Source organism: Yoonia sp. TsM2_T14_4 (assembly GCF_049602355.1).
GTDB classification, from domain to species: domain Bacteria; phylum Pseudomonadota; class Alphaproteobacteria; order Rhodobacterales; family Rhodobacteraceae; genus Yoonia; species Yoonia vestfoldensis_A.
The window spans coordinates 50001-280686 of sequence record NZ_CP187137.1 but is presented as its reverse complement, the minus strand read 5'-3'; the positions used below and the strand labels follow the sequence as shown (position 1 = coordinate 280686).

211 protein-coding genes, 3 tRNA genes, 2 rRNA genes and 1 riboswitch (2 of these 217 only partly in view) are annotated in these 230686 nt (G+C 60.5%); of the genes, 97 read left to right on the top strand and 119 right to left on the bottom strand.

Annotated elements, in window-relative coordinates; all coding sequences use genetic code 11:
* From ACPF9B_RS01305 to ACPF9B_RS01295, 3 genes are all read right to left on the bottom strand, one after another.
* Positions 1-405 carry the 5' end (the start) of an ABC transporter transmembrane domain-containing protein gene (locus ACPF9B_RS01305; RefSeq protein ID WP_424178698.1) on the bottom strand. It extends 1386 nt beyond the left edge of the window, so 405 of the gene's 1791 nt are visible here — the first part of the coding sequence; it begins with the start codon at positions 403-405; the stop codon falls past the left edge of the window.
* Between the two features lie 91 nt (positions 406-496).
* Positions 497-570: transfer RNA gene (locus ACPF9B_RS01300), tRNA-Gly, on the bottom strand.
* Between the two features lie 136 nt (positions 571-706).
* On the bottom strand, positions 707-2269 hold the full coding sequence (locus tag ACPF9B_RS01295; RefSeq protein WP_424178696.1) for a bifunctional metallophosphatase/5'-nucleotidase: 1563 nt from the start codon (positions 2267-2269) through the stop codon (positions 707-709).
* Between the two features lie 151 nt (positions 2270-2420).
* On the opposite strand from ACPF9B_RS01295, the gene ACPF9B_RS01290 reads away from it, so the two are divergent.
* The gene (locus tag ACPF9B_RS01290; protein ID WP_007205808.1) at positions 2421-2753 is read left to right on the top strand and encodes a DUF952 domain-containing protein; all 333 of its coding nucleotides are present in this window, start codon (positions 2421-2423) and stop codon (positions 2751-2753) included.
* Positions 2750-3802 carry a quinone-dependent dihydroorotate dehydrogenase gene (locus tag ACPF9B_RS01285; RefSeq protein ID WP_424178693.1) on the top strand — a complete coding sequence of 351 codons (1053 nt, stop codon included), beginning with the start codon at positions 2750-2752 and terminating at the stop codon, positions 3800-3802. Before ACPF9B_RS01290 ends, ACPF9B_RS01285 begins: the two co-directional genes overlap by 4 nt.
* Here ACPF9B_RS01285 and ACPF9B_RS01280 read toward each other — a convergent pair.
* From ACPF9B_RS01280 to ACPF9B_RS01270, 3 genes are read right to left on the bottom strand one after another with little or no spacing between them, the layout of a single operon-like run.
* Positions 3779-5104 carry an MATE family efflux transporter gene (locus ACPF9B_RS01280; RefSeq protein ID WP_424178691.1) on the bottom strand — a complete coding sequence of 442 codons (1326 nt, stop codon included), beginning with the start codon at positions 5102-5104 and terminating at the stop codon, positions 3779-3781. The two genes, ACPF9B_RS01285 and ACPF9B_RS01280, sit on opposite strands and share 24 nt — an antisense overlap.
* The gene (locus tag ACPF9B_RS01275) at positions 5097-5591 is read right to left on the bottom strand and encodes a PaaI family thioesterase (protein ID WP_007205811.1); all 495 of its coding nucleotides are present in this window, start codon (positions 5589-5591) and stop codon (positions 5097-5099) included. The genes ACPF9B_RS01280 and ACPF9B_RS01275 overlap by 8 nt, the downstream gene beginning before the upstream one ends.
* Entirely contained in the window at positions 5588-6028 is a 441-nt protein-coding gene (locus tag ACPF9B_RS01270) for a PaaI family thioesterase (protein WP_007205812.1), read from the bottom strand. Before ACPF9B_RS01270 ends, ACPF9B_RS01275 begins: the two co-directional genes overlap by 4 nt.
* A 126-nt stretch (positions 6029-6154) precedes the next feature.
* Here ACPF9B_RS01270 and ACPF9B_RS01265 point away from each other — a divergent pair, with 126 nt between their 5' ends.
* From ACPF9B_RS01265 to ACPF9B_RS01240, 6 genes are all read left to right on the top strand, one after another.
* Positions 6155-6523, top strand: a complete 369-nt coding sequence (locus ACPF9B_RS01265; protein ID WP_007205813.1) for a MerR family transcriptional regulator — start codon at positions 6155-6157, stop codon at positions 6521-6523.
* 171 nt (positions 6524-6694) lie between these two features.
* Positions 6695-7096 carry a MerR family transcriptional regulator gene (locus ACPF9B_RS01260; RefSeq protein WP_424178688.1) on the top strand — a complete coding sequence of 134 codons (402 nt, stop codon included), beginning with the start codon at positions 6695-6697 and terminating at the stop codon, positions 7094-7096.
* A 43-nt stretch (positions 7097-7139) separates the two neighbouring features.
* Positions 7140-8918 (top strand): acyl-CoA dehydrogenase C-terminal domain-containing protein, encoded by a 1779-nt coding sequence (locus tag ACPF9B_RS01255; RefSeq protein ID WP_424178686.1) that lies wholly within the window; start codon positions 7140-7142, stop codon positions 8916-8918.
* A 343-nt stretch (positions 8919-9261) separates the two neighbouring features.
* Positions 9262-9891 carry a glutathione S-transferase family protein gene (locus ACPF9B_RS01250; RefSeq protein ID WP_424180314.1) on the top strand — a complete coding sequence of 210 codons (630 nt, stop codon included), beginning with the start codon at positions 9262-9264 and terminating at the stop codon, positions 9889-9891.
* A 12-nt stretch (positions 9892-9903) separates the two neighbouring features.
* Positions 9904-11115, top strand: coding sequence for an acetyl-CoA C-acetyltransferase (locus ACPF9B_RS01245; protein ID WP_424178684.1), 1212 nt, complete (start codon positions 9904-9906; stop codon positions 11113-11115).
* A 10-nt stretch (positions 11116-11125) separates the two neighbouring features.
* Positions 11126-13324, top strand: coding sequence for a 3-hydroxyacyl-CoA dehydrogenase NAD-binding domain-containing protein (locus ACPF9B_RS01240; RefSeq protein ID WP_424178682.1), 2199 nt, complete (start codon positions 11126-11128; stop codon positions 13322-13324).
* A gap of 39 nt (positions 13325-13363) precedes the next feature.
* Here ACPF9B_RS01240 and ACPF9B_RS01235 read toward each other — a convergent pair whose 3' ends face one another.
* Positions 13364-14275: a DMT family transporter gene (locus ACPF9B_RS01235; RefSeq protein ID WP_424178680.1), complete on the bottom strand. Its 912-nt coding sequence runs from the start codon at positions 14273-14275 to the stop codon at positions 13364-13366.
* A 92-nt stretch (positions 14276-14367) separates the two neighbouring features.
* Between ACPF9B_RS01235 and ACPF9B_RS01230 the strand changes: the two genes are divergently transcribed.
* Together ACPF9B_RS01230 and ACPF9B_RS01225 are read left to right on the top strand one after the other, a co-directional pair.
* Complete coding sequence (locus ACPF9B_RS01230) at positions 14368-15993, top strand: AMP-binding protein (protein ID WP_424178678.1); 1626 nt, start codon at positions 14368-14370, stop codon at positions 15991-15993.
* An 82-nt stretch (positions 15994-16075) separates the two neighbouring features.
* Entirely contained in the window at positions 16076-17092 is a 1017-nt protein-coding gene (locus ACPF9B_RS01225; protein ID WP_424178676.1) for a hypothetical protein, read from the top strand.
* A 3-nt stretch (positions 17093-17095) separates the two neighbouring features.
* Here the strand turns inward: ACPF9B_RS01225 and upp are convergent, their stop codons facing one another.
* The 6 genes from upp to ACPF9B_RS01195 form a co-directional block, all read right to left on the bottom strand.
* On the bottom strand, positions 17096-17728 hold the full coding sequence (gene upp / locus ACPF9B_RS01220; RefSeq protein WP_007205822.1) for a uracil phosphoribosyltransferase: 633 nt from the start codon (positions 17726-17728) through the stop codon (positions 17096-17098).
* A complete protein-coding gene (locus ACPF9B_RS01215; RefSeq protein ID WP_424178674.1) occupies positions 17725-18714 on the bottom strand; it encodes an adenosine deaminase in 990 nt (329 codons plus the stop codon). The genes upp and ACPF9B_RS01215 overlap by 4 nt, the downstream gene beginning before the upstream one ends.
* Positions 18711-19886: a phosphopentomutase gene (locus ACPF9B_RS01210; RefSeq protein WP_424178672.1), complete on the bottom strand. Its 1176-nt coding sequence runs from the start codon at positions 19884-19886 to the stop codon at positions 18711-18713. The genes ACPF9B_RS01215 and ACPF9B_RS01210 overlap by 4 nt, the downstream gene beginning before the upstream one ends.
* Complete coding sequence (locus ACPF9B_RS01205) at positions 19886-21187, bottom strand: thymidine phosphorylase (RefSeq protein ID WP_424178670.1); 1302 nt, start codon at positions 21185-21187, stop codon at positions 19886-19888. The genes ACPF9B_RS01210 and ACPF9B_RS01205 overlap by 1 nt, the downstream gene beginning before the upstream one ends.
* Before the next feature lie 3 nt (positions 21188-21190).
* On the bottom strand, positions 21191-21583 hold the full coding sequence (locus tag ACPF9B_RS01200) for a cytidine deaminase (protein WP_040482887.1): 393 nt from the start codon (positions 21581-21583) through the stop codon (positions 21191-21193).
* Between the two features lie 70 nt (positions 21584-21653).
* Positions 21654-22721, bottom strand: coding sequence for a cupin domain-containing protein (locus tag ACPF9B_RS01195; protein WP_424178668.1), 1068 nt, complete (start codon positions 22719-22721; stop codon positions 21654-21656).
* Between the two features lie 126 nt (positions 22722-22847).
* Between ACPF9B_RS01195 and ACPF9B_RS01190 the strand changes: the two genes are divergently transcribed.
* The 4 genes from ACPF9B_RS01190 to ACPF9B_RS01175 all read left to right on the top strand — a co-directional run bounded on the left by ACPF9B_RS01190 (position 22848) and on the right by ACPF9B_RS01175 (position 29400).
* Complete coding sequence (locus ACPF9B_RS01190; protein WP_040483238.1) at positions 22848-25127, top strand: NADP-dependent malic enzyme; 2280 nt, start codon at positions 22848-22850, stop codon at positions 25125-25127.
* The gene (locus ACPF9B_RS01185) at positions 25120-25917 is read left to right on the top strand and encodes a putative nucleotide-diphospho-sugar transferase (RefSeq protein ID WP_007205829.1); all 798 of its coding nucleotides are present in this window, start codon (positions 25120-25122) and stop codon (positions 25915-25917) included. The genes ACPF9B_RS01190 and ACPF9B_RS01185 overlap by 8 nt, the downstream gene beginning before the upstream one ends.
* A gap of 189 nt (positions 25918-26106) precedes the next feature.
* Complete coding sequence (locus ACPF9B_RS01180) at positions 26107-27999, top strand: propionyl-CoA synthetase (RefSeq protein WP_007205830.1); 1893 nt, start codon at positions 26107-26109, stop codon at positions 27997-27999.
* A gap of 93 nt (positions 28000-28092) precedes the next feature.
* Positions 28093-29400, top strand: coding sequence for an NAD(P)/FAD-dependent oxidoreductase (locus tag ACPF9B_RS01175; protein ID WP_424178665.1), 1308 nt, complete (start codon positions 28093-28095; stop codon positions 29398-29400).
* Positions 29401-29486: 86 nt separating this feature from the next.
* Here ACPF9B_RS01175 and ACPF9B_RS01170 read toward each other — a convergent pair whose 3' ends face one another.
* The gene (locus tag ACPF9B_RS01170) at positions 29487-30251 is read right to left on the bottom strand and encodes an NAD kinase (protein WP_007205832.1); all 765 of its coding nucleotides are present in this window, start codon (positions 30249-30251) and stop codon (positions 29487-29489) included.
* Between the two features lie 185 nt (positions 30252-30436).
* On the opposite strand from ACPF9B_RS01170, the gene glyA reads away from it, so the two are divergent.
* The gene (glyA, locus tag ACPF9B_RS01165; RefSeq protein WP_424178663.1) at positions 30437-31732 is read left to right on the top strand and encodes a serine hydroxymethyltransferase; all 1296 of its coding nucleotides are present in this window, start codon (positions 30437-30439) and stop codon (positions 31730-31732) included.
* Positions 31733-31771: 39 nt separating this feature from the next.
* On the opposite strand, the gene ACPF9B_RS01160 is transcribed toward glyA, so the two are convergent.
* The gene (locus ACPF9B_RS01160; RefSeq protein WP_424178661.1) at positions 31772-32140 is read right to left on the bottom strand and encodes a hypothetical protein; all 369 of its coding nucleotides are present in this window, start codon (positions 32138-32140) and stop codon (positions 31772-31774) included.
* Between the two features lie 78 nt (positions 32141-32218).
* Here ACPF9B_RS01160 and ACPF9B_RS01155 point away from each other — a divergent pair, with 78 nt between their 5' ends.
* Positions 32219-32956 carry an alpha/beta fold hydrolase gene (locus tag ACPF9B_RS01155; protein WP_424178659.1) on the top strand — a complete coding sequence of 246 codons (738 nt, stop codon included), beginning with the start codon at positions 32219-32221 and terminating at the stop codon, positions 32954-32956.
* Positions 32957-33021: 65 nt separating this feature from the next.
* The gene (locus ACPF9B_RS01150) at positions 33022-33135 is read left to right on the top strand and encodes an entericidin A/B family lipoprotein (protein WP_110549092.1); all 114 of its coding nucleotides are present in this window, start codon (positions 33022-33024) and stop codon (positions 33133-33135) included.
* Positions 33136-33281: 146 nt separating this feature from the next.
* Here the strand turns inward: ACPF9B_RS01150 and ACPF9B_RS01145 are convergent, their stop codons facing one another.
* Positions 33282-33470, bottom strand: coding sequence for a hypothetical protein (locus ACPF9B_RS01145; protein WP_040482889.1), 189 nt, complete (start codon positions 33468-33470; stop codon positions 33282-33284).
* A gap of 519 nt (positions 33471-33989) precedes the next feature.
* On the opposite strand from ACPF9B_RS01145, the gene ACPF9B_RS01140 reads away from it, so the two are divergent.
* Positions 33990-34514, top strand: a complete 525-nt coding sequence (locus ACPF9B_RS01140; protein ID WP_424178657.1) for a hypothetical protein — start codon at positions 33990-33992, stop codon at positions 34512-34514.
* A 45-nt stretch (positions 34515-34559) separates the two neighbouring features.
* Here the strand turns inward: ACPF9B_RS01140 and lepA are convergent, their stop codons facing one another.
* Positions 34560-36359 (bottom strand): translation elongation factor 4, encoded by a 1800-nt coding sequence (gene lepA / locus ACPF9B_RS01135; RefSeq protein ID WP_424178655.1) that lies wholly within the window; start codon positions 36357-36359, stop codon positions 34560-34562.
* A gap of 198 nt (positions 36360-36557) precedes the next feature.
* On the opposite strand from lepA, the gene ACPF9B_RS01130 reads away from it, so the two are divergent.
* The 5 genes from ACPF9B_RS01130 to hrpB all read left to right on the top strand — a co-directional run bounded on the left by ACPF9B_RS01130 (position 36558) and on the right by hrpB (position 41683).
* Positions 36558-36953: a hypothetical protein gene (locus ACPF9B_RS01130; RefSeq protein ID WP_007205841.1), complete on the top strand. Its 396-nt coding sequence runs from the start codon at positions 36558-36560 to the stop codon at positions 36951-36953.
* Positions 36954-36998: 45 nt separating this feature from the next.
* A complete protein-coding gene (gene meaB / locus ACPF9B_RS01125) occupies positions 36999-37994 on the top strand; it encodes a methylmalonyl Co-A mutase-associated GTPase MeaB (protein ID WP_424178652.1) in 996 nt (331 codons plus the stop codon).
* The gene (locus ACPF9B_RS01120) at positions 37991-38728 is read left to right on the top strand and encodes an alpha/beta hydrolase (RefSeq protein WP_424178650.1); all 738 of its coding nucleotides are present in this window, start codon (positions 37991-37993) and stop codon (positions 38726-38728) included. The genes meaB and ACPF9B_RS01120 overlap by 4 nt, the downstream gene beginning before the upstream one ends.
* 154 nt (positions 38729-38882) lie before the next feature.
* Positions 38883-39170, top strand: a complete 288-nt coding sequence (gene rpmB / locus ACPF9B_RS01115) for a 50S ribosomal protein L28 (protein ID WP_007205845.1) — start codon at positions 38883-38885, stop codon at positions 39168-39170.
* 107 nt (positions 39171-39277) lie between these two features.
* Complete coding sequence (gene hrpB, locus ACPF9B_RS01110; RefSeq protein ID WP_424178648.1) at positions 39278-41683, top strand: ATP-dependent helicase HrpB; 2406 nt, start codon at positions 39278-39280, stop codon at positions 41681-41683.
* Between the two features lie 92 nt (positions 41684-41775).
* Here the strand turns inward: hrpB and argF are convergent, their stop codons facing one another.
* Both argF and ACPF9B_RS01100 read right to left on the bottom strand, forming a co-directional pair.
* The gene (gene argF / locus ACPF9B_RS01105) at positions 41776-42681 is read right to left on the bottom strand and encodes an ornithine carbamoyltransferase (RefSeq protein ID WP_007205847.1); all 906 of its coding nucleotides are present in this window, start codon (positions 42679-42681) and stop codon (positions 41776-41778) included.
* Between the two features lie 223 nt (positions 42682-42904).
* Positions 42905-44089 carry an aspartate aminotransferase family protein gene (locus ACPF9B_RS01100; protein WP_424178646.1) on the bottom strand — a complete coding sequence of 395 codons (1185 nt, stop codon included), beginning with the start codon at positions 44087-44089 and terminating at the stop codon, positions 42905-42907.
* 313 nt (positions 44090-44402) lie between these two features.
* Here ACPF9B_RS01100 and ACPF9B_RS01095 point away from each other — a divergent pair, with 313 nt between their 5' ends.
* Both ACPF9B_RS01095 and ACPF9B_RS01090 read left to right on the top strand, forming a co-directional pair.
* A complete protein-coding gene (locus ACPF9B_RS01095) occupies positions 44403-45287 on the top strand; it encodes a DMT family transporter (protein WP_424180312.1) in 885 nt (294 codons plus the stop codon).
* Positions 45288-45340: 53 nt separating this feature from the next.
* Positions 45341-45754: a hypothetical protein gene (locus ACPF9B_RS01090; protein WP_007205851.1), complete on the top strand. Its 414-nt coding sequence runs from the start codon at positions 45341-45343 to the stop codon at positions 45752-45754.
* A gap of 4 nt (positions 45755-45758) precedes the next feature.
* Here ACPF9B_RS01090 and ACPF9B_RS01085 read toward each other — a convergent pair whose 3' ends face one another.
* Complete coding sequence (locus ACPF9B_RS01085; RefSeq protein WP_424178644.1) at positions 45759-46562, bottom strand: ABC transporter permease; 804 nt, start codon at positions 46560-46562, stop codon at positions 45759-45761.
* Positions 46563-46886: 324 nt separating this feature from the next.
* Between ACPF9B_RS01085 and ACPF9B_RS01080 the strand changes: the two genes are divergently transcribed.
* The 3 genes from ACPF9B_RS01080 (at position 46887) to ACPF9B_RS01070 (ending at position 50095) form a co-directional block, all read left to right on the top strand.
* Positions 46887-47495: a GcrA family cell cycle regulator gene (locus ACPF9B_RS01080; RefSeq protein ID WP_424178642.1), complete on the top strand. Its 609-nt coding sequence runs from the start codon at positions 46887-46889 to the stop codon at positions 47493-47495.
* Positions 47496-47558: 63 nt separating this feature from the next.
* Positions 47559-48947, top strand: a complete 1389-nt coding sequence (gene rimO / locus ACPF9B_RS01075; RefSeq protein ID WP_424178640.1) for a 30S ribosomal protein S12 methylthiotransferase RimO — start codon at positions 47559-47561, stop codon at positions 48945-48947.
* A gap of 83 nt (positions 48948-49030) precedes the next feature.
* Positions 49031-50095 carry a type I restriction enzyme HsdR N-terminal domain-containing protein gene (locus tag ACPF9B_RS01070; protein WP_424178638.1) on the top strand — a complete coding sequence of 355 codons (1065 nt, stop codon included), beginning with the start codon at positions 49031-49033 and terminating at the stop codon, positions 50093-50095.
* A gap of 53 nt (positions 50096-50148) precedes the next feature.
* Here the strand turns inward: ACPF9B_RS01070 and ACPF9B_RS01065 are convergent, their stop codons facing one another.
* From ACPF9B_RS01065 to ACPF9B_RS01055, 3 genes are all read right to left on the bottom strand, one after another.
* Complete coding sequence (locus ACPF9B_RS01065) at positions 50149-50373, bottom strand: hypothetical protein (protein WP_424178636.1); 225 nt, start codon at positions 50371-50373, stop codon at positions 50149-50151.
* Positions 50374-50462: 89 nt separating this feature from the next.
* Positions 50463-50729, bottom strand: coding sequence for a DUF6455 family protein (locus tag ACPF9B_RS01060; protein WP_424178634.1), 267 nt, complete (start codon positions 50727-50729; stop codon positions 50463-50465).
* 64 nt (positions 50730-50793) lie between these two features.
* Positions 50794-51330 carry a hypothetical protein gene (locus tag ACPF9B_RS01055; protein ID WP_424178632.1) on the bottom strand — a complete coding sequence of 179 codons (537 nt, stop codon included), beginning with the start codon at positions 51328-51330 and terminating at the stop codon, positions 50794-50796.
* Between the two features lie 235 nt (positions 51331-51565).
* On the opposite strand from ACPF9B_RS01055, the gene trhA reads away from it, so the two are divergent.
* Positions 51566-52132 (top strand): PAQR family membrane homeostasis protein TrhA, encoded by a 567-nt coding sequence (gene trhA, locus ACPF9B_RS01050; protein ID WP_424178630.1) that lies wholly within the window; start codon positions 51566-51568, stop codon positions 52130-52132.
* Here trhA and ACPF9B_RS01045 read toward each other — a convergent pair.
* Complete coding sequence (locus ACPF9B_RS01045) at positions 52129-52848, bottom strand: M48 family metalloprotease (RefSeq protein WP_424178628.1); 720 nt, start codon at positions 52846-52848, stop codon at positions 52129-52131. The two genes, trhA and ACPF9B_RS01045, sit on opposite strands and share 4 nt — an antisense overlap.
* Before the next feature lie 103 nt (positions 52849-52951).
* Here ACPF9B_RS01045 and ACPF9B_RS01040 point away from each other — a divergent pair, with 103 nt between their 5' ends.
* From ACPF9B_RS01040 to ACPF9B_RS01025, 4 genes are all read left to right on the top strand, one after another.
* Positions 52952-53185 (top strand): hypothetical protein, encoded by a 234-nt coding sequence (locus ACPF9B_RS01040; RefSeq protein WP_007205861.1) that lies wholly within the window; start codon positions 52952-52954, stop codon positions 53183-53185.
* The gene (locus ACPF9B_RS01035) at positions 53182-54285 is read left to right on the top strand and encodes a class II histone deacetylase (RefSeq protein ID WP_424178626.1); all 1104 of its coding nucleotides are present in this window, start codon (positions 53182-53184) and stop codon (positions 54283-54285) included. The genes ACPF9B_RS01040 and ACPF9B_RS01035 overlap by 4 nt, the downstream gene beginning before the upstream one ends.
* 177 nt (positions 54286-54462) lie before the next feature.
* A complete protein-coding gene (locus ACPF9B_RS01030; RefSeq protein WP_007205863.1) occupies positions 54463-55041 on the top strand; it encodes a nitroreductase family protein in 579 nt (192 codons plus the stop codon).
* Positions 55038-55724 (top strand): EI24 domain-containing protein, encoded by a 687-nt coding sequence (locus tag ACPF9B_RS01025; protein ID WP_007205864.1) that lies wholly within the window; start codon positions 55038-55040, stop codon positions 55722-55724. Before ACPF9B_RS01030 ends, ACPF9B_RS01025 begins: the two co-directional genes overlap by 4 nt.
* On the opposite strand, the gene ACPF9B_RS01020 is transcribed toward ACPF9B_RS01025, so the two are convergent.
* A complete protein-coding gene (locus ACPF9B_RS01020) occupies positions 55714-55968 on the bottom strand; it encodes a DUF1467 family protein (protein ID WP_424180310.1) in 255 nt (84 codons plus the stop codon). The two genes, ACPF9B_RS01025 and ACPF9B_RS01020, sit on opposite strands and share 11 nt — an antisense overlap.
* A gap of 69 nt (positions 55969-56037) precedes the next feature.
* The gene (mce, locus tag ACPF9B_RS01015) at positions 56038-56442 is read right to left on the bottom strand and encodes a methylmalonyl-CoA epimerase (RefSeq protein WP_007205866.1); all 405 of its coding nucleotides are present in this window, start codon (positions 56440-56442) and stop codon (positions 56038-56040) included.
* Positions 56443-56570: 128 nt separating this feature from the next.
* On the opposite strand from mce, the gene ACPF9B_RS01010 reads away from it, so the two are divergent.
* Entirely contained in the window at positions 56571-57287 is a 717-nt protein-coding gene (locus ACPF9B_RS01010) for a response regulator (RefSeq protein WP_424178623.1), read from the top strand.
* Here the strand turns inward: ACPF9B_RS01010 and aspS are convergent.
* A complete protein-coding gene (aspS, locus tag ACPF9B_RS01005) occupies positions 57284-59062 on the bottom strand; it encodes an aspartate--tRNA ligase (protein ID WP_007205868.1) in 1779 nt (592 codons plus the stop codon). The two genes, ACPF9B_RS01010 and aspS, sit on opposite strands and share 4 nt — an antisense overlap.
* A gap of 211 nt (positions 59063-59273) precedes the next feature.
* Between aspS and carB the strand changes: the two genes are divergently transcribed.
* Complete coding sequence (gene carB / locus ACPF9B_RS01000) at positions 59274-62606, top strand: carbamoyl-phosphate synthase large subunit (protein WP_424178620.1); 3333 nt, start codon at positions 59274-59276, stop codon at positions 62604-62606.
* A gap of 72 nt (positions 62607-62678) precedes the next feature.
* Entirely contained in the window at positions 62679-63797 is a 1119-nt protein-coding gene (locus tag ACPF9B_RS00995) for a beta-ketoacyl-ACP synthase III (protein ID WP_424178618.1), read from the top strand.
* On the opposite strand, the gene arsH is transcribed toward ACPF9B_RS00995, so the two are convergent.
* Positions 63794-64504, bottom strand: coding sequence for an arsenical resistance protein ArsH (gene arsH / locus ACPF9B_RS00990; RefSeq protein ID WP_424178616.1), 711 nt, complete (start codon positions 64502-64504; stop codon positions 63794-63796). The genes ACPF9B_RS00995 and arsH overlap by 4 nt on opposite strands.
* Positions 64505-64609: 105 nt before the next feature.
* Here arsH and ACPF9B_RS00985 point away from each other — a divergent pair, with 105 nt between their 5' ends.
* Positions 64610-65212 (top strand): thymidine kinase, encoded by a 603-nt coding sequence (locus ACPF9B_RS00985; RefSeq protein WP_040483246.1) that lies wholly within the window; start codon positions 64610-64612, stop codon positions 65210-65212.
* Between the two features lie 58 nt (positions 65213-65270).
* Here the strand turns inward: ACPF9B_RS00985 and ACPF9B_RS00980 are convergent, their stop codons facing one another.
* On the bottom strand, positions 65271-67463 hold the full coding sequence (locus tag ACPF9B_RS00980; protein ID WP_424178614.1) for a primosomal protein N': 2193 nt from the start codon (positions 67461-67463) through the stop codon (positions 65271-65273).
* A gap of 84 nt (positions 67464-67547) precedes the next feature.
* Here ACPF9B_RS00980 and fsa point away from each other — a divergent pair, with 84 nt between their 5' ends.
* The 4 genes from fsa to ACPF9B_RS00960 all read left to right on the top strand — a co-directional run bounded on the left by fsa (position 67548) and on the right by ACPF9B_RS00960 (position 70699).
* A complete protein-coding gene (gene fsa / locus ACPF9B_RS00975; RefSeq protein ID WP_007205874.1) occupies positions 67548-68201 on the top strand; it encodes a fructose-6-phosphate aldolase in 654 nt (217 codons plus the stop codon).
* 144 nt (positions 68202-68345) lie between these two features.
* Positions 68346-69041, top strand: a complete 696-nt coding sequence (locus ACPF9B_RS00970; RefSeq protein ID WP_007205875.1) for a DUF484 family protein — start codon at positions 68346-68348, stop codon at positions 69039-69041.
* The gene (locus ACPF9B_RS00965) at positions 69041-69961 is read left to right on the top strand and encodes a tyrosine recombinase XerC (protein WP_424178611.1); all 921 of its coding nucleotides are present in this window, start codon (positions 69041-69043) and stop codon (positions 69959-69961) included. Before ACPF9B_RS00970 ends, ACPF9B_RS00965 begins: the two co-directional genes overlap by 1 nt.
* A gap of 42 nt (positions 69962-70003) precedes the next feature.
* On the top strand, positions 70004-70699 hold the full coding sequence (locus ACPF9B_RS00960; RefSeq protein ID WP_040483247.1) for a CDP-alcohol phosphatidyltransferase family protein: 696 nt from the start codon (positions 70004-70006) through the stop codon (positions 70697-70699).
* A gap of 105 nt (positions 70700-70804) precedes the next feature.
* Here ACPF9B_RS00960 and ileS read toward each other — a convergent pair whose 3' ends face one another.
* From ileS to rpsD, 4 genes are all read right to left on the bottom strand, one after another.
* Positions 70805-73699 (bottom strand): isoleucine--tRNA ligase, encoded by a 2895-nt coding sequence (ileS, locus tag ACPF9B_RS00955; protein ID WP_424178609.1) that lies wholly within the window; start codon positions 73697-73699, stop codon positions 70805-70807.
* A 166-nt stretch (positions 73700-73865) separates the two neighbouring features.
* The gene (locus tag ACPF9B_RS00950) at positions 73866-74789 is read right to left on the bottom strand and encodes a prephenate/arogenate dehydrogenase family protein (protein ID WP_424178607.1); all 924 of its coding nucleotides are present in this window, start codon (positions 74787-74789) and stop codon (positions 73866-73868) included.
* A complete protein-coding gene (gene hisC / locus ACPF9B_RS00945; protein ID WP_424178605.1) occupies positions 74789-75874 on the bottom strand; it encodes a histidinol-phosphate transaminase in 1086 nt (361 codons plus the stop codon). The genes ACPF9B_RS00950 and hisC overlap by 1 nt, the downstream gene beginning before the upstream one ends.
* Before the next feature lie 178 nt (positions 75875-76052).
* Complete coding sequence (gene rpsD / locus ACPF9B_RS00940) at positions 76053-76673, bottom strand: 30S ribosomal protein S4 (RefSeq protein ID WP_007205881.1); 621 nt, start codon at positions 76671-76673, stop codon at positions 76053-76055.
* Between the two features lie 429 nt (positions 76674-77102).
* On the opposite strand from rpsD, the gene ACPF9B_RS00935 reads away from it, so the two are divergent.
* Both ACPF9B_RS00935 and ACPF9B_RS00930 read left to right on the top strand, forming a co-directional pair.
* Complete coding sequence (locus ACPF9B_RS00935; RefSeq protein WP_424178602.1) at positions 77103-77570, top strand: DMT family transporter; 468 nt, start codon at positions 77103-77105, stop codon at positions 77568-77570.
* Positions 77567-77992 (top strand): DMT family transporter, encoded by a 426-nt coding sequence (locus tag ACPF9B_RS00930; RefSeq protein WP_424178600.1) that lies wholly within the window; start codon positions 77567-77569, stop codon positions 77990-77992. The genes ACPF9B_RS00935 and ACPF9B_RS00930 overlap by 4 nt, the downstream gene beginning before the upstream one ends.
* 12 nt (positions 77993-78004) lie before the next feature.
* Here the strand turns inward: ACPF9B_RS00930 and ACPF9B_RS00925 are convergent, their stop codons facing one another.
* From ACPF9B_RS00925 to ACPF9B_RS00905, 5 genes are all read right to left on the bottom strand, one after another.
* Positions 78005-78841: an NAD-dependent epimerase/dehydratase family protein gene (locus ACPF9B_RS00925; RefSeq protein ID WP_424178598.1), complete on the bottom strand. Its 837-nt coding sequence runs from the start codon at positions 78839-78841 to the stop codon at positions 78005-78007.
* 21 nt (positions 78842-78862) lie between these two features.
* The gene (locus ACPF9B_RS00920; protein ID WP_424178596.1) at positions 78863-80065 is read right to left on the bottom strand and encodes an NAD(P)/FAD-dependent oxidoreductase; all 1203 of its coding nucleotides are present in this window, start codon (positions 80063-80065) and stop codon (positions 78863-78865) included.
* The gene (locus tag ACPF9B_RS00915; RefSeq protein ID WP_424178594.1) at positions 80065-81747 is read right to left on the bottom strand and encodes a hydantoinase B/oxoprolinase family protein; all 1683 of its coding nucleotides are present in this window, start codon (positions 81745-81747) and stop codon (positions 80065-80067) included. The genes ACPF9B_RS00920 and ACPF9B_RS00915 overlap by 1 nt, the downstream gene beginning before the upstream one ends.
* The gene (locus ACPF9B_RS00910; RefSeq protein ID WP_424178592.1) at positions 81744-83819 is read right to left on the bottom strand and encodes a hydantoinase/oxoprolinase family protein; all 2076 of its coding nucleotides are present in this window, start codon (positions 83817-83819) and stop codon (positions 81744-81746) included. Before ACPF9B_RS00910 ends, ACPF9B_RS00915 begins: the two co-directional genes overlap by 4 nt.
* A gap of 77 nt (positions 83820-83896) precedes the next feature.
* Positions 83897-84790, bottom strand: coding sequence for a LysR family transcriptional regulator (locus ACPF9B_RS00905; protein ID WP_424178590.1), 894 nt, complete (start codon positions 84788-84790; stop codon positions 83897-83899).
* 139 nt (positions 84791-84929) lie between these two features.
* Between ACPF9B_RS00905 and ACPF9B_RS00900 the strand changes: the two genes are divergently transcribed.
* Positions 84930-86066 (top strand): Acg family FMN-binding oxidoreductase, encoded by a 1137-nt coding sequence (locus ACPF9B_RS00900; protein ID WP_424178588.1) that lies wholly within the window; start codon positions 84930-84932, stop codon positions 86064-86066.
* Between the two features lie 7 nt (positions 86067-86073).
* Positions 86074-86520 (top strand): MarR family winged helix-turn-helix transcriptional regulator, encoded by a 447-nt coding sequence (locus tag ACPF9B_RS00895; RefSeq protein ID WP_007205890.1) that lies wholly within the window; start codon positions 86074-86076, stop codon positions 86518-86520.
* A 2-nt stretch (positions 86521-86522) separates the two neighbouring features.
* Here ACPF9B_RS00895 and ACPF9B_RS00890 read toward each other — a convergent pair whose 3' ends face one another.
* The 3 genes from ACPF9B_RS00890 to ACPF9B_RS00880 are packed head-to-tail and all read right to left on the bottom strand — an operon-like array spanning position 86523 to position 92001.
* Positions 86523-89828: an error-prone DNA polymerase gene (locus ACPF9B_RS00890; RefSeq protein ID WP_424178586.1), complete on the bottom strand. Its 3306-nt coding sequence runs from the start codon at positions 89826-89828 to the stop codon at positions 86523-86525.
* Positions 89829-89888: 60 nt separating this feature from the next.
* Positions 89889-91421, bottom strand: coding sequence for a Y-family DNA polymerase (locus ACPF9B_RS00885; RefSeq protein WP_424178584.1), 1533 nt, complete (start codon positions 91419-91421; stop codon positions 89889-89891).
* Positions 91324-92001 carry an ImuA family protein gene (locus ACPF9B_RS00880; protein WP_424178582.1) on the bottom strand — a complete coding sequence of 226 codons (678 nt, stop codon included), beginning with the start codon at positions 91999-92001 and terminating at the stop codon, positions 91324-91326. The genes ACPF9B_RS00885 and ACPF9B_RS00880 overlap by 98 nt, the downstream gene beginning before the upstream one ends.
* Before the next feature lie 193 nt (positions 92002-92194).
* On the opposite strand from ACPF9B_RS00880, the gene ACPF9B_RS00875 reads away from it, so the two are divergent.
* Positions 92195-92284, top strand: a tRNA-Ser gene (locus ACPF9B_RS00875).
* A 109-nt stretch (positions 92285-92393) separates the two neighbouring features.
* Here ACPF9B_RS00875 and phoB read toward each other — a convergent pair.
* The 16 genes from phoB to ACPF9B_RS00795 all read right to left on the bottom strand — a co-directional run bounded on the left by phoB (position 92394) and on the right by ACPF9B_RS00795 (position 109438).
* Entirely contained in the window at positions 92394-93083 is a 690-nt protein-coding gene (gene phoB / locus ACPF9B_RS00870; RefSeq protein ID WP_424178580.1) for a phosphate regulon transcriptional regulator PhoB, read from the bottom strand.
* A complete protein-coding gene (gene phoU / locus ACPF9B_RS00865) occupies positions 93083-93799 on the bottom strand; it encodes a phosphate signaling complex protein PhoU (protein WP_007205895.1) in 717 nt (238 codons plus the stop codon). The genes phoB and phoU overlap by 1 nt, the downstream gene beginning before the upstream one ends.
* Before the next feature lie 11 nt (positions 93800-93810).
* Positions 93811-94572 carry a phosphate ABC transporter ATP-binding protein PstB gene (gene pstB, locus ACPF9B_RS00860; protein ID WP_424180307.1) on the bottom strand — a complete coding sequence of 254 codons (762 nt, stop codon included), beginning with the start codon at positions 94570-94572 and terminating at the stop codon, positions 93811-93813.
* Positions 94573-94647: 75 nt separating this feature from the next.
* Positions 94648-96375 carry a phosphate ABC transporter permease PstA gene (gene pstA / locus ACPF9B_RS00855; protein WP_424178578.1) on the bottom strand — a complete coding sequence of 576 codons (1728 nt, stop codon included), beginning with the start codon at positions 96373-96375 and terminating at the stop codon, positions 94648-94650.
* A complete protein-coding gene (pstC, locus tag ACPF9B_RS00850; protein WP_424178576.1) occupies positions 96375-97934 on the bottom strand; it encodes a phosphate ABC transporter permease subunit PstC in 1560 nt (519 codons plus the stop codon). The genes pstA and pstC overlap by 1 nt, the downstream gene beginning before the upstream one ends.
* 99 nt (positions 97935-98033) lie before the next feature.
* Positions 98034-99083 carry a PstS family phosphate ABC transporter substrate-binding protein gene (locus tag ACPF9B_RS00845; protein ID WP_040482896.1) on the bottom strand — a complete coding sequence of 350 codons (1050 nt, stop codon included), beginning with the start codon at positions 99081-99083 and terminating at the stop codon, positions 98034-98036.
* Positions 99084-99514: 431 nt separating this feature from the next.
* Positions 99515-100495, bottom strand: coding sequence for a 2-dehydropantoate 2-reductase (locus ACPF9B_RS00840; RefSeq protein WP_424178574.1), 981 nt, complete (start codon positions 100493-100495; stop codon positions 99515-99517).
* Between the two features lie 4 nt (positions 100496-100499).
* Positions 100500-102011, bottom strand: a complete 1512-nt coding sequence (locus tag ACPF9B_RS00835) for an acyl--CoA ligase (RefSeq protein WP_424178572.1) — start codon at positions 102009-102011, stop codon at positions 100500-100502.
* Between the two features lie 63 nt (positions 102012-102074).
* The gene (locus tag ACPF9B_RS00830; protein WP_424178570.1) at positions 102075-103586 is read right to left on the bottom strand and encodes a tripartite tricarboxylate transporter permease; all 1512 of its coding nucleotides are present in this window, start codon (positions 103584-103586) and stop codon (positions 102075-102077) included.
* A gap of 24 nt (positions 103587-103610) precedes the next feature.
* The gene (locus ACPF9B_RS00825) at positions 103611-104114 is read right to left on the bottom strand and encodes a tripartite tricarboxylate transporter TctB family protein (RefSeq protein ID WP_040482898.1); all 504 of its coding nucleotides are present in this window, start codon (positions 104112-104114) and stop codon (positions 103611-103613) included.
* A 26-nt stretch (positions 104115-104140) separates the two neighbouring features.
* Positions 104141-105112 carry a Bug family tripartite tricarboxylate transporter substrate binding protein gene (locus ACPF9B_RS00820; protein WP_007205904.1) on the bottom strand — a complete coding sequence of 324 codons (972 nt, stop codon included), beginning with the start codon at positions 105110-105112 and terminating at the stop codon, positions 104141-104143.
* A gap of 119 nt (positions 105113-105231) precedes the next feature.
* On the bottom strand, positions 105232-106083 hold the full coding sequence (locus ACPF9B_RS00815; RefSeq protein WP_424178568.1) for a universal stress protein: 852 nt from the start codon (positions 106081-106083) through the stop codon (positions 105232-105234).
* A gap of 544 nt (positions 106084-106627) precedes the next feature.
* A complete protein-coding gene (locus ACPF9B_RS00810; protein WP_424178566.1) occupies positions 106628-108313 on the bottom strand; it encodes a hypothetical protein in 1686 nt (561 codons plus the stop codon).
* A gap of 190 nt (positions 108314-108503) precedes the next feature.
* The gene (locus tag ACPF9B_RS00805; RefSeq protein ID WP_424178564.1) at positions 108504-108998 is read right to left on the bottom strand and encodes a DUF305 domain-containing protein; all 495 of its coding nucleotides are present in this window, start codon (positions 108996-108998) and stop codon (positions 108504-108506) included.
* Between the two features lie 33 nt (positions 108999-109031).
* Positions 109032-109244: a hypothetical protein gene (locus ACPF9B_RS00800; protein ID WP_424178562.1), complete on the bottom strand. Its 213-nt coding sequence runs from the start codon at positions 109242-109244 to the stop codon at positions 109032-109034.
* Positions 109241-109438 (bottom strand): heavy-metal-associated domain-containing protein, encoded by a 198-nt coding sequence (locus ACPF9B_RS00795; RefSeq protein ID WP_007205909.1) that lies wholly within the window; start codon positions 109436-109438, stop codon positions 109241-109243. Before ACPF9B_RS00795 ends, ACPF9B_RS00800 begins: the two co-directional genes overlap by 4 nt.
* Positions 109439-109788: 350 nt before the next feature.
* Between ACPF9B_RS00795 and ACPF9B_RS00790 the strand changes: the two genes are divergently transcribed.
* Complete coding sequence (locus ACPF9B_RS00790; RefSeq protein ID WP_424178560.1) at positions 109789-110367, top strand: hypothetical protein; 579 nt, start codon at positions 109789-109791, stop codon at positions 110365-110367.
* A 65-nt stretch (positions 110368-110432) separates the two neighbouring features.
* On the opposite strand, the gene ACPF9B_RS00785 is transcribed toward ACPF9B_RS00790, so the two are convergent.
* Positions 110433-112874 (bottom strand): response regulator, encoded by a 2442-nt coding sequence (locus tag ACPF9B_RS00785; protein WP_424178558.1) that lies wholly within the window; start codon positions 112872-112874, stop codon positions 110433-110435.
* An 827-nt stretch (positions 112875-113701) separates the two neighbouring features.
* Between ACPF9B_RS00785 and ACPF9B_RS00780 the strand changes: the two genes are divergently transcribed.
* From ACPF9B_RS00780 to ACPF9B_RS00750, 7 genes are all read left to right on the top strand, one after another.
* Entirely contained in the window at positions 113702-114316 is a 615-nt protein-coding gene (locus tag ACPF9B_RS00780) for a response regulator (RefSeq protein ID WP_007205913.1), read from the top strand.
* A gap of 22 nt (positions 114317-114338) precedes the next feature.
* Positions 114339-114545, top strand: a complete 207-nt coding sequence (locus ACPF9B_RS00775; RefSeq protein WP_424178555.1) for a hypothetical protein — start codon at positions 114339-114341, stop codon at positions 114543-114545.
* A 595-nt stretch (positions 114546-115140) separates the two neighbouring features.
* Positions 115141-116772 carry a peptide ABC transporter substrate-binding protein gene (locus ACPF9B_RS00770; protein WP_424178553.1) on the top strand — a complete coding sequence of 544 codons (1632 nt, stop codon included), beginning with the start codon at positions 115141-115143 and terminating at the stop codon, positions 116770-116772.
* A gap of 74 nt (positions 116773-116846) precedes the next feature.
* Positions 116847-117770: an oligopeptide ABC transporter permease OppB gene (gene oppB, locus ACPF9B_RS00765; protein WP_424178551.1), complete on the top strand. Its 924-nt coding sequence runs from the start codon at positions 116847-116849 to the stop codon at positions 117768-117770.
* Between the two features lie 10 nt (positions 117771-117780).
* On the top strand, positions 117781-118707 hold the full coding sequence (locus ACPF9B_RS00760) for an ABC transporter permease subunit (RefSeq protein WP_424178549.1): 927 nt from the start codon (positions 117781-117783) through the stop codon (positions 118705-118707).
* 1 nt (position 118708) lies between these two features.
* Positions 118709-119677 (top strand): oligopeptide/dipeptide ABC transporter ATP-binding protein, encoded by a 969-nt coding sequence (locus tag ACPF9B_RS00755; protein WP_424178547.1) that lies wholly within the window; start codon positions 118709-118711, stop codon positions 119675-119677.
* Positions 119677-120684, top strand: coding sequence for an oligopeptide/dipeptide ABC transporter ATP-binding protein (locus ACPF9B_RS00750; RefSeq protein ID WP_424178545.1), 1008 nt, complete (start codon positions 119677-119679; stop codon positions 120682-120684). Before ACPF9B_RS00755 ends, ACPF9B_RS00750 begins: the two co-directional genes overlap by 1 nt.
* Before the next feature lie 6 nt (positions 120685-120690).
* Here the strand turns inward: ACPF9B_RS00750 and urtE are convergent, their stop codons facing one another.
* The 5 genes from urtE to urtA form a co-directional block, all read right to left on the bottom strand.
* Complete coding sequence (urtE, locus tag ACPF9B_RS00745) at positions 120691-121386, bottom strand: urea ABC transporter ATP-binding subunit UrtE (RefSeq protein ID WP_007205920.1); 696 nt, start codon at positions 121384-121386, stop codon at positions 120691-120693.
* Between the two features lie 3 nt (positions 121387-121389).
* A complete protein-coding gene (gene urtD, locus ACPF9B_RS00740; RefSeq protein WP_424178543.1) occupies positions 121390-122127 on the bottom strand; it encodes an urea ABC transporter ATP-binding protein UrtD in 738 nt (245 codons plus the stop codon).
* Positions 122124-123299, bottom strand: coding sequence for an urea ABC transporter permease subunit UrtC (gene urtC / locus ACPF9B_RS00735; protein WP_424178541.1), 1176 nt, complete (start codon positions 123297-123299; stop codon positions 122124-122126). Before urtC ends, urtD begins: the two co-directional genes overlap by 4 nt.
* A gap of 4 nt (positions 123300-123303) precedes the next feature.
* Positions 123304-125262, bottom strand: a complete 1959-nt coding sequence (gene urtB, locus ACPF9B_RS00730; protein WP_007205923.1) for an urea ABC transporter permease subunit UrtB — start codon at positions 125260-125262, stop codon at positions 123304-123306.
* Positions 125263-125328: 66 nt separating this feature from the next.
* Positions 125329-126609 (bottom strand): urea ABC transporter substrate-binding protein, encoded by a 1281-nt coding sequence (urtA, locus tag ACPF9B_RS00725; protein ID WP_424178538.1) that lies wholly within the window; start codon positions 126607-126609, stop codon positions 125329-125331.
* Positions 126610-127003: 394 nt separating this feature from the next.
* Here urtA and arsB point away from each other — a divergent pair, with 394 nt between their 5' ends.
* Positions 127004-128029 (top strand): ACR3 family arsenite efflux transporter, encoded by a 1026-nt coding sequence (gene arsB, locus ACPF9B_RS00720; RefSeq protein WP_424178536.1) that lies wholly within the window; start codon positions 127004-127006, stop codon positions 128027-128029.
* Here the strand turns inward: arsB and bhcR are convergent.
* The gene (bhcR, locus tag ACPF9B_RS00715; RefSeq protein WP_007205926.1) at positions 128026-128844 is read right to left on the bottom strand and encodes an HTH-type transcriptional regulator BhcR; all 819 of its coding nucleotides are present in this window, start codon (positions 128842-128844) and stop codon (positions 128026-128028) included. The two genes, arsB and bhcR, sit on opposite strands and share 4 nt — an antisense overlap.
* Positions 128845-129006: 162 nt before the next feature.
* Here bhcR and bhcA point away from each other — a divergent pair, with 162 nt between their 5' ends.
* The 4 genes from bhcA (at position 129007) to bhcD (ending at position 133387) form a co-directional block, all read left to right on the top strand.
* Positions 129007-130197, top strand: a complete 1191-nt coding sequence (bhcA, locus tag ACPF9B_RS00710) for an L-aspartate--glyoxylate aminotransferase BhcA (protein WP_007205927.1) — start codon at positions 129007-129009, stop codon at positions 130195-130197.
* Positions 130197-131180, top strand: coding sequence for a beta-hydroxyaspartate dehydratase BhcB (gene bhcB, locus ACPF9B_RS00705; RefSeq protein ID WP_424178533.1), 984 nt, complete (start codon positions 130197-130199; stop codon positions 131178-131180). Before bhcA ends, bhcB begins: the two co-directional genes overlap by 1 nt.
* Positions 131177-132340, top strand: a complete 1164-nt coding sequence (gene bhcC / locus ACPF9B_RS00700) for a 3-hydroxy-D-aspartate aldolase BhcC (protein WP_007205929.1) — start codon at positions 131177-131179, stop codon at positions 132338-132340. The genes bhcB and bhcC overlap by 4 nt, the downstream gene beginning before the upstream one ends.
* A gap of 81 nt (positions 132341-132421) precedes the next feature.
* Positions 132422-133387, top strand: coding sequence for an iminosuccinate reductase BhcD (gene bhcD / locus ACPF9B_RS00695; protein ID WP_007205930.1), 966 nt, complete (start codon positions 132422-132424; stop codon positions 133385-133387).
* Here bhcD and ACPF9B_RS00690 read toward each other — a convergent pair.
* Positions 133384-133854 (bottom strand): ureidoglycolate lyase, encoded by a 471-nt coding sequence (locus ACPF9B_RS00690; RefSeq protein ID WP_424178530.1) that lies wholly within the window; start codon positions 133852-133854, stop codon positions 133384-133386. The genes bhcD and ACPF9B_RS00690 overlap by 4 nt on opposite strands.
* The gene (gene puuE, locus ACPF9B_RS00685) at positions 133851-135251 is read right to left on the bottom strand and encodes an allantoinase PuuE (protein WP_424178528.1); all 1401 of its coding nucleotides are present in this window, start codon (positions 135249-135251) and stop codon (positions 133851-133853) included. The genes ACPF9B_RS00690 and puuE overlap by 4 nt, the downstream gene beginning before the upstream one ends.
* A 155-nt stretch (positions 135252-135406) precedes the next feature.
* Here puuE and ACPF9B_RS00680 point away from each other — a divergent pair, with 155 nt between their 5' ends.
* Entirely contained in the window at positions 135407-136630 is a 1224-nt protein-coding gene (locus ACPF9B_RS00680; protein WP_424178526.1) for a urate hydroxylase PuuD, read from the top strand.
* A gap of 84 nt (positions 136631-136714) precedes the next feature.
* Here the strand turns inward: ACPF9B_RS00680 and rpe are convergent, their stop codons facing one another.
* Positions 136715-137398, bottom strand: a complete 684-nt coding sequence (rpe, locus tag ACPF9B_RS00675) for a ribulose-phosphate 3-epimerase (protein ID WP_424178524.1) — start codon at positions 137396-137398, stop codon at positions 136715-136717.
* A gap of 118 nt (positions 137399-137516) precedes the next feature.
* Here rpe and ACPF9B_RS00670 point away from each other — a divergent pair, with 118 nt between their 5' ends.
* From ACPF9B_RS00670 to ACPF9B_RS00660, 3 genes are read left to right on the top strand one after another with little or no spacing between them, the layout of a single operon-like run.
* The gene (locus ACPF9B_RS00670) at positions 137517-138350 is read left to right on the top strand and encodes a helix-turn-helix transcriptional regulator (protein WP_007205935.1); all 834 of its coding nucleotides are present in this window, start codon (positions 137517-137519) and stop codon (positions 138348-138350) included.
* 60 nt (positions 138351-138410) lie between these two features.
* Positions 138411-139418, top strand: coding sequence for a deoxyribose-phosphate aldolase (gene deoC / locus ACPF9B_RS00665; protein ID WP_007205936.1), 1008 nt, complete (start codon positions 138411-138413; stop codon positions 139416-139418).
* 45 nt (positions 139419-139463) lie between these two features.
* A complete protein-coding gene (locus tag ACPF9B_RS00660) occupies positions 139464-141779 on the top strand; it encodes an aldehyde dehydrogenase family protein (RefSeq protein ID WP_424178521.1) in 2316 nt (771 codons plus the stop codon).
* On the opposite strand, the gene ACPF9B_RS00655 is transcribed toward ACPF9B_RS00660, so the two are convergent.
* From ACPF9B_RS00655 to ACPF9B_RS00645, 3 genes are all read right to left on the bottom strand, one after another.
* Positions 141780-142430, bottom strand: coding sequence for a DUF1523 family protein (locus ACPF9B_RS00655; RefSeq protein ID WP_007205938.1), 651 nt, complete (start codon positions 142428-142430; stop codon positions 141780-141782). It lies immediately after the preceding gene.
* An 8-nt stretch (positions 142431-142438) separates the two neighbouring features.
* Positions 142439-142714, bottom strand: a complete 276-nt coding sequence (locus ACPF9B_RS00650; RefSeq protein ID WP_007205939.1) for a hypothetical protein — start codon at positions 142712-142714, stop codon at positions 142439-142441.
* Between the two features lie 76 nt (positions 142715-142790).
* The gene (locus tag ACPF9B_RS00645) at positions 142791-143135 is read right to left on the bottom strand and encodes a hypothetical protein (protein WP_424178519.1); all 345 of its coding nucleotides are present in this window, start codon (positions 143133-143135) and stop codon (positions 142791-142793) included.
* A gap of 103 nt (positions 143136-143238) precedes the next feature.
* Between ACPF9B_RS00645 and ACPF9B_RS00640 the strand changes: the two genes are divergently transcribed.
* Positions 143239-143583 carry a cupin domain-containing protein gene (locus tag ACPF9B_RS00640; protein WP_424178517.1) on the top strand — a complete coding sequence of 115 codons (345 nt, stop codon included), beginning with the start codon at positions 143239-143241 and terminating at the stop codon, positions 143581-143583.
* A 4-nt stretch (positions 143584-143587) separates the two neighbouring features.
* Here ACPF9B_RS00640 and ACPF9B_RS00635 read toward each other — a convergent pair whose 3' ends face one another.
* The 6 genes from ACPF9B_RS00635 to def (ACPF9B_RS00610) form a co-directional block, all read right to left on the bottom strand.
* Positions 143588-144403 (bottom strand): L,D-transpeptidase, encoded by an 816-nt coding sequence (locus ACPF9B_RS00635; RefSeq protein ID WP_424178515.1) that lies wholly within the window; start codon positions 144401-144403, stop codon positions 143588-143590.
* A 153-nt stretch (positions 144404-144556) separates the two neighbouring features.
* Positions 144557-145762: an aminopeptidase P family protein gene (locus ACPF9B_RS00630; RefSeq protein WP_007205943.1), complete on the bottom strand. Its 1206-nt coding sequence runs from the start codon at positions 145760-145762 to the stop codon at positions 144557-144559.
* Positions 145763-145864: 102 nt separating this feature from the next.
* Complete coding sequence (gene fmt / locus ACPF9B_RS00625) at positions 145865-146764, bottom strand: methionyl-tRNA formyltransferase (RefSeq protein ID WP_424178513.1); 900 nt, start codon at positions 146762-146764, stop codon at positions 145865-145867.
* Between the two features lie 15 nt (positions 146765-146779).
* Complete coding sequence (gene def, locus ACPF9B_RS00620; protein ID WP_424178511.1) at positions 146780-147289, bottom strand: peptide deformylase; 510 nt, start codon at positions 147287-147289, stop codon at positions 146780-146782.
* Positions 147286-147744: a peptide deformylase gene (gene def / locus ACPF9B_RS00615; RefSeq protein WP_424178508.1), complete on the bottom strand. Its 459-nt coding sequence runs from the start codon at positions 147742-147744 to the stop codon at positions 147286-147288. Before def (ACPF9B_RS00615) ends, def (ACPF9B_RS00620) begins: the two co-directional genes overlap by 4 nt.
* Before the next feature lie 4 nt (positions 147745-147748).
* Positions 147749-148270, bottom strand: a complete 522-nt coding sequence (gene def, locus ACPF9B_RS00610; protein WP_424178506.1) for a peptide deformylase — start codon at positions 148268-148270, stop codon at positions 147749-147751.
* Between the two features lie 99 nt (positions 148271-148369).
* Here def (ACPF9B_RS00610) and ACPF9B_RS00605 point away from each other — a divergent pair, with 99 nt between their 5' ends.
* Positions 148370-149542: a MalY/PatB family protein gene (locus ACPF9B_RS00605; protein WP_007205948.1), complete on the top strand. Its 1173-nt coding sequence runs from the start codon at positions 148370-148372 to the stop codon at positions 149540-149542.
* A 7-nt stretch (positions 149543-149549) separates the two neighbouring features.
* On the opposite strand, the gene ACPF9B_RS00600 is transcribed toward ACPF9B_RS00605, so the two are convergent.
* The 7 genes from ACPF9B_RS00600 to ACPF9B_RS00570 all read right to left on the bottom strand — a co-directional run bounded on the left by ACPF9B_RS00600 (position 149550) and on the right by ACPF9B_RS00570 (position 156504).
* A complete protein-coding gene (locus ACPF9B_RS00600) occupies positions 149550-149903 on the bottom strand; it encodes a hypothetical protein (protein WP_007205949.1) in 354 nt (117 codons plus the stop codon).
* Between the two features lie 94 nt (positions 149904-149997).
* A complete protein-coding gene (gene cobM, locus ACPF9B_RS00595; RefSeq protein ID WP_007205950.1) occupies positions 149998-150768 on the bottom strand; it encodes a precorrin-4 C(11)-methyltransferase in 771 nt (256 codons plus the stop codon).
* A 41-nt stretch (positions 150769-150809) separates the two neighbouring features.
* Positions 150810-152621 (bottom strand): precorrin-3B C(17)-methyltransferase, encoded by a 1812-nt coding sequence (gene cobJ / locus ACPF9B_RS00590; RefSeq protein ID WP_007205951.1) that lies wholly within the window; start codon positions 152619-152621, stop codon positions 150810-150812.
* Complete coding sequence (gene cobI, locus ACPF9B_RS00585; protein WP_424180305.1) at positions 152612-153313, bottom strand: precorrin-2 C(20)-methyltransferase; 702 nt, start codon at positions 153311-153313, stop codon at positions 152612-152614. Before cobI ends, cobJ begins: the two co-directional genes overlap by 10 nt.
* Before the next feature lie 46 nt (positions 153314-153359).
* A complete protein-coding gene (gene cbiE / locus ACPF9B_RS00580) occupies positions 153360-154562 on the bottom strand; it encodes a precorrin-6y C5,15-methyltransferase (decarboxylating) subunit CbiE (RefSeq protein ID WP_424178502.1) in 1203 nt (400 codons plus the stop codon).
* Positions 154555-155205 carry a precorrin-8X methylmutase gene (locus ACPF9B_RS00575; protein ID WP_424178500.1) on the bottom strand — a complete coding sequence of 217 codons (651 nt, stop codon included), beginning with the start codon at positions 155203-155205 and terminating at the stop codon, positions 154555-154557. Before ACPF9B_RS00575 ends, cbiE begins: the two co-directional genes overlap by 8 nt.
* Before the next feature lie 51 nt (positions 155206-155256).
* The gene (locus ACPF9B_RS00570) at positions 155257-156504 is read right to left on the bottom strand and encodes a sirohydrochlorin chelatase (protein ID WP_424180303.1); all 1248 of its coding nucleotides are present in this window, start codon (positions 156502-156504) and stop codon (positions 155257-155259) included.
* A gap of 251 nt (positions 156505-156755) precedes the next feature.
* On the opposite strand from ACPF9B_RS00570, the gene ACPF9B_RS00565 reads away from it, so the two are divergent.
* Both ACPF9B_RS00565 and ACPF9B_RS00560 read left to right on the top strand, forming a co-directional pair.
* Entirely contained in the window at positions 156756-157604 is an 849-nt protein-coding gene (locus tag ACPF9B_RS00565) for a hypothetical protein (protein WP_424178498.1), read from the top strand.
* Positions 157605-157705: 101 nt separating this feature from the next.
* On the top strand, positions 157706-158680 hold the full coding sequence (locus ACPF9B_RS00560; RefSeq protein WP_424178496.1) for a glutathione S-transferase family protein: 975 nt from the start codon (positions 157706-157708) through the stop codon (positions 158678-158680).
* On the opposite strand, the gene ACPF9B_RS00555 is transcribed toward ACPF9B_RS00560, so the two are convergent.
* Positions 158646-159035 (bottom strand): hypothetical protein, encoded by a 390-nt coding sequence (locus ACPF9B_RS00555; RefSeq protein WP_424178494.1) that lies wholly within the window; start codon positions 159033-159035, stop codon positions 158646-158648. The genes ACPF9B_RS00560 and ACPF9B_RS00555 overlap by 35 nt on opposite strands.
* Positions 159036-159217: 182 nt before the next feature.
* Here ACPF9B_RS00555 and ACPF9B_RS00550 point away from each other — a divergent pair, with 182 nt between their 5' ends.
* From ACPF9B_RS00550 to ACPF9B_RS00535, 4 genes are all read left to right on the top strand, one after another.
* The gene (locus tag ACPF9B_RS00550; protein ID WP_424178492.1) at positions 159218-159592 is read left to right on the top strand and encodes a DUF1636 family protein; all 375 of its coding nucleotides are present in this window, start codon (positions 159218-159220) and stop codon (positions 159590-159592) included.
* On the top strand, positions 159589-160524 hold the full coding sequence (locus ACPF9B_RS00545; RefSeq protein ID WP_424178490.1) for a threonine-phosphate decarboxylase: 936 nt from the start codon (positions 159589-159591) through the stop codon (positions 160522-160524). The genes ACPF9B_RS00550 and ACPF9B_RS00545 overlap by 4 nt, the downstream gene beginning before the upstream one ends.
* The gene (cbiB, locus tag ACPF9B_RS00540; protein ID WP_424178488.1) at positions 160521-161414 is read left to right on the top strand and encodes an adenosylcobinamide-phosphate synthase CbiB; all 894 of its coding nucleotides are present in this window, start codon (positions 160521-160523) and stop codon (positions 161412-161414) included. The genes ACPF9B_RS00545 and cbiB overlap by 4 nt, the downstream gene beginning before the upstream one ends.
* A gap of 87 nt (positions 161415-161501) precedes the next feature.
* Entirely contained in the window at positions 161502-162671 is a 1170-nt protein-coding gene (locus ACPF9B_RS00535) for a lytic murein transglycosylase (protein ID WP_424178486.1), read from the top strand.
* A 44-nt stretch (positions 162672-162715) separates the two neighbouring features.
* Here ACPF9B_RS00535 and smc read toward each other — a convergent pair whose 3' ends face one another.
* The gene (gene smc, locus ACPF9B_RS00530; protein WP_424178484.1) at positions 162716-166171 is read right to left on the bottom strand and encodes a chromosome segregation protein SMC; all 3456 of its coding nucleotides are present in this window, start codon (positions 166169-166171) and stop codon (positions 162716-162718) included.
* Positions 166172-166392: 221 nt separating this feature from the next.
* Positions 166393-166611, top strand: a riboswitch (cobalamin riboswitch).
* Between the two features lie 105 nt (positions 166612-166716).
* Between smc and ACPF9B_RS00525 the strand changes: the two genes are divergently transcribed.
* The 3 genes from ACPF9B_RS00525 to ACPF9B_RS00515 all read left to right on the top strand — a co-directional run bounded on the left by ACPF9B_RS00525 (position 166717) and on the right by ACPF9B_RS00515 (position 168953).
* Positions 166717-167358 carry a HupE/UreJ family protein gene (locus ACPF9B_RS00525; RefSeq protein WP_007205964.1) on the top strand — a complete coding sequence of 214 codons (642 nt, stop codon included), beginning with the start codon at positions 166717-166719 and terminating at the stop codon, positions 167356-167358.
* A 75-nt stretch (positions 167359-167433) separates the two neighbouring features.
* Positions 167434-168507, top strand: coding sequence for a cobalamin biosynthesis protein CobW (cobW, locus tag ACPF9B_RS00520; RefSeq protein ID WP_424178481.1), 1074 nt, complete (start codon positions 167434-167436; stop codon positions 168505-168507).
* Complete coding sequence (locus ACPF9B_RS00515; RefSeq protein WP_424178479.1) at positions 168504-168953, top strand: GNAT family N-acetyltransferase; 450 nt, start codon at positions 168504-168506, stop codon at positions 168951-168953. The genes cobW and ACPF9B_RS00515 overlap by 4 nt, the downstream gene beginning before the upstream one ends.
* A 2-nt stretch (positions 168954-168955) precedes the next feature.
* Here ACPF9B_RS00515 and ACPF9B_RS00510 read toward each other — a convergent pair whose 3' ends face one another.
* Positions 168956-169087 (bottom strand): hypothetical protein, encoded by a 132-nt coding sequence (locus ACPF9B_RS00510; RefSeq protein WP_257790143.1) that lies wholly within the window; start codon positions 169085-169087, stop codon positions 168956-168958.
* 77 nt (positions 169088-169164) lie between these two features.
* On the opposite strand from ACPF9B_RS00510, the gene cobN reads away from it, so the two are divergent.
* The 9 genes from cobN (at position 169165) to mscL (ending at position 179104) form a co-directional block, all read left to right on the top strand.
* Positions 169165-172878 (top strand): cobaltochelatase subunit CobN, encoded by a 3714-nt coding sequence (cobN, locus tag ACPF9B_RS00505; RefSeq protein WP_424178476.1) that lies wholly within the window; start codon positions 169165-169167, stop codon positions 172876-172878.
* Between the two features lie 21 nt (positions 172879-172899).
* A complete protein-coding gene (gene cobO, locus ACPF9B_RS00500) occupies positions 172900-173508 on the top strand; it encodes a cob(I)yrinic acid a,c-diamide adenosyltransferase (protein WP_007205969.1) in 609 nt (202 codons plus the stop codon).
* Between the two features lie 70 nt (positions 173509-173578).
* Positions 173579-174250, top strand: a complete 672-nt coding sequence (locus ACPF9B_RS00495) for a YrbL family protein (protein WP_424178474.1) — start codon at positions 173579-173581, stop codon at positions 174248-174250.
* 65 nt (positions 174251-174315) lie between these two features.
* Complete coding sequence (locus ACPF9B_RS00490; RefSeq protein ID WP_040482905.1) at positions 174316-174744, top strand: ASCH domain-containing protein; 429 nt, start codon at positions 174316-174318, stop codon at positions 174742-174744.
* A gap of 1 nt (position 174745) precedes the next feature.
* Positions 174746-174928, top strand: a complete 183-nt coding sequence (locus ACPF9B_RS00485; RefSeq protein ID WP_424178472.1) for a phenylalanyl-tRNA synthetase subunit beta — start codon at positions 174746-174748, stop codon at positions 174926-174928.
* 86 nt (positions 174929-175014) lie between these two features.
* Complete coding sequence (gene pheT, locus ACPF9B_RS00480) at positions 175015-177411, top strand: phenylalanine--tRNA ligase subunit beta (protein WP_424178470.1); 2397 nt, start codon at positions 175015-175017, stop codon at positions 177409-177411.
* Positions 177412-177467: 56 nt separating this feature from the next.
* Positions 177468-178100, top strand: coding sequence for a class I SAM-dependent methyltransferase (locus ACPF9B_RS00475; RefSeq protein ID WP_424178468.1), 633 nt, complete (start codon positions 177468-177470; stop codon positions 178098-178100).
* A gap of 37 nt (positions 178101-178137) precedes the next feature.
* The gene (locus tag ACPF9B_RS00470) at positions 178138-178596 is read left to right on the top strand and encodes a YtoQ family protein (protein WP_007205975.1); all 459 of its coding nucleotides are present in this window, start codon (positions 178138-178140) and stop codon (positions 178594-178596) included.
* A gap of 121 nt (positions 178597-178717) precedes the next feature.
* A complete protein-coding gene (gene mscL, locus ACPF9B_RS00465) occupies positions 178718-179104 on the top strand; it encodes a large conductance mechanosensitive channel protein MscL (protein ID WP_040482906.1) in 387 nt (128 codons plus the stop codon).
* Between the two features lie 36 nt (positions 179105-179140).
* Here the strand turns inward: mscL and ald are convergent, their stop codons facing one another.
* Positions 179141-180259: an alanine dehydrogenase gene (gene ald / locus ACPF9B_RS00460; RefSeq protein WP_007205977.1), complete on the bottom strand. Its 1119-nt coding sequence runs from the start codon at positions 180257-180259 to the stop codon at positions 179141-179143.
* A gap of 134 nt (positions 180260-180393) precedes the next feature.
* Here ald and ACPF9B_RS00455 point away from each other — a divergent pair, with 134 nt between their 5' ends.
* Positions 180394-180852, top strand: coding sequence for an Lrp/AsnC family transcriptional regulator (locus tag ACPF9B_RS00455; RefSeq protein ID WP_007205978.1), 459 nt, complete (start codon positions 180394-180396; stop codon positions 180850-180852).
* Positions 180853-180954: 102 nt separating this feature from the next.
* On the opposite strand, the gene ACPF9B_RS00450 is transcribed toward ACPF9B_RS00455, so the two are convergent.
* Positions 180955-182187, bottom strand: a complete 1233-nt coding sequence (locus ACPF9B_RS00450; RefSeq protein ID WP_424178464.1) for a Coenzyme F420 hydrogenase/dehydrogenase, beta subunit C-terminal domain — start codon at positions 182185-182187, stop codon at positions 180955-180957.
* A 118-nt stretch (positions 182188-182305) separates the two neighbouring features.
* Here ACPF9B_RS00450 and ACPF9B_RS00445 point away from each other — a divergent pair, with 118 nt between their 5' ends.
* Together ACPF9B_RS00445 and ACPF9B_RS00440 are read left to right on the top strand one after the other, a co-directional pair.
* Complete coding sequence (locus ACPF9B_RS00445) at positions 182306-183328, top strand: aspartate-semialdehyde dehydrogenase (protein ID WP_007205980.1); 1023 nt, start codon at positions 182306-182308, stop codon at positions 183326-183328.
* Positions 183329-183466: 138 nt separating this feature from the next.
* A complete protein-coding gene (locus ACPF9B_RS00440) occupies positions 183467-185113 on the top strand; it encodes a DUF4139 domain-containing protein (RefSeq protein WP_424178462.1) in 1647 nt (548 codons plus the stop codon).
* A gap of 21 nt (positions 185114-185134) precedes the next feature.
* Here ACPF9B_RS00440 and ACPF9B_RS00435 read toward each other — a convergent pair whose 3' ends face one another.
* The 7 genes from ACPF9B_RS00435 to ACPF9B_RS00405 all read right to left on the bottom strand — a co-directional run bounded on the left by ACPF9B_RS00435 (position 185135) and on the right by ACPF9B_RS00405 (position 193706).
* Positions 185135-187573 (bottom strand): GcvT family protein, encoded by a 2439-nt coding sequence (locus ACPF9B_RS00435; RefSeq protein WP_424178460.1) that lies wholly within the window; start codon positions 187571-187573, stop codon positions 185135-185137.
* Complete coding sequence (locus ACPF9B_RS00430) at positions 187573-188445, bottom strand: homocysteine S-methyltransferase family protein (protein WP_424178458.1); 873 nt, start codon at positions 188443-188445, stop codon at positions 187573-187575. Before ACPF9B_RS00430 ends, ACPF9B_RS00435 begins: the two co-directional genes overlap by 1 nt.
* Before the next feature lie 28 nt (positions 188446-188473).
* Positions 188474-190918 carry a GcvT family protein gene (locus ACPF9B_RS00425; protein ID WP_424178456.1) on the bottom strand — a complete coding sequence of 815 codons (2445 nt, stop codon included), beginning with the start codon at positions 190916-190918 and terminating at the stop codon, positions 188474-188476.
* Complete coding sequence (locus ACPF9B_RS00420) at positions 190915-191295, bottom strand: GFA family protein (protein ID WP_424178454.1); 381 nt, start codon at positions 191293-191295, stop codon at positions 190915-190917. The genes ACPF9B_RS00425 and ACPF9B_RS00420 overlap by 4 nt, the downstream gene beginning before the upstream one ends.
* Before the next feature lie 8 nt (positions 191296-191303).
* Positions 191304-191873 (bottom strand): helix-turn-helix domain-containing protein, encoded by a 570-nt coding sequence (locus ACPF9B_RS00415; RefSeq protein ID WP_007205986.1) that lies wholly within the window; start codon positions 191871-191873, stop codon positions 191304-191306.
* Between the two features lie 132 nt (positions 191874-192005).
* Positions 192006-192458 carry a GAF domain-containing protein gene (locus tag ACPF9B_RS00410; protein WP_424178451.1) on the bottom strand — a complete coding sequence of 151 codons (453 nt, stop codon included), beginning with the start codon at positions 192456-192458 and terminating at the stop codon, positions 192006-192008.
* An 87-nt stretch (positions 192459-192545) separates the two neighbouring features.
* Complete coding sequence (locus ACPF9B_RS00405; RefSeq protein WP_424178449.1) at positions 192546-193706, bottom strand: thiolase family protein; 1161 nt, start codon at positions 193704-193706, stop codon at positions 192546-192548.
* A 124-nt stretch (positions 193707-193830) separates the two neighbouring features.
* Here ACPF9B_RS00405 and ACPF9B_RS00400 point away from each other — a divergent pair, with 124 nt between their 5' ends.
* The gene (locus ACPF9B_RS00400) at positions 193831-195405 is read left to right on the top strand and encodes a gamma-glutamyltransferase family protein (RefSeq protein ID WP_424178447.1); all 1575 of its coding nucleotides are present in this window, start codon (positions 193831-193833) and stop codon (positions 195403-195405) included.
* A 13-nt stretch (positions 195406-195418) separates the two neighbouring features.
* Here the strand turns inward: ACPF9B_RS00400 and ACPF9B_RS00395 are convergent, their stop codons facing one another.
* On the bottom strand, positions 195419-195802 hold the full coding sequence (locus ACPF9B_RS00395) for a hypothetical protein (protein ID WP_424178445.1): 384 nt from the start codon (positions 195800-195802) through the stop codon (positions 195419-195421).
* Positions 195803-195877: 75 nt separating this feature from the next.
* Complete coding sequence (locus tag ACPF9B_RS00390) at positions 195878-196408, bottom strand: NADPH-dependent FMN reductase (protein WP_007205991.1); 531 nt, start codon at positions 196406-196408, stop codon at positions 195878-195880.
* Positions 196409-196511: 103 nt separating this feature from the next.
* Here ACPF9B_RS00390 and ACPF9B_RS00385 point away from each other — a divergent pair, with 103 nt between their 5' ends.
* Positions 196512-198164 carry a thiamine pyrophosphate-binding protein gene (locus ACPF9B_RS00385; protein WP_424178443.1) on the top strand — a complete coding sequence of 551 codons (1653 nt, stop codon included), beginning with the start codon at positions 196512-196514 and terminating at the stop codon, positions 198162-198164.
* A gap of 69 nt (positions 198165-198233) precedes the next feature.
* Here the strand turns inward: ACPF9B_RS00385 and pheS are convergent, their stop codons facing one another.
* The 4 genes from pheS to pyk form a co-directional block, all read right to left on the bottom strand.
* Positions 198234-199307: a phenylalanine--tRNA ligase subunit alpha gene (gene pheS / locus ACPF9B_RS00380; protein WP_424178441.1), complete on the bottom strand. Its 1074-nt coding sequence runs from the start codon at positions 199305-199307 to the stop codon at positions 198234-198236.
* 126 nt (positions 199308-199433) lie between these two features.
* A complete protein-coding gene (gene rplT, locus ACPF9B_RS00375) occupies positions 199434-199793 on the bottom strand; it encodes a 50S ribosomal protein L20 (RefSeq protein ID WP_007205994.1) in 360 nt (119 codons plus the stop codon).
* Positions 199794-199810: 17 nt separating this feature from the next.
* Positions 199811-200011 carry a 50S ribosomal protein L35 gene (gene rpmI / locus ACPF9B_RS00370; protein ID WP_007205995.1) on the bottom strand — a complete coding sequence of 67 codons (201 nt, stop codon included), beginning with the start codon at positions 200009-200011 and terminating at the stop codon, positions 199811-199813.
* 158 nt (positions 200012-200169) lie between these two features.
* Positions 200170-201615, bottom strand: coding sequence for a pyruvate kinase (gene pyk / locus ACPF9B_RS00365; RefSeq protein ID WP_007205996.1), 1446 nt, complete (start codon positions 201613-201615; stop codon positions 200170-200172).
* Between the two features lie 104 nt (positions 201616-201719).
* On the opposite strand from pyk, the gene ACPF9B_RS00360 reads away from it, so the two are divergent.
* From ACPF9B_RS00360 to rnr, 4 genes are all read left to right on the top strand, one after another.
* On the top strand, positions 201720-202457 hold the full coding sequence (locus ACPF9B_RS00360) for an N-formylglutamate amidohydrolase (protein ID WP_424178438.1): 738 nt from the start codon (positions 201720-201722) through the stop codon (positions 202455-202457).
* A gap of 11 nt (positions 202458-202468) precedes the next feature.
* Complete coding sequence (locus tag ACPF9B_RS00355) at positions 202469-202762, top strand: DUF1244 domain-containing protein (protein WP_040483255.1); 294 nt, start codon at positions 202469-202471, stop codon at positions 202760-202762.
* On the top strand, positions 202755-203894 hold the full coding sequence (gene dapE / locus ACPF9B_RS00350; protein WP_424178435.1) for a succinyl-diaminopimelate desuccinylase: 1140 nt from the start codon (positions 202755-202757) through the stop codon (positions 203892-203894). The genes ACPF9B_RS00355 and dapE overlap by 8 nt, the downstream gene beginning before the upstream one ends.
* 68 nt (positions 203895-203962) lie before the next feature.
* Positions 203963-206218 (top strand): ribonuclease R, encoded by a 2256-nt coding sequence (rnr, locus tag ACPF9B_RS00345; protein WP_424178433.1) that lies wholly within the window; start codon positions 203963-203965, stop codon positions 206216-206218.
* Between the two features lie 81 nt (positions 206219-206299).
* On the opposite strand, the gene ACPF9B_RS00340 is transcribed toward rnr, so the two are convergent.
* The 3 genes from ACPF9B_RS00340 to ribA form a co-directional block, all read right to left on the bottom strand.
* Positions 206300-206803 (bottom strand): RNA pyrophosphohydrolase, encoded by a 504-nt coding sequence (locus tag ACPF9B_RS00340; protein WP_007206001.1) that lies wholly within the window; start codon positions 206801-206803, stop codon positions 206300-206302.
* 47 nt (positions 206804-206850) lie between these two features.
* Positions 206851-207345: a L,D-transpeptidase family protein gene (locus ACPF9B_RS00335; protein WP_007206002.1), complete on the bottom strand. Its 495-nt coding sequence runs from the start codon at positions 207343-207345 to the stop codon at positions 206851-206853.
* Between the two features lie 95 nt (positions 207346-207440).
* Positions 207441-208520, bottom strand: coding sequence for a GTP cyclohydrolase II (gene ribA / locus ACPF9B_RS00330; RefSeq protein WP_007206003.1), 1080 nt, complete (start codon positions 208518-208520; stop codon positions 207441-207443).
* 152 nt (positions 208521-208672) lie between these two features.
* Here ribA and ACPF9B_RS00325 point away from each other — a divergent pair, with 152 nt between their 5' ends.
* Positions 208673-209359: a response regulator transcription factor gene (locus ACPF9B_RS00325; RefSeq protein ID WP_213393883.1), complete on the top strand. Its 687-nt coding sequence runs from the start codon at positions 208673-208675 to the stop codon at positions 209357-209359.
* A gap of 104 nt (positions 209360-209463) precedes the next feature.
* The gene (locus tag ACPF9B_RS00320; protein ID WP_007206005.1) at positions 209464-209838 is read left to right on the top strand and encodes a rhodanese-like domain-containing protein; all 375 of its coding nucleotides are present in this window, start codon (positions 209464-209466) and stop codon (positions 209836-209838) included.
* Here the strand turns inward: ACPF9B_RS00320 and ACPF9B_RS00315 are convergent.
* Both ACPF9B_RS00315 and serB read right to left on the bottom strand, forming a co-directional pair.
* Positions 209835-210956: a trans-sulfuration enzyme family protein gene (locus ACPF9B_RS00315; RefSeq protein ID WP_424178429.1), complete on the bottom strand. Its 1122-nt coding sequence runs from the start codon at positions 210954-210956 to the stop codon at positions 209835-209837. The genes ACPF9B_RS00320 and ACPF9B_RS00315 overlap by 4 nt on opposite strands.
* A gap of 41 nt (positions 210957-210997) precedes the next feature.
* Positions 210998-211873: a phosphoserine phosphatase SerB gene (gene serB / locus ACPF9B_RS00310; RefSeq protein WP_040482908.1), complete on the bottom strand. Its 876-nt coding sequence runs from the start codon at positions 211871-211873 to the stop codon at positions 210998-211000.
* Between the two features lie 172 nt (positions 211874-212045).
* Here serB and ACPF9B_RS00305 point away from each other — a divergent pair, with 172 nt between their 5' ends.
* Complete coding sequence (locus tag ACPF9B_RS00305) at positions 212046-213188, top strand: phosphoserine transaminase (protein WP_424178427.1); 1143 nt, start codon at positions 212046-212048, stop codon at positions 213186-213188.
* Between the two features lie 88 nt (positions 213189-213276).
* Complete coding sequence (gene serA, locus ACPF9B_RS00300) at positions 213277-214869, top strand: phosphoglycerate dehydrogenase (protein ID WP_424178424.1); 1593 nt, start codon at positions 213277-213279, stop codon at positions 214867-214869.
* A gap of 81 nt (positions 214870-214950) precedes the next feature.
* Here the strand turns inward: serA and ACPF9B_RS00295 are convergent, their stop codons facing one another.
* The 7 genes from ACPF9B_RS00295 to ACPF9B_RS00265 all read right to left on the bottom strand — a co-directional run bounded on the left by ACPF9B_RS00295 (position 214951) and on the right by ACPF9B_RS00265 (position 222666).
* Positions 214951-216096: an iron-containing alcohol dehydrogenase gene (locus ACPF9B_RS00295; protein WP_424178422.1), complete on the bottom strand. Its 1146-nt coding sequence runs from the start codon at positions 216094-216096 to the stop codon at positions 214951-214953.
* A gap of 3 nt (positions 216097-216099) precedes the next feature.
* Positions 216100-217479 carry an aldehyde dehydrogenase family protein gene (locus ACPF9B_RS00290; RefSeq protein WP_424178420.1) on the bottom strand — a complete coding sequence of 460 codons (1380 nt, stop codon included), beginning with the start codon at positions 217477-217479 and terminating at the stop codon, positions 216100-216102.
* Positions 217480-217506: 27 nt separating this feature from the next.
* Positions 217507-218874 carry a glutamine synthetase family protein gene (locus ACPF9B_RS00285; protein WP_424178418.1) on the bottom strand — a complete coding sequence of 456 codons (1368 nt, stop codon included), beginning with the start codon at positions 218872-218874 and terminating at the stop codon, positions 217507-217509.
* Between the two features lie 62 nt (positions 218875-218936).
* The gene (locus ACPF9B_RS00280; RefSeq protein WP_007206013.1) at positions 218937-219974 is read right to left on the bottom strand and encodes a TRAP transporter substrate-binding protein; all 1038 of its coding nucleotides are present in this window, start codon (positions 219972-219974) and stop codon (positions 218937-218939) included.
* 58 nt (positions 219975-220032) lie between these two features.
* Positions 220033-221358 (bottom strand): TRAP transporter large permease, encoded by a 1326-nt coding sequence (locus ACPF9B_RS00275; protein WP_007206014.1) that lies wholly within the window; start codon positions 221356-221358, stop codon positions 220033-220035.
* Entirely contained in the window at positions 221348-221878 is a 531-nt protein-coding gene (locus tag ACPF9B_RS00270; protein ID WP_424178416.1) for a TRAP transporter small permease subunit, read from the bottom strand. The genes ACPF9B_RS00275 and ACPF9B_RS00270 overlap by 11 nt, the downstream gene beginning before the upstream one ends.
* A complete protein-coding gene (locus ACPF9B_RS00265) occupies positions 221863-222666 on the bottom strand; it encodes an N-formylglutamate amidohydrolase (protein WP_424178414.1) in 804 nt (267 codons plus the stop codon). Before ACPF9B_RS00265 ends, ACPF9B_RS00270 begins: the two co-directional genes overlap by 16 nt.
* A gap of 136 nt (positions 222667-222802) precedes the next feature.
* Between ACPF9B_RS00265 and ACPF9B_RS00260 the strand changes: the two genes are divergently transcribed.
* Positions 222803-223672 (top strand): MurR/RpiR family transcriptional regulator, encoded by an 870-nt coding sequence (locus ACPF9B_RS00260; protein ID WP_424178412.1) that lies wholly within the window; start codon positions 222803-222805, stop codon positions 223670-223672.
* Positions 223673-223841: 169 nt separating this feature from the next.
* On the opposite strand, the gene ACPF9B_RS00255 is transcribed toward ACPF9B_RS00260, so the two are convergent.
* The 6 genes from ACPF9B_RS00255 to ACPF9B_RS00230 form a co-directional block, all read right to left on the bottom strand.
* Complete coding sequence (locus tag ACPF9B_RS00255; protein ID WP_424178410.1) at positions 223842-225017, bottom strand: mandelate racemase/muconate lactonizing enzyme family protein; 1176 nt, start codon at positions 225015-225017, stop codon at positions 223842-223844.
* Positions 225014-226624, bottom strand: a complete 1611-nt coding sequence (locus tag ACPF9B_RS00250) for a GMC family oxidoreductase (RefSeq protein WP_424178408.1) — start codon at positions 226622-226624, stop codon at positions 225014-225016. Before ACPF9B_RS00250 ends, ACPF9B_RS00255 begins: the two co-directional genes overlap by 4 nt.
* A gap of 735 nt (positions 226625-227359) precedes the next feature.
* Positions 227360-227530 carry a hypothetical protein gene (locus ACPF9B_RS00245; protein WP_424178406.1) on the bottom strand — a complete coding sequence of 57 codons (171 nt, stop codon included), beginning with the start codon at positions 227528-227530 and terminating at the stop codon, positions 227360-227362.
* Positions 227531-227651: 121 nt separating this feature from the next.
* Positions 227652-227728: transfer RNA gene (locus ACPF9B_RS00240), tRNA-Met, on the bottom strand.
* Between the two features lie 82 nt (positions 227729-227810).
* Positions 227811-227925 (bottom strand): 5S ribosomal RNA (gene rrf, locus ACPF9B_RS00235).
* Between the two features lie 118 nt (positions 227926-228043).
* A 23S ribosomal RNA gene (locus ACPF9B_RS00230) occupies positions 228044-230686 on the bottom strand; it runs 191 nt beyond the window's last position.

Here is a 230686-nt window from a genome sequence, read left to right as displayed (position 1 = left end):
GGTGATGCGGCTCAGCACTTCGCCCGTCATGATGCGTTCGTAAAAGGCGGGGCTCATGCTGATCATTCGGTTGAAAACGGCCTTGCGGAGATCGGCCACAACACGTTCGCCCAGACGTGTCACAAGATAATATCGCAGCGCAGTCCCAAAGGCGAGAAGCACGGCAAAGGCCAACAGCGACATGAAATGGCGGCTGATTGCGACACTATCGAGCCCAAAATTATCAACCACCAGCCGCGCGATCAGCGGCAGGCTGAGCGCGACCATCGCGGTAAAGACAAGCGCAAATCCCGCCCCAGCCAAGTTCAATTTATAGGGTTTGATGAACGGCCAAAGGGCCTGAAGAGCGCCGATCTTTTTGCTTGATGGCCGGTCTTCTGCTTTGGTCTGCACAGTTTCGGCCATCGGGCATCCTTTGTCTATCAGGGCCTGATGTAAAGCTGAGCGGCCATTTGCACAAGTTTGGACCCACCTTGGTCCGCAATTGTCGCAGGATTGGAGCGGGCGGCGGGAATCGAACCCGCGTCTCTTGCTTGGAAGGCAAGGGTCTTACCATTACACAACGCCCGCGCAGTGCTTCGATTAAGTCAAGCAGCCCGCCCCGTCAAGGAACTGCCCGCATCTTCCGAGCATAAATATCCCTGCGCGGAGCGCATCTGACATCATGTTGCGCGCCGCCTGTTGCAGCGGCGCGCACCTGTCTGCGCTAGTTCACCGTGATCCGACCATCGGTGTAAGGCACGAAAGCGCCCTGCGCCGCCATATATTCGGCCAGCACATCCGCCAGATCGGGGCCGAAATCATAGGCATTGGCCGCATCCTCGAACATGGCATAGCCGTCACCGCCATTGCGGACATAATTGTTGGACACCACCGCATAGACCATTGCCGGATCAAGCGGAGCAGCGCCCACCATCACGTCAGACACCCGCTCGCCAGCAGGTGCCGCGCTATCGACGGTAAAGGTCATGCCCGCGACCTGCGGGAAACGACCGGCACCTTCCTCGATCTGGCTGACACCGTTTTCGAGTGCTTGCAGCAGGGTTTCACCCGTCACCTCGAAGGTGGACAGCGTGTTCTGGAACGGCAGCACGCCCAAAACTTCGCCCATCGTCACCTCGCCTTCATCAATCGAGGCGCGGATGCCGCCCCCATTCTGGATCGCGATCTGGACGCCCTGATCACGCACGCGGTCCAGCATCGCATCGGCGATCAGCGATCCCATCGGGCATTCCATCGCACGGCAGACAGTGCGGTCACCATCAATCGCCGCGGCAGTTTCAGCGACGATGCGCGTCTTCATCTCTTCGATCGGCCCGGCGAGTTCCGCGATCCGCGCGACGGCCGCTTCATCCTCGGCCACGCTGGCATCCAGCAGAATCGTATCGCCGGTGGCCGAAGTCACATTGCCCGCGTCATCAAAGACCAGCGTCAGATGGCCGACATATTTGGAATAGGCATAGGCCTGTACTACAGGCACAGCGCCAACCATCGTGGGATAGGCCAGCCCGCCGTCTTCGGTGTTTGACATCAGCGTATGCGAATGCCCGCCAACAATGGCGTCGATCCCGTCAACCGCGGCGGCGATTTCCATATCCTTGGACAGGCCGACATGGGTCAGCGCGATGATCTTGGTGACACCCTCGCCTTGCAGGGCCGCGACATCCGCGCTCAGGCTTGCAACTTCGGGGGTGAAGATAACAGCATCCGACGGGCTGGATGTTTCGACCGTATCACTGGCCAATGCCGAGATGATGCCGATCCGCTGCCCGCCAATCTCCAGCACAACGTGATTGTCGACCTGACCGGCCAAGATATTGGAACCGGCCACGTCGATATTGCCTGAAATCACCGGAAAAGACACCAGATCGGTCAGCTTGCGCAGTCCTGCGTCGCCATCGTCGAATTCATGGTTGCCCACGGCCATGACGTCATAGCCGATGACATTCATGAACTCGGCTTCGACCTCGCCCTTATAGGTCGTGTACATCAGGCTGCCCTGATATTGGTCGCCCGCATCGACAACGACGACATTCTGGCCCGCCAGTTCGTCGCGCAGGGCGTTGATCTGGGTGATGACCCGCGCCACGCCGCCAAAGCATTCACCGGCGGCATTCGCCTCGGCGTTGCAGGTGGAATCAAACGCGCTGATCGGCTCGATCCGGCTGTGGAGGTCATTGGTATGGATGATATGCAGCGTGTAATCGGCCGCAGCCGACCCCGCGATCAGCGCCAAAGCGCAGCTTGTGGTCATCAGTCGCAATGTCATGGCAGTCTCCCTTCAGGTTTCGCTCCGCAAGATTGGCCGCGCCATGTAACAGGAGTCAAACACAATGACCTGACATCAGCACCTTACCGCGTCCTCAACCGACATTGCCAAGACACTTGACCATTTTTTGCGCAGGCCCCATGACGCTGCCATGTTGATTTACAAGATTTTCCGCGCCGATGAATGGGCCGCCTTTGAACGCGATGGCGCAACATCGGGCGCGCCTGTCGATCTGGCCGATGGCTATATCCATTTTTCTACGGCCGCGACGGTAGCCGAGACATTGACCAAGTATTTCACCGGCGAAACCGGTCTGGTTCTACTGGCGGTCGCAGCAGAGGGTCTGGACCCGCTGAAATGGGAACCGGCGCGCGGCGGCGTGCTGTTTCCCCATCTTTACCGTGACCTGACACTGGCCGATGTGGTCTGGGTCCGCGACCTGCCGCTGTCGGATGGCGCGCATGTCCTGCCGGATCTTGCATGAAAGCGATTGAACAGATCGGCCTTTCGGCGCTGCGCCGGATTGATCCGGAAACGGCGCATGGTCTGGCGATCACGGCCTTGCGCGCAGGGCTTGGCCCGAAAATCGCGCCCTTCACATCGCCCCGTCTGCGCTGTGATGTGGCGGGGCTGGCGCTGCCCAACCCGATTGGTCTTGCCGCCGGTTTCGACAAGAACGCAACCGCCCTTGCGCCGCTGGCGCGCAGCGGTTTCGGCTTTGTCGAGGTCGGTGCCGCCACACCGCGCCCCCAGCCCGGCAACCCCAAGCCGCGCCTGTTCCGGCTGACCGCGGATCGCGCCGTGATCAACCGGTTCGGGTTCAACAACGACGGGATGCAGGTGATCGCAGACAGGTTGGCGCAGCGCCCTGCAGATGGCGTGATCGGCCTGAACCTTGGCGCGAACAAGGACAGTACCGACAAGGCCGCAGATTTTGCCACCGTGCTGGCCCATTGCGGCCCGCATGTGGATTTCGCGACGGTCAATGTGTCCTCGCCCAACACCGAAAAACTGCGCGACCTGCAAGGCAAGGCAGCGCTGGCGGCCTTGCTCGCCGGTGTGATGGAGACGCGGGCAGGCATGGCACGCGCGATCCCTGTCTTTCTCAAGATCGCGCCGGATTTGACCGGCGAGGAGATCGCCGAGATTGCCGAAGTTGCACAGGCGGCGGGTATCGCAGGCATCATCGCCACCAATACCACGCTGGACCGCACAGGGCTGAATGGCCCCCATACGCAGGAAAAAGGCGGGCTGTCCGGCCAGCCTTTGTTTGAAAAATCGACGCGCGTGCTGGCACAGCTGTCGGCCCTGACCGATCTGCCAATCATCGGGGTTGGTGGGGTCGCCACGGCGGACCAAGCCTATCAGAAAATCCGCGCCGGGGCCTGCGCCGTGCAGCTTTACACAGCGTTGGTCTATGGCGGTTTGTCTTTGGTCGATGATATCGCGCGCGGATTGGATGCGCTGTTGCTGCGCGACGGGTTTGCAAGTCTCGCCGATGCGGTCGGATCAGGCCGCGCGGACTGGACCTGAGGCAGCAGCCTCTAATGCGGGATATTTCAGCCCCAATGTCACCCCGCGTACCACAAAGCTGATCAGCATCCCGATCCACAGACCATGATTGCCAAACAGCGCCATCAAAGGAATGACGCTGACGAAATAGACAACCGCCGACACAATCATCATGTTACGCATATCCGTTGTCCGGGTCGCCCCGATGAAAATACCGTCCAGCATCCATGCGGCGACCCCTGCCAAGGGCGCTGCGACCATATAGGGCAGATAGGTGCGGGCGGCAGCGCGTACCTCGGGTGCGGTGGTCATGATGTCGATGGTGATGCCACCAAACAGCGCGAAACAGACCGCCATGATGGCACAGGCCCCCAGACCCCAAAGGCTGGTGATGATCGCCGCGCGGCGCAGCACGCCACGTGCCCGCGCGCCCGCAGCCTTGCCCACCAGCGCCTCGGCGGCAAAGGCGAAACCGTCCAGCGCATAGGCCGTAACGTACAAAAACTGGATCAGGATCTGGTTCGCGGCCAAAGGCACATCGCCAAAGCCCGCGCCATAGAACAGGAAACTGACAAAGATTGCCTGCACCAGCACCGACCGGATCATGATATCGCTGTTCACCACGGCCATGCGCCGCAGGCGGATCAAGTCAAACACCCGCGCCGCCGTCCGCCATGCGACCCCGGCAAAAGCATCGCGGCAATACCAAAGCCCCAGCGCCAGCCCGGCCCAGACGGCGATGAACGTAGCCCAGGCCACGCCCGCCACACCCCAGTCAAAACCCAGCACGAACACAAGGTCCAACCCGATGTTCAGCCCGTTCATCAATAGCTGGATCATCAGCACCCCGCCCGTGCGTTCTTGCGCAATCAGCCAGCCGGTGATCCCGTATAACGCGATGGTCGCGGGCGCAGACCAGATGCGGATCGCCATGTAATCGCGGGCCAGATCTTCGACCTCGGCGCTGGCGGGGGCAAGGTGGAAAGCACCGTCAAAGATCAGCCATTGCGCAGCGATCATCACCGCCCCCGCGCCAAAACCGATCAGCAGCGCGCGCGATAACAGGGCCGCAACCTCGTCCATGTCGCCGGCACCGCTGGCTTGGGCGGCAAGACCCGTGGTCCCCATCCGCAGAAAGCCGAAAACCCAGTAGACCGCAGTCAGGATCACGGCCCCAAGGCCCACAGCACCAATCGGTGCCGCCTCTCCCAATTGCCCCACGACGCCAGTATCGACCAAGCCCAGCAGCGGCACCGTTGCATTGGCCAGCACGATCGGCATCGCGATGCGCAGCACCCGTCGATGCGTCAGGATGTCAGCCATCCCGTGGGGGCATCAGGAAATGACCCGTCGCCTGTGCAAAAAGCCGTGCGCGGTTGTCCTGCCATGTTTCCACATGCACGGACGCATAACGGCGGCCAGACCGATTGACCCGCGCGCGCGCATAAGCATCGCGCGGTAACCCGCTGCGCAGGTAATCGACGGTAAAGTCGATGGTCTTGGGCAGGGTGATGGCGGGGGTGTCATCGGTGATGCGCCCTGCCTCCATGTCTTCCCAGATCATCGCCCAGGTCAGTTCCATGATCGCCGTCACCTCTAGAAACGCCGCCGTCGCGCCGCCATGCAGCGCGGGCAGCATCGGGTTGCCGATCAACCGGTCAGCATAGGGCAGGATCGCGGTCAATTCATCCCCGCGCCGGTCAATCTGGATACCCAAAAACTGCATATAGGGCACCCGCGCCACCAGTTTTTGCAACATCGCGTCGCGGCGTTGCTTGATCACTTGAACCGCTTCGGGGCGAGTATTCATGCTTTGCCCCTACTGATCGTAAAGGCCCCAGTCGCCGAGGCTACAGGCCGATCCGCGTCACTGTCCACTGCCGTCGCCCGCACAAAGGCGACCGACCGCGTGACGTGATAACATTCCGCAGTCGCCGTGATCCGGTCGCCGGGGGTAGCAGGGCGCATATAGTCGATCCGCAGATCAAGCGTCGCCGTGGCCAAGGCCGCCGCCGGATGCGCCATCACCGCGGCACCGGCGCAGGTGTCCATCAAGGCGGACACCGCACCACCATGGATGACGCCGGTATCGGGATCACCGATAAAGCGCTGATCGTAATCCATCGCAATGGTCGCCCGCCCGTCGCCCACCTCGGTCAGGGTCATGCCCAGCGCTTGCGCATGCGGGATGGATGCGATGAACTGCGCGGCGATCTTGTCGCGGCGGCTGGCCTGATCATCTGACATGGCTTCTCTTTCACAGTTGGGCCTTCCTAACCGGAGTAGCGTCACCCGGTTGTCATTGCAAACATGATTGATCCATCTGTTGCCCCGCCGCAGCGATGGCGATAGGTTGATGCCGAGGAGAAACCGATGACCGAAAAGCGCCTGTCGTTCAAAGAGATGTGTGCGAAATTCGACGTCACGCCTCGGACTTTGCGCTATTATGAGTATATCGAACTGCTGACCCCCGAAAAGGAAGGGCGGGCACGGTTCTATGGCCCGCGCGAGCTGGCACGGATGACGCTGATCCTGCGGGGCCGGCGGTTTGGCTTTGCGCTCGAAGACATCCGGCAATGGCTGCTGATCTACGAAAAAGAAGGCACCCATGCGCAGATGCGCGAATGGGTCGCGCTGGCCGACCGGCAGATGGAAGAATTACGCCAGCAACGCGCGCAGCTGGATGAAACGATGGCCGAACTGCAACAGCTGCGGGACCATACGGCGAAAACGCTGGCCTGAGCGCGGCCTGCACCGCGTCAGAAAATTCCACCAAATTCGCCAGATTTTTGCTGACCTTTCGTCACCCTTTTTGTGACGCCACGTTCCGTTTACGTAAACGTCACCTTTGCTTGTAAGACTGTCATGTGATCCGCAATTGCGTGGCAACAGCCATTCGCATGAGGAAAAGCCATGACGACAGATACAATGAACATCCGCGAGATGTGCGAGACCTTCGAAGTCACGCCCCGCACTTTGCGTTTCTATGAGGCCAAGGAACTGCTGTTCCCGATCCGCCACGGCCAAAAGCGCCTGTTCACCAAGCGCGACCGCGCCCGGCTCAAGCTGATCCTGCGTGGCAAGCGCTTTGGCTTCTCGCTCGAGGAAATCCGGCAGTTGCTGGACCTCTACCACATGGACGACGGGCAAGAGACCCAGCTGTCAAAGACCTATGAACTGGCCGAACGCCATCTGGCCGACATGCAAGCCCAGAAAGCAGAGCTTGATGAAGCGATTGGAGAATTGAAGGCCCAGATGGCCTGGGGTGCCGAAAAGCTGTCCAGCCTCGCCAAAAAGAAATCCGCTGCCGCTTGAGGCGGCGCACAATTCACGACACGACCCCAGGGAGAGAGACCAGATGCCCATCTACAATGCGCCCGTCAAAGACATCCAATTCGTGCTGCACGACCTGCTGAAAATCAGCGAACAGGATATTGCGGGGTTCGAAGACCTTGAGCGCGATTTCACCGGTGCCGTGGTCGAAGAGGCCGGCAAGGTCGCCACAGCCGTGCTGCACCCGCTGAACGCCGTGGGTGACCGTGAAGGCTGCGTGCTGGAAAACGGTGTCGTGCGCACGCCTGCGGGTTTCAAGGACGCGTTCGAACAGATGAAAAAAGGCGGTTGGACCGCGATGGATTGTGACCCCGCATACGGCGGGCAGGGCCTTCCGTACGTCATGCACACCGCGGCACAGGAACCGTTCGTGTCCGCAAATATGGCGTTCAACATGTATCAGGGCCTGACCCATGGTGCCTATTCGGCGATCTATGCGCATGGCTCGGACGAGCAGAAACAGACATACCTGCCAAAACTGACGACCTGCGAATGGACCGGCACGATGAACCTGACGGAACCGCATTGCGGCACCGATCTGGGCCTGATGCGCACCAAGGCGGTTCCGCAGGACGATGGCAGCTACAAGATCAGCGGCCAGAAGATTTTCATCTCGGCGGGCGATCACGATCTGGCGGAGAATATCATCCATCTGGTGCTGGCGAAAATTCAGGGCGGGCCTGACGGGATCAAGGGCGTGTCCTTGTTCATCGTGCCCAAGATCATGGTGAATGAAGACGGCAGCCTTGGCGCGCGCAATGGCGTCAGCGTCGGCAAGATCGAAGAGAAAATGGGCATCCACGGCAATGCGACCTGTGTGATGAATTATGATGACGCGACCGGTTTTCTTGTGGGCGAAGCCCATAAAGGCATGCGCGCCATGTTCACCATGATGAACGAGGCCCGTCTGGGTGTCGGCCTGCAAGGCTATGCCCAGGCCGAAAGCGCCTATCAGAACGCTGTCGCCTATGCCAACGACCGCCTGCAAGGACGCGCTGTCACCGGTGCGGAAAACCCCGACGGCCCCGCCGATCCGCTGATCGTGCATCCCGATATCCGCCGCAACCTGATGGACCAGAAATCTTTTGTCGAAGGGGCGCGCGCCTTTACCTATTGGGGCGCATATCTGATCGACCGCGCACATCGCAACAGCGACAAGGACGCCGATGGCCTGATCTCGCTGATGACGCCGGTCATCAAGGGGTTCTTGACCGACAAAGGCTTTGAATATGCCACAGCCGCGCAGCAGGTTTACGGCGGCCATGGCTATATCGAAGAATGGGGCATGTCCCAATATGCCCGCGACGCCCGCATCGCCATGATCTACGAAGGGGCCAACGGTATTCAGGCGCTGGACCTTGTGGGTCGCAAGCTCGCGCTGGATGGCGGCAAGCATGTCATGGCGTTTTTCGAGATGATCAAAACCTTCATCAAGGAAAACGAAGGGAACGAGGCGCTGAACAAGGATTTCCTTGTCCCGCTGAAAGCCGCCAGCAAGGACCTGCAAGCAGCGGGGATGTATTTCATGCAGAACGGCATGAAGAATCCAAATAACGCGCTGTCGGGGTCCTATGACTTCATGCACATGATGGGCCATGTCTGTCTGGGTCTGATGTGGGCGCGCATGGCGAAGGCCGCGATGGACGCTTTGGCCAGCGGTGCATCCGACACCGAATTCTATGAAACAAAAATCGCGACCGGGCGCTATTATATGGCACGTCAACTGCCCGCAACGGCCATGCATCTGGCACGCATCAACACAGGAGCGGATACGGTCATGGCGCTGCAGGCCGCACATTTCTGATAGGCTGCGTGGGTTAAAACCCACCTTGCCCTTCCACTGTCAGGTATCGCGGCAAGACCAGTGCCCGACGCCTGCGGCGGGCAAAGGGCCTCCGGCGGGAGTATTTGAAACAAAGCGAGACGAAAAGTCCCCCGAACCTGAGAGAGTTCCCCGCGTCCGGGGCGCAGCAACACAGGCCAGGGTCCTTTCGCTTTGTACGGTCATCGGCTCTCCAGCCTGTACCGTGCAGTATTCCTGCCAAAGATAGGTTAAGACGAGGTCAACGAAGCAAGCTTGCCCTCGCTTTGTTGTAAATACTCATCTGGCCCCGCAGGGCCAAAAGCAGAAAAGCGATCACATGCCCATGAAACTTCATTGCTTTGCCGAAAGCGGAAACGCCTACAAGGCGGCCCTCACTTTAACCCTGACCGATCAGGACTGGGAGCCGGTGTTTGTCGATTTCTTCAACGGCGCGACCCGCAGCCCCGAGTTTCGCGCATTGAATGTCATGGGCGAGGTGCCAGTGTTCGAGGATGGCGATCTGGTGCTGACCCAATCGGCGGTGATTCAGGACTACATTAGTTCGAAATCCGGCAAACTGGGGGGCCGGTCTGCTGCCGAGCGTCGTGACGTGCTGCGCTGGATGTTCTTTGACAACCACAAAGTCAGTGGTGTCGCAGGCCCTTTGCGATTCAACATGAACTTCCTGCCCGAAGCCAAGCGCAACGCCGATGTGAACGCCTTTCTGGCGATGCGGCTGGGCTCGGCGCTCAAGGTGATGGAAACCCATCTGACGGGGCGCAACTGGCTGGCGGGCGAGGATATGACCATCGCCGATATCGCCTGTGCCGGTTACCTGTTTTACGCCGAACCTTTTACCTTTGCGCGCACCGATTACCCGCAGATCGACCGCTGGCTGGACGCCATCGCCGCCCGCCCCGGTTGGAAACACCCCTATGACTTGATGCCGCGCGGCCTGACCGACGCGGCCTGAACGGAGGAAACGATGACACAAGCTTACATCTATGACGCGATCCGCACGCCGCGCGGCAAAGGCCGTGCCGATGGCAGCCTGCACGAGGTGACATCAGCCCGCCTGTCCGCCGGTGTGCTGAACGCGCTCAAAGAGCGCAACAACCTTGAAGGCCACGCGGTCGAGGATGTGATCTGGGGCAACGTCACCCAAGTCGGCGAACAAGGCGGGTGTCTGGCACGCACGGCGGTGCTGGCCTCTGATTTGGACCAATCCATTCCGGGCCTTGCCATCAACCGTTTCTGCGCATCAGGGATGGAGGCCGTGAACCTTGCCGCGAACCAAGTACGCGGCGGGGCGGGGCAGGCTTATATCGCGGGCGGTGTCGAGATGATGGGCCGTGTGCCGATGGGCAGCGACGGTGCGGCGATTGCCGTTGATCCGTCCATCGCGATGGACAGCTATTTCGTCCCACAGGGCATTTCCGCCGATATCATTGCGACCGAATACGGCTTTACCCGCGATGAGGCCGACCAACTGGCCGTGGCCAGCCAGCAACGCGCCAAGGCCGCTTGGGATGATGGCCGGTTCGCCAAATCCATCGTCACCGTGCGTGATATCAACGGCTTGGCCATTCTGGACCATGACGAATACATGCGGCCAGAGACGAATATGCAGACGCTGGGCGCGCTCAACCCCGCCTTTGCGGCCATGGGCGAAGTGATGCCTGGCTTCGACAAGATCGCCTTGATGAAATACCCCCATCTGGAACGGATCCACCACATCCACCATGCGGGCAATTCATCCGGTATCGTCGATGGTGCCGCTGGCGTGCTGGTCGCATCAAAAGAATGGGGCGAGGCCATGGGTCTGAAACCCCGCGCCGTGATCCGGGCCACCGCCAAGATCGGCACCGATCCGACCATCATGCTGACCGGCCCCGTGCCTGTCACCGAAAAGATCCTGCGCGATAGCGGTATGGCAATCAGCGACATCGACCTGTTCGAGGTCAACGAAGCTTTTGCATCCGTCGTGCTGCGGTTCATGCAGGCATTCAACGTTGACCACGACCGCGTCAACGTGAACGGCGGGTCGATCGCCATGGGTCACCCTTTGGGGGCCACGGGGGCCATCATCATCGGCACCTTGCTGGACGAGCTGGAACGCACCGGCAAATCCACCGGCCTTGCGACACTGTGCATCGCATCGGGCATGGGTGCAGCTACGATCATCGAACGCGTGTAAGGGGACCAACATGACTGATTTTACACTCAAAACCGATGCCGATGGCGTGGCCATCATCACATGGGACACAGTCGGCAAATCCATGAACGTGATGAACCAGCAAGGGTTCACCGATCTTGATATGCTGGTGGGCCAAGCCCTTGGCGATGATGCGGTGAAAGGCATCATCATTACCTCGGGCAAGCCTGATAGTTTCGCAGGCGGCATGGACCTGAACATCATCGCGCGGATGAAAGACAGCGCAGGCGACGATCCCGCACGCGGGTTGTTCGATGGTGTGATGGCGATGCATGGCGTGCTGCGCCGGATCGAACGCGCGGGCATGGACCCCAAGACCAACAAGGGCGGCAAGCCCATTGCGGCCGCCCTGCCCGGCACGGCGCTTGGCATCGGGCTAGAAATCCCGCTGGCCTGTCACCGCATCTTTGCCGCCGATAACCCCAAGGCGAAAATCGGCCTGCCCGAAATCATGGTCGGCATCTTTCCCGGTGCCGGTGGCACCACCCGCCTTGCCCGCAAGCTGGGTGCGATGGGCGCATCGCCCCTGCTGCTGGAAGGCAAGTTGAACGATCCCCAAGCCGCCAAGCGCGCAGGCGTGATTGACGAGGTAGTGCCCGCCGAAGACTTGATCTCGGCCGCCAAGGCGTGGGTGCTGTCGAACCCTGCAATCGTGAAACCGTGGGACGAGAAAGGCTATAAAATGCCCGGTGGCGCGCCCTATCACCCTGCCGGTTTCATGACCTTTGTTGGCGCATCCGCCATGGTCAACGGCAAGACGATGGGTGTCTATCCTGCCGCCAAGGCCCTGCTTAGCGCCGTTTACGAAGGCGCATTGGTCCCATTCGACACCGCGCTGAAGATCGAGGCACGCTGGTTCACCAATGTCTTGATGAACCCGTCATCCAGCGCGATGATCCGCAGCCTGTTCATCAACAAAGAAGCGCTCGAAAAAGGGGCCAACCGCCCACAAGCGCCCGATCAAAAGGTCAGACAGGTCGGCGTGATCGGCGCGGGCATGATGGGCGCGGGCATCGCGCTGGTGTCTGCGCTTGCCGGCATCAAGGTCGTGCTGATCGACGCCAAACAGGACGCCGCTGAGAAGGGCAAATCCTACACCGCCGCTTACATGGACAAAGGCATCGCCCGCAAAAAAGCGACCGAGGACAAGAAAGCCGCCGTGCTGGGGCTGATCCACGCCACGACCGATTATGCCGCGCTGAAAGACTGCGATCTGATCGTCGAAGCGGTGTTCGAGGATGTAGGCGTCAAGGCCGAGGTTACCAAAAAGGTGCAGGCCGTCACTGGCGCGGGTTGCATCTTTGCGACCAACACATCGACCCTGCCGATCACGGAGCTTGCCAAGGCCAGCAATGATCCGACCAATTTTATCGGCATCCACTTCTTTTCCCCCGTGGACAAGATGATGCTGGTTGAGATCATCAGGGGCGAAGCGACGGGCGATGTCGCTGTGGCCAAAGCACTCGATTTCGTGCGCCAGATCCGCAAGACGCCGATCGTGGTGAACGACGCGCGGTTCTTTTACGCTAACCGCTGCATCATTCCCTACATCAACGAAGGCATCCGCATGGTCCGCGAAGGGGTCGAACCCGCCCTGATCGAAAATGCTGCCAAACTGGTGGGTATGCCGCTGGGCCCGCTGCAACTGGTCGATGAAACCAGCATTGATCTGGGCGTGAAAATCGCCAAGGCCACCCGCACTGCGATGGGCGATGCCTATCCCGATGGCGTGGTGGACGAGGTGTTGTTCTGGATGGCCGACCAGACCCGTCTGGGGCGCAAATCCAATGCCGGCTTCTATGCCTACGACGACAAGGGCAAACGCACCGGCCTATGGGACGGTCTGGCCGTGCAATACCCTGTCGCGGATCAGCAACCCGACCTGGTGACCGTGCAGCACCGCCTGCTTTTCGCGCAAGTGCTGGAGGCCGTGCGCGCGCTGGAAGACGGCGTGCTGACCGACATCCGCGAAGGCGATGTGGGCGCGATCCTTGGCTGGGGCTTTGCGCCTTGGTCGGGCGGGCCGTTCAGCTGGCTGGACATCATCGGCGCACCTTATGCCGCTGAACGCTGTGACCAGTTGACCGCGCAGTTCGGGGATCGTTTTACGACGCCTGACCTTTTGCGCGACATGGCAGCCAAGGGCCACGAATTCTACAAACGCTTTGGCACAGGTGCAAAAGCCGCCTGATCAACGTGGCGCATCCCACTAATCGGGGTGCGCCACCCCTTACGTGCTGCGGCGCGACACGATGATGATACCGGCAAGTGCGATCAACGCCATACCTGCCATTGCGACCGGGCTGACAAGATCGCCCCACAGATACCACGCCCACCCGCTGGCGAAGATCAGCAGCGAATATTCATAGACGGCGACCTGACTGGCCTCGCCCAGTTGATAGCCGCGGAACAGACAGAAAATGCCGAACAGCGCCAAGGCGGCCTGAACTGCGATCCAGAACGCCAAATCGGCAGTCACGGGCATCCAGCCGCGCTGCGCGAAACCCTCGGCGCCGGTTCCGGTAGACGGCAGCAGCAGGCAGCCAAGGGCCCCAAAAACGGCCAGCATTGCAAAAAACCCGGCGCTGAGCGTCAGGGTGGTTTCGCCTTCGCACCATGCGCGGGTGGCGATGGCCCCGATGGCATACAATAGCCCCGCAAGGATCGGCAGGAATACGACCAAATCAAGTGCTGCCGGATCAGGCCGGATCACCAAAAGCGCGCCCGCAAACCCCGTGATAATCGCAAGGCTGCGGCCCCAGCCGACACGCTTGCCTTGAAAGATCACCGCGATCAGCAGCACAAAAATCGGGGATGTGAACAGACCAGCCACGACGATGCCGATAGGCAGAATGGCCAGACAGCCGAAATAGATCAGCATGGACCCCGCCTGAAACACGCTGCGCCCGAACACTGCCCAAGGCCGTTTTGGCCGCAAACTACCCCGGCCCAGCAGCGCAATCAGGCACAAAGCGCCAAGCGCCAGAGTGCCACGCAGCAGGTGGAACTGCCAAAGCGATCCATCCGCCGCGACATGGGGAACGAAATTGTCGCTCAGCCCCAAGGTTGCCATCCCCACGATGATATAAAGCGCTGCATGCGACGACACGATCTGGTCAGGCAAGGCGAGCTGGGGTGTCATCAGGCAGCTTTCTCAACAGGATTCCGCTTTCAAAGTCGCCGATGCACCGCAATACTCTGTCCAGATAGCGACCAAGATGGCGGGGGGGCGACATGGGCTGGATGCGCGATGAGACAGGGCTGGGCAAACGGGCGGCCAATCATGTGCCGCTGACGCCCTTATCGCACCTGCAACGCGCTGGCTTGGTCTTTGCCAACCGAGAGGCGCTCGTCTATGGCACGGCGCGGTTGACCTATGCGCAATATCATCGGCGCGTCACGCGGCTGGCTTCGGCGCTGGTCAAGGCGGGGGTGCAGCCGGGCGATGTGGTCGCCACGATCCTGCCCAACATCCCCGCCCAATCCGAGGCGGCATTCGGCGTCCCCGCCTGTGGCGCGGTGCTGAACACGATCAACATCCGGCTGGATGTCGATACCATCGCCTATATCCTTGATCATGGCGAGGCAAAGGTTGTGCTGGTGGACAGCCAGTTCCTGCCGCAGGCGATGGCGGCCATCGACCAGATGCAGGGGCCTGCGCCATTGGTAATTGAAGTGCCAGACGACCAGGCGGGTATCCATACCACCGGCACCCAGCAGAATTACGAGGATTTTCTAGCCACGGGCGACCCCGATTTCGCATGGATCCTGCCGCATGATGAATGGGAAAGCCTTGCGCTGAATTACACTTCTGGCACCACTGGCCGTCCCAAGGGCGTGGTCTATCACCATCGCGGCGCCTATCTGATGACGCTGGGCACAGCGATGTCGTGGGAAATGCCGACCTTTGTGCGCTATTTGCAGATCGTGCCGCTGTTTCATTGCAACGGCTGGAACCACACATGGATGCTGCCCGCGCTGGGTGGCACCGCGATCTGCTGCCGCGACATCACTGCATCGGCGATCTATGATGCCATCGCCGATCACGGGGCCACGCATTTCGGCGGCGCGCCGATCGTGCTGAACCTGCTGGTGAATGCAAAACCAGAGCATCGCCGCCAGTTTGACCACATGGTGCAGGTGTTCACCGCAGGCGCACCCCCTGCCCCCGCAACACTGGCCGCGATTGGCAAGCTGGGGTTTCACGTCAAACAGGTCTACGGGCTGACCGAAACCTTTGGCCATGTCACCGAATGTATCTGGGACCCCGCATGGGATACCCTGCCAGAGGCCGAACAGGCCGCAATCAAGGCGCGCCAAGGTGTCGGCTTTCCGATCATAGAAGACGTGACCGTCGTCAACGACCAGATGGAGCCCGTGCCGTGGGACGGCATCACGCAGGGCGAGATTGTCATGCGCGGCAATGCGGTGATGAAAGGCTACCTGAAAAACCCAGACGCCACCGAAAGGGCGTTTGCAGGCGGCTATTTCCACTCCGAGGATCTGGCGATCCAGCATCCGGATGGCATGATCCAGATATCCGACCGCGCCAAGGACATCATCATTTCAGGCGGCGAAAACATCAGCTCTGTCGAGGTAGAGGCCGCGCTGATGCACCATGCAGCCGTAAACCTGTGTGCTGTGGTGGCACAATCAGACGAAAAATGGGGTGAAATCCCCTGCGCCTTTGTTGAGCTGAAAGACGGGGCCACCGCGACCGAGGCCGAGATCATCGCCTTTGCGCGCGAACGGCTCGCAGGGTTCAAATGCCCCAAACGCGTAGTGTTTCAGGACCTGCCCAAGACATCAACCGGCAAGATCCAGAAATTCGAACTGCGCCTGATCGCCAAGGCGTTCTGATCACGGGGGCGCAGGGCCGTTTCGGGCATGACAACTTGGACCTGTGGGCGTAAGGTAACTGCAAAAAAGGCAGTATGGGCAGATGACAGCGCTCGATCGATATGTGCGTCTGGAAAGCGATGGGCTCTGGCGGCCTGCGCCTGACCAGCAGCGCCGGCAGGTCACAATCTCTTTTGGCGATGCGACGCTGGTCATTGCCGACGGCGCCGCGCGCCCGCTGGCGCATTGGTCGCTGCCCGCGGTGATCCGTCTGAACCCTGACGAGCGCCCCGCGATCTATGCCCCTGATCAAGAGGCAAGCGAGGCACTGGAGATCGCCGACGAGATCATGATCGACGCCATCGAAGAGGTCCGCAAATCGCTGGCCAAGTCACGTCCACAGCCCGGAAAACTGCGTCACTGGATCACGGCAGGGATCGTGGCCGCGACGCTGGCGCTGGCCGTGTTCTGGCTGCCCGGCGCGCTGATGCGACAGACACTGGCGGTGGTGCCAAACGCCAAACGGGTCGAGATCGGCGCAATCATCCTTGCCCATGTGCAGACCAAAACCGGCGCGGTCTGCCGCGATACGACCGCACAGGCAGCGGCAGGTACACTGGCGACACGGGTTTTCGGGGCGGGCACGCCGCTCAACATCGTTGTCGTGCCAAAGCTGGACCAAGGGGCGCTGGCGATGCCGGGCGGGCTGATCATTCTGGATGCGGGACTGTTGCAGGCGGCAGATGATCCGGTGGCCGTGGCGGGGTTCGTGTTGGCCAGCCATGTGGCGCTCGGCAACCACGACAGCCTTGAACCCGTGCTCCGGCAAGCAGGGCTGGCCACAACCTTTGGCTTGCTGACGACAGGTGATATTCCGCGCGACGTATTGCAGCGCCATACCGAAGCCGTTTTGGACCAGCCCGCACCGCAGGCCGATCCTGCCGATCTACGTCGCGCCTTCGCGGCGGCCAATCTGCCACAACGGCCCTATCAGGTGCTGGCGGATGCGCGCAGCGGCACGATGCCTGATCTGGGCCGTGATCAACTAGACGGCCAGCCATCGCCACCGGTGATGACCGACAGCGCGTGGATCAGTTTGCAGAACATCTGCAACCGCTGACGGCTATTTGGTGCCGAACATCCGGTCGCCTGCATCCCCCAGACCCGGCACGATATAGCCGCGATCATTCAGGTGGCTGTCAATGGCGGCGGTGACAATCGGCACATCGGGATGCGCCGCGCGCATCCGCGCGATACCTTCGGGGGCGGCCAGCAGGCACAGGAAACGGATATTCGTGGCCCCCGCCTGTTTCAACAGATCAATCGCCGCGACAGACGAATTACCGGTGGCCAGCATTGGATCAACGGCGATGACCAGCCGGTCCTCCAGCTCTGTGGGGACCTTGAAATAATATTGCACCGGCTGCAGGGTTTCTTCGTCGCGGTAAAGCCCCACGAACCCCACGCGCGCCGAGGGGATCAGTTCCAGCACGCCATCCAGCAACCCGTTGCCCGCGCGCAGGATCGACACCAGCGCCAGTTTCTTGCCGTCGATCACCGGCGCATCCATCGGTTCCAGCGGCGTGTCGATCCGGCGGGTCGTCATCGGCAGACCGCGCGTCACCTCATAGGCGAGCAACTGGCTGATCTCGCGCAGCAACTGGCGGAACAGCGCGGTGGAGGTTTCCCTTTGCCGCATCAACGTCAGCTTATGCTGCACCAGCGGATGGGTAACATGGGTGACATGGTCGTTCATTGGGCAGGCTCCAGTCGTTTGGCCACACGGGCACGGGTGGCGTCGTCGCAGAAAGCGGCGGTAAGGGCGGTTTGGTTCAACGCGGCAAAATCGGCCGCGTCCCAGCCGAATGTCCGGTGTAGCAGGTCACATTCGGCCGTCATCGTGGTATGAAAGAACGGCGGATCATCGGTCGAGACCGTGACCTTGACGCCCGCATCGCGCAGGCGGGCGATGGGGTGGCTGGCCCAGTCGGTGACTGCCTTGAGGACGACATTGGACCCGGGGCAGACCTCCAGCACGATATCCTTGTCCACGATCTCGCGCAGCAAGGCGGGATCGTCGATCGCCCCGATGCCGTGGCCGATACGGGCGACCTTCAGATCGCGGATGGTTTCGGCCACCATGGATGCACCGCCCCATTCGCCTGCATGACAGGTCAGGGGCAAGCCCGCTTCGCGCGCGATGTCGAAAGAATAGGCATAATCGGCAGGCCGCCCCGCCAATTCACCACCTGCCATGCCATACCCGACAACAAAGCCGCCAAAGGTTTCCGCCGCACAGCGCGCCGCAGGTTTGCAAGCATCGGGGCCGAAATGGCGGATGCCGGTCACGATCCCGCGCATCGTGATGCCGAAACGCGCCTCGCCTTCGGCCGCGGCGTCGGACATCGCGGCAAGGTAATCCTTCCATGCCACCAGATCACCACCGCCGCAGAAATCGGGAGAGACGAAAGTTTCCATGTAAACAACACCGTGTTGCGCGGTTTCTTCCAGCACGGCCAGCGTCAGGCGGCGGAAATCATCGGGCGTTTGCAGGGTGGTGCAGGCGGCCTCGTAAACCTTCAGGAAATGGTCGAAATCGCGGAAATCATAGCCGCCTGCGGGGGTGAAAATCCCGCTGATGTCGATCTTTTTCTCAGCCGCGAGCATGCGGATGAAATCGGGCGGCGCGCAGCCTTCCAGATGGGTGTGCAGTTCGATCTTGGGAAGCGTTTGAAAACTCATAAAAAACTCTTTCCTGCGCCGCGATAGGGCACTGACAAATGATCCGCGATGCTGGCCGCAACATCCGAAAAGGCCAGATGCCCCAAGGGTCCGTCCCCGATTCCATGCACCAGCACCGGCACCCGTTCGCGGGTATGGTCGGTGCCGGGCCATGTCGGGTCATTGCCATGGTCGGCGGTGACGATCAACAGATCATCCTTGGCCAGACGTGCCAAAAGCGCGCCCAGTGCCGCATCGAACCACGCCAGATGTACAGCATAGCCAGCCACATCGCGCCTGTGGCCATAGTCGCTGTCGAATTCGACAAGATTGGCAAAGATGAAATCGCCGTCATCGGCTGTGTCCAGCAGATCGCTGATGTAATCCATCAGCACGGCATCCTTGCCCTTGTACAAAGTATCGATACCCTGCATCGAAAAGATATCACCGATCTTGCCCACGGCATGTACCTTGCCGCCCGCCGCCTGCACATCGTCGCAGATCGACGGGCCGGGCAGCGGGATCGCGTAATCCTTGCGGTTGGCGGTGCGGGTAAAGGCACCGACCTCACCGATGAAAGGCCGTGCGATGACGCGACCGACCTTCATTGCATGCAGCGTGGGCGCAAGATCGGCGCAAAGCTGGTAAAGCCGGTCCAGCCCAAAATGATCCTCATGTGCCGCGATCTGCAAGACGCTATCGGCAGAGGTATAGCAGATGGGCCAGCCGTGGCGCAGATGTGCCGCGCCTTCACGGTCGATGATCGCAGTACCGGAGGCGTGGCAATTGCCCAAGATGCCGCCGGTCCCAGCCGCCTTGCAGATTTGCGCAGTCAGATCAGGCGGAAAGGCAGGCGTCGTGTCGGGGAAATGGTGCCAGTCCCAAGGCACCGGCACGCCCGCCAGTTCCCAATGACCCGACGGCGTGTCCTTGCCGCGCGACACTTCGGTTGCGGCCCCCCATGCGCCGGTCGGCACAGCACCAAGCCCCGGTACCTCTGACCCAGAGGCCAGTTGCACCGATGCCCCCAGCCCCAGTGCATCCAGATGCGGCAGGCGCAGCGGCACCGCCTTCGCGATATGGCCAAGGGTATTTGCGCCGGTATCGGGCAGGTCGCCGTTGAAATATTGCGCGGCATCGGGTGCCCCGCCAATGCCCACGCTGTCGATCACGATCAGGATTGCGCGCGCCATCAGCCGATCCTTTCCAGAACAAGAGCGCCGGGCACGGCTGCGGCGCCAATGGTGATCGCCGCCCGCACGGCGCGCGCGGCGTCTATCGCGGCTTCTTCGGTCGCGGCATGCAGCGTGCACAGCGGCTGGCCGCGCGTCACGGAGGCACCCAGCCCGATCATGTCAGTCAGCCCGACGGATGGGTTGATCCGGTCGGTTTCAATCCGCCGCCCGCCTCCCAAGCCCACAACGACCAGCCCCAGCGCCTCGCCGTCAATAGCGGTGATATGGCCGCTGTCCGGTGCCGTAACCTCGCCCATGATGGGGGCTGCGGGCAGATGGGTGCGCCAATCCTCGGCCATGTCGGGTGGACCGCCCATCGCGGCGATCATGCGGGCAAAGCGTTCCATCGCCTCGCCCGACGACAGCGCCAGCGCGACTTGCGCGCTGGCCTCGGGCGCGCTCCGGCCTTGCAAGGTCAGCAGATGCACGCAAAGCGCCTTGGTCAATTCCGTCAGGCGGGGGGCGGCGGCGCTGTTGCCTTCCAGCACTTCCATGCAGACCGCAACCTCGACCGCATTGCCCAGCGCGGGGGCAAGAGGCGCGTTCATGTCGGTGATCAGCGCTGCCGTTCGGCACCCTGCCCCATTGGCCGCGCTGACCAGCGCCTGCGCCAGCGCACGCGCGTCATCCGGCGTTTTCATGAAAGCGCCCGATCCGCATTTGACATCCAGTATCAGACCATCCAGCCCAGCCGCCAGTTTCTTGGACAGGATCGACGCCGTGATCAGGTCGATGGAGCCCACCGTCGCCGTCACATCGCGGATCGCGTATAGCCTGCGGTCGGCGGGCGCGATCTGGCCTGTCGCGCTCACGATGGCGCAGCCCACCTCGCGCGTTATCTGGCGCAGGTGCTGTTCCGTGACTTGAGTAGACAGGCCGGGAATTGCCTCCAGCTTATCGAGCGTGCCGCCGGTATGTCCCAAGCCGCGCCCCGAAATCATCGGCACATAGGCCCCGCAGGCCGCCAGCACAGGCGCTGCAATCAGCGACACGCAATCGCCCACGCCACCTGTGGAATGTTTATCCAGCACCGGCCCCGGCAGGTCCCATGACAGCACATCACCGCTGTCACGCATCGCGCGTGTCAACGCCACGCTTCCCTGATCGGACAGACCGTTCAAACAAACTGCCATCGCAAAGGCCCCTGCCTGCGCGTCGCTGACCGAACCATTTGCCAAACCTTGCGCGAACCACCCGAGTGCTTCTGCGTCAGGCGTCTGGCGGTTGCGGATCGCGGCTATGATCGCGCGGGCGTCCAAGGGTCAGACGCGGCTCATGTAATCGGCGTCGAAACTGCCTGGCAGCAGGTCAGCCACTGTCGTGCGTTGTACGATCCCGTCCATCGTAGCCAGCGTCACGGCAACATCGCCATGCGCAAATTCTGCGATCTTTTGCCGGCAGCCACCACAGGGGCTGACCGGCTTGGGGCTGTCGGCAATCACCGCGACTTCGGCGATGCGGGTGTCACCGCCCGCAATCATCGCAGCGATGGCCCCTGCCTCGGCGCAGGTACCTTCGGGATAGGCCACGTTTTCGACGTTGCAGCCGGTGTAAATGGTGCCGGATGCCGACCGGATCGCAGCACCCACCTTGAACTTGGAATAGGGGGCATAAGCATTTTCGCGCACGGCGCGGGCATTGTCGATCAGCGACATGAAAACCTCCGGTTGGGTCAGGTCAGATTGGTGCGGCCTGCGGCGCAATGCAAGACCCGTAGGCCGGGCTTCAGCCCGGCAACGTGACCTCGAGCAATTCCAGATCATCGCTTGGCTTTGCATAGCGCGTGCGCATGCCGGGCGGGATCACAAAGGCATCGCCTGCGGTCAGGACATAGGGGTCTTTGCCCTCCCCTTCGAGCAGCATCTCGCCGGCCATGACAAAGGTGAAATGGATATCCGCCTCATGCGCCGTCCATTCCGGATCACCCGTGCCGCGCCGGATCACCTGCACACCCGCGACGCCTTTGGTATTGGCGGCAATCGTGGTGTCGCGCGCGATATAGCCGGGCAGGTGCGCGGGCTGCCAATCGGCATCCGCCGCCTTGTTGTAGACGAACTTTTGCCCCTGCCATTCACGGTCAGGCCGCAGATGCGCTGTCGGCAGCGTCATGTCGTGGTCGATCTCGGTCACATGTTCGGCGGGCACGCCGATCTCGATCACCTCGATTCCGTCAGAGGCTTCCAACACACGGTGGCGGATTTCGGGCGGCTGGATGAAACAATCCCCCGCGGTCAGGCGGATCGGGCCGCCCTGATCCTCGTACACCACATCAACCCAGCCCTTGATGCAGAAAATCAGCTGAAACCCCACCTTGTGGAAATGCACCATATCGGGAACCGGCCCGCCATCGGGGATACGGATGTGGCTGGCGATGATCGACCCGCCCAGCCGTGTCGGGATCAGGTCACGGTACTGCATCCCCGCCCGCCCGATCACCCAAGGTGCCTGATCTGCCAGTCGGCGCACGACAAAAGCGTGATCCGTACGTGGCAGCACCAGCGGCGGGTTGAGCGGATGTACACTGACCGGCGTGCCACCGGGGGATGTCAGGTCGGTCTGCCCATGCGCAAACGCCGGATCATCGGTCAATATCCGTAGGCCGGGGTTCACCCCGGCACCCTGTTCCAACCGCACCCGCAAGCCGTGGCCGGAATAGACCGCAACACTGGGGTCATCCGCGGGATAGATCATATCCAGCCGCATCCCCAGCACCTTGCCAAAAAACGCCAGATCGGCGCGCAAGTCCGTTGTCGGCAGGCAAATTTCGGCGCGGATTTCATGCAAGTGTGTCATGCAGTTTACATTGTCCCGCGCGCGAAAGATTTGCAAGATTGCGCAAAGCGTGATTAACCGCGCGGCAGGCTTTCCCTTGCGGCAGCAAATTGGTTTAACGTTAAACCATATTGAATGGAGATGATGATGGTCGATGAAACAGCGAACAGCCAGCGACAGGCTGCCCTTGATTATCATAAGTATCCCAAGCCCGGAAAACTGGAAATCCGCGCCACCAAACCGCTGGCGAACGGCCGCGATCTGGCCCGCGCCTATTCGCCGGGCGTCGCCGAAGCCTGTCTTGAAATCAAGGCAGACCCCGACACCGCCCGCGATTACACCGCGCGCGGCAATCTGGTGGCCGTGGTCACCAACGGCACGGCAGTGCTGGGGCTGGGCAATATCGGCGCGCTCGCGTCCAAACCGGTGATGGAAGGCAAGGCCGTCCTGTTCAAGAAATTCGCCAATATCGACTGTTTCGACATCGAATTGAACGAATCCGATCCTTACAAGCTGGCCGATATCGTCTGCGCGCTGGAGCCGACCTTTGGTGCCATCAACCTCGAGGATATCAAGGCCCCCGATTGTTTCATCGTCGAAAAGCTGTGCCGCGAACGGATGAACATCCCCGTGTTTCACGACGACCAGCACGGCACAGCGATTGTCGTGGGCGCGGCGGCGGTGAACGCGTTGCATGTTGCGGGCAAAAAGTTCGAGGATATTAAAATCGTCAGCACCGGCGGCGGGGCGGCCGGGATCGCCTGTCTGAACATGTTGCTGAAACTGGGCGTGAAACGCGAAAATGTCTGGCTTTGTGATATCGAAGGGCTGGTCTATCACGGCCGCGAAAAGGACATGAGCCCGCAAAAAGCCGAATATGCCCAAGGCACCGTGCCTGCGACTTTGGCCGATGTGATCGGTGGCGCGGATCTGTTTCTGGGCCTGTCCGGCCCCGGCGTTCTGAAACCCGAAATGGTGGCCCGCATGGCCGCGCGCCCGATCATCTTTGCTTTGGCCAACCCCAACCCCGAAATCGACCCTGATGCCGCCCGTGCCGTGACGCCCGATGCGATCATCGCGACGGGGCGCAGCGATTACCCCAATCAGGTCAATAACGTGCTGTGCTTTCCTTTCATCTTTCGCGGTGCGCTCGATGCCGGCGCGACCGAGATCAACGACGAGATGAAGATCGCATGTATCGAAGGCATCGCCGCGCTTGCCCGCGCGACGACCAGCGCCGAAGCCGCCGCCGCCTATAGCGGCGAAAAACTGACTTTTGGCGCGGATTACCTGATCCCCAAACCGTTTGATCCGCGCCTCATGGGTGTTGTTGCCTGCGCCGTGGCAAAGGCCGCGATGGAAACAGGCGTCGCGCTGCGGCCAATTGCGGATCTGAAAGCCTACAAGGAAAAACTCGACGGGTCGGTGTTCAAATCCGCGATGATCATGCGCCCGGTATTCGAGGCCGCGCGCACCGCATCACGCCGCATCGTCTTTGCCGAGGGCGAGGATGAACGCGTTCTGCGCGCCGCACAGGCCGTAATGGAGGACACGACCGAAACCCCGATCCTGATCGGCCGTCCCGATGTGATCGAAAGCCGCTGTGAACGCGCAGGCCTGAAAATCCGCCCCGGTGTGGATTTCAACGTCGTGAACCCCGAAAATGACCCCCGCTATCGCGATTATTGGGAAACCTATCATGGCCTGATGGCCCGGCGCGGCGTGACACCCGACCTTGCCAAGGCGATCATGCGCACCAACACAACCGCCATCGGCGCGGTCATGGTCCAGCGCGGCGAGGCCGACAGCCTGATCTGCGGCACCTTTGGCCAATTCCTGTGGCATCTAAAATATATCACCGAGATCCTTGGCACGCCCGCGTTGCACCCCGTGGGGGCCTTGTCGCTGATGATCCTTGAAGACGGGCCTTTGTTCATCGCCGACACGCAGGTCCATCCTGAACCCACGCCCGCACAAATCGCGGAATCGGTGATCGGGGCGGCACGTCACGTGCGCCGCTTTGGGTTGGAACCCAAGATCGCGCTATGTTCGCACAGCCAGTTCGGCAATCTGGATTGTGACACGGGCCGCCGGATGCGCGCGGCCATGGCGATCCTTGATAGCGCGCCCCGCGATTTCGCCTATGAAGGCGAGATGCATATCGACAGCGCGCTCGACGTGGACCTGCGCAGCCGGATTTTCCCCGGCGCGCATCTGCCGGGTCCGGCCAATACGCTGATCTTTGCCAATACCGATGCCGCATCGGGCGTACGCAATATTCTGAAAATGAAAGGCGGCGGGCTCGAGGTTGGGCCGATCCTGATGGGCATGGGGAACCGCTGTCATATCGTCACGCCGTCGATCACCGCGCGCGGTCTGCTGAACATGTCCGCAATCGCAGGCACACCGGTGGCGCATTATGGCTGATATGACACCGGTTTTCCTGTGTTTCAAATGGGGCAAGGGATATCCGTGCCGCTATACCAATATCCTGTTCCGTGCGCTGTGCGATCAGATGCAGACACCGTTCCGCTTGGTCTGTTTGACGGATGATCCCGAAGGGTTGGCCGAGGGGATCGAGACGATGCCGCTGCCTGCCTTTGCAATGGATCGCAAAGATTGGCAAAATGGGATGTGGCCAAAGCTGTCCGCCTTTGCACCCGGCCTGCTTGCGCCCGGCACGCCCGTCATCATGATGGATGTGGATGTGGTCGTGCTGCGTGATCTGACGCCGCTGTTCGATCAGCTGCGTGCCAAGGGTGGCCTGCATATCATCCGCGAGATTCCCGACACTTTGCCGCGGTGGTTTCCATCGGTCTTTGGCAAACCGTTGCTGTCGAATTCTTCTGTTGTCGGCTTCATTGCGGGCACACAGGATCACCTGTTCGAAATGTTCCGTGACAAATCTTTTGCGCAGGTCCAGCATTTTCACAATGATCAGGATTTCATTCACCATCACGCCCACGACCGGCAGCATTGGCCAATTGGCTGGATGATCAGTTTCAAGAAAGATTGCGTCTTTCATTTTCCAGTCAATCTTGTCCGACCAATCCGGCGGCCCAATGCCTTTGTTGTCATCTTTCACGGCACCCCGAACCCAGAGGATATGGTTCAAGGCCCTTTCAAACGGTGGGGCTCGCCCGAGAAATTCGGATATTTCCCTGTCCGCTGGATCAAGGATTACTGGACCCGCTATTCCCGCCCGACGGATCGTTGATAATCTTTCGGTAAAAGCGATTCCGACCTCCAGCGGGGATCAACGTGAATTGCCACAGTCAACGCATGTAGCTTGGAAGGTCCAATGTAAATTCATTCACAACATGGCATCTGTGCTGCCCTGCCATGTTGCCTGACCGGCTTGCTGCGCGTAACAAGACCGCAACAGCGGTTTTGGGAGGAACGTGGGATGGGGTATGCAGAGGTTTACGCAGGCTGGCAAAAAGACCCCGAAGGGTTCTGGATGGAGCAGGCGAAAGCAATTGACTGGGTCACGCCGCCCAGCAAGGCGCTCAACGACAGCACAGCCCCGATCTATAGCTGGTTTGCAGATTCACAGGTAAACACCTGTTACAATGCGGTGGACCGTCATGTGGCCGCAGGCCGCGGCGATCAGGCGGCGATCATTTATGATAGCCCTGTCACCGACACCAAGCGCACCATCACCTATGCGCAGTTGCTGAACAACGTATCATCGCTGGCCGGGGCCTTGCGCGCCAAGGGTATCGCCAAGGGCGACCGCGTGCTCATCTACATGCCGATGGTGCCCGAAGCATTAGAGGCGATGCTGGCCTGCGCACGGCTGGGTGCGGTGCATTCTGTCGTCTTCGGCGGGTTTGCGGCGCATGAACTGGCAGTGCGGATCAATGACGCCACGCCTAAGGCGATTATTGCAGGGTCCTGCGGGATCGAACCGGGGCGGGTGGTGAAATACAAACCCCTGCTGGATGCCGCCATCGCAGAAGCCACCCACAAGCCCGATTTCTGCGTGATCCTGCAGCGTGAACAGGGACCCGCCGACCTGATCCCCGGCCGCGATCATGACTGGCACGAGGTCCAGCAAGGTGTGACCCCTACTGAATGTGTCCCCGTCGAGGGCGATCATCCCGCTTATATTCTTTACACGTCAGGCACCACCGGTGCGCCCAAGGGGGTCGTGCGCGCAACGGCAGGCCATCTGGTTGCGCTGAACTGGACGATGAAAGCGATCTATAACGTCGATCCGGGCGATGTATTCTGGGCGGCGTCCGATGTCGGCTGGGTCGTGGGCCATTCCTATATCTGCTATGCACCGCTGATCCATGGCAACACCACCGTCGTCTTTGAAGGCAAGCCCATCGGCACGCCTGATGCCGGCACCTTCTGGCGGGTCATCGAGGAACATAACGTCCGGTCATTCTTTACAGCGCCCACGGCGTTCCGTGCGATCAAGCGCGAAGACCCCAAGGGCGAGATGATCAAGAGCTACGATATTTCTTGTCTGCGCGCGCTGTATCTGGCCGGCGAACGCGCGGATCCCGATACCATCGTCTGGGCGCAGAATGTCATGAAGGTGCCAGTCTATGACCATTGGTGGCAGACTGAAACCGGCTGGACCATCGCGGGTAATCCTGTGGGGATCGAGGCTTTGCCGGTCAAGATCGGGTCGCCGACTGTGCCGATGCCCGGCTATGACGTGCGCATATTGGACGAGGCGGGCCATCCTGTCGCGCCCGGCACGCTGGGGGCCATCGCAATCAAACTGCCTTTGCCGCCCGGCACGCTGCCGACACTGTGGAATGCCGAGGACCGCTTTCTCAAATCTTATCTGACCACCTTTCCCGGCTATTATGAAACCGGCGATGCGGGGATGATTGACGCAGATGGTTATCTTTACATCATGGCGCGCACCGATGATGTGATCAACGTGGCAGGGCATCGGTTGTCCACCGGCGCGATGGAAGAAGTCCTCGCCAACCATCCCGATGTCGGTGAATGCGCGGTGATTGGTGTGGCGGACGAGTTGAAAGGGCAATTACCTTTGGGATTTGTCTGTCTGAACAAGGGCTGCAACAAGCCTCATGACGAGATCGTCAAAGAAGTGATCAGCGCCGTGCGCGACACGATCGGGCCTGTCGCCGCGTTCAAGCTGGTCGCCGTGGTGGACCGCCTGCCGAAAACGCGGTCGGGCAAGATATTGCGCGCCACGATGGTCAAGATCGCGGATGGGCAGGATTTCAAAATGCCCGCCACCATCGACGACCCCGCGATTCTGGACGAGATCCGCGCGGCGCTGCAACCCTTGGGCTACGCCAAGACCTGACGGGGCCGTGAAGGCGCGGCCTCTTGCCAATCCGGCGCAGCGCGGCCCATAACGGGCTGCGCTGTCCGTCATGGCGTGAAACCGGAGCATTTGATGCCTATCGAAACCTTCGCCCCTGCGGGTGAGACGAAACACACGACCAGCTATTACGCCGCCAGCGCCAATCCGTCACCGGAACGGCCAAAGCTGCAAGGCGACCAGCTGATTGACATCTGCGTGGTCGGTGCGGGCTATAGCGGGCTGTCGGCGGCGCTGCATCTGGCGGAAAAGGGCTTTAAGGTCGCGATCATCGAAGGCGCGCGGGTCGGTTGGGGTGCCTCGGGGCGCAACGGCGGGCAGATCGTGAACGGGCTGAACGCCAGCCTGCAGACGATCAAGCGCCGCTACGGGCAGGATACCGCGAATTTCGTGGCCGGTCTGGTGCAGGAAGGCGGCGAGATCATCCGCGAACGTGTCGCCACCTATGACATCCAATGCGATCTGAAACATGGCAATATCTTCACCGGCCTGACCGCCGCGCATATGCGCGAGCTGGACGAACGCCGCACCCTCTGGGCCAGTTACGGCCTGCACAATCAGGACATGCTGTCCAAATCCGAATTGCGCGACCATATCGGGTCGGATGTCTATGCAGGCGGCATGATCGACCACACCGGCGGGCATATGCACCCGCTGAACCTGTGTCTGGGCGAGGCTGCGGCGTTCGAAAAACTGGGCGGCGTGATCTATGAACAATCCCCCGTCATCAGCTGCGATACCGAGGCCGACAAACCTGTCTTGCGCACGCGTGAAGGCACCATGACCTGCAACACCATGCTGCTCTGCGGCAATGCCTATCTGGGCCATGTGGTCCCTGCCCTGACCGCGCGGGTGATGCCGGTATCGACGCAGATGATGGCGACCGTCCCCTTGGGCGACAAGGCGGATGAACTGCTGCCGACCGACAAATGTGTCGAGGATGTCCGCTATATCCTCGATTATTTCCGCCTGTCCGCCGACAAACGGCTGATCTTTGGCGGCGGCACCGTTTATGGCGGCACTGATCCGGCGGATGTGGTGGCCAAACTGCGCCCCGCAATGGAAAAGGTTTATCCGCAGCTCAAAGGCGTGAAGATCGACCACGCATGGAGCGGGAATTTCGCCCTGTCCTTCAGCCGCGTCCCGCAGATGGGCCGGCTGGGTAACAACACCTATTTCGCGCATGGCTATAGCGGGCATGGGGTGACGGGGTCGCACACTTTCGGGCGCATCCTGTCCGAAGCCGTCGCCGGCGACCGCGCCCGTTTCGACGTGTTCGCCAAAGTGCCGTGGTATCCGTTCCCCGGAGGCCGGATGTTCCGCGTGCCCTATTCGATGATGGGGTCGTGGTATTATGCGCTCAGGGATCGGTTGGGGGTTTAGGGGCCCATCGCCCGTGCGGAACCACGTCCGCAGGCCGCCGCACATCGCCGCACCGCGGCCCCGCGCTGCACCGGGTCAGCGGGGGTTCACGCAAACTGCTCCCTGATCAACCTCTCCTCCAACCCATGCCCCGGATCGAACAGGATCCTGTGCCTGATCCCCGGTTCCGACCGGATCTCCACGCTCACCACATCGCGCACGGACTTGCCGTCGGCATCCGCCATCACGGGCCGTTTCGCGGGGTCGATCACGTCGAACCGCACCACCGCCTTTTTCGGCAGCAGCGCCCCCCGCCAGCGGCGCGGGCGGAAGGCGGCCATCGCGGTCAGGGTCAGCACATCGGACCCGATGGGCAGGATCGGGCCATGGGCGGAATAATTATAGGCCGTGGACCCCGCCGGTGTTGCCAGCAGCGCGCCGTCGCACACGAGTTCGGGCATCCGCAGCTTGCCATCCACGGTGATGCGCAGCTTGGCGGCTTGCGGGCCTGCGCGCAGCAGGCTGACCTCGTTGATTGCCAAGGCCTCTTGCATGGCGCCATCGACGGTCAGGGCGGTCATATGCAGCGGGTTGATCACCTCTTCCTCGGCCACGGCAAGACGCGCCGGCAGGTCGGTGTCGTGATATTCGTTCATCAGAAAGCCGACCGTGCCACGGTTCATCCCGTAGACCGGCACGTCGAGACCTTGGGTCGCATGAAGCGTCTGCAACATGAACCCGTCACCGCCCAAAGCCACGATCACATCGGCCTTGGCCTGCGGCACATCGCCGTAAGCCTGCGCCAATGCGCGCAAGGCTGATTGCGCCGCGGGCATGGCACTGGCGACAAAGGCGATCTTGACGGGCGACATTGGCGTTTTCCCCTGCGTTTGCGTTAACTTGTGGGGCGATCACACCCGAAACGCAAGCCGCCGATACGAAACATGCATGACGCGCTCATAAAGATCATGGTCGTTTTGATGCTTCAGATGCTGGGGTTTCTGGGGTAAACGGGGCGCAATCACCCTGATCCGCGCCTGCAAAGAGGATGCACCCCATGAATATCACGATCCGCGACCAAGGCTTTTTCACCGAAACACTCGCCACGCGCGACCCTGTGCTGCATGCCGCGATGCAGGCCGAACTGAAACGCCAGCGCAAAGAGATCGAACTGATCGCGTCGGAAAACATCGTCTCTGCCGCAGTGATGGAAGCGCAAGGCGGCGTGATGACGAACAAATACGCCGAAGGCTATCCGGGCCGCCGCTATTATGGTGGCTGCGAACACGTGGACGTGGCCGAGAACCTGGCCATCGAACGCGCCTGCCAGCTGTTTGATTGCGCCTATGTCAACGTACAGCCCAATTCGGGATCACAGGCGAACCAGGGCGTGTTTCAGGCGCTGCTGCAGCCCGGCGATACGATCCTTGGCATGTCGCTGGATGCGGGCGGCCACCTGACCCACGGCGCCAAGCCCAACCAGTCCGGCAAATGGTTCAACGCCATCCAGTATGGCGTGCGCCGTCAAGACAACCTGCTGGATTATGACGAGGTCGCGCGCCTTGCTACCGAACACCAGCCCAAGATGATCATCGCCGGTGGCTCCGCCATCCCCCGCATCATCGATTTCGCCAAAATGCGCGAGATTGCCGACAGCGTGGGGGCCTATCTGCTGGTCGATATGGCGCATTTCGCGGGTCTGGTGGCGGCGGGCCTCTACCCCTCGCCCTTCCCGCATGCCCATGTCGCCACAACGACGACCCACAAAACACTGCGCGGCCCACGCGGTGGCATGATCCTGACCAATGACGAGGATCTGGCGAAGAAATTCAACTCGGCCATTTTCCCGGGCATTCAGGGTGGCCCGTTGATGCATGTGATCGCAGGCAAGGCCGTCGCATTTGGCGAAGCATTGCGGCCCGAGTTCAAGACCTATCAGGCACAGGTCATCAAGAACGCGCAGGCGCTGGCCGATCAGCTGATGAAAGGTGGTCTGGATATCGTCACCGGCGGCACCGATACGCATGTGATGCTGGTCGATCTGCGCCCCAAGGGTGTGAAGGGCAATGCCACCGAAAAGGCACTGGGCCGCGCGCATATCACCTGCAACAAGAACGGTATCCCGTTTGACCCCGAAAAACCGATGGTCACATCTGGCATCCGTCTTGGCACGCCCGCAGGCACGACGCGTGGTTTCGGCGAGGCCGAGTTCCGCCAGATCGGTGACTGGATCGTCGAAGTCACCGAAGGTCTGGCCGCCAATGGCGAGGATGGCAATGGTGACGTCGAGGCCAAAGTCCGCTCCGAAGTCGAAGCGCTGTGCGACCGGTTCCCGATCTACACCAACCTGTGACCTTGCAGGTAGGGTGGGCCAAGACCCACCTTACCGCGCTCAGACCAGCCCGCGCTGGACCAGCACGACGATCACCAGGATCGCCGTAAGCAGCAGCCCAAAGGCGATCGAGGCCGCGACGTTCAGCGCCGCGGTCCACCGTCGTTGCTTCATATCGATTTGGTCCAGATAGGCCAGCGCGTTGCGATGCGCGGCGTCTAGCCTGGGCATGTCGATCATCCGCTGCAGCTTGGGATTGTCGGCCAGCGATTCGGCCTGAGCCAGATAAATCAGATCGCGGCGCAGGGCGCGCGGCAGGAAACGGCGGGCCTTGTGGACCTGTGCTTGAAACGTACGGGCGCGCAGTCCGAGCTTTTGTGTCAAAAGCGCGCTGATCTCTGCTACCTGCTTGTGTATGTCGGGTGCCATGAACGCCGCGGTAAATCGTTCGCGTGGCAGCCTCAATCCCTCTGGCCAGCGCAGGTCAGGAAGGTTAGCAACAGATGCATGTTGAACACGGTCCTGCATGACGGCCCCGGTGCTGTCCCCCTTTTGATTGCCCACGGGCTGTTCGGGTCTGCCCGCAACTGGGGGGTCATCGCGAAAAAGCTGTCTGAAACGCGGCCTGTCATTACGGTCGACATGCGCAACCATGCGGACAGCCCATGGTTTGACAGCCATTCCTATCCAGACATGGCCGCAGATCTGGCGCAGGTGATGGACCGGCCCATGGATGTGTTGGGCCATTCGATGGGGGGCAAGGCCGCGATGGTGCTGGCGGTGCAGCGCCCCGATCTGGTGCGCAAGCTGATCGTCGGCGATATAGCACCCGTCGCCTATACCCACGACCAGCATGGGCCGATTGCCGCGATGCGACGCGTGCGACTGGACGCGGTGGCCAACAGGGGCGAGGCCAAGGCGCAGCTGGGCGATCTGGAGCCGGGGGTTGCGGATTTCCTGCTGCAAAGTCTTGATATGAAAAACAAATGCTGGCGGCTGAACCTTGATGTGCTCCAAGCCGAGATGGACAACATAATCGGCTTTCCACAGCTGGACGGACAGTTCACCGGGCCGACCCTGTTTTTGTCGGGGACCAAGTCCGATTACGTCACCGCCGCCCACCGCGCGCCGGTCAAAGCGCTGTTTCCCAATGCGCGTTTCGCCAAGATCCCTGATGCGGGGCACTGGCTGCATGCGGAACAACCGCGCGCCTTCATCGGGTCGGTCGCGGCGTTTCTGGGTTAGAGCAAATCTTGCGCCCTGCCGGCCGGTCTACTAGTATCGTGGTATCAACAACGAAAGTAATGCCGATGATCCGTCTGCTTGCCCTTGTCGCCATCCTTGGCCTGTCTGCCTGCAACACCGTGCAAGGCGTGGGGCGCGATATCACCAGCGCCGGACAAGCCGTCGAAAACGCGTTCTGATCTACCAGAGCTGGGCCGAGGTCCAGACCACGGCCAGACAGGCACCACCAAGAAACATCGCAAAGCCGTGGGGCAGATAATGCATCGTCGCCTCCATCAGGTTGATGCAGCCTTAACGTGCGAAGATGACATTTTGATCCCGACGCTCAGCGAATGTTTTGCGTGATTGCGCGGGCAACCGCCCAACTGGCGGGGATCCCCAGTATCGCCCCCGCCGCCGCCGCGATGATGATCGGCCCCCGCGTGTCATACCCGCTCGCCAGCGCCGCGATCACGAAACTGCCCGCAAAACTGGTCCCGATGATGCTGTAGAGCATGGCTGCAAGACGAAACATGGCTGACCCCTCTGGAATGCACTGTCGCGCAAGGCGTAGCGGAGGCGGCAGGGGTGTGCCTTGATGTGGGTCAAGTGGGGGGTGGGTGTGCCTTTGGCAGATCGAGGACGCAACGGCAGCGTGCGGTGCGCAGCAAGTGCGTATCCACTGACGACTCGGTCAAAACCCTCAATGAAGATTGCCTCGGAAATCAACCTAAGATTTATGTAGCGCGGGTAGTACAACCTGTGCTTAACTCATCCTTAATGGATTTTATGGTAGTAAGTTACAGTTGATGCCGTCATCAGAAATGATCGCCGAAGTTCGGCGGTTTCTCGCAGACTATGGAGTATCAAAGTGGGAACTTGTTGCTCTCTTAATACTTTTAGCCGTATTGTGGAGGCTTCCGACAATACTGACACATCGTCGTGAGATGGCCAAAATTAAGGCGGATTTTGCTGTTAAAAGCGCTAGCCTACAGGCGAAGATAGAAGATACGCGCACCAAACGTGCGTTGAAGGCTTCAAAAGGTAGGGCAAAATGATGTATGATGTGATGAGTTGGGCCGCTGCAATCGCGATAACTGCTACTGTAGTGGTCGCCTTGCTAGTGTATTTGAAGGCCAGAACACTATCAAACCAGATTATGGCTGTATCTTCGAAGCAATTTCATGATGCTGCTGCGAGTCTGCTACAAACTGCTGATGAGCTCCCAGATAGTGTGTTGGAGATCATCGCACAGATGGATCGTCTAGCAAAATCGAAGCACGTCAGCAGCGCCTTACTGGTAGCGCTCCGTGGTGATCAGCCCTTGAATGGGGCTTCGATCGATTCGGGTGTTGCTGATAAAGCGTCGGACATCGCGGCGATGCGGCAAGAACTTCAAGACCTTCTCTCGGCCGCAGTTACAGGCTGGCTGCAGTATATCTCTCATCAGAATGTAGTGATGAACGTTCGGATATCTTTTGCAGTCATGAGACTAAAGTCTGAGGGGATGAACTCAGCACGAGCTGAGCACACTGTTGGATTCAGTTTTCTCCAGAAAATGACGAGTAGTCCCTGCTAACTGGCTCGACCAGAAGATGGATGGTTTTGTCGCTCACCAGCCGACTCAACTATCCATCTTCAGCGCCGAAATAAACGCCTCCTGCGGGATGTCCACCTTCCCGAACTGCCGCATCTTCTTTTTGCCGGCCTTCTGCTTGTCCAGCAGCTTGCGCTTGCGCGTGGCGTCACCGCCATAGCATTTCGCGGTCACGTCCTTGCGCAGCGCCGACAGTGTTTCGCGGGCGATGACCTTGCCGCCGATGGCCGCCTGGATCGGGATTTTGAACATGTGGCGGGGGATCAGGTCTTTGAGCTTTTCCACCATCGCGCGGCCGCGCATCTCGGCCCGGTCGCGGTGCACCATCATCGACAGCGCATCGACGGGTTCGTCGTTGACCAGCACGGACATCTTGACCAGATAATCCTCTTGGTAGCCCGTCAGGACATAATCAAAAGACGCATAGCCCTTGGTCACGGATTTCAGGCGGTCGTAGAAGTCGAACACCACCTCGTTCAGCGGCAGATCGTACACCACCATCGCGCGGCTACCCGCATAGGTCAGGTCAAGCTGCACGCCGCGGCGGTCCTGACACAGTTTCAGCACGTCACCAAGGTAATCGTCCGGCACAAGGATCGTCGCCTTGATGCGCGGTTCTTCCAGATGGTCGATCAGCGTCAGGTCGGGCATGTCGGCGGGGTTGTGCAATTCGCGCATCTCGCCGTCGCGCATATGCAGGTGATAGACCACCGAAGGGGCGGTCGTGATCAGGTCGATGTCATATTCGCGTTCGATCCGGTCGCGGATCACCTCCAGATGCAGCAGGCCGAGGAACCCGCAGCGAAAGCCGAAGCCGAGCGCGGCGGATGTTTCCATCTCAAAGCTGAAGCTTGCATCATTCAGCGCCAGTTTCTCGATCGCGTCACGCAGGTCTTCGAATAGCGACGAATCAACGGGGAAAAGGCCGCAAAACACCACGGGTTGCGCGGGTTTAAAACCGGGCAGCGCCTGATCGGTACCCTTTTTCTCGGATGTGATCGTGTCGCCGACGCGGGTGTCGCGCACCTGTTTGATGGACGCCGTGATGAACCCGATTTCACCGGGGCCAAGGATTTCGACATCCTGCATCTTGGGCCGGAACACCCCGATCTTGTCGATCTGGTGAACGGTGCCGTTGGACATGAACCGCACACGGTCGTTTTTCTTCATCGTCCCGTCGATGATCCGCACCAGCACGATGACGCCAAGATAACTGTCGTACCAGCTGTCCACCAGCATCGCCTTTAATGGCGCGTCGCGATCGCCCTGCGGGGCGGGCAGCAGGTTGACGATGGCTTCAAGCGTTTCGTGAATGCCGATACCGGTTTTCGCCGACACGCGGATCGCACCGGATGCATCAAGCCCGATCACATCCTCGATCTGGGCTGCGACCTGATCGCATTCGGATGCCGGCAGGTCGATCTTGTTCAGCACTGGCACGATTTCATGGCCCGCATCGAGCGCGTGATAGACATTGGCCAGCGTCTGCGCCTCGACCCCTTGGGTGCTGTCCACGACCAGCAGTGACCCTTCGACGGCGCGCATCGACCGCGACACTTCATAGGCAAAATCGACGTGGCCGGGGGTGTCGATCAGGTTCAGAACATAGGCGCGGCCATTGTCGGCGGTGTAATCGATCCGCACCGTGTTGGCCTTGATCGTGATGCCGCGTTCGCGTTCGATATCCATGCTGTCAAGCATCTGTTCCTTCATATCGCGCGCGGCCACGGTATTGGTCGACTGGATCAACCGGTCGGCCAGAGTGGATTTACCGTGGTCGATATGCGCCACGATCGAGAAATTGCGGATATGCGAAAGGTCTGTCATGGCTGGGATATGATGCGGATTCCGGTTCCCGTCAATCTCGATGTTGCCGCCGTCCCGGACTTGCTCCGGGACCTCGCAAAATGATGGTAAGAGGTCCCGGAGCAAGTCCGGGACGGCGCTACGCCGGGAGGCCGCAATCGGTTTGTCCGCCGTCGTGCGCTCATTGCCTCAAAGACCACTTCGCCTTCGTGAATTGCATTGCCGCGCCTGACCCTGCATATTGCGCCCGAACACGGCAGGGCGATCCTGCAAGACGCCAAAAAGACAGAGGGCAGGATGCGGATTTTTCTGGTGATGGGTGCGGTTGCGACGCTGGCCGCTTGCGGCGGCGGGCGCGTGTCCGGCGATATCAGCGCCGCCTGTATGAACGCGGGCCGTGTCGCCGCATCGCCGCAGCTGTGTTCCTGTGTCCAGCAGGTCGCCAACCAGTCGCTGTCAGACCGCGATCAGGCGCGCGCGGCTGCGTTCTTTGCCGATCCGCAGCGCGCGCAGGACACTCGCCAGTCCGACAACCGTAGTGACGAAGCGTTCTGGCTGCGCTACCGCGCCTTTGCCGATCTTGCGACACAGGTCTGCCGTCCTGTTGCGGTCTAGCCCCTCCCCACTGGACAGCGTCGCCCTGCCCGATATGAAGGCAGCATGACCCGCAACCCTGCCCCCGGTGATCTGGCCCAGCGTATCCGTGCGGGCGACAGGCGCGCGCTGGCCAAGGGGATCACGCTGGTCGAAAGCGGGCGCGCCGATGACCGCGTTGCCGCCATAGCCTTGTTGACAGCCCTTGGCACCGACCGGCAGGCGCTGCGCATCGGGCTGTCCGGCACGCCGGGTGTCGGCAAATCGACCTTTATCGAAAGCTTTGGCCTGATGCTGACCGGGCAGGGCAAACGTGTCGCGGTGCTGGCGGTCGATCCTTCCTCGGCCCGGTCGGGCGGGTCGATACTGGGCGACAAGACGCGCATGGATTATCTGGCGCGCGACCCGCTGGCATTCATTCGCCCCTCCCCCAGCCAGACGCAGCTTGGCGGCGTCGCCCGCCGCACGCGCGAGGCTGTGGCTTTGTGCGAGGCAGCGGGGTTCGACATCGTGCTGATCGAAACCGTGGGGGTGGGCCAATCCGAAACCATGGTCGCGCAGATGGCCGATCTGTTCGTTCTGCTGCTCGCCCCTGCGGGGGGTGATGAATTGCAGGGCGTCAAGCGCGGCATCATGGAAATGGCCGATCTGATTCTGGTGAACAAGGCGGATGGCGATCTGAAAAGCCAGGCAATGCGCACCTGCGCCGATTATGCCGGTGCTTTGCGCCTGCTGCGCAAACGCCCGCAAGACCCCGAAGATTTCCCAAAGGCGATGACCGTCTCCGCGCTCGAACAGCACGGGCTGGCCGCCGCTTGGGACGACATGCAGCATCTGGCCAATTGGCGGCGTGATACGGGCATCTGGGACGAGGTCCGTCTTGCACAGGTCAGCTATTGGTTCACCGAGGATGTGCGCCAAGGTCTTGTCCAGTTGCTGGAATCTGATCCAGCCCTGCAAGACGCCATGACAACGGCGAAAGCCCAGGTTCTGTCCGGCAAGCTCGCCCCATCAGTCGCCGCCGCACAGGTGCTGGCGGCCTTGAAAGGCCTGGCGCCGTGAAACCGCTGTTCGATGGGGATCATCTGCGCGCGACCCTTTATGATCGCGGCCATGACAAGTTGATCATCACCTTCGATTTCCGCAGCCCGGGCAAACGCGACTTCGGCAAGGATCAGCCAAGTGCGGCCTTTGCACGCAAGGGCTTTGCGGTCCTGCGCGTCAAGACAAGGCGGAACGACTGGTTCATCAATTCCGAGACGGCCGCGCTCGAAGACAGCCTGCGCCGGATTGCCAACGACTATGACTGGATCAATCTTTTGGGGTATTCGATGGGGGGATATGCCGCTTTCCGGTTCGGGTCCTGTATCGCGGCAAATGCGATTGTCGCTGTCTCGCCCCAGTTTTCAATCACCCCCGACATCGCGCCTTTCGATCCACGATACTGGACCGACAGCACAGGTTTTGATTCGGTGATCGGCGATCTGGCCAGCAGATTGCGCCCGGATCAAAAGGGGCTCATCCTCGTCGATCCGTTCAGCAAACCCGACCTGATGCACGCACAGCTGATCACAGCTTATGCTCCCTGCGTAAGATTGGCCCGTTTGGCGGGTGGCGGACATCCGGCGACCAAGGTCCTGGCCGAGGCCGGTCAGGGGCAGATCATCCGGACCGTTGCGACAACATTTGCGCCCGATCCCAGACCGATCATCACCGCCCATCGCGCCGCGCGGGCGGGGTCGAGACAATACCTGAACCGACTGACCCGCGCCAGACGGCAGCGCGGGAGAGAATAACCAAGACGATCGACTGATCTGGGTTGACGACCGCGCGGAATCCTCCTAGTCACCGCCGATAATAATCTGCTCTGCTTGCGCGGGGCTTCTCACCCGTATGCAGGATGTCCCGCCAGTCTGGCCGGCGATATCCCTCAGAACAAGGAAAACGCCCATGTCGCGCCGTTGCGAATTGACTGGAAAAGGCCCGATGTCTGGCAACAACGTCAGCCACGCCAAGAACCACACCCGTCGCCGGTTCCTGCCGAACCTGCAGGACGTGACATTGCAGTCCGACGTTTTGGGTCGGTCGTTCAAGCTGAAAATCTCGAACGCAGCTCTGCGCACCGTCGATCACCGCGGTGGCCTGGATGCCTTCATGGCCAAAGCGAAAGAGGCAGAATTGTCGCCTGACGCGCTGAAGATCAAAAAAGAAATCGCCAAGGCGACTGCAGCGGCCTAAGCCAGCAGCCCAACGCGGATACTTTGAACGCGGTCGTGCAAACGGCCGCGTTTTTTTGTCGTGCAGCCGAGCTTGACCGCGCCTGTCCCCCGCGTCAGACCAGCACCATGACCGACCTGCCGATTGACATCATCCTGCCTGATCTGGTCGCAGCGCTTGGCCAGCATGGCCGCGCCGTTTTGCAGGCCCCACCCGGTGCCGGCAAGACGACCCGCGTGCCGCTGGCCATGCTGAAAGCCGGGCTGACCCGCGGCAAGATCATCATGCTCGAACCCCGTCGCCTTGCCGCGCGCGCCGCCGCCGAACGGCTGGCCGAAACATTGGGCGAGCAGCCCGGCCAGACGGTGGGCTATCGGATGCGCGGCGAAAGCCAGCCCGGCAGCCGTATCGAGGTGGTGACCGAAGGCATCCTGACCCGCATGATCCAGTCCGACCCGGCGCTGACCGACGTTGGCGCCGTGATCTTTGATGAATTCCACGAACGGTCGCTGAACGCCGATCTGGGGCTGGCACTGGCCTGGGAATCGCGCGCCGTACTGCGCCCCGATCTGATCCTGCTGGTGATGTCAGCCACATTGGATGCCGCCCCCGTCGCGGCCATGCTCGATGATGCGCCGGTCATCACCTCGCGCGGGCAATCCTATCCGGTGACCACGCATTTTCTGGATACGGCGTTGCCCAAAACCATCCGCCTGCCGCAAGCCACCGCCGATCTGGTGGTCCGCGCGGTGCAGGAAACCAAAGGCGGCGTGCTGGTCTTTTTGCCCGGCGAGGGCGAGATCAGGGCGACCATGGCCGCCCTTTCAGGCCGCCTGCCGGACGGTTGCGTGATCCGCCCGCTTTATGGCGCGCTGCCGTTCAAGGACCAGCGCGCAGCCCTTGCCCCTGTCACGACCGGGCGCAAAATCGTGCTGTCCACATCCATCGCCGAAACATCGCTGACGATCCCCGACATCCGCGTCGTTGTGGATGCAGGGCGCGCGCGGCGCGCGCGGTTCGACCCCGGCTCCGGCATGTCGCGGCTGGTCACCGAACGGGTCAGCCGCGCCGAGGCCACCCAACGTGCCGGTCGCGCCGGCCGTGTCGCCCCCGGTGACGCCTACAAGCTCTGGACCAAGGGCGAGGATGGCGCCCTGCCCGCCTTCGCCCCCGCGGAAATCGAGGCCGCCGATCTGGCAGGCCTTGCGCTGGAACTTGCCGTCTGGGGCAGCGATGACCTGGCCTTCCTGACCCCGCCCTCCCCCGCCGCCTTGGCCGAGGCGCGCGCGCTGCTGCAAAACCTTGGCGCGCTGGATGGCAATCTGCGGATCACGGCACATGGGCGCGCGCTGGCGGCGCTGCCGTTGCATCCACGGCTTGGGCATATGCTGCAGACGGCAGGCGCACAGGCCGCCCCCCTTGCCGCGCTGCTGGCCGCGCGCGATCCCCTGCGCGGTGCCCCGGTCGATCTAGCGCTGCGGATCCACGCGTTACAGGGGCGCTATGACGGACCCGGGCAGGTCAACCATGCAGCCCTCACCCAGATCAAACCCGAAATCGCACGCCTTGCCAGAGGCTTGCCCAAGACCGCCCCCATGACGCTGGCTGAACAAGCCGCCCTTGCCTATCCTGACCGGATCGGGCTTCGGCGCAAGGGCGACGCGCCGCGCTATCTTTTGTCGGGCGGCAAAGGCGCGATCATCGACAGCGCCGATCCGCTGGCAGGGCAACGGTTGATCGTGGCGACCGATCTGGACGGTGACAAACTCGAAGCGCGCGTCAGACAGGCAACAACCATCACCGAGGCGGAATTGCGCGGGCTCTTTGCCGACCGCATCGGATGGCACGACCTGTGCCAATGGTCACGGCGTGACGGCAAGGTGCTTTCGCGCAGACAGGAAATGTTCGGCGCGCTGGTGCTCGATGACCGCGTCTGGTCGGATGCGCCGGCCATCGCGGTGGCGCGCGCCATGCTGGACGGTGTGCGCCAGCTCGGGTTGCAATTCCCGGCTGCGGCAAAGCGGTTTCAGGCGCGGGTTGCCTTGGTCGATGGCCTGCCCGCCATGGATGATGCGACACTGCTGGCAACGCTCGAAGACTGGCTGCTGCCTGACCTCGCGGGCGTGCGCAGCGCAGAGGATTGGAAACGGTTCGACCCGCTGCCCGCGCTGCGCGCCATGCTGGACTGGGACCAGATGCAACGGCTCGATACCGCAGCCCCCGCCAGTTTCGAGACCCCCTTGGGGCGCAAGATCCCGATCGACTATGACGATGCAACGCCAGCGATCACGCTGCGCCTGCAGGAAATGTTCGGCACCACGCGCCACCCGATGGTGGGGCGCATACCGCTGCGGATCACGCTGCTGTCACCCGGACAGAAACCCGTGCAGGTCACGCAGGATATCGTGGGCTTTTGGGCAACATCATACGCAGATGTGCGGCGCGATATGCGCGGCCGCTACCCGCGCCACCCCTGGCCCGAAGACCCGACCGAGGCCGACCCGACCCTGCGCACGAAACAGCGCGGCACCTGACCGGCCAGGGTTGCGCGATACGCTGCACCGCCCTTGGCCTCGCTTTGTTCAAAATACTCCCGCGCGGAGCGCTCCCGCCACTGCGACTGACGCTACCGTCCCAGACAATAGCGCATGATCGCCTTTTGCGCGTGCAGCCGGTTTTCCGCCTCGTCAAAGATCACCGAATGCGGACCATCCATGACGCTGCTGGTCGCTTCATCCTCGCGGTGGGCGGGCAGGCAATGCATGAACAATGCATCCGGTTTCGCCTTGGCCATCAGCGCGTCGTTGACCTGATAACCGCGCAGCTGGTTGTGGCGGCGTTCGCGGGCGGATTGCGGGTCGTGCATGCTGACCCATGTATCCGTCACGACCAGATCGGCGCCCTGCACCGCCTCATTCGGATTGCGCATGATGGTATAAAGCCCGTCCAGCGCCGGATCAGGGTCAAGCGGCGGCGGACCCGTGAACACCAGATCGAAATCAAACTGCTTGGCCGCATGGGCAAAGCTGGCGAATACATTGTTGCCATCGCCGGACCAGACGACCTTTTTGCCTTTGATCGGGCCGTTATGTTCCTCGAACGTCATGATATCGGCCATGATCTGGCAAGGATGCGTGCGGTTGGTCAGCCCGTTGATCACCGGAACGGATGCATATTCCGCCATATCCAGCAGGGTCTGTTCCTCGAATGTGCGGATCATGATCAGATCGACATAGCGCGACAGCACGCGCGCAGTATCAGCGATGGTTTCACCATGGCCCAGCTGCATGTCGGTGCCGGACAGCACCATGGTCTGCCCGCCCATCTGGCGCACGCCCACGTCAAAAGACACGCGGGTCCGCGTTGAAGGCTTTTCAAAAATCAGCGCGACCATCTGGCCGGCCAGCGGTTGTTCGGCATCGGGCGTGCCCTTGGGCAGCCCGTCGCGGGCATCCTTCATCCGGCGCGCATTGGCGATGATCGCGGACAAATCGTCTGCCGGGGTGACATGGATATCAAGAAAGTGATTCATATTATTCGCTTTTTATTCGCTTTGATTGGGCGGGTTCATGCAGCCGATGTTCACAGATGCCTCTGCCACGCACAGATTTGCCACCTATCGGCAGCGCCCGCCGTCGTATTCCCTGCCACGCCTTGACAAAGATCCCCTGCAGGCAGGCCACAATTGTTTACGATGGCATAGACCAAAGATGGCACAACCGCTGATCCACCACTGTCAGTTTGGGGCATGCGCATCACGCATCTTCACTTTGCATGTGCAGTGCCACCGCATCAAGCCGTGCCACGGCCTGTCCGATCTCTTCATCCGTGATGGTCAAAGGAGGCAGCAGGCGGATGACATTATCTGCCGCAGGTACGGTCAGCACGCCCTGGTCATATCCCGCCTTGACGATATCGGTGTTGGTAGCCTTGCATTTCAGACCCAGCATCAAGCCCGATCCGCGCACCGCCACAAAGACATCGGGATGTGCCGCGACCAGCCCTTCCAGCTTTTGACGCAGCAGACCCGCCTTGCGGTTCACGTCTGCCAGAAAGGCCGGATCGGCGACAATCTCCATCACGGCGCAGCCCACGGCGCAGGCCAAAGGGTTGCCGCCGTAGGTGGACCCATGCGTGCCGGCACTCATCCCGCTAGCCGCATTTTCGTTGGCCAGCACGGCCCCAAGTGGGAACCCGCCACCGATACCCTTGGCGACCATCATGATATCGGGGGTGATACCCGCCCATTCATGCGCGAATAATTTGCCGGTCCGGCCCATGCCGCATTGCACCTCGTCCAGAATCATCAGGATACCGTGCCGGTCGCACAGATCGCGCAGACCTTTCAGGCAGACGTCGGGCAAGGGGCGGATGCCACCTTCGCCCTGCACGGGTTCGACCATGATAGCCGCGATGTTGTCGCGCGCCGCAGCAAGGGTCAGCGCGTCATGATCGCCAAAATCCAGATGAGTGAAACCGGGCAGCAGCGGGCCAAAGCCCTTGGTCATCTTTTCGGACCCCGCAGCAGCGATGCCCGCGCTGGACCGGCCATGGAACGATCCGGTAAAGGTGATAATCTCGGTCCGATCCGGCTGGCCTTTGTCGTACCAGTATTTGCGGGCCATCTTGACCGCTAGCTCGCAGGCCTCGGTGCCGGAATTGGTGAAAAATACCGTGTCGGCAAAGGTATGTTCCACCAGCAGATCCGCCAGTTTTTGCTGGGCGGGAATGTGATACAGATTGGACACATGCCACAAGGACTGCGCCTGCGCCGTCAACGCCGCAACCAGTGCAGGATGCGCATGGCCCAGCGCATTGACGGCAATCCCCGCCCCGAGGTCCAGAAATCGGCGCCCGTCTGCCTCGGTCAACCAAGCGCCAGACCCCGACGTAAACGTCAGCGGCGCGCGCGAATAGGTCGGCAGAACAGATGCGATCATGGGATCATCCTTTTCAATACGCCAGATTGGTGCAGGACCAATGCAGCAGAGTCAATTTATTTGGGGCTGGGTGGCAGACGTAACTCAGGCGCGCGCGAAATCGCGTCGGCGTCGAAGGCTTTGATGAAAGCTATGCGTCATTTGTATAGTTTAGCGCGTCATTTTGGCCAAGAGAAGCCGAAAACAGCCGGCGAAACAGAATCCGAGGTGATTGCTGAAAAATGAAGCGCAACACCTGCAAATTGTCATCGCCACACCCTGCGAAAGGCTTTGTCGATTGTCATTGGCAGGGCGGCGGATCACATATCCGTGCATGACCCTGCGCGCGCCAAACCCACCGCTTGCCATCGCTTTGATGCTGACCGCGACCGCGTTCATCGCGGGCACGATGATATTGGCAAAATTGCTGGGAACAGGCGTATTAGGCGCGCCGCTCCATCCGTTGCAGGTCAGCCATGGGCGGTTTCTGTTCGCCTTTCTGACGCTTTGCGCACTGGCCGCGGTTCTGCGGCCCCACATCCGCCAACCAGACCTGCGGCTGCATATCGGGCGCACCGCTTTTGGCTGGGGCGGTGTGACGTTGATGTTCGCGGCCGTGGCTTTCATGCCGCTGTCGGACGCGACCGCGATCAGTTTCCTGAACCCTGTCTTTGGCATGTTGCTGGCGATCCCGCTTTTGGGCGAAAAGGTCGGGCCATGGCGCTGGGTCGCGGCGGCGACAGCGCTGATCGGGGCGCTGGTCCTGTTGCGGCCGGGGCCAGAGACGTTCCAGATCGCGGGATTACTGGCGCTGGGGGCGGCGGTTCTGATGGGGATCGAGCTGATATTTATCAAAAAGCTAGCCAATCGCGAACCGCCGTTCCAGATCCTGCTGGTCAACAATGCCATCGGGCTTTGCATCGCGACACTGGCCGTTCTGCCAGTCTGGACGATGCCGACAGCGGGGCAATGGGCGGCTCTTGCGGGGATCGGTGTGCTAATGGCCTCGGCGCAGACCTGTTTTGTCAATGCGATGGCGCGGGCGGATGCAAGCTTTGTGACGCCCTTCAGCTATCTGACGCTGGTCTTTGCCGCTGTTTATGACGGCGTGATCTTTGGCGTGGTCCCCGACCGGATCAGCGTGCTGGGCGCTGTGATTATCCTCAGCGGCGCAACATTGCTGGCCGTGCGCGAGAGAAAAAATAAAAATTCGCCCTAATCAGCACGACTCCAGACAAAATACAGCCATGATGCAATGGTAAGCGGTGTTCAATGAACGAGGTTTACGAGTATCGCCGCGCCCGCGGGAAAGGTTTGATCTGGCTCAGCGGCATGGGCGTCGTCCTTTTGCTGGCGGCGATTTCCGTTGCCAATGCACCCGATCTCATTTGGTTGGTCTGGGCCTTGGGCATGCTGACTTTTGCGCTGATGCTCGTGCCGCGTCCGGTGACGGGAATCCGTGTCGATGACGTCTATCTGGTGTTGTCCGCCTGGCATCGACCGCGCGCTCTCGCATTGGACAAGATCGCCTATCTGCGCGCGACGCAGACCGATCCTGAAACTGCCGCCATCATCATCTGCAAGGACGGAACCGAAGAAAAGATCCTCAGCCGTGACATGCCTGACCTTGAAACGCTGGTCGCGGTCATGGCGGCACGCGGCATTGCGGTGCGCGATATCTATTAGCGCGTCAGGCTTTGAGCCGGTAACCAGACCGCATCCAGCGGTGACAGATCGCGAGCACGACAATGCAACTGCCGGTCACGACCCAAAGGCCGGTCCAGGGGCTGCTGTCGCTGACGCCGATCATGCCGAAACGTACCCCGTCAATAATGTAAAAGAACGGGTTGGCATGGCTTAATGTCTGCATGAATGGCGGCAAGGCGTCGATGGAATAGAACGTGCCCGACAGAAAGGCGAGCGGGGTCACCAGAAAATTGGTGATCGCGGATAATTGGTCGAACTTGTTGGCATAGATGCCCGCAATGATCCCCAAGCCGCCCATCAGGATCGAGCCAAGCAGGATGAAGGTCACCGCCCAACCGGCATGCACCAAGCCCACATCCAGAAACAAGAAAGACCCCGCCGCGATCACGACACCCACCAATAAACCGCGCGCAACCGCACCGCCGATGTAACCCGCCACCAGCTCTGCCGCGGACAAGGGCGGCATCAACGTATCGACGATATTGCCCTGCACCTTGGCTGAGGCCAGACTGGATGACGAATTTGCAAAGGCATTCTGGATCACTGTCATCGTCAGGATACCAGGCGCCAGGAAGGTCATGAAATCGACCCCCATCACATCACCGCGCTGCGATCCGATGGCGATGGTAAAGATCATCAAAAGCAGGCCCGCGTTGATCAGCGGTGCCATCACTGTCTGCAACCAGACATTCACAAAGCGCCGGATTTCGCGGATCATCAGGGTCCATGCCCCCAGCCAGTTCACGCGGCCAAAGCGGCGCACACCCATCTCGTTCATACTTTTCATTCTGCCGGTCCTTTGTCTTGGCCTCAGACATACTCTATCCTGCGCGCGTGGCCAGCCCGATCCGACGGCACGCAACAGGACGATCATGTGGTGTCTCGCTTGGGCGTGTTCGCCATGCTGGTCGGCGCGCCGCCTTTTTAGATCACAGATGCGGTGGGCTATCGCCGCTGTCGCAGCACCGGCTGACGCCACAGCGCGCCGGAACTTGTGCAAAAGGTGCTTGAGCGCCTTCACATCACCCGTGGCAGTGACTAGTATGAGTGGCTAGACATGGCGTGGCGCGACCCCAAAGGGTGTCTGGCCCGCGAAACCGAAGGAAGTCATATGTCCTGGACAGACGAGCGCGTCGAGACGCTCAAGAAGATGTGGGGCGATGGCCAGTCGGCCAGCCAGATCGCCAAGGAATTAGGCGGTGTGACCCGCAATGCTGTGATCGGCAAGGTCCACAGGCTGGGCCTTTCCAACCGCGCGGGCACGGGTACCGCCGTACCTGCCGCCAAACCTGCGCTTAAGGAAAAGCCGTCTGAAGCCGTAGAGGCCCCTAGCGCCAAGCCCGTCAGCAAGCCCGCGCCCAAGGCCAAGCCAAGCATGGCGGTTGCAATCAAAGAAGAGCTGGAACTCGACGAAAACGGTATCCCGATTTCCGCAGCACGCCGCGCCATCATTCCTGCAGGCCAGCCATTGCCGCCGCAACCTTCAGCAAATGAAATCAGCCCCGAGGCGCTGGCCAAGGTGAACGAGGTCGAAAAGACCGCCAAGCGGCTGACCTTGATGGAACTGACCGAGAAAACCTGCAAATGGCCTGTGGGCGATCCTGCGACCGAAGATTTCTGGTTTTGCGGCCTGCCCGTCCAGCAAGGCAAGCCCTATTGCGAGGCGCATGTCGGCGTGGCGTTCCAGCCGATGTCAGCACGGCGCGACCGTCGGCGTTAAAATCCGCGTAGGGTGGGTCAAGACCCACCTTACCAGCGCCCTTTGGACCGTCTATAGGGGGCTATGACACAGAATCCGCCATCACTCCGCCCCGATCTTGCCCGCGCGCAGGTGACCGACACCCGCCGCGACGGCCAGCCCACGATTGGCATGGTCAGCCTTGGCTGCCCCAAGGCGCTGGTGGACAGCGAACGCATCCTGACGCGGCTGCGCGCCGAAGGCTATGCAATCAGCGCCGATTATGCGGGCGCCGAGGCAGTCATCGTCAACACCTGTGGTTTTCTGGACAGCGCCAAGGCCGAAAGCCTTGATGCCATCGGCGAAGCCCTGCGCGAAAACGGCAAGGTCATCGTCACCGGCTGTCTGGGGGCCGAACCTGACTATATCCGCGAACATCATCCGCGCATTCTGGCCGTCACCGGACCACATCAATATGAACAGGTGCTCGACGCCGTGCATCTGGCGGTGCCACCCAGCCCCGACCCGTTCATCGACCTGTTGCCGGCGACCGGCGTCAGCCTGACACCGCGCCATTACAGCTATTTGAAGATTTCCGAGGGCTGCAATCACAAGTGCAAATTCTGCATCATCCCCGACATGCGCGGGCTGTTGAACAGCCGCCCCGCCCATGCCGTCCTGCGCGAGGCCGAAAAGCTGGTGCAGGCAGGCGTGCGCGAACTCTTGGTCATTTCGCAGGACACCAGTGCTTACGGCCTTGACCGCAAATACGACCTGAACCCGTGGAAAGACGGGCAGGTGCGCAGCCATATCACCGACCTGACCCGCGAACTGGGGCAGCTCGGTGCTTGGGTGCGGCTGCATTATGTCTATCCCTATCCGCATGTGCGCGACCTCATTCCGCTGATGGCGGACCCGGCCAACGGCGTGCTGCCCTACCTCGACATTCCGTTCCAGCATTCCCACCCTGATGTGCTGCGGCGCATGGCGCGGCCTGCGGCGGGGGCGAAAACCCTGGATGAAATCGCCGCATGGCGCGCCATCTGCCCCGATATCACGCTGCGCAGCACCTTCATCGTCGGCTATCCGGGCGAGACAGAGGCCGAATTCCAGCACCTGCTCGACTGGCTGGATGCAGCCCAGCTCGACCGCGTGGGCTGTTTTCAGTATGAAAACGTCGCGGGCGCGCGGTCCAACGCCCTGCCCGACCATGTGCCGGCCGCGGTGAAACAGGACCGCTGGGACCGTTTCATGGCGAAAGCGCAGGCCATTTCCGCCGCCAAGCTGGAGGCGAAGGTCGGCAAGCGGCTGGAGGTGATCGTGGACGACATCGACGCCGACGGCATCGCGACCTGCCGCACATGGGCCGACGCACCCGAGATCGACGGCAACCTGTTCATCGACGAAGGGACAGAGGCACTGTCCGTAGGCGATATCGTTCAGGTTGTAGTGGATGAGGCGGGGGAGTATGATTTGTGGGGTGGATTGGCTTAAGCACGCCACCATATACAACTTACGCTTGCGTTTTTTTTGCTTTGCGACCTAAGCTGTAGCAGCGAGTACGGTAGGTTCATCACATGCAATTTGCAGAAAAAATCAATGAGTTATCCAAACGGTCAGTCATTGCAGCAAGCAAGGCTTTGACAGAAGAAGCAACGAAAACGTCAGTTGTTTTACCATTCATTCAAGCCCTCGGCTTTGATCCGTTCAGTCTTGACGAAGTTGTTCCTGAATTTATCTCCGATGTAGGCCTGAAAAAAGGTGAGAAAGTTGATTTTGCTCTCAAAATTGATGGCAAAACGACAATCCTGATTGAAGTGAAGCCGATCACAATGACACTCGGGTCTGCTCAATTCAGCCAGCTATTTAGATATTTCCACACCACAGAATCAAAAGTCGCGATTTTGACAAACGGTAAAGAAGCTTGGTTCTTCTCTGATATAGATGACACCAACAAGATGGATAAGAAGCCATTCTTTACCTTTGATTTCCAAAATCATGATGACAAAGCGATTGAAGAACTAGCAAGGTTTCAAAAGGACATTTTCTCGATCGAGAACATCCTAGAAGCGGCTTCTGCGCTCAAGTACAAAAGCAAAGCCGCACAGTATTTGAAATCACAGCTTGATGAACCAGACGACGACTTCATCAAGGTTGTTGGCCGAAAGATACATGATGGTATGCTCACAAAAGCAATCGTTGAGCAACTAAGGCCAGCGATACAGTCGGCTCTTGATGTCATTATCAAAGATCGAATCCAAGATAAGCTTGGCATTGCCTTCAGGCCAGAAGCTCAGCCCAGCACAAAAGCCACAGCTTCTGAGGAAGAGACGGAAACCGAGCAAAGCGAAATCGTCACTACTGAAGAAGAGGTTCAAGCATTCTTGATCGTAAAGGCGATTGCGGCGCGTAGCGTAGCTATTGACAGGATCACAATTCGCGACTCGAAAACTTACTGCAGTGTTTTTGTGGATAACAACAACAGAAAGCCACTCGTCCGTTTCTACTTCAATGCGAAATCAAAGAACGTATTGGGTATTTTTGATCCCGACAAAGTCGAGCAAAAATTCGAGATGGAGCATTTAGGTCAGATTTACGATCATGCGGATCAGATTTTGCAGACTGCGGCATCTTATTCATAAAAAACGCACCGCTCTCGCGATGCGCTCTTAGGTTCCCTTCCGGCTGGCTTGGCTTACGACGTCACTTCCCTTGCGGCAGAGAAGCTGCAGCCAAAACCGTCGCTGGCCGCTGGCGTCGGGGTTTGTGCGGGGGTCAGGCCGCAGCTTTGCGTGGCGGCGTTAAAGGTCATGCCCGCGGGGCAACTTTGGGCCACGGGTTCGGCGGCGGTAGGCAGAATCGTTTCCTGGGCAAAGGCCGCAGCGGGCAGCAGGGCCAAGGCAAGTACGATCAAACGCATGTCGTCCTCCTAAGTTGACACTGGGTCAAGCATAGGCCGGAACCCGCAAATCACAAACGTTCCAGAACGTCGCACCCCGAAATCGCCCGTCAGACCGCTTGTACATCGCGCAATTGGGCGAATTCATCGCGGTTTTCGCAATAGGCGGGCGCCTCTGGCAAGACAGGCATCGTGGCCAGCAGCTTGTCGCATTTGCCGACCTGCGCGCAGCCACGGCACCGCGTGACCATATCGGCGTATTCCGGCGCGTCGATCTGGCCTTCGTCCAGCGCGGCCGACAGGTTGACCCCGCAGGCCCCCGACATCTTCACCACCCGCAGGAAATGTTCGCGCATGTCACCCAATGTTTGCATCATGGACCTCCATTTTATGGGGTCAGGATGACAGGTTGGGAAAACGCGGTCCTTGCGCTGGATCAAGTCAGTATGTTGTGCCAACCCCGGTTGCGATCGCCTGCGCCAGCGCCAGTTCCGGCCATGTGTCGCGTCCGCCGCGCATCCGGATTTCTGTCAGTTGCACCTGCGCCTGCACCATATCGCCAGAGGCCACGAAACCCTGACCCATGTAGGACCGCGCAAGCAGGTTGTCGGGATCGGCCGCAAGTGCTGCATCGTAATAGGCCATGCCCAGATCAATTCGTCCGGCCTTGCGATGGGCAAAACCGTAATAGGTCAGCGCAAGAGGCGCGGCCAGGTTATCCAACGTGTCCAGCACATCCAACGCAGCTTGGTAATACCCGGCATAGGCCAGTTCCCGCACATCGTTCAGCCGCGCGTTGTCATCATTGGTGCTGTCTGCGGGGGACATGCAGCTTTTCGTTGCAAGGTCCCAGACAAGCCCGTCAGCACAGACAGTCGTTGTTTCCGTTGGCTTGGGTGGCGCCGGATCATCACTGCCCGCACAAAACGCTGCGGCAGGCAGGACGGCAAAGGCGAAGGCAAGATATGACAGGCGCATGATATCTCCGATCAGACAGTTTTAGATTAGATAGCGGGCAAAGCCAGTTCATCAAGCCACCCCCAGCCTCAGCGCCCCAAGCCAGGCGCCGCGCATGACCCAACGGAACATTTGACGCAGGCAAAGACTTGTTCATTTCTAGGTAAAAGCAGGAAATTTCCCCATCTACCCTATACCCAACAGGTCCGAACGCATCGCCGATGGCACGGTCCACGCCGCAGGCGTCACCGGCGCGGTGGCGGGTGCAGTCTTGCTGCTGGGCTGGGCGGCAGGCACGGCCGACGCAACCCAAGTCACCGCCGTTGCGATTTATGCCGCAACACTGATCACAACCTTTGTCGCCTCGGCGGTCTATCACCTGACGCCGTGGCACAGCATCCGGCCCCTGTTGCGCCGCATCGATCACGCCGCAATCTATCTCAAGATTGCGGGGACCTATACGCCCTTGGTCGTGACGATCGGCAGCGGTTTTGCCTATCTGGTGCTGGCTTTGGTCTGGACGCTGGCGCTGATCGGCGTGGTGCTGAAATTGTTTTTCTGGCGCACGCCGGGGCGGTCCGGGCCAGCCCTGTATCTGGTCATGGGCTGGCTAAGCCCTCCGCTGATATGGTCGCTCTGGCCGGTCGTGCCATTGTCAACGATTGTCCTGATCGCCTTGGGCGGGTTGATCTATACGGCGGGGGTGCCATTTTACGCCGCGCAGCGCCTGCGCTATGCGACAGCGATCTGGCATGGGTGCGTGGTCATTGCATCGGCCTGCTTTTTCATCGCCATCGCCTCAGGCGTGGCCGCACAGGGCTAAAGCGTGGCTGCAACCTCGCGTACCACGCGCAGCCGGTCAGCATTGGCCGGATGCGTGCCAAGGAACCGGTTGCCCGGATCGGGGATGCGGAAAAAGAATTCCGATCCGCGCAACGGGTTGAACCCCGCCGCTTGGGCGATGCGGGTGCCGGTGGCATCGGCCTCGAGTTCAAAGTTGCGCGAATAGGCGCGCGCGCCGACCGTGGCCCCCAATTGCTGGGCGGTCTGGACAGCATCGGGCGAATTGCCGCCCAAGGCCCCCGCCAGACTGCCGATCAGCGCCGCCCCCAGAACCGCGTTTTGTTGTTGGCGCGCGATATGGCCTTCGATGTGATGCGCGGCTTCATGCGCCAGAACAAAGGCAATTTCATCGACGTTGCGCGCATCCGCGATCAGCCGTTCGGTAAAAACGATGACAGGACGGCCGTTGCGGTCCAGCGTCTGATAGGCGTTCATCGGCGCGCCGGGCCGGTCGTCCACAAGGATCAGGAAATCGCAATTGCTGTTATTGCCGCGCTGCCGACATATCTGTTCGGCCACGGGTTCGATCCGTGTCACGGCAATACGGAAATTGACCATGACCTGACTGGCAGGCAGCGGCGCACCGCTGTCCACAGGCGGCTGGATGACCGGTGTCGCGCCCGTTGGTCGTGGCGCTGTGTCCATCGGCGCGCAGGCAGCCAGGATCAGGGCAAAAAGAACAGCGACCTGACGCATAGAACACTCCGGTTGGAAACAGGATCACCGCGGATAATAGCATGTTGCCCCAGCCCTGCCAGTCACGATTGCTTGGCCCGCAATGTCCCGTTAGGCTTACCCCATGTTTAGCATAGAACACGATTACGACGCGACCGTGGTTACCCTTGTCGACGAAGGCAAGGCACCGTTGCGCGAGGATGTGATCATCAACGCTTTTGATGATTGCGTCACCCTGACCCAATATGATCCGCGCAGCGATAGCGACGTGCAGATCACCATGTCCATGACGCAGCTGCGCGATCTGCAGGCCGCACTTGATTTGCCCGAAGGCATCTACCGGCTGCGCAAGACATGACGACCGGGTTTTTCTGGGATGAACGCTGTTTCTGGCATGGCGGCGGCAATTACGCAGGCATGTTGCCGGTGGGCGGGCTGGTGCAGCCAATGAACGGTGGCTTGCCCGAAAGCCCTGAAACCAAGCGCCGGTTGAAAAACCTGATCGCGGTGACAGGTCTGGCCCGTGATCTTGTGATGCGCGGGGCCGCACCCGCCACCGCCGCCGATCTGTTGCGCGTGCATCCGGCCCATTATCTGGACCGGTTCAAGGCGCTGTCGGACGCCGGTGGCGGCGAATTGGGCCGCCGCACGCCTTTTGGTCCCGGCGGATACGAGATTGCGGCGCTGTCGGCTGGGCTGGCCAAAGCCGCGCTCTTGGCTGTCCTTCAGGACGAGATGGACAATGCCTATGCGCTGTCACGCCCACCCGGCCATCATTGCCTGCCGGATTTTCCCAACGGGTTTTGTCTTCTCAACAATATCGGCATCGCGATCGAGGCGGCGCGCGCGGCAGGGCTGGCGCAGCGTTTCGCGGTGCTGGATTGGGACGTGCATCACGGCAACGGAACCGAGGCCATATTTTACGACCGCGCCGATGTGCTGACTGTTTCCATCCACCAAGACCGCAATTATCCGATGGATACCGGCGCTTTTGCCGACCGCGGCACGGGGGCGGGGGCCGGTTGCAACCTGAACATCCCCTTGCCACCCGGCACCGGGCACAAGGGATATCTGGCCGCGATGGACCGCCTAGCGCTGCCTGCGATCCGCGATTTCGCGCCAGACGTGCTGATCATCGCCTGCGGCTATGATGCAGCGGCGAACGACCCCTTGGGCCGGATGCTGGCCACGGCGGATACATTCGCGCAGATGACCGCACGGGTGATGAAGCTTGCGCGCGATATCTGCGACGGGCGGTTGGTGATGGTACACGAAGGCGGCTATTCAGAAACCTATGTGCCATTCTGCGGCCATGCCGTGTTACAAACGATGGCGGGCAGTACCGTTCACGCCCCCGACCCTTTTGCCGAGGTATTTCCGCTGCGCCAGCCCGACGCAGGGTTCGATGCCTATCTTGACACAGTGATCGACGATATGGCCGCGCATCTGACCGCATGACGATTTCACGTAGCATCGTAACCTGCGCAAAATGCGGCCTCAATCAAGCCTGAATTGTCCGCAAGGGTAACACCAAAAGGTCGTACAGCCCGCAGATCGCCAGCCAGATCCCGCCTGTCCCGTTGCCACCCGACCACCGACCCCCTATCACTTTCGCACCCATCCGCAGGAGCCACCATGCCCACACCAAACCCCGAGGCACTTGCCTTTTTGTTGTCCCGCCGGTCGCGCCCGGCCAAGACCTTGACCACGCCAGTCCCCGATGCCGATGCGTTGGACACCCTGTTGACCGCCGCCGCGCGGACACCCGATCACGGCAAGCTGGAACCATGGCGGTTCATCGTGCTGACCAAGCCCGCCTTGATGCGTCTGGCAGGGCTGGTGGCTGCGCGCGGAACCGTGCTTGGCATCGACCCTGACCGCAGCGCCAAGGCCCAGGACCAATATGCGCAGGCTGATCTGGCGATTGCCGTGGTCAGCAGCCCCAAGCCATCCGACAAGATCCCCCAGATCGAACAGGTTTATTCCGCAGGGGCGGTTTGTCTGGCCTTGGTGAATGCCGCGCTGTCGGCGGGCTGGGGCGCAAACTGGCTGTCGGGCTGGCCCAGCCATGACCGCGACTTTATCCGCGATGGTCTGGGATTGGCCGACCATGAAAATATCGCCGGCCTGATCCATCTTGGCACCGAAACGAGCGCACCTCCCGACCGTCCACGACCCGATATTGCGGCGATCACCAGCTGGATGACCGCATGATCCTGTCATCCTTCCTGCTGGCGCTGGCGCAAGTGTCAGACCCTCGTTTTCGCAGCGTGCTGTGGCGGGGGATCGGGCTGACGATCGCGCTGCTGGTGGGAATCTATGCAGGTCTGCTGTGGCTGATCGCTGTACTGACCGCCGAACCGGTCACTTTGCCCGGCGTTGGGCAAATCACCTGGCTGGGTGATCTGCTCAGCTGGGGGTCGCTGGGGCTGATGATCCTGCTATCGGTCTTCTTGATGGTGCCTGTCGCATCCGCCATCACATCGCTATTTCTGGACGAGGTGGCGCAAGCCGTCGAAGACACCCATTTCCCCGACCTGCCACCGATGCCACCCATAGGCTTTTTCGAGGGGCTGCGCGATACGATCAGCTTTCTTGGCCTGCTGATTGCAGCCAATCTGCTGGCCTTCGGGGTCTATGCGATGTTGCCTTTCGCGGCGTTCTTTATCTTCTACGCGCTGAACGGATTCCTGCTGGGGCGGGAATATTTCCAGCTGGCGGCCATGCGCCGGATCGGGCGGGTTGATGCCCGGGCCATGGCCAAACGCCACCAAGGCACGATCTGGATCGCCGGTTGCCTGATGGCGGTGCCGCTGTCAGTCCCGTTTATCAACCTGTTGATCCCGGTGCTGGGGGCTGCGACATTCACCCACCTGTTCCACAAGCTCAGTCGCTGACGACGGCTGGCCCCATCCGGTCGAACATGTCGATGTCACGCACGGAAATCACGCCCGACAAAATGACCGCCGTGATGATGCACCACAAAGGCAGCGCCCAATAGGTGGTGATCTTCGCCTTGCGGCCGACCTGGGCATCGGCTGGGGCCGAAGCGTGGGTCCCCGGCACGATCTCGCCCGCGTCACCTTGGCTAACCATGCGCAGCGGTAGGACGATGAAAAACACCATCGACCAGATGACCATAAACAAAACGATACCAGATGTGATAGCCAAGTCGTTTCCTTTCGCTGTTATGATCCAGATACGCCGATTTCAGACCTGTTCAAGCTCGATCAGGCAACCGTTGAAATCCTTGGGGTGCAAAAACAGCACAGGCTTGCCATGCGCGCCGATCTTGGGCGCACCCCCGCCCAGCACGCGCGCGCCTTGGTCCAGCAGGTGATCGCGTGCAACCAGGATGTCATCTACCTCGTAACAGATGTGGTGAATACCACCCGAAGGATTCTTGTCTAGAAAACCCTGAATCGGCGATTGATCGCCCAACGGGTACAGCAATTCGATCTTGGTGTTCGGCAGCGTGATGAAAACCACGGTGACGCCGTGATCCGGCTCATCCTGCGGCGCGCCGACATCGGCCCCCAGCATCTGGCGGTACTGGTCGCTGGCCGCGACCAGATCAGGTACGGCGATGGCAACATGGTTCAAGCGTCCGATCATGGCGATCCTCCTTTGTGTGATTTTGTTATGCCGCAGCGCGGCGCAGCGCGCAACGCGCGTCGGCCTTAAGGCTACGTTCACCCTATCCTGCCCAAACTACAGCAGCGCCAGTGAAAGGACGAATCGCCATGGACACAACCGACAGCATCTTGCTTGCCCGTACACCGACAGCGCAACGCCCCCTGTTGGGGCTGACAGTGCTGCTTGTCGAAGACAGCCGTTTTGCAAGCGAAGCCGTGCGCCTGCTTTGTCTGCGGTCGGGCGCACGTATCCGGCGCGCCGACAGCCTGCAAACGGCGCAGCGGCATCTGGCGGTCTATCGACCCTCGGTCTGCCTGGTTGATCTGGGGCTGCCAGACGGGTCGGGGTTGGACCTGATCGGCAGCCTGGCGCGCGCCACGCCGCGCATTCCGGTGATCATCGGCACCAGCGGGGATGAAACGGCGCATGATGCGGTGATCCGCGCAGGTGCTGACGGGTTTCTGGCGAAACCGATCGATAATCTGGTAGCCTTTCAGACCGCGATTCTGCAACACCTGCCTGCGGACAGACAACCACCCGGGCCGCGCGCCTTGCCCGACGAACGGGTGGTGCCGGACCGGATCGCCTTGCGTGATGACCTGTCACAGGTCGCGCATCTGCTTGGCCAGCCCGAACCAAACCGATCACTGCCCTATGTCATGCAGTTTTTGGGCGACGTCGCGCGCAACGGCAAGGACAGTGATCTGTCGCGTGCCGTGCGCGCCGTGGAAATCACGCGCAACCGATCACAAAACCCGCATGCTGATATCGCGGCGCTGTCGCAACTGGTGCAACAGCGCCTTGCGGCAGGCGGGCCGATTTAGCTTTCGGGCGGCACGACGCGCAGGCGCAATTCGCGCAATTGTTCGTTCATCGGCTCGCTTGGCGCGCCCATCATCAGGTCTTCGGCACGCTGGTTCATCGGGAACATGATGACCTCGCGGATGTTGGACGCGTCGGCCAGCAGCATTACGATCCGGTCAATCCCCGCCGCACAGCCGCCGTGTGGTGGCGCGCCGTATTGGAACGCGTTGACCATGCCGCCGAACCGCTTGCGCACCTCATCCTCGCCATAGCCCGCGATCTCGAAGGCCTTGAACATGATCTCGGGCTTGTGGTTGCGGATCGCGCCCGACACCAGTTCATAGCCATTGCAGGCCAGATCATATTGATAGCCCCGCACGGCCAAAGGATCGCCCGACAACGCCTCCATCCCGCCTTGCGGCATGGAAAACGGGTTATGTTCGAAATCGATCTTGCCGGTTTCGGCGTCCTGTTCGTAGATCGGGAAATCGACGATCCAGGCAAAGGCGAACCGGTCCTTATCCGTCAGCCCCAATTCGTCACCGATCACGGTGCGCGCGCGGCCCGCCACTGCCTCGAACGCCTTGGGCTTGCCACCAAGGAAAAATGCCGCATCGCCAAGGCCAAGCCCCAGCTGCTGGCGGATCGCCTCGGTCCGTTCAGGCCCGATGTTCTTGGCAAGAGGGCCTGCGGCCTCCATGCCTTCGCCCTGATCGCGCCAGAAAATATAGCCCATCCCAGGCAGCCCTTCTTTCTGGGCAAAGGCGTTCATGCGGTCGCAAAACTTGCGCGACCCGCCTGTCGGCGCGGGAATGGCGCGGATTTCGGTGCCGTCCTGTTCCAACAGCTTGGCAAAAATCGCAAACCCAGAGTCGCGGAAATGGTCGCTGACGACCTGCATCTTGATCGGGTTGCGCAGGTCTGGCTTGTCAGTGCCATACCATAGGGCCGCATCTTTATAGGAAATCTGCTCCCATGTCTGGTCGACTTTGCGCCCGCCGCCGAATTCCTCAAAAACTCCGCCGATCACCGGCTGGATCGTATCGAACACATCCTGCTGCGTGACAAACGACATTTCCAAGTCCAACTGGTAGAAATCCGTAGGCGAGCGGTCCGCACGCGGGTCTTCATCTCGAAAACACGGCGCAATCTGGAAATATTTGTCATAGCCCGACACCATGATCAGCTGCTTGAACTGCTGGGGGGCCTGCGGCAGCGCGTAAAACTTGCCCGGATGCAGGCGGCTTGGCACCAGAAAATCCCGCGCGCCTTCGGGGCTGGATGCGGTGATGATCGGCGTCTGGTATTCGCGGAACCCCTTGTCCCACATCCGCCGCCGCATCGAGGCGACGACATCGGACCGCAGCTTCATGTTGCTCTGCATCGCCTCGCGGCGCAGGTCCAGATACCGGTACTTCAGCCGCGTTTCCTCGGGGTATTCCTGATCGCCGAACACCATCAGCGGCAATTCCTTTGCCGCACCCAGCACTTCGACCTCGCGGATGAATACCTCGATCTCGCCGGTGGGCAGCTTTGGGTTCACCAGTGACGCATCCCGCGCCTTCACTTCGCCATCAATCCGGATGCAATATTCCGACCGCAGCTTTTCGACATCGGCAAAGGCCGCGGAATCAGGGTCACAAAGCACCTGCGTGATCCCGTAATGGTCGCGCAGGTCGATGAACAGGATGCCGCCGTGATCACGCACACGATTGACCCAGCCGGACAGACGCACGGTTTTGCCAACATCGGCGGCGGTCAGATCGGCACAGGTATGGCTGCGATAGGCGTGCATGGCTTGGTCCTTTGGCGAAAATACAGGCCCGCCCGATACACCCCTTTGGCCCGTCCGTGTCAACCACTGCTTCGCTTTGGTCAAAATACTCCCGCCGGAGGCGTCAAAATCAGCAGATTTTGACTTTGCACCCATTCGCCCACGCAAAGCCTTGCACCTGCGCGCGTCATCCCTATAACCCACGACAATTTGCACATCAGGGGGCAGTACGATGCCAAAGCGGACCGACATCAAATCGATCATGATCATTGGCGCGGGTCCCATTATTATCGGGCAGGCCTGCGAATTTGACTATTCCGGCGCACAGGCCTGCAAGGCACTGCGCGAAGAAGGGTATCGGGTCATCCTCGTCAACTCGAACCCCGCCACGATCATGACCGATCCGGGGCTGGCTGACGCCACCTATATCGAACCGATCACGCCGGAAATCGTCGCCAAGATCATCGAAAAAGAACGCCCCGATGCTTTGCTGCCCACGATGGGCGGGCAGACCGGCCTAAACACGTCGTTGGCGCTGGCCGATATGGGGGTGCTTGAAAAATTCGGGGTCGAGATGATCGGCGCGAAACGCGAAGCGATCGAAATGGCCGAAGACCGCAAGCTGTTCCGCGAGGCGATGGACCGGCTTGGCATCGAAAACCCCAAGGCCACGATCATCACCGCCCCCAAGGGCGAAAACGGCAAGCGTGACATCAAGGCCGGTCTGCAACTGGCCATCGACGCCATCGAATATGTTGGCCTGCCCGCGATCATCCGCCCCGCCTTTACCCTTGGCGGCACGGGCGGCGGTGTCGCCTATAACCGTGAACAATATGAACATTTCTGCCGCACAGGCATGGAGGCATCCCCCGTCGGGCAAATTCTGGTCGATGAATCCCTGCTCGGCTGGAAAGAATTCGAGATGGAGGTCGTGCGCGACAAGGCCGACAATGCCATCATCGTTTGCGCCATCGAAAACGTCGATCCGATGGGCGTGCATACCGGCGACAGTATCACCGTTGCCCCTGCGCTGACCCTGACGGACAAGGAATACCAGATCATGCGCAACGGCAGCATCGCCGTTTTGCGTGAAATCGGTGTCGAAACCGGCGGGTCCAACGTGCAATGGGCGATCAACCCCGCCGATGGCCGCATGGTGGTGATCGAGATGAACCCGCGGGTGTCACGCTCCTCCGCGCTGGCGTCCAAGGCCACAGGTTTCCCGATTGCGAAAATTGCCGCGAAACTGGCGGTGGGTTATACGCTGGACGAGTTGGACAATGACATCACCGGCGTCACACCTGCGTCGTTCGAGCCGACCATTGACTATGTCGTCACGAAAATTCCGCGCTTTGCATTTGAAAAATTCGCAGGCTCTGAACCGCACCTGACCACCGCGATGAAATCGGTGGGTGAGGCGATGGCGATTGGCCGCACCTTCCACGAATCGATGCAAAAGGCGCTGGCGTCGCTGGAAACCGGCCTGACCGGCTTTGACGAAATCACCATCCCCGGTGCGCCTGACGCTGCCGCGATTACCAAAGCACTGGCGCAACAGACCCCCGACCGCATCCGTGTGATTGCCCAAGCCATGCGCCACGGCATGTCCGATGATGACATCCACGCTGTCACCAAATTCGACCCGTGGTTTCTGGCCCGTATCCGCGAGATCATCGACGCAGAGGCCGAGATTCGCAAAAACGGCCTGCCCGTGACGGAAACCGGCCTGCGCAAAATCAAGATGATGGGCTTCACCGATGCCCGCCTTGCCACGCTGACAGGCCGGACCGAGGATAACGTGCGCCGCGCGCGCCACAATCTGGGCGTTACGGCCGTGTTCAAGCGCATCGACACCTGCGGCGCCGAATTCGAAGCGCAGACGCCCTATATGTATTCGACCTATGAAACCCCCGTCATGGGCGATGTGGAATGCGAGGCACGCCCATCAGATCGTAAAAAGGTGGTCATCCTTGGCGGCGGGCCGAACCGGATCGGGCAGGGGATCGAGTTTGATTATTGCTGCTGTCATGCCTGCTATGCCCTGACCGATCAGGGCTATGAAACGATCATGATCAACTGCAACCCCGAAACCGTGTCGACCGATTATGACACCTCGGACCGGCTCTATTTCGAACCGCTGACCTTTGAACATGTGATGGAAATCCTGCGGGTAGAACAGGAAAACGGCGTGCTGCACGGCGTGATCGTGCAATTCGGCGGCCAGACTCCGCTGAAACTCGCCAATGCCTTGCACGAGGCTGGCATCCCGATCCTTGGCACCACGCCTGATGCAATCGATCTGGCCGAAGACCGTGAACGGTTCCAGCAATTGGTGCAGAAACTGGGGCTGAAACAGCCCGTCAACGGCATTGCCCATTCGGATGCCGAAGCATTTGAAATTGCCAAGTCCATCGGTTTCCCGCTGGTGATCCGCCCGTCCTACGTGCTGGGGGGCCGCGCGATGGAAATCGTGCGCGATCAGGCACAATTGGAACGCTATATTTCCGAAGCTGTGGTCGTATCCGGCGATAGCCCCGTACTGCTGGACAGCTATTTGTCCGGCGCTGTCGAGGTAGATGTCGATTGCCTGTCTGATGGTGAAAACACCCATGTCGCGGGAATCATGCAGCATATCGAAGAGGCAGGCGTCCATTCCGGTGACAGCGCCTGTTCCCTGCCGCCCTATTCACTGTCTGCGGCAATGATCGCGGAAATCCGCAGCCAGACCGAAAAGCTGGCCCGCGCGCTGCATGTTGTCGGCCTGATGAACATCCAGTTCGCGGTGAAAAACGAAGAGGTTTACCTGATCGAGGTGAACCCGCGCGCATCGCGCACCGTGCCGTTTGTGGCCAAGGCCACGGATAGCGCCATCGCGTCCATTGCGGCGCGGTTGATGGCGGGTGAACCTTTGTCCAACTTCCCGCTGCGCGCGCCTTATCCGGCATCGGAAAACCCGATGGATGTGCTGCCCTTGGGCGATGCCTTTACGTTGGCCGACCCCAACACGCCGTGGTTTTCGGTGAAAGAGGCCGTTTTGCCCTTTGCCCGTTTCCCCGGCGTCGATACGATCCTTGGGCCTGAAATGCGCTCCACCGGCGAAGTCATGGGCTGGGACCGGTCATTCCCGCGCGCGTTTCTCAAGGCGCAGATGGGCGCTGGCACCAATCTGCCTGAAACCGGCACTGTCTTCATCTCTATCCGCGATGCGGACAAAACCGCAGATATGGTGCAAGCGGCGCAAATCCTGCGCGCCATGGGCTTTGATATTGTCGCCACGCGCGGCACCGCCGCCTGGCTGACCGAGCATGCGATCACCTGCGAAGTGGTCAGCAAAGTCTATGAAGGCGGGCTAACCATCGTTGACCGCCTGAAAGACGGGCATATCGCGCTGGTGTTCAACACCACCGAAGGCGCGCAAGCCGTCGAGGACAGCCGCGATATCCGCGCCGTCGCGCTTTATGACAAGATCCCTTATTTCACCACCGCCGCTGCCAGCCATGCCGCTGTGCTGGCCATGCAGGCGCGCGAGGAAGGGGATATTGACGTGCGGTCCTTGCAAGGCTGACCGGACGCTGCGTTCTGGTGGACAATCCAGCCGCCCCGGCCCTAGGGTCGCGCAGAATTTACGAGGGCGGATATGCACAAGGCAGCCATCACCGGGACGGGGGTTTTCACCCCGTCCCAAGTCATCACCAATGACGAACTGGTCGCAGCCTTTAACGCGCATGCCGACCTGTGGAATGCGCAGAACGCCGATGCCATAGCCACCGGTGCTGTCGCCGCGAAACCGCATTCCTCGGCCGATTTCATTCTTGCCGCCTCCGGTATCGAACAGCGCTATGTGCTGGATAAATCGGGCTTGATGGACCCCGCGCGCATGTTCCCGCGCCTGCCACAGCGCCCCGATGACGCGCCCGGCTACATGGCGGAAATCGGCGTCGATGCCGCGCAAAAGGCGCTGGCGGCCGCAGGTGTGAATGCCGCCGACGTCGATCTGGTGATCTGTGCCGCATCCAACATGGAACGCGCCTATCCGGCGATTGGCGTGGAAATCCAACAGCTTTTGGGCGCGGGCGGTTTTGCCTTTGATATGAACGTCGCCTGTTCCAGCGCGACCTTCGGCATCCAAACCGCCGCTGATATGATCCGCGCGGGGTCGATCCGGCGCGCGCTGGTCGTCAACCCCGAGATTTGCAGCGCCCATCTGGAATGGCGCGACCGTGATTGCCATTTCATTTTCGGCGATGTTGCCACGGCGACCTTGCTGGAACGCGACGAAGGCTTGGACAAGCCGCATTTCAAGGTGCTGTCCACCCGTTGCGCCACCCAGTTCAGCAACAATATCCGCAATAACAACGGCTATCTACGTCGCACCCATGACGCGATGGACGACCGCCGCGACATGCAGTTCATGCAGAACGGGCGCAAGGTCTTCAAAGAGGTACTGCCGCTGGTCAGCCAGCATATCGCCGACCATCTGGCCGATGAAGGCGTCAGCGCGGACAGCCTGCGCAGGCTCTGGCTGCATCAGGCCAACAAGACGATGAACGATTACATTGGCCGCAAGGTGCTGGGCCGCGTACCCGCCCCGGATGAGCAGCCCAATATCCTGCAGGACTATGCCAACACGTCATCGGCCGGGTCGATCATCGCCTTTGCGAAACATTCCGTCGATCTGGCGCCGGGCGACAAAGGGCTGATCTGCTCCTTCGGCGCAGGCTATTCGGTGGGATCGGTGATCGTGGAACGCGCCTAGCCGCTGATCCGTTGATGCACATCGTGCAACGTCTCGACCCGTTCGGAATAGCGATCCGTCAGCATCTTGTCACGGCTGCGGGTCATCAGGGTGAAACGGGCCAGTTCCTCCATCACATCGACGATCCGGTTATAGAGCGGGGATGGTTTCATCCGCCCGCCCTCGAATTCCTGCCATGCCATCGGGACAGAGGACTGGTTCGGGATCGTGATCAGCCGCATCCAGCGCCCCAGAATCCGCATCTGGTTGACCGTGTTAAATGATTGCGACCCGCCAGATACCTGCATCAGCGCCAGTGTCTTGCCTTGCGTCGGGCGGATGCCGCCAATGGGCGAGAGCGGCAGCCAGTCGATCTGGGTTTTCATGATCCCCGTCATCGCGCCGTGCCGTTCGGGGCTGGACCAGACCATGCCTTCGGACCAAAGCGCAAGATCGCGCAGTTCGGCGACCTTGGGATGGTCGGCATCAACCCCGTCATCGGGCAATGGCAGGCCCGAGGGGTCGAAAAACCGCGTCTCGCAGCCCAGCGCACGCAGCACCCGCGCACCTTCCTCGGCGCAGAGGCGCGAGTAGCTGACCGGGCGCAACGACCCGTAAAGCAAAAGGATACGCGGCGGGTGGCCTGCATCATCCGGCCCGGCAAGGGTGGCATGGTCCAACCGTTGCAAGGCACCGGGGGTGATATTTGGCAGATCGGACAGGTCCATGGGCGTCTCTTTCGCATGTGATCGATGATGGACCTATCACAGATGGCGCGTGTGAACAGGCCTGCGGGTCTTGCCAAGGCGGCTGACAGCGGGCAAATCAGCGGGATGGCAAAGCTTTATTTCAACTATTCCACCATGAACGCGGGCAAATCGACCGTGTTGTTGCAGGCGTCGCATAATTACATCGAACGCGGGATGCAGACCTATCTGATGATCGCGCAGCTGGATAACCGCGCGGGCCATGGCAGGATCGGCAGCCGGATCGGGATTGGTGCGGATGCCGACACCTTCGCCCCCGGCGAGGACCTGTTCGCCAAGATCAAGGCGCGGCTGGACTGCGGCCCCTGCGCGTGTGTGTTCATCGACGAGGCACAATTTCTGGACCCCGAACAAGTCTGGCAATTGGCGCGCGCGGTCGATGATCTGGGCGTGCCGATCATGACCTTCGGGCTGCGGGTGGATTTTCTGGGCGCGCTGTTTCCAGGCTCTGCCGCGCTGCTGGCGCTGGCAGATGAAATGCGCGAGGTCCGCACGATCTGTCATTGCGGCAAAAAGGCGACGATGGTCGTTCGCAAGGATGCCGAGGGCCGTGTGATGACGGCGGGCGACCAGATCGTGATCGGCGGGAATGACCGGTACGTGTCACTGTGTCGCCGTCACTGGCGGCAGGAAATGGGCGAGGACGTGCCGGAGAAGAAAAACTTTTAAGCCTCCGGCGGGGATTAACATGAATTGCCAAAGGCAATTCACGGGCTCGGAAGATGGGCTAGTAGAAACTCTGCGGGTCGATGTCGATCGCAAGGCGCAGGTTCGCGGGCAACCGGAATTGCGCGACCCATTGCGCGAGTGCCGCTTGTAGGGGCGCCGATTTGTCGGCTTTCACGAGCAGGCGCACGCGGTGTTTGCCGCGCACGCGGGCTATGGGGGCAGGGGCAGGGCCAAAAACCTGCGCACCGATCTGGCGTAAGGGCCCGTCGCGCCGCGCCATGTCATCGCCAAGATCGAACACCGCCTTCAGGTCCGGCCCGCTGAGGATGATGCCCGCCATCCGCCCGTAAGGTGGCACACCTGCACCGCGGCGTTCGGCGGCCTCGGCCGACCAGAAACTTTCTTCGTCCCCGTTCAGAATCGCGCGGATCACGGGGTGATCGGGCTGGTAGGTCTGCAACAGCGCCGCACCGGGGATTGCCGCGCGCCCGGCGCGCCCGGCGACTTGCCGCATCAGTTGGAAGGTGCGTTCAGCGGCGCGCAGATCAGACCCTTGCAGCCCCAGATCGGCGTCGATCACGCCGACCAGTGTCAGCAGCGGAAAGTTATGCCCTTTCGCGACGAGTTGTGTGCCGATGATAATATCGGTGCCGCCTTGGGCGATCTCAGCGATATGCGCCTTCATGGCGCGGGCCGATCCGTAAAGGTCCGACGACAGCACGGCGATACGGGCGGTGGGGAACAGGGCTGCCACCTCCTCGCCCATCCGTTCCACGCCGGGGCCGACAGCGGCAAGTTTGTCGGCGGCACCACAAGACGGGCAGATCACCGGGATCGGTTTGGTTTCACCGCATTGGTGGCACATCAGCCGTTTCTGGAACCGGTGTTCGACCATCCGCGCGTCGCAATGGTCGCAGCCGATCTGATGCCCGCAGGCCCGACACAGCGTGACCGGCGCATAGCCGCGCCGGTTCAAAAAGATCAGCGATTGTTCGCCCTTTTCCAGCCTGTTGGCGATGGCGTCGCGTAAGGTGGGTGAAACCCACCGCCCGTGCGGCAATTCCTCGACCCGCATGTCGATGGCGGCCATTTCCGGCATCACAGCCGCGCCGAACCGCGCGGTCAGGTCCAACCGCGCATATTTGCCCGCCTGCGCATTTGCCCAGCTTTCCAGACTGGGTGTGGCCGAGGCCAGCACGACCTGCGCCCCGCAAAGTGCCGCGCGCAGCACCGCCATGTCGCGGGCGTTATAAAGCACGCCGTCTTCTTGTTTATAGGACGTGTCGTGTTCCTCATCGACGACGATCAGGCCAAGGTTTCGGAACGGCAAAAACAGCGCCGAGCGTGCGCCCACAACCAGTTGCGCATCCCCCTGCCCGACCATCCGAAAGCAGCGCCGCCGTTCCGTCATGGTGACACCCGAATGCCATTCAGCGGGCCGCATGCCGAACCGCGCCTCCACCCGTTCGATGAATTCGCCTGACAGGGCGATTTCGGGCAGCAGCACCAGCGCCTGTTTGCCCATACGCAGACATTCGGCGACGGCTTCAAGATAAACTTCGGTCTTGCCCGATCCTGTCACGCCTTTCAGCAGAGTGGTGCCATAGCCCTCCTTGCGCAGGGCGGCGCGCAGGGCATCTGCCCCAACCGCCTGATCGGGGTTCAGCGCCTTGCCGCCGTGGTCGGGGTCAAGCGGCGGATAGGGGACATCACGCGGCGCGTCTTCTTCCAGAACTGCCCCCTGGGCGACCAGCCCCTTGACCACCGAGGACCCGACATCCGCGGCCTCGGCCAATTCGCCAAGTGTAAAGGCCAGCCCGCCATAGTCACGCAGCACCGCCAGCACCTTGTCGCGGGCAGCGGTTTTGCGATCGGGGTCGCGTGTGCCAAGGCGATACACCTTGCGCATGGATGGCGCATCACCCAACCCCGGCGCGCGGGTGCCAAGGCGCAGCATCGCGGGCATGGGTGTCAGGGTGTAATCGGCGGCACGGGTCAGGAAATCACGCATCTCATCCCGCATCGGCGCAAGGTCGAGCACGCGGATTACCGAGCGGATTTTGGCACTGTCATAATCCCCCTGCCCCGGCCCCCAGACCACGCCCAGCACCTTGCGCGGCCCAAGCGGCACCTCGACAAAGGCACCCAGATGACAGCCGCCTTCAGGCGCCTTGTAATCCAGCAGCCTGTCAAGCGGTTGGGTCGTCAGCACGCCGACCAGATCGCCTTGTGGGAAATAGCTTGGGATCATAACCGCCTTTTGAGGGTTCACGCTGCCTGCGTCCTCAGGTAAACGCTGGAGCAACAAACACCAACCCATCCCCGGAGGGAAGTTATGAAGTTTTTTGTCGACACGGCCGAACTTGACCAGATCAAGGAACTACACGATCTGGGCATGGTGGACGGGGTCACCACGAACCCGTCGCTGATCGCAAAGTCGGGGCGCGACATCCTCGAAGTCACCAAAGAGATCTGCGATCTGGTAAAAGGCCCCGTATCAGCCGAAGTGGTGGCGCTGGACGCGGACACGATGCTGGCCGAAGGCCGCAAGCTGGCCAAGATCGCCGATAACATCGCGGTCAAGGTACCGCTGACATGGGCAGGTCTGCAGACCTGCAAAACGCTGTCGGACGAAGGTATCATGGTCAACGTCACCTTGTGCTTTTCGGCCAATCAGGCCCTGCTGGCGGCCAAGGCGGGCGCGACTTTCATCAGCCCGTTCATCGGGCGGCTGGATGACATCAACCTTGATGGGCTGGAACTGATCGAGGATATCCGCACAATCTATGACAATTACGGGTTCAAGACGCAGATCCTGGCCGCCTCGATCCGGACCGCCAACCACATGTCAGATTGCGCCAAGATCGGGGCCGATGTGGCCACGGCACCGCCTGCGGTGATCAAGGCGATGGCGAACCATATCCTGACGGACAAGGGTCTGGCGGGCTTTATGGCGGATGTGGAAAAGGCCGGCATCAAGATCCTGTGATACAACCTGCGTAAGGTGGGTCCAGACCGACCTTACGCGCCGCGCTTGATAAAAACGCCTCGCCAAGGTGGTATGACGAAAAAAGTTGCGGCATCCCGCCTGCGGACCTGCTAGCTTGTTACAAAACAAAAGCAGAGCAGGCATATGACAGAGTCTTCACTGGCGGATGATCTTCGCGCAAGGATCATTGCGAACCCCGATTTCCTTTTGGATGATCACGACGTGATGCGTGCCCTTGTCGGCGCGAATGACGACGCGCGCGGCGGCAATATCGTCGATCTGCGCGCCATCGCGATGGAACGGCTGGAGGCGCGTTTCGACCGGCTGGAAGACACCCACCGCAATGTGATCGCCGCCGCCTATGACAATCTGGCAGGCACCAATCAGGTGCATCGCGCAATCCTGCGGATGATGGATGCCCAGACCTTTGCCAGCTTTTTGCGCGACCTGACCGGTGATGTCGCCGATACATTGCGCGTCGATGCGATCCGGCTGGCGCTGGAAACGGATACACCGGCGGATCATCCTGCCATGGACCCGGCTATTGTCGTGGTCGCAGCGGGATTCGTGGATCAATACATTACGCTTGGGCGGAACATGCCGGCCCGGCAGGTGACATTGCGCAAGTTCCAGAATGTCGGCGCCAGCCTTTATGGCGACCGCGCGCCGTTCATCCAGTCCGAAGCCTGCCTGAAACTTGACCTTGGCGAAGGCCGTCGCCCTGCGATGCTGGTCATGGGCAGCGAAAACGCTGCGCAGTTCAGTCAGTCGCAAGGCACCGATCTGTTAGTGTTTTTCACCGGCGTTCTGGAACGGGTGCTGCGCCGCTGGCTGGCCTAATGGCCTTCATCGCGCCCGCGCTGACCGCAAAGCTGGATCACTGGCTGGACCATGAACGCGCGCTTGCCGGTGTCGCAGAAAATACGATTGTGGCCTATCGCGCCGATGTGCTGGGCTTCATGGCCTTCCTGACGCAGCATAATGGCGATACGCAGGGTCTTGGCCCGCTCGCGCGCGTGACCTTGTCGGATATGCGCGCATGGATGGCGCATGAACGTGGGCGCGGTGTCGCCGCACGCTCGCTCGCGCGGTCGCTGTCGGCGGTCAAATCGTTCTATCGCTGGCTGGCCGCGCGCGAAGGCTTCGAGCCAACGGCCGTTCTGTCCACCCGCGCGCCCAAGTTCCAGCCCAAGCTGCCCCGTCCGCTGAGCGCCCCTGCCGCCAGCGACATGATCGACCAGATTGGTCTGCAGGCGTGTGACCCTTGGGTCGCGGCCCGCGATACGGCCGTTGTCACCTTGCTGTATGGTTGCGGTCTGCGGATATCAGAGGCGCTGTCGCTGCAAGGCCGCGATGCGCCGCTGCCGCCCGTGCTGCGGATCACCGGCAAGGGCGGCAAGCAACGGATCGTGCCAGTGCTGGACATCGCGCGCGATGCTGTCGCGGGCTATCTGCGGCTTTGCCCCTATGAGCAAGCCGCCGATGCGCCATTGTTCCGTGCTATCCGCGGCGGGCCGCTGGCCCCGCGCGCGATCCAGAAGGTTGTCGAACAGACACGCCTGCAACTGGGCCTGCCCGGCACCGCCACGCCCCATGCCCTGCGCCATTCCTTTGCCACACATCTGATGGCGGCGGGCGGTGATCTGCGCTGTATTCAGGAACTGCTGGGCCATGCGTCACTATCGACCACGCAGGCCTATACCGCCGTCGATGCCGCGCAATTGATGGCTGTCTATGACCGTGCGCATCCCAAAGCCTGAGTTTGCCGTTGCTCTAGGATGAAAATTGGCTATGACGTTTTGATGAATTTACGTACCAAGGCCCTTTTCGTTCACTTGCTGACTGCCTCGGGTGCCGTTTTTGCGATGCTGGCGATGCTGGCAGCGGTGGACCAGAAATGGGACCTGATGTTCCTATGGCTGGTCGTGGCGTTCTTTGTTGATGGGATCGACGGGCCATTGGCGCGCCGATACGAGGTCACCCGCAACGCCCCCGTGTTCGACGGTGTGCTGTTGGACCTGATCATCGATTATCTGACCTATGTCTTTGTGCCTGCCTATGCATTATTCAAGTCAGGACTGCTGCCAGGCTGGACAGGCTGGACCGCAATCATCGTGATCACCTTTGCCTCGGCGCTTTATTTCGCTGATACTCGGATGAAGACCAAGGATTATTCCTTTTCGGGTTTTCCGGGCTGCTGGAACATGCTGGTCCTTGTGATCTTTGCATTAGAGCCGAATTTCTGGGTCTCGCTGATGCTGGTGTCGTCGCTGGCGGTGGCGATGTTTGCCCCGCTGAAATTCGTCCACCCCGTCCGCACAAAACGTTGGCGGAACGTGACCTTGCCGATGGCGCTGGGCTGGACTTTCTTTGCGGCCTGGGCGGCCTGGGTCGATTTCCATCCCGATACGCTGGCCCATTGGGGGCTGGTTGTGACATCGGTCTACCTGCTGTTCGCAGGCATCGGGCAACAGATCATCTATGGCAAAGACGGCTGAAGAAAAACTTTCTGGCCTCCGGCGGGGATCACGTTGAATTACCATTGGCGCTTCAACGCGCTCGCAAGATGAACAAGGGCGGCACAATGGGCCGCCCTTTTGCGTTTATCCCAGCGCCGCGTCGCAGCGCCCGCAAACGCCCGCATGCGCATGGGTGCCGACATCGGGCAGGATTTTCCAGCAGCGTTCGCATTTATCGCCCGCCGCATGCGCAAAGCCCACGGCGATATCGGCGACGTCATCTAGCCGGAATGCGCCTTCGGGGGCGGGATCAGTGCTGATCGTGATGGCCGAGGTGATGCACAGATCGTCAAAGCTGGTGGTGTCCAGCACCTTTGCCACATCTGCGGTGACATAGACGGTTGGTGCCGCCTCGAGCGAGGCACCGATCACCTTGGCGGTGCGTTCCACCTCCAAAGCACCCGTGACAACACGGCGAGCACGGCGGACTGTCGCCCATTTTGCAGCCAGCGCATCGTCGCGCCAGTCAGCGGGGGTGTCTGCGAAATCCTCCAGATGGACCGAGCTGTCATCGCCGGGGAAACGTTCCAGCCAGACCTCTTCCATCGTGAAGCATAGCATCGGTGCCAGCCAACGTGTGATCCGGTGGAACAGGATGTCCAGCACAGTCCGTGCGGCCCGCCGGCGTGCAGTATCGCCATCGCAATAAAGCGCGTCCTTGCGAACGTCGAAATAAAAGGCCGACAGATCGACAGTGGCAAAGGTAAAGATCGCTTGGAACACGCCTTGGAAATCATACCGCGCATAGCCTTCGCGCACAGTCACGTCGAGTTCAGCGATACGGTGCAGCACCCAGCGTTCCAGTTCTGGCATATCGGCGGGGTCCATGCGGTCACTTTCCGAGAAATCGGCCAGTGATCCCAGCATATAGCGCATCGTGTTGCGCAGGCGGCGATAGCTGTCGGCGACACCTTTGAGGATTTCATCACCGATGCGCAGATCGGCGGTGTAATCGGACTGCGCCACCCACAGCCGCAGGATATCGGCGCCGTATTGCTGCACCACCTTTTCGGGCGCGATGGTGTTGCCGATGGATTTGGACATTTTCATGCCCTTCTGATCCAACGTGAACCCATGCGTCAGGACCCCGCGATAGGGGGCATGGCCCTTGGTGCCGCAGGCCTGCAACATCGAGGAATGGAACCAGCCGCGATGCTGGTCGGTGCCTTCCAGATAGAGATCAGCCATGCCGTCGGTGGATCCGTCCGCACGGTCGCGCAGCACGAAAGCATGGGTCGAACCGCTGTCAAACCAGACGTCCAGAATATCGAACACCTGATCATAGGCGTCAGGGTCAACGATGCCCGTCAGGAACCGTGCCTTTGCCCCATCCTTGTACCATGCATCTGCGCCTTCGGCCTCGAAGGCCTCCAGCACGCGAGCGTTCACATCGGCGTTGCGCAGCAGGAAATCGGGGTCGCTGTGCTGTGTGCCTTTCTTCGTGAAACAGGTCAGCGGCACGCCCCAGGCGCGCTGGCGGGACAGAACCCAGTCCGGCCGCGCCTCGATCATGGAATAGAGCCGGTTACGCCCAGTCTTGGGCGTCCATGTCACCAATTCATCGATCGACCGCAGCGCGCGTTCACGGATCGTGGTGCCATAGGTGTCTTGGCCGTCACCAACAGCCTTGTCGATGGCAGCGAACCATTGCGGACGGTTCAGGCGGATAACGGGGGCTTTGGACCGCCAGCTGTGAGCATCGGAAATGGTGATGCGCTTGGTGGCGATCAGGGCCGACACCTCTTTGAGCTTGTCGATCACCGCCTTGTTGGCACCACCGGGTTTGCCATTGGGTTTAAGGATACATTCGCCACCAAAGAACGGCAGGTCCGCGCGGTAGGAACTGTCATCAAGAATGTTATAGGTCATCGGCAAGCCATGTTTGACCCCGATGGCATAATCATCATCACCATGGCTGGGCGCGGTATGCACAAAGCCGGTGCCGGTATCGTCGGTCACGTGATCGCCGGGCAGCAGTGGCACAGGGAAATCCCATTCGGGATCGGCACCAGCAAGCGGATGCGCACAGGTCAGCCCAGCCAGCTCCTCCGGCGTCACATCGCGCAGGCGGGTGAACATCCCCGCATCCAGCCGCGCCTTGTCCATCACATCGGCGGCCAGGGCATCTGCAATCAGATAGGTGTCGCCCACCGCTGCCCAGCATTCATCAGGTGTGCCGGTCACTTCGTACAGGCCATAAGCGATGTTCGGGCCAAAACAGATCGCGCGGTTTTGCGGGATGGTCCACGGGGTCGTTGTAAAGATCAGCACTGTCGCTTTGTTCAAAATACTCCCGCCAGAGGCTTCCCGAACGGGAAACTTCACCCAGATCGCATCTGTCTGGCGGTCATGGTATTCCACCTCGGCCTCTGCCAGCGCAGTCTTTTCCACCGGCGACCACATCACGGGTTTGGACCCTTGATAGAGCGTGCCATTCATCAGGAATGTCTGGAATTCTTCCGCGATCACGCGTTCGGCGTGAAAGGCCATGGTCAGATACGGATCATCCCAATTGCCGGTGATACCAAGCCGCTTGAATTCCTCGCGCTGGATATCAACCCAGCCTTCGGCAAATTTGCGACATTCCTGGCGGAAATCCACGACATTGATCGCGTCTTTGTCTTGGCCTTTGGCGCGGTATTTTTCCTCGATCTTCCATTCGATCGGCAGGCCGTGACAATCCCAGCCCGGCACATAGCGCGCGTCGCGGCCCATCATCTGTTGGCTGCGCACAACCATATCTTTCAGGATTTTATTCAGCGCGTGGCCGATGTGCAAATTGCCATTCGCATAGGGCGGGCCGTCATGCAGCGTAAAGGGTGTGCGCCCTGCGGCCTTGGCGCGCAATTTTTCGTAAACACCGATCTGCGCCCAACGGGCCAGCCATTCGGGTTCGCGTTTGGGCAGGCCTGCGCGCATCGGGAAATCGGTTTGCGGCAGGTTCAGCGTGTCTTTGTAATCAGTGGTCTCGGCGCACATATCGCGTGTCCTTTGGTCAGAATGCGGATGAAAAGCGGTGCGCGGGCGCAGACACCTTTTCCCGGCCAGCCTGATGTCAGGCCGCCGGGCAAGTAATGACGATGATTTTCAGGCGCTGCATGCGCGCCTTATAGAACTGCCGATTGGGCGGGTAAAGGCGCATGGCTCAGGTCTTTTTCGCCTTGGTGCGACCAAAGTCGGGGGCATCGGTGTCCTGCCCTGCCTCGATGATCGACCGGCGGATCGACCGCGTGCGGGTGAAATAGGCGTGCAGATGATCGCCATCCCCCAGCCTGATCGCGCGCTGCAGGGCGAACAATTCCTCGGTAAAACGACCAAGGATATCCAGCGTCGCCTCTTTGTTATGCAAGAAGACATCGCGCCACATAGTCGGGTCGGATGCCGCGATGCGGGTGAAATCGCGAAAACCGGCGGCGGAATATTTGATGACCTCGCTATCGGTCACGCGGCGCAATTCATCGGCGACACCGACCATCGTATAGGCGATCAGATGCGGCGTGTGGCTGGTGACGGCCAGCACCAGATCATGGTGATCGGCGTCCATTTTATCGACATTGCTGCCCATGCCGCGCCACAGGTCGGCCAGACGCGCCACAGCTGCCGGGTCCGACCCTTCGACTGGCACCAGAATACAAAACCGGTTGTCGAACAATTCGGCAAAGCCTGATCGTGGCCCGGAATGTTCTGTCCCTGCCAGCGGGTGGGCGGGGATGAAATGCACGCCTTCGGGCACGAACGGCGCCACGGCGTCGATCACAGCGCGTTTGACCGACCCCACATCGCTGAGCGTTGCCCCCAGTTTCAGATGCGGGCCGATGTCGCGGGCGACATCCTCCATCGCACCCACGGGAACGCACAGCACGACAAGATCGGCATCCGCCACAGCCTCGGCCGCGGTGTCAGTCACCAGATCGCACAGGGCAATCTCGCGCGCGGTGGCGCGTGTTTCGGCAGACCTTGCATAACCGACAATCTGCCGCGCCAGCCCGGAACGCCGGATCGCATGGCACATGGATGACGCGATCAGGCCCAGACCGATCAGCGCGACCTTGTCATAGATCACCGCCATCAGCGTGAACCCTTGAACTGGCCCACAGCATGCACGACACGCCGACAGGCCGATTCGTCACCCACTGTGATCCGCAGGCATTGTGGCAAACCGTAACCCGCGACCTGCCGCACGATAATTCCCTGCGAGCGCAGATAGACATCACAGTCCTGCGCTTCGGCCGCCGAGGCGAAACGGGCCAGGATGAAATTTGCGCTGGATGGGTCAGATGGGACGCCAAGATCAGCCAGTCCAGCCGCCAGCCAGTCACGCCAGCGGGCATTCTCGGCACGGCAGCGCTCGGTATGGGCGGTGTCGCGCATCGCGGCTTCGGCAGCGGCAAGTGCTGCAGCGGACAGGTTGAACGGCCCCCGCAGCCGGTTTAACACATCGATCACCGCCTGCGGGCCATAAGCCCAGCCTACACGCAGACCGCCCAAGCCGTAGATTTTGGAAAAGGTGCGGGTCATGATGACATTTTCCCGCGCCTCGACCAGCGCGCGTCCGGCATCGAAATCTTCGACATATTCGGCATAGGCGCCGTCCAGCACCACCAAAGCCTGTGGCGGCAGACCGGCGGCAAGGCGCGCGACCTCGGGTTCGGGGATCATCGTGCCGGTGGGGTTGGCGGGGTTCGCCAGATAGATCAGCCGCGTGCGGTCGGTGCAGGCGGCCAGGATCGCATCCACATCGACCACGCGGTCGCGTTCTGGCACGATGACGGGCGTGGCGCCACAAGCGTGGGCATAGATCGGATACATCGAAAAGCCGTGTTCGGTGAACACCACCTCATCGCCCGGCCCGGCATAGCCTTCGGCCAGCAGTTTCAGGATCTCGCCAGACCCCACGCCGCAAACCACACGCGCGGGATCGACGCCCCAGACATCGGCAATCGCAGTCCGCAGATCGGCATGATCGGTTGACGGATAACGGTGCAAATCATGGCCCGCACGCGCAAACGCCTGTATCGCCGCAGTGCTTGGCCCCAGCGGGTTCTCGTTCGAGGATAGTTTAAGCACATTGCTCTGCCCGTCCAACCGCGACGCTCCGCCCACATAAAGCGCAATATCCAGAATGCCGGGTTGGGGTTGAATGCCAGTCGCCATGTTAATGTCTTCCGCGTAAAGTTTTGCACGTTCTACCCGCGCGACCAAGCCGTGACCAGAGACAAGCTGCCGCTATCATCTTCTGAGTATAAATATCCCCGCGCGGAGCGCTTTTGGGTTTGCCAAAACGAAAAAGCCGCCCCGAAGGGCGGCTTTGCAATCGCGACACTGTGTCGGATCAGTTCTTGGCGTAGAATTCGACAACAAGGTTCGGTTCCATCGTAACCGGATAAGGCACATCGCCCAACGTAGGGGTGCGCACGAAAGTCGCGATCATCTTGTTGTGATCAACTTCCATGTAATCGGGCACGTCACGCTCGGCCAGTTGGGCGGCAACTAGAACGATTTCCAATTGCTTGGATTTCTGGCGAACTTCGATCACATCGCCTTCTTTCACGCGGTAGGACGGAATGTTCACGCGCTGGCCGTTCACGGTCACATGGCCGTGGTTCACGAACTGGCGGGCTGCGAAAACAGTCGGCACGAACTTGGCGCGGTAAACGACAGCGTCCAGACGACGCTCCAGCAAACCAATCAAGTTCTCGCCGGTATCACCCTTGACGCGCTCGGCTTCGGCATAAATGCGGCGGAACTGCTTTTCGGTCAGGTCGCCGTAATAGCCTTTCAGCTTTTGCTTTGCGCGCAGCTGGGTGCCAAAATCCGACAATTTGCCCTTGCGGCGCTGGCCGTGCTGGCCGGGGCCGTATTCGCGACGGTTGACGGGGGATTTTGGACGGCCCCAGATGTTTTCACCCATCCGGCGGTCAATTTTATACTTGGCAGCGGTACGTTTGGTCATACGCTGATCTCCTTCTGTAAGTTACGAAGGGCGTTGTCCTTTGCGTGGATTTTGCCACGCCGACAGGGTTCCGCTTGCGCGGTCCACCAACACCAATGAAGTCGCGGCTTATAAACAGGAATCGGGGGGTGTCAACGGCCTCTCTTTTCCCGTCGAACGCAGGAAAGTAAAAGTTTCGCCAAATTATCACCACATCTGCCTGTCATGCAGACCGCGGGACGGCAACGTTGACACAGGCGCCTTTTGTAACTTGGTTTTTGTTTAATGAGTTGGCAGGCCTTTGGCTCGTGTTGCGTTGCAGAACTTTGATTCTGAACGTAGCACACTGGATTGCACGCCGCTTGCCAGTCTTTGATTGCTGTCCCACCTGACCCACCGCATCCGCCGCAAGGATTGCCTTTGCACTTTTATCGGTGAATAGATCGCGGCATGTCCAATCCTGTCCCTGCCCCACGTCTTTTGCATTTCACAGCTGCTTTTGGGGCGGGCAGTCTGTTGTCGTTGATGGTTTTGGTCAACGGGACGCTGGCCGCCTACGGATCGCTGTTGTTCGCATCATGGGTGCCGCATCTGACAGGCACAGCGCTGGCCATCGTGATCCTGCTGGCGCTGCGTCCGCGCCGCGCGGGCATATCGCGCCCGCCGCTTTGGGCCTATCTGGGGGGCGTTGTGGGGGGTGTAACCGTGATGCTGACCTCAGCCACGATGAACACGGCGCTAGCGTTGTCCGGCACGATCGCACTGGGGTTGGCGGGGCAGATGCTGTTCAGCCTGTTCGCCGATATCCGCGGGCTGTTCGGCCTGCCGCAACGGATGCCAAAGGCGCGCGATTATCTGGCGCTGGCGCTGATCATCGCGGGCAGTCTGGTGCTGATCTTTCTGGGCGGTGCGGCATGATCGGCTTTGCCGCCCTTGCCCTGCTGGCAGGCGTGCTAGTCTCGTTGTCGCGCCAGATCAACGGGCGCTTGGCGCTATCCACATCGGCATGGGAATCGTCATTTTGGAATCACATAGTGGGGTTGGGTTTCATCACGCTGGTCGCACTGGTCTTTGGCGGATTGTTCGCGGGCGCGCCGCAGGATGCCCCGTGGTGGGCCTATCTTGGCGGCCCCGTCGGCGTGGTGTTCATCGCCGCAGGGTCTTGGCTGATCGCGCGGATCGGGGCGGCGCAAACGGCGCTCCTGATCATCGCGGGGCAGATGATTTCGGGCGTTATGATCGACATCATCATGGGCACAGCGGGCAATACATTGGCGCGCATCGCAGGCGTTGCCCTGATCCTTGCCGGCATGTGGGTTGCGCGGTCGGCCAAGGACTGACCGCGCAGAGGCTCAGGTGGTTTTCTTGTCGTTCACCACGCCGAGGACAGCCACACCCGAATTGCCCAATTCCACGGTGGCAAAGGGACCGCCGATACACAGATTGGCAAGGTCCTTGTTATCAAGCGGCGGTGTCTTGGCGAACACATCCTGCGCGAATTGTTCGGCATTATCCTTGGGCCGGAACCCTAGATGCCCTGCCTTGCTGTTGTCCACCACCGCGCGGTCGTTGTTGGAAATCCCCCAGACCTTGGTAAAGCCCACGACAGGGCTGTCGATGGACCGTTCCACCAGATGGATCAGGTCGCCATAGGACAGCCAAGTGCCGATGCTGCGCGCATTCGTCGCCTGCGCGCAGGAAAAGATGCGCATGCAGACCGATTCCACCCCGCGTTTGTCCCAGTACAAACTCGCCAAATCCTCGGCAAAGCACTTGGCCAGACCGTAATAGGTGTCGGGCTTATGCGGTGCATCCAACCCGATGGTGTCGGTTTTTAGATGCATGCCCACGGCATGAACGGAACTGGCGTAAACCACTCGTTTGACGCCTTGGCGATAGGCCGCTTCCCAGACGTTATAGGCCCCGATGATGTTGGATTGCAAAATATCGTCCCACGGCGCCTCGTCGCCGATGGCGCCGAAATGCACGACCATCGTGGCATCTTTGAGAATAGCTTCCATCGCGGCCAGATCGGTCAGATCGGCCTGCACATAGCTTTCACCGTCATAGAGCTTGCCGATATCCGCCACGATATCGGTGGAAACCAGTTCGTCACACATCCGCGTCAACGGTTCGCGCAAGTAAGACCCAAGCCGGCCCGCAGCCCCTGTCAGGACAAGTTTCTTCATGGCATTTCCTTTCGTCGCGGTTCAGATCACCGCTTTTTCGATAAACTTTTCACCCTTTGCGATGCGGGTATAGCCGAACGGGGTCAAGTCCAGCGTGCGGTAGGCACCATAGGTGATCCACTCCGCGATGCCCCGCCCCATGGCAGGCGATTGCTGGAACCCATGCCCCGAAAACCCGTTCACAAAGATGAAATTGGCCACCCCGCTGTGCGGCCCCGCAATCGCATTCTGGTCGAGCGTGTTGTAATCATAATGCCCCGCCCATGAATTGCGCAGCTTCACCGCCTCGAATTGCGGGATGCGGGTGGCGATGGTGGGCCAGACGTGGTCTTCCCAGATGCTGTGATCTTCGGTGAAATCAGTGGGATCGACGGGCTGGTCATCTTCGGGTGGGCAACCGGCCATGTAATATTGTCCGTCGGTGCGGACATGCACGCCACTTGGGTCAATCGTCAGCGGCAGGTCACGGTCAAGCCTTTGCGCAGCCTCGAAGATAAAGGTGTAGCGTTTGCGCGGTTCCACCGGAATACTGATCCCCGCCATCGCCGCCACCTGCGCGCCGCGCGTGCCGGCGGCGTTGACGATATGGCCGCAGGCGATGGTGTCGCCCGTGGCCAGCGTGACGCTTTGCACGCGGGTGCCGCTGGCATCGCGGGTGATCGCGGTGACTTCGTTCGTGATGTAGTCCACCCCGCGTTCGCGCGCGGACCGCCGCCACCAATCAAACAGGGTGTTGCCGTCGAAATAACCCTCATCCACCAGATTGTGGTTGCCCGCGATGATATCATCCAGCTGGTAGAACGGATAGGCGGCGGCGATTTCATCACGGGTCATGTGGCGGGTGCCAGCCCCGCAGGCCGCCTGCACCGCCTGTGCATCGTGCAAGGCGGCGGCAAAGGCGGGCGTGTCAGCCAGATAAAGATAGCCGAAACTGTGCAGGCGCGGCTGTGGCACGCGGGGGTCATTGCCCATGTAGCGGGGGAAATTCTTGACGAAATCCGCGCCGAATTGCGAAATCTGCACGTTGATCGCGGCGCTGAATTGCTGGCGGATGCAGGAATTGGTCAGCGATGTGGCGGCCTGCGCGTAAGTGGGATCGCGTTCCACCACCAGCACAGACCCATCGAAATCGGGGTTGTCGGTCAGAAACCACGCCACCGCCGACCCCAGCATCGCGCCGCCGATGATGACCACGTCATAGCTGTTTTGCAAAGGCGTCTGCATCAGGCGGTTTCTCCCTTGGTGACTTGTGCTTGCACGGCAGCGACATCAGCCTCGGTCAGGCCGTAATCGCGCATCGCAGCTTTCGCAGAAATATAGCCACGCGCAAGATCGCGCTTGATAAGGGCAGGGTCGCGCTTAGCGGCAGGCCCGTAACCCGCCCCCCCCGGCAACCCAAGCATGACGCGCCGCCCTGCGGGGACGAATTGCTTGCCTTTGCCTTGCATCGTGCTGCCATCGTCCAGCGCAATGGTCGTCGCAGCGCCATCAGCACCCCCCTGCCGGCCGCGTGCAGGGTGATGCACACGGTCGAACATGGCGGAAAAGTCAGCCTCGAAGCCTTGCGCGGGGCCGACCTCCATGAACTGGCCCAACCCCCCGCGGAACTGGCCCGCACCGCCGCTGTCGGGGCGCAATTCTTTGCGCCAGATGATGACGGGGCCGGTATGTTCAGTGGCCTCGACCGGCATGGTCATCACGCCAGACGGAAAGGCGGTAGCATTCAGCCCGTCCAAAGCAGGCCGCGCCCCTGCCCCGCCAGAGTTGAAGGTCAGCACCTCGGCCCTGCGCCCTTGGCCAGTGGCAGGGCGCAGACTGACCTGAAAATTGCACAGACACCCTGCCCCTTCGGCAGGAACGGTGGCAGGCAATATCTTGTCCAGTGCGCCGAACACCACATCGGGGATCATATGCCCGATGATGTGGCGCAGCGCGACGGGCGCCGGATGCACCGCATTGACGATGCTGCCTTCGGGTGCGGTGATTTCGAACGGCGCAAGCGAGGCGGCGTTGTTGGGGATTTCAGGTGCTATCGCGCATTTGAGCGCATAGCAGGCATAGGCTTTGGTATAGACCAGCGGCACGTTGATGCCTTTCTTGTCCACGCCAGATGTGCCGGTGAAATCGCAGATGATCCGGTCAGCCTCGATTTTCAGACTGACGCAAAGGTCGATGGGGACATCAAACCCGTCGATCCGCATCGCCCCTGTGGCGCTGTCGCGCGGCAAGGCGGCGATCCGTTCCAAGGTGGCGCGGCGCGAATTGGTCAGGATGAAATCGCTGATCCCATCCAGATCGTGCAGCGCAAATTCCGCCAGCATTTCCGCCAGCCGCCGCTGGCCAATCTCGTTACAGGTGGCCAAAGCATAAAGATCGCCGACCACCTGTTCCGGTTCACGCACATTGCCACGGATGATCGCGATCAGGGTTTCGTCCACGCGACCCGCATGGGCGAAACGCATGATGGGGATGTGGATGCCTTCCTCGTAGACGCTGGCTGCATCCGCGCCAAACCCGCGCCCACCCACATCGACGACATGGGCGGTGCAGGCGAAAAACCCGACGTGGCGGCCTTGGTAGAAAGACGGCGTCACCACGGTGAAATCATGCAGATGGCCGGTGCCTTCCCACGGGTCGTTGGTGATATAGACATCGCCTTCGCGCATCGTGGCGCGCCCGATGCGGCGGATGAAATGTGGCACGGCATCGGCCATCGCGTTGACATGACCAGGCGTGCCGGTCACCGCCTGCGCCAGCATCAGGCCCGCAGCGTCATAGACACCTGCCGACAGATCGCCTGCCTCGCGCACGGATGTCGAAAAGGCGGTACGGACCAGCGCCTGCGCCTGTTCCTCGACGATGGAAATCAGCCGGTTCCACATGACCTGGTTGGCGACATTGCTCATGCGCGGATCTCCGTGATGTCGATACTGCCGTCGGGGCGGGCAATGGCGTGTCGGCTGGCGGGGATAACGATGGTGGTTTCATTCTCGGTAATCAGCGCGGGGCCTGTGACGGTATCGCCCGGCGCCAGCCCGGCGCGCGGGACGATTTGCGCCTGCACGGTCTTTGCCAGCGCAGGGTCGAACAGGGCGCGGGTACTATGGCCCGTGATCGCACGGCCTGTGGGGGTGGCGGGCAGCGGCGTGGCCATGGCGCTGGCCGTGGTCGCATTGACCGCCCAGACGGTGATTTCGATATCCATGCCGGTGACGGTGCGGCCGAACAGGGCAGTATAATCCGCCTCGAACAGCGCCTGAAATGTCACGGCATCGGGGTTGGCCGCCTGATCCGCGCATAGGCTGACGGGGATTTCCCAGCCTTGGCCGGTATAGCGCATATAAACCTTGTATTGCGCCGTGATCGGGGCAGCAGCATCGCAATTACGCACGAAACCTGTCGCTTCCTCCGCCAAGGCGGCGAGCAGGTCGCGCACCATTGCTGCGTCAAACGCCGACAGTTTCATATACACACTGCGTGTCGCCTCGAAACTGAACGGCGCGCGCAAAAACCCGATGGCAGAGCCAACACCCGCACCCGTCGGCACCAGCAGGCGCGCAACGCCCAGCTTTTCGCACAAGCGCCCCGCATGCAAAGGCGCAGCCCCGCCAAAGGCGATCATGGTGTAACCGGCCAGATCCTCGCCATTCTCCACCGCATGGACACGCGCGGCATTGGCCATGTTTTCATCCACGACCTCGGCCAGACCATAAGCGGCGGTCAGGGCGTCCATGTCCAGCGGGGCGCCAAGTGCTGTCAGCGCCGTATCTGACGCGCCTTTGTGCAACCTGATCGACCCACCGGCAAAATTGTCGGGGTCGAGCCGGCCCAGCACCAGATCGGCATCCGTGACGGCGGGTCTTGACCCGCCACGCCCGTAGCAGGCGGGCCCCGGTTCGGACCCCGCACTTTCCGGCCCGACGCGGATTTGACGCAAACTATCGACATGGGCCAGACTGCCGCCACCTGCGCCGATTTCAACCATGTCGATCACGGGAATCGAAATCGGCATGCCAGAGCCTTTCTTGAACCTGTAACTGCGCGCCACCTCAAAGACACGGGCGGTTTTCGGGGTCTGGTTCTTGATCAGGCAGATCTTGGCCGTGGTGCCGCCCATGTCAAAGGACAGGATCTTGTCCAAACCGTAACGCGCGGCGATATGAGCGGCGAACACAGCCCCCCCCGCTGGTCCCGATTCCACCAGCCGGACCGGAAATTCTGCCGCGTTTTCAAGGCTGATGATCCCGCCGCCCGAATGCATCAGGAACACCGGACAATCCGCGCCTTCATCCGCCAGCCGCGATTTCAAGCGGTCCAGATAGGTTTTCATCAAGGGCTTGATATAGGCATTTGCGACGGTCGTATTGAACCGTTCATATTCGCGCATCTGGGGCGAGACTTCGGACGACAGCGACACCATCACCCCCGGCAGGCGTTCGGCCAGCACATCACGGATCATGCGTTCATGTTCGGGGTTCAGATAGGCGTGGATCAGGCCCACGGCGATGCTGTCAAAATTATAGCTGGCCATATCCTCGGCCAGTGCAACAACTTCTTCGCGGTCGAGCGGGATCAGGACGGCACCTTGCGCATCGACACGTTCCGTCACGGTGAACCGGTGCTGTCGCGCCAGCAGGGGTTCAGGCAGTTGCAGGTTCAGGTCATATTGTTCAAACCGGCTTTCGGTACGCATCTCGATCACGTCGCGGAAGCCTTCCGTCGTGATCAGCGCCGTGCGCGCGCCGCGCCGTTCAATCAGCGCATTGGTCGCCAGCGTCGTGCCATGGATGATCTGGCCGATCTGCTCAGGGCTGATCCCCGCCTTGGCGCAGACCTGATGCATCCCGTCGATGATCGCATCCTCGGGGGCGGCATAGGTGGTCAGGACCTTGGTCGAATGGCTGGCCCCCGCCAGTTCCAGCACCACATCGGTGAAAGTGCCGCCGATATCGACGCCAAGCCGGATTGCGTGCTGCATGATCTGTCCTTCTGCTGCCACGGGCAGGTTAGGCTGTGGATTGCATCACATCCAATTATTTTATGAAATTGATTAGATCACGATTCCTGATCAAAGACCTGCGCTGCCCGCGCCGCTACAAAGGCCGCATCGGCCACGACGCGCGGCGTGCGTTCGACATCGTAGCGGGCAAAGAAATGCAAAGGCGTTGGGGTCCAGCCATAACCGACCCGCACCAGATCACCGCGCGACAGCGCCTCGGCGGCCATTGCTTCGGGCAGGGTCGCCACGCCCATGCCGTCGATGGTCATATGCAGACAGGCGGCGAGGTTGCTGGACGGGACCAGACGGACAGGCACTTTTGCCGCCGCAAAATGGTCGGCGACCTGCGCGAAAAGATGCGTATCGCGCGCATGGGTCAGGATCGGATGGGCGGCCAGATCGCCCGGTGACACAACAGGTGGCAGGCCAAGGCTGGCGCTGGCAACCCAGATCAGCCCGTAAGCGCCCAGATCGATTTCGCCAGTCACCAGCCGCGTGAACGGGCCATTCTGGATCGCCAGATCAAGGCGGCGGTCCGCCAGCATCCGTTCCAGATTGACCGACAGATCGACGGTCAATTCGACGCTGAGCTTGGGATATGTCTCTTTCAGCCGGCGCAGATAATCGCGCAGCCAAGTGTGGACGATCATCTCGGTCACGCCAAGCCGCAGGGTGCCGTCGATCAGCGCCTTTTGATCCGCCGCCGCGATCAGCGCATCGGTGGCATCCAGCACGCGGCGGGCATGGGCCAGCAGGTCGCGCCCCTTGGCCGTCAGCACCACGGACCCCGCATCCCGCGTCATCAACACCGTGCCCAGCGCCTGTTCCAGCCCCGCGATCCGCGCCGAGATATTGGGCTGCGTCGTGCCTAGTCTGTCGGCGGCACCGCGAAAGCTTTGCAGATCAGCGACCCAGACGAAGGCTTCAAGCTGTTTGAGATTAAGCCGCATGGCGGACCTTTCGCACCGGATGTCCGGCAAGGGATACAGCCGATGACCGGCACAGGGCAAGCAGGGCGCTTGCACTTAGTTCGATTTCGTATTATTTAGTTCGATATCGTATCAATTACTGAATCACAGGAGACGAGACATGAACCGTCGTAAATTCCTTGCCCTGTCCGGTGGTGGCATCATCCTTGCCGCGACCGCAACGCTCGGCACCATCGCCAGCCGGACCCCCGCCACCGCATTGGCCCCTTGGGACCGTGCGGGCAGCATGTATGACGAACCGCGCATGCGGGCGCTGTCCTATGCGATCCTTGCGCCCAATCCGCATAACCGCCAGCCTTGGCTGGTCGATCTGTCCGAACCCGACCGCGTGCTGCTGAAGGTCGATACCAACCGACTTTTGCCCGACACCGACCCGTTCAACCGCCAGATCACAGTGGGGCTGGGGTGTTTTCTGGAATTGCTGGTCATGGCTGCCGCACAAGACGGGTTTGCCGTGGACCTTGACGTCTTTCCACAAGGCTCAGACCAGATGGCGCTGGACGACCGCCCTGTCGCCATCGCCACATTCCGCGCCGGTGCAGGCAGGCCGGACCCGTTGTTTGCCCATGTCATGGCGCGGCGGTCCAACAAGGAACCGTTCGACACGACCCGCCCCATAGCGCCCGACACCATCGCCCGGATCGCCGGTGCCGCGATCCATGGCAGCCGAGTGACGGGCGATGCATCCGAAAGCAGTATCGCCACCCTGCGCCAACTGACCACCGACGCGATGATCGTGGAAATCGAAACACCGCATACCTTCAAGGAAAGCGTGGACCTGTTTCGCATCGGCAAGGCCGAGGTCGAAGCGAACCCCGACGGCATCGACTTTTCCGGTCCCCTGTTCGAGACATTAGGCGCTTTCGGCCTGATGACCCGCGCGGCGATGGCAGACCCCACGACCAGCATGTTCGCCCAAAGCAAGGCCGTTTTGCTGGCCAATACCGAAACCGCGATGGGCCATCTGTGGCAGGCGACACGTGGCAATACCCGCGCCGACCAGATCATCGCCGGGCGCGACTGGTTGCGGCTGAACCTTGCGGCGACGGCTGCGGGCGTAGACATGCAACCGCTGAGCCAGGCCTTGCAGGAATTCCCCGAAATGGCGGCGCATCACAGGGCAGCGCACCAGATGCTGGCGCAGGACGGGGAAACCCTTCAGATGCTGTGCCGTCTAGGCTATGGTCCGACCATCGCCCCAAGCCCGCGTTGGCCGCTGGAGGCCAAGCTGATCTGAGGGCAGAATGGACGAAAACGGCAGACGCGTGTTCCAGTTCTTTAACGAAATCGGGATCATCAACCAATTGGCCGGGGCGATATTCGCGGCCCGGCTGCCCGACGGGTTGCATGTGTCGCATTTCGCCCTGCTGAACCATCTGGTCCGGCTGGGCGATGAAAAGACCCCGCTGGCGCTGGCATCCGCCTTTCAGGTGCCAAAAACGACAATGACCCATACGCTGGCCGTGCTGGAAAAACGTGCCGCGATCCGGCTGACCCCGCATCCCAGCGACGGGCGCAGCAAGATCGTTTTCTTGACAGAGGCAGGGCGCAAATTGCACGACGACGCGATTGCCAGCATGGCGGACCCGATCCGTCAGATCACCGCTGATCTGGGGGATGGCACAATCAGCGACCTGATCCCGCAGTTGGAAAAGATCAGGGCCTATCTGGACCAGAACCGTAGCATCTGACCCTAGTGGAAATCCCGCGATTTCGGGATCACGCGCACATCGCGCGGATGATGCACGCGCGGATCACCCCCGATGGGGCGGCGCACCTCGTCGGCATGGGCAAGCGGCGGGGTCATGCGATCCTCGGACAGACGTGCCAGCGCATCGCTGCGGTCGGTCAGCACATGGGCCACCACGTGGATCACATCGCCGTCGCGCTGCACCACGCCATGCACGTCGATCAGGCGGGCCTGCATCACGGTCTTGCGATTGGCCTCCATTACCTTGGGCCAGACAACCAGATTGGCAACACCCGTTTCATCTTCGAGCGTGATGAAACACACGCCCTTGGCGCTGCCCGGGCGCTGGCGGATCAGCACGACACCTGCCAGCTTCACCGGCTGGCCGCTGCGCATCTGGGCAAGCTCTGCCGCCGCGCGATAGCCCTGCCGCGTCATGCTGCGCCGCAGGAACGCCAGCGGATGCGCCTTCAGTGACAGGCGCAGGGTCTGGTAATCGGCGACCACCTGTTCGCAGACCGGCATCTGCGGCAGATCGAACCGGACCTCGGCCCCTTCGTCGCGGGTATCCGCAAAAAGCGGTAGGTCGGGTGCGTCGCGCAGCGCCCGCGCGTCCCACAATGCCTGCCGGCGGTCGAGCATCATCGACCGCAACGCATCCGCCGCCGCCAGCCTTTGCACCGTGCCTGCATCGAGTTTGGCGCGGGTTTTCATATCCTTGAGGTCATCAAAAGGCCGCCCGCGCGCATCCATGATCCGCTGCGCCATATCGCGGCGCATCCCGTCGATCTGGCGCAAGCCCAGCCTTACAGCGAACACACCGGGGGCCAGCGGTTCAAGGCTGTTGTCCCAATCGGAATAATTCACATCCGCCGCGCGCACGATTACCCCGTGTTCGCGGGCATCGCGCACGATCTGGGCGGGGGCGTAAAAGCCCATCGGCTGAGAATTGAGCAAGGCAGCGCAAAACACATCCGGATAATGGCACTTGATCCAAGAGGAAATATAGACCAGCAGCGCGAAACTGGCGGCATGGCTTTCGGGGAAACCATAATCACCAAAGCCTTTGATCTGGTTGAAACAGCGCGCTGCGAATGCGGGATCATAGCCACGCCTTATCATCCGGCCAACCATCTTTTCCTCGAGCGCGCCAATGGTGCCATGCGACCGGAAAGTCGCCATCGCCTTGCGCAATTCATTGGCCTCCTTGGTAGAAAATTCGGCGGCGACCATCGCAATCTTCATCGCCTGTTCCTGAAATATCGGCACACCGAGCGTGCGGCCCAGCACCTTTTTCAGCTCGTCAGGGTCATACTGCGGGCCGGGGCTAGGGTATTCAACAACCTCGGCCCCGCTACGACGGCGCAGGTACGGATGCACCATATCGCCCTGAATAGGGCCTGGGCGGACGATAGCGACCTGAATGACCAGATCGTAAAACGCACGCGGTTTCAGCCGTGGCAGCATGTTCATCTGCGCGCGGCTTTCGACCTGAAACGTGCCCAAGGAATCGCCCTTGCACAGCATGTCATAGACGGCGGGATCTTCTTGCGGAACGGTTGCCAGATCGAAACGCTTGCCATGATGCGCCGCGATCAGATCAAACGCCTTGCGAATGCAGGTCAGCATGCCCAGCGCCAACACATCGACCTTGAGAATGCGCAATTCGTCGATGTCATCCTTGTCCCATTCGATGAAGCTACGATCCGGCATGGCGCCATTGCCGATGGGCACGGTTTCGGTCAGCGCCTTTTCGGTCAGGATGAACCCGCCCACATGCTGGCCCAGATGGCGCGGCATGCCGATCATCTGGTCGGCGAGCCGGATCGTGCGCGCCATCAGCGGATCACGCAGGTCAATCCCCGCCTCGGCGGCCTGCGCCGCACCGATCTCGCGGCCCCAAGAGCCCCAGATCGTCTTGGCCAGTGCCGTCGTCACATCCTCCGACAGCCCCATGACGCGCCCCACCTCGCGCACGGCCATGCGCGGGCGATAGTGGATCACCGTGGCGCAAAGTGCGGCACGGTTGCGGCCGTATTTGTTATAGATATGTTGGATCACCTCCTCGCGGCGTTCATGTTCGAAATCCACGTCGATATCGGGGGGCTCCTTGCGTTCCTCGCTGATGAAGCGCTCGAACAACAAATCGTTCTTGGCCGGGTCGACGGCGGTGATCCCCAGCACATAGCAGACGGCGGAATTGGCGGCAGACCCGCGCCCCTGACACAGGATCGGCGGCTTGCACTGGTTGCGGGCGAAATCGATGATCTCGTGGATGGTCAGGAAATATTGCGGGATATCAAGCTTGGCGATCAGCGCCAGTTCCTTGCGCAGCGTTGCCTGCAAGGCCGCAGGCACCCCATCAGGATAGCGCGCCGCCGCCCCTTTCCATGTCAATTCTTCCAGATAATCCTGCGGGCTGCGCCCTTCTGGGACAGTTTCATGCGGATATTCATAGGCAAGGTCGCGCAGATCAAAGGTGCAGGCATCGGCAACATCGCGGGTCGCACGGATCGCATGGGGCCAGTCGGCAAACAGGCGCGCCATCTGCGCGGGCGATTTGAGGTGCCGTTCGGCATTGGCATCCAGCAAAAACCCCGCCTTGGCGATCGTGGTCTTGTGCCGGATGCAGGTCATCACATCCTGCAACGGGCGGCGGTCAGGGGCGTGGTAATGCACATCATTGGTGGCCAGAATGGACAGCCCGTGCCTGCGCGCCAAAGCATCAAGGCGGTTGATCCGCGCGCGGTCATCGCCACGATAAAGACAGCTTGCCGCAACATGGCGCAAGCTCGGCAAGGCGCGCACCAGACGCGGCAGCAGGGCCGCGAAATGCCTCAGATCCGTCCCCGGCACAGCGATCAGCTGTACATCTGCGGCATGGGCAGCCAGATCATCAAGGCTGATGTCGCAGGCCCCCTTCGCCTGCCAGCCCCCTCCCGCATCCCGCATCTTGCCCTTGGACAACAGCGCACAAAGCCGCCCGTAACTCGCGCGATCCCGTGGATAGGCAAGAAAAGCCTCACCCGAAACCAGCTGTAACCGGCAGCCAATAACAGGGGCAATCCCCGCCTTCAGCGCCGCCGCATGCAGCCGCACAACCCCGGCCATGGTATTGAGATCGGCACAGCCGATCTTGTCATAGCCCAAACTATGCGCCGTCACGGCCAGATCCACCGCATCAGAGGCCCCGCGCAGAAACGAAAAACAGGTCGCCACCCCCAATTCCACGAAATCAGCGCGCGGATTAGGGACAAAACCGTCCCCTTCCAATGCGCGTCTGGGATGCTGGTGGTCATTCTGCGGCATGACACCCCACCTTCTTATTTCCAAAAATACTCCCGCCAGAGGCAGCACAGCCCATCCCCATCACGCGAACATCCCGTGGACAAACCAGCGCGGATCCCCGCCGCGCCCATCGCTATGCAAGCCTTCACGGTATAGCCACAACCGCCGGCCTATCTGATCCTCAACCTTGAAATAATCGCGCAGGCGGGTGCCGGGGCGGTCGCGCCACCATTCGGGCGCAATGCGCTCTGGGCCTGCATAGCGGGTCACACGGTGGGTCTGACGCCGCCAGACGAATTGCGCGGGCGGGCCTTCGGGAACGGCGTAAAGAACGCGCACCTCCTCGGGCTGGTCCAGCAGGCGGATCGGGCGTTCGCTGGCGGGCACAGGCATCAGCGCGGGCGCATCGGCCAAGACCGGCAAACGCATCTCGGCCCGTTCAGGGATATGGCTGGCACGCAGCACCGGACGGGTCACGGCACGATCACCGAAACGGGCGGCCAGCCGGTCCAGCAGATGCGCAAGCTCCAGATCATCATCTGACCCGCCGTCAAGATTGCTCTGGACGGTCTTGACGGCCCCCAGATCAGCCGCCTCCAACGCGATCAGATCAAAGCCATAGCCCGGGTTGATCCGGTCCAGCTTGTCGCGGAACAAACCGTTGAGGTGGACAGGATCACGCGACAGGGCGGACATCGCCACCGACAGATGGCTGATATCGCCATCAGTGCGATAGATCGTCAGATGCAGCCGCCTGCAGCCCTGCCCTGCCTGCTGCAACTGATCGCACAGATCTGCGCACAGCGCGGGCAAATAGGGGGTGGGGTCAAAGATCGGCTCTGCCAGACGGCTTTGCACGATGAGCCGCGGCGCGGGATCGACGCTCGACACCGGTTCCGCAAGCTTGCCCAAAGCCTGATCCAACCGTAGCAGCGGATTGGTGGGCAAGGCGGCCTTGGCGAAGCGGCGGGTCAACGACAGGCGCGGCACATCCATCACCGCGCCGATGGTTTTCAGCCCCAGACGGCGCAACAGCAGCACCGTCGCCGGATCAAGGCGCAGGCCGGTTACAGGCAGCGCGCCCAGTTTCACCACCATATCCTCTGCACCACAGATCGCGCGCACAGGGCCATGGCGCGCCAGCGCCCAGGCCGCCCCCCACGTGGGCGCGACGGCAAGCCGCGACGTCAGGCCCAGCAGTGACAATTGCGTTTCCATCTCGACCAACATCGCGGCCTCGCCACCCAACAGATGGTCCGACCCGGTGGTATCAAGGATCAAGCCATCATCGCCGTCGCGCACATTCCACGGACACCAACGCCGCGCCCAAAGCACCAGACGGTCCAATGCGGCACGATCCCCCGCCTGATCGGCATAGGCGACCTGCAAATCGGGACAAAGCGCGCGCATGTCCACCACGCGCGACCCCGCCATGATCCCTGCCAGCCGTGCAGCCCGGTTGGCGGCATGCACAACAGGGCCGTGCTGCCCGTCGCGTGCCAACACAAGGGGGATGTCATCCGGCGGCGCGTTGCCCTGCCGCTCTATCACCCGCGTCCAGCGTTCGATCGGAAACTGCGGCAACCAGATCGACACGATCCGCCGCCCGGTCATAGCTGGCCACCCATTGCCCAGGCTTTGCATGGCGCGACCGGAACAATTCGACCGCCCAGCGCGGCGCCCCCGGCGATTGTGAATCGTGCGGATGCGGGGCAGAGGGACGCGCCCCGATCCGCCAACGGTCGCGCGCGGCACTCAGGTTGGGATGTGCCAAGCGGCGGATCAGCCAGCATGGGACCCCTGCCGCCTCGGACCGCAGAGCCAGCCTCTTGGTCGCGGTAAAATCCAGCACTGCCGGATCTCCCCAGATCTCGCCAATCACGCCACCAAGGCTGCGGCAGCGCAACCCGTCCTCCATCGTCCAGAGCACATCGGCGGCGCGCGTGACATTGACCATGATGATCGGACGCAGCGGGCCTATCCCCGCAAGGCTGGGATATCCGCTTTCCTTGCGCGACACGCGATCCTGCACCCACAAGACTGGCCGCTGACCACGCGGCAACCGCGCCAGCGCAAAGCCCAGGGCAGCAGCATCCGCGGCTGTTTCGACAAAGACCTCGGACAAGGTAAAGCGAGACAACACCGGCTGCGGCGGAAAGCCTTGCAGCGTTTTCTGCATATGAAGCAAAGCCATACACGACACACCTAATTTCGGGTTATAATGTTCATTCTTTGTTCTATTTCATCATATTGATTCTGACAATCCGCCCTGCGCCAGTGCCACGCAATGCCGCAGGGCAAAGCCCTCTCGCGCCAGACCGAAACAAACGCGCATAGCGACAATTTCCGCTTGTTCTTGACGCTTCATTGCTGCTAGACCCCGCGGCGGAGATGTGGCCGAGTGGTCGAAGGCGCTCCCCTGCTAAGGGAGTAGGCGGGAAACCGTCTCGAGGGTTCGAATCCCTTCGTCTCCGCCATTACCCATGCACGAATTAGACATGAGGCTCCAGATTGGGCCTTTTGCCTCTTGGGTTCAACGGGGTTTAATAAGGCCACCCGACTTTCGGAGACAGGCCCATTGGCGCCTTATCCCAGCGCATATCCGGCACCACGCACGGTGCGGATCAGATCCTCGCCACCATGGCTGCCCAGCACTTTGCGTAGCCGGCCGACATGGACATCAACAGTGCGCGTATCAACATAGATGTCGCGGCCCCAGACACGGTCAAGCAGCTGATCCCGGCTCCACACGCGGCCTGGTTTTTCCATGAAAGTCGTCAGCAGGCGAAATTCGGTTGGGCCGAGTTTAAGCTCGTTTTCACCGCGAAATACCTTATGCGTCTCGGAATCCAGCAAGATATCGTTGTAGATCAGCCGTTCGCCCATGGTGGCGGGACGCGACCGGCGCAGATGCGCCTTTACGCGGGCCAGCAGTTCGATGATCGAATAGGGCTTGCTGATGTAATCATCGGCACCGGTTTCCAGACCGCGGACCTTGTCCACCTCTTCTGACCGCGCCGACAGCATGATGACAGGCGTCATCCGAAAGGCGGGGCGGCTTTTGATCTGGCGGCAGATCTCGATGCCGGATGTGCCGGGCAACATCCAGTCCAGCAGGATAAGGTCGGGCTGTTCTTCTTGGATCAGCAACAAGGCTTCGTTGCCATCAGCGGCCTTTATGACGCGAAAGCCTTCGCTTTCGAGGTTATAGGCCAGCACTTCGCGCTGGGCTGGTTCATCCTCGACCACAAGTACGGATGGTTGCAAGTCAGCCATCAGACATCACTTTCCAAGAAGGCAGAGGTGGTATTGTCCTGCTTGGGGCGGTCATCCTCCGGCAATGCACCGGTGACGGCATAGATCGTCTGTTCCGCGATACCCGTCGCATGATCGCCCACGCGTTCAATGTTCTTGGCGATGAAATGCAAATGCATGCCAACGGTGATATTTTTGTAGTCTTCCATCATATGGGTCAGGAACGACCGGAACAGGGTGTTGTAGATCTGGTCAGCTTCGGCGTCGCGTGCGATAATTTCAGCGGCCTTGACCGGATCGCGCGCGATAAAGGCATCCAGCGCTTCGCGGACCATCGTTTCAACAAAAACAGACATCCGCGCCATATCGGAAAGCGTGCCACCAATCGCGCCGGCACCCGACATGGCCATGGTGCGCTTGGCGATATTCTTGGCATAATCGCCGCAGCGTTCCAGATGCGAACTGATTTCCATCACGGCCAGCACAAGGCGCAGGTCCTTGGCGGTCGGGGCGCGCAAGGCCAACAGGCGGGCAGCATCCGACTTGATCAACAGATCAAGATCGTCGATCACCTTGTCGCCGATACGGACTTTTTCGGCCAGCTCGTCATCGCGGGTGCGCAGCGCCTGTGCCGAATCCGCAAGCGCCTGTTCGACGAGACCGCCCATTCTCACCATGGTGGCCTGAATGCTTTCAAGGTCGCGGTCAAAGGACGCGACGATATGATTGTCGTTCATTGTCATAGCCCTTACCCGATCCGGCCGGTGATATAGCTTTCGGTGCGTGGGTCCTGCGGGTTGGTGAATATCTGGTCGGTGTCGTTGAATTCGACCAGATGGCCCATGTGGAAGAACGCGGTCTTTTGGCTGACACGTGCGGCCTGTTGCATCGAATGGGTGACGATCACCACGGAAAACTGCTGACGCAATTCGTCGATCAATTCTTCGATCTGCGCGGTGGCGATGGGGTCCAGCGCAGAACAGGGTTCGTCCATCAATAGCACTTCGGGTGCAGTAGCGACCGCGCGGGCGATGCACAGGCGCTGCTGCTGGCCACCCGACAGGCCGGTACCAGGGGAATCGAGCCGGTCCTTGACCTCGTTCCACAGGGCCGCACGGCGCAGCGATGCTTCGACAATTCCATCCATATCAGCCTTGTTCCGCGCAAGCCCGTGAATCTTGGGTCCATAAGCCACGTTGTCATAGATAGACTTGGGGAAAGGGTTAGGTTTCTGGAACACCATGCCCACCTTGGCGCGCAATTGCACCGGGTCAACGCGCGGATCATAGATGTCCTGCTCGTCCATCGTGATGCTGCCCTGCACACGGCAGATATCAATCGTGTCGTTCATCCGGTTCAGGCAGCGCAGAAAGGTGGATTTGCCACAACCCGACGGACCGATAAAGGCGGTCACGGTCTTGTCGCCGATTTCGACGCTGACATCCTTGATCGCATGCGTGTCGCCGTAATAGACCTGCACACCCTTGGCGGAAATCTTTGTGTCGTTCATGTCGGTGGTTCTTTCAATGCGTCTAAGGTCGTCCATTGTCGTATCCTTTGCCAACGGCGTTGATGTCCATGCGTATCACCACCGGCGCTCGAACTTGCGCCGCAAAATAATCGCGAGGATATTCAGCGCGAACAGCAGGACAAGCATCACGAGGATCGCAGATTGCGCCAAGCCTTCGCGCACGGGTGCGTCTTGGTTCTGTGCCAGCAGATAGACGACAGTCGGCATAGATTGCGCCTGTTCCAGCAAACCGCCCGAGAACGGCGATGACAACAGCGCCGCCCCCGTCGATACCGACAGACCGATCAGCAGCAGCGGTGCAGTTTCACCCAGTGCCTGCGCGATCCCAATGATCGTGCCGGTCAGGATGCCGGGTGCGGCCAGCGGCAGCTTGTGATGGAAAACCATCTGGACTTTGGACGCCCCAACACCCAACGCCGCATCGGCAATCGACGGTGGCACAGCCTTTAGCGCGGCACGGGTCGCAATAACAATGGTCGGCAGCGTCATAAGCGACAGCACAAGACCACCCAAAAGCGCCGTGCCACGGATCGAGCTGCCAAACCCAAGGTCCATCAATGTAAACAGGATCGCAGCACCCAAAATCCCGAACACAATTGACGGAACAGCAGCAAGGTTTGCGATGTTGATTTCGATGAAGTTGGTAAAGCGGTTCTTTGGCGCGAATTCTTCAAGATAGATCGACGCGGCCACACCGAACACCAGCGAAAACACCAGCACGACCAGCATCATATAGGCAGACCCCATCAAGGCAGGCCCGATGCCCGTAATCTCGCCGCTTTGCGAATAAGGATTGGTGAAGAAATGCCAGCGGAACGAATTTCTGATCAGCTCGGCTTCGACCATCGCATCGACAAGGGCAAGTTGCCCGATATCAAACCCAGGGGGCATTTGCGCCGTGCCGACACCCGACAATTCGCCCGACAGATACCGTGTCACAGAAATGTCGATCGGCACGCCGGTTTTTTCCGTTGTGCCGACAAGATCAGGGTTGGCGACCAGTTGGTCACGCACATCCCGCCGGTTCGTCGCAAAGATGATGCTTGAAAGGGCGGCGTCATCAAATTGCGCAGGCTGGCGCAAGGCACCTGCCGCATCCGTCAACGCGGCTTGATAGCCCGTCTCGGCAAGTGCTGCACTCTCTGAGTGGTCGATAGATGCAACGCGGTCTGCAGCTTGGGCAAAGCCCAGATCGTTCAGCGCCTGCGCTGCCGCATCCCGCGCTGTGATCGCGGCATTTGTGTCATCCCCGTCCATCGCCGCGACCGCAGCGCGCACCGCACTGCCCGCCTGACCAAGCTGCTTTGCGGCATCTGCCGGCGTCGGTGCGGCCGCGATGATCGCGCTGGCACCGGTCAAGCCCGCCGCGTCCAATGCGCCGATCGCTTCGGCTGTCCAGCGGCGCGACACGGTACCTTCGATATCGATTCCCGCATTTTCCAGCGTGCTGCGCAGCGATGACGTGAATATGCCCCGCTCAAACCCTGTGCGCAGGTTGATCGTGCCGATTTCTTCTGCCGAAACATCGCCGCCGTCAGGATTCAGGACCGCAGGATCATAATAAAGTTCGATCTGCGCTTGATACTGGAACAACGCGGGGACGCCACGCGATACAATCGACCACAACAAAATCGCAAGAAAGATCAACACAAGCGTGATCGCGCTGAACCCCAGCCAGCGCAATATTGTGCCGGTGCGATGCCGTTTGCGGACAAGCGCGGATTGCTCGAGTAATGAACTTTTGCGGATCGGCACAGCGCCGGACAAGTTTGCGTCAGACATCAGTCGTACTGCTCCCGGTATTTTGCGACCATACGCTGTGCTAAAAGGTTCAGCGCGAGTGTGATAAAGAACAGCGTGAAAGCCAGTGCAAAGACAGCAAGCACGTCAATCGAATCAAAGCCCGACCCTTCGCCCGTCAGAACGGCGACGATCCGTGTCGTCACAGTGACGACTGCCCCAAAGGGGTTAGGTTCGATCCCTTGCACATTGGACAAAGCACCCGCCGCCAGCACAACGATCATCGTTTCGCCGATGGCGCGCGATGCGGCCAGCACGATGGCACCGACGATCCCCGGCAATGCGGCAGGCAAGATCACCTGCACCACGGTTTCCGCCTGCGTGGCCCCAATGGCAAGCGAACCGTCACGCAATGTCTGTGGGACCGCGTTGATCACATCATCGCTTAGCGACGATATAAACGGCACCAACATCATGCCCATCACCACGCCTGCGGTCATCACAGACACCGTGTTTGGCATCACAGTCGCGCCCACCACGGCTTGCAAGAACGGCCCGATCGTGATCAGCGCGAAAATACCATAAACAATTGTCGGCACACCAGCGAGGATTTCTAGCGCAGGCTTGACCCAAGACCTTGCCCTGCGCGACGCGAATTCCGACAGATAGACCGCCGCAAGCAGCCCAAGCGGCACCGCGACCAGCAGCGCGACAAGCGAAATATAAAGCGTGCCCCAAATCAGCGGCACAAAGCCTAACGCAGATTGATAGCTACCGTCGCGTCCTTCGGGGATACCGACCACGTCGCCCGCTGGCGCCCATGCCATCCCGAACAGAAAGTTGAAAAACCCGTATTCGCGGAAAAAGTTTAGCGAAGGCAGCGTCAAAGCGGCAAGAATGGCGACAGTCGCAAGAATAGCCATCGTGGATGCAAAAATCAGAAATCCGGAGATCCAGCGTTCGACCACCACGCGTGCACGAAATTCGGCGGAAATCCGGCGCAGCGCGATCACAAAGCCTGCAATCGCCAGCACCAAAGAAATGATCGGGCCAACCGTGCCAACACGTCGGTCGAACTGCCGAACAACCTGTGCCACGGACAACATACCGTTGGTGACGGCAGGGCCGAGGACTTGTCCACCCGCACGCAATCTGTCCGCGATCGGATCTTGCTCTGCGTTCCAGCCGGCGATATCCGCCTCTGTCGCGTTGCCATCAGCGACATAGCCATCAAGCGCGGACGCAAGGCTGCGTACACCGGCGACAAACTGAGTGCGTAAGACGCCCTCGCGGATATCTATCTCGCGCTCGGTCAGTCCTTCACGCGCCTGCGCCGACAAACGCACGTCAACCAGATCGTCCGGAGTGACCATGTTGGTATAGATATTAGAGGCGATACCCGCGAAAAAAAGCCACAACATAACAACCAAAAGGGATGGTGCGGCGGTTGCAAAAACAACGTGCCAAGCATGCTGGTGTGGGCGGGAATGGGTGCTTTGCGCGGGAAAAGACAGCGCCTTGCGGCGGCCAAGGGCGTATCCGGCAATCGCAAGCAGGACAATCAGCAACAAAACAGCGGGGAATGTGATAAAAGCGCCCATTGAAACCCTTGACTAGTATTTTTGGACAATCTGACCATCCAAACTGGGATTGAGCGGCCCCTGAAACGGGACCGCTCTTTTTCGTTTCGCGGTCTCAGATCAGCGCAGTGCTGCGACCATCGCCTGTGTTTCGGCCAGTTTTGGATCAGGAACAAGACCGTAATCTGACAGCGGGCCACCGGGGCCTGCGATTTCGTCAGAGATGAAGAATTCGACGAATTCCAGAAGACCGGGGATCACGCCGATATGCTCTTGCTTGACGTAGAACTGCAGCGGACGCGACACTGGGTATTCACCAACCGAAATCGTTTCGGTCGACGGTGTCACACCGGACATCGTGGCGACCTGCAGACGGTCGGTGTTGTTTTCGTAGAACGACAGACCGAATACGCCGATACCAGTCGGTGTCGAATCGAGGTTCGCCAGCGTTTGTGGATAATCGCCTTCGATATCGACCGAGCGGCCATCGGTGCGGGTATTCATGCAAGCGTCTTCTGCGGTATCTTCGTCAACACCGGCAGCCAGCATCGCGGCAAGGAAACCACCCTGTTCGCAACCATCCAGCAGCACTTTTTCGTTGAACACTTCACGGGTGCCATGGTTGGTGCCGGGGATGAACGCATTGATTTCCTGATCAGGCAGATCGCCTGCAACGCCCAGCGACTGTGCAATCTCGGCCACTTGGGCCCAGTTGGTCAGCGTGTTTGGCACCAATGCACCGTCGATGAAATGCTCAGCTGCCAGAGCGATGTGCCAATGCACGGGCTCGAACGCGAAAGACGCGCCGTTGATGTCGGACGCAAAGACGATGCCGTCATAGCCAAAGCGCACTTCGATCGGTGTAATACCAGCTGCGATACAGGTTTCGCGCTCAGAATCTTTCATCAAGGAAGAGGAGTTGGCGATATCAATCGTGCCTTCGCCCACACCTTCGCACAGCATGCGACGGCCGGTTGATGAACCACCACCTTCAACCACTGGTGTGGCGAAGTCGGTTTCAGCACCAAAGGCTTCAGCCACGATGTTGGCGTAGGGCAGAACGGTCGAGGAACCGGCGGCCTGAACGTTGGCGCGCGACTGTGCGGACACGGCCGCTGCAGACATCATAACAAGCGCAATTGCTGTTGTGGAAAGTTTAAAATGTAGCATGACTTCTCCTGCGGTTTAACTCAGACGGCAAACGTCTCCGGGGCTGGGTAACGTCGTTGGGTTAAGGTTATGTGTCAGTTATGTAACGTTTGTATGACAAACCATCGGATTGGGAAGAGTCGCATCGGGGCGATCTGCTCTACCCCGCGACTGAACAGATCGCCCATTGCAGTGCGCGCTCCGTCATAGATCACAGGCGTAAATTGCACGAACAACGCCGTCAGCGCGCATGCCTCTGGCACGTCATGCAGGGCATGAATATGGCCCCCACACCCAAGATCGGCGCGGGTAATTTTATCTAGCGCCAAGCGATGCGGGCTGACAAAGACCGCATGACATTCGAATGGCAGGCCGCATGACTGAAATGGGATACCGAAAAAGACCCGCCCGAGCGCCGCGATGCAGCGGCAACTCAGGCTGATTCGTGGGCGTCAATTGCCGTAAAGGCCCGCCATCTTTGCGCGCAGGCTGACAAGGGCCAGCACGGTGTCGATGGTTGGGGTCGGCGTGTCAGTCACGCGCCCCAGTTCGCGCACTGAACCCACAAGTGCGTCAATCTCCATCGGCCGCCCGGCATCCAGATCCTGCAACATCGAGGTACGGTGCGCGCCCACGGCTGCCCCGCCATCGATCCGGCGATCCACGTCGATCGGAAACTTTACGCCCAGCTTTTCCGCGATGTCCTGCGCTTCCAGCATCATGGCGCGCGCGACGGCGCGGGTGCCGGGGTCTGTGCACAACACATCAAGGGTCGCATGGGTCAGCGCGGAAATCGGGTTGAACGACAGGTTGCCCCAAAGCTTTACCCAGATCTCGTCGCGGATCTTCGGGCGCACCGGCGCCTTGAGGCCAGCCTTGGAGAGCGCCTCGGACAGGCGCGTGGCGCGCTCGGACTTGGACCCGTCAGGTTCGCCCAATGAAAACCGGTTACCCTCGATATGCTTGACGACGCCGGGCGCGATCACCTCGGCGGCGGGATAGACCACACAGCCCAGAACGCGATCTGGGCCAAAGCCGTTCCATTGCGCGTCGCCCGGATCGACCGATGCCAGCCGCGTGCCTTCCAGCGGGCCGCCAACCTTGTGGAAATACCACCAAGGGACGCCGTTCACGCCAGACACGATTGTCGTGTCTGGCCCGATCAGGGGCTGCATCCGCGCCACGACCGGTGGCACCGAATGCGCCTTGAGGGTGACGATAACGTAATCCTGATGCCCCAAAGCCGCCGGATCGTCCGAGGCATTGACCGGGTAGGTTTTCGTCTCGCCTTCCTCGATCAGTGTCAGGCCATTGGCTTGCATGGCCGCCAGATGCGGACCGCGCGCAACCAGGCTGACATCTGCGCCCGCCTCGGCCAGTTTTGCGCCCATGTAGCCGCCGATGGCGCCGGCACCAAAAATACAGATCTTCATCGTTTTACACCAACCCCAGTTTCTCGGCCAAGCCAATGCGTTGCAGCTTGCCGGTCGCACCCTTCGGGATATCGTCGAGGATCAGAATCTTGCGCGGCACCTTGAAGGCAGCCAGCTGTGCGCTTGCGAAATCGCGGATATCGCGGTCGGTGGCGGTATGGCCTTCTTTCAGCACGACGGCGGCGCCGATATCTTCGCCCAGCTTGTCATGCGGTATGGCAAAGGTAACAACCTGCGCGACCGCAGGATGCGCCGACAGCACGCCATCCACCTCCAGCGGTGATATCTTCTCGCCGCCGCGGTTGATGATCTCCTTCAAGCGACCAGTCAGGGTCAGATAGCCTTCGGCGTCGAACTCGCCCTGATCGCCGGTGCGGAACCAGCGCCGGTTTTCAGCCTCAAAGAAGTTCTTTTCGTTGGCCTCGGGGTTGCCCTCGTATCCCGGGGTCACGTTGGGGCCAGAGATTACGATCTCGCCCACACCAGCAACCAGCCGGTTTTCCACCTCATGGGCGACGCGCACCAGCGGCCCGGCCTCGATCCCAACCGATCCGGGTTTCTGTTTGCCTGCGCCCAGCGGGTTAGATGCCATCTGATGCGCGGCTTCGGTCATGCCATAGCCTTCGATCACCGGGGCCTTAAAGGTGTCGGCCAGCGCCTCCATGACCGGGCCGGGCAGCGACGCCGAGGAGGAGCGCAAAAACCGCAGCGGCACTTTTGCGATCGTTTCGGCATTGCGACCCGCGCGGGCGAGGATCGCTTGGTGCATGGTTGGGACTGCGGTGTACCACGTCGGTTGCGCGTCTTCCATCCAGCCGAAGAACTTGAGCGCGTCGAAACCCGGCGCGCACCAGACCGAGCCGCCGGCGGCAAGGCTGGACGACACGGCAGCGATCAGGCCGTGGATATGAAAAAGCGGCATCACGTTCATGCAGCGGTCAGCAGGCGTCAACGCCAGTGACGCGCTGATGTGGCGGGCCGAGGCGGCGATGTTGGATTGCAGCAGCGGCACGATCTTTGGACGCGACGTTGTCCCAGAGGTATGCAGGATCAGCGCCACGTCATCCGCTGTGGGGACTGTGTCTGCAGCCGTGCCGGTCACATTGGTCGAAAGCGTGAAGGTACCTGCAGGTTCGGTCGCTGTCAGCTCTAACACGGTCAGATCAAAACGCGCGGCCGCCGCGCGCGCAGGACCGTCATAACCTGCCTCGAGTATGATTGCGCGGGCTTTGAGGTCAGCGAGGTAGAAGGCAAATTCGTCTTCTTTATAGGCCGGGTTAAGCGGTGCGGTGGTGGCGGATTGCGCCACGGTCACAAAAGCTGCTGCCATCTCTGGCCCATTGGGCAACACGATCGCCACACGGTCCTGCGCGCCGATACCGGCGCTCCGCAGGAATGTCCGAACCGTGCGCGTCAGGCTGTTCAGTTGTCCATAGGTCATCCAGTCCCGCCCAGGGGCACCAATGGCATTTGCAGTTTCAGGATGTCGCTGGATCAAGTCTGCGAGTGTGTGCATCAATTTTCTCTCTTGTTGGTCGTCTTATTAAATCCGACACGCCGGGCGGTGGCTAGCGTGCGATCAGTTTTTTGCAAAAGTCTTCTTGCGCCGCAAAAGCTTTACAGCGGGCAACAGGATCAAGATGATCGCGATGACCGTGATCGGCCCTGCAATGGGACGGGTCAAAAAGATCATTGGATCACCCGACGACAGCAGCAGGGACTGGCGCAGCGTGGGTTCGGCGATCGGGCCCAGCACGATGGCCAGCACTGCGGGGGCCAGCGGATAGTCGAACTTGCGCAGAAAGAACGCCGAAAGCCCGAAAATCACGATGAGCCAAAGGTCGTGTATGCTGCGCGAGGCCGCAAAGCCGCCGACGATAGACAGCACAAAGATCAGCGGAGCCAGGATCGTGAACGGCATCCTGAGCATCCACACAAACAATGGAATGAAGGCCAGGTTGATCACGAGCGCCGCGATATTCGAGATGTAGAAGGAACCGATCAGGCCCCAGACGAACTCGCTCTGGTCAATGAAAAGCCGCGGTCCCGGTGTCAGGCCCCAGATTACCATGCCGCCCAGCAGGATCGCTGTTGTCGGCGAACCAGGAATGCCCAGCGTCAGCATCGGCAACATCGAGCCTGTCGAGGCAGAGTTGTTCGCTGATTCGGGGGCTGCCACACCATCCGGAGAGCCTTTGCCGTATTCTTCGGGCGTTTTCGACAACATCTTGGCCACGCCGTAAGACATCAGCGAACCCGGTGTCGCGCCCGCCGCTGGCAGGATTCCCACGAAGAACCCAATGAGCGATCCGATCGCGGTCCCTTTCCATCCGCGCTGTGCGGCTTCCTTGGCGTCCGACATCATGCCTTTTGCCGTCATCTTGGGGTTTGTTGTGGTGACTTCACCTCGGGTCTGCTCGCTTGTCCACAGCATTTCCCCAATCCCGTAGACGCCGATAGCCAGAACGATAAAGCCGATCCCGCGCATGAAACCGTCGATCTCGAACAGCACCATCCGCGGCTCGCCGGAAATCGTGTCAAACCCGACGGCCGCCAGAACAAGGCCAAGGCAGATCGAAAAAACAGTCTTGGGAATGTCGTCGCCGCCAAGACCCACGAAAGTAGCAAAGGCCAGTAGCATCAGCGCAAAAATTTCCGGTGGCCCAAAAGACAACGCCGTCGATGCGAGAACAGGCGCGAAAAGCGTGAACAGGACAGTGGCAACAGTCCCACCAACGAATGAGGCCAGCGCCGCAGTCACCAGTGCCAGACTTGCGCGCCCCTGAAGCGCCAGTGGGCGGCCATCAAAGGTTGTCGCCACAGCCGTCGACGCGCCGGGGATCCCCAATGTCACAGATGAAATCGCCCCACCGTACATCGCGCCGTAATAGATCGCCGCAAGAAAAATGATCGCCGAGTTTGGTGGCACAAGGAACGTGATCGGCAAAAGGATCGCAACGCCGTTCACTGAACCCAGACCGGGCATCGCCCCGATAAATAGCCCGACAGTGACACCGGCGATGATCAAGGCAAGATTGATTGGCTCAAGCGCCAACAAGATACCATCGGCAAGAAAGGACATGACTTCCATAGAAGACCTCGGGTCTGGGGGATTTCAGTAGATGATGTCGTACATCAGATCGAAGGCGGGCTGGGTGAATGACAACCCTTGAGGCATCGAAATCAGCATCACGGCCTCGAAGAAGAAGAACAGCCCAATTGGTAACGACAGCGAAATCGCCAAAGTCAGAAACCATGAATGCCGCCCAAGGAAGCGCAAGTAATACAAAAGAAACACCGCAACCGCGCCATACATTGACACAATCGAGATCAGCCCGACAAAAGCGATGACACTGCCGCCGACATAAAGCAGTGTCCGCCACCCGAAAGCATCCATAAACGGTTCGTCCGACCGCGACGCAGGCGATTGCGTGCGCCACCATTTCCAGGCACTGGCCAAGCAGCTTAGCAGCATGCCCAGAGCAAGCCAAAAGGGCCAGAATCCGCCGCCTGGCCCCTGTCCTCTGATGTAGCCGATTGGAAGTTCGGTGCTCTTCCATATCAGGTAGAGAGAAAAGAGGGCCAAAAGCCCAACAAGAGATATCTCACCTTGGCGCATGACTGCCCTCTTTCCTGCCTTTTGGCTCAGTTGTTCAATTCAGACAGAAGCGTGCGATGGTTCTGGACTTGGGTCGCCCAATAGGCGCGGGTCTCGGCCTCATCCATCACCATCGGGGACAGGCTTTCCGAGACAAGGTATCCTTGCCACTTTTCGCTGTCGTAAACCGAGCCGAATATCTCGCGGTAATAGGCAGCCGCTTCAGCCGACATGCCCGGTGCGCCCACGACAGCCCGCTGGTTGTAATAAGAGAAATCGTGGCCCATTTCCTTCAGGGTCGGCACGTCAGGATAGGCGTCCATCCGTTCGTCCGAGAAGCTAAGGAGCGGCACGAAATCGCCGGACTCGTAAAACCCCTTGGCCTCGGCCGGGTTGTTGACTGTCGCCATGATCTGCTGGCCCGCAAGATCTTTGGCCACGGCACCACCGCCATCATAAGGGATATACTTGACCTTGAGGTCGTAGGCGCCGGACATGTACGCGATGACAATCGAGTCTTCCTGGCCAGTGCCAGTGCCGCCCATGACGAATTCGCCGTCCATGTCCCGCACCTTTGCGACAAAGTCCTCGAAGGTGGTGATGCCTGAATCCTTGTGGACCCACAGAACAAACGGATCGACACCCATCATGACGATCGGGGTAAAGGTTTCGATATCGACGCCCAGGGCTTCCTGACGGATCGGTGTCGTATAGAAGGAATTGAGCGTGACCATCAGGGTGTGATCAGGGTCACGGGCGTCCTTGAGGTGCAGCAACGACTCCGCCCCAGAACCGCCACCCCGGTTGGTGGGGATCAACGGGCGATTGGTCAGACTGTTTTCCTCGACCACGGATTGAATGAAGCGCGCGATCTGATCCGCACCGCCGCCGGCGCCTGCCATGATGGTGAAATCAATCGGGCGTTTGGGCTGCCAGTCTTCGGCGAAGGCCGCCATTGGCAGGGTCGCGATTGTGGTGCTGGCTGCCAGCGCAAGAAAAAGTCTTTTGGTAAGTTTCATGGTGGGTTCCTCCCTGGTATGTCCGGTTGTCCCGGGCTGATATTTCCGCGTTCTGCGCGGCCTTGCTTAATTCTTACAAAACGCCGCATTGCGGCGGCGCGCGCTGATGGGATGATGCATCAATGCGCCATCAGAACCGGCATCTCGGTGTCATCCACGATGCGCTGCGTATTGCCGCCAAACAGCATTTCGGTCTCATGGCTATGGCTATAGGCACCTGTTACCAGCAGGCTGGCCCCGATGGTTTTGCAGGTGGCCAAAAGCGCAGTTGCTGGGTCCTTGCCATCAAAGTGAACAATCTCGGCGGTGATCCCGCGGATGGCGTAATAGGCGACCAATTCCTCGGCCGTCGGGCCGTGCGGTTGCAATTTACCGCCGGTCAGAATGCTGACGCGCTTGGCCGCATGCACGATGTCCAATGACGACGCGACGGCGCGCGCCGCTGGCAGCGATCCGTTCCAGCCGACTGCCACATGCTGTGCGAAGGTCGCGTCAGGCTGCAATTGTCCCGGACAGATCAGCACTGGGCGACCCGCCCCATAGAGCGCCGATTTGAGCGAAGTCGGCCCCAAATTGTTTTCCCGCTGAGGCTTGGGAAGGACGATCAGATCGGTCAGGCGACCCGCATGCCGGACCACATCGGCCATGCGCCCGGGTTCTTCGGTAAATGTGCAAGTGGCGGTGCCGGCTTCGCTGGCATCTTCGCTCAGCCCGAATTCGCGCGCCAGACGATGCAGGATGCCCCGCAGGTGGTCTTCCTGCCGGTTGGCAAGCTCGACCGCCTGCTCTAGCATCACCTTGCGCGCAAAGTCGTTCAGCGGAACGCCTTGCGGCAGAAGGTCCTGAGGCTGGACGCGACAATGCACAACATTGACCTGTGCATCATGCTGCTTTGCCAGCTGTGCTGCGTGGGCAAGCACGGTCGCAACCATGCCATCGCCACGCACAGGAACCAAAATTGACTTCAACATCGTGCTCTTCCCCGCGTCTTATCCGTCGCCACTTTGTGGCATTTTCTTACGGGGTGAACCTTTCAGCTGGCCCATCCGAAAGGTTGTACGCAATAAAGTTACGCGCAGGAATGTTTCGTCAAGTGGTAAATATTCGTAATAAATTTAGTATGACAATTTTGTGATGTTTTTTAAGCTGTTGTAAAATAATAAAATTTTTGTATCCTAAGGTATACTGCAAAATCAGAGTACTTAGGCGAAGTTGAGCCATCCAAATGTGGCTTTTTCGACTTCGCCTTGTCAGAGGATTCGCGTGATGCATCGCATTGCTCCGCGATCCGCAAAACGCGAAGCTGCCGTCGCTGGGCTGGGGTGGCGGCAGCGCGCGCCCGGTTCCGCCCATCTGGATCGACAGATTGTCTGTTGGCGCGATGTCATCGACCGTGAGCCGTTCAACTGGGCGGGCAGACAAGACACGCTGGTCCCTGACGATTTGTCCTACCCCAATCCACTTTCGGGGGCCAAGATCAGGGTGCATCCGGCGATTATATCCAAGGCGCGGCCTTCAGAGGTCACCTTGCGCGCTTGGCGGTGGCGATTGCCAAATAATACGAACAGAAGCGCCATGCGGTATTGGTCGCCTTTCCGGATGCTGCTTTTTGCGCCGGTCACGATCAACCCTGGGCACAAACAAACCGATCCAAAGTAGGTAAAAAAGCAACTCGGCCGCTTGCACAGGCATTGTATTACTCTGTGCCGGCTGCGCCATGTCGGATTGGTCGACCGCCTGCGCCAATACGGCAAGGATCATGTTATCGACTGACGCGTCGTCTCTTTTGGCCGATGCAACACCAATATCATGCACCGTACCAGATTGCAGGTGCGGGGCATCGGGCGACAAGGTTGTGGCGGTGATCTCGGCCAACTGATCAAACAGGCTCAGCCGGTAAACAAGCTTGGCTGCCACTGGCGCATCCATGGGCAGGACGATGGCAAGGTGTTGATCTTCTGCGCCAAGGGTCAAAACTGGCCGGCCGTCCGGATCGTGGGATAATTGCAGGGGGAACCCGTCCAACGTCGCCATGACGGGCGTCTGTGTCGGGTTGTAGATCAGCGTATAGACACCTTGTTTCAGCAGGTCTGCCGCTTGGATATCAGGTGTCGGGAGCATGTCATCAGGGTTGCCATCGGGGCCGAGCATCGCGGCAAGCAGGTCCGGCCTATCCTCGGACATCCTGTCAAACGAACCCGCGTTGAACGTCAGTAAACCGTCCTCGCCGACGTCAAGCCCGATGTCGGCGGGCAAAACAGGATTTGACGCAAAGCCATAAACCGGACGGGTTGTGATCTTGCGCAGCCGGTCAAGCAGAGTTTGCGCGAGTATTCCGTCTTGCGGGCTGATGTCGGTGCCGCTGACCACGCCACGTTTTGCGATGCCCGCAAGGAAGGTCTGTATCGCGTTCACTTCACGGATCAAGGACGCCACCCGTAATTGCAGCGCGGCAATAGTCTCTTTTGGACGCAGATATGCGTGATTTTGCAATGTCAGAACGACACGAGATTCTACCGCTACGCCATCCGTGGCCGGAATTTCGTCAACAGACCCGACAAGCGGCTGGCCTTGGGGCGGCAAAGCCGCTTGCAGAACATGCAAAATTGTCTTGATCGACGCCGGTTGCAGCGCATGCGCCGTGCCAGGACGGCTTTTCACGACAAGTGCAAGACCCTGCCGTGTCTGCAGCAGCCAAGCTTTCAGGCCGGAGAGGCCATTCAGGCTTTGGACGAGGGACTGCAAACTGTCATTGCCAGCGCCAATCGCAACTGTGTGATCGGTGGTGCCGGTGGACAGCTTGACTGGGCCAGCGGGCGGCAGCAGTATTGTCCCCTGTTGCGCATATTGGGCAAATCTCACAACGATGATCTGGGACGTGCCTTGTGGCCGCATGACTGGGTCGGATGACAATGCAGTCCGACTGATCCCAACCGGCGCGCCACTTGCGGGCGGCTGCGCGATCTTGTTGCTCTCGTTGGCTCCAGCCAGCGTTTCAAGCGACGACCTGAGCACGCTGACGGCTTGATAGATTTGCGCCCTGATCGAGATCGCCGTTTGGACGCTTGCCGTAGCACGATCTGTTTGAAGCATCTTTTGCGCAGGTGCAGAGGCCCCACCAAGCGGCGTAGGCGGCACCGATGTCATGCGCCGCTCAGACAGGGCGCTTTCGGCCAAGTGATGGGCTTTGATGTCAACCATTTGAAAGCTCCCAACCTTGTTACAGTAACGGCTTTCAGCGGTGATAATTTATTGTTCGCCCCGGCCGGACCAGAGGTCTGCAGTAGCATTCATTTCTGTATTGGCCCAAATCGCCCATCGACACGCTGTGCGAACCGCCGCGCCATTTTGTGCAAAACCGCGCGGTTTGCACCGCGCGGTCCTGGTTGGGTCAGTTGGCGTTTTCAGCCAACCAATTGCGCATCTCTTCCATCTCGCCCACCTGCGCGGCGATGATCTGATTGGCGAGGGCAAGCATCTGTGGGTCTTTGCCATGCGCGATCAACACCTGTGCCATATCGATGGCACCCTGATGGTGGGCGATCATCCCGCAAGCAAAGGCCACATCTGCGTCCTCGTTCATCATGCCGTCCTGCATGGCGGGCATGCTGATCATCATGCGGCGCATGTTGTCCTGCACATGTTCGGGCATTGATTCAAGATCGACATCTTCCATGTCCATCATCCCCATCATGCCGGACCCCATGTCACCGGATTGGTCACCATGCATGCCCCCATGGCCCATGGCTCCATGGGCCATCGCGCCCATCGCGGGAACGACATTGCATTGTTCGGGAAGCTGGAACACAGGGTCCTGCGCATGCGCTGCAAATGCGAAAGTGGTTGCAACAAGTGTGGTCGCAAAAAGTGTTTTAACGGTGTTCATTTTTTCTCCTGGATATCTGAATGTCTTGCGCGGTCAAACGAGCACCGCTCGGGGTGGTGGGATGATGATCGCTGGATGACGTCCTGACGTGTCAGCCACAGCGGGTGCGACCGGATGGTTCACATGCGATACCACCGGCATGACCATCGCGGCATCGCCCGGCAGCCCGGCAAATAACGCGATCAGCAAAAGAACCGGCAACAGCGTCAATCGCAATCCATGGCCTGTTGTGCCGATGCTGGTCATGCAATCCGTCGTGGCGGGAAACCGGCCTGCGACAGGGCCTGTTCGATGGCCATGCCGTCAGCCTTTGATGTCACCGCGACGCGCTTCGTCGGCAAGTCGATGACGACATCCGCCGCAGGGTCGAGCGTGTGGATCGTGGCAGTAATGGATCTGGCGCATCCACCGCACCCCATCTTGTCGATCTGAAACTGCATGGTTTCTCCAACCCGATTGATACATCTGGATTCGACATGGGTGTTCCAGTTACTGGAAGGTCAAGGGCCAACATGAACATATTTCTTGATCTGCTTTCCGGGCCTTTGTGTTGGTGTAAGCACCCTGGGTCTGCCGCAATGTTCTGACAGCAGACTGGGCGTTAGCGGCGCACACCGGCATCGTTGCTCGCAAATAAAGCCCACATAATTCGATCTTTGGAATGAAACATGTCGAAAGATAGAAATTTAATACTTCCGGATTGATGATGTATCCGTTGGCGGCATGGTAAAAATACGCTGTATTTCCCTTGGATGGAAGGGACTGATCAACGGATAGAGCTGATCTGACCATGTCGCTTATCAACATCAACACCCCGGCAGCCAAACTGAACAGACCCACAGGTTTGCGCGGTCTTTTCTATGATATTCGCTCCTGGGTGGACGGCGAGGTCGTGACCGGCAATCAGCTGCGCGACGATCAGCTATTATTCGACACTGAGACCGCGAGTTTCGATCTGATCGCGCCAGAGCTGATTGAAGACCGTACGATCTATATCGTTGATCAAACGGGCGGCACTTTATACCCAAAGGTCAGCAATGTGGCCGCGACGGCAAAATCCTTCGAAACCTTCGCCAGCCTCGAAGACGCAGCAGAGGCCGCGATGGACAAGTCGCACGACAGCGTCGCGCTTGTGCTGAATATTGACCTGATCGTGGACATGAATGATGCTGTCGAACAGTTGATCGCCGTCAAGCTGGCTTTGCCCGACGTGCCGGTGATTATCTGCAGCAGAACATTTTCAAAAAACAATTTCTCGCTTCAAAGACGCGCGATCGCTGATGCGTCCTTGCGCCTTCCGTGTACGGATGTGTCACTTGCACTGGCCATTGAAAGCGGCATCTTGAATAATAAGAACAGGCGCATCTAGGGCAATCCCCGCAGACGCCTCGTTTCGTCCAGCTTGCGCTCAGTGAACAGACAATGATCTTTTAGTCAGGCGGTGTGGGCGGCCAAGGCCCTAGATAGACTGGCGCTGTCAAACTTGACCGTTTCGAGCAAGCTCCACAGCTTTTGCCTGTCGCGCGCATTTGCGGCTTGTTCGGCGGCGCAGAGCGTTTTGGACAATCCTGAAAACCCCAAAACCGCGGTCGATCCGACCACGCGATGGATCGCGGCAGCAGCCTGATCATCTGCGTCGGGATGTGCATCCAGCGCATCCAACAATTCGGCAACTTCTGTCAGCCCAGCCTTCATCAGCCTGATCGCATTGTCGTCACCCAACGTTTCCGACAAAGCGGTAATAGCGCGCTGCACCTCGGTGCGTTCGGGGTCGCCCGCTACTGGTGTGGGTGCGGGCGCAGTTTCTTGTGGCAAGTATCCATCCAGAACCGCCGCAATCTCGTCTTGCGTCGTGGGTTTGGTCAATACGCCATCAATGCCTGCATTCCGCACCTCGTCGCTGTAGTGTATATTGGTATAGGCTGTCACCGCGACAATCATCGCATCGCAAGACGGACCACCTGCGCGGATGATGCGGGATGCTGTATAGCCGTCCATGACCGGCATGTTCACATCCATAAAAATGACGTCATAGGCCCGCATTGCGGCAAGACCGACAGCGATGCTGCCATCCTTTGCTTCATCGACGCTATGCCCAAGCTGGCGGACCACCGCAGCAAGAAGCGAAAGGTTGATTGCATTGTCATCAACCACCAGAATGTTGCGCGGCCCGACCAAGGGTTTTTCATGCCGGTTCTGCGCTGCAGGCTGCGACAGATTCTGCGCAGAGGCGCTGGCAGTGGCTGTCGACAGATCAATACTGAAACTGAAGGTGCTTCCTTCACCGGGGCTGCTTGTCAGACCCAAGGCGCCGTTCATCTGCTTGACAGCAGCATTTGCAATAACCAAACCAAGCCCGGCACCCTCGCGCGGGTGCGCACGATCACCATTTAACATTTTGAACTCTTCAAACAAACTCTCTTGCTTTTCTAGCGCTATTCCGACGCCTGTGTCCACCACCGCCACGTCGAGCGTGAACTTTCCTACGCTGGTCTCACGGAAAGATAACGCGACGGTAACACGCCCATTCGCCGTGAATTTGACCGCATTTCCGACAAGATTGTAGATCGCCCGCACAAAGGCGGGCGGCGTGCCGACAAAGGACGGTAACGGCGTGTCGCCCTGTTCCACGCGCAGGGCAAGCTGGGTATTCTGCCCAGCGGCCAGCGGGGTCAATTCGTTCAGGATCTCGGCGACGATGGCTGTGGGATCGAACAGAACCTTTTGCTGCGGCTGCCCATTCAACCGCGTCATGTCCAGCACATCATTGATCTGTTGCAAGGCACGCAGGCTGCAGTCACGCGCTGTCTGCACCAGGTTGCGGCCGACCTGGTCCATTGCTGTCTGGTCCAGCAAATCAAGTGCTGCGATCATGCCCTGCAGCGGCGTGCGCATGTCATGGCTCATCATCCCCAGAAAGGCAGTCTTGGCCGCAGCGTTCCTTTCTGCGCCCAAGCGTTCGATGCGCAGCTGGTCTTCGGCGGCGGCGGCGGCGGTCATGTCGCGGATGAACACGATCATGATCGGGCGGCCATCAAGGTCGATATCAGCTGTTACGGATAGGTCTGCTGGGAATGACGGCCCGTTCGGTCGGCGTGCCATGACACGCATCACACCCGTAGTGATCAGCGGCGGCGTCACAGCGGCATCGTCTGGTTGCGCATTGGTTGGCTGCACGTCTTGCATGTCGATCAGCGCGCCGATGTGATGCCCGGCCAGATCGTCGGCCGGCACGCCAAAAACGCGGGTCACCGTTTGGTTAGTCAGCAATATCCTGCCATCCGCGTCGATAACGATGATCGCGTCCACGGCAGAATCGTTTGCCTTGCACAAGATGCCTGACAGGCGCTGCGCCCGACCTTCGACGCGACGCCACAAGGACAGGCCAGCCACCACCAACAACATGGCCACGATCGCCACGATATTGTGGATCCAAAGCTGTCGCAAAAATGACCGTTCAGCCTGCTGCGCGATCTCAGCTGTACGGACAGCATACAATTCAGTCGCAGCCGTGATGTCTTGCACGATCTGTGCAGCCGCGTGCAGGCGTGTCGTCACAACAAGAATTGTCTGCGCGTCGGTTGGATCTATCGCATCAATCCGCTCCGCGAGCGCGTTGCGGACCGCATCAAGCGCCACAAGTTTTTCGCCAAGATCGGGAGCTAGATCAGGATCAGACAACAAGACCATGGCCGCTTCAACGCGTTGTGAAAATCCGTCGAACAAAAGGTTCAACCGGGCCAAACCGTTTTGCGACTCTAATTCTGGATCGGAACGGGCCAGCAAAAGACCATCTGCCGCCAGCACCAGTGCGCCATGGATCACATCAAGATCGACCAATTGCGCGCGCGCAGCTTCGGCCGCAGTGTCACGCATCGTCTTGAGCCGTTGCTGCAGCGATGCGGCGTTAAATAGTATTAATATGCAAGTCAGAAGAAGAAAAAGGACAATAGCCACGACGAAAAAACGGCGTGATTTCAATGGCGCAAGAAAAATGGATGTAGCGGACGCCATGACACCCCTTCAGTCCGCGAATACCTCGGCCTGAGTACGTTAAGAAATAGTTAAAGGTAAAAACTTTTCGGTCTCATAGCACAGGGTGCTATCAGCCCGAGGCTTTACGAGTACCATACTTTTGTTCCGGATACAAAACGCATCACCGGCTATGCTTGGATCGCGACCGATGCGCACCAAATGCCTGCATCCGCGCATTAGCGCGACAGCAGGGGGCGCGCGCAGTTTTGAAAAATCAGTGCCTGCGGCGGTCTGGGCCATCATCTTACGCGACGGGTCGGAATGAGTATTCTTGCCTGTTCGGGGTGCATCAGCATCTGTCCACCCCGTGCAGCAAGATAAGGTATCATCAGACCATGCACTGGCCGCAAACAAGTCTTTCGGTAACGCGGCGCGCATGCCGCATGATTCTTGAAAACTTCGCCGCAGCACAATCACTATCCCCCAACGGACGGATAACAGCACCCAAAAGCAATATAAAGCTAACTTTAGATATAAAGTTATCTTAAGTTGTTGTGTTACTTTTCCTTTTACTAGTTTAAGAACTTTACACGGGGAACTCGCGGACGCAACTTATACAAAATCACTTTATAAGGTATTAAATATCTTTCGATGCACGCACCAGATGTGCGGAAACGTAAGGGAGGCAAGTTAGTGACACAAATACGTTTTCTCGTCGGTCAGCAGCCATGACCCGGATACTTGTCGCTGATGACCACCGATTGATTGCGGAATCCGTCTCGCTTTCGCTGTCGATGAGCGAGGGGTTCGATGTCGAAATCTCGGATAGCCTGTCTTCGACCTTGGAAAAAATCATCTCAGAACCGCCCTATTCCATTGTCATGCTTGATCTGCGCATGCCTGGGATGGACGGGATCAACAGCATCAAAAAGGTGGTCGATGCCGCTGGTGACGCGAATGTGGTGCTGTTTTCGGCCAATGCTGACACGCATACCGTGGCACGCGCGATCGAGGTCGGTGTGCGGGGTCTTGTGCCGAAAACCCTGCCGCTTCAGTCCTTGGGCAGTGTCCTGCGGCTTATCCAGTCTGGGCAGATGTTCATACCAGCCGAAAACCGCATAACCCCCGGCGATGCCCGCGGACAATCGCTCCTGAGCGAAAGTGAATTGGCGGTCTTGCAGATGGCGGCATCTGGCATGACGAACAAGCATATCGCCAACAATCTTGATATGAACGAAGCGCGGATCAAGATGCACATGCGCACGATCTGCCGCAAGCTTGGAGCACGCAACCGCGCACATGCGGCCATGATTGGCCGCGACATGGGAATCGTTGACCACTGACAAATGCTGAGATGGCGGCTTGATGGGCAAGGTACATATCTTTCGCGTGACGCCAAAATTTCATGCAAATAACATGCCGACCGGGCAAACCGGTTCAGGCTTCAGCGTGGGGCCCATGGCGATGGTGGCATATTTTCTGTCCTGTCGTGATCAGCAGCAGCCAAAGACGTTGCAGATTGCGCAATATGGCAAAGTGACAGCTGTAGCTGGCGTGGCCATGGCGGCGTGAAACGAAAAGGCACTGCATCGCGATAGATCAGGTTTGTCGCGCCGGTGCCGACTGCGACCACCTGCAGGGCATGGGGCGGTTCAATAACGCGCAAGGCGTCGAATGCGGCTCAATAGCCTCGACACAGGTGCCGCAAAAGCAAGAGGCGACAATAGTCAGACCGGCTCATGTCATAGCCCTGCCCGCCCCGTCCAGCAATGTACCCAGTCGTCGCCGACAGCCCGGCACAACCAAGATAATATGTCAGGCGCGTGCCGCAGGGCAGCGCCACAACAGGCGGCTGCTGCACATTTTTTTATGATCGACAGCACCTTGCTGGTCCCTGACAGTTGCCGAACAAGGCACCAACGCGTATAAATTCAAGGGCGTGACAGATGAGCATATTTTTTGTTGCCTATTCAAAAGGCATGTCCGCAAAATTGGCGGGCATCTGTCAGTCTGATCTGGGGGCCTGCCGTGGCGGCACTTGCTCTATGCTCTTGTCAATCCGGACATTGCATCCGAGAGTTGCGCGTCCAAGCATCGGATACCGGACTCAACCAATCTGAGGCATGTGCCAACAGCCCTTTCAAACAGAGGCAACAGGGAGATTATCGTGACACTCAAAACTCTACTCAAGGCTAGCAGCGCCATCGTTTTGCTGTCGGCTATCGCCGCCAATGCACAGGCAACCCACCCCGTAACAGGCGAGGCGCTGGCCGAGGTACAGACCTTTACCTATCGCGTGCTGGATGAACATTCCTCTGTCGATCCTCAGGTGGTCGAGGATGTGACTGGCGCAGAGGTCGTGCGCGACCTGTTCGAAGGTCTGATGAACCAGGATGCCGCTGGGAACCTTGTCCCCGGCGTGGCGACAGGTTTCGAAGTGTCCGAGGACGGGCTGACTTATACTTTCACCCTGCGTGACAATGCCCGCTGGTCGAACGGAGATCCGGTGCTGGCCAGCGATTTTGTTTACGCATGGAAACGCGCCGTTGATCCGGCACTTGCGTCCGAATACGCGTGGTTCATGGAGCTGATGTCCATCGAAAACGCCGCCGCCATCATCGCGGGCGACATGGACAAGGACGCACTGGGCGTCACAGCCCCGGATGACAGCACCTTTGTTGTGACCCTGTCGCAGCCCCTGCCCTATTTCGCGCAGATGACGACGCATTCCACGACTTTCCCCGTGCATCCCGCCACGGTCGAGGAACATGGCGACACCTGGACACGCCCCGAAAACATCGTGTCCAACGGGGCCTATGTGCTGCGCGAACATGTCCCGCAGGAACGTCTGGTGCGCGTGCGCAACGACATGTACTGGGACAACGAAAACACGATCATCGACGAAGTCACATCCTTGGTGATCAATGATGTCAATCAGGGCCTGACCCGCTATCTGGCAGGCGAGCTTGACCGCACCGAAGTGCCACCGGGCCAGTATCAGCGTCTGTCTGCCGAATATCCCGATCAGGCCATCAGCATTCCGCGCCTGTGTTCCTATTATTATAACTTCAATCTGTCCGAAGGTGGGCCAGAGGCGTTGCAGGACGTGCGCGTGCGTCAGGCGATGAACCTTGCCGTGAACCGCGACGTGATCGTGAACAACGTTTTGGGTGCAGGCCAAACGGCAGCCTATAACTTTACCCCCGTGCGCACTGCTGGTTTCACCCTGCCCGATCTGCCGATTGCCGACATGACGCAGGAAGACCGCAACGCCATGGCGGTCGCGCTGATAACCGAAGCCGGTTACGGCATTGGTGGTGAGCCGCTGAGCATCGAATTGCTGTACAACACGGACGAGGCGCACCAGAACATCGCCGTGGCCCTTGGCCAGATGTGGCAGCAGACGCTGGGTATCCAGACAACGCTGGCCAATCAGGAATGGCAGACTTTTTTGCAGACCCGCGGCAACCAGAACTTTGAAATGGCCCGTGGCGCATGGTGTGGTGATTACAACGAGGCATCGACCTTTCTTGATCTCGTGACCACCGATTCGGGCTACAACGATGCGAAATATTCGAATGCAGAAGTCGATCAGCTGATGGCAGAGGCCAAGACAGCCGCAGACCCGCAGCCGAACTATACCCGCGTCGAGCAGATCATCGCCGAAGAGGTGCCGATCATCCCGATCTACCATTATGCCGACGGGTACATGTTCAACCCCGAACTGAAGGGCTGGCCTGTCGATAACGTCGAACAAAACTGGTATAGCCGCGAACTTTATAAGGTCGCTGGCGAATAGACTGATGGTTTGAAACCTGACCTGCGCCTTCCTGACGGGGGCGCAGGTTGTCGTTTGTTGCAGCGGAGACTGCCATGTTCAATTTCGTGCTAAAGCGCTTGGGAATTGCGGTCCCGACGATCCTGATCCTGATCGTCTTGTCGTTCATGCTGATGTTCGCGGCCCCCGGCGGGCCGTTCAACAGCGAACGCCCGCTGCCGCCGCAAGTGCTGGCCAATCTCGAGGCGCGTTACGGGTTGGACCAGCCTTACTGGAAACAGATGTATGATTACGTCGTGAACGTGGTCACGCGGTTCGATTTCGGCCCCTCGTTTCAATACCGCGACCGCACGGTGACCGATGTCATCATGCAGGGCTTTCCGGTCACGCTGACCTATGGGTTCTGGTCCTTCGTCGTCGCGGTGATCGTCGGTGTGTCGCTGGGCGTGGTTGCCGCGATCAAACACAACACATGGCTGGATTACCTTGCCGTGGGCATTTCGGTCGGCGCGCAGGTGCTGCCCAATTTCGTCATGGCGCCTATTCTGGTGCTGGTCTTTACGCTGTGGCTGGGCTGGTTGCCGGGCGGCGGCTGGCAAGGCGGGCAATGGCAATATCTGATCCTGCCGGTGATCGCGCTATCCACCAGCTACATGGCGTCGATTGCGCGGATCACGCGGTCGTCGATGCTCGAAGTGCTGAACGCCGGTTTCATCCGCACGGCGCGTGCCAAAGGCCTGCCGACATGGCGGATCATTCTGGGCCACGCGCTCAAACCCGCCATGCTGCCAGTGCTGTCCTATCTGGGGCCTGCTTTCGTGCTGATGATCACCGGATCAGTTGTGATCGACGTCTATTTCTCGACCGGCGGGATCGGGCAGTTTTTCGTCAATTCGGCCTTTAGCCGCGATTATGCGGTCATCATGGGGATCACCATTCTGGTCGGCGTGCTGACCATCCTGTTCAACCTTGTGGTCGACGTGCTTTACGCATGGATCGACCCCAAGATCCGCTATTAGAGGGCGCGCGATGTATCCCGACAAGACAACCGGCGCTGCTTTGGTCGATGCTGCGCATCTGGCAGAGGTGCAGGGCCGGTCGCTGTGGAAAGACGCGCGCCAGCGGTTCATGCGCAACAAGGCCGCAGTGGCCGGATTGGTCGCGCTGATCCTGATCACGCTGTTTGCGTTCTTCGGCGGGCTTCTGGCGCAGTGGAGCGCGCAGGAAATCAACTGGGTGATGATGGGCAATGTCGCGCAGGCCGGTGGGCCAAGTATAGCCAACGGTCATTATTTCGGTGTCGATGAACTGGGCCGCGATCTTTATGCGCGCACAGTGCAGGGTACGCGGATTTCGTTGCTGGTGGGTTTCGTGGGTGCCGCCATCGCGGTGATCGTTGGCACGCTTTACGGCGCGATCGCGGGCTATTTCGGTGGGCGCACTGACGGCATCATGATGCGGATCGTGGATATCCTGATGGCGATCCCCTTCATGTTCGTGCTGATCCTGATGCTGGTGATCTTTGGCCGGTCGATCCTGATGCTGTTCATCGGGATCGGGCTGATCTCGTGGCTGGATATGTCGCGCATCGCGCGAGGTCAGACACTGACCCTGAAAAACAAGGAATTCGTCGAAGCCGCCATCGCCATCGGCGTACGCCCGATGACGATCATCCTGCGCCATATCGTGCCGAACCTTTTGGGGCTGGTCATCGTCTATGCCACCTTGCTGGTGCCGACCATGATCATCACCGAAAGTTTCATCAGCTTTCTGGGACTGGGCGTGCAGGAACCCGCCACATCGCTGGGCGCACTGATTTCGGCAGGTGCGGGCCAGATGCAATACGGCGTGATCTGGCAGCTGGCCTTTCCGTTATTCTTTTTCATCGTGACGCTTTTTGCGTTCTTCTTCGTGGGCGACGGGCTGCGTGACGCGCTCGACCCCAAGGACCGCTGACATGACCTTGCTGCAAACAAAAGACCTGACCGTCACCTTCCAGACCGCCGATGGCCCCGTGAACGCGGTGAACGGGGTGAATTTCAGCATCGACAAAGGCGAAACGCTGGCCATCGTCGGCGAAAGCGGGTCGGGCAAAAGCCAGACAGCCTTTGCCATCATGGGCCTGCTTGCCCGCAACGGCCAAGCGACAGGGCAGGCTTTGTTCGACGGCCAAGACCTGCTGGCGATGCCGCAAAAGGCGCTGAACAAGATCCGCGCCAATGATGTCGCGATGATCTTTCAGGACCCGATGACATCGCTGAACCCCTATATCCGCATTTCCGACCAGATGGCCGAGGTGCTGACCCTGCACAAAGGGATCAGCAAACGCGCTGCCATCGCCCAATCGGTGCATATGCTGGATGCGGTCGGTATCCCCGATGCAAAAGCGCGGATCAGCAGCTATCCGCATGAATTTTCCGGCGGGATGCGCCAGCGGATCATGATCGCAATGGCGCTTTTGTGCGAACCGCGCCTGTTGATCGCGGATGAACCGACCACCGCCCTTGATGTGACGGTGCAGGCGCAGATCATGCGGGTGCTGGCGGATATCCGGCGCGATTTCGGCACAGCGATGATCCTGATCACCCATGATCTGGGGATCGTCGCCGATGCTTGTGACCGGACATTGGTGCTGTATGGCGGGCAGATCATGGAAGAAGGGCCGACAGATGATGTCTTTGCGCGTCCGTCGCATCCTTATACCGCAGGTCTGCTGCGCGCCGTGCCGCGCCTTGACCGCGACGATGACGAATTACTGTCCATCGCGGGCGAACCGCCCGACATGTCGCGCCTGCCAGCGGGTTGTCCATTCTCGCCGCGCTGTGCGGCGGTGATGCCGCATTGCCCGACCGTGAAACCCGCCTTGGAAAGCTTCGACGGCACCCGTCGCAGCGCCTGCCATCTGCCAATCGAAGAGGTCGCGTGATGGAACCGATCCTTTCCGTTCAAGACCTGAGCGTCACCTTCGATATCCACCCGCAAGGCGCATGGCCCTGGACCAAGCCGCAGAAACTGCATGCCGTGAACGGCATCAGCTTTGATCTTGCCCCCGGTCAATGCCTTGGCGTTGTCGGCGAAAGCGGATCGGGCAAATCGACACTCGCGCGCGCCATCGTCGGCACTGTGCCATCCAGCCATGGGCGCATCATGTTCGAAGCGCATGATCTGGCGTCCATGTCCCCATCGGCGCGCCGCGTGCATCGCAAGGATGTGCAGATGATCTTTCAGGACCCGCTGGCCGCCCTGAACCCGCGCATGACGGTGGGCGATATCATCGCCGAACCGCTGATCACGCATGAACCCAAAGTCCCCCGCGCCGAGGTTCGCCGCCGCGTGCAGGCGCTGATGGAACGCGTGGGCCTGCTGCCCAATCTGGTGAACCGCTATCCGCACGAATTTTCCGGCGGCCAGTGCCAGCGTATCGGGATCGCGCGGGCGCTGATCCTGAAACCCAAGTTGCTGATCTGCGATGAACCTGTGTCGGCGCTCGATGTGTCGGTGCAGGCGCAGGTGGTCAACCTTTTGCGCGAATTGCAGCGCGACATGGGGCTGTCGATGATCTTTATCGCCCATGACCTGAGCGTGGTGAAACATGTGTCCGACAAGGTGATGGTCATGTATCTGGGCCGCACGATGGAACTGGCGGACAGCAAACCGCTGACCACCGGACCACGCCATCCTTATAGTCAGGCACTGATCGCGTCCGTGCCGATCCCCGATCCGGTGCTGGAACGCGCGCGCAAACGGCCCGTGCTGGAAGGCGAATTGCCATCACCCCTGCGCCCGCCTTCGGGCTGTGTGTTCCGCACGCGCTGCCCCAAGGCACAAACCATCTGCGCCGAGATCCGCCCACCAATGACCGATGCCGACAACGGCCATATGGTCGCCTGCCATTTCGAGCAAAAGCAGGAGATGCTGGTCTTCGCGCGGTAGCGCCCGCTAGATCGACACCCGTTGCAGAATCGCATCCCGCGTCACGGCGCTGGCGGGTTGCGACAGCACCACCTCGCCCCGGTTCAGCACGCAGAACTGGTCGGCAAGGCTGTAGGCAAAGTCGAAATACTGCTCGACCAGAACGATGGCGATCTCGCCCTCGTCGCGGAGCAGTTCTATCACCTTGCCGATCTGCTTGATGATATTGGGCTGGATGCCTTCGGTCGGTTCGTCCAGCAACAACACCTTTGGCCGCGCGATCAACGCGCGCGCGATGGCCAGTTGCTGCTGCTGGCCCCCCGACAAATCGCCCCCCCGCCTGTCGCGCATCTGGTGCAGGACGGGGAACAGGTCATAGATCCGGTCAGGGATCTTGTGGGCGCTGCGCGGCAGGCAGGCGAAACCGGTTTGCAGGTTTTCCGTCACCGTCAGCAGCGCAAACACCTCGCGCCCCTGCGGGACATAGGCGATGCCTGCCTGTGCGGCCTCTGCTGCGCGGGGATGATCCAGCAGCTGCCCGTCCAGCGTGATCGTGCCGCCCGAATAGGGGTGCCGCCCCGCGATGGCGCGCAAAAGACTGGTCTTGCCCACGCCGTTGGTGCCCATCACGGCGGTGACCGCACCCGCCTGCGCCTCTAACGACACACCCCAGAGAATCTGCGACGCACCATAATGCAGCGTCAGGTTTTCGACTTTCAGCATTGCTCAGCGCCCCAGATAGACATCAATGACCTGCTGGTTCTTGGTCACATGGTCCAATGATCCTTCGGCCAGCACCGACCCTTCGTGCAGCACGGTCACGCGGCAATCCAGACGGCGGATGAATTCCATGTCATGTTCGATCACCACCACCGCCCGCGTCTGTGCCGCACGTTTCAAAAGGTCAGTGGTGTGTTCGCGTTCCGCCGGCGTCATACCAGCGGCGGGTTCATCGACCAGCAACAAACGCGGGTCTTGTGCCAGCAGCATCCCGATTTCGAGCCATTGTTTCTGCCCATGGCTCAGATCACCTGCGCGGTGGTCAAGACGGTCGGCCAGCCCCACCTCCTCGGCCAGTTCAACGATCCGGGCTTTGTCGGCGACTGTCGCCTTCCATGACAAGACAGCGAACGGGCCGCGTTTGTTTTTCAAAGCCATTGACAGGTTGGCGCGGACGGTCTGGTCTTCGAACACGGTGGGTTTTTGGAACTTGCGCCCGATCCCCGCTTTGGCGATCTGGCTTTCGGACAGTTTGACCAGATCGGTGGACAGCTCGCCCCACAGCACGCGGCCCGTGTCAGGGCGCGTCTTGCCGGTAACGATATCCATGAAGGTGGTCTTGCCCGCGCCATTCGGCCCGATCACGGCGCGCAATTCCGGCTCGCCAATCGCAATCGACAGGTTGTTGATCGCACGGAACCCGTCGAAGGTGACCGAAACGCCCGAGACTTCCAGCAGGGTCATGGTTGCCTCCTTACCAGATAGTCAAACAGCCCGCCGATGCCTTTGGGGAAAAACAGCGTGACGGCGACAAACCCCAGGCCCAGCAGCACCAACCACCAATCGGTCCATATGATGCGGACGGGCCCGAGTTCGATATTGGGCGCGCCGCCTCCGGTCAGCCAGCTTGACAGCAGCGACACGAAGGCAGCCCCGATCACAGCGCCATAAAGCCGCCCCCTGCCCCCGATGGCGACCCAGACCGCCAGATAGATCGACGCAATGGGCGCGATCTGGGCGGGGTTGATGATCCCCGCCTGCGGATAATAAAGCGCGCCTGCGATCCCTGCGACGCCAGCGGTGATGGTGAAGACGAACAATTTATAGGCTTCGACATTATAGCCAAGGAACCGCACCCGCGCCTCGTTATCGCGGATCGCACGGATAACAGAGCCAAACTTGCCCGACACCACCCAAGCGAACAACACATAGCCAAGCCCCAACGCCAGCGCCGATGCCCAGAAAAACCAGACAGAAATTACCGCCTGCGGCACGTCCAGCGCGCCGGGGATGTTCTGCAACCCCGACAGCCCGTTGTTGCCGCGCAGGCCAGTGTCATTCTGGAACAGATATAGGGACAATGCCAATGTCATCGCTTGCGTCAGGATCGAGAGATAGACCCCCGTGACCCGGCTGCGGAATGCCAGCCAGCCAAACACCAGCGCCAGCAGCCCCGGCACCAGCACGACCAGCGCCAGCTGCGCGGGCAATGATCCGGCAAAGGTCCAGATCAGCGGCAGGTCAGAACTGCCGACAACGCCGAAAATCTGGGAGGCGACGGCTTCGGCCACTTCGGTTTCGGTCGCGGGGATCGCCCCTTGGGCCAGATTGTCACGGATCACGATTTCGGTGCGCGCATACATCAGCCACATGCCGATGGCGTAACCGCCCAGCCCGAAAAACGCGAAATGCCCAAGGCTCAGGATGCCGCAATAGCCCCAGACAACATCCATCGCGATGGCGATCAGGCACAGGCACAGGGTCATGCCGAGGATCTTGACCATGTTGGTGGACATCACGCCCGCGCCCATGCCTTCCGACAGGATTGTCACGATCACGGTGAACAGACCGAGCAGCCCGATGAACCACAGAACCGACGGATTATCGCGCAGAAAGCTGCGGTTTGGCGTTGTCATGGCATTAATCCCCTGCCGCGCGACCCTTGAGGGCAACGATCCCTTTGGGGCGAAACTGGATGAACAGGATGATGAAAAGCACCATATAGGTTTGCGCAGCCAGCGTATTGGCCGGGTTGAACCATTCGATCCCCTTTTGCAGCGACCCGATCAGCGCGGCCCCCGCCAGCGTGCCGAATACTGACCCGACACCGCCGACAACGACGGTCATAAAGCTTTGCACGATGTAATTTGCCCCCATTTCGGATGTGACTTGGGCCACCAGCCCGATGGCGACACCCGCCACACCGGCGATGCCCGACCCAAGACCAAAGGTCAGCATGTTGATCCGGTCGGGGTTGATGCCCATGCTGGCGGCCATGCCGGGGTTCTGCGTGACGGCGCGCACCTCCAGCCCCAGCCGCGTGCGGTTGAGGATGTAGAGGAGCAACAGCAAAAACAGCGCCGCCATAATGAAGATACCAACCCGCACCGCAGCGACCGACACCAGATCATTGATCTGAATCGCGCCCGCCAGCCAGTCAGGTGCCGTGACAGGGCGGGCCTGCGTGCCAAAGATATTCTTGGCTAATTGCTGCAAGGCTATCGAAATCCCGAACGTCGCCAGCAAGGTTTCCAAAGGCCGCGTGTACAGATGCCGGATCACCAGCCGTTCCATCACCACACCGGCAAGGAATGTCACCGCAAAAGCCAGCGGCAACGCCACGGCCAATGACGCGGTGTAATCGGGGATGACCGTTTGCACGACATAGCCGGTATAAGCCCCCATCATGATGAATTCGCCATGTGCCATGTTGATGACCCGCATCACGCCAAAGGTGATCGCAAGCCCGATGGCGGCAAGGAAAAATATCGACGCTAGCGACAGCGCGTCAAAGCTCAGGCTCAGAAACTGGAACAGCGCGACCTTGGTCGTGGTGCTGTCTTGTGCCGCGCGCGCAGCATCGGTCACGGCGGAATCAGGTTCAAGATAGACGTCGAAGAACACGTATTGCGCGACGGCCTCGGCCATGTCCGCCTCTGTCACCAAGGGCGACACAGTGCCTGCATCCTGCAGCGCCTGATAGGCGATGATCCGGTTTGCGTCAGTGTTCAACTGGTGGACAGGCACACCGCCCACCGCGCCAGCTGTCACATTGGCGCGCAGCACGTCGCGGATCGCATTGCGCCCCGGTGCGGCAGGGGCAAGACCAGCGCTGACCAGCACGTCATAGGCGGCGGCCAGCGTGATCTGATCGCCCGGCGTCTTGACCACCGCCACGTTTACATCCGCGGGCAGGGTCGGGGCGAAATCGGCGCGGGTTTGCAGCAGCTGATTCAGAACAGAGCGCGCAGGCGTGCTGACATCCCCGCGCAAAGCCTCGATCGCGGCGATGCGGGTGGTGCTGTCGGGGTCAAACCGCGCGACCAGCAGCGCAATCAGCCGGTCCATGCGGACGGCGATGGCGGGGTCAGCCTCGGTCGCGCGGGCGGCCCGAATGGCGGCGATCTGTTCAGGGTCAGGGCTGCGGGCGGCGGCATCAAGGGCCGCGATCCGGCGGTCAGGATCGGGATGGGTCAGCTCGAACGCGACCAGCGCCGCGCCTATTTCACGGCGCACGCCGGCATTGGGGCGGATCTGGTTCACATCGCGGGTCCCGACGGTCGCAATCTCTGCGCCGCTGTCGATGTCGATCAGGGTCAGCTCGCCCGCTGCTGGGGCGGCGTAAAAGAACAATCCGTCTCCGGGCCGTTCATACACTTCGCGGTCGGACCATGCGCGCAAGAAGTCAACCGTGCCGGGGGCATCCGCCGTCAACAACGCCCGAAGCACGACAGGCACAGTCGACCGCGACGGGCTTGCGACATCGGCCTGTACGCTTTGCAGCACGTCCTGCAACAATGTGGCCGAAGGCTCTTGCGCCATGGCGGGGCCAACAAGCAAGGGCCACAACAGGGCAAAGGCGCGGAGGTATCGCAGCATCCAACGATCTTTCAAAAACGGGCAAAAGGTAGGGGCGCGCGCGCAAGTCACGCGCCCCCCTCTGCCTTAGTAGTTCGAGGTCAGCTGCACGCAGGTGCTGGTCGCGGTGTCGTACATACCGCATTCCAATGTCTGCCAATTGCTGGTCCAGGTCGCGCTTTCGGTCAGGAAGGGCGACCATGCCTCGCCCGCGACTTCGGGTGTCTGGCTGATGATGTCGAATTGCCCATCGGCACGGATTTCACCGATCAGCACAGGTTTCGACAGGTGGTGGTTGGCGTTCATCACCGCCATGCCGCCGGTCAGGTTGGGAAACTCCTGCCCCCACATCGCTTCGCGCACGGCGTCCACGTCGGTTGTGCCGGCCGCTTCGACCGCGTTCACCCACATGTTAAAGCCAATGTAATGCGCTTCCATCGGGTCATTGGTCACGCGGTCGGTGCTGCCGATGAAGTCATGCCAAGCGGTGATGAAGGATTCGTTTTCTGGGGTATCGGCGGACATGAAGTAGTTCCACGCCGCCAGATGGCCGACCAGACGGGATGTATCGAGACCCGACAATTCCTCTTCGCCCACCGAAAACGCGACGACGGGGATGTCATCGGCACTGACGCCTTGGGCGGCCAGTTCGGTGTAAAAGCCCACATTCGCGTCACCATTGATCGTAGAAATCACGCCGACCTGCTTGCCGCCTGCACCCAATGCCACGACGTCCGACACGATAGTCGACCAATCGGCATGACCGAAGGGGGTGTAGTTGACGAAGATATCTTCAGGCGCGATGCCCTTGGACAGCAGGTAGGATTCAAGGATCGCATTCGTCGTACGCGGATAGACGTAATCGGTACCCAACAAGGCAAAGCTTTCCACGCCCAACTCGTCGATGAAATAATCGACGGCGGGGATCGCCTGCTGGTTCGGCGCCGCACCCGTATAGAACACGTTGCGCGAGCTTTCCTGCCCTTCATATTGCACCGGATAGAAGAACAGGCCGTTCAGTTCTTCCAGCACCGGCAGCAATGCCTTGCGGCTGACCGATGTCCAAGCGCCGAAGATCACGTCGACCTCGTCCACGGTCAACAACTGGCGGGTCAGTTCGGCGAACAAGGGCCAGTCAGAGGCAGGGTCAACGACCACCGCTTCCAATTCGCAGCCCAGCAGACCGCCCTTGGCGTTCTGTTCAGCAACCAGCATCTGCATCACGTCGCGCAGGGTGGTTTCGGAAATCGCCATGCTGCCAGACAGCGAGTGCAGCACACCCACCTTGATCGGGCATGCGGCCTGTGCATTGGCCGCAGTGGACAGCGCAGCTACGGCAGCTGCCGCAAGTAAAGTCTTTTTCATCATGAAAAATAGCCTCCTGAGGTTGCGCCGCAGACCACAGGACAAACCGGTTTGAAAAATGTGTCGTTCAATCCATATCCTCGGACAGCAGCAGAGATGTTGCGCATGCCCGGCGTCAGGTCTGGGAGGATCGGCGCGCCGGGCATGCTTTGTTAATATTTCGTGACCTCAACATTCGAGGTCAGCGGCAGGCTTGCAATCGGGGCCTGCTGGATTGGGCGGTGCAGAAAGGTTCTGCCGCTTAATCAGACGAAAAATGCGGCGACTGCACAATTTTTATGCTGCAATGCAGAAACAGACCACCAGATGGATGGGCGTCTCGCTGCTTGCGGCTTGGTTGACGCAGCATGGCGGGCCATCTATCGCTGCGCTTTGTGCGAGCAAAAGGGGTGATCCGATGCCAGTCTTTGAACGGTTCCTGTCGGTCTGGGTGGCGCTTGCCATCACCATGGGGATCGCGCTGGGACAAGTCGCCCCAAACTTCGTCAGCTTTCTGGCATCGCTTGAATATGGATCGGTCAATTTCGTGGTCGCGATTCTCATCTGGGCGATGGTCTATCCTATGATGGTGGCGGTCGATTTCGCATCACTGGCGCGGGTACATGAACGGCCCAAGGGTATGATCATTACGCTGGTGGTGAACTGGCTGATCAAGCCATTCACCATGGCGCTGCTCGGAATAGTCTTTTTCGACTATCTTTTTGCGCCCTTCATCGACCCCGGTACATCGGGCCAATTTATCGCGGGGTTGATTCTGTTGGGGGCGGCGCCTTGCACGGCAATGGTGTTCGTCTGGTCACAATTGACCAAGGGTGATCCGAATTACACGCTGGCCCAAGTGTCGCTGAACGACGCGATCATGGTCTTTGCCTATGCGCCCATCGTGGCGCTGCTGCTGGGGGTGACGGATATCACCGTGCCTTGGGAAACGCTGGTGCTGTCGGTCGTTCTATATGTCGTGATCCCACTGGCAGCGGGTATCCTGACGCGGGTCTGGCTGACGCGCGGGCGCAGTGATACGGGCGGTGTCGTCGCAGGCTTTACCGCCAAGGTGAAACCCTTTTCGATCATCGGCCTTTTGGCGACGGTCGTGCTGCTGTTTGGCTTTCAAGGCGGGGTGATCCTGTCTCAGCCATTTGTCATCGCGCTGATCGCGGTGCCTTTGCTGATCCAGTCTTACGGCATGTTCGGTCTGGCCTATTGGGCAGCCAAGGCGTGGCGCGTGCCACATGATGTGGCTGCCCCCTGCGCCTTGATCGGGACGTCGAATTTCTTTGAACTCGCCGTGGCGGTTGCCATCGGGCTGTTCGGGTTGAACTCCATCGCCGCGCTTGTCACCGTCGTCGGTGTGCTGGTCGAAGTGCCGGTGATGCTGACCCTTGTCTGGTTCGCCAACCGCACAAGGCACTGGTTTGCTGCCTAGCGCGGCGCGCCGCCGATGGCCGCAGTCAGGCGGGCCGCAGCCTCTGTCACGGCCTGTGCCAGTGGGGCGATCTTGTCATCGGTGATGCGGCTGGTGGGGCCTGACACGGACAGACCAGCCACCGCGTCGCCCGACACATCATGCACGGTCGCGGCGATGCAGCGCATGCCCAGATTGCGTTCCTCGCCATCAAAGGCATAGCCACGCGCGCGCGCCGCATGCAGATCGGCGATCATCGCTTCGGGGTTGGTCAGCGTATGCGGCGTGAATTGTTCCAGCTTGCCTGCCGCCAGAACCCGCCGCTGGCGCGCATCATCCATATGTGCAAGCAACGCTTTGCCAATGCCGGACGCATGCATCGCCGACACTGTGCCAGGGGGAAAGAACGCCCTGATGGTCGCGTGCGTTTCGACCTGCCCCAGAAACAATACATTGCCGTCGCGTTCGATGCCAAGATTGGCGGTTTCGCCAGTGGCCTCCATCAAGTCACGCATGATCGGGCGCGCGCGTTCAACCAAAGACGTGCGACGCAGAAATTGTGATCCGGTCAGAAAGGCCGCCGCCCCGATGGACCAGACCTGCGCCTGCCGGTCAAAATCGACGAACCCGCGCCCTTGGAACGTGGTCAGCACGCGATAGACCGTCGCGGGGGACTGGTGCAGGTTAGTGGCGATTTCCGACAGGGTGCCGCCCTGCATCTCGCCGAGCGCGATCAATACCTCGAGTGCACGGTCGAGCGATTTGACCGTATTCTGCACGGCCTTGTCGTCCCATGCCTTGGGCCGACCACGGGTTTTTCGGATGTCATGCTGCAAGTGCGAAACTTTCTGAAATATATTTTCACCATATGAAAAACGTAACCATCTGGCAATGCTTGTTTTTCTACGAAACCCTATGCCTGAACCCTGTTTTTCAAAAAAATTGAGCCGTAGGGCAGGCTCTGCGATTAAGCTTTCAACCCTAATGGAGGATAGGCGATGAGCTTTCAGAATCCGGTTTTCATCCCCGGCCCGACCAACATGCCAGAATCGATCCGCAAGGCGTGCGACATGCCGACGATCGATCACCGGTCGCCCTTGTTCGGCCAGATCCTGCACCCTGCCCGCGCGAATGTGCAAAAGGTGCTGAAATCCGCGAATGCAGACGTGTTCATCTTTCCATCCACCGGCACCGGCGGATGGGAGACAGCAATAACCAACACCCTGTCGGCGGGGGATACCGTTCTTGCTGCGCGCAACGGAATGTTCAGCCACCGCTGGATCGACATGTGCCAGCGGCATGGTCTGGATGTGCAGATCGTGGAAACCCCATGGGGTCACGGCCTGCCTGCCGACCGCTATGCCGAAGCGCTGGCTGCCGACAAAGGTCACAAGATCAAGGCCGTGCTCGCCACACATAATGAAACCGCCACCGGCGTGAAATCCGATATTGCCGCCGTGCGGGCCGCGCTCGATGCCGCGGATCACCCCGCGCTGTTGTTCGTCGATGGGGTCAGTTCCATCGGGTCGATGAACTTTGAGTTCGACGCATGGGGCGTCGATATCGCCGTGACCGGATCGCAAAAGGGGTTCATGCTGCCTGCGGGTCTCGCGATCCTTGGGTTCAGTGCCAAGGCACGGGCAGCGACGAAAACCGCCGGGCTGCCGCGCACGTTCTTTGACGTGAACGATATGGCGAAAGGCTATGACAACAGCGCCTTTCCCTACACACCACCCGTGGGCTTGATGAACGGCCTTCTGCTGGCCTCTGACATGCTGCTGCGCGAAGGGTTGGACAATGTCTTTGCCCGCCATACGCGCATCGCCAGCGGTATCCGTGCAGCCGTCCACGCGTGGGGGCTGGAATTATGCGCCGCGACGCCAGATCTTTATTCCGACACCGTCAGCGCGATCAAAACGCCCGCAGGCTTCAACGCCACCGAAATCGTCAACCATGCCGCCAGCGCTTATGGTGTGGCCTTTGGGACGGGATTGGGCGAAGTTGCAGGCAAGGTGTTCCGCATCGGCCATCTGGGCAGCATGACCGATGTGATGGCGCTATCCGGCATCGCCACGGCGGAAATGTGCATGGTCGATCTGGGACTGGATATCAAACTCGGCTCCGGCGTGGCGGCGGCGCAAGACCATTACCGCCGCACGACAGGACAAGCATTGCAGGACGCAGCGTGATGAAAGACTTTGATATGTACATCCCGACCTATGACGACGTGATCGCCGCACATGCGCGCATCGCACCGCACATCCACCGCACACCGGTCCTGACATCCAGCTATCTGGACGATTTGATCGGCGCGCAATTGTTTTTCAAATGCGAAAACTTTCAAAAGGCCGGTGCTTTCAAGGTGCGCGGGGCGTCCAATGCCGTATTCGGCCTGTCAGATGCCGATGCGGCGCGAGGCGTCTGCACCCATTCATCGGGCAACCACGCGCTGTCGCTGTCCTATGCCGCAGGTCGCAGGGGCATCCCCTGCAATGTCGTCATGCCCCGCACAGCACCTGATGCGAAAAAGGCCGCCGTACGCGGCTATGGCGGGATCATCACCGAATGCGAGCCATCAACCACATCGCGCGAAGAGGTGTTCGCGCAGGTGCAGGCCCGCACGGGTGGCGATTTCGTGCATCCCTACAACGACCCCCGCGTGATCGCGGGCCAAGCCACATGCAGCCGCGAATTCATGGAACAGACCGACGGGCTGGACATGATGGTCGCCCCCATCGGTGGCGGCGGCATGATTTCCGGCACCTGCCTGACCCTGTCGCATATCGCGCCTGAGGTGCAGATCATCGCGTCTGAACCCCAACAGGCCGATGATGCCTATCGCAGCTTCAAGGCGGGGCATATCATCGCTGACGATGCGCCGGTGACGGTTGCGGATGGTCTGAAAGTGCCGCTGAAAGACCTGACATGGCATTTCGTCAGCAACCATGTGACGGATATTTTCACCGCGACAGAGGCGGAAATCATCGCCGCGATGAAACTGACTTGGGAGCGCATGAAGATCGTGATCGAACCCAGCTGTGCTGTGCCTCTGGCTACGATCATCAAGAATCGCGATTTTTTCAAAGGCAAGCGCATTGGTGTCATCATAACTGGCGGCAATGTCGATCTGGATAAACTGCCTTGGATGCAAGGCGAAGGGAGCACCACATGAATGATATGAGCAGCCTGAACAACCTTGATGTCGGCTATGACATCCCCGCCCTGCCCGGCATGGACGAGGCCGATATCCAGACCCCTTGTCTGGTTCTGGACCTGGACGCGTTGGAACGCAACATCAAGAAAATGGGCGACTTTGCCAAATCCCATGGCATGCGCCACCGTGTCCACGGCAAGATGCACAAATCTGTCGATGTCGCTTTGTTGCAAGAAAAACTGGGCGGATCGGTCGGCGTGTGCTGTCAGAAAGTGTCAGAGGCCGAGGTGTTCGCCCGTGGTGGTATCAAGGATGTGCTGGTCAGCAATCAGGTCCGCCATCCCGCCAAGATCGACCGTCTCGCGCGAATTCCGAAGCTGGGCGCGCGCGCGATCTGCTGTGTGGATGACATTGCCAATATCGCCGATCTGTCGGCAGCGGCCCAGAAGCACGGCACGCAAATCGAATGTCTGGTGGAAATCGACGTTGGCGCCGGCCGTTGCGGTGTACAATATGGTGCGGCTGTCGTTGTTCTGGCAAAGGCGATCAACGCTGCACCCGGCCTGAAATATGCGGGCATCCAAGCCTATCAGGGCGCGATGCAGCATCTGGACAGCTATGCTGAGCGACAGACCAAGACGCAAATAGCGATCGAACAGGTCCGCGAAACGCTGGATCTGCTGAAAGCCGAAGGCATCGAGTCCGATATCGTCGGCGGCGGCGGCACCGGGTCTTATTATTTCGAAAGCGCGTCAGGCGTGTTCAACGAATTGCAATGCGGGTCTTATGCGTTCATGGATGCCGATTATGGCCGCATCCTGGACAAGGATGGCAAGCGGATCGACAAGGGCGAATGGGAAAATGCACTGTTCATCCTGACCTCGGTGATGAGCCACGCCAAGGCGGACAAGGCCATCGTTGATGCGGGTCTGAAGGTGCAATCCGTCGACAGCGGCCTGCCGCTGATCTATGGCCGCGATGATGTGACTTATGTCAAATGTTCGGACGAACACGGCGTTGTCGCCGACCCGGGCGGTGTGCTGAAGGTCAATGACAAGCTGAAACTGGTCCCCGGCCATTGCGACCCAACCTGCAACGTGCACGACTGGTATGTCGGTGTGCGCGGTGGCAAGGTCGAAGTGGTCTGGCCGGTATCCGCGCGGGGCAAGGCCTACTGACGTAGGCCGCCTCCCGGCGGGGAGTATTTTTGGAAAAAAGAAGTCGGGGCCGCAACAATGCCCCGGCGCATGAGGTGCAGGATGATCATCGTTCCCGAAAAAGAGATCGCAGGTCTGATGACCCGTGCAGATGCCTATAACGCGGTGGAGCAGGTGTTTGCGTCCATGTCCAGTGGCCGCGCCTATAACTTTCCGGTGATACGGGAAGCGATCGGTCATGCGGATGCGCTTTATGGGTTCAAATCGGGGTTTGATCGCGACGGGCTGGCGCTTGGGTTGAAATCGGGTGGCTACTGGCCCGGGAACGAAGCTAATGGGCTGACCAACCACCAGTCCACCGTGTTTTTGTTCGATGCCGATACCGGCAAATGCCGCGCCATCGTGGGTGGCAATCTTTTGACCGCGCTGCGTACTGCGGCCGCATCGGCGGTGTCGATCAACCATCTGGCCCGCAAGGATGCCAGCGTGCTGGGCATGATCGGCGCGGGCCATCAATCTGTTTTCCAGCTGCGCGCCGCGGTGGAGCAGCGCAGTTTTGACAAGATCATCGGCTGGAACTACCACCCCGAAATGCTCCAGCGTCTGGCTGCGGTCGCGGCCGAGCTTGGTATCCCGTTTGAGGCGGTCAGTTTGGCGCAGCTGGGGGCAGAAGCGGATGTCATCATCTCGATCACCTCGGCCTTTGCGCCATCGCTGCTGGATATTCATGTCCGTCCCGGCACGCATATCGCCTGTATGGGAACAGACACGAAGGGCAAGCAGGAGCTGGAAGCTGCCGTGCTTGCCCGCGCGACGGTCTTTACCGACGAGGTCGCGCAGGCCGTGACCATCGGCGAGGCGCAGCATGCGATTGCAGCGGGCCTGATCACGCAGGACGCAATTCACGAGATGGGCGCAGTCGTCAATGGCACCCATCCAGGCCGGACCAGCCCCGACGAAATCACGGTTTTTGATGGCACTGGCGTTGGTTTGCAGGATCTGGCCGTGGCCTCTGCCGTCGTGGATCTCGCGGTGGCCAAAGGCGTTGCAACAACCGTCGAATTCTAGGCGGTAATCCTGTAGGATGTTTCGAAATGGTGTTCTTCCAGATTGGCCCCATGGCCGATCCGGTCGATCACGGCGAACAGCCCCGGCCCTGACAGCGGCGTCAGCACCCCATGCCATGTACCACGGTGGAAGTTGATCCCTTCGCCGGGGGCGGTGACGAAGGCCTGCGGCACGAAGTCCTCGGCTGCCACCACCACCAAAAAGCCGTCCATGCTCATAGGGATAAAGGCCTGTGAACCAAGCGGGTGCCGTTCGATCAGGTCGAGCTGATAGGGCAAGCTGCGCAACTCCGACCGAAACAGGCTGATGCCAGCGCGCCCATCGCCCACATCCACCTGCGCGCGGTCGTGAAACCGCCCGCAAAGCCCTGCGTTGATGATACGGTCAGGCGCACCGTCGCAATTCAGCACATCGCCGAAGGGAGCGAAGGCGGCAGCGGTCAGGGGACGCGCGCGGATATCTTTCATCGCGGCAACATCCCACGCAGCCGGTGCAGCGCGATCCGTTCGACTTGACGGCACGCCTCCGCCAGTTCAGTCGCCCGGTCATTCTGCAGACGCGCGCCAAAGGCTGCCATGATCGATGGTTTGTCATGGTCGCGCACCGCGATGATAAAGGGAAAGCCGAACCGGTCCAGATAGGCCGCGTTCTGCGCCTGAAACGCCGCGCGTTCGGCATCGGTGAGCGCATCAAGCCCCGCGCTTGCCTGTTCCGCCGTGCTGTCGGGGGTCAGCCGTTTCGCGGCAGCCAGTTTGCCCGCAAGATCGGGATGCGCGTTCAGCACAGCGAGCCGTGCATCATCCCCTGCCGACCGGAACACGCGGCACAGCGCATTGTGCAGGCCAATCGCCGTGTCATGCGCAGGCCCCAGTTCCAGCCCATGTGCGCCTGCAGCGATCCATGGCGAATGTTCGAACACGCCACCATAGGCCGCGACAAAGGCATCACGACCCATCTGCGATGGACGGGCAAACCGCTGGTGCGGGTGCTGCGCTGTCCAATGGTCCGCGATCTGTGCGCGGGTTGCGAACCACACACCGTCATGTGCCTGCGCATAGTCGATGAACTGGCGCAACGCCTCGGCCCGCCCGGGCCGGCCGATCAGGCGACAGTGCAGGCCGATCGACATCATCCGCCCGCCTTCGCGGTAAAGCGTATCGAAACTGGCCTTGAGGTAATCAAGAAACTGCGCGCCCGCGTTAAACCCCTGCGGCGTCGCAAAACGCATGTCGTTGGCATCGAGCGTATAGGGAACGATCAGCTGGTCATGCCGCCCGATTTCCACCCAATAGGGCAGATCATCGGCATAGCTGTCGGCGACATAGGCAAACTGGCCGGTCTCGGCGGCAAGGCGCACAGTATTGACCGAACAGCGCCCCGTGTACCAGCCGCGCGGCGGGGTGCCTGTCACCTCTTTATGCAGGCTGATCGCGGCGATCATATCGGCGCGTTCGACATCTTCGGGGGCGTCCTTGTACTCGATCCATTTCAGCCCGTGGCTTGCGATTTCCCAACCGGCATCCTGCATCGCCGCGACCTGTTCGGGCGCGCGGGCCAGGGCGGTGGCAACACCGTAAACCGTGACCGGCAGGTCGGCCAGCATCCTGTGCAACCGCCAGAACCCTGCGCGCGCACCGTATTCATAGATGCTTTCCATGTTCCAATGCCGCTGGCCGGGCCAGGCGGCGGCACCCACGATCTCGGACAAAAACGCCTCTGACGCGGCATCGCCGTGCAGGATGTTGTTCTCGCCGCCTTCCTCGTAGTTCAGCACGATCTGCACGGCGATCCGCGCACCGCCGGGCCAGTGCGCGGCCGGCGGTTCGGCACCATGACCGGTCATGTCGCGGGGATAGCGTTGCACCTGATCTCTCCTGCGGATTATGCACGGACTTTGTGCCGGAGCTTTGGGCCGTTTTGCAAGCCCGGATCGCCACAAATCCTCCGCCGCAATTTTCCGCTGGCGCAGCCGCGCCCAAGGCGACAAGATCGGGTGCTGACGTAAAAAGGAACCGACCGATGTATGATGTGGCGATCTTGTGGGAATGGCTGGCCTTTGCCGTGCGCTGGCTGCATGTGATCACGGCTATCGCCTGGATCGGATCGTCGTTCTATTTCATCGCCCTTGATCTGGGCCTGAACCGGAACATCCAAGGGCCAGCTGATGGCGAGGAATGGCAGGTCCATGGGGGCGGATTCTACCATATCCAGAAATACCTCGTGGCCCCCGAGGCGATGCCCGACCACCTGACCTGGTTCAAATGGGAAAGCTATGCGACCTGGCTGTCGGGGGCGGCCCTGCTCGCTGTGGTCTATTGGGTCGGCGCGGAACTCTATCTGATCGACACTGCCAAGGCGGATCTGGAGATCTGGCAAGGCATCGTGATCTCTGCCGCGTCGTTGGGCGTGGGCTGGGTGATCTATGACTTGTTGTGCAAATCCCCCTTGGGCGAAAAGCCCACGGTACTGATGCTGCTCCTTTTCGCGCTGCTGGTGGTGATGTCCTGGGGGTATAATCAGGTTTTCACAGGGCGTGCGGCCCTGCTGCATCTGGGGGCCTTCACCGCGACGATCATGACGGCCAATGTGTTCGTCATCATCATGCCCAACCAGCGGATCGTCGTCGCCGATCTCAAGGCGGGGCGCAAACCAGACCCGAAATATGGCAAGATTGCGAAACTCCGGTCCACGCATAACAATTACCTGACGCTGCCGGTGATCTTTTTGATGCTATCGAACCATTATCCGCTGGCGTTCGGGACGCAATACGCCTGGATCATCGCGGCACTGGTGTTCCTGATGGGCGTCACCATCCGGCATTATTTCAATTCCATGCATGCGCGCAAAGGCAAGCCGACATGGACATGGGCGGTCACGGTCATCCTTTTCATCGTGATCGCATGGCTGTCCACCTTCCCCGGCCACAACACCTATGAAGACGCCGAGGCACGCGCATTGACGCCTTACGAGCAGCGTTTCGCCAGTGCCGCAGGATTCGAGGAGGCGCATGATATCGTGATCGGGCGCTGTTCAATGTGCCATGCGCGCGAACCGGTCTGGGGCAACATGCACTGGGCGCCAAAGGGCGTGTTTCTGGAAACCGAAGCCGATATCGCGCACCACGCCCGCGCGATCTATCTGCAATCGGGGATCAGCCACGCAATGCCGCCTGCCAATATCACCCAATTGCCAGACGAAGACCGCGCCACGCTCGCCGCGTGGTACCGCGCCGCAACAGACTGATCATCGTTCGAGTCCGTCAATTCGCGCTAAGCGCGATTTGACGTAAATCCGCGGGGGAGCCCGCAGGGCGGGGGCGGCAGCCCCCTACGCCTTTGCTGCGTCACGAATGGCGCGGATATTGGCACCATAGGGCGCTGGATCGCTGACCGACCCGCCGCGGAACACCGCCGACCCTGCGACCAGCACATCCGCTCCGGCAGCAGCGACCAATGGCGCGGTCACAGGATCAACACCGCCATCGATCTCGATATGGATGGGGCGATCACCTATCATCGCGCGCAGCTGGCGGACCTTCTCGACCTGGCTATGGATGAACTTTTGCCCGCCGAAACCGGGGTTCACCGTCATCACGCAGACCAGATCAACCATGTCGAGCAGATATTCCACGGCGGCGGCGGGCGTTGCGGGGTTCAAGGCCACACCGGCCTTGGCCCCCGCGCCGCGGATCGCCTGCATCGTGCGGTGGATATGGGGTCCCGCCTCGACATGGGCGGTGATGATATCGGCACCGGCCTTGGCGAAAGCCTCGATATAAGGATCGACAGGGGCGATCATCAGATGCACATCCATCACGCCCTTGATATGGGGCCGGATCGCAGCACAGGTCGCAGGGCCAAAGGTAATATTGGGCACGAAATGCCCGTCCATCACATCGACATGGACCCAATCGGCGCCCTGTGCCTCGATTGCGCGGCATTCCGCGCCGAAATTGGCGAAATCAGCCGACAGGATCGACGGCGCGATCTTGATGGAACGGTCGAAACTCATGGCGCAGGCCCCCTTGCTGTCTGGGCAGCGACATAAACCGCGCAGATGGCCTTGTCACGCGCAGATCCAGCCAAGAATTCATGCTGCGCCGCAGAAAAACCTATGCTAGTTTGTTGCCATGAACGCTGTCCTGCGCCATGCCGATATTCTGCGCGCCAATGCGCAGGTCCACCTGACAAGGGCGACCTTGACGGCCGAGCGCCCGCGCGCGCTGCATGGACATGATTTTTATGAATTGTTCTGGGTGCAGAACGGCAAGGTCCGCCACCACCTGCCTGACGGCACGCAAACGCTGGCCGAAGGCAGCGTCGTTTTCCTCAGCCCCGGCCAGACCCATGCGCTGCAAGGGCGTGGCGAACATGCGCTGGTCGTTTCGCTTTGCCTGCATCCGGCACTGGTCAAGGCGCTGGTGGACCGGCATCCGTCGCTGGCGGGCCATCTGTTCTGGTCCGGCAAGGGCATCGCGCAGCATCACCGCGACATGCGCGAACTGGCCGTGCTGAACCATGCGGCCGTACAATTGGAACGCAGCCGTTGTGACACGATCGCTGCCGAGGCGTTTTTGCTGCCGCTTTGTGCCGAACTGACCACAGACATCTATCCCGCCGATGCGCCCGACTGGCTGATCAGCGCCTGTCGGGCCGCCCGTCAGCCAACCGTGTTTCGCGATGGCGCGACGGGGCTGGTGGCACTGACCGGCAAGGCGCATCCGCATGTGAGCCGCAGCATGCGCAAGCATTTCGGCATGACCCCGTCCGATTACATCAACCGCATCCGCATGGACCATGCCGCCCGCGCGCTGACCACCGATGCCGATTCCGTGGGCCAGATCGCCGCCGATTGCGGCATCCCGAACATGTCGCATTTCCACAAGCTGTTCCGCGCCGCCTTTGGCGACACGCCGCTGCAATACCGCCAGAAACTGCAACGTCAGGTCGTCCAACCATCATAATGTTTGACCAATTGGTCAAAACTTGCCAAGTCATCGGCAAAGTGCCACGTTTCCCGGGCAATGCAGGAGGCCAACTTGCAAACATCCACGACCCCGCCCGCGGTGGCGCATCTGCCGCAACTGCACCTTGCCCGCAACGAAGGCACGTCCCTTGACCTTGATTGGGTCATGGCCGTGCAGGCCAATACATCCGCCATCGAACGGCGCGCAGCAAGCCTGCCGGGGCGGCGCAGCGTGAAAAAGGATTATCAGGCGGCATGGCTGTGCAAGGCGATCAGTCTGATGGACTTGACCACCCTGTCAGGCGATGACAGCGCAGGCCGCGTGCGCCGCCTGTGTGCTAAGGCGCGCCAGCCGGTACGCGCGGATATTCTGGACGCGCTTGGCATGCAGGGTCTGACTACGGGGGCGGTCTGTGTCTATCACGACATGGTCGCCACGGCTGTTGATGCGCTGGCAGGCTCGGGCATTCCCGTTGCCGCTGTCAGCACCGGCTTTCCGGCGGGCCTGTCACCCTTTCATCTGCGCATTGCCGAGATCGGCGAAAGCGTCGCCGCTGGCGCGCAGGAAATCGACATCGTCATCAGCCGCCGCCATGTGCTGACCGGCGACTGGCAGGCGCTTTATGATGAAATGCGCGAAATGCGCGCCGCCTGCGGGGATGCGCATGTCAAGGCGATCCTTGCCACGGGCGAGCTTGGCACCCTGCGCAATGTCGCGCGGGCCAGTTTGGTTTGCATGATGGCAGGGGCGGATTTCATCAAGACCTCGACCGGCAAGGAACCTGTCAACGCCACCCTGCCCGTCACACTGACGATGATCCGCGCGATCCGCGATTACCACGACCGCACCGGCGTGATGGTCGGCTACAAACCCGCTGGTGGCATCAGCAAGGCCAAGGATGCGCTGGTCTATCTGTCGATGATCAAGGACGAATTGGGTGACCGCTGGCTGCAACCCGATCTGTTCCGCTTTGGCGCGTCCAGCCTTTTGGGCGATATCGAAAGGCAACTCGACCATCACGTCACGGGAGCCTATTCCGCCCAATGGCGGCATGCCATCAGTTAGGGCGGGATTGAGTATTTTGAACAAAGCGAGGACAGGGGTTGCGCCATGAAGATCAAGGAAATCTTTACCACGATGGACTATGGTCCCGCCCTCGAGAGCAAGGCAGAGGCGCTGGCTTGGTTGGCGCAACATGACAACCTTGTCGGCCATTTCATTGGCGGCAAATGGACGCCCGCGCGCGATGATTTCGCCACCACCAACCCTGCAACGGGCGAAAAGCTGGCTGGTGTCACCAAAGGCACCTCTGCCGATATCGCCGCCGCCGTCGCTGCCGCGCGCAAGGCGCAGCCCGCTTGGGCCAAGTCAGGGCACAAGCGCGCTCGCGTGCTGTATGCGATCGCCCGGCTGATGCAAAAGCATGCCCGTCTGCTGGCGGTGATGGAAACGCTCGATAACGGCAAGCCGATCCGCGAGGCGCGTGATATCGACGTGCCACTGGCGATCCGGCATTTCTATCACCATGCGGGGTTCGCCCAGTTGATGCAGGACGAATTACCCGACCGCGCGGCACTGGGCGTTTGCGGGCAAATCATCCCGTGGAATTTTCCGCTGTTGATGCTCGCGTGGAAAATCGCGCCGGCGCTGGCGATGGGCAATACCGTGGTGCTGAAACCCGCCGAATACACGCCGCTGACCGCGATGGTCTTTGCCGATATCTGTCTGCAGGCGGGTGTGCCTGCGGGTGTCGTCAATATCGTCATGGGGGATGGTGAAACGGGGGCGGCGCTCGTCGCGGCGGATGTCGACAAGATCGCCTTTACCGGATCGACCGACGTAGGCCGCAAGATCCGCGAAGCCACGGCGGGAACGGGCAAGGCGCTGTCGCTCGAACTGGGGGGCAAGTCGCCATACATCGTGTTCGATGATGCCGATATGGATAGCGCCGTCGAAGGCTTGGTCGATGCGATCTGGTTCAATCAGGGCCAAGTCTGCTGCGCCGGATCGCGCCTTTTGGTGCAGGAAGGGATCGCGGATCGGTTCTATGCCAAGTTGAAAGCGCGGATGGACGGGCTGCGCATCGGTGATCCTTTGGACAAATGCATCGACATCGGCGCGATCGTCAATCCGGTGCAACTGGCGCAGATCACGGCGATGGTGAGCGCCAATGCGGAAGGTGAAACCTATCAGATCACGGCGCCGGAGGGGTGTTTTTATCCCCCCACCCTCATCACCGGATTATCGCCCGCATCGCATCTGATGCAGGAGGAAATCTTTGGCCCCGTGTTAGTGGCGACGACCTTTCGCACGCCTGCCGAAGCGGTCGAGATTGCCAATAACACGCGTTACGGCCTTGCCGCCTCGGTCTGGTCAGAGAATATCAACCTCGCACTCGATATTGCGCCGAAACTGGTGGCGGGGATCGTGTGGATCAACGGGACCAATATGATGGACGCCGCCGCCGGTTTCGGCGGTCTGCGCGAGAGCGGGTTCGGGCGCGAAGGCGGCTGGGAAGGGCTGGCAGGCTATACGCGGCCCAAAGCCAGCGCCAAGCCAATCAAGCGCATCACGGCCTTCGCCAGCAGTGACAGCAGCCCCGCCGACCCGCTGGACCGGACAGCGAAGCTTTATATCGGGGGCAAACAGACGCGGCCTGATGGCGGCTATTCGCGCGCGGTGTTCAACCCGCGCGGCAAATTGCTGGGCCATGTGTCCGAGGCGAACCGCAAGGACCTGCGCAACGCGGTCGAGGCGATGAATGCCGCCAAGGGCTGGTCGAAATCCACCGGCCATCTGCGTGCGCAGATCCTCTATTACATCGCGGAAAACCTGTCTGCGCGGGGCGATGAACTGGCCAAGCGCATCAAGGACCTGACCGGCAAATCCGGCACAGCCGAGGTGGAACAGACCATCCGCGCGCTGTTTACCTTTGCGGCCTGGGCCGACAAATACGACGGCAAGGTCCACGGCGTGCCGATCCGGGGCGTGGCATTGGCGATGCATGAAGCAGTGGGCAATATCGCGGTATTCTGCGGGGATGCGACCCCGCTGCTGGGGCTGGTCACACCGATGGCCGCAGCGATCAGCATGGGCAACCGCGTGACCTTGGTCGCCTCCGCACCCTTTCCGCTGATCGTGGCAGAGATTTACCAGATATTGGAAACCTCCGACCTGCCGGCTGGTGTCGTCAACATCCTGACCGGCGATCATTCCGATCTGGCGGGCCATGCAGCCAAACATCACGACATTGATGCCGTCTGGTCGTTTTCAGGCGCGGATATTTCGGCCACGATCGAAAAGGGCAGCGCCAGCAATCTCAAGCGCACATGGGTCAACAATGGTACGGCCGTCACGCCCACCGCGCGCCACTGGTTGGCGGCAGCGACCGAGGTCAAGAATATCTGGATTCCCTACGGCGAATAGCTATTTGCGCCCGAACCACCGGCCACGACGTTCGGCCAGATCGGCCTGTGCCGCGTCGATGTGATGCGTCGCGGCATCAATCACCGGATCGACCGCGCGTTCCCATAACTGCCGCCACATGGCGCGCAAGAACACGACCGCGATCAGCAAAAACACGAAAAAGACGATGTTGAACCATGGGATGATCGTCACATCGGGGCTATCGACGACGCGCAAGCCCACGGCATTGGGATAGATGCTGAGCCAGCGGTTGCGCCAGCCATAATGCGTAACCACGACCCAATCCTCGCCGCGGGTCAGATTGGCGGCTTCGGCCTGCAGGTCGGCGGAATTGAACTTGAAATATGGCGGCCAGATCCAGCCTGTATCTTCGTTGCGGTAAACCATCACACGCGATGTGTCGCGCTGGATAAAGCCAAACAGAAAGGTATTTTGCTTTTGGGTATTAATCAGCCGCAAATCGCGGGTGTCGGGTGTCGCGGACCCGCTGTCCCCGCTGGCAAAGAAGATCCGGTTGAATGATCCCAGATCGGTGCGGATCACCTCGGTCGAGGTGACTTTGACCACATCATGCTGTGGCAGAACATAATGCAGAAACATTGCCACGCCTGCCAGCACCAGCAGTCGAAAGACGAATTTGACGCGAGCCATGGCTATCCTCAGTTCATGTTGATCATATAGATGATGGACCCGATCACGATTGTCGGCACCACATAGACCAGCCCGACCAGTTTTGGGCGGATGGACGCATTATAGGCTGTCATACCCGCAGTGACAAATGCATCGCGCGCGGCGCGGTCAGTATTGCCTGGATGGGCGCCATCAAACGACTTTTCCAACCGTTCCTTGCGGACCGACCGAGCATAGATCGCAACGGACCAATAGATCACCGTCAATGCGATGAAACCGAAAATCACCAGCTTGATAAAGGCCATGTCCTACTGTCCCGTTTAGCATCACCGGGATGATAAATAATGTCGCTTTGGCCAATGCCAAGACGGGTCAGGCCCGCTACCATGTCTTGTCGACCCATTTGCGCGGCAGACCGGCAACCGACAGCACCATGATCGGTGCCCAGATGATCGCAGCGATCACGCCCAAACCGCCAAAGGTGACCAGATTCTGCCTCAACCCATTGGCCAGCAAGTCCCGCGCGGGCACGCCCTGCCAGACATAAAGGCCGAAAAAGAAAGCCGCGCTCAGGATGCACATTACCAGCGCGGACAGGGCAGCATTGGCCAGCAGGGCAAACACGCCTTCGGGCAACAACCGCGCGATCAAGCGTGGCACGCCAAAGCCGAGCAGCGCAAGGATCAGGATGGGCAAAAACAGCCCGTCTGAAATGATGTTACCCATGCGGTTCATACCTTTGCCGGATCATCCCGCGCCTTGCGGGTTCTTGACACAGCGCGCCAAACCCAGCCAGTCTGCGCCAGTTTTGCCATGAAAGGGCCGTAACATGCCAGCCACCATCGCGCAGGTGACCGCAGATGGCGTCACCCCCGAGATCAGCCGCCCCAGCGCGGAAAAGCTGATTTCAGGTGATCCGGTCTTTACGACATGGAATATCGAGGATGCGGACGGGCTTTATGCCGGGATCTGGCAATCAACGCCGGGCAAATGGCGGGTCCGATATGACGAATGGGAATATTTCAGCCTGACGGCGGGCAAATCCATCATCACGCCCGACGGCGGCACACCGATCACGCTGACGACAGGCGACAGCTATATCATCCGCCCGGGTTTCACCGGAACATGGGAAGTGGTCGAAGAGACCATCAAGGATTATGTGATCCGTCTATAGCACGTCAGATCATCCCCAGCCACAATGCATCAAGATCAGGCGGGCGGTTCGCCGCCTCGGCATCAGGGCCGATCAGCTCCTCAGCGGCGATCATCGTGGGCGGCAGCTCTACGCCACGGTCGTAATTTTCCGGATCGACGCGCAGCGATTCTTCAGGCGACCGGATCAGCACGGGCATCGGCGCTGTGATCTGGTTGTACAGATGGATGATGTCCTGATTGAACAGGCGAATACATCCCGCCGACCCCGAATTGCCGATGGACGGCAGGTCATTGGTGCCATGGATGCGGTAGAACGTGTCGCGCCCGCCTCGGAACAGATACAACGCGCGCGCGCCAAGCGGACTGCGCAACCCGCCGGGGATACCGGCCCGAAAATCGCCGTACACCTCGGGTTCGGTGCGCAGCATGTTCTGCGTCGGCGTCCAGCCGGGCCATGCCCGCATGAATTGCATCGTCGCGCGTCCTTGGATCGACCGGCCCGCGCGCCCTACGCCCACGGGATAGCGTGTCGCGGTGCCATCGGCCCTCACATGGTACAAAAACTTGGCATAGGGATCTACGTCGAGAGAATTTGGCGGCGCCTCGCCCTGATAAAGGCCGGTCACGCGGCGGTTGACACCCTGCAGGTATTCACTGGGGATACCCGGCAGGTTGTAACCGGCATCCATAATCGGGGCGTAGCCTTCGACCCAGTCTAGCTGTGTCGGCGGCTCCGGCTCTGTGACGGCGGGGTCTATTCGTGGCGCGCAAGCTGTCGCGGTACTGCCTAGCAACATCGCGCCAAAGGCGCGGCGACTGATATCATACGACAAGTTCATTCTGCATTCCTTGTGTGTCAGGTGCGGTGTTAACACCGCACCCCCAGACACCGAAACGCAAGACGGGCAAAAAGGTACCGTTGATCGACAAATTGTGACTTTTCGTGACAATTTACCCCAAAAATAGCGCTGATCGGCTGGTTTCAGCCGACGTTACGCAATGATGTTGAAGGCCGGACCATAGGGATAGCCGGTGATATCCTCGTTCCCGTCTTCGGTAATGAACAAAATATCATGTTCGCGGTATCCGCCTGCGCCCGGCTGACCATGCGGGATCGTCAGCATTGGTTCCATCGAAATGACCATGCCGGGTTCCAGCACGGTGGGGATATCCTCGCGCAGCTCCAGCCCCGCCTCGCGGCCATAATAATGCGACAGCACGCCAAAGGAATGGCCATAGCCAAAGGTGCGGTACTGCAGCAGATCGCGGTCAGCCAGGAAGGTGTTGATCTTGGCGGTTACATCCGCACAGATAGCCCCCGGCACAAGCAGGGACATGCCGTATTCATGGGCGGCGACATTCGCCTCCCAGATGGCGAGGCTGGCAGCATCGGCCTCACCCACGAACAGGGTCCGTTCAAGGGCGGTGTAATAGCCGCTGATCATCGGAAAGGTGTTGAGCGACAGGATGTCTCCATTTTCCAGCTTGCGCGACGTCACAGGGTTATGCGCGCCATCGGTGTTGATCCCCGACTGGAACCAGACCCAGGTGTCACGGTACTCGGCCTGCGGGAACCGTGCGGCGATTTCCAGCTCCATCGCGTCGCGCCCTGCCATCGCCACATCAATCTCGCGCACACCCGGTTTGATCGCATCGCGGATCGCATAGCCGCCAACATCGGCCACGGCTGCACCCGCGCGGATGAGGTCCAGTTCAGCTGGCGATTTGCGCATTCTTTGTGCCATTGTCTCTGCCGCCAGATCGACCAGACGTGCCGGTTGCAGATTGTCGCGCAAGGCCAGTCGGATCGCCACGGTCAGGTGGTCCGATTCGTAGCCCAGCACCTTGCCCAAACCCGTCACCGACCGCACCGCGCGCCAGTAATTGCTGCGGTCCCAATCGGTATAGGTGATCGCATCGCCATAAGACCGCCGCCAAGGCTGCGCAGCGTCGATGCCTGCGCTGATTGTCACGCAATCGGTCGGCGTGACGACCAGCCCGTATTGCCGACCGAAGCTGCAATACAGAAAGCCGGAATAATAAGCGATGTTCTGCATCGAGGTGAACAACACCGCTTCGACCCCTGCCTTGTCCATGATGGCACGCAGTCCCGCCAGCCGCGCCTCGTATTCGGCAGCGGCGAATGGCAGGGTCTTTTCACCTTGGTGGAATTTGTAGAAATGTGGACGCGCTGTCATGGCGGACCCTTTCCTCAACGGTCCCGGCGTTCAGGACGGACAAAGCCAGAGGTAGCGACGCCATCGCCACAGGCCTAGTGCTAGCGTAGGCCGCGCAGCCGATCAAGCCAATCTATCACCCAAGCTGAGCCCGTTCAGAACATCCGCGGCAGGCATCGCACGCTTGCCTTCGCGTTGGGCCGTGGTGATGGTGACGGCACCCGTGGCGCAGGCGATGGTAAAGCCATCCAGCACCGTGCCGGGAGCGGCATTGCCATCCGCTGTCTCAGCCCCCAAAAGCTTGACCCGTTCGCCCGCCACATCGCACCATGCGCCCGGAAACGGCGACAGCCCGTTGATCTGGCGCGCGACCGTTGCTGCAGGTTGGGCCCAATCCACGCGCCCCTCGGCCTTGTCGATCTTGGCGGCATAGGTGACGCCTTCGTCGGGTTGCGGCTCCGGTGTCAGATCGGGCAGACGGCGCAACGCTTCGACAACCAGCCGCGCGCCCATGGCAGACAGGCGGTCATGCAGGGCACCCGTCGTGTCATCGGCGGCAATGTCGGTCGCTTCGCGCAGCAGGACAGGGCCGGTATCCAACCCAGCCTCCATCTGCATGATGCAGACGCCGGTCTGCGCATCCCCCGCCATGATCGCGCGGTGAATAGGCGCAGCACCCCGCCAGCGCGGCAGCAAGGAGGCGTGAATATTCAGGCATCCCAGACGCGGCGCGTCCAGCACCGCCTGCGGCAGGATCAACCCGTAGGCCACGACGACGGCGACATCGGCGTTAAGATCGGCAAACTCCGCCTGCGCCTGCGGATTGCGCAAGCCGACAGGGTGCCGGACAGGCAGGCCCAGTTCCAAAGCCCGCAGATGCACCGCCTGTGGGCGGTCCTTTTTGCCACGCCCCGCCGGGCGCGGCGGCTGGGTATAAACCGTGACAATGTCATGCCCCGCCGCGACCAGCGCATCCAGCACCGGGACCGAAAACTCCGGCGTTCCCATGAAGATGATGCGCATGGTGTTTCCTTTGGATCAGATCGCAGCTTTAGCGGCGATTTTATGTGCTTTCTTGATCAGCATATCGCGGCGGACCTTGGTCATCCGGTCAAAGAACATCCGCCCCGCCAGATGGTCGATCTGGTGCTGTACCGAGGTCGCCCAAAGGCCGACGAAATCACGCTCCTCAACCTCGCCATCCGCGTTCAGAAACCGGACGGTCACGGCACGCGGGCGGCTAATTCGCGCCCAGACGCCGGGCAGGTTGGGCGAGCCTTCCTCATGGTCGCGGAACTCCACCGAACTATGCAGGATTTCGGGGTTCGCCATGCGCACCGCCTGCCCCCGCATGGTCGAGGCATCGACCACTGCCAAGGCCAGCCCGACACCCAATTGCGGCGCAGCCAAGCCGACACCGGGCATGGTGTCCATCGCCACGATCATTTCATCCCACAGTGCACGGATCTCATCGGTGATCGCGGCAACCGGCGCGGCTGGCGTACGCAACACCGGATGCGGCCACTGCACATAGGCGCGATGCGTCATTGCGCGACCCCGATATCGGTAATCAGCACACCGTCCAGATGATCGTATTCATGGCACACGCAGATCGCTGCGACACCGTCGAACCGGCCTTGGTGTACGTCGCCCGCGATATCCTGCCAGCGCATGTCCACCCATATCGGACGGGTGACCGCAAAGGCACGGTCGGGAATCGACAGACACGCCTCGACCGCAGTCGCGGTGGTCTTTGACCGTGCGATGATCTGCGGATTGACGAAGGCTTGCGGATCGGGGTCGCCGTCCTTCCATGTCGTGTCAATGACAAAGACCCGCTGCGAGACACCCACCTGCGGCGCGGCCAAGCCTCGGCCGGGGGCAGCATACATGGTCGCCAGCATCTCAGCCACGAGCAGAGCCAGAGCGTCGTCGAACGCTGTCACGGGTGCAGCCACGGCACGCAGCACCGGATCGCCATCAAACCGCAGATCCAGTGCCATGCCGTTACCCTCGTGCCATTTCGCGTTTCAGTTTCTGCATCTTGCGGGTGATCATCTGGCGTTTCAGCGGGCCAAGGTAATCAATGAACAACTTTCCGTCCAAATGGTCGATTTCATGCTGCACGCAGGTCGCCCAAAGCCCGTCAAAGCGCGCACGCTGCGGCTTGCCGTCAAGGCCCAGCCACGCCACCTCAACCTCGGCGGGTCGCGTCACTTCGGCATATTGCTCGGGGATCGACAAACAGCCCTCATCGTAAACGGAAGTCGCCTCAGAGGACCAGATAATCTCGGGGTTGATCAGGACCATGGGTTCGGGTGTCGCCTCGGCGTCTTTCTGGCAATCCATAACGATGACGCGGCGCATCACCGCCACCTGCGGCGCGGCCAGCCCGATACCGGGGGCCTCATACATGGTTTCAAGCATATCATCGGCCAGCCGCCGCAGATCATCATCAATAGATGCGACGGGGGCAGTCACCTTTTTCAGGCGCGGATCGGGATGAATCAGGATGGGGCGAATGGTCATGCCAGCGCATTTAGGCCGCGGCGATCAGAAATGCAACGCGGACCGCTTGCACAGCGCAGCGGTCGGGTTAGGCTGCACCAAAGCCAGAGGAAAAGCACCATGTCATTCAATACCCCCATCGACCGCCGCAATACGAACAGTTCCAAATGGGACCTGATGGAGAAATTGTTTGGTGTCGCGCCAGACAGCGGGCTGGCGATGTGGACGGCCGACAGCGACTATCAGACAGCACCCTGCGTTCTGGCCGCCATCGATCGCGCGCGCGACCATGGCGTTTTCGGCTATGGGATCGACAGCACGGATTACACCGATGCGATCACTTGGTGGATGCAGAACCGGCATGGCTGGACAGTGGACCCCGACTGGATCGTCTCGACCCAAGGGCTGGGCAATGCAATCGCGCTGTCGCTGCAATTGTGGTCAGAGCCGGGCGATGCGGCGGCGATCTTTACCCCCGTTTACCATGAATTCGCGCACAAGATCACCCGTGCGGGCCGTGTCGTAACCACCTGCCCGCTTGTGCGCGACGGTGATACCTATGCGCTCGACCTTGACGACGCCAAGACGCGGCTGACTGGCCGCGAAAAGCTGCTGATCTGGTGTTCGCCTCAAAACCCCTCAGGCCGGGTCTGGACCACGGCTGAATTGCGCGCCGTTGCCGCCTTTGCGCGCGATAACGGGATGCTGCTGATCAGCGACGAAATCCACCATGATCTTGTCTACCGCGACCATGATTTCGTGCCGATGGCCGTGGCCGCCCCCGATTTTGCCGACAATACCGTCTATCTGACGGCGGCGTCCAAGACCTTCAACATCGCAGGTCAGCGTACCGGCAACATGATCATCCCGAACGCGGATCTGCGCGCCCAAGCCCAGACATGGCAGGCGATGATGGATTACAAACCCGGCAGTCTGGCCATCGCGATGATCACCGCCGCCTATTCCGCCGAAGGGGCGGCTTGGGCCGATGCGCAAATGGACCATCTGCAGGCCAATCGCGACCTTTTTCAGGACGGGTTGCGCGCCATCCCTGGCGTCTGGTCGATGCCGTTGCAATCGACCTATCTGGCCTGGGTGGATTTTTCGGGCACCGGCATGGACCATACCCAAATCGCAGCACGCATCCGAGATGACGCAAAAATTGCCGTCTCACCCGGCCCGGCCTTTGGCTCCGGCGGCGAAAACTTCATGCGGATCAACTTCGCCACGCAGCGCCATGTTGTCGAAGACGCCGTGCAGCGTCTGCAACACGCGTTCCGCGACCTGCAATAGCGCGGCGTCAGCCACGCTTTTCCAGCAATCCGGCAGGGACGAAATCAGGATGCACAAAATCGGCGGCAGGCCGGTCAGCCACTGGCGTCAGCCATTTGAACTCGAACACGCGTTCTTCGTCATCTGCGACGGCGGAAACCACAAGACATTGATACAGGTGCTTTGGCCCGTCATAGATATCGACATGGCCGCGCAATTTATCGGACCCTTTCAGGTCCAGCGCAAAACCACCATCCCACAACCGCCTGATCCTATGGGTTGCATCGCCATCGCGCACCGACAACCTGTCCTTGCGGCGAAGCGCGGCTTTGCGGGCATCTTCCAATCCTTGGCGCACCGCTTCCGGCAAAAACGTATACATTCGAATCCCCCTGTTCCGCTAAGTGTGCGCACACAAAGGTAAAAATCAAGTAACGCGATCCGCCGCGATGCAGCATGATGCAGCCACGCGCCAGTCAGTCCGCCTTGACGCGCGGACGCAGCACATGCGGCTTGGCCGCGTCATAAAGTGCGGAATCAGGAAATCCGTGGTTTTCCGACAATGCAGGCCCCACCAAAATCAGCGCCGTGCGCGTGATCTTGGCCACGCGCACCTGCGCATGGATATCGCTCAACGTGCCACGCAGGATCAACTGGTCGGGCCAGCCCACGCGATAGATCACGGCCACCGGACAATCCGCGCCGTAGAACGGCACCAGCTGGCGCTCGATCTCGCGCAGCGCACGGATCCCCAGATGGATCGCCAGCGTCGCACCGCTGCGGGCAAAATTCTCCAGCGTCTCGCCCGCGGGCATGCCGGTCGATTTCATCGACATGCGTGTCAGGATGATGGATTGCGCCACTTCCGGCACGGTCAGTTCGGTCCCCAGCGCCGCCGCCGCAGCGGCATAGGCCGGCACGCCCGGAATGATCTGGTAATCGATCCCATCCGCCTTCAACCGCCGGATCTGTTCGGCAATCGCCCCGTAAAGCGACGGATCACCCGAATGGACCCGCGCCACATCCTGCCCCTTGGCATGGGCCTGCAGAATAACAGCATGGGTGTCGTCCAGCGTCATCGGGGCTGTATCCAGCACCAGCGCATCTGCTGGCGCACAAGCGACGACCGCCTCTGGCACCAGTGATCCCGCATAAAGGCACACAGGGCATTCCCCGATCACCCGCGCCGCCTTGAGCGTCAGCAGTTCGGGGTCACCGGGGCCCGCCCCAATAAAATAAACGGTCATCTTCTCTTTTCCCCAAATACTCCCGCCGGCAGGCGGAAATGTCATCCTGCCGCAAGATCACCATCAATCTTGCGGGCATAGCCGCGCGGCGTATACATCCGCGGCCCTGTCCCCAGCTGCGCCAGCCGTGAATGCGACGATCCGACCAGCACCACCGTCAGCATATCAACTTCGTCCACATCCAACTGATCCAGACGGCGATAGCGGATATGCTCCTCCGGCCGCCCCAGTGACGAGGCCAGCATCACCGGCGTCTCGGCGGGGCGATGGCGCAACAGGATGTCGCGCGCCTCGGCCAGCAGGGTGCGCCGGCGCAGCGACACCGGATTATAAAACGCAATCACGAAATCGCCGATCGCCGCCGCCTGCAACCGTTTGATGATATCGCCACGCGGCGTCAGCAGGTCCGACAAGGAAATCGCGCAGAAATCATGGCCCAAAGGCGCGCCTGCCCGCGCCGCCGCCCCTTGCAAGGCACTGACACCGGGCGAACAGACCACCTCGACCCGGCGGGCCGCATCCGACACGCCCATCTGGTCAGCGCTGCGGTCTAGGAGCTCGAACACCAGCGCCCCCATCGCGTAAATTCCCGCATCACCCGAACATACCAGCGCCACATTCTTGCCCAGCCCCGCCTGTTCCAGCGCATAACGACAACGATCCTCCTCGCCACCCAGCGGGAAATCCGACCGCTGCTTGCCAATCGCCAATGGCCCCAGCAGATCGATATATAGCCCGTACCCCACCAGTTCCTCGGCCTCGGCCACCAGCCGCGACACTTCGGGCGTGCGCCATGCCGCCTGACCGGGGCCGATGCCCACGACAGACAAGCGCCCGCGTCCGCGGCCCGCTAATACGGTGATCGGGGCGGGTGCAATCGCCAGCGCACAGGTCGCATTGGCCGTCTTGCGCTTGGCGATCAGCAATGTCGCCTGCGCCCCCGCCTGCGCCAATGCGGCCGCTTCGGCCACGCCATGCGTGCCGACCTCGGCGAAAACGACGTCGGACGGGGTGGCCAAACGCGGGGTCAACGCCTCAAGCTCAGCTGCTTCGAACAGGCGCAGTGGCACGTCCAGCGTGCGCGCCAGATCAATGATCGCCGGTTCATCCGCTTTCAGCGTGATCGTGTTGACGGACTGCACGGCCTCCGCCGCAACACCAGCCTCCGCCAGCACCTCAGCGACCAATGCAGCCATCTCGGCAGGGTCACAATCGCGCGCACAGCCCAGACCCAAAGTCAGGCGCTGTGGCGCGAATTGCAGATGATCCACCCCCAGATCAAACTGCGCCTTTATCGTGCAGGATAGCCGCAAAGCATCGCCTGCGGGCAAATCTGCCAGCCAAGGCGCATCACCCAAGACCCGCGCCCCGCCCCCCGATAAAAGCGCTGCCATCGCCCCCTTGGCATCTTCGCGGTTGACCAGCCTCCAGCCGCTAGGTGGTTCATCCAGCGCCACGCCCAGCGCCACATCGCCCGCCGTCGTCACCGCTGCCACAGCGCCAAGTGCTCGCGCAATTTGCGCCGCCAGCCGGTTCGCGCCGCGATGGCCACCCAACAAGGGCACAACCACCGCACCATCATCGGACACGGCAATTACCGGCGGTTCCGCCCTCTTGTCCGCCAGCAAGGGAGCGACCGCACGGATCAGGATGCCCGCCGCACAAACCCCGACCACCGGCACACCGGCAGCGAACAGATCACGCGCATGATCCAGCGCATTGGCAAAAAACGTATCCGCCTTTGCCACGCGCCCCTTGCGGCCATGGACCTGCGCACCCAAGACAGCGGCAACACGATGCGCCACAGCCTCGCCCGAGGCAGACAGCGCCAGAACAACCGGTTTCACAGCCATGGATCAGCCCCTTTGGTCAGCAGGATCATTGAAAAATAAGGTGCGGCCGCAGGTGCGTCAGCCAAGGGCAGCACGACCTCGTCGGGCAGGGTCGCGCGTTCGACATAAACCGCCATATCCGTCAGCCCCAGATCGGCGATCACTGTACGGATCTTCGCCAGATGGCGGCCCACCTTCATGATAACGACACTTTCGGCACCATCGATGCGCGCGCGCAATTCCTCCTGGGGCAAAGGACCAGGCAAAACGGTCAACCGCTCATTGCGCGCCACCAAGGGCCGGCCCGCCCGCGCGGCACAGGCGGTGATCGACGTCACCCCCGGCACGACCTCGACGCGGTAACGCCCCGACAGACGCGCAAACAGATACATGAACGACCCGTAAAAGAATGGGTCACCCTCACAAAGGCAGACAACATCCTGCCCAGCATCGAGCGCCGCCGCAATCTGCACAGCCCCGGCGTCATAGGCCGCCTGCGCAGGCGCGCGTTCGACGCTCATTGGCACATCCATCACGATCTCGCGGGCGTCAGGCGCGATCAGATCAGCAGCAATCGCACGCGCAAAACTCGCAGCCCCTGCCAACGTCGGATAGGCTACAACAGCGGCCCCTTCGATCAATCGCGCAGCGCGCAGCGTGATCAGATCTGGCGCGCCAGGGCCAAGACCGACGCCATAAAGCACACCCGTCACCATCCGCCCTCGCTTTGTTCGAAATACTCCCGCCGGAGGCTAAAAATCATCTTTTTACAAGGCTCCATTGCGTCACCGGCATCAGCGGTCGCCAGCCAGTCAACCGCCCGACAGGTTCGGCGCGATGCACCGAAAGTTTCACCAGATCCCCGCCATGCGTCTTATGCAGGGCGATCAGTTCCGCCTCGCTTTCCAGCGTCACGGCGTTGGCGACCAACCGCCCCAAGGGGCGCAAGGCGGCCCATGCAGCGTTGAACGTTTCACGGCTCAACCCGCCACCGATGAAAATCGCATCCGGGGCGTCCAAGCCATGCAAGGCCTGCGGTACCATCCCGTCGATCAGTTCCAGCTTTGGCGCGCCCAGCGCCAATGCATTAGCGGCGGCAAAGGCGCGTCGGTCTGCACGCGGCTCGATCCCGATGGCGCGGGCATAGCGCGCGGCGCGCATCCACTCGATGGCCACAGACCCGCAGCCACAACCGATGTCCCAAAGCAGCGCGCCACGCATCGGCATCAGCTTGGCGAGGGTGACAGCGCGGATTTCTTGCTTGGTCATGGTGCCGTCGGACTGGAACATGTCATCCGCCAAGCCCGGCACGCGCGGCAGCAAGGCTGCATCGGGGGCCGCGATACAGTCCACCGCAAGCGTGTTGAACGCAGGCACATCATGCGCCCAGCTTTCGGCCAAACCGTCAAAACGCGCCTCGTCCTTGCCGCCCATCGCCGCCAGAACACTCATCCGCGACGCGCCAAAGCCGCGTGCAGTCAGAAAGGCCGCAATCTGGGCGGGGGTTTCCGCGCCCGTGGTCAGGATCAACAACCGCGCCTCAGGCTGGATAAACGCGATCATCTGTTCCACCGGACGGCCATGCACGGTCAACGTTTCGACATCCGGCAACGACCAGCCCATCCGCGCCGCCGCCAACTGGAACGCCGACAATTGCGGGTGATAGACAATCTGTGCCGGATCAATCGCGCGTCCGATCCGCGCACCGACCGAGAACCACAAAGGATCACCTGTCGCAAGCACGACAACGCGTCTGCCGTGCAGGCCCCTGATCGTGGAAATCAGCGCATCAAACGGATGCGGCCAGGCCAGCCGTTCCGCTGTCAGGTTTTCGGCCAGCACATGATGCCGATCGCCCCCGATGATAACCTCGGCGGCTTCGACCACCGCGCGGGTTGCAGGCACCAGCCCCGCCATTCCATCCTCGCCGATGCCGACGATATGCAGCCATGCGTCAGACATCCTCGGGCAACCCCGCAGCCAGCGCATTCACTGCGGCCGACGCCATGGCCGACCCGCCACGCCGCCCGCGCAAGGCGATATAGTCGCAACCACGCGGATCGCGCGCGAGTTCTGCCTTGCTTTCGGCAGCCCCGACAAAACCCACCGGAAACCCAAGGATCACCGCCGGTTTCGGCCATCCTGCATCAAGCAATTCCAGCAGGTGAAACAGCGCTGTCGGCGCATTGCCGATGGCGACAACCGCGCCAGCGATCCGGTCCTGCCACAGCTCGACCGCAGCGGCAGAGCGGGTATTGCCAATCTTGGCTGCAAGCGCGGGCACCGCGGGATCGTTCAATGTCACGATCACATCGTTGCCAGCTAGCAGATAGCGCCGGATGATTCCTGCACCCACCATTTCGCAATCACACAGCACGGGTGCACCGGCGCGCAAGGCTTGCTGCCCTGCCACCGCCACCTGTTCGGAATAGGCGAGCCTATCGACGATTTCCACCATACCACAGGCGTGGATCAACCGTGTCATCAGCGGATGCAGGTCAGCCGCAAAGCGGTCAAGCCGCGCCTCGGCCCGCACGGTGGCGAAGCTTTGCGTATAGATTGCCTTGGGGTCGGTCTCGTAGGGACGCAATATCGGGCCTTTCATCTGGCACAAAGACCTGAGCCTCCGGCGGGAGTATTTTCAACAAAGCGAGGATCAGGGTTTCGTTTTGCGCGCGCTTTCCGGTCCATGCGGGTGTTTGGCATGGGGGTAGGGCGCGTGGTGATGGTGGTCATGGTCGTGATCGTGATCGTGACCGTGGTGATGGTGGTGATCATGCTGATCCTGCACCACAAGACGGCACATGCCGGTGCAGAACGTGGTGCAAAGTTTGCAATCGGCCACGTTTGATCCGGGCGCGCTCGCACCCTGGCCTTCGACATGGTGATGGTGGCTTTCTTGTAAGGCGCCGACCTCGCCCTCGAACCCCAGCACTTGCGTGCGGTATTTGCACAATACGCAGGTCGCGGGCGGCACCGCGCCAAAGGCAGGGTGGCTGCGGTCGGCGGCGCTGATCGTGTGGTTATGCCCATCCTCCAGCGCCAGCATCTGCGCGCGATAGCCGCAGATGCCGCAATTGGGCGGTGGGGTTGCGCTGTCTTGTTCCAGAATACGTTCGGCAAAGGTTTCCAGCACCTTGGGATGATCGCCAAGATACCCTGCCTTCACAAACTGAATGCTGGGATGTTCGGCGGCGACCTGATCGGTAAAGCCGTAGATCCGGTCGATCAGGATGCCTGAGAACAGAAAATACGGGAACACGATGATCCGCTTGTAGGGCAGGCGGGCGGCATGTTGCAGGCAGGGTTCAACCAGCGGAAAGGTCACGCCGGAATAGCCGACCTCGCACCAGCCAAAGCCCATGCCTTCCTGAATCATCCGCGCGATTTTTGCGACATTGCCGTTGGCGTCAGGGTCGGATGCGCCGCGCCCGATGACCACCAGACAGGTTTCCGCCACCGGCAGCGCGCCATATTTGACATTGGCGCGATCCACGGCTTCTTGCACGCGGCCTGCGGCGGCGGCAATCATCTTGGGGTCAATCCCCAGTTCGCGGCCATAATTCACGGCCAATCCATGTTTGGCAGCATAGGTGTTCAGCACGGTAGGAATGTCGTTTTTGGCATGCATCGCAGCAAAAAGCATTCCTGGCACCGCCAGAATCCGGTCACAGCCCGCCGCGCGCAGCCGGTCCAGCCCGTCACGGATCACAGGATTTGCAAATTCAAGATAGCCGTAGTCGGTGACCCAGTCGTCGGGCAGATAGGCAGGCAGCTTTTCCGCCAGCACCGCGAATTCATCCACGGCAGACTGGCTGCGCGATCCATGGCCACAAATCATCACACCTGTTTTCACGCTGTTTTCCCTTCGCCGCTGGCTCGGTCGGTCATGGCCGGATTTCATTTCTCCCGACATGACCAGAGACCCGCAAACCACGGGTGCGACGATGCGACAGCCTGGTCCCCGTCTGGGTCGACCGTCCTGTCTCCAACCGTTCTGGCCCTGCAAGGGCTTCGTCTGATTGGCGGTATAGACGGCCCATGCAGACGGGGCAAACGGTTAAGCGACGTAACCTGTGTTGGGTCCGACGTATCTTGTGGCGCCACAGGGAATATGGCAGGCCAAGGGCGCAAACCTGAACGGATGGCATACGCGTGAATGACTGGTATCTGATCCTGATGATCTGGGGTGACGCCTATAGTGACGCCGATTGCAACCGCCTGATCCGTAACGCCCATATGCATAGCCCCAGCTTGAAGGGTGCCATCGTGCTGTCGGACAGGGTCGATCGGGATTTGGACCCCCGTGCGATACAATGTCGGATCAGTCCGGATTTCGATCGCAGCGATTTCAAGAAAAATGGCCTGGCCGTCAAGATTTCATTGTTCGAGATTGATGTATTGCCGCCCGGCGCCCGTTGCGTCTATGTCGATCTTGACAGCGTGATCATTGGCGACCTGGGAAAAGTCGCCGCGCTGACGCTGAGCGCGCCCCTGTGGACCTTGCCAACACCGCGCGCGCGGCTTGACGCTTGGTCGCGGCTACGCTGGCGGTTGAGCAGGGGCCGACGATATGGCGCTGGAAACTCTTCCGTCTTTGCCTATCGCAACGCATTTCCAGGCAATCCGACAGCCAAGTTCCGCAACAAGACAACCGTTTTCGGGCAGGCAGCATCAGACGATATCCGCAGCAATGACGACCGGTTCATCGGGTGGTCCTGTCAGGACGTCATCCGTCCGCTGCCCACGCAGCTGGCGGTCAGGTTCAGGATCGAGTTTCTGGAAGTGACATTCTGGATGAACAGGATCAAGGCGCGCTATCGGCGCAAGGCGCGTCAATCGCTTGTTGTTGTCACGTTTGACGGGGCGCTCACCAAACCGGCAGTGATCGCCGCGCTGCGCGATGGCGCGGTGATTGCCGACCATCATGGTCGCCGCGCAAGATGGACAGATCTGGAAATGAGCGGTCTGCGCCAGACCATGCAGGATGCCTTGCAAAACTGATCACGCCACCATTGTGCGCAGACGCACCATCGCTGCGCCGTCATTCGCCTTGGTTCATCACGGCCAAGGGGTTAGGTCGGATGCAACAAAGGAGCATCATCATGGGCCAACTGGTTGACGGCATCTGGCACGACGTCTGGTATGACACCAAGACATCAGGCGGCAAATTCGAACGTACAGAGGCATCGTTCCGCAACTGGATCACAGCAGACGGGTCTGCGGGTCCATCGGGGACAGACGGTTTCCCGGCGGAATCGGGGCGCTATCATCTGTACGTCTCTTACGCCTGCCCCTGGGCGCATCGTGCGCTGATCTTTCGCGCGCTGAAGGGGTTGGAGGATCACATCAGCATCTCGGCCGTGCATCCAGACATGCTGGGCGAAGGCTGGTCGTTTCAAAAGGACGACAACGGGGCCACCGGCGATACATTGTTTGGGTATGATTACGCCCGCGAGGTTTATTTGCGCGCCCTGCCCGACATGACAGGCCGCGTCACCGTGCCGATCCTTTGGGACAAACAGCGCGAAACCATCGTTTCCAACGAATCGTCGGAAATCATCCGCATGTTCAATTCCGCCTTTGACGCGATCACCGGCAACAGTGACGATTATTGGCCATTGGCATTGCGCGATGCCATCGTGCCGGTGAACGACCGGATCTATGACACGGTCAATAATGGTGTTTACAAATCGGGTTTTGCCACGACGCAGCAGGCATACGAGGATGCGGTTTATCCGCTGTTCGACAGTCTTGACTGGCTCGAAGACCGGCTGGGCAAGTCCCGCTATCTGATGGGCGACCGGCTGACCGAGGCGGACTGGCGTCTGTGGACGACCCTGCTGCGGTTCGACCCGGTCTATCATTTGCATTTCAAATGCAATCGCAAACGGATCGCGGACTATCCGAACCTGTCAGGTTTCCTACGCGATTTGTACCAGATGCCGGGCATCGCCAAGACGGTGAACATGGATCACATCGTGCGGCACTATCATTACAGCCACGATACGATCAATCCAAACCGGATCATCCCGATCAACCCGGTCATCGATCTTTCGCAGCCGCACGGTCGGGCCTAAGGCTACCGTAATAGTGGACGATCGCGGCCAAATCGTTCGGCGGGGTCGCGGTCTGGATAAAGGCGCGCGCATTCCCGCTATAGCCGAAAATAGAACCGTCAGAGAACACCGTGGTATCCGTGACGAACACCACGTTGGCCCATGGTTGCCGGAACTGCGCCATGTCGGCAACGGCAAGCGCGCTGCAACCGTCCAGCATGACGTCAAGCACGATCACGTCAAAAATGATCGCCTCCAGCGCCGCAAGCGCCGCCACGCTGGTGCGCGCCTGCGTAACCTGCGCATCAAGCATTTCCAGATGCCGCTGCCAGGTCGCAGCAAGCCCACCATTGCCATGAATGATCAGAACATGCATGTTATCGGGCCGATCCTTGCTGGCTTACCGGCGGGTCCAGATGACGGGGAGCCAGCCATCCCCGAGCGTGGAACCATCATCCACGAACACACAATCATGGCAAAAGATTGTATCTTTCGTCTGATCTTGCGGATCACGCGATTATCCGCTTGAAAGGCGTTGATCATGACGGGCGGCAAAAAATGACAACTTGGATAACGATTTGCGACACCTGCAAGCGCGAAGGCTGGGAGTCGGGCACGATGGCCCAGACCGACGGCGAGGCACTGGCAGGACTGATCGAGGCAGCGGCCTCGGGACTGGCCGGGGTGAAAACACGCCGCGTATCGTGCCTGATGGGCTGCAAATCTGGCTGCAACATCACCATTCAGGCGCCCGATAAGCTGAATTATACGCTGGGTGACTTTACGCCGGATACGGATGCGGCGGCTGGCATCGTGGCCTATGCCCAGGCCCATGCCCAAAGCCCGACAGGTCAGGTTCCGTTTCGCGACTGGCCACAAAGCATCAAGGGTCATTTCGTGACACGCCATCCACCCTTGCCCGCCAGCGAATGACGGTTGCGCGCGATCATGGCGGCGGGCTTGATGCCGCCATCGCGCGCCATGGTGGCAGCCGTGCGACATGGCTTGATCTGTCCACGGGGATCAATCCCGTCCCTTACCCGCTGCCGCAATTTCCCGCCGATGCCTGGACAGCGCTGCCGGACAAGGCGGCTTTTGCACGCCTGCATAATCTCGCACGCGGCTTTTGGGGCGTACCACAGGACGCGACGATCCTTGCAGCAACGGGGGCCTCTGCCATTATCGCGGCCTTGCCACGCGTGTTTGCGCAGGGCGAGGTCTGTATCCCCGGCCCCACCTATAACGAACACGAAGCCGCTTTTCGCGCCGCAGGCTGGACCATCGGCACTGTGCCGCGTCACGCGCTGGTCGCTGTGCATCCCAACAATCCCGACGGGGCTATCTGGTCCGCGCCGGATTTCAGCACGCAGGTCACCATCATCGATGAAAGCTTTTGCGACGTTATGCCTGAAAGGTCGCTGGTCCATCTTGCCAGCCGCCCGAACACGGTGGTGCTGAAAAGCTTTGGCAAATTCTGGGGGCTCGCAGGCCTGCGCCTTGGCTTTGCCATCGGTGACCCTGCGGTCGTCGCGCGGTTGGCGGAGATCTTGGGCCCGTGGCAAGTCTCTGGCCCCGCGCTGAACATCGGGGCAGAAGCCTTGGCCGATCTACAATGGGCTGATACGACACGGGCAAGGCTGGTGCAGGATGCCCACAGGCTCGACCAACTTGTGACTGCCAAAGGCGCCAAACTGCTGGGCGGCACCTCCCTGTTCCGGCTATACCGCGTTGATGACGCCGCAGCTTGGCAGGACAGGCTGGCGCAAGGCCATGTCTGGTCACGCATCTTTCCCTATGCGGGCGACTGGCTGCGCCTTGGCCTGCCCGCCCCCGACCGCTGGGCGCAGCTGGAGGCCGCATTATGACATTGTTTTTCGGCATGATCCTTGATGCGCTGTTCGGAGAGCCGAAATGGCTCTGGTCGCGCTACGCGCATCCGGCTGTCCTGATGGGGCGGCTGATCGGCTGGTGTGACCTGCGTTTTAACGCAGGCCCCGCGCGGCAAGGCAAAGGCATCGCCGTACTGGCGGGGCTGGTCATCGGCGCGGGGCTTTTTGGGCTGATCCTTGACGCGCTGCCGGGTACGATCATCGACATTCTGGTCGTCGCCGTACTGCTGGCGCAAAAATCGCTGGCCGATCATGTACGCGCCGTAGGCAACGCCCTGCGGCTGTCGCTGGGCGACGGCAAACACGCCGTGGCGATGATCGTAGGGCGCGATACCCAAGCCATGGACCGGCCCACCGTCGCACGTTCCGCGATTGAAAGTGCCGCCGAAAACCTGTCCGACGGGGTGATCGCGCCCGCTTTCTGGTTCCTGATCGCGGGGCTGCCGGGGCTTTTGATCTACAAGATCGTCAATACCGCCGACAGCATGATCGGCTACCGCACGCCGCGCCACGCCGAATTCGGCTGGGCCGCCGCCCGGTTCGACGATCTCATCAACCTGATCCCTGCGCGCCTGACAGCGGCGATGATCTGGGCCGTGACCAGCCGCCCTGACCCGCGCGGCATCTTGGCTGACGCGCCCTTGCACCGCTCGCCCAACGCAGGCTGGCCAGAGGCGGCGATGGCCCATGGCCTTGATATCGCGCTGAGCGGGCCGCGCAGCTATGACGGGCAATTGCGCGATTATCCTTTCGTGAACGGGGGCGGCGAACATGATCTGACGCCGGACGACATCGATCGCGCGGTGGGTGTCTTGTGGAAAACATGGGCGGTGATGCTGATTCTGGCATTGATCACCACAGCCTGACCCGTTTCCGCCGATCCGGCAGCCGACATCTTGCACGCTTTGCCCGCCCTGTTAGGCTCGCGGCGAACCAGAACCGGAGCCCACATCATGCGCCTTGCCCTTGCCGCCGCCCTGACCCTGCTGACCGGTGCCGCGACAGCTCAGACCTGCGGCGGCGATGTCGGCAGCTTCATCGCAGGCGTCAAGGCCGAGGCTGTGGCCACCGGCATCCCCGCCGCCACCGCGGATGCGTTTTTCGCTGGCGCGCAGATCGAACAATCCGTGCTGAACGCGGACCGGTCCCAAGGCGTATTCCAGCAAGATTTCATCCAGTTCTCGCGCAACCTGATCAGCCAGAACCGCATCGATAACGGCACACGCAACAGCCAAAGATTTGACAGCACGTTCCGCGCCATCGAAAACCGCTTCGGCATCCCACGCGGCGTGCTGCTGGCGTTCTGGGCGTTCGAAACCGATTACGGCGCGGTGCAGGGCAATTTCAACACCCGTAACGCCCTGCTGACGCTGGCGCATGATTGCCGCAGGCCCGACCTGTTCCGCCCTCAATTGATCGCCGCGATCGAACTTTACCGGCGCGGCGGCATGGACCCTGCAACCACCTTGGGCGCTTGGGCCGGTGAAATCGGCCAGTTGCAAAAACTCCCGCGCGAGATCGTCGAAAAAGGCATGGATGGCGACGGTGACGGGGTGGTGGACCTGAAAAACTCGGCCCCCGACGCGCTGACGACGGGCGCAAACGTGCTGTCCTCGCTCGGCTGGCGGCCCAATGAACCATGGATGCATGAAATCACCGTCCCTGCGAACCTCGACTGGTCGCAGACCGGCCTGACCAACAAACGGCCCGTCAGCGACTGGGCCGCGATGGGCGTGACCGCGCGCCAAGGCAGCCTTGGCCCCGCAAACCTGCCCGCCGCGATCCTGCTGCCGATGGGGCGCAACGGGCCGGCCTTTATGACCTACCCCAATTTCGACGTCTATTTCGAGTGGAACCGCAGCTTTGTCTATGTGACCACCGCCGCTTATTTCGCAACCCGCCTCAGCGGCGCGCCGGTCTACAATGCGGGTAATCCGTCGCCCGCGCTGACAGGCGACCAGATGCGCCTGTTGCAAGAACGGCTGACCGCGCGGGGCTATGACGTGGGCGGGATCGACGGCATCCTCGGGGCGATGACCCGCAATGCGGTGCAGGCAGAACAGGCCCGCCTTGGCCTTCCGGCAGATGCCTGGCCGACGCTTGATCTGCTCAATCGCCTCTGATCATCTTCCTAGCCCAAATATCCCCGCCGGAGGCCTAAAAGTTCTTAAGCCACCATCGCCGCCGCACGCTTAAGATCGACCGACACCAGCTGAGACACCCCCTGTTCGCCCATCGTCACGCCAAACAGCCGGTCCATCCGGCTCATCGTGACAGCATGGTGGGTGATGATCAGGAACCGCGTGTCGGTGCGGCGGCACATCTCGTCCAGCAGGTCGCAAAACCGCGTGACATTGGCATCATCCAGCGGCGCATCCACCTCGTCCAGCACACAGATCGGCGCGGGATTGGCCAAAAACACCGCAAAGATCAACGCCAGCGCCGTCAGCGTCTGTTCACCCCCCGACAGCAGCGACAGCGTGCTCAGCTTCTTGCCGGGCGGCTGGCACATAATCTCCAGCCCCGCCTCCAGCGGATCATCTGATTCGACCAGCACCAGCTTGGCCTCGCCCCCACCGAACAGATGCGTGAACAGCAGCCCGAAACTGTCGTTGACCTGCTCGAAGGCAGTCAACAGACGTTCGCGGCCTTCCTTGTTCAGGCTGGCGATACCGGTGCGCAGGGCGGCAATAGCGGCAAGCAAATCGGCCTTTTCGCGCACCAGCGCATCATGTTCGGCCTGCACCCCCTTGGCATCTTCTTCCGCGCGCAGGTTGACCGCGCCCAGCGCGTCGCGCTGCCGCTTGAGCGCATTGACCTCGGCCTCGACCGTGGCAACCGGCGGCATGTCGGCAACCGGCACGCCCAAAGCGTCCAGCAATTGCGCAGGTGTCACCTCCTGTGCCTCGATGATCCGCTCTGCGGCATAGGCAATGGTTTCGCGCGCGGCATCGGCGCGAGCCTCGGCACGGGCGCGGGCCTCGCGCGCCTCTGACGCAAGCCGTTCGGCGTCGCGTTCGGCATGGCCCGCATCGCGCAGCAAAGTCTCGGCCTCGGCCAGCCTGTCGGCCGCAGCACGGCGGCGGGTTTCTGCGGTGGCGATCGCATCGGCAAGTTCGGCACGCTTGGCGGCAATCTCCTCGGGTGCTGCAGAGGCTTCGGCCAGTTCCGCCTCGGACGCGGCCTTGCGGTCTGCCAGCTCGGCGCTGCGCTTGGTTGCAGTTTCCAGCCGGTGTTTCCAGCCACTGATTTCCTTGGTGATCTCCTGCGCACGGCGCAGACGGGCGTCGCCTTCACGGCGCAATTCCTCGGATGCGGACCGGCGCGACATCATCGTGATGCGCGCGGCCTCGACCGTCATCTTGACATCCTCGACCGAGGCACGCGCCGCGGCCAGATCGCCCAATGCGGCGGCGGCCTGTTCCGCCTCGGCCAGCGCCTTGCGCGCGCCCATCGCCTCTTCTTCAATCCGGCGCAGGGCAAGGCCAAGGCTTTCCAGCTGCCCTTGCGACAGGTTCCGGTCCGCCTCGGCGCGGCTGGCGGCACGGTTGGCATCGGCCACGGCGCGGTCGGCATCGCGGCGGGCCGCGCGGGCGGCCTGATCGACAACCGTGCAGTCTTGCAAGGCACGGGTCAGCGCATCATGCGCCGCCGCTGCCTGCTGTGCCTTGGCCGCCGCCGCATCCAGATCGCGCTGCAATTCCGCCAGCCGGTTGAGTTGTTGCAACCGCAGGGCCGCAGCCGAAGGGGCATCCTCGGCCCCCGACCTAAACCCGTCCCAGCGCCACAGATCACCTGCCAACGATACAAGCCGTTGGCCGGGCTGCAATTCGGCCTGCAAACGCGCACCATCAGCGGCATCGACCAGCCCGATCTGCGCGATCCGGCGGGCAAGCACCGCAGGCACAGTCACGACATCTGCCAAAGGCGCCACACCGGCAGGCAAGGCCTGTGCCTGCGCATAATCGGGCAGGCTGGCCCAGCCTGTCGGCGCATCTGCCCCCACCGCAGGCGCGCGCAGATCATCGGCCAAAGCCGCGCCCAGCGCCTTTTCATAGCCCTTTTGCACTGACAACAAGTCCAAAACCTGCCCGCCCTCGGCACGGTCACGATCCACCAGACGCGACAGCGCGGTCACCTCGGCACGTAGCGCATTCGCGCCGCCTTCGGCTTCGGAGCGCAGCGCGCGCGCCTCGCTTTCCTGCGTCTGGGTCGCGGCACGGGCGGCCTCGGCGGCAGCCAGCGCATCTTCGGCGGCATCGGCAGAGGCCAGCGCCGCAGCCTCGGCCAGACCGGCAGCGGCGAAATCCGCCTCGGCCTTGGCCAAGCCAGTCGCGGCGTCTTGTGATGCGGCCTTGGATTTGGCGGCCTCGGCCTCGTTCTTGGTCAGGGTCGCGCGATGATCGTCGATCAGGCGCTGCGTCGATTGATGGCGCGCGGCCAGACGGGCGACATCCTCGGTCAGTTGCGCCGATGCGGCCTCGGCCTCTTGCAAGACACCCGCGGCCTCGCGCGCGGCCCCCTGTGCGGCCTCGAGCCGAGCGTCATGGCCTTCGCCGGCCTTCGCGATCTCACGCGCTTCCCATTCCAGCCGGGCGATGGTTTCACCGGCGTCCTTGTTCAGCCCCGCCTCCCGGTCGATATCGCGGGTCAGCTGGTCGATGCGGGCGCGCAGCGTCGCGATCATGTCGCGCGCGCGGGCTTCTTGATCCTGCAAGGCATCGCGCTGGACCTGTAGGCGTTGCAGGACGGCAGCGGCAATCGCCTCTTCCTCGCGCAGGGGCGGCAAGGCGTCCTCGGCACCCTGCCGCGCCTTGGTCGCATCGCGCGCAGCACGTTCGGCCTGTGCTGCGGCCGTCGTGCGGTCGCGCAACAGGTTGGTGGCCTCGAGCAAGGCATCATCCGCCTCTTGCCAGCGGCGGAACAACAACATGCCCTCCGCGCGGCGCAGACTTTCGCCGATCTCGCGGTACCGCGCCGCTTGCCTTGCCTGCCGCGCCAATTGTGCCAATTGCGCGGCCAGCTGGTCGATGACGTCATCAACACGCGTCAGGTTGGTTTCCGCACCTTTCAGTTTCAACTCGGCCTCGTGACGGCGCTGGTACAGACCGGAAATGCCTGCCGCTTCTTCCAGAATACGGCGGCGCGACTTGGGCTTGGCGTTGATCAGTTCCGCGATCATGCCTTGGCGCACCAGCGCAGGCGAATGCGCCCCAGTGGACGCATCCGCAAACAGCATCTGCACATCCCGCGCGCGCACGTCCTTGGTACCGACCTTATACGCAGACCCTGCATCACGCGTGATCCGGCGCACGATTTCAAGCTGGTCAGCATCATTGAATGCGGCAGGCGCCAACCGTTCGGCATTATCGATGATCAGCGACACTTCGGCGAAATTGCGCGCTGGCCGTGTGGCGGCACCGGCAAAGATCACATCCTCCATCCCACCGCCGCGCATGGCCGAAGCGCGATGTTCGCCCATCACCCAGCGCAAGGCTTCCAGCAGGTTGGACTTGCCACAGCCATTCGGCCCGACCACGCCGGTCAGACCATCCGCGATGATCAGATCCGTCGGATCGACGAAGCTTTTGAAGCCATTCAATCGCAGTTTGCTAAAACGCACTGGTTCGCTGCCCTTGATTCTTTGCCTGACAAAGATGCTGACGCCTCAGGCGGGTCCGAGTCAACGAAACCAAGCTACATAAGGGCGTTTTCAGCCGTTTATCCACAAGATATTGCGAAACCCCATCTTCAGAGCCGAAATATCCCCGCCGGAGGCCGCGCCAGTGGCGCTTCTGACACGGCCAGGGTCGGTTACGGGCTTGACCGCGTGCCGCCAATGCAGGCACAACATGACGGCACGGTTCCCCGCACGGCGCGCAGCGTCAGGGGATCAAATGGGAATGTGGACGCGCCGATCCTGTCAGGGAGGCGCCAAGCCACAGCCGCCCCCGCGACTGTATGCGGAGAGTGCCTTGTTAACATGCCACTGGGTCCGCCCGGGAAGGCAACAAGGTGCATCGACCCGCAAGCCAGGAGACCAGCCATGCACCGGGGATCGCCCCGGCCAACAACAACGGACGGGGTGTTCCGTGGGGGTTTTGCACCGGCCGTATGGCACGTGCTTCCCATGAAATCCCCCCTTTAGTCGATCCAAAGGGGACGAAAATGAAAAGAATTCTTACCATCGCAGGGCTAAGCCTTGCCGCATCGCCTGCCTTTGCGCATCACCCGCTGGGTGGTTTGCCGATGGAAACCTTCACCCACGGCCTGCTTTCGGGCGTTGGCCATCCAGTGCTGGGCTTTGATCATCTGTTCTTTGTCGCGGCCATGGGCATCGCTGCGACCTTTACGGCCAACCGTCTGCTCACACCCGCGGCCTATATCGGCGCGATGCTGGCCGGCTGCGTGCTGATGTATGCGGGCATCGCGATGCCACTGGCCGAAACGATGATCGTGCTGTCGCTTCTGGTCGTCGGTGGGATCGTTCTGTCGGGCAAAGGCTTGACCACGACGACCGCGTTGATGGTCTTTGCGGCCTTCGGCCTGTTCCACGGATCGGCCTTTGGCGGTTCGATTGCAGGACAAGAAGGCGGTGTCGGCGGCGGCGTGCTGGTCGGCTACCTGATCGGTCTGGGCGCGATCCAGTACTTGATCGCCATCGGTGCAGGCTGGGCCACACGCAAGCTGGGAGCCACGGACGCGAGTGCCGTAACCGCCCGTCTGGGCGGCGCGATGGTCGCAGGTGTCGGCGTATTCCTCGCGCTGGAAATCATCGAAGGTCCGATTGTCGCCGCCCTCGTCGGCTAAACTTGCAACCTGCATCCCTGAGGGCGGCCCACCGCGGCCGCCCCTTTTCACGTTTTCCGCCATCAAGGACACCCCATGCCCGCCAAAATCCCCGCCACCATCGTCACCGGCTTTCTTGGCTCTGGCAAAACGACGCTGATCCGGCACATGCTTCAAAACGCGAACGGCAAACGGATCGCGCTGATCATCAACGAATTCGGTGACCTTGGCGTCGATGGCGACATCCTCAAGGGCTGCGGCGAAGAGGTCTGTTCCAAGGACGATATCGTCGAATTGTCGAACGGCTGCATCTGCTGCACCGTCGCTGATGATTTCATCCCCTCGATGGAGGCACTTTTGGCGCGCAATCCAGCCCCCGACCATATCGTGATCGAGACATCCGGCCTCGCCCTGCCACAACCTTTGGTGCGCGCGTTCAACTGGCCGGGCATTTCGACCCGTGTTACTGTGGACGGCGTCGTCACTGTCGTCGATGGCCGCGCCGTGCAGGACGGCCAGTTCGCCCATAACATCGCCGCAGTCGATGCCCAGCGCGCCGCCGATGACAACCTTGACCACGAAACACCGCTGTCGGAATTGTTCGAAGACCAGATTGCCTGCGCCGACATGATCGTCGTGAACAAGACCGACCTGCTGACCGCCGAAGAGGCCGACAGCCTCGCCGCGCAATTGCGCACCGACAGCCGCGACGGCGTGCAGGTCGTCAAAACCAGCATGGGCGCATTGCCCGTTGATGTGCTGTTGGGGCAAGGTATGGGGGCTGAGGGTGATCTGGAATCGCGCCATGAAATCCACCACCATCATCACCACCACGATGATGACGAGGATGATCACGAGGATGACGATCATCATCACGATCACGGCCATGACGAATTTGAGTCATTCATCGTCACCCGTGACGAGGTGAGCGATGCCGCAGCCTTTGCCGCCCAAGTCAGCGCTGTGATCAAGTCCAACAACATCCTGCGCCTGAAAGGCTTTGTCGCTGTCACCGGCAAACCGATGCGCATGACCTTGCAGGCGGTCGGCCCACGCGTTGACACCTATTTCGACCAGCCCTTTGGTGATGCCCCGCGCCAGACCCGGCTTGTCGTGATCGGCGAGGCCGGTCTGGACCAATCCGCGATCACCGCCGCCTTGCAAGCATGATCATCGTCGGCATCACCGATCCGCATGATGCGCAGGCAACGGCCCTGCTGCAGCAAAGCCACGCGCTGATGCAGGCGCTGTTCCCGCCAGAGGATAACTTTTACCTGTCCATTGACGATCTGGTGGCCAGCGACATCCATTTCTACACCGGCCGGATCGGCGATGTGATCCTTGGCACCGGCGCGCTGCGGGTCTGCGACGGCTATGGCGAGATCAAGTCGATGTTCGTGGATGAGGCCGCGCGCGGCAAAGGTGTGGCTGATGCGATCCTGCGCCAGATAGAGGATCAGGCGCGCAGCCTGTCATTGCCGTTGCTGAAACTGGAAACCGGCAACATCCTGCATGCAGCACACAAGCTTTACGCAAGGCATGGGTTCACGCCTTGCGGACCGTTCGGCGATTATCCAGAAATCGCCAGTTCGGTTTTCATGGAAAAGCGGCTGTGATCTCAGCCTTTCTTTTCCTCGGCGGCCTTTTTCATCCGCGCCAGCAATTCGGCCTTGTCGGGACGCGCGCCAAACGGCTTTTTCTTCGATCCCGGCGCATTGTGTTCTTCGTGCTTGGGGCCTTTTTTAGCCATTTTCGGTGCTCCTGCAGCGTTGTAATCCATGGGTCTATCCTCGTGTTTGGCCGCCTCTTAGCACAAGGCAAAAGCTGATGCACCTGCTCGCCGCCACCCCCGGTGCGATTCCGGACGGGACCGAACCTGTCGATCTGGGCCAGACGCCTGCCGATGTGGTCATCATCTCTGCCGCCGATACCGAACTGGCCGCCCTGGCCGAAGCACGGGCCGAAATGCCTGACCCGCCCACCTTGCGGCTGGCCAATATGCTGCATCTGGCACATCCGATGTCGGTCGATCTGCATCTGGACGATTGCGCCACCAAGTCGCGTCTGGTGATCGCACGCATTCTTGGCGGCGCAGGCTATTGGAAATACGGCCTGACCCAGTACGCGGCGCGCCTGCACGACGCGGGCGTGCCCGTGGCCTTTCTGCCCGGCGACGACAAACCCGACCCCGAATTGCGCGGGTTGTCCACCGTCAGCGGCACAGATTACGATGCACTTTGGTCCTATCTGGTCGAAGGTGGGCCACAAAACAACATCAACGCGCTGGCCTATGCAAAGGCGATGCTGGACGGCAGCGACAAACCCAGCGCCGCTGCCCCCTTGCTGCGCGCCGGCATCTACTGGCCCGGTGCGGGCATCGCCGATCTGACAACGGCACAGGCGGCATGGACACCTGACGCGCCCATCGTGCCGATCATCTTTTACCGCGCCTTGGTGCAGGGCGGCGGGCTGAACCCGATCAACCGCCTGACCCGCAGCCTGTCGCGCGCCGGCCTGAACCCGCTGCCGATCTTCGTGGCCAGCCTGAAAGACCCCGTCAGCACCGCCACGCTCGACCATATATTTACCGTCACCCCACCCGATGTGATCCTGAACTGCACCGCATTCGCCGTGGGCTCGCCCCATGACGGCGACGACAGCCCGCAAAACCCATTGCTTGCCAACAATGCGCCGATCTTTCAGGTGATCCTGTCAGGTGCCTCCGAGGCGTCATGGGCAGAGGGCCTGCACGGCCTGACCGCACGCGACATCGCCATGAACGTGGCCCTGCCAGAAGTTGACGGGCGCATCCTGTCGCGCGCCATCAGCTTCAAGGGCGAGGCGTTCTTTGACGACGCTACCCAATGCCCGATCGCCACCTATCAGGCGCGCGGCGACCGCGTCGATTTCGTCACGCAACTGACCGCGAATTGGGCGCGCATGCGGCACACACCCGCCAAGGCCAAAAAAGTCGCCCTGATCCTCGCCAATTACCCCAACAAGGACGGACGGCTTGCCAATGGCGTCGGCCTCGACACCCCCGCCGCGACGATCCACACGCTGAACCTGCTGACGCAGGCGGGCTACCAGACTAATCCACCCGCCGACAGCGCGACCCTGATGGCCCAAATCATGGCCGGCCCTACCAACTGGCTGACCGACCGGGCCGATAAACAGGGCGGCGTATTCCTGCCACTTGAAACCTACCGCCAGCATTTTGACGCTCTGCCATGGGACATCAAGGAGCAAATCACCACCCGCTGGGGCGCCGCAGAGGACGACCCGTTCTTCGCTTTGTCCGAACTACTCCCGCCGGAGGCCCCAAGCCGCGCCAGCGGCGCAGGTTTTGCCCTCTCCATCCACCGCTTCGGCAATGCAGTCGTGGGCCTGCAACCCGCGCGCGGCTATAATATCGACCCGACAGACACCTATCATTCCCCCGATCTGGTCCCGCCGCATAATTACCTCGCCTTCTATTTCTGGCTGCGGCACCACTGGGAGGCCGATGCGATCGTCCACATGGGAAAGCACGGCAATCTGGAATGGCTACCGGGCAAGGCCGTCGCCCTGTCGGAAACCTGCTGGCCAGAGGCTGTTTTTGGCCCCACACCGCATATCTATCCTTTCATCGTCAATGATCCTGGCGAAGGCACACAGGCCAAAAGGCGCGCCTGTGCCGTCATCATCGACCACCTGACGCCGCCGCTCACCCGTGCTGAAAGCTATGGGCCGATGCGCGATCTGGAAGCCTTGGTAGATGAATACTACGAGGCAGCCGGCGTCGATCCGCGCCGGGTGACCCACCTGCGGCGCGAAATCCTTTCGCTGTCCGAGGCAACAGGGCTATCGCGGGACGTGGGCTTTACAGGCGACAACAACACCGACCTTGGCAAGCTCGATTCCTACCTATGCGAGTTGAAAGAGGCGCAGATCAGGGACGGGCTGCATATTTTTGGGCAATCGCCCACGGGACAACAAGAAATCGACCTTGCCATCGCGCTCGCCCGCGTGCCGCGCGGAAATGGCAAGGGGCACAATGCCTCGCTCCTGCGGGCCTTGGCGGAGGACCTTGGCATCAGCATTGACCCACTTGATTGTGATATGGCAGCACCAGCGCCCGAAAAGCCGGACGCATTGGCCGATGGCGCGACATGGCGGACCAATGGCGACACCGTGGAACGTCTCGAAAACCTGTCACAACGCCTTGTGCGGGACGGCGGGCGGGGCGTCGTGGGGTTTACCCCACGCGCGTCGCAGGCCGTTGTACAAACCATCCACGACGATATCCTGCCCACGATCCGCGCTTGCGGCCCGGCGGAAGGAACGGCCCTGCTCACCGCGCTTGCAGGGCATTTCGTTGCCCCCGGCCCGTCGGGTGCGCCAACACGCGGGCGGCTTGATGTGTTGCCCACGGGGCGCAATTTCTTCAGCGTGGACAGCCGGGCCGTGCCAACGCCCACCGCTTGGGCGCTTGGGTGGAAATCGGCCAATCTGCTGATCGAAAAACACCTGCAGGATCACGGTGACTGGCCGCGCAGCATGCTGATTACGGCATGGGGCACCGCCAATATGCGCACAGGCGGCGATGATATCGCACAAGCCTTGGCCCTGATGGGCGTCAAGCCGACATGGGACAGCGCCAACCGGCGCGTCACTGGGTTCGACGTTCTACCACAAACAGTGCTGGGCCGCCCGCGTGTCGATGTGACCCTGCGCATCTCCGGCTTTTTCCGCGACGCCTTTCCGCAGCTGATCGCGCTGGTCGACAGTGCCGCACGCGCAGTACAGGCGCTGGATGAACCCGCAGACCTGAACCCTGCCGCTGCACGCTCCCAGGCGGGCGAGGACGCCACCCGCGTTTTCGGCTCAAAACCGGGCGCTTATGGCGCGGGGCTGCAGGCCCTGATCGACGAACGTATCTGGTCCGACAAATCCGATTTCGCCGCCGCCTATATCGCTTGGGGCAGCTATGCTTATGGTGCCAAGGCCAGCGGCGCGCGGGCAGAAGCCGCGTTCAAGCAGCGCCTGTCCCAAGTCGAAGCCATCGTGCAGAACCAGGACAACCGCGAACATGACATCCTCGACAGCGACGATTATTACCAGTTCGAAGGCGGGGCCGCCGCCGCCGTCAGCACTCTGCAGGGGCGCGAGCGCCCGATCTATCACAACGACCATTCGCGCCCCGAACGGCCGGTGATCCGCACCCTCGACGATGAAATCGGGCGTGTCGTGCGATCGCGCGTGGTCAATCCCAAATGGATCGACGGGGTGAAACGGCACGGCTACAAAGGCGCGTTCGAGATTGCAGCGACGGTCGATTACCTTTTCGCCTTCGCCGCCACGACAGGGGCCGTGCGCAACCACCATTTCGATCTGGTCGAAGCCGCGTTTCTGGCCGACGATGCCACCCGCGACTTTATCGCCGATGCCAACGCCCCCGCGCTGCGCGAAATAGCCCAGCGCCTGCAAGAAGCCATCGACCGCAACCTGTGGCAACCTGCTTCGAATTCCGCGCGCGCGCGCATCGCGGGCCTGTTATGATCTGCGCAAAGGAGACTGCCAATGACCGATGACCCCGACCGCCACGCGATGAAAATGGCCAAGAAAAAGGCTGCGCGTGACAAGATCATGGCGACAAAGACCGACCAGAAAGGTTTGATTATCGTCCATACCGGCAAGGGCAAGGGTAAATCATCCGCTGCCTTTGGCATGATTTTCCGCTGCATCGCGCATAATATGAAATGCGCCGTCGTGCAATTCATCAAGGGGGGTATGTCGACCGGCGAACGTGACCTGATCCTTGCCAAATTCAGTGACACCTGCGCGTTTCACACCATGGGCGAAGGTTTCACCTGGGAGACGCAGGACAAATCTCGCGATACCGAAATGGCGCAGGCGGCTTGGGCACAGGCAAAGGAATTGATCGTTGATGACACCAATTCCATGGTGCTGTTGGACGAAATCAACATCGCGATCCGCTATGATTATGTCGCTATCGCGGATGTCGTGGCCTTTCTGCGCGATCACAAACCGCCGATGACCCATGTCGTGCTGACGGGGCGCAACGCGCATGAGGACCTGATCGAATTGGCAGATTTGGTGACCGAAATGGAGCTGGTCAAGCATCCGTTCCGGTCGGGGATCAAGGCGCAGATCGGGGTCGAGTTCTGATCGTTATCCATTTTTCATATTTTCGTTACATTGCTTGCGCTGAACCCATAGGTTGAGTTAATTTCATCCTATGGGTGCAAGCGTTCTGCAATTATCGGATATGGTGGCAACGGGCGTCCAGCGCGCGGTCTATCTGCATCCGCTTGACCCGACCAAGCTGATCAAAGTGCTGCGGCCTGCCGGCTCGGTGCCGCGTCGGACCAATTTCAACGGTATCATGGACCGGCTCCTGCCCGGCACACGGCTGCGCCAGATCCACAAAGAATACACCGAGTATCTGCGCGTCATGCTGAACCATCCAGAGCCGGACTTTCACACGCCCATCGCGCATATGTTCGGCTTTAGCCAGACAAGCGAAGGGCTGGGCTGCATCACTGAACGGGTGATGGAGCCGGGCCGCCAAGTCGGCGAGACGCTGGGTGCCAAAGCGGCCGCTGGCACATTGACGCCAGCGCATATCGCCATGCTGAACGACACAGTCCACCGCATCTATGCCAGTGATATCCGCGCCAGCGACATGAACCCCAACAACTTCGTCTTTGGTCAGAGAGACAATGGCACCGGCCCGGGACCAGAGGAATGTGTGCTGGTCGATGGTTTCGGCGATATCCACGCGATCCCCGTCCGGTCGATGGCGCGCTGGTCCAACCGGATGGGGCTGGATGACAGCTGCAAACGGCTGGCGCGCAACGCAAAGCTGCACTGGGACGCCAAAGCGCGGGAATTCGCACTGCCCCGCTAGGCGGCTTGGCTGTTGGCCAGCAACAGCGTATGACGGACCATCGCGACAGTCCTGAAAGAAACGCCATGACCGATGATACCGAAGATCTGCAAGACACCTATCCCGGCGCAGGCACGTTCCGATTTGGCGATACGCCCGAGCTGTGCCAATATCTGATCGGCCTTGTCCGGCAGCGCAAGAAAACCGCGACCTGCGGGGCGGCGGCGGACTTTGCGGATGACCCAGACTCCATGCCCGTCGTTGGCCGCTGCGACATTGCCGCCAATTGGGATGGCACGCCCGCACTGGTGATCCGCACGACCAAGGTGCAGCAAATTCGCTTTTGCGACGTGACCGAGGAAATGGCACTGGCCGAGGGTGCGAACGACAGCCTGTTGGGCTGGCGCAAGGATCACAAGGCCTATTTCAAACGCAACGGCGGTTTTGACCCCGAGATGATGCTAGTCTTTGAGCATTTCACGCTGGTCGAGGATCTGGCTGGGCGCGAGTTGTGACATGCGCCTCTGGATCGCCTGCCTGCTGGTCATGATCATTGGCGCGCATATCGCGATGTGGACATCGGACATGCCGCGCGATCTGGCCCTGCGGCTGACGCTGATCAATGCGGCGGGCTGGACGGTGATCCTGCTGCCCGCTTGGGCGGTCAGCAAATGGGCGGCGGCGCACAAGCACCGGTAAGGTGGGTCATGACCCACCCTACGGGCCTTTCGCATTGCGGCAAGATCGGCTAGATCGCTTGCAAATGACTTTTCTTGGATGAACAGATGAAATTCACGCTTTCCTGGCTGAAACACCACCTTGAAACCGATGCTTCGGTGGATCTGATCGCCGAAACCCTGACCGATCTCGGGCTTGAGGTCGAAGGCGTTGAAAACCCCGCCGAACGTCTGGCCGATTTCACCATCGGCTATGTCGAAAGTGCGGAAAAGCATCCCGACGCCGACAAATTGCGCGTCTGTCAGGTCCAGACCAAGGACGGGTTGACCCAGATCATTTGTGGCGCACCCAATGCGCGCGCGGGCATCACCGTCGTGATCGCCAGCCCTGGCACCTATGTCCCCGGCATCGACACGACCATCGGCGTGGGCAAGATCCGGGGCATCGAAAGCCATGGCATGATGTGTTCCGAACGCGAGATGGAACTGTCCGAAGAACATGACGGCATTATCGAGCTGCCATCAGGCACGGTCGGCCAGACCTTTACCGACTGGCTGGCGCAAAACCAGCCTGAAAAGGTCGATCCCGTGATCGAAATCGCGATCACCCCGAACCGCCCCGATGCGCTGGGTGTGTACGGCATCGCACGCGATCTGGCCGCGCGCGGGCTTGGCACGCTGAAACCCCTCACGATCGATCCGGTGCCTGCCTCTTTCACCGCTGATCTGAGCGTGTCGATTGATGATGATACCCACGACGGATGCCCCGTGTTCTGTGGCCGCTTGATCCGTGACGTCAAGAACGGCCCCAGCCCTGCGTGGCTGCAAACGCAGCTGCGCGCCATTGGCCTGCGTCCGATCAGCTTTCTTGTCGATGTGACCAACTGGTTCACCTATGATCTGAACCGGCCTTTGCATGTGTTCGATGCCGACAAAGTGCAGGGCGATCTGCGCGTGCACCGCGCCAAGGGTGGCGAGACGATCCTTGCGCTGGATGACAAGACCTACACCCTGCAGGCAGGTCAGATCGCGATTTCCGATGATCACGGCGTGGCAAGCATTGCCGGTATCATGGGCGGGGATGCGACCGGTTGCACCGACGAGACGGTCAATGTCTTTGTTGAAAGCGCCTATTGGGACCCGATCCAGATCGCCTATACCGGCCGCGCGCTGAAGATCAATTCCGACGCCCGCTACCGGTTCGAGCGCGGCATCGACCCCGCCTTCACCCCCGAAGGTCTGGAACATGCCGTGCGGATGATCGTCGATCACGCGGGCGGCGAGGCGTCCGAACTGATCATCGCAGGCGCCGTGCCGGACACATCGCGGGCTTACCGTCTGGATGCGCAGCGCCTGATCAGCCTTGTCGGCATGGATATCCCCGAAAGCACCCAGCGCCAGACGCTGACTGCCCTCGGATTCCGGCTCGAAGGCGATATGGCGCATGTGCCGTCATGGCGCCCCGATGTGCAGGGCGACGCCGATCTGGTCGAAGAGGTCGCGCGCATCGCGTCCCTGACCAAATTGCAAGGCAAGCCGATGCCGCGCATGGATGCCGGTGTGCCAAAACCGATCCTGACCGCAGGCCAGCAGCGCCAGCAATCTGCGCGCCGGACCATGGCGGCGTTGGGCTATAATGAATGTGTCACCTATAGCTTTGTCGATGCGCAGGCCGCGACACTTTTTGGCGGCGGTGATGATGCGACGATGCTGGAGAACCCGATTTCCAGCGAATTGTCGTATATGCGCCCCAACTTGTTGCCCGGTTTGCTGCGGGCCGCGGCCCGCAATCAGGCGCGCGGTTTCATGGATATGGCCCTGTTCGAGGTCGGTGCCGGTTTTCACGGTGGCGAGCCGGGCGAACAGCACAACCTGATCACCGGTGTGCTGATCGGCAAGACCGCCAGCAAGGACGTGCATGGCACATCGCGCGCGGTCGATCTGTACGACGCCAAGGCCGATGCGGAATCCGTGCTGGCCGCCATCGGCGCCCCCGCCAAAGTGCAAATCCTGCGCGGTGCGGCTGATTGGTGGCACCCCGGGCGGCACGGCATGATCTGCCTTGGCCCGAAAAAGGTTCTGGCCGTCTTTGGCGAACTACACCCAAAGGTCCTGCGCGAGATGGATATCAAAGGCCCCGCCGTCGGCTTTACGATCTGGCCCGACGAAGTGCCGGTACCCAAGTCCAAGACCAACACACGGCCCGCGCTGGTGGCGACCGACCTGCAAGCGGTCGAGCGTGATTTTGCCTTTGTCGTGGGTGCAGATGTCGAGGCACTGACGCTGGTCAATGCCGCGTTGGGTGCCGACAAGGCGCTGATCACCGATGTGCGAGTCTTTGACCAGTTCATTGGAGGCAATCTGGGCGAGGGGAAGAAATCTCTTGCCGTCACGGTGCGCCTGCAACCTACGGCCACGACGCTGAAGGATGCCGATATCGAAGCGGTCAGCGCAAAAATCGTGGATAAGGTGACAAAGGCGACGGGCGGCATTCTGCGCGGTTAAACTTGTCATCTGTCTGACAGGCAATCGGCGTAAAATGCCAATTGAGGGAGAATACGATGATAGATTCAGCCATTTTCTGGGACCGCGCGGCAGAAAAATACGCAGCTTCCGCCATCGGCAATCCTGCCGCATACCAGTACACACTGGGCCGGACCCGTGGTTATCTGCGCCCGACCGATCATGTGCTGGAAATCGCCTGTGGAACTGGGTCAACGGCCGTGCTGTTGGCCCCGGATGTCGCCAGCTATCTGGCCACGGATGTATCGCCCGAAATGATCCGCATCGCGCGGGGCAAGCTGCCAGTCAAGGCTGCTGATCTGCGGTTTGATGTGGCGGGGGAATTGCCGGAAACTGGACCGTTTGACGTGGTGCTTGCACATTCTTTCTTTCACCTTGTACCTGATATGGAACGACGCATGGCGCAGATCTTTGATCTGCTCACGCCGGGAGGATATTTCATATCCAAGACCGCTGCGCTGAAAGGGCGCAGCTTGAAGTGGACCCTGATAGGTGCGGTGATCCCGCTTGTGCAGATGCTGGGCAAAGCGCCATTCCTGCGCAAATTCACTGTGCAGGAATTGGAAGATGCAATATGTGCCGCCGGGTTCGAGATTGTCGAAAGCGGCGATTTCGCAATCCCTGCACGCTATATCGTGGCGCGCAAACCGGGGGTGGCCAGCGGGGGTTAAGGCGTTAGGATGTCGCCAAACACAGGAGACACTGCCAATGACGTTGCATATTTACCTTTCCGGCGAAATCCACACCGACTGGCGCGACCAGATTATTGCGGGGGCTGCTGATCTGGATGTGGTCTTTTCCGGGCCGGTCACGGATCATGCGGCATCAGATGATTGCGGCGTCGCGATCATGGGCGCAGAGGCGCAAAAGTTCTGGCACGACCATAAAGGTGCGAAGCTTAACGCTATCCGCACAAGGCACGGGATCGAGACCGCCGATATCGTCGTGGTCCGCTTCGGTGATCAATACAAACAATGGAACGCAGCCTTTGACGCGGGCTATGCAGCGGCGATGGGCAAATCGCTGATCGTGATGCATGGGCCGGATCATCAACATGCGCTCAAAGAGGTGGATGCCGCAGCACTCGCCGTGGTGGAAACACCGCAGCAGGTGGTGGATGTGCTCACCTATGTGCTGCACGGCAGCTTGCCGGATCGGCAGGGATAAATTGGGCGCGTGCCGGGGTGAACCCCGGTTTGCGCTAAAAGAAAACCGATGGCTTTATCATGCGGGGTTGCTACAATCTGACGCTGTAATGTGCAGAACGATTCAGCCAGGGGAACAAATCATGTTAAACGAATTCAAGGACTTCATCGCCAAGGGCAGCGTGATGGACCTCGCCGTCGGGATCATCATCGGCGCAGCTTTTACCGCCATCGTCAGCAGTCTTGTCAATGACCTGATCCAACCGCTGATTGGGCTGATCATCGGCGGGATCGACTTTAGCGGTCTCAGCTTTGGCCTGGGTGACGCGCAATTCATGTATGGGAATTTCATTACCGCAACGATCAATTTCCTGATCATCGCTTTCGTGGTGTTCATGCTGGTCAAGGCGGTCAACCGCGTCAAATCCATCGCGGACAAACCCGATGACATCGCGCCAGAGGTCCATACCGGCCCGTCGGAGCTGGATATCCTGATCGAAATCCGTGACGCGCTGGCCAAACGGCCCTAAGCTACGACAGGCCCGCCTTGCAGCGGGCCTTTTGTGTTACGCCTTCAGCGCCAGGGCGGGCGACAGCACGTCGATGCCCAGTGCCTTGCCAACGGCATAATAGGTCAGCCGCCCCGCATGCACGTTCAGCCCTGCCAGTAGATGCGGATCATCCTCGCAGGCCTGCCGCCAGCCCTTGTCAGCCAGCGCCAGCATGAAAGGCATTGTCGCATTGCCCAGCGCGATGGTCGATGTGCGCGCCACCGCCCCCGGCATGTTCGCCACGCAATAATGCATGATCCCGTCCACGTCATAGATCGGGTCCTGATGCGTCGTGGCGCGGGATGTCTCGAAACAGCCGCCCTGATCAATCGCAACATCGACCAGCACGGCACCCTGTTTCAGCTCGGCCAGTTGCGCGCGTGAAATCAGCTTGGGTGCTGCGGCGCCGGGGATCAGCACCGCGCCGATGATCATATCCGCCGCGCGGGCCAGCGCGATCGTGTTGGCCTTGCTGGCATAGCTGGTCTTGAACTGACCGCCGAACGTATCATCCAGATAGCGCAAGCGCGGCAGCGACCGGTCCAGCACGGTCACATCCGCCCCCATTCCTGCCGCGATCCGCGCGGCGTGGGTGCCCACGACACCGCCGCCGATCACAACGACCTGAGCAGGGCCGACACCCGGCACACCGCCCATCAGCACACCGCGCCCGCCATTGGCCTTTTGCAGCGTCCATGCGCCCACCTGCGGTGCAAGCCTGCCCGCGACCTCTGACATGGGGGCGAGCAACGGCAGACCGCCGCGATCATCTGTGACGGTTTCATAGGCAATGCAGGTCGCACCCGACGCCATCAGGTCGCGCGTCTGGTCGGGGTCGGGTGCCAGATGCAGATAGGTGAACAGAATCTGGCCAGCGCGCAGCATTTTGCGCTCGACCGGTTGCGGCTCCTTGACCTTCACGATCATGTCGGCGCTGGCGAATATCTCTGCCGCCGTCCCCGCGATCTGCGCACCGGCGGCGCTGTAATCATCGTCGCTGAAACCCGCGCCGATGCCTGCGCCGGTTTCGATCATGACCTTGTGGCCGTGTGCTACAGCCTCTTGCGCGGCATCGGGAGTAACCCCGACCCGAAATTCCTGTGGTTTGATTTCTTTTGGACAGCCAATCAGCATTGCGAACCTCCCGCGTGTTGGGTTCACACTGCATGCGTGTCGTTGCAATTTCTGGGGATTTATGTTGGTTGATAGCATGATTTACGCTAAGATCGTGCGTACTATAACCACTTTGTGAAAGGATCTTGCACGCTATGGACCTCGATAGCATCGACCGCCGAATCCTCGCTGTTTTGCAGAAATCGGGGCGCATTTCCAACGCGGACCTGTCAGAGGTCGCGAACCTGTCGCCTTCGGCCTGTCACCGCAGGGTGCAGCGGCTGGAAAAGGACGGCTATATCCGCGAATATGTCGCCTTGCTGGACCCGCGCAAAATGGGGCGGCCAACAACCGTTTTCGTTGAAATCACGCTGAGTGGTCAGGCAGACGAGGTGCTGGACGCGTTCGAAAAAGCCGTGGCGAAAGTGCCCGACGTGCTGGAATGTCACCTGATGGCGGGCACGGCGGATTACCTGCTCAAGGTCGTGGCCGGCGATACCGAGGATTTCGCCCGTATCCACCGCAAACATCTTGCAACCTTGCCCGGTGTCGCGCAGATGCAATCCTCCTTTGCACTGCGCAATGTGCGCCAGACGACCGCCTTACCAGTCTAGACAATTTTGATGCAGCGGCATTTCGCCCTATCATTGCGACAGCCAAACCACCTGACGAGCAACACTTTGCCCGACCTGATCGGTGGCGGTATCGCGCTGTATTCACTGCTGATGGTCATCGTCCTTGGGACGCGCTGATACCTCGCCTGCCTCGGGCGTCACCCCGTAAGGTGCGGCAAGGTTCCAGACATGGGCTGGAACCATATTCTTGATCTTGGCCGGCTCTTCGCGGCGCAGATGCAGGATGGTTTCAGCTGCCTTCATCTCGAGCCGCGCGCGGGCGAATTCCAGCCCGCGCGGCCCGATCTTGGGCATCAGCCAGCCCATGATCCCACGCATGAAATCGGGCATCCGGCGCAGCGGCAAGCCCCCCGCCGCCAGCCGCGTATTTTCGACAAAGCCTTTGACCGCCCCCGCCCGCTTGCCGCGTGATCCGGGTGCGGCCAGCGTAACCTCTGCACCCAAGCCGTCCAGCATTTCCTGCCCGCGCACGTTACGCACGATCAGCCATTGTTCCCCTTCGCCCGCCATATAGCCCACGGTGATATCGGCCAGCCGGTTGGTGTAATCCACGCAGGTCCGGCAGGTTGTGGGAAAGAAATCGCGCGGCAGATCGGCGATCGGTAGTTTCAGGAACGGGATCAGGCGCTCACTGCCATCGGCAAAGCGCAATTCGACATGATAATCCGCGCGGAATTCCAGATAGGTCACGGTATCGGGCGCATCGGTCAGTCGGGCCAGAAAGCCGTGGAAATTCTCGGTCGTGGTATTGTCAGAACAGGGCGTGCCGATGACATAGATCCGCTCAAACCCCAATTGCGCCTCGAGCGCGCGCAAGGCGTAGATCTGGCAAGGAATCCCGATCACGGCAATCCGCCGATGCCCGGCCGCGCGCGCCGGTTCCAGCAAGGCCAGCAACGGGGCATAGCCCATGCGCATCCCGCGCGCCTCGGCCATATCGGCGGCATCGGTGATGATCGCAGGGCGCGGGCGCCAGCGGTCGGCAGGATCAGCCACCATCGTCAGCACTGCATCGACAGCGCCGGTTTCCAACAGCCGTTCGGCCAGCCGCGTCGTCAGGCCGGTCCATTGCGCGCCTTGGCGTGCAGGCTGCAAAGCCGCGCGATACATAGCCCCGGTAACGCCAAAGAACGGCTCATCCCCCTGCATGCCAGCAGCGCGGCCATGCACGCGGGCCTCCATCGCGGGGTAATCGGGTTTGATGAACTGGCAGGCCTTGCCACAGGCGCTGGCATCCGCCATCCGCGACACACCGCAATCGGTGCAAAGCCCACGCGGGGCCGGTTGGGCGAAATCGGGCGTGTTGATTGTCATGCCGCGACCTTACCCTGCCATGCCCCCCTGTCCAGTTTGATTTACACTTTGCGACGGCCCTTTTCCTTAGGGGACTGACGCGGTAAGAGGCAGCACTTGCAAACAAGGAGCCAGCCAAATGGGCTATCGAATCGCTATTGTCGGCGCCACGGGCAACGTGGGCCGCGAAATGCTGAACATCCTCCATGAACGGACCTTTCCGGTGGATGAAATCGTCGCACTTGCCAGCCGCCGGTCGCTGGGTAGCGAAGTCAGCTTTGGCGATACCACTCTTAAGACCAAGGATCTGGACACCTTCGATTTCACTGGCTGGGACATCGCGTTGTTCGCCGTGGGGTCCGAGGCGACCAAGACCTATGCGCCCAAGGCCGCCAAGGCCGGCTGCGTCGTGATCGATAATTCCTCGCTTTACCGCTATGATCCTGATGTGCCGCTGATCGTGCCAGAAGTGAACGCGCAGGCGATCCACGGCTATTCCAAGAAAAACATCATCGCCAACCCCAATTGCTCGACCGCCCAGATGGTTGTCGCGCTCAAGCCCCTGCATGACCGCGCGCGCATCAAGCGGGTTGTCGTCAGCACCTATCAATCGGTGTCCGGTGCCGGCAAGGAAGGGATTGATGAGCTTTGGGACCAGACCAAGAGCATCTACAACCCCACCGACAGCAAGCCACCCAAGAAATTCACCAAGCAGATCGCGTTCAACGTGATCCCGCATATCGACGTGTTCCTTGACGATGGTTCGACCAAGGAAGAATGGAAAATGGTCGCCGAGACCAAAAAGATCCTTGATACCAAGATCAAAGTCACCGCGACCTGCGTGCGCGTGCCTGTGTTCGTCGGCCATTCGGAATCGATCAATATCGAATTCGAGGATTTCCTCGACGAACACGAAGCCCGCGACATCCTGCGCGAAAGCCCCGGCATCATGGTGATCGACAAGCGCGAGGACGGCGGCTACGTCACACCGATCGAATGCGTCGGCGATTACGCGACATTCATAAGCCGCATCCGGCAGGACAGCACGATCGACAACGGTCTGAACCTATGGTGCGTGTCCGACAACCTGCGCAAGGGAGCGGCCCTGAACGCCGTGCAAATCGCCGAAGTCCTGGGACGCGAGTGTCTGAAAAAAGGCTGATTGTCGGTCATAGCTGAACGAAAAAGGCGCTGTTTCAGCGCCTTTTTTATGCGGCGAATTCTGCCGATGGTTGATTTCGGGGCATGCGACACGGCGTCTTTCAGGATATTTCTGGCGTAGACACCTTGGAGTTTTGTGATGATTCGTCTTTTTGTGACCACCAGCTTGCTCGCCCTTGCCGCCCCTGCCTTTGCCGACACGATCACCGGACAGGCGCGCGTCGATACCGTCACGATCTTTCCCGGCCTTGCGACCGTCACGCGGCTGGTGACGCTCGATCTGCCCGCAGGTCAGCATGACATCACTGTCCCTGACCTGCCGCAGGGCCTGTCTGCTGACGGGCTGCGCATTTCTGCACCAGGGCAGGTCCGGCTTGGGGCAGTCAGCCTTGCCTTTGACCGTCTGCCGGTGACGCCCGACCAGTACAGCCCCGCCATTCTGGCTGCCCGTACGCAGGTCGAGCGTCTGGAAGACGTGTTGCGCGAAAGCGATGCAGCCATTGCTACGATCCGCTTGCGCGCGCAGGCCGCAGAGGACCAGATCGCCTTTCTGCAAAGCCTTGGTCAGGCCAGCGCAGGCGAAACGCTGAGCACGATTGCCAACATTCAGGCCCTGGCACAGATGGTCGGGTCGGAAACGCTGGCGCTGCGCACCGCTGCCTTTGCCGCCGAACAAGAGGCGCAGGCTGCCAACCGCGCGCGCAAAAATGATGTCGATGCGCTGGACAATGCCCGCCGCGCCTTGGCCGCGCTGCTGGCCCCCGAGGAGCAAGGTTCTGTACTTTCCTTTACGCTGGATGCCGCCGAGGCGGGCGAGGTCACGCTGGAAATCAACACAACCGAAAACTTTGCTACTTGGTCGCCAGTTTATGACCTGCGCCTGACCACCGGCGATGATCCGCGTCTGGACATCGACCGCGCCGTCGTCATCAGTCAGGCCACCGGTCAGGATTGGCTGGACGTGCAGCTGATCCTGTCCACCGCGCGCCCCGGTGACCAGATCGCACCCGGTGGTGCCTGGGCAGAGCTGCGCCGCATCATCGCAGAAGACGCGCTGGCGCGCGAAGCAACCGGCATGGCCGATGAACCAATGCCCCTGCAACGCAACAGCGCCGTCATGGCCAGCCCGATGATGGACGCGACCCCCATCACCGCACAGGCCGATTTCAGCGGTGCGGCGGTGCGTTATGTCTATCCAAACCGCATTGATATCCGCAACCGGGTCGAGGATTTGCGCCTGCCTCTTGATCAGCTGACCTTTGACGCCGATGTCTGGGCCGAGGCGACACCGATGACAGATGCCAATGCCTATCGCATGGCTGAATTTACCAACACCACCGATGAAATCCTGCTGCCCGGTCGCGCGATGCTGCATGCGGACGGTACAATGATCGGGTTCAGCCACCTGCCTCTGCTAGCGGCGGGGGCCGATCTTGACGTGGGCTTCGGGCCGCTGGACGGGCTGCGCCTTACGCGGATCACGCCGGACAGGTCCGAAGGTGACAGGGGCGTGTTTTCGTCGTCCAATCAACTGGTCGAACGCACGGTCCTGACGGTAGAAAACCTGACAGGACAGGATTGGGAGGTGCTGCTGCGCGATGCCGTGCCCTATTCCGAACAGGACGATCTGCAAATCAGCCTGACTGCGGCGCCAGAGGCCACGCGCCGCGACCCCGACGGCGCGCGCGGGATCGTAGAATGGGACCTGAGCGTGCCTGCGGGTGCCAAACAAGAGGTCGTGATGGAAACCACCCTTCGCTGGCCCAGCGGTTTCGTGCTGCACTAAGGCAGGCCGCTGCGGGTGATGTCACATCTTCACCCGCGCCCCTGCGGGATCGTAGAACGGTTTCAACTGCGCCTCTGCTACGACCCTGACCCCCATTACGTCGATCTCGTACCGGCTGGCCAGCAGGTCATCCACGCTTTCGCCCGCGCAAGGCACATAACCCATGCCCAAGGCCGCGCCGACATGATGGCCATAGCCGCCAGAGGTCAGATGCCCGACGACCCGCCCGTCACGCAGCACAGGTTCGTTGTGATAGAGCAGCGGCGCGGGATCGGTCAGCTTGAACTGCAATAACCGCCGCGCCAGCCCTGCATCACGCTTGCGCAGCACCGCGTCGCGCCCGATGAACACAGGCTTGTCGGTCTTGACGGCAAAGCCAAGGCCCGCCTCCAGCACATGATCCTCGCAGGTAATGTCATGGCCGAAATGGCGGAAACCCTTTTCCATCCGTGCGGCATCCATCATATGCATCCCGCACAGCTTGAGCCCCATGTCCTGGCCTGCGGCGTGCAGCACCTCGAACACATGGCCGGCCATGTCTGCGCTGATGTAAACCTCCCAGCCAAGCTCACCGACATAGGACACGCGATGCACACGGGCCAGCGCCATGCCGATTTCGATCTCTTGTGCGGTGCCAAACGGGTTGTGATCGTTGGAAAAATCGTTTGGCGACACCTTTTGCAGCAACGCACGACTGTGCGGCCCCATGACGGCCAGCACGCCTTCACCCGCTGTCACATCGGTGATGACGGCGGTGTAATCGCCCAGATTGCGCTGCATCCATGTCTGGTCGGCCAGCCGCGTCGCGGCAGGAGTCACGACCAGATAGGCGGTTTCCGACAGGCGGGTCACGGTGACATCCGCCTCGATCCCCGCCTTGGCGTTCAGAAACTGGGTATACACAATGCGCCCGACAGCAACATCCATCTGCGCGCCGCAGATATGGTTCAAAAAGGCGCAGGCATCGCGCCCTTCGACCCTGATCTTGCCAAAGGACGACATGTCATACATGCCGACATTACTGCGCACAGCCGTCAGTTCTGCACCGACATTACCAAAGAAATTCTGCCGCTGCCAAGAATAGGCGTAGGCTGGGTCCTGACCCGGCACCGCAAACCAGTTTGCCCTTTCCCAGCCTGCCAGTTCGCCCATGACAGCGCCCTGATCCAGCAAATGCCGGTGGAACGGCGTCCGCCTGATGCCACGCGCGGTGGCTTTTTGACGGTAAGGGAAATGATCGGCATAAAGCAGGCCCAGCGTTTCCTTGGACCTCTCAAACAGATAGGTTTTATTGCCCTGAAACGGCTGCATCCGCGATATATCGACATCGCCCAGATCGAATGGTTTTTCGCCCGCATCCATCCATTGCGATAGCGCCATTCCCGCGCCACCTGCTGATTGGATACCGATAGAATTGAAACCGGCGGCAACCCAGACATTGTCCATCTCTGGCGCAAGCCCAAGATGATAGGCGTCATCTGGTGTAAAGCTTTCGGGGCCGTTGAAAAAGGTATGAATACCGGCGCTGGCCAGCATCGGCATCCGGTTTACGGCCTGTTCAAGGATCGGCTCGAAATGGTCGAAATCCTCGGGCAGCTGGTCGAATTCGAAATCTTCGGAAATGCCCGCCATGCCCCAAGGCTTGGCGTTTGGCTCGAACGCACCCAGCATAATCTTGCCCGCGTCTTCCTTGTAATAGGCGCATTCATCGGGCACGCGCAGCACGGGCATCTGGGTCAGGCCGGGGATCGGTTCGGACACGATATAGAAATGTTCGCAGGCATGCAGCGGCACGTTGACGCCCGCCATGCGGCCGACCTGATGGCCCCACATCCCCGCGCAATTCACCACCATATCGCAGGTGATCTGGCCGACATCGTCGCCGCTGGCCCAATCCACTGATGTGACCCGCCGCCCCGTGCGGTTGATCGCCGTCACCTTGGTGTGTTCGGCCACAATTGCCCCACGCATCCGCGCGCCCTTGGCCAGTGCCAGCGCAATATTGGCCGGATCGCCCTGCCCGTCCTTGGGCAAAAAGACGCCCGCGGTGACGCCGTCGATGTTCAGATGATGATAGCGGTTCTTGACCTCCGTTGGTGAAATCTCCTCGATCTCCACCCCAAAGGCACGCGCCATTCCGGCCGAGCGGAAAAGCTCCTCGCGCCGCTCGTCCGTCAGCGCCACAGTGATCGACCCCACGCGCCGGAACCCCGTGGCGATCCCCGTCTCCGCCTCCAGCCCGCCATAAAGCTGCTGGCTGTAATTGGCGAGCCGCGTCATGTTGGCCGTTGCGCGCAATTGTCCGATCAGGCCGGCGGCGTGCCATGTGGTGCCGGATGTCAGTTGCTTGCGTTCCAGCAGGACGACATCCTGCCAGCCCAGTTTGGTCAGATGATACGCGACCGAACAGCCGATGACGCCACCACCGATAATCACCACGCGCGCATGTTTGGGCAGCATCAAATCACCTCATGTCCGGCGTCAACAATTGCCTGCGCCAGCCGCGCGATATGGGCGGGGCCGACCTCGCAGCAGCCACCGACGATGGTGGCACCCTGATCAATCCAGCCCAGCGCGAAATGGGCATAGGCATCCGGCCCCAGATCACGGCGCGCAGACAGCGCATCCACCGTGGGCTTGCTTTTCAAGAAATCCTTGGTGATTTGGGTGAACCCGTTGGCATAGGCCCCGAACGGCAGATTGCCTTTGGCAAATGCGGCCATGGCAGCGGCCATCACCTCTGGCGCGGAACAGTTCGCTAGCAGCGCGCTTGCGCCCTGCGCCGCCTCAAGCACATCGGCCACAGGCTCGCCTGAGCGCAGGCGGCTGCCATCCTCGTCATCCAAGGTCACCGACAACCAGACCGGTTTGCCCAAAGGCAGGGTCGCGGCCAGCACCGCACGGGCATGGGCGACGGAAGCGACAGTTTCGCACAAAAACAGATCAACGCGCGGCGCGATCAGCGCTGCCACCTCGGCATAGGCTGGCACGGCGATATCATGGGCGGGGTGGATATCGGGGCGGTAGCTGGCGATCAGCGGCCCGATGGACCCCGCGATGCGTCCACTGCCCTGCGCCTCGGTCAAAGCGGCGGCGGTCAGATCGGCAAAGCGATCCTCGAGCCCGGTGCCTTCCAGCCTGTCGCGGTGGATGGCATAGGTGTTGGTGGTATGCACCGTAGCCCCCGCAGCGCGGTAATCGGCATGGACCGCCGCCACCATGCCCGGATGGTCGATCATGACCTGCGTAGACCAAAGCGGGGTTGGAGCCTCGCCCGACCGGCGGATCAGTTCCTGGCCCATACCGCCATCAAGAAGGGTGATTTTCGTCATTTTTGTTACCTGTTCCAAACTTTCAATATCACGCCCTGATCCTAGCATTTGCAGGGTCCCACAACGGCGCATCTGGTTGCACTGTGGCGCTGACTTGGGTGCCATAGATATCAATCGCAACCTTGGTGCCTGCCACCGCCAGATCAGCGCGCAGCATCCCCAGCGCGATAGATTTGCCCACGCGGTAGCCAAAGGCGCCTGACGTGGTTTCGCCCACGACAGCACCATCATGCGAAATCGTCGCCATATATGGCGCGTCATATGCGTCCGCATCATCCAGCACCAGCGTGACAAAACGTTTCGTCACGCCGCGCTGTCTTTCCGCCAGCAAGGCTGGTTTGCCAACAAAATCGGGTTTGTCGAAATTGATGAACCGGTCCAGCCCGCCTTCGAGCAAGGAATAATCAGTGCTCAGGTCGCCTTTCCACGCGCGATAGCCTTTTTCGATCCGCAAGGCATTCAGCGCGAACATACCAAAAGGCACAGCCCCACCACCAAGGATCGCATCATAGATCGCAGGCGCATCGGCATTGGCGCAATGCACTTCCCAACCCAGCTCGCCCGCGAAGGACACGCGCAGCAGGTGGCAAGGTTTGCCGCAAACCTGCGCGTCCTGGAACGACAGCCACGGCAGGGTCAGGTCGGCATCGGTCAGCGGTGCCAGAATATCGCGCGCCTTTGGCCCGGTGACCAGCAGGCATTCGTATTGGTCGCTGCGATCCTGCACGCGGACCCCATCGGGCAAGTCGCGCAGCAGGACATCGCGGTCATGCCACTGCGCCACCGATGCGGTGATCAGCCAGATATCATCATCACTTTGCGGGATCACCGACATTTCCGTCAGGATACGGCCCCGATCATCGGGGAAATACGCAAGCCCCACGCGCCCCGGTTTGGGCAGGGTGGATGCGGTCAGGCGGTCCACATGCGCCCGCGCGCCCGCGCCTTCCACCGCCAGACGGGTGAAACCGGAAATCGCGATCACACCGGCATGATCGCGCACGGCGGCACATTCCGCGGCGATGCGCGGCTGCCAAGGGCCCGCGCGGCCCCATGTCTGGGTCGCCGCCTCGGACAGATCATCGCCGGATTTGGCGAACCAATTAGCGCGTTCCCAACCGTTATAGGCCCCCATCACGCCGCCCAGCGCCTTGATCCGGTCATGTAACGGCGACAGCCGCTGATCGCGGCCAGCTGGCCAGGCATGATAGGGGAAATGCATCGCATATTCATGGCCATAGGTCTCGACCGCCTTGGCGTGGCAATACTCCTGCCCCGTGTAATCGGTATAGCGGCGCGGATCGCAGGACCACATGTCCCATTCAGGCTGGCCATCCACGATCCATTCCGCCGCCACCTTGCCCGCGCCACCGCCCTGGGTGATGCCAAAGGTGAACACGCAAGCCTCATAGGCATTCTTGACGCCCGGCATCGGGCCAAGCAGCGGCAGACCATCGGGAGCATAGGGGATCGGGCCATTGATGACACGCCCCACCCCTGCGGTGCCAAGGATCGGGACGCGGGCCATCGCGTCTTCGATATACCATTCCAGCCGGTCCAGATCGTCGGGGTAAAGCTGGAAACTGAAATCGTCGGGCTGCGGGTCGTCAGGCGTGACCCAATGCGCACGACAATTGCGCTCGTAAGGGCCAAGGTTCAGCCCGTTCTTGTCTTGGCGCAGGTAATAGCTGCTGTCCACATCCCGCAGCAGCGGCACTTTGCGGCCATTGGCGGCGGTCCAGTCTGCCAGCGCGGGGATTTCATCGGTCAGGAAGTACTGGTGCGACATGGTCACCATCGGCACGGTGCGCCCGCCGTAAGGCTTGAACCATTCGCCGACACGCTGGGCGTAATAGCCCGCGGCATTCACTACCTTTTCGCAGGCGATATCGCCCTTGTCGGTATGCACGATCCAGCCACCCGGCGTCTGCGTCACACCTGTTGCAGGACAGAACCGTTCAATGCGCGCGCCCATCTGCCGCGCGCCCTTGGCCAGCGCCTGCGTCAGCTGCGCGGGATCAATATCACCATCGTCGGGATCATATAACGCACCCGCAAGATCATGCGTTTCCAAGAACGGATAGGCCGCCTGCGCCTCCTCGGGCGTCATCAGCGCAAGGTTCAGCCCCTGATAATTGCCCATCGCACGAGCGCGGGCGAATTCCTGCATCCGCTCCTTGGAATGCGCCAGCCGGATTGATCCGGTGACGTGATAGTTCATCGGATAATCGACCTCGGCCGCCAGCCGTTTATAAAGCGATAGTGAATAACGCTGCATGTTCATCACCGCCCAAGACGTGCTGAAGGACGGGCAATTCCCCGCCGCATGCCATGTGGACCCGGCGGTCAATTCGTTCTTTTCGAGCAAGACACAATCGGTCCAGCCTTTCTTGGCCAGATGATAGAGTGTCGAAACCCCCACCACGCCACCACCGACGATGACCACGCGGGCCGACGTGGGAAAATCGTTCATGTCTCTTGCTCCTCTTGCGGGACACCGCCGTGGATTTCGTAATAGTCGCCCTTATCCGCGACGAAGATATGCCGCGCCAGTGTTAGTCCCGTCGGCCCATCCAGCGCGCCCAATGCAATGCCGGTATCGGGATCATCACGCCCCTTCCAGAACAGGAACGACCCGCAGGTCGGGCAAAAGCCGCGCCGTGCGGCCGGGGTCGCGGCGTACCAGCGCACCTCGCCCGTGACGCTGAGATCGGCATCCGGAACCTGCATCGCGGCCCAGAAATGACCCGATTGCTTGCGGCACTGGCTGCAATGACAGGCCGCCGGGTCGCGCGCGGCACCACGGGCGGTAAATGTAACGGACCCGCAAAGACAGCTTCCTTGATACATCACGGACCTCAATAAACGGGCGGCGAGATCACCCAGATGATCTCGCAGGTTTCGGGATAGGGGTTGGCCCAACGGAACAGATCGCCGCGCAGCCGGAAACTGTCGCCAGGGTGCAGATGGAACAGTGTTTCCTCGATCCAAAGATCGAAATGACCCGCGACGACATAGCCCACCTCTTGGGTCGGGCGGCTGACGGCATGGTCCAGCCGCGCACCGGGGGCAAAGCGGGAATGGATCACTTCGAAATCATCGGTCAGATCGGGCGACAGCAAGCCTTCCGTCAGGCCGGGGTTGCGGTTGCCGATCGGGCGGCGATTGTCTGCGCGTACGATCCTGCCCGCCTCCTGCCCGCCACCCAACGCCAGCAGGCTTGATGTGGCGACATCGAGCACCCGCGCAAGGGCTGCGATATCATCGACGCTGGCGCTGGACAGGTCCCGTTCGACCTGGCTCAGCCAGCCGACCGACCTGCCGACACGCTCCGCCAAGGCGGTCAGCGTCAGCCCGCGCGCCTTGCGCAGAGCGCGCAAATCGGCCCCTTGCAGGTCAAACGAAGCGGAGGCATGAAAATCTTCCATCAATTTTCACGCTAGGGGGTTCGCAGCAATCTGCAAACGCCTTTTGCGCCAGAAAAGCGCCGGTCTCCGACATCTTCCGAGCCAAAATATCCCCGCCGGAGGCTTAGCGCGGCCTTGGCCGCGACAAAGGCCTCAGCGCGCAAAAACGCTGTGCAAAATGTCGGTCAAGGCATCAGCATCGGCTTGGGTAAAGGCATCGGGCTTGTCGCTGTCGATATCGAACACACCGATCAGCGCGCCACTGGCAGCAAAGACCGGCAGCACGATTTCCGAACGTGTGCTGCTGGCGCAAGCGATATGGCCGGGAAAGGAATCAACATCCGGCACCAATTGCACCTGACCGGTGCGCGCCGCAGCACCGCAGACGCCCCGCGCGAAGGGGATGACAAGGCAGCCATGCCCGCCCTGATAGGGGCCGATCTTGAGCAGCTCGGGGCCGACAACACGGTAGAACCCCGTCCAGTTGAACCGGTCGTCGCTGTGGTGGATCTCGCAAGCGACGGTGGCCATCAGGGCCACCTGATCAGTCTCGCCTTCGGTCAGGGATGCAATGGTTTGGTGCAGGGTCGGGTAATCAACGCGCATGTTCTGTCCTGAATTGATGTTGCAGGGGGTTTTCCACCCCCCATGCCTGCGGCATGTCCCCCGAAGGATATTTGTGCTCGGAAGATGTTACGGGCGTTCGATGGCAATCGCTGTGCCTTCACCGCCGCCGATACAGATCGCCGCGATGCCGCGCCGCAATCCGCGGGTTTCCAGCGCGTTAAGCAAGGTCACGATGATCCGCGCGCCAGATGCCCCGATCGGGTGGCCCAGCGCGCAGGCGCCGCCGTTCACGTTGATGCGGTCGCGGAGGATATTCATCTCGCGCATGAAGGCCATGGGGACGACGGCAAAGGCTTCGTTCACTTCCCACAGATCGACATCACCGACGGACCAGCCAAGACGGGCGAGCAGTTTCTGCGCCGCTGGCACAGGGGCCGTGGTGAACAGGCCGGGCGCCTGCGCGTGGCTGGCGTGGCCCATGATCCGTGCGCGGATGTTGGTGGCCGTATCGCCGCGTGCCAGCACGAGGGCGGCTGCGCCGTCGGAAATGCTGGATGCATTGGCCGCTGTCACTGTCCCGCCGTCACGGAAGGCGGGCTTGAGGGTGGGAATCTTTTCGGGCCGCGCCTTGGCGGGTTGTTCGTCCGCGGTGATCCTGACCTCGCCCGTGCGGGTTTTCAGCGTGACGGGGGTGATTTCACGGTCGAAAGCACCGCTGTCCTGAGCCGCCAAGGCGTTTGAGAGCGATTGCAGCGCATAATCGTCCTGTGCGGCGCGGGTGAATTGGTAGGTCGTTGCGCAATCCTCGGCAAAGGTACCCATCAGCCGGCCCTTGTCATAGGCGTCTTCCAGCCCATCAAGGAACATGCTGTCGATGACCTGAGCATGCCCGATCCGCGCGCCGCTGCGCATTTTTGGCATCAGGTACGGCGCGTTGGTCATGCTTTCCATGCCACCTGCGATCATGACATCGGCACTGCCTGCAGCGATCTGGTCAAAGGCCATCATCGCGGCCTTCATGCCGGACCCGCACATCTTGTTCAGCGTGGTGGCCGGCACTTCCTCGCCCAAGCCGCCGAGGAAGGCCGCCTGCCGTGCCGGTGCCTGCCCTTGACCGGCGGGCAAAACGCAGCCCATCAGCACCTCGTCCACCGTCGCCACACCAGCGTTTTCGAGCGCCGCCCGAATCGCTGCACCGCCCAAGGTCGGCGCGTCCACATCGGCGAAAACGCCTTGAAAGCCGCCCATCGCTGTTCGCGCAGCCCCGGTGATTACGACATCCTGCATTGACTCACCTTTCGTTGATTGCCCCGAAACTATGCCCGCATCGGCCAAAGGAAAACCCCCGTTTGCCGTTGCAGCCGCCTAGGATTGTCGTAGGGTCTCAGTTGTATCGACGGGGAGACAGCAGATGCGCGATTTTCACAAACCGGGCCGGTCGGCCGTTTACGCCACCAACGGCATGTGCGCCACATCGCATCCGCTGGCAACCAAGGTCGCCGTGCAGATGCTGGAAGCAGGCGGCAATGCCGTGGATGCCGCCATCGCGGGGGCGGTGCTGCTGGGGATTTGCGAACCACAGATGACCGGCATCGGCGGCGATTGTTTCGTACTGTTTACCCCCCCGGGCGAAGACCGCGTGCTGGCGCTGAACGGATCGGGCCGCGCGCCTGCGGGGATCAATGCGGATGCCTTGCGCGCCAAGGGGCCGGTGATCGCGCCCTACAGCGCCGATGCCGTCAGCGTGCCAGGCGCGGTCGATGCCTTTTGTCGTTTGTCCAAGGACTGGGGCAAGCTGGGGCTGAAAGCCGTGCTAGCCCCCGCGATCCATTATGCGCAAACCGGTGTGCCGGTGGCTGAACGCGTCGCCTCTGACTGGGGCAAGGCCGATAGCAACCTGTCAGGCACAGCGCGCGATCTGTTCCTGCTGGACGGCAAACCGCCCCGCCCCGGTCAGGTCTTTGCCGCACCGCGCCAGGCCGAAGCCTTGCGCCGCATCGCCCTGCACGGCCGCACCGGTTTCTACGAGGGCGAGGTGGCAGAGGATATGGTTGCTGCACTGCGCGCGCAGGGTGGCACCCACACGCTGGAGGATTTTGCCGCGACCGCCTGCGATTACACCGATCCGATCATGGGCGGTTATGGCGGGCTGGAATTGTGCGAGCATCCGCCGAACGGCCAAGGAGCCACCGCGATCCTGCTTTTGAACATCCTCAAGCATTTCGACATCGCCGCGATGGACCCTTGGGGGGCTGCGCGCGCGCATGTCGAGGCCGAGGCGACCAAGCTTGCTTATGACACGCGCAACCGGTTCATGGCTGATCCGGGCTACATGACGCGGCTAGATCACATGACCGCGCCAGAAACAGCGGCCAAGCTTGCGGCGTTGATCGACCCCAAACGCGCCATGCCCGCCGGATTGCCGGGGGCCGAGGCTGTCCATAAGGACACGATCTATATTACCGTCGTCGATAAGAACCGGATGGCCGTGTCGCTGATCTATTCGGTGTTCCATGCCTTTGGGTCGGGTATCGCATCGGACAAGTACGGCATCCTGTTCCATAACCGTGGCGCGGGCTTTACCCTTGAACAGGGCCACCCAAACGAGGTGGCCGGCGGCAAGCGCCCGATGCACACAATCATTCCGGCGATGCTGAAGAAAGACGGAAAGGTCATGATGCCATTCGGCGTCATGGGCGGGCAGTATCAGGCGACCGGACATGCGCGGTTCGTATCTAACATCACCGATTTCGGCCTGTCGCCGCAGGCTGCGATCGACGCGCCCCGCAGCTTTGCCGAAGGCAACGTGTTGAACGTCGAAAACGGTTATAGCGATGCGGTCAAGACGGAACTGGGCGCGCTGGGCCATAACGTCCAGACGCCCGACACCGCAATCGGCGGGTCACAGGCGATCCTCATCCATCCCGATGGCGTGCTGGAAGGCGGCAGCGACCCACGCAAAGATGGTTGTGCGCTGGGGTATTGAAATGGCGGGGCGGTCAGCCTGACTTGCGCAAGCTGCGCAGAAACAGGCCCGCACCGCCCACCAGCAATACCAAAATAACCAACAGATCAAAGATGCTGAGCCGTGCGAATTGCACGGTCGTATTCGCAATCACGCCAAACACCAGCGCAATCAGCGATGCACCCGCTATGATCCAGCCAAGCCGATTTTTGGCGTTGTAGAAAATCAATCCGATCCCGAACATCAGCGGGATCAGGATCATGCCTGATGTCACCGGCATCCCGCCAACCCCGAAGATGCGGCCACCCAGACTGGGCCGCACGACGATCCCGTTCAGCAGCAGATAGCCGCCCCCGATCATCATGATCAGCCCGATCAGGAACTGCCTCGTTCCACCGTCACTGCCACCTGCACCCATTACCAACTTACCTGTTACTGCGGTTCCGGCCGATGTAGGGAGTGCGGCATGAAATTGCCAGTATTGGCGCGCAAATCAGGTCAACGCGCGCAGATCGCCCATCAATTCGGCCAACAGATTAATGTACATCTCGCCGGTCAGCTTGCCATTCTCGTCAAATTCCTTGGCGGAGTTGGCGACCAGTACCTCTGGCCCCTGCAAAATATGCGGACGGAACGGCATCATGGCCAGCCGCAGCGAAAACTGCGCCCGCTCGCCGCCGGCGCGACCACCTGTCGCGGACATGATCGCCAGCGGTTTGTTTTTCCACACCCCGCCCTTGGTCCGGCTAACCCAGTCGAGCGCGTTTTTCAGCGCGCCTGACATGGCCTTGTTGTATTCCGGTGTCGCAATGATCACCGCATCAGCGGCGGCGATCTGGTCGGCCAGCATCTGGACGGCGGCAGGGATACCCTCGGCCTCTTCCAGATCACCATCGTAAAGCGGGAACCGGATGTCTCCTTCGAAATAGGAGTCGGGGCCGAAAATCTCGGCCGCGTTGCGCATCAGCATGGTGTTGGTCGAGGCTTTGCGCAGCGACCCCGATATCCCAAGAAGTGTTGTCATCTATCCGTCTTTCTTTGTTCGACAAAATACCTAACCCGATTGTGCGATTGAACAACCCGCAGCTTTCGCACATGATCCGCGCGAAATGGCAAGGACGATAATCATGCAGCGGCACGGCGGGAAGATACTCAGCGATCAACTGAAAAAGCTGGGTGTGCGGCGCGTATTCTCGGTGCCGGGGGAAAGCTTTCTGGCCGCACTCGACGGGCTGTATGACAGCGGCATCGCCAATATTGTCTGCCGTCAGGAAGGTGGTGCCGCGATGATGGCCGAAGCCTATGGCAAGATGACAGGCCAGCCCGGCGTGTGTTTCGTCACCCGCGGACCGGGGGCCACCAATGCCAGCGCAGGCATCCATATCGCGATGCAGGACAGCACGCCGATGGTGTTGTTCGTGGGCCAGATCGACAACCGGCACACCGACCGCGAGACATTCCAAGAGGTCGATTACAAGGCGATGTTCGGCCCCATCGCCAAATGGGTTGCCCAGATCGATCACACCGACCGGCTGCCCGAATATATCGGGCGCGCGTTCCGCGTGGCGATGTCGGGCCGTCCCGGCCCCGTCGTGCTGGCCCTGCCCGAAAACATGCTCAGCGATCACGCCGATGTGCCAGACATCCGGATGAGCGACACATATCCCACCGAGATGCCCGCAGATGCGAAGCATGCGATCCTGCACGCGCTGGGACAGGCGGAACGCCCGCTGGTCGTGGTGGGTGGGCCGCATTGGTCAGCACAGGCGCAGACCGATCTGCAAGCCTTTGCCAAACAGCATCACCTGCCCGTGGCGGTCAGTTTCCGCAGGCAGGATTATATCGACAACAACCACGGCTGCTATGCCGGTGATCTGAACGTCGGGATCAACCCGCGCCTTGCCGCCCGTGTGCGCGAGGCGGATTTGCTGCTGCTGATCGGCACGCGCTTTGGCGATATAGAGACACAGGGCTACACGCTCGTCGACCCCGCCGCCCCACAGAAAACGATCATCCACATCCATGCCGACGCGGACGAGATCGGGCGCGTCTATGCCCCCGATATTGGCGTGGTGGCGACCGCCCCCGCCGCCCTGCGCGCGCTGGTCGCGGCAAGCCCCGTCGGTGACTGGTCCAGCTGGACCGCCGCCGCACGGGCCGATTACGACGCATGGATCAGCCCGCAGGAAAGCCCGGGCGCGCTGAAACAGGAACAGGTCATCAAATGGCTGTCCGACCATCTGCCCGACGATGCGATCCTGACCAACGGCGCAGGCAATTACGCGGCATGGCTGCACCGCTATTTCGTCTACAAGCAACACGGCACACAGCTGGCTCCCACATCGGGGTCGATGGGATACGGCTTTCCGGCGGCAATTTCCGCGTCGCTCGAATATCCCGACCGGACGGTGGTCTGCCTTGCAGGTGACGGCTGTTTCCAGATGACCTGCAACGAACTCTCCACCGCAGCCCAGCACGGGGCGACACCCATCGTCGTGGTGATGGACAACGGCCGCTATGGCACGATCCGCATGCATCAGGAAAAGCATTATCCGGGCCGCGTGTCCGGCACGATGCTGGCCAACCCCGATTTCGCCACCCTCGCCCGCGCCTATGGCGGCTATGGCGAGACGGTCACAACCTCTGCCGATTTCGTCGCAGCGTTTGGCCGCGCGCAGGCCGCAGGGACGTTCGCGATCATCGCCTGCAAGGTGGATGAAGAAGCGCTGAGCACAGGCGCCACGCTGAGTGCGGTGAGGGCTGCGGCGCTAGCGACGTAGAGAAGCGTTATCACGCTTTTGCGCGACAGAAGATGGCTGCCCGGCGCTGCCGGGCGGGACCTATCAAACCTACCGCGACAACCCACCATGCAGCGTCGGCACATCGAGTGCTGCAAATCCGTAATGCCGCAGCCAACGCAGGTCGGAATCGAAGAACGCCCGCAGATCGGGGATGCCGTATTTCAGCATCGCAATGCGGTCGATACCCATGCCAAACGCAAAGCCCTGCCATTGGGTCGGGTCCACGCCTGCGGCTTGCAGCACCTTTGGATGCACCATGCCGGAGCCGAGGATTTCGAGCCAGTCGTCGCCCTCGCCTACTTTGAGCGTGCCGCCTTCCCATGAACAGCGGATGTCCACTTCGGCCGAGGGTTCGGTGAAAGGGAAATGCGACGCGCGGAAGCGGATGTCGACGTGGTCTACCTCGAAATAGGATTTCACGAATTCCTCCAGCACCCATTTCAGGTTCGCCATGGAGATATCCTTGTCGATCGCCAGACCTTCGACCTGATGGAACATCGGTGTGTGGGTTTGGTCGTAATCGGCGCGATAGACACGGCCGGGGCAGATGATGCGGGTGGGGGCGCCTGTCGCCTCCATGCTGCGGATCTGCACGGGGCTGGTGTGGGTGCGCAACACATGCGGCGGGCGGTTATCCCCCTCGCGGCGGTGGGTGTAGAACGTGTCCATTTCCGCCCGTGCGGGGTGGTGGCCGGGGATGTTCAGCGCGTCGAAATTGTACCAATCCGATTCGATCTGCGGGCCTTCAGCGACGCTGAACCCCATATCGGCGAAGATGGCGGTGACTTCTTCGGTGACTTGGCTGATCGGGTGGATCGTTCCCTGACGGCGGGGGCGCGATGGCAGGGTCACGTCGAGCCATTCGCCGCGCAGGCGTGCATCAAGGGCAGCATCGCCAAGGGCTGCCTTTTTCGCGGCAAGGGCGCTGTTGATCTCGTCCTTCAGCGCGTTCAGCGCGGGGCCGGCGGTCTGGCGTTCTTCGGGCGACATCTTGCCCAGTTCGCGCATCTGCAGACTGATCTCGCCCTTCTTGCCCAAGGCGGTGATGCGCAGGTCTTCAATCGCGGCCTCGTCACCGGCTGCGGCAATCAGGGAAAGGTATTTGGCTTTCAGGTCGTCCATGGCGCGCCTCTTGATCTGGTTGTGCAGGGGTTAGCGAAAGGGCGGGGTTCGCGCAAGGTGCTGGGGCTCAAACGCAAAAGGCCGCTCTTTTCAGAGCGGCCTTTCGTATCAATCAGCAGCCTTGGCTTACGCCATCGCCGCTTTCGCCTGACCAACGATTGTCGCGAACGCCTCTGGCTCGTTCACGGCCAGATCGGCCAGAACCTTGCGGTCAACTTCGATGCCGGCCAGTGCCAGACCGTTGATGAACTTGGAGTAGTTCAGTGTCTCGTCTACCGAACGCACACCGGCGTTGATCCGCTGGATCCACAAAGCGCGGAAGTTGCGCTTGCGGTTGTGCCGGTCACGGGTGGCATATTGGTTGGCTTTGTCGACGGCCTGTTTGGCGACCTTGAAGGTCTTGGACCGGCGATCATAATAACCTTTTGCCGCATCAAGAACTTTCTTGTGACGACGATGTGTAACTGTTCCGCCTTTAACGCGCATATCTCAAATCCCTCTAATCAACGTGCGTAAGGCATCATCGGCTTGATGATACCTTCGTCTTGTTTGCTCAACGTCGTGGTGCCACGCGCGTTGCGGAGGAATTTGTTGCTGCGCTTGATCATGCCGTGGCGCTTTCCGGCCTGACCGGCCAGAATGCGGCCCGTGGCCGTCACCTTGAACCGCTTTTTGCAGCTCGATTTCGTTTTCATCTTAGGCATTTCCGTCTCCTCTTAAGGTCGGTCGGACGCGCGACTCGGCATGCCACATTGGCCGGACGCGCGGGTGAAGGCTGCCGTATAGGACGCAACCGTCCGAGGTGCAAGCCTGTTCAGTTCAGATAACGGCCGATGACTGTGCTGGCCGCATTCGCCAGACATCATTCCGTTTCAGAGGCGTAGATCAAACGCTCCTCGCAAGGGGCGACGCGCAGGATGTTGGTCGACCCCGGCGTGTTGAACGGCACGCCTGCGGTCACGACGACCATGTCGTCCTTGGTCGCCATCCCCTGCGCCAGCGTGGCGCGTACAGCCGCGATCACGGCATCCTTGAAACGGTTCACCTCGCCCGTGATCACGCAATTGGTGCCCCATGACAGGCACAACCGCCGCGCGGTGCGGATATGGCTGGTCAGCGCGATGATCGGCACACGCGGGCGTTCACGCGCCACCAAAAGCGCGGTGGTCCCAGATTGGGAAAAACAGCAGATCGCCTTGATATCGGTGGTTTCCGCGATTTCGCGCGCAGCTGACACGATCCCGTCAGCGACACTGGTACGCACGGCGCGGCGCGAGGCTTCGATGATCTCGGTATAGGTGGGGTCGGCTTCGACCTCTCTGGCGACATTATCCATCGTCTGGACCGCCTCGATCGGATAGGATCCGGCGGCGGATTCTGCAGACAGCATGATCGCATCGGCCCCTTCATAGATCGCGGTCGCCACGTCGGATACTTCGGCGCGTGTCGGCATCGGGCTTTCGATCATGGATTCGAGCATTTGCGTCGCCACGATCACCGGCTTGGCCGCAGCACGGCATTTGCGCACCAGCTGTTTCTGGATCGGCGGCACGTTCTGGACGGGCAGTTCGACGCCCAGATCGCCACGCGCGACCATGATCCCGTCGCTGACGGCAAGAATCTCGTCGAAATTCTTGACCGCTGCGGGCTTTTCGATCTTGGACAGGATCGCGGCACGGCCTTTGGCCAGCACGCGCGCCTCGTCCACATCGGCGGGGCGCTGCACGAAGGACAGTGCCAGCCAGTCAACACCCAGTTCGCAGACGAATTCCAGATCCTTGCGGTCCTTGTCCGACAGGGCGGCCAGCGGCAGCACCACGTCCGGCACGTTCACGCCCTTGCGGTTGGAAATGGTGCCGCCGACGATGACCTCGCAATCGGCAAAGGTCGCGCCGCAATCCTTGACGCGCAGCTTGATCTTGCCGTCATTAACCAGCAGATGCGCACCAGGCTCCAGCGCATCAAAAATCTCGGTATGCGGCAGGCAGACGCGGGTCGCGTCGCCATCGGTCTTGTCCAGATCAAGCCGGAAAGATGCACCCGGCACCAGTTCTTCTTCGCCATTGGCAAAGACGCCGACCCGCAATTTCGGCCCCTGCAAATCCGCCAGAATGGCAATCGGGCTGTCGAGGTCTTTTTCCACCTGCCGGATGATGGCATGCCGTTTGCGGATTTCCTCGTGGTCGCCATGCGACATGTTCAGGCGGAACACATCGGCGCCCGCCTCGTGCAAGGCGCGGATCATCGCGTAATCGTTGGAAGCAGGGCCAAGCGTGGCGACGATCTTGACGTTGCGGTGGCGTTTCATGGTCAATCCCTTTGGTAATGCCCGTTAGCGGTAACAGCGGGCTTTGCGCCCTTATTGCGCAATTCCCTTCCGCCGACAACTAGCCTAAATGCAGTGACATGAGAATGATACACCCAGCCTATGAGATCGAGGGCGCGGACCGGCCCGGCCGCTGGCTGGTGACCTGCGACCATGCGACCAACCATGTGCCCGATTGGGTACAGGACGGCGATCTTGGGCTGCCCGCCGCCGATATGGGCCGCCACATCGCCTATGATATCGGGGCCGCAGGGGTAACGCGGCATCTGGCTGCGCTGCTGGACAGCCCCGCGATCCTGTCGCGCTTTTCACGGCTGGTGATCGACCCCAACCGGGGCGAGGATGACCCGACCCTGCTGATGCGCCTTTACGACGGCACGATCATTCCCGCCAACCGCCATGCGGGGCCGCAAGACCTGACCGAACGGCTGGACCGGCTGTACCGGCCCTATCACGATGCCTATGCCGATCTGGCGTCACAGATGCAGCGCCCGGTGATCTGCGCCATCCATAGCTTTACCCCCCGCCTGCGGTCGCGCGCGCCTCGCCCTTGGGAGGTTGGCGTGCTGTTCGCGCATGACGACCGGCTGGCAAAGCCTTTCATCGCCGCCTGTCGTGCGCAGGGTTGGTGTACGGGCGAGAACGAGCCTTACGCAGGCCATTTGCCCGGCGATGCGATTGACCGGCACGCCTTGCAACATGGCCGCCCAAATGTCTTGATCGAATTGCGCCAAGACTTGATCGCGGATGAGGCAGGCCAGATGGCTTGGGCCGACAGGCTTGCGCCGATCCTGCAAAATGTCCTGCAAGACAGCCAGCTATGAAGGAGACAGACATGGACGACCAGACACGCATTGAACTGGAGGCCGCCGCCTTTCGCCGCCTGCGCCAGCATCTGCAAACCGACCGCCCCGACGTGCAGAACATCGACATGATGAACCTGACCGGGTTTTGCCGGAACTGCCTGTCGCGCTGGTATCAGGAAGCCGCAATTGAACGCGGGATTCCCATGACCAAGGACGAAGGCCGCGAGGCGTTTTATGGCATGCCCTATGACGACTGGCGCGCGCAGCACCAGACCGAGGCCAGCCCAGCCGCGCAAGAGGCATTCAAGTCATCCCATGATTGATCCTGTCGCCCTGACCGCCGATCTGGTCCGCTGCCCGTCCGTCACACCTGTTGAGGGTGGCGCGCTGGTCTTGCTCGAGGACCTACTGACCAAAGGCGGGTTCACCTGTACCCGCGTTGACCGTGGTGGCGTGTCCAACCTGTTCGCGCGTTGGGGGCGGCAGGGGGCAAACCGGACCTTCGGCTTCAACGGCCATACCGATGTCGTGCCACTTGGCGACGAGGCGGCATGGACAATGCCGCCGTTTGGCGCGGTCATCAAGGACGGCTATCTTTACGGGCGCGGGTCCACGGATATGAAATCGGGTGTGGCGGCCTTTGCTGCCGCAGCACTTGATTTCGTGACCGACACGCCCCCCGATGGCGCGGTCATTCTGGCGATCACTGGGGACGAGGAAGGGGACGCGCTGGATGGCACCACCGCCCTGCTGGACTGGATGGCCACGAACGGCGAGGCGATGTCGGTCTGTCTGGTGGGCGAACCCACATGCCCCGACGTGATGGGCGAGGCGATGAAGATCGGGCGGCGCGGGTCGCTGAACGCGACCTTTACCGTGACCGGCGTGCAGGGCCATTCCGCCTATCCGCATCGCGCGAAAAACCCGTTGCCTGCGGTGGCGCGGCTGGTGGATATACTGGCCAGCCATGCGCTTGACCAAGGCACCGCCCATTTCGATCCATCGACCCTTGCGGTGGTAACGATTGATACCGGCAATCCGGCAACCAATGTTATTCCGGCGCAGACCAAGGCGGGCGTGAATATCCGCTTCAACGACCTGCATTCTGGCGCAAGCCTGACGGAATGGATGCAAAGCATCGCCGATCAGGTCGCCGCCGATTTCGGCGTGCGGATCGCGATGCAGGTCAAAGTCTCGGGCGAAAGTTTCATCACCCCGCCCGGTCCCCTATCCGATCTGGTGGGCAAGGCGGTCAAGGCCGAGACAGGGCGCGATCCGGTGCTGTCGACATCCGGCGGCACGTCGGATGCGCGCTTTGTGCAGCATCATTGCCCCGTGGTGGAATTCGGGCTGGTGGGCAAGACCATGCATCAGGTCGATGAACGGGTGGCAGTCGATCAGATTGTCCAGCTCAAGGCGATTTACGGGCGGATCTTGGCGGATTATTTCGCGTAAGGTGGATTTGAATCCACCTTACAGGTAAATGTGATGACGCCCTGCCTGCACCATGCTAGGGCAGCGGGATGACACAGATCCCTTCGAAATCCGAAATCCTCGCCTTCATCGCCGACAACCCCACCCAGACCGCCAAGCGCGACATCGCGCGCGCGTTCGGGATCAAGGGAGCGGCGCGGATTGACCTCAAGCGCATCCTCAAGGAACTGGAAGAGGCGGGTAAGCTGACCAAGCGCCGGTCCTCCTATCGCGATGCTGAAGATCTGCCGCCGGTCGCCGTGCTGGAGATTTTGGCCCCCGATGCGGATGGTGACCTGTTCGCCCGCCCGCTGGAATGGACAGGCCAGGGGCCGGAACCCCGCGTGCTGATGCTCCTGCGCTCCAGCGATCCCGCGCTGGGGGCGGGCGACCGGATTCTGGGGCGTCTGACCTTGGACAAGACCGAGGATCACACCCATACCGCGCGCATGATCCGCCGGATCGGCACCAATCCGATGCGGATTTTGGGCGTGTTCCGTGCCGGGTCCGAAGGCGGGCGCGTGCTACCCATCGACAAGGGTGCAGACAAACAATGGGTCGTCCCCGCCGGAGCGACGGGCGGCGCCAAGGACGGCGAATTGGTCGAGGCCGAACAGGCCGGACCGAAAGGGCGGCTCGGCCTGCCCAAAGCGCGCATTGTCGCGCGTCTGGGTGACCCCACCGCCCCCCGCGCCGTATCACTGATCGCGATCCACCAGCACGGAATCCCCGACCATTTCCCCGATGACGCGGTGGCCGAGGCCGATGCCGCCAAACCCGTGGGCGTCAAAGGCCGCAAGGACCTGCGCGATCTGCCCTTGATCACGATCGACCCGTGGGATGCGCGCGACCATGACGATGCCTGCTTTGTCGAAGCGGATGAAGACCCTGCAAACGCGGGAGGTTTCATCATCTGGGTCGCCATCGCCGATGTCGCGGCCTATGTAAAACCCAACACTGCGCTGGACAACGAGGCGCGCAAGCGCGGCAATTCCACCTATTTCCCCGACCGCGTGGTGCCGATGCTGCCAGACCGGTTGTCGGGCGATCTGTGTTCCTTGCACGAAGGCGTGGACCGCGCCTGTATCGCTGTGGCGATGCGGATCGACGCGCAGGGGCAGAAGATCGGGCATGAATTTCATCGCGGGCTGATGAAATCCGTGGCCTCGCTGAATTACGAAGAGGTTCAGGACGCCATCGACGGGCAGCCGAACGACAAGACCGCACCGTTGATGCAGGACATCATCCGCCCGATCTATGCTGCCTATGCCGCCTTGGTCAAAGCCCGCGCGCTGCGCCAGCCGCTGGAGCTGGACCTGCCGGAACGCCAGATCATCCTCAATGACGATGGCAAGGTCACATCGGTCCAGTTCAAGGAACGGCTGGATGCGCACCGGCTGATCGAGGAATTCATGGTGCTGGCCAATGTCGCCGCCGCCGAAACGCTGATCGCCAAAAAATCGCCCCTACTGTTCCGCGTGCATGAAGAACCCAACCCCGACAAGCTGGACGCCCTGCGTGACGTCGCGCAGGCATCGGGGCTGGTGCTCGCCAAGGGCCAGGTGCTGAAAACCGCGCATCTGAACCGGCTGTTGATTGCCGCGCGCGAGACTGAACAATCCGAACTGATCAATATGGCGACCCTGCGGTCGATGACGCAGGCCTATTACAGCCCTGACAATTTGGGCCATTTCGGGCTGGCCCTGCGGTCTTATGCGCATTTCACCTCGCCCATTCGGCGCTATTCCGACCTGATCGTGCATCGCGCGCTGATTGCCGCCCATGGCTGGGGCAAGGACGGGCTGTCGCCCTGGGATGTCGAGAACCTTGGCGATACCGCGCAAAAGATTTCCGACACCGAACGCCGGTCAATGTCCGCTGAGCGCGACACGACCGACCGTTATCTGGCGGCATTCCTGTCAGACCGGATCGGGGTGGAAATGGGCGGCCGGATCAGCGGGATCGCCAAGTTTGGCGTCTTTGTGAAACTCGATGAAACCGGTGCCGACGGCATGATCCCGATCCGCACCTTGGGGCGCGAATATTTCCATTATGATGCCGACAGCCAGACGCTGATGGGGTCGGACAGCGGCACGCTGATCCGCCTTGGTCAGCGCGTCACCGTGAAATTGATCGAGGCGGCCCCCGTGACCGGCGGGCTGACTGTCGAGCTGCTGACGCTGGATGAACGGACGATGCCGCGCGGCCCAAGCGTGACCCGCGGCAAGCCTGTGCGCCGTAAACAGGCCGGTGCCAAGGCAAAGGCCGCCAAGATCGCCCGCAAGGTCAAGCGCACCCGCATGTGAAGTGTCGCGCCGAAGGACATTTATGCCTTCGGCGAGGATATTTAGGCTCGGAAGATGGGAAGGGCGCCATGCCTTGCGCGATTAAAGCTTGGCGGCGAATTCGGCCAGCACCTGTTCATAGACCGCCCGTTTGAACGGCACGATCCCCGCAACCAGATCGGCGGGTGGCACCCATTTCCATGCGGAAAATTCGGGATGGGCGGTTTGCAGATTGATCTGGCTGTCCTGCCCGTGAAACCGCATCAGGAACCATTTCTGTTCCTGCCCGCGATAGCGCCCTTTCCAGATATGCGGCACCAATGCGACAGGCAGGTCATAGGGGATCAGCCCTGCTGTTTCCGCCTCGATACTGACAAGGTTCGGGGTGATGCCGGTTTCTTCTTCCAGCTCGCGCAGGGCGGCGGTGCGGGTATTCTCGCCCGGATCGACGCCCCCTTGCGGCATCTGCCAGGCGTCGGTGTCGCGATCAAGACGCTGGCCCACAAAGACATGGCCGCGCGGATTGATCAGCATGACGCCGACGCAGGGCCGATAGGGAAGATTGGCGATTTCGTCGATGGTCATGAAAGGGCCTTGGTGTTTCATGGGCTGCTCCTGTTTCTTTGACCACAGATCGCCACAAGGTCCAGCGGTTATGCGATAACAAGCCGTGTTTCGTGCCGGATACGGGCCGCGATCCAGCGCAGATGGTCACGGCGCAGCCCGATGCAGCCCGCCGTGGGCCGCCCCGGCCCCCGCCATTGGTGGATGAAAATGGCAGACCCCCGCCCTTTGACCGCATAGGGCCAGTTCCAGTCGGTCAGGATAACAAGGTCATACATCGGATCGGCACGGCGCAAGCGTTCGTGGCGATAGGGGTGCGGTGCGCGCACCATCATGTTGTAATCGGGGTCGCGTATATCATCAGACCACAGATCAAAGGGCTTGATCGGCAGCGCCCAATCCGCAGGCCGCGTCATCCGGTCGGACCGGTAGAGCATACCGACAAGGCGGTGCGTGCCGATGGGAGTGGCACCATCGCCTTCTTTCTTACGCTTCACGACGCCCCCATGCCCGATGGTACGGGGAAAGCGACGATTCAAAAACCGTAGGTGAGTGGGGGTCAGAACAAGATCGGTTGGTTTCATGGGGGATGATTAGCCAAGGATCAGGCAGGATAGCCAGTGGTAAAAGCGTTCAGCTGTGAAATGATGCCGCTGGTGGATGCTGGTCGAACCATCCCCTACAATAAATGCCCTGACTTGGCGGCCTTGGTCGCCAGATAGCCATGATTGTGCGAATTTTCCCCAACTTTGAGCGGGACACGTTCGACGACTGCGATCCCGCAGCTTTCCATCCGAGCGACCTTGGCGGGGTTGTTCGTCAGCAGGCGCACGGCACTAAAACCCATCTTTTTCAAAATCTCCGCGCCGATGCGGAAATCGCGTTCATCGTCCTCGAACCCCAGACGGTGATTCGCTTCGACCGTGTCGAAGCCTTGATCCTGCAACGAATAGGCGCGCATCTTGTTGGCCAGCCCAATCCCGCGCCCTTCCTGATTAAGGTAAAGGAGCACCCCTGCCCCTGTCGCCCCCATCTGCGCCAGCGCACCGCGCAATTGCGGGCCGCAGTCGCATTTCAGCGACCCCAGCAGATCGCCGGTGAAACAGGCCGAATGCAGCCGCGACAGCACGGGCTGCGACCGGTCGGGCTGGCCGATTTCGACGGCGTAATGTTCCTCGGCCCCGTCGTCGGGGCGGAAGATGTGCAAGCGGCCCGCCTCGGACACCTCCAGCGGCAGGCGGGCGCTGATGACGGGGCGCAGCGGGCTGAGCGTGAGGTCAAGTGCGGCAGCCCCCGGGATCAGGGTCAGGTCGTACGCTTTGGCAAAACCATGCGCATCATCAATCGCCAGCACCAAAGCGGCCGGCAACAGCCGTGCAGCCTTGGTCAGCGCAATTGCCGCGCGGTGCAAGTCAGCGTTGCCATCGCGGATGCTGCGCAGCGGCCCTTTCATCGGGGCGCGCAGGTCATCGGCGGGGTCAGCGACGGACCGGACCCACGACAGGCCCACATCCAGCGGCAATGCGATCCGCGCCAGATCACCGTCATAGGCGCGGGCTTTGAGCGTTTGCGCCCGCCAGCTTGTGATTGCCAGCACAGGCGCGCCGCCCAAGGTGCGCAGATGCGCCAGCCTATCGGCATCCAGCGTTTCCGCCGCCAGCATGACAGCCCCGCCATCCAGCACCACAGGCACGCCCATGCGCAGATCAGCCCGCGCGCGCGCCAGCCGTTCGGTGATATCGGGGGAAAATCCTGTCATCGGGCACCTGTCAATTGTTTCACCTGATAGCCCGTTTTCGCGCAAAGTGAAACAAAACCCCGCCTGATGACACGTCCGTGTGAACCATCGGCGGGAAATCTTGTTTGATCCGTATCTGTTCACAAATCCATGATGTAATGATGGAGACTGTAATGGCCCAACTCAAAAAGATTCTGCTGGTGGACGACGATGACGACCTGCGCGAGGCGCTGGGCGAACAATTGTTGATGACCGAAGATTTCGACGTGTTCGAAGCGGATGACGGGGCCAGCGCCATCGTCAAGACCAAGGAAGGTCTGTACGACCTGATGATCCTTGATGTCGGTCTGCCGGACACCGATGGCCGCGAATTGTGCCGCCGTCTGCGCAAGCAGGGCGTCAAATGCCCGATCATCATGTTGACCGCACAAGACAGCGATGCCGATACCATCCTTGGGCTTGATGCAGGTGCCAATGATTACGTCAGCAAACCGTTCAAGTTCCCCGTGCTTCTGGCGCGGATCCGCAGCCAGCTGCGCACGCATGAACAATCCGAAGACGCGATCTTTCAGCTAGGGCCATACACGTTCAAGCCCGCGCAAAAGATGCTGATCACCGAGGATGACAAAAAGGTGCGCCTGACGGAAAAAGAGACGAACATCCTCAAGTACCTCTACCGCGCGACCGACGGCGTGGTTGCCCGCGACGTGCTGCTGCACGAGGTCTGGGGCTATAACGCGGGTGTCACAACACATACACTAGAGACGCATATCTACCGTCTGCGCCAAAAAATCGAACCCGATCCGTCCAACGCGCGTTTGCTGGTGACGGAACAAGGCGGCTACAGGCTCGTTTCCTAAGAACCCCGCCGGTGATCGGGTTATATCACCACCCTCCCTGTTGGACTTGCCCGGGCCTTGTGCCCGGGCATTTTTTCAACGTCATTAACAGCTAGGATATTATCATGAAGACAGCTCAGGATTATCTTGACGAAGCGAATGCCGTCGTCACCCGCATCACCAGCAAGGACGCTATCGCCAAACATGCCGAAGGGGCCGGTGTCTTTATCGACGTGCGTGATAGCAGCGACATTGCCAATTCGGGCACGATCAAAGGCGCAGAACGCGTGGCGCGCGGCTTTATCGAATTTGCCGCCGATCCAACGTCAAAATTTCACAAGCCGTTCTTTGACAAGGACAGAACCTATTACCTTGTCTGCGGTCTAGGTGGACAAGCGGCCCTTGCCGGCAAAACGCTGAAAGACATGGGTTATCCCAATGTCATCAACGTTGGCGGCATCGGCGACTGGAAAGACGCGGGCGGCCCGGTCGAGGATTAAGCCAGCGCCTGATCCCAGTCAGCAATCAGATCGTTGATATGTTCGATCCCTGTGCTGACACGGATCAGGTTTTCCGGAATACCGGTATGCGGCTCGATCGTGTGCCGGTGTTCCACCAGACTTTCGACACCGCCCAGTGACGTGGCCCGCAGGAATAATTCCAGCTTGCCCGTCACGCGAAGCGCATCCGCGCGCCCGCCCTTGACCAGCACCGACAACAGGCTGCCGAACCCGCCCTGCATCTGACGCAAGGCGATGTCATGGCCTTGGTGGTGTGGCAGACCCGGATAAAACACATCCGCGACCGCGTCATGCGCCATCAGATGCTGCGCCAGCGCCAGCGCGTTCTGCGACATCCGTTCGACCCGCAAAGGCAGGGTGCGCATGGCGCGGGTCAGCAACCACGCCTCGAACGGGCCAAGGATCGCACCCGCCATCTTGCGGTCCGCCTTGATCGCCTGCCAGACGTCCCTTTCGGGGGCGGCGGTGGATAGAACCCCTGCCAGCACATCGGAATGCCCGTTGATCGCCTTGGTCGCGGAATGCATCACAATATCGGCCCCATGATCGAGCGCACGGGTCAGGACCGGCGTGGCGGCGGTGCCATCGACCAGCAGAATGCCCTTTGTCGCCTGTTTGACGGCGGCGATATCTACGGTCAGCAACCACGGGTTTGACGGCGTTTCGATCAGCACCAGATCGGCGGGGTGCGCCTGGCAGGTCGGGATCAGATCGGCGGCGGGGGCTTCGATCAGGGTAATCTCGCGGCGCGCGCAGAAGTCACGCACCCATGCGGTGGTGCCCCAATAGATGCCTGATTGGACAATCGCGCTAGCCCGATTGGGCAAAGCGCGGAACACGGCGGCAATCGCGGCCATGCCAGATGGAAACAGCAGCGTATCTTGCGCATTTTCCAGCGCGCGGATCACCGCCTCGGCCTGGCGCATATTGTCGGAATTGTCGCGCGAATAGATGTTGTCAGGGCGGACCAGCGCATAGCTTTTGTCACGCAGGAATGTCGTTGACGGCTGCAAGGCAGGCACGACCCCCCCTGATTGCGGGTCAAGCGCGCCTGCGGCATGGGCGGCGATGGTGGCGGGGTGCAATGGCTTTTTCATCCCGCTATCTGGCGGAAAGACATGGCCCAGCACAAGGGGCGTCAGCCGACAAAATCATCCCGACCATAGCCTTGCAGATACAGCAACGCCGTCAGATCACCGTGGTTGATGCGGATATCGCATTGCGCCTGCACGGCGGGTTTTGCGTGCAAGGCCACACCTGCCCCGGCGCGCGACAGCATGCCCAGATCATTGGCCCCGTCGCCCACCGCCAGTACGTCAGCCGCGGTGATGCCAAGCCGCGCGGTGATGTCTTCCAGCGCGGCAACCTTGGCCGCCTTGCCCAGGATCGGGCGCGCCACATCGCCTGTCAGCCTGCCATCCGCCACCAGCAGAGTGTTGGCACGGTTCTCGTCGAAACCCAAACGGGCCGCGACCTGCGCGGTAAAGGCGGTGAAGCCCCCCGACACCAGCGCGGCATAAGCACCCTGCGCCTTCATCGTGGCAACCAGCACAGCCCCCCCCGGCATATAGGTGATCCGGCTGGCCAGCACCTGCGCGATCACCGCCTCTGGCAGATCGCGCAAGAGGCCGACGCGTTCGATCAGGGCCGCTTCAAAATCCAGCTCGCCGTTCATGGCACGCGCGGTGATGCCTGCGACATGCGCGCCGACACCTGCCTCATCGGCCAGTTCGTCGATACATTCCTGCTGGATCATCGTGCTGTCCATATCGGCCAGCAGCATCTTTTTGCGGCGGTTGGCGGCAGGCTGGATCACCATATCGACGCCGTGATCCTGCAGGTCAGCCCAGATATCCCAACAGTTGGATGGCATGACAGGAATGGCAAATTCAGCTGCCTCGTCAGGGGCAAGCCAGACCGCGTCAGCACCGCCCCATGCGTTGCGCAAATTCTCGACCAAAGCCGGGTCAAGACCACGGCTTACGGGATTGGTCAGCAAAGTTGCGGTGAACATGATCTTTTCCTTCAAGGCGTAGTTTCCGATCGGCGACAGCGATGTCGCAAAAAGTGGGTCAAGCGGCGGTCTAGCTGCATTTTGCAGATTGTGAAAGTCCGCGCCACACTCTAACAGCGGCGGTGGGACACCCTTCCCCAACGAAGGGCGATTATCTGAGAGGATACCAGAAATGGTTACGACCAAACCGGCAGCGCGGCCGGCAAACCCGCGTTTTTCGTCCGGCCCCTGTGCCAAACCCCCCGTCTGGAAACTGGATGCCCTGCGCGACGCCCCTTTGGGCCGGTCGCATCGTGCCGCCATTGGCAAATCCAAACTCGCCGAGGCGATTGACCTGACCCGTGAAATCCTTGGCGTGCCTGCCGATTACCGCATTGGGATCGTGCCTGCATCGGATACCGGTGCGTATGAAATGGCGATGTGGACCATGCTGGGCGCGCGCCCTGTCGAAATGGTCGCATGGGAAAGCTTTGGTGCCGGTTGGGTGACCGATGTGGTCAAACAATTGAAAATCGATGCCACCGTGCATGAAGCCCCTTACGGCGAAATCGTCGATATGGCGGCGTTGAATTACGATCATGACGTCTGTTTTACATGGAACGGCACGACTTCGGGCGTGCGGATGCCACATGGCGACATGATCCCTGCTGACCGTGCGGGCCTGACCTTGTGCGATGCGACATCGGCCGCCTTTGCGCAGGATCTGCCTTGGGACAAGCTCGATGTGACCACGTTCAGCTGGCAAAAGGTGATGGGCGGCGAAGGCGCGCATGGGATGCTGATCCTAAGCCCGCGCGCGGTGGAACGGCTGGAAAGCTATACGCCCGCTTGGCCCTTGCCCAAGATTTTCCGCCTGACATCCAAAGGCAAGCTGATCGAAGGCATTTTCAAAGGCGAGACGATCAACACGCCCTCGATGCTGGCGGTTGAAGATTATCTTGTCGCGCTGAAATGGGGCCGGTCCATCGGCGGGCTTGACGCGTTGATCCACCGCGCCAATGCCAATGCGCGCGCGATCTGGAATTTCTGTGCCGATCATTCGTGGATCGACAATCTGGCCGTTGATCCGGTGACACGGTCGAACACATCTGTTTGCCTGAAATTCACCGATCCACGCATCACTGATGGCGAAGCCTTTGCCAAGGCTGTCGCAAAACGGCTGGAGGCGGAGAACATCGCACTGGATATCGGAGCCTACCGTGACGCGCCTGCCGGTCTGCGGATCTGGTGCGGCGCGACGGTGGAAACATCGGATATCGAGGCGATGCTGCCTTGGCTGGACTGGGCATATCAGACCGAGATTTCACACCAATGACCCCGTCCCGGGCTTGACCCGGGACCTCCACCAGAGGCCCCGGATCACGTCCGGGGCGCGGATACCCATATTTTAAGGAGCGCCCATCATGGCACCCAAAGTACTCATCTCCGACGAACTGTCCGAAGCGGCTGTGCAGATCTTCAAAGATCGCGGCATTGACGTCGATTTCCAACCGAACCTTGGCAAAGACAAGGAAAAGTTGCTCGAAATCATCGGCAACTATGACGGTCTTGCGATCCGGTCCGCCACAAAGGCGACCGAAAAGATCATCGCTGCGGCCACCAATCTGAAGGTGATCGGCCGTGCTGGTATCGGTGTCGATAACGTCGATATCCCTGCGGCATCCAAAAAGGGCATCATCGTGATGAACACGCCCTTTGGCAATTCGATCACCACCGCCGAACATGCGATTTCGCTGATGATGGCCGTGGCCCGTCAAATTCCCGAGGCGAACGCATCCACCCATGCCGGCAAATGGGAAAAGTCCCGCTTTATGGGCGTGGAACTGACTGCGAAAACGCTTGGCGTGATCGGTGCGGGCAATATCGGGTCCATCGTGATCGACCGTGCCTTGGGTCTGCGGATGAAGGTTATCGCTTATGACCCCTTCCTGTCCGAGGACCGCGCGACCGAAATCGGTGTCGAGAAAGTCGAGCTGGACGATCTGCTGGCGCGCGCTGATTTCATCACCATGCACGTGCCGCTGACCGACCAGACCCGCAATATCCTGTCGCGCGAAAATATTGCCAAGCTGAAACAGGGTGTGCGGATCATCAACTGCGCCCGTGGCGGTCTGGTTGACGAAGACGCTTTGGCCGATGCGCTGAAATCCGGCCATGTCGCAGGTGCGGCCTTTGACGTGTTCGCCGTGGAACCCGCCACCGACAGCCCGCTGTTCAACCTGCCCAATGTCGTCGTAACGCCCCATCTTGGGGCCGCGACCACCGAAGCACAGGAAAATGTGGCCCTGCAGGTTGCAGAACAGATGTCAGATTACCTGTTGACGGGGGCCGTCAGCAACGCGCTGAACATGCCGTCCGTAACGGCGGAAGAAGCCAAGATCATGGGGCCATGGATCAAATTGTCCGGTCATTTGGGCAATTTCATCGGCCAGATGACGGATGAACCGATTATGGCAATCAACATCCTGTTCGATGGTACGGCCTCTGAAATGAACCTCAAGGCGCTGACCGCTTCGTCCGTTGCGGGCATCATGAAGGCGACAAATCCAGACGTGAACATGGTTTCCGCACCCGTGATCGCCAAGGAACGTGGGGTCAAGATTTCGACCACCAAGCAGGACCAATCCGGTGCATTTGAAGGCTACATCAAGGTCACCGTGGTGACTGAGAGCCGTGAACGTTCGATCGCGGGAACCGTGTTCAACGATGGCAAACCGCGCTTTATTCAGATCAAGGGCATCAATATCGATGCCGAAGTGGGTGAAAACATGGTTTATACCACAAATAATGACGTGCCGGGCATTATTGGGGTGTTGGGCAGCATTCTGGGCACGAACAGCGTGAACATCGCCAACTTCACTCTTGGCCGCGCCGAGGCGAAAGGCGAGGCAATAGCACTGCTCTATCTCGACGAGCCTCTGCCAGCCAAGGCGGTTGCCGAGCTGGAAGGCACGGGCAAGTTCAAACAGGTCAAACCCCTGCGGTTCGATATCTGAATGCCGGGGGCGCGCTGCATTGCGCGCCCCTGACACCGCGGCAGATGCAGGCAAGCCGTATTGGCAGAATGGCGTGCTGCTTTACATGCAGGCCCCGAATAACGCACGGGTATTTTCGCGGGTCATTGCGACAGGATTGCCACCGCAAGACGGATCAAGCAGCGCCATTTCGGTCAACTCGTCCAGCCTTGCCGCCTCGACACCCAGTGCAGTCAGGTTCGCGGGAATCGACAGGCTGGCGCGCAAGTCCATCACATGCGCATAAAACCCGTCAAATCCGCCCGCGATGCCAAGGTAAGCGGCGGCGCGGTCGATCCGAACCTCGATCTCGGCACGGTTGAAATCCAGCACCATCGGCATGACAACAGCGTTCGTCGTGCCGTGATGGGTGTTGTAAACTGCGCCGATCGGGTGGCTCAGGCTGTGGATTGCGCCTAGCCCTTTCTGAAACGCAACAGCGCCCATCGCGGCTGCCGACATCATGTTGGCCCGTGCATCAAGGTCATCTGGAACGGCATAGGCACGCGGCAGGTTTTCCAGCACCAGTCGCATGCCTTCCAAGGCAATCCCCTGGCTCATCGGGTGATAATGCGGGCTGCAATACGCCTCTAGACAATGCGCAAGCGCGTCCATGCCGGTACCCGCCGTAATAAAGGCGGGCATGCCGACGGTGAGGGCCGGATCGCACAACGTGACCACCGGCATCAGCTTGGGGTGGAAGATGATTTTTTTGCGATGCGTCGCGCTGTCGGTCAGCACACCGGCGCGCCCAACCTCTGATCCGGTGCCTGCGGTCGTGGGCACGGCGATGATCGGCGCAATCGTGTCGGGGTTGGCGCGGGTCCACCAGTCGCCGATATCTTCCAGATCCCAGACGCTGACGGGTTGGTCCACCATCAGCGCGATCATTTTACCAAGGTCCAGCGCCGACCCACCACCAAAGGCCACCACACCGTCATGGCCACCCGCGCGGTAAACAATCAGGCCGGCCTGCATGTTCGCTTCGGTCGGGTTGGCATCGACTTCGGAAAACACCGCACGGCCCAACCCTGCCGCGTCGAGCAGGTCCAGTGCCTGCGCCGTGATCGGTAGGCTGGCCAGCGCCTTGTCAGTGACCAGTAAAGGCCGCGTTATACCTGCGCCTTTGCATAGCGCAGGCAGTTCGGAAATCCGGCCTACCCCGAATTTGATCGTGGTCGGATAGCTCCAGTTCGCAGTCAATGTCATGTTTCAGGCCTTTTTCAGGTGGTATGATTTGGCACGGGTCAGCGCCAGATAGCCAAGGGCAGATAGGGCGGCACCGCGTCCGGTATCCTTGCAGCCAGTCCAGCAGAGCGCCGGGTCTAGATAATCGCAGCGGTTCATCAGCACGGTGCCGGTCTGGATTTGGTCACCGATCCTACGGGCGGCGGCTGCGTCATTGGTCCAGATTGATGCGGTCAGCCCATAGGCGCAATCGTTCATCAGGCGGATCGCCTCGGCATCATCCTTGACGGGCATGATGCCGACGACGGGGCCAAAACTTTCCTCGCGCATCACACGCATGTCATGGGTGACATGGGTCAGGATTTGCGGGGCGAGATATGCACCACCATCATCGGCGGGGAATTCGGCTGGATCAATCAGCGCATGGGCGCCTTGGGCGACAGCCTCGGCCACCTGATCGCGCACGATGGCGGCGAAGCGTTTATGCGCCATCGGCCCCATCGTTGTGTCCTGATCCAGCGGATTGCCAAGGCGCTGGGCGCGCACCCAAGCGACGGCCTTTTCGACGAAAGCATCATAAAGGCTCTCATGCACATAGATCCGTTCGATCCCGCAGCAGCATTGGCCGGAATTGAACATCGCCCCGTCCATCAGGCCGTCAACAGCGGCGACCAGATCCGCGTCTGCGCGGACATAACCGGGGTCTTTGCCGCCCAGTTCCAGCCCCGTGCCACTAAAGGTGCCAGCGGCGGCCTTTTCAATCGCGCGGCCCCCGCCGACAGAACCGGTGAAGTTGATGAAATCGAAAGACCGTTCCGCGATCAGCGCTTCGGTCGTGGCATGGTCGAGCACGAGGTTCTGGAACACATCCTGCGGCACGCCTGCGGCATGGAACGCCTGCGCCAGACGTTCGCCCGCGAGCAAGGTCTGGCTGGCATGTTTCAGCACCACGGCATTGCCCGCGATCAGGGCGGGAACAATGGTATTGACGGCAGTCAGAAACGGATAGTTCCATGGCGCAATAACGAACACCACGCCTTGGGCCTGGCGCGCAATCAAGCGGGTGAATTTGTCACTGTCTTCGACCAGTTCGTCAGCCAGCACATCCGACGCGATCCCCGCCATGTAAGCCGCACGTTCGCGCACCCCGCCAAATTCGCCGCCATAGCGCACCGGGCGGCCCATCTGCCATGCCAGTTCCGGCACGATTTCAGCAGCCATCCCCTCGAGCGCGGTAATTCCCGCCATCACCGTGGCGATCCGCGTGTCCAAAGGCAGCCCGGCCCAAGCGCCTTGCGCCTTGCGCGCGCGCGCGACCGCGGCTTGCGCATCAGCCAAGGGCAGTGCCGTGCGTTCGGCATAAACCGACCCGTCCACGGGTGAAATCAAACTGATCGTTGTCATCAAAGCTCCTGTATGTGTGGTCCGGGCCTAGCCCCGTTCCAGCAACCGCTGTCGTTCGAAATCGGTGACGACACGGTCATGTTCTTCAATCTCCCACCTTGCGGCGCGGGTGTAATGATCCACCACATCATCGCCAAAGGCCGCACGCAGCATGGCAGAGCCTTGCAGCAGATCCGCAGATTCGCGCAAGGTTTTCGGTATCTCGCGCGCATCGGCCTTGCGATAGCTGTCGCCCTGCATTTCGGGTTCGAGGTCCATCTTGCCTTCGATCCCTGCCAGACCGGCGGCGAGCAAGGCCGCACAGGCCAGATAGGGGTTCAGGTCCGCGCCCCCGATCCGACATTCGACGCGCACAGCCTTGGTGCCGTCGCCACAAACGCGGAAACCGGCGGTGCGGTTATCAAGCGACCAAACCGCTTTCGTCGGGGCAAACATGCCGACGCAGAACCGTTTGTAGCTGTTCACATAAGGTGCCAGCAGCGCCGTAATCTCGCGCGCGTGTGCCAGTTGCCCCGCCATATACTGCCGCATCAGCGCTGACATGCCGTATTCGGCGTCCTTGTCCAGAAAGGCAGGCGCACCGTCCAACGTCCAGAGCGATTGATGCACATGGCTGGACGATCCCGCGCGCCGGTGGTCGTATTTCGCCATGAAGGTCACGGATTTGCCCAAGGCATGCGCGATTTCCTTGGTCGCCTGTTTGGTGATGACATGGAAATCCGCTGTCGTGACCATCGCGTCATAGCGGATGTTGATTTCTTCCTGCCCTGCTTCTGCCTCTCCCTTCGAATTCTCGACAGGGATGCCCGCGCCATAAAGCCCGTTGCGCAAGGCACGCATCAGCGGTTCTTCCTTGGTGGTCTGGAACAGGTGGTAATCTTCGTTATAGGCGGACACGGGCGTCAGGTGATCGGTGCCGCCATCGCGCAGGGCGTCATAGCTTTGTTCGAAAATATAGAACTCCAGTTCCGTCGCGGCCATCGGCTGATAGCCCAGCGCCTGTGCGCGGGCGACCTGCCGTTTCAGGATCGCGCGGGGGGAAATGGCGATTTCCTGATGCGTGTGATGGTCCAGCATGTCGCACAGCACCAGCGCCGTGCCGGGCAGCCATGGCACACGGCGCAGGGTGGAAAGATCAGGCTTCATCACATAATCGCCATAGCCTTTTGCCCAGGAGGTCGAGGCATAGCCTGCCACTGTCACCATCTCCATATCGGTGGCGAACAGGTAGTTGCAGCAATGGGTTTCTTGATAGCCCGAATCCAGAAAATGCGCGGCGTGGAACCGCTTGCCAACCAGACGGCCCTGCATATCAGGTGCAGCGACCATGACGGTGTCAATCTCGCCCGCGTCAAAGGCTGCGCGTAAATCCGCCAGCGTCATCAGTCCCGCCATGGTGATTGCCTCTTTATTCTATGCTTGAAAAGGGGATGGGGGCGAACCCCCATCCTGCTGGATTACGAATACCGATACGGCCGTCCGGCCTGATCCATCGCGGCATTATAGTTGCGGAAAATGTCGACCACCTTGGCTTTGGTTTCAGATTCCGCTGCGATTTCTTCCCAGAATGCACGCGCCGCAGTCTCGACCGTGGCCCATTCAGCGTCGGGAATGGATGTCAGTTCCAGCTTTTTGCTTTCGGTGCGCAGACGGGCTTCGCCTGCCCAGTACCAATGCTGGCGATAGTAATGCGATTGCTCGAAACAGGTGGTCATCAGCACCTGCAGATGCGGCGGCAATTCGTTCCAACGTTCCATGTTGGAAAAGAAATGCCCGATCCACGCGCCCGAAATGTTATTGGTCAAGAAATGTGATGTGACATCGGCCCAGCCAACCTCGTGCGCTTCAGTGATGCCACACCATGCCACGCCGTCGATTTCGCGGGTTTGCAGCGCGATTTCAACATCCTCCCAAGGCACAGTGACCGGCACGACGCCGAATTGTGACAAGAACCGACCAGCTGTCGGGAAGGTGAATACACGCTTGCCCTGCAAATCCGCCAGCGATGTGATCGGCGTTGACGTGATGAAGTGGCAAGGGTCCCATGATCCGGCAGAGATGTGTTTCACGCCGACCTTTGCATATTCTTCGCCCCAGATTTCATTCAGGCCCCAATTGTTAAACAAGGCCGGCACATCAAGGCTGTAACGGCTGGCAAACGGGAAATAGCCGCCGAACACCGTGACTTCAGTGGGCGATGCCATGCTGTCATCATCCGATTGCACGGCGTCGATGGTGCCGCGTTGCATGGCCTGAAACAACTCGCCAGTGGGAACGAGCTGGTCAGCATAGAACAGGTCGATCTGCATTTCATCGCCAGCGATGGCATTGAACATGTCAATCGCGGGTTTTGCCACCTGCGCGCCCAGCGATGCGCCGGCGTAGGTTTGCAGCCGCCAGCGGATGGTGGATTGCGCGTGAACCGCAGGGGCGGCTAACGCAGCGGCACCGCCAAGGGCACCTGTCGTCAGGAACTTACGTCTTGTCGTGGTCATGATCTTTCCTTCCGGTTGGGGTGAAAATCCGGCGGGTTGGCCCGCTCTTCGTCGTAATTCAGGGAAACAGAACGCTGGGCAGCCATAACGCGATCTGTGGAAACGCCATCACAAGCCCCAGCCCGATGATCATCACGCCCACAAAGGGAATGATGGAGCGGTAAATCTCGGTCAAGGTAACCTCGTTAGGGGCCATGGCGCGCATCAGAAACAAATTATAGCCAAAGGGTGGCGTCATATAGGCAATCTGGCAGGTGATCGTGTACAGCACGCCGTACCAAATCAGGTTGAACTCCAGCATCTGCACGATCGGCACATAAAGTGGCGCGACAATCACCAGCATCGCGGTATCGTCGAGGAACATTCCCATCAGCAAGAACGACACTTGCATCAGGATCAGGATTTCCCAACGGCCAAGCCCCAGATTATCCATGAACAATTGCCGGACAAAATCCACCGCGCGCAGCCCGTCAAAGACAGCGCCAAAGGCCAGCGCGGCAAGGATGATCCACAAAAACATGCACGAAATTGCCAGCGTTTTCTTTGTGCAAGTTTCCAGTATCGCCCAAGTCATGCGTCCCTTGGCAACGCTGACGGCTAAGGCTGAAATCGCGCCGACGACAGCGCTTTCAACCAGACGTGTATAACCCAGCACAAACGGCACCATCATCACCGCGAAAATGGCCAACGGCATCAGCCCCGACAACAGCAGCATGTATTTTTCACGCGTGGTGACCTGCGCCAATTCCTCAGGGTCAATTGCTGGGCCAAGGGCCGGGTTCATCCGGCAACGCAGCCAGATATAGAGGATGAACAAAACCGCCAGCATCAGCCCCGGCACCAGTCCCGCCGCCCAAAGATGCGTCACCGGCTGGCGTGCGATCATCGCATAAAGCACCAGCACCACCGATGGTGGCACCAGAATCCCAAGGCTAGACCCCGCCTGAATGACGCCCGTCACCATCAATTTATCATAATTCCGCTTGAGCAGTTCGGGCAACGCAATCGTGGCGCCAATCGCCATGCCAGCCACGCTAAGCCCGTTCATCGCGGAAATCAGCACCATCAGCAGGATCGTCCCGATCGCAAGCCCCCCCGGCACAGGGCCGAACCAGACATGGAACATCCGGTAAAGATCATCAGCCAATTTGCTTTCGGACAACACGTAGCCCATGAAAATGAACATCGGCAGGGTCATCAGCGGGAACCAGTTCATCAGCTTGATGGTCTGTGCAAAGGCCAGATCATGCCCGCCACGATCACCCCAAAGCCACACCGCCGCAACGACAGCAACAAAGCCGATGACACCGAACATCCGCTGCCCCGTCAGCATCACGGCCAGCATCGACCCGAACATCAATGCGGCGATCATTTCATAGGGCATTGGTGTCATGCTCCGCGATTTTGATGCCCCGCAGGGTGGCGATATCCCGGATCAGAAAGGCGCTGCATTGCAGGATCATCAGGACGATGCCGAAACACATGATGATCTTGATCGGTGCCATATAAGGCTGCCACAATCCGCGCCGCCGTTCACCGTATTCCAGCGCAAATTGCGTGCTTTCGATCCCGCCCCAAAGCAAAACACCCAGATATGCGATCAAGGTAAAAATCGTAATGCAGTCCACCGCCGCCTTGGTCTTGTCCGACCAACGGTCATACAATAGGTCCATCCGCACAGCCGACCCCATCTGCAATGAATAGGCCCCGCCCAGCATGAAATACCCCATCAGCAGAAACTGCGCCATTTCATCGGTCCAGATCTGTGGCGAGAACCCCGCACGCGCTATCGCGCCCCAAGCCAGCACGCCCATCAGCGCAAACAGGCTCCACATCGCAAGCCGCCCGACGCGATAATTCAGCGCCTCGACCATATGCAGATAGGTCATCACAAAACGGGGCATGGCATGCTCGTCACCTGTGTGATTGCACGGGTCAGCACACGGACCAAACGTGTGGCAATTTCCATCTGTGCCTTTGGTGTGGCGATCAGGTCATTGCGCAGTTCCAGCATCACATTTTCCAGCCCATAAGGCAGCGCATGCAAGCGCAAGGTATGCGTGACATGATCTGCCGCAGAATATGGTGCGTTCAATGCGGTCAACAGGCCCAGATCATCAGCCTCTGCAACAATCTGGCGCGCCAGCGCCGGCAGATCATCGTGGATCACCCCGCATTCGACATCGCGTGGAACGCCGTGCCATGTTGGCGAAAATGAATGGATCGTCACAACAACAGGCCGCCTGCCCAGCGCCAGCGCACGGGCAATACGGGCACGAACAAGGTTGTGAAACGGCAGATACACGCTCTCCATCCGCGCCAGCCTTTCGCCAACGGTGATGCTCTGGTTCATCACAACAGGGTAAAGCTCGGATTGTGCCGGGCAGGCATCAGGGCGGTCGGGGCTGCGATTTAAATCAAAGATCAGTCGCGACAATGGCGCATGGACCAGTTCGGCACCCCCGTGATCGCGCGCCAGCAGCGGGCCCAGCGCGCGGGCCAAGCCCAATGCGCCCAGATCACTGGCCGCATGTGACGCCAACAAGTCAGGTGCAGCATCCACCCAAGGCATAACAACATCATTGGATGCGTGTTCACAAATCAGGATCACGCAAGGCACGGTTTCAGCCTGATCGCCGGATTGATCCCAGCTGATCACACTGCCCGCCCAATCTGGCCCTGATCCTGTCATCGTCTGCATCCTCGGCAGGCTGAAAATTCCGTTACGTCAAGGCTGCACCGCCTTGCATTTTTGCGTCAAGTACATTTCCTTTCTTTCTTTTTTGAAACAAACGTTTCAAATTGGCTATGACGACAGGAAGAATCGCATGACCCAGTTTCAAACGCTCGAAGACCAGTTGCGCGCCGCCATTCCGACCATGACCCGTGCAGAACGCCAATTGGCCAGCCATATGCTGGGGAACTTTCCCTTGTCGGTGCTGGGCACAGTGGCGACTATTGCGCAGGATGCGGGCGTCTCTGCCCCGACAGTCGTGCGGTTTGTGCGCAAGATCGGGTTTTCCGGCTACCCCGAATTTCGCGCGCAACTGCACGAAGAAATGGGCGAACGACTGGCATCGCCGATCACAAAGCACGAAAAATGGGCAGATAGGTTGGAAATTGACCATCCTCTGAACCGCTTTGCCCTGCGTGTGATCGAGAATCTACGGCAAACTCTCAGCCAGCAAGACCTGCGGACCTTTGATGCCGTGCGTGACCTTCTGGCAGATAAATCGCGCTCGGTTTACCTTATCGGGGGGCGGTTGACGCGGTCTATTGCCGAATACTTTACAACAGCCCTGCATGTGATGCGGTCTGATGTGACGCTCCTGTCCAGCCAACCCAATACATGGCCGCCTGCGTTGCTGGATATGTCGGCTGGTGACGTGCTGGTCGTGTTTGATATCCGTAGATATGAACCATCCGTGCAACAATTTGCGGAACTTGCACATGCCCAGCAGATGGAAGTCGTGCTGTTTACAGACCAATGGGTTTCACCGACTGCAGGCGTGGCACGTCATATCTTAACATCGCAGATCGAAGTGCCATCCGCATGGGACACGATTGTCCCGCTCATCGCGCTTGTCGAGTCCATGTTGTCAGCGCTTCAGGACGCCAATTGGCAAGACACCCGAGAACGGCTGGAACGCATGGAAAGGTTCTACGAAGAAATGCTGTTGTTCAAAAGGATGCGTTGACCTGCCAAGCAACGCAAACAGCCACTGCGCAGGTTCAGGCGCGGTTCACATCAGCCAAGATGCCCCCGACAGATTAAGTGACGGTGTGCTTTTGCCATCGGCGGATTGGTTTGCTGGCAGTACTGGCACTGCGCCATTTACGTGATGGGCATTAATCCCCCATCAGGTGTCAACATGCATCCTCACTGCATTTGTAGGCGGATTTGGCAAGCCATTCAGGGTTGATCTCGGCCCCCCAGCCAGGCGCATCGCTCACCACGACTTGGCCAGACGTGACCTTGTAAGGATCGTTGAGGAACAAGTCGCGCTGCCATGGATAGTAATCGTCACCTTCGATCGAAAATTCCAGATAGCGCCCGGGATTGGGGACTGCGCGCAAGAGATGCATGGTAAATAGGGTGACCAACGACAGATTGGCGGCATGCGGTGTGCAGGGCAGCCCCGCTGCATGGCCCATGCGGGCCACCTCCATGCTACGGATCATCCCCCCCAGATACAAAATGTCGGGCTGTATGATATCAACAGCGCGCATGGCGACGATGCGCTTCCACTGCTGGATATCCCAGTCTTGTTCGCCACCGGCCACGTCGATTGACAGCGCACGAGTAACTTCTGCGGTTTGCTCCAATTCCCAATAGGGACAAGGCTCCTCGAAATGTTCGTAGCCATTGGCTTCCAGCATCCGGCCCACCTCGATCGCCCGGACGATGCCAAACCCGGAGTTCCCGTCAACCAGCAACGCGGCATCTGGGCCCATGGCCTTGCGGATCGCGGGAATGATGGCTTCCGTGCGCCCATCCCATGCGTCCTTGTCTTGGCCGCATTCTGCACCAACACGCACCTTGAAGGCATCAAACCCGCACTCGTCACGAAGTTTTTGTAGCCGAACCGCTTCGTCCGGGGGCGTGATATCGCGCCGCATCGAGGACGCATAGGCGCGCACTGGACCTACCGAACCGCCTAGCAGCTCTGCCACCGGCTTGCCCACGGCTTTGCCGCGCCAGTCCCAGACAGCCGTGTCCAGTCCAGCCATCGCCCGACGCAAATAGGTGCCGGGAAACTTGTGCTCTCGGAGCGGAATCTCGGCAATCACATCCTCAAGCGCACCCATGCCGCGCCCCAAAGCCCAAGGTGCCACCTGCCGATGCAGGATCTCGCATGTCAGGTCGCTACTGTAGGTGGACACTTGTCCCCAGCCGGTCGAATTGTCCTCGGCCGTGACCCGCACAAAACCGATCAGCGGCGTGCAAAAAGTTTCGATCCGGCGAATCCGCGGGCCGCTATCGTGTTTGCCGCGATCACTGGAAACCGGCACTGCGCCGGACATCGAGTAGGGCGTGCTCATGCATCCTCCAAAATAAGCGCCGCCGCGCGATGCGCCAGCATCATGGTCGGGGCATTGGTGTTGCCCGAAGTCAGATTCGGAAATACCGAGGCATCAATGACCCGCAATCCTTGTACCCCGTGTACCTGTAGCTGTGGGTTGACGACCGAGGATTGCACATCTTGCCCCATACGGCAGGTGCCAACCGGATGAAAAACGGTGCCGGAGCGTTCACGGAAATCCGCCAGAATCTGGTCGTCGTCCATGACCCGCAAATCCGGGCCCATCGCGGTTTCCACCAACCCCTGCAATGCGCTGGTTTCAATCAACCGCTGACACAGACGCCCGCCTGCCACAACCAGCGCCCTGTCTTCTTTGGTCGCCAATGAGTTGGGCTGGATTCGTGGCGCTGCCATCGGATCCGCAGAGCTGATGTCAATGCGACCACGGCTGGTGGGGCGGGACGGCTGAAAGCCAATGATAAATCCCGCGAACGGATCTGGCTGAATGACACTGCGCTTGCCATGCGGCGTTGTCGTGTAAGTGACAGGGTTAAAGTATAGCTGCTGATCCGGCCCGACCAGATCCGGCGACGAGCGGAAATACCCACCGCACTGGTTCACCGATAGCGCCAGCGGCCCGCGCCTTGTCAGCGCGTATTGCAGCGCTGCCCGCAGCTTGCCAGTCAATGGCCGCAGGATATTGTTCAATGTTGGTTCTGTGGCCCTGAAATAATAGTTTATTCCCAGATGGTCCTGCAAGTTGCCACCAACATGCGGCGCATCGCACAGCGGCATGATCCCATGCGACTTGAGCAGCTCCGCCGGGCCGATACCCGACAGCTGAAGCAACCGCGGCGAAGTCACCGCCCCCGCGGAAAGGATAATCTCGCGGCCCGCGCGAAAGGTCAGCCTGCGCCCGCCCTTATTCACTTGCACTGCCGCAGCCCGCAGGCCCTCAAAGACGATCCGTTCTGCGATAACGCCAGTCATCAGGGTGACATTCGGACGCTTCAGGGCGGGTTTCAGAAAGGCCCGCGCGGAATGCATCCGGCGGCCCTTGCTGGTGTTGATCAAGTACGCCCCCGCGCCCTCGCACGCACTCCCGTTGATATTATCGGTGCGCGGCAGTCCCAGTTCTTCTGCCGCGGCAAAGAAATGCCGGTTCACTGGGTGGATCTGGTCCGAAACATCTTGGACATGTAGCGGACCACGGCCTTGGCGATCGCCGCGAGTTCCGCGCCGGGTTTCCATCGCCTCATAGGTCTGCTGCACGGTGTCCCAGTCCCAGCCGGTCGCCCCAGCTGCCGCCCAATCCTCAAAGTCCTGCGGCAATCCGCGCGCGTAAACCAGCGCATTGATGGCCCCAGATCCGCCGACCACCTTGCCGCGCGGCCAATAGCCACTGCGTCCGGCCAGCGCGTCCTCTGGTTCGGTCTGGTATTTCCAGTTTACCCGAGAATCGTAGAAGGTTTTGCCGTACCCAAGTGGCAAGGCAATCCATGGCGACCAACCGCGCCCACCGGCTTCAAGCAAAAGCACCTTGTGGCGTCCTGAAACGCTCAGCCGCTCGGCCAGCACGCAGCCTGCAGAGCCCGCCCCCACGATGATATAATCGAAATCTTCCATTCAATCCCCCTCCAAATCTCGCGGTGGTTTTGGCACGCCGAGTTGACATCTTGTAAACAAATAACTGCCTGATCAGAGCCTGAAATAAAGCGCAATGTCGACGCTCTGGATGAACGTCATTCCTGACTTGCGCTGGTTGGCGTGCCTTAGCAAGCTGACAGCGCCGTGTTTGTCATCAACTGCAGACTGAAGAGCAGAAATCCGGTGGTATGATTGCCCCCCTGGCATGATGCCAAACGAAAACTGGGCCTGTGGCGCTTGGATGATACCACTGCCCGGCCACAGGTATCGCCGCAACAGGACGCCCGCTGCGGAGTGTTTGCACGAAATGATGGCTGTGCATCTGGTGCGCTTGCCCAGCCCGAAAGCCACAATTATCGACCCTCTGAACTCTCTTTATGACCAAGGGACGACAAGGGGTAGGTCAACGGCTGAACACGCGTATCTCTGAGTTGAGGGTTGGCCTCTGGATCGTTGATGTGACGCGTTGGGTCGCTTTTTGGCGAACGCGCAAGCAAGGCCTCGGCCCGGGTCAAAACGCCCCGCCCCGTCCGACATTGGGGTCAGGAGGTCAAGCTGATCACGATAAACCGCGTGTGCCTGATCCGTTCGGGCCGCCTACGATTTTCTTGGACATTTGACGCGGCTGGGGCGTGTTCAAGGCATCTGTCGTGATTAATATGGTGCGGATCAGTGTCGCCTACCGCAAGCGATTTCAGCGACTGCGCCTCGCGCCTAGGCAGGCTGCGTAGCGTAAGCGGGGTCAAAGCGTTTCCCGCTGCCATCGGTGGTCGCGTAGACCAGCGCCTTCAGGCAAATCGAGATCCATATGACGAGATCGGCAGAGGCCAGCGTGTTGAAGACGACGTGTTCAGTGGTGATTTCAAAGCTGAACGTTCTTTGCATAGGGTGCCCGTCGCCCTTCGCTCAGCCGCCTTGCTTGCGTCCACAACGGGTCCAGTGTGGTATTCAAACGCCAAGAACCACCCGAGGGTGGGTGGTAACGTAATGATATATTGTATATTTTTGGTTGCGGGAGTAGGATTTGAACCTACGACCTTCAGGTTATGAGCCTGACGAGCTACCGGGCTGCTCCATCCCGCGCCAATGTTTGGCGCACCTATTTTGGTAGGTGCATCGTAAGAGAGATACCCTTGGAGTGTTCCAAGGAGGCGTTGTTTATTAGGTTTGGCAGTGACTTACTCTCCCACGTCTTAAGACGCAGTACCATCAGCGCTGCGGCACTTAACTGCCGAGTTCGGGATGGGATCGGGTGTTTTGCTCGCGCTATGACCACCAAACCAAAAAAACAACGCCAGCGATGTGCCTTTTGAGGGGCACACCGTTATGTTCCAAGTCATGTACGACTGTAGTTTTGTGTATGTATCCTGATTTTCGCCAGTCTTACTATTACTGGATCAAATCAAGCCTATCGGGCAATTAGTACCAGTCAACTGAACGCATTGCTGCGCTTACATCTCTGGCCTATCGACGAGGTGGTCTACCTCGGCCCTCAGGGATACCTTGTTTTGAAGGGGGCTTCCCGCTTAGATGCCTTCAGCGGTTATCCTGTCCGATCATAGCTACCCTGCACTGCCGTTGGCACGACAACAGGTCCACCAGTGGATCGTTCACCCCGGTCCTCTCGTACTAGGGGCAACTCTTCTCAAGTATCCTACACCCACGGAAGATAGGGACCGAACTGTCTCACGACGTTCTAAACCCAGCTCACGTACCTCTTTAAACGGCGAACAGCCGTACCCTTGGGACCTGCTCCAGCCCCAGGATGAGATGAGCCGACATCGAGGTGCCAAACGGTGCCGTCGATATGGACTCTTGGGCACCATCAGCCTGTTATCCCCAGCGTACCTTTTATCCGTTGAGCGATGGCCCTTCCACTCGGGACCACCGGATCACTATGGCCGTCTTTCGACTCTGCTCGACTTGTCAGTCTCGCAGTCAGGCTGGCTTCTGCCATTGCACTCAACGAGCGATTTCCGACCGCTCTGAGCCAACCTTCGCGCGCCTCCGTTACAATTTGGGAGGCGACCGCCCCAGTCAAACTACCCACCACGCAGGGTCCCGGACCCGGATAACGGGCCGCGGTTAGACATCAAGCAAGATAAGGGTGGTATCTCAAGGGAGGCTCCACAAGGACTAGCGTCCCTGCTTCAAAGCCTACCACCTATCCTGCACATATCGTGCCTGATGCCAATGCGAAGCTATAGTAAAGGTGCATGGGGTCTTTCCGTCTAACCGCGGGTATCCTGCATCTTGACAGGAAATTCAATTTCGCTGAGTCCACATTTGAGACAGCGGGGAAGTCGTTACGCCATTCGTGCAGGTCGGAACTTACCCGACAAGGAATTTCGCTACCTTAGGACCGTTATAGTTACGGCCGCCGTTTACCTGGGCTTCAATTCGGAGCTTGCACTCCTCCTTTTAACCTTCAGGCACCGGGCAGGCGTCAGACCCTATACGTCGTCTTACGACTTCGCAGAGCCCTGTGTTTTTAGTAAACAGTCGCCACCCCCTGGTTTGTGCCCCCGCCCAAAAGTTGCCTTCTGAACGGGCCTCCTTCTCGCGAACTTACGGAGGTATTTTGCCGAGTTCCTTAAATGTGGTTCTCTCAAGCGCCTTGGTATTCTCTACCAGTCCACCTGTGTCGGTTTAGGGTACGATCTAGCGGAGGGCTATTTCCAGGAACCTCTAAGCGGCCTCCCCAATCCGATAAGGGGAAACAACCTTCGAGATCCGTCACATCCTCCTGGCCCAGGAATATTAACCTGGTTCCCATCGACTACGCCTTTCGGCCTCGCCTTAGGGGTCGGCTTACCCTGCTCAGATTAGCTTTAAGCAGGAACCCTTGGACTTTCGGCGAGGGAGTCTCTCACTCCCTTTGTCGCTACTCATGTCATCATTCTCACTAGTGATCTCTCCACCGGATCCCTCACAGGCCGGCTTCACAGAAAGCTCCCTGCGTCCAATATACCCCGAAGGGCATTAAGGACGCTTGGAACTATGTCACACTACGCTCTGCTACCATGCAATAAATTGCATCCCAGACTTCGGCTCATGGCTTGAGCCCCGTTACATCTTCGCCGCAGGACAACTTATTTAGACCAGTGAGCTGTTACGCTATCTTTAAAGGATGGCTGCTTCTAAGCCAACCTCCTGGTTGTTTTGGTCGTCCCACTTGCTTTCCCACTTAGCCATGAATTAGGGGCCTTAGTCGTAGGTTAGGGTTGTTTCCCTCTTCACAACGGACGTTAGCACCCGCTGTGTGTCTGCCGGATATTACTCCTCGGTATTCGGAGTTTGGTTAGGATCAGTAAGACGGTGAGTCCCCATTACCCATCCAGTGCTCTACCCCCGAGGGTATTCGTCCGACGCTCTACCTAAATAGATTTCGCAGAGAACCAGCTATCTCCGAGTTTGATTGGCCTTTCACCCCTAGGCACACCTCATCCCGACCTTTTTCAACAGGTGTGGGTTCGGACCTCCAGTTAGTGTTACCTAACCTTCATCCTGGACATGCCTAGATCACTCGGTTTCGGGTCTAATGCATCTAACTCAATCGCCCTATTCAGACTCGCTTTCGCTGCGCCTACACCTAACGGCTTAAGCTTGCTAGATACACTAAGTCGATGACCCATTATACAAAAGGTACGCTGTCAGGTCTCAAGGACCCTCCAACTGATTGTAGGCGTTCGGTTTCAGGTACTGTTTCACTCCCCTCGTCGGGGTGCTTTTCACCTTTCCCTCACGGTACTGGTTCGCTATCGGTCAGTAAGGAGTACTTAGCCTTCGAAGGTGGTCCTCCGATGTTCAGACAGAATTTCACGTGTTCCGCCCTACTTAATACGTCCAATCATGCTTCTTATACGGGACTGTCACCCACTCTGGTTGTGCTTTCCAACACATTCTAATCACATTCATGGCTCGGCTGGTCCCCGTTCGCTCGCCGCTACTAGGGGAGTATCTGTTGATTTCCTTTCCTCCGGGTACTTAGATGTTTCAGTTCCCCGGGTTTGCTTTTGTAAACCTATGTATTCAGTCTAC

Bases quoted from the DNA above. Each gene is read 5' to 3' on its own strand.
- ACPF9B_RS01245 (WP_424178684.1), top strand. From the start codon at position 9,904: ATGACACAAGCTTACATCTATGACGCGATCCGCACGCCGCGCGGCAAA.
- ACPF9B_RS00390 (WP_007205991.1), bottom strand. From the start codon at position 196,408: ATGACAACACTTCTTGGGATATCGGGGTCGCTGCGCAAAGCCTCGACC.
- ACPF9B_RS00560 (WP_424178496.1), top strand. From the start codon at position 157,706: ATGGGCCAACTGGTTGACGGCATCTGGCACGACGTCTGGTATGACACC.
- ACPF9B_RS00405 (WP_424178449.1), bottom strand. From the start codon at position 193,706: ATGCAGGATGTCGTAATCACCGGGGCTGCGCGAACAGCGATGGGCGGC.
- ACPF9B_RS00320 (WP_007206005.1), top strand. From the start codon at position 209,464: ATGAAGACAGCTCAGGATTATCTTGACGAAGCGAATGCCGTCGTCACC.
- ACPF9B_RS00285 (WP_424178418.1), bottom strand. From the start codon at position 218,874: ATGGCGGGACTGATGACGCTGGCGGATTTACGCGCAGCCTTTGACGCG.
- hisC (WP_424178605.1), bottom strand. From the start codon at position 75,874: ATGGCGACTGGCATTCAACCCCAACCCGGCATTCTGGATATTGCGCTT.
- ACPF9B_RS01240 (WP_424178682.1), top strand. From the start codon at position 11,126: ATGACTGATTTTACACTCAAAACCGATGCCGATGGCGTGGCCATCATC.
- urtD (WP_424178543.1), bottom strand. From the start codon at position 122,127: ATGACCCTGCTGGAAGTCTCGGGCGTTTCGGTCACCTTCGACGGGTTC.
- ACPF9B_RS01090 (WP_007205851.1), top strand. From the start codon at position 45,341: ATGAACGAGGTTTACGAGTATCGCCGCGCCCGCGGGAAAGGTTTGATC.
- urtB (WP_007205923.1), bottom strand. From the start codon at position 125,262: ATGCTGCGATACCTCCGCGCCTTTGCCCTGTTGTGGCCCTTGCTTGTT.
- cbiE (WP_424178502.1), bottom strand. From the start codon at position 154,562: ATGTCTGACGCATGGCTGCATATCGTCGGCATCGGCGAGGATGGAATG.
- cobW (WP_424178481.1), top strand. From the start codon at position 167,434: ATGCCCGCCAAAATCCCCGCCACCATCGTCACCGGCTTTCTTGGCTCT.
- ACPF9B_RS00325 (WP_213393883.1), top strand. From the start codon at position 208,673: ATGGCCCAACTCAAAAAGATTCTGCTGGTGGACGACGATGACGACCTG.
- ACPF9B_RS01065 (WP_424178636.1), bottom strand. From the start codon at position 50,373: ATGCGTTTGATCGTACTTGCCTTGGCCCTGCTGCCCGCTGCGGCCTTT.
- cobJ (WP_007205951.1), bottom strand. From the start codon at position 152,621: ATGGCTGTGAAACCGGTTGTTCTGGCGCTGTCTGCCTCGGGCGAGGCT.
- bhcC (WP_007205929.1), top strand. From the start codon at position 131,177: ATGAATGATATGAGCAGCCTGAACAACCTTGATGTCGGCTATGACATC.
- ACPF9B_RS01010 (WP_424178623.1), top strand. From the start codon at position 56,571: ATGGACACAACCGACAGCATCTTGCTTGCCCGTACACCGACAGCGCAA.
- ACPF9B_RS01260 (WP_424178688.1), top strand. From the start codon at position 6,695: ATGACGACAGATACAATGAACATCCGCGAGATGTGCGAGACCTTCGAA.
- ACPF9B_RS00490 (WP_040482905.1), top strand. From the start codon at position 174,316: ATGACCGATGATACCGAAGATCTGCAAGACACCTATCCCGGCGCAGGC.
- ACPF9B_RS00400 (WP_424178447.1), top strand. From the start codon at position 193,831: ATGCGCGATTTTCACAAACCGGGCCGGTCGGCCGTTTACGCCACCAAC.
- urtA (WP_424178538.1), bottom strand. From the start codon at position 126,609: ATGATGAAAAAGACTTTACTTGCGGCAGCTGCCGTAGCTGCGCTGTCC.
- rimO (WP_424178640.1), top strand. From the start codon at position 47,559: ATGACACAGAATCCGCCATCACTCCGCCCCGATCTTGCCCGCGCGCAG.
- carB (WP_424178620.1), top strand. From the start codon at position 59,274: ATGCCAAAGCGGACCGACATCAAATCGATCATGATCATTGGCGCGGGT.
- ACPF9B_RS00515 (WP_424178479.1), top strand. From the start codon at position 168,504: ATGATCATCGTCGGCATCACCGATCCGCATGATGCGCAGGCAACGGCC.
- ACPF9B_RS00510 (WP_257790143.1), bottom strand. From the start codon at position 169,087: ATGGCTAAAAAAGGCCCCAAGCACGAAGAACACAATGCGCCGGGATCG.
- ACPF9B_RS00550 (WP_424178492.1), top strand. From the start codon at position 159,218: ATGACAACTTGGATAACGATTTGCGACACCTGCAAGCGCGAAGGCTGG.
- ACPF9B_RS00410 (WP_424178451.1), bottom strand. From the start codon at position 192,458: ATGCGCGTTGATTACCCGACCCTGCACCAAACCATTGCATCCCTGACC.
- ACPF9B_RS00790 (WP_424178560.1), top strand. From the start codon at position 109,789: ATGTCGCTTATCAACATCAACACCCCGGCAGCCAAACTGAACAGACCC.
- ACPF9B_RS00845 (WP_040482896.1), bottom strand. From the start codon at position 99,083: ATGCTACATTTTAAACTTTCCACAACAGCAATTGCGCTTGTTATGATG.
- ACPF9B_RS00340 (WP_007206001.1), bottom strand. From the start codon at position 206,803: ATGAAACACCAAGGCCCTTTCATGACCATCGACGAAATCGCCAATCTT.
- ACPF9B_RS01155 (WP_424178659.1), top strand. From the start codon at position 32,219: ATGTTGAACACGGTCCTGCATGACGGCCCCGGTGCTGTCCCCCTTTTG.
- cobO (WP_007205969.1), top strand. From the start codon at position 172,900: ATGACCGATGACCCCGACCGCCACGCGATGAAAATGGCCAAGAAAAAG.
- ACPF9B_RS00315 (WP_424178429.1), bottom strand. From the start codon at position 210,956: ATGAAAAAGCCATTGCACCCCGCCACCATCGCCGCCCATGCCGCAGGC.
- ACPF9B_RS00680 (WP_424178526.1), top strand. From the start codon at position 135,407: ATGTATGATGTGGCGATCTTGTGGGAATGGCTGGCCTTTGCCGTGCGC.
- ACPF9B_RS00280 (WP_007206013.1), bottom strand. From the start codon at position 219,974: ATGACCACGACAAGACGTAAGTTCCTGACGACAGGTGCCCTTGGCGGT.
- ACPF9B_RS01295 (WP_424178696.1), bottom strand. From the start codon at position 2,269: ATGACATTGCGACTGATGACCACAAGCTGCGCTTTGGCGCTGATCGCG.
- ACPF9B_RS01285 (WP_424178693.1), top strand. From the start codon at position 2,750: ATGAAAGCGATTGAACAGATCGGCCTTTCGGCGCTGCGCCGGATTGAT.
- ACPF9B_RS00750 (WP_424178545.1), top strand. From the start codon at position 119,677: ATGGAACCGATCCTTTCCGTTCAAGACCTGAGCGTCACCTTCGATATC.
- ACPF9B_RS01140 (WP_424178657.1), top strand. From the start codon at position 33,990: ATGATGTATGATGTGATGAGTTGGGCCGCTGCAATCGCGATAACTGCT.
- ACPF9B_RS01185 (WP_007205829.1), top strand. From the start codon at position 25,120: ATGGCTGATATGACACCGGTTTTCCTGTGTTTCAAATGGGGCAAGGGA.
- ACPF9B_RS00630 (WP_007205943.1), bottom strand. From the start codon at position 145,762: ATGACAGCGCGTCCACATTTCTACAAATTCCACCAAGGTGAAAAGACC.
- ACPF9B_RS01175 (WP_424178665.1), top strand. From the start codon at position 28,093: ATGCCTATCGAAACCTTCGCCCCTGCGGGTGAGACGAAACACACGACC.
- oppB (WP_424178551.1), top strand. From the start codon at position 116,847: ATGTTCAATTTCGTGCTAAAGCGCTTGGGAATTGCGGTCCCGACGATC.
- ACPF9B_RS00915 (WP_424178594.1), bottom strand. From the start codon at position 81,747: ATGAGCAATGTCGCCAACCAGGTCATGTGGAACCGGCTGATTTCCATC.
- ACPF9B_RS00775 (WP_424178555.1), top strand. From the start codon at position 114,339: ATGGGCAAGGTACATATCTTTCGCGTGACGCCAAAATTTCATGCAAAT.
- ACPF9B_RS01025 (WP_007205864.1), top strand. From the start codon at position 55,038: ATGATCCTGTCATCCTTCCTGCTGGCGCTGGCGCAAGTGTCAGACCCT.
- ACPF9B_RS00485 (WP_424178472.1), top strand. From the start codon at position 174,746: ATGCGCCTCTGGATCGCCTGCCTGCTGGTCATGATCATTGGCGCGCAT.
- ACPF9B_RS00495 (WP_424178474.1), top strand. From the start codon at position 173,579: ATGGGTGCAAGCGTTCTGCAATTATCGGATATGGTGGCAACGGGCGTC.
- ACPF9B_RS00840 (WP_424178574.1), bottom strand. From the start codon at position 100,495: ATGAAGATCTGTATTTTTGGTGCCGGCGCCATCGGCGGCTACATGGGC.
- ACPF9B_RS00305 (WP_424178427.1), top strand. From the start codon at position 212,046: ATGGTTACGACCAAACCGGCAGCGCGGCCGGCAAACCCGCGTTTTTCG.
- ACPF9B_RS01030 (WP_007205863.1), top strand. From the start codon at position 54,463: ATGCCCACACCAAACCCCGAGGCACTTGCCTTTTTGTTGTCCCGCCGG.
- ACPF9B_RS00575 (WP_424178500.1), bottom strand. From the start codon at position 155,205: ATGAAAGGCCCGATATTGCGTCCCTACGAGACCGACCCCAAGGCAATC.
- ACPF9B_RS01085 (WP_424178644.1), bottom strand. From the start codon at position 46,562: ATGAAAAGTATGAACGAGATGGGTGTGCGCCGCTTTGGCCGCGTGAAC.
- argF (WP_007205847.1), bottom strand. From the start codon at position 42,681: ATGAATCACTTTCTTGATATCCATGTCACCCCGGCAGACGATTTGTCC.
- lepA (WP_424178655.1), bottom strand. From the start codon at position 36,359: ATGACAGACCTTTCGCATATCCGCAATTTCTCGATCGTGGCGCATATC.
- ACPF9B_RS00385 (WP_424178443.1), top strand. From the start codon at position 196,512: ATGCAGCGGCACGGCGGGAAGATACTCAGCGATCAACTGAAAAAGCTG.
- ACPF9B_RS00980 (WP_424178614.1), bottom strand. From the start codon at position 67,463: ATGATCCCAAGCTATTTCCCACAAGGCGATCTGGTCGGCGTGCTGACG.
- urtC (WP_424178541.1), bottom strand. From the start codon at position 123,299: ATGACAACGCCAAACCGCAGCTTTCTGCGCGATAATCCGTCGGTTCTG.
- ACPF9B_RS01145 (WP_040482889.1), bottom strand. From the start codon at position 33,470: ATGTTTCGTCTTGCAGCCATGCTCTACAGCATCATCGGGACCAGTTTT.
- bhcA (WP_007205927.1), top strand. From the start codon at position 129,007: ATGAGCTTTCAGAATCCGGTTTTCATCCCCGGCCCGACCAACATGCCA.
- ACPF9B_RS01255 (WP_424178686.1), top strand. From the start codon at position 7,140: ATGCCCATCTACAATGCGCCCGTCAAAGACATCCAATTCGTGCTGCAC.
- ACPF9B_RS00440 (WP_424178462.1), top strand. From the start codon at position 183,467: ATGATTCGTCTTTTTGTGACCACCAGCTTGCTCGCCCTTGCCGCCCCT.
- ACPF9B_RS00925 (WP_424178598.1), bottom strand. From the start codon at position 78,841: ATGAAGAAACTTGTCCTGACAGGGGCTGCGGGCCGGCTTGGGTCTTAC.
- ACPF9B_RS00830 (WP_424178570.1), bottom strand. From the start codon at position 103,586: ATGGAAGTCATGTCCTTTCTTGCCGATGGTATCTTGTTGGCGCTTGAG.
- ACPF9B_RS00260 (WP_424178412.1), top strand. From the start codon at position 222,803: ATGACCCAGTTTCAAACGCTCGAAGACCAGTTGCGCGCCGCCATTCCG.
- ACPF9B_RS01040 (WP_007205861.1), top strand. From the start codon at position 52,952: ATGTTTAGCATAGAACACGATTACGACGCGACCGTGGTTACCCTTGTC.
- ACPF9B_RS01210 (WP_424178672.1), bottom strand. From the start codon at position 19,886: ATGGCGCGCGCAATCCTGATCGTGATCGACAGCGTGGGCATTGGCGGG.
- glyA (WP_424178663.1), top strand. From the start codon at position 30,437: ATGAATATCACGATCCGCGACCAAGGCTTTTTCACCGAAACACTCGCC.
- ACPF9B_RS01080 (WP_424178642.1), top strand. From the start codon at position 46,887: ATGTCCTGGACAGACGAGCGCGTCGAGACGCTCAAGAAGATGTGGGGC.
- ACPF9B_RS01160 (WP_424178661.1), bottom strand. From the start codon at position 32,140: ATGGCACCCGACATACACAAGCAGGTAGCAGAGATCAGCGCGCTTTTG.
- ACPF9B_RS01100 (WP_424178646.1), bottom strand. From the start codon at position 44,089: ATGATCGCATCTGTTCTGCCGACCTATTCGCGCGCGCCGCTGACGTTT.
- ACPF9B_RS00950 (WP_424178607.1), bottom strand. From the start codon at position 74,789: ATGGCGGTGATCTATGACAAGGTCGCGCTGATCGGTCTGGGCCTGATC.
- ACPF9B_RS00355 (WP_040483255.1), top strand. From the start codon at position 202,469: ATGGACGACCAGACACGCATTGAACTGGAGGCCGCCGCCTTTCGCCGC.
- ACPF9B_RS00920 (WP_424178596.1), bottom strand. From the start codon at position 80,065: ATGCAGACGCCTTTGCAAAACAGCTATGACGTGGTCATCATCGGCGGC.
- ACPF9B_RS01290 (WP_007205808.1), top strand. From the start codon at position 2,421: ATGTTGATTTACAAGATTTTCCGCGCCGATGAATGGGCCGCCTTTGAA.
- ACPF9B_RS00600 (WP_007205949.1), bottom strand. From the start codon at position 149,903: ATGTATACGTTTTTGCCGGAAGCGGTGCGCCAAGGATTGGAAGATGCC.
- ACPF9B_RS00785 (WP_424178558.1), bottom strand. From the start codon at position 112,874: ATGCGTGACACTGCGGCCGAAGCTGCGCGCGCGCAATTGGTCGATCTT.
- ACPF9B_RS00910 (WP_424178592.1), bottom strand. From the start codon at position 83,819: ATGCAGCACGCAATCCGGCTTGGCGTCGATATCGGCGGCACTTTCACC.
- ACPF9B_RS01150 (WP_110549092.1), top strand. From the start codon at position 33,022: ATGATCCGTCTGCTTGCCCTTGTCGCCATCCTTGGCCTGTCTGCCTGC.
- ACPF9B_RS00605 (WP_007205948.1), top strand. From the start codon at position 148,370: ATGTCATTCAATACCCCCATCGACCGCCGCAATACGAACAGTTCCAAA.
- ACPF9B_RS00570 (WP_424180303.1), bottom strand. From the start codon at position 156,504: ATGAAATCCGGCCATGACCGACCGAGCCAGCGGCGAAGGGAAAACAGC.
- ACPF9B_RS00780 (WP_007205913.1), top strand. From the start codon at position 113,702: ATGACCCGGATACTTGTCGCTGATGACCACCGATTGATTGCGGAATCC.
- pheT (WP_424178470.1), top strand. From the start codon at position 175,015: ATGAAATTCACGCTTTCCTGGCTGAAACACCACCTTGAAACCGATGCT.
- ACPF9B_RS01280 (WP_424178691.1), bottom strand. From the start codon at position 5,104: ATGGCTGACATCCTGACGCATCGACGGGTGCTGCGCATCGCGATGCCG.
- ACPF9B_RS00900 (WP_424178588.1), top strand. From the start codon at position 84,930: ATGAACCGTCGTAAATTCCTTGCCCTGTCCGGTGGTGGCATCATCCTT.
- pyk (WP_007205996.1), bottom strand. From the start codon at position 201,615: ATGAAACGCCACCGCAACGTCAAGATCGTCGCCACGCTTGGCCCTGCT.
- ACPF9B_RS01170 (WP_007205832.1), bottom strand. From the start codon at position 30,251: ATGTCGCCCGTCAAGATCGCCTTTGTCGCCAGTGCCATGCCCGCGGCG.
- ACPF9B_RS00815 (WP_424178568.1), bottom strand. From the start codon at position 106,083: ATGTTGAAGTCAATTTTGGTTCCTGTGCGTGGCGATGGCATGGTTGCG.
- ACPF9B_RS00890 (WP_424178586.1), bottom strand. From the start codon at position 89,828: ATGCCGCAGAATGACCACCAGCATCCCAGACGCGCATTGGAAGGGGAC.
- meaB (WP_424178652.1), top strand. From the start codon at position 36,999: ATGACCCGCAACCCTGCCCCCGGTGATCTGGCCCAGCGTATCCGTGCG.
- ACPF9B_RS00660 (WP_424178521.1), top strand. From the start codon at position 139,464: ATGAAGATCAAGGAAATCTTTACCACGATGGACTATGGTCCCGCCCTC.
- deoC (WP_007205936.1), top strand. From the start codon at position 138,411: ATGCAGGAGGCCAACTTGCAAACATCCACGACCCCGCCCGCGGTGGCG.
- ACPF9B_RS00825 (WP_040482898.1), bottom strand. From the start codon at position 104,114: ATGCGCCAAGGTGAGATATCTCTTGTTGGGCTTTTGGCCCTCTTTTCT.
- ACPF9B_RS00455 (WP_007205978.1), top strand. From the start codon at position 180,394: ATGGACCTCGATAGCATCGACCGCCGAATCCTCGCTGTTTTGCAGAAA.
- serB (WP_040482908.1), bottom strand. From the start codon at position 211,873: ATGTTCACCGCAACTTTGCTGACCAATCCCGTAAGCCGTGGTCTTGAC.
- ACPF9B_RS01045 (WP_424178628.1), bottom strand. From the start codon at position 52,848: ATGCGTCAGGTCGCTGTTCTTTTTGCCCTGATCCTGGCTGCCTGCGCG.
- ACPF9B_RS00555 (WP_424178494.1), bottom strand. From the start codon at position 159,035: ATGCATGTTCTGATCATTCATGGCAATGGTGGGCTTGCTGCGACCTGG.
- ACPF9B_RS00800 (WP_424178562.1), bottom strand. From the start codon at position 109,244: ATGACCAGCATCGGCACAACAGGCCATGGATTGCGATTGACGCTGTTG.
- ACPF9B_RS00395 (WP_424178445.1), bottom strand. From the start codon at position 195,802: ATGGGTGCAGGTGGCAGTGACGGTGGAACGAGGCAGTTCCTGATCGGG.
- ACPF9B_RS00670 (WP_007205935.1), top strand. From the start codon at position 137,517: ATGAACGCTGTCCTGCGCCATGCCGATATTCTGCGCGCCAATGCGCAG.
- ACPF9B_RS00905 (WP_424178590.1), bottom strand. From the start codon at position 84,790: ATGCGGCTTAATCTCAAACAGCTTGAAGCCTTCGTCTGGGTCGCTGAT.
- bhcD (WP_007205930.1), top strand. From the start codon at position 132,422: ATGATCATCGTTCCCGAAAAAGAGATCGCAGGTCTGATGACCCGTGCA.
- ACPF9B_RS01265 (WP_007205813.1), top strand. From the start codon at position 6,155: ATGACCGAAAAGCGCCTGTCGTTCAAAGAGATGTGTGCGAAATTCGAC.
- cbiB (WP_424178488.1), top strand. From the start codon at position 160,521: ATGACATTGTTTTTCGGCATGATCCTTGATGCGCTGTTCGGAGAGCCG.
- ACPF9B_RS01180 (WP_007205830.1), top strand. From the start codon at position 26,107: ATGGGGTATGCAGAGGTTTACGCAGGCTGGCAAAAAGACCCCGAAGGG.
- ACPF9B_RS01275 (WP_007205811.1), bottom strand. From the start codon at position 5,591: ATGAATACTCGCCCCGAAGCGGTTCAAGTGATCAAGCAACGCCGCGAC.
- mce (WP_007205866.1), bottom strand. From the start codon at position 56,442: ATGATCGGACGCTTGAACCATGTTGCCATCGCCGTACCTGATCTGGTC.
- pstA (WP_424178578.1), bottom strand. From the start codon at position 96,375: ATGTCTGACGCAAACTTGTCCGGCGCTGTGCCGATCCGCAAAAGTTCA.
- phoU (WP_007205895.1), bottom strand. From the start codon at position 93,799: ATGAACGACAATCATATCGTCGCGTCCTTTGACCGCGACCTTGAAAGC.
- ACPF9B_RS00360 (WP_424178438.1), top strand. From the start codon at position 201,720: ATGATACACCCAGCCTATGAGATCGAGGGCGCGGACCGGCCCGGCCGC.
- ACPF9B_RS00420 (WP_424178454.1), bottom strand. From the start codon at position 191,295: ATGTATCAAGGAAGCTGTCTTTGCGGGTCCGTTACATTTACCGCCCGT.
- ACPF9B_RS00805 (WP_424178564.1), bottom strand. From the start codon at position 108,998: ATGAACACCGTTAAAACACTTTTTGCGACCACACTTGTTGCAACCACT.
- ileS (WP_424178609.1), bottom strand. From the start codon at position 73,699: ATGTGCGCCGAGACCACTGATTACAAAGACACGCTGAACCTGCCGCAA.
- ACPF9B_RS00255 (WP_424178410.1), bottom strand. From the start codon at position 225,017: ATGAGCACGCCCTACTCGATGTCCGGCGCAGTGCCGGTTTCCAGTGAT.
- ACPF9B_RS00525 (WP_007205964.1), top strand. From the start codon at position 166,717: ATGAAAAGAATTCTTACCATCGCAGGGCTAAGCCTTGCCGCATCGCCT.
- ACPF9B_RS01215 (WP_424178674.1), bottom strand. From the start codon at position 18,714: ATGAGTTTTCAAACGCTTCCCAAGATCGAACTGCACACCCATCTGGAA.
- ACPF9B_RS01095 (WP_424180312.1), top strand. From the start codon at position 44,403: ATGACCCTGCGCGCGCCAAACCCACCGCTTGCCATCGCTTTGATGCTG.
- ald (WP_007205977.1), bottom strand. From the start codon at position 180,259: ATGCTGATTGGCTGTCCAAAAGAAATCAAACCACAGGAATTTCGGGTC.
- ACPF9B_RS00450 (WP_424178464.1), bottom strand. From the start codon at position 182,187: ATGACAATCAACACGCCCGATTTCGCCCAACCGGCCCCGCGTGGGCTT.
- ACPF9B_RS00810 (WP_424178566.1), bottom strand. From the start codon at position 108,313: ATGGTTGACATCAAAGCCCATCACTTGGCCGAAAGCGCCCTGTCTGAG.
- ACPF9B_RS00795 (WP_007205909.1), bottom strand. From the start codon at position 109,438: ATGCAGTTTCAGATCGACAAGATGGGGTGCGGTGGATGCGCCAGATCC.
- bhcB (WP_424178533.1), top strand. From the start codon at position 130,197: ATGAAAGACTTTGATATGTACATCCCGACCTATGACGACGTGATCGCC.
- cobM (WP_007205950.1), bottom strand. From the start codon at position 150,768: ATGACCGTTTATTTTATTGGGGCGGGCCCCGGTGACCCCGAACTGCTG.
- def (WP_424178508.1), bottom strand. From the start codon at position 147,744: ATGGCACTGGATCTGCGGTTTGATGGCGATCCGGTGCTGCGTGCCGTG.
- arsB (WP_424178536.1), top strand. From the start codon at position 127,004: ATGCCAGTCTTTGAACGGTTCCTGTCGGTCTGGGTGGCGCTTGCCATC.
- rpmB (WP_007205845.1), top strand. From the start codon at position 38,883: ATGTCGCGCCGTTGCGAATTGACTGGAAAAGGCCCGATGTCTGGCAAC.
- ACPF9B_RS00415 (WP_007205986.1), bottom strand. From the start codon at position 191,873: ATGGAAGATTTTCATGCCTCCGCTTCGTTTGACCTGCAAGGGGCCGAT.
- ACPF9B_RS00985 (WP_040483246.1), top strand. From the start codon at position 64,610: ATGGCAAAGCTTTATTTCAACTATTCCACCATGAACGCGGGCAAATCG.
- ACPF9B_RS00425 (WP_424178456.1), bottom strand. From the start codon at position 190,918: ATGAACGATTTTCCCACGTCGGCCCGCGTGGTCATCGTCGGTGGTGGC.
- def (WP_424178506.1), bottom strand. From the start codon at position 148,270: ATGACCATTCGCCCCATCCTGATTCATCCCGATCCGCGCCTGAAAAAG.
- ACPF9B_RS00640 (WP_424178517.1), top strand. From the start codon at position 143,239: ATGCCAGCCACCATCGCGCAGGTGACCGCAGATGGCGTCACCCCCGAG.
- ACPF9B_RS00295 (WP_424178422.1), bottom strand. From the start codon at position 216,096: ATGACATTGACTGCGAACTGGAGCTATCCGACCACGATCAAATTCGGG.
- ACPF9B_RS00635 (WP_424178515.1), bottom strand. From the start codon at position 144,403: ATGAACTTGTCGTATGATATCAGTCGCCGCGCCTTTGGCGCGATGTTG.
- ACPF9B_RS00970 (WP_007205875.1), top strand. From the start codon at position 68,346: ATGACAGAGTCTTCACTGGCGGATGATCTTCGCGCAAGGATCATTGCG.
- ACPF9B_RS01070 (WP_424178638.1), top strand. From the start codon at position 49,031: ATGCAATTTGCAGAAAAAATCAATGAGTTATCCAAACGGTCAGTCATT.
- rplT (WP_007205994.1), bottom strand. From the start codon at position 199,793: ATGCGCGTTAAAGGCGGAACAGTTACACATCGTCGTCACAAGAAAGTT.
- rpsD (WP_007205881.1), bottom strand. From the start codon at position 76,673: ATGACCAAACGTACCGCTGCCAAGTATAAAATTGACCGCCGGATGGGT.
- ACPF9B_RS00820 (WP_007205904.1), bottom strand. From the start codon at position 105,112: ATGAAACTTACCAAAAGACTTTTTCTTGCGCTGGCAGCCAGCACCACA.
- ACPF9B_RS00275 (WP_007206014.1), bottom strand. From the start codon at position 221,358: ATGCCCTATGAAATGATCGCCGCATTGATGTTCGGGTCGATGCTGGCC.
- pheS (WP_424178441.1), bottom strand. From the start codon at position 199,307: ATGGACGACCTGAAAGCCAAATACCTTTCCCTGATTGCCGCAGCCGGT.
- aspS (WP_007205868.1), bottom strand. From the start codon at position 59,062: ATGCACGCCTATCGCAGCCATACCTGTGCCGATCTGACCGCCGCCGAT.
- ACPF9B_RS00250 (WP_424178408.1), bottom strand. From the start codon at position 226,624: ATGGAAGATTTCGATTATATCATCGTGGGGGCGGGCTCTGCAGGCTGC.
- ACPF9B_RS01195 (WP_424178668.1), bottom strand. From the start codon at position 22,721: ATGACACACTTGCATGAAATCCGCGCCGAAATTTGCCTGCCGACAACG.
- ACPF9B_RS00335 (WP_007206002.1), bottom strand. From the start codon at position 207,345: ATGAAACCAACCGATCTTGTTCTGACCCCCACTCACCTACGGTTTTTG.
- ACPF9B_RS01235 (WP_424178680.1), bottom strand. From the start codon at position 14,275: ATGACACCCCAGCTCGCCTTGCCTGACCAGATCGTGTCGTCGCATGCA.
- ACPF9B_RS01020 (WP_424180310.1), bottom strand. From the start codon at position 55,968: ATGGTCATCTGGTCGATGGTGTTTTTCATCGTCCTACCGCTGCGCATG.
- serA (WP_424178424.1), top strand. From the start codon at position 213,277: ATGGCACCCAAAGTACTCATCTCCGACGAACTGTCCGAAGCGGCTGTG.
- ACPF9B_RS00690 (WP_424178530.1), bottom strand. From the start codon at position 133,854: ATGAAAGATATCCGCGCGCGTCCCCTGACCGCTGCCGCCTTCGCTCCC.
- arsH (WP_424178616.1), bottom strand. From the start codon at position 64,504: ATGGACCTGTCCGATCTGCCAAATATCACCCCCGGTGCCTTGCAACGG.
- fsa (WP_007205874.1), top strand. From the start codon at position 67,548: ATGAAGTTTTTTGTCGACACGGCCGAACTTGACCAGATCAAGGAACTA.
- ACPF9B_RS00755 (WP_424178547.1), top strand. From the start codon at position 118,709: ATGACCTTGCTGCAAACAAAAGACCTGACCGTCACCTTCCAGACCGCC.
- ACPF9B_RS00885 (WP_424178584.1), bottom strand. From the start codon at position 91,421: ATGACCGGGCGGCGGATCGTGTCGATCTGGTTGCCGCAGTTTCCGATC.
- dapE (WP_424178435.1), top strand. From the start codon at position 202,755: ATGATTGATCCTGTCGCCCTGACCGCCGATCTGGTCCGCTGCCCGTCC.
- ACPF9B_RS00965 (WP_424178611.1), top strand. From the start codon at position 69,041: ATGGCCTTCATCGCGCCCGCGCTGACCGCAAAGCTGGATCACTGGCTG.
- ACPF9B_RS00960 (WP_040483247.1), top strand. From the start codon at position 70,004: ATGAATTTACGTACCAAGGCCCTTTTCGTTCACTTGCTGACTGCCTCG.
- ACPF9B_RS00470 (WP_007205975.1), top strand. From the start codon at position 178,138: ATGACGTTGCATATTTACCTTTCCGGCGAAATCCACACCGACTGGCGC.
- ACPF9B_RS00445 (WP_007205980.1), top strand. From the start codon at position 182,306: ATGGGCTATCGAATCGCTATTGTCGGCGCCACGGGCAACGTGGGCCGC.
- ACPF9B_RS01055 (WP_424178632.1), bottom strand. From the start codon at position 51,330: ATGCGCCTGTCATATCTTGCCTTCGCCTTTGCCGTCCTGCCTGCCGCA.
- ACPF9B_RS00645 (WP_424178519.1), bottom strand. From the start codon at position 143,135: ATGGGTAACATCATTTCAGACGGGCTGTTTTTGCCCATCCTGATCCTT.
- ACPF9B_RS01035 (WP_424178626.1), top strand. From the start codon at position 53,182: ATGACGACCGGGTTTTTCTGGGATGAACGCTGTTTCTGGCATGGCGGC.
- ACPF9B_RS00760 (WP_424178549.1), top strand. From the start codon at position 117,781: ATGTATCCCGACAAGACAACCGGCGCTGCTTTGGTCGATGCTGCGCAT.
- ACPF9B_RS00270 (WP_424178416.1), bottom strand. From the start codon at position 221,878: ATGCCCCGTTTTGTGATGACCTATCTGCATATGGTCGAGGCGCTGAAT.
- mscL (WP_040482906.1), top strand. From the start codon at position 178,718: ATGTTAAACGAATTCAAGGACTTCATCGCCAAGGGCAGCGTGATGGAC.
- fmt (WP_424178513.1), bottom strand. From the start codon at position 146,764: ATGCGCATCATCTTCATGGGAACGCCGGAGTTTTCGGTCCCGGTGCTG.
- ACPF9B_RS00475 (WP_424178468.1), top strand. From the start codon at position 177,468: ATGATAGATTCAGCCATTTTCTGGGACCGCGCGGCAGAAAAATACGCA.
- ACPF9B_RS01200 (WP_040482887.1), bottom strand. From the start codon at position 21,583: ATGTCGCTGATCGACAATGCCCGCGCCGTGCGCGAAAATGCTTATGCC.
- upp (WP_007205822.1), bottom strand. From the start codon at position 17,728: ATGAACGACCATGTCACCCATGTTACCCATCCGCTGGTGCAGCATAAG.
- ACPF9B_RS00650 (WP_007205939.1), bottom strand. From the start codon at position 142,714: ATGGCCTTTATCAAGCTGGTGATTTTCGGTTTCATCGCATTGACGGTG.
- ACPF9B_RS00835 (WP_424178572.1), bottom strand. From the start codon at position 102,011: ATGCACACACTCGCAGACTTGATCCAGCGACATCCTGAAACTGCAAAT.
- ACPF9B_RS01250 (WP_424180314.1), top strand. From the start codon at position 9,262: ATGAAACTTCATTGCTTTGCCGAAAGCGGAAACGCCTACAAGGCGGCC.
- ACPF9B_RS00880 (WP_424178582.1), bottom strand. From the start codon at position 92,001: ATGGCTTTGCTTCATATGCAGAAAACGCTGCAAGGCTTTCCGCCGCAG.
- ACPF9B_RS00245 (WP_424178406.1), bottom strand. From the start codon at position 227,530: ATGCAAAGAACGTTCAGCTTTGAAATCACCACTGAACACGTCGTCTTC.
- rpmI (WP_007205995.1), bottom strand. From the start codon at position 200,011: ATGCCTAAGATGAAAACGAAATCGAGCTGCAAAAAGCGGTTCAAGGTG.
- ACPF9B_RS01060 (WP_424178634.1), bottom strand. From the start codon at position 50,729: ATGATGCAAACATTGGGTGACATGCGCGAACATTTCCTGCGGGTGGTG.
- hrpB (WP_424178648.1), top strand. From the start codon at position 39,278: ATGACCGACCTGCCGATTGACATCATCCTGCCTGATCTGGTCGCAGCG.
- ACPF9B_RS01225 (WP_424178676.1), top strand. From the start codon at position 16,076: ATGACAGCGCTCGATCGATATGTGCGTCTGGAAAGCGATGGGCTCTGG.
- ribA (WP_007206003.1), bottom strand. From the start codon at position 208,520: ATGACAGGATTTTCCCCCGATATCACCGAACGGCTGGCGCGCGCGCGG.
- ACPF9B_RS00930 (WP_424178600.1), top strand. From the start codon at position 77,567: ATGATCGGCTTTGCCGCCCTTGCCCTGCTGGCAGGCGTGCTAGTCTCG.
- pstC (WP_424178576.1), bottom strand. From the start codon at position 97,934: ATGGGCGCTTTTATCACATTCCCCGCTGTTTTGTTGCTGATTGTCCTG.
- def (WP_424178511.1), bottom strand. From the start codon at position 147,289: ATGACGCATCGCGCCTATGTGCAGTGGCCGCATCCGGTGTTGCGTACG.
- ACPF9B_RS00290 (WP_424178420.1), bottom strand. From the start codon at position 217,479: ATGACAACGATCAGTTTGATTTCACCCGTGGACGGGTCGGTTTATGCC.
- phoB (WP_424178580.1), bottom strand. From the start codon at position 93,083: ATGGCTGACTTGCAACCATCCGTACTTGTGGTCGAGGATGAACCAGCC.
- urtE (WP_007205920.1), bottom strand. From the start codon at position 121,386: ATGCTGAAAGTCGAAAACCTGACGCTGCATTATGGTGCGTCGCAGATT.
- ACPF9B_RS00655 (WP_007205938.1), bottom strand. From the start codon at position 142,430: ATGGCTCGCGTCAAATTCGTCTTTCGACTGCTGGTGCTGGCAGGCGTG.
- ACPF9B_RS00545 (WP_424178490.1), top strand. From the start codon at position 159,589: ATGACGGTTGCGCGCGATCATGGCGGCGGGCTTGATGCCGCCATCGCG.
- cobN (WP_424178476.1), top strand. From the start codon at position 169,165: ATGCACCTGCTCGCCGCCACCCCCGGTGCGATTCCGGACGGGACCGAA.
- pstB (WP_424180307.1), bottom strand. From the start codon at position 94,572: ATGAACGACACAAAGATTTCCGCCAAGGGTGTGCAGGTCTATTACGGC.
- rpe (WP_424178524.1), bottom strand. From the start codon at position 137,398: ATGAGTTTCGACCGTTCCATCAAGATCGCGCCGTCGATCCTGTCGGCT.
- rnr (WP_424178433.1), top strand. From the start codon at position 203,963: ATGACACAGATCCCTTCGAAATCCGAAATCCTCGCCTTCATCGCCGAC.
- ACPF9B_RS00265 (WP_424178414.1), bottom strand. From the start codon at position 222,666: ATGACAGGATCAGGGCCAGATTGGGCGGGCAGTGTGATCAGCTGGGAT.
- ACPF9B_RS00995 (WP_424178618.1), top strand. From the start codon at position 62,679: ATGCACAAGGCAGCCATCACCGGGACGGGGGTTTTCACCCCGTCCCAA.
- ACPF9B_RS00535 (WP_424178486.1), top strand. From the start codon at position 161,502: ATGCGCCTTGCCCTTGCCGCCGCCCTGACCCTGCTGACCGGTGCCGCG.
- ACPF9B_RS01230 (WP_424178678.1), top strand. From the start codon at position 14,368: ATGGGCTGGATGCGCGATGAGACAGGGCTGGGCAAACGGGCGGCCAAT.
- ACPF9B_RS00935 (WP_424178602.1), top strand. From the start codon at position 77,103: ATGTCCAATCCTGTCCCTGCCCCACGTCTTTTGCATTTCACAGCTGCT.
- ACPF9B_RS00435 (WP_424178460.1), bottom strand. From the start codon at position 187,573: ATGCTGCCCAAACATGCGCGCGTGGTGATTATCGGTGGTGGCGTCATC.
- ACPF9B_RS01270 (WP_007205812.1), bottom strand. From the start codon at position 6,028: ATGTCAGATGATCAGGCCAGCCGCCGCGACAAGATCGCCGCGCAGTTC.
- ACPF9B_RS01190 (WP_040483238.1), top strand. From the start codon at position 22,848: ATGGTCGATGAAACAGCGAACAGCCAGCGACAGGCTGCCCTTGATTAT.
- ACPF9B_RS00895 (WP_007205890.1), top strand. From the start codon at position 86,074: ATGGACGAAAACGGCAGACGCGTGTTCCAGTTCTTTAACGAAATCGGG.
- ACPF9B_RS00430 (WP_424178458.1), bottom strand. From the start codon at position 188,445: ATGACGAAAATCACCCTTCTTGATGGCGGTATGGGCCAGGAACTGATC.